Annotated in this window: 216 protein-coding genes, 1 tRNA gene, 1 pseudogene and 2 riboswitches (1 of these 220 running past the window's edge); of the genes and pseudogenes, 111 read left to right on the top strand and 107 right to left on the bottom strand. The window is 65.2% G+C overall.

Annotation, left to right across the window (positions count from 1 at the left end; all coding sequences use genetic code 11):
* Positions 1-102: 102 nt before the first annotated feature.
* Complete coding sequence (locus BN60_RS21655; RefSeq protein ID WP_020698248.1) at positions 103-1,530, top strand: hypothetical protein; 1,428 nt, start codon at positions 103-105, stop codon at positions 1,528-1,530.
* Here the strand turns inward: BN60_RS21655 and BN60_RS21650 are convergent.
* From BN60_RS21650 to BN60_RS21640, 3 genes are read right to left on the bottom strand one after another with little or no spacing between them, the layout of a single operon-like run.
* Positions 1,527-1,928: a DUF3237 family protein gene (locus BN60_RS21650; RefSeq protein ID WP_020698247.1), complete on the bottom strand. Its 402-nt coding sequence runs from the start codon at positions 1,926-1,928 to the stop codon at positions 1,527-1,529. The genes BN60_RS21655 and BN60_RS21650 overlap by 4 nt on opposite strands.
* 7 nt (positions 1,929-1,935) lie before the next feature.
* A complete protein-coding gene (locus BN60_RS21645) occupies positions 1,936-2,376 on the bottom strand; it encodes an ion channel (RefSeq protein ID WP_020698246.1) in 441 nt (146 codons plus the stop codon).
* Positions 2,376-3,542, bottom strand: a complete 1,167-nt coding sequence (locus tag BN60_RS21640) for an acyl-CoA dehydrogenase family protein (RefSeq protein ID WP_020698245.1) — start codon at positions 3,540-3,542, stop codon at positions 2,376-2,378. The genes BN60_RS21645 and BN60_RS21640 overlap by 1 nt, the downstream gene beginning before the upstream one ends.
* Positions 3,543-3,603: 61 nt before the next feature.
* Here BN60_RS21640 and BN60_RS21635 point away from each other — a divergent pair, with 61 nt between their 5' ends.
* Complete coding sequence (locus BN60_RS21635) at positions 3,604-4,581, top strand: Bug family tripartite tricarboxylate transporter substrate binding protein (RefSeq protein WP_020698244.1); 978 nt, start codon at positions 3,604-3,606, stop codon at positions 4,579-4,581.
* Here the strand turns inward: BN60_RS21635 and BN60_RS21630 are convergent.
* The 3 genes from BN60_RS21630 to BN60_RS21620 are packed head-to-tail and all read right to left on the bottom strand — an operon-like array spanning position 4,578 to position 8,279.
* The gene (locus tag BN60_RS21630) at positions 4,578-5,204 is read right to left on the bottom strand and encodes a GyrI-like domain-containing protein (protein WP_020698243.1); all 627 of its coding nucleotides are present in this window, start codon (positions 5,202-5,204) and stop codon (positions 4,578-4,580) included. The genes BN60_RS21635 and BN60_RS21630 overlap by 4 nt on opposite strands.
* A complete protein-coding gene (locus BN60_RS21625) occupies positions 5,201-6,796 on the bottom strand; it encodes a GMC family oxidoreductase (RefSeq protein ID WP_020698242.1) in 1,596 nt (531 codons plus the stop codon). The genes BN60_RS21630 and BN60_RS21625 overlap by 4 nt, the downstream gene beginning before the upstream one ends.
* A gap of 13 nt (positions 6,797-6,809) precedes the next feature.
* Positions 6,810-8,279 (bottom strand): FAD/NAD(P)-binding protein, encoded by a 1,470-nt coding sequence (locus BN60_RS21620; protein ID WP_020698241.1) that lies wholly within the window; start codon positions 8,277-8,279, stop codon positions 6,810-6,812.
* Positions 8,280-8,342: 63 nt separating this feature from the next.
* Between BN60_RS21620 and BN60_RS21615 the strand changes: the two genes are divergently transcribed.
* The gene (locus BN60_RS21615; protein ID WP_020698240.1) at positions 8,343-9,995 is read left to right on the top strand and encodes a thiamine pyrophosphate-binding protein; all 1,653 of its coding nucleotides are present in this window, start codon (positions 8,343-8,345) and stop codon (positions 9,993-9,995) included.
* Positions 9,996-10,037: 42 nt separating this feature from the next.
* Here the strand turns inward: BN60_RS21615 and BN60_RS21610 are convergent, their stop codons facing one another.
* Positions 10,038-10,823 (bottom strand): HpcH/HpaI aldolase family protein, encoded by a 786-nt coding sequence (locus tag BN60_RS21610; RefSeq protein ID WP_020698239.1) that lies wholly within the window; start codon positions 10,821-10,823, stop codon positions 10,038-10,040.
* A 56-nt stretch (positions 10,824-10,879) separates the two neighbouring features.
* Here BN60_RS21610 and BN60_RS21605 point away from each other — a divergent pair, with 56 nt between their 5' ends.
* The 8 genes from BN60_RS21605 to BN60_RS21570 all read left to right on the top strand — a co-directional run bounded on the left by BN60_RS21605 (position 10,880) and on the right by BN60_RS21570 (position 18,921).
* Complete coding sequence (locus BN60_RS21605; protein ID WP_020698238.1) at positions 10,880-11,272, top strand: VOC family protein; 393 nt, start codon at positions 10,880-10,882, stop codon at positions 11,270-11,272.
* Between the two features lie 88 nt (positions 11,273-11,360).
* The gene (locus BN60_RS21600; protein ID WP_020698237.1) at positions 11,361-12,959 is read left to right on the top strand and encodes an ABC transporter substrate-binding protein; all 1,599 of its coding nucleotides are present in this window, start codon (positions 11,361-11,363) and stop codon (positions 12,957-12,959) included.
* A 35-nt stretch (positions 12,960-12,994) separates the two neighbouring features.
* Positions 12,995-13,942 carry an ABC transporter permease gene (locus BN60_RS21595; protein ID WP_020698236.1) on the top strand — a complete coding sequence of 316 codons (948 nt, stop codon included), beginning with the start codon at positions 12,995-12,997 and terminating at the stop codon, positions 13,940-13,942.
* A gap of 10 nt (positions 13,943-13,952) precedes the next feature.
* Positions 13,953-14,846: an ABC transporter permease gene (locus tag BN60_RS21590; RefSeq protein WP_020698235.1), complete on the top strand. Its 894-nt coding sequence runs from the start codon at positions 13,953-13,955 to the stop codon at positions 14,844-14,846.
* Between the two features lie 11 nt (positions 14,847-14,857).
* Positions 14,858-15,847: an ABC transporter ATP-binding protein gene (locus tag BN60_RS21585; protein WP_020698234.1), complete on the top strand. Its 990-nt coding sequence runs from the start codon at positions 14,858-14,860 to the stop codon at positions 15,845-15,847.
* On the top strand, positions 15,840-16,814 hold the full coding sequence (locus BN60_RS21580; RefSeq protein WP_020698233.1) for an ABC transporter ATP-binding protein: 975 nt from the start codon (positions 15,840-15,842) through the stop codon (positions 16,812-16,814). Before BN60_RS21585 ends, BN60_RS21580 begins: the two co-directional genes overlap by 8 nt.
* Positions 16,815-16,855: 41 nt before the next feature.
* Positions 16,856-18,472, top strand: a complete 1,617-nt coding sequence (locus BN60_RS21575) for a GMC family oxidoreductase (RefSeq protein ID WP_043284207.1) — start codon at positions 16,856-16,858, stop codon at positions 18,470-18,472.
* Between the two features lie 23 nt (positions 18,473-18,495).
* The gene (locus BN60_RS21570; RefSeq protein ID WP_020698231.1) at positions 18,496-18,921 is read left to right on the top strand and encodes a hypothetical protein; all 426 of its coding nucleotides are present in this window, start codon (positions 18,496-18,498) and stop codon (positions 18,919-18,921) included.
* 30 nt (positions 18,922-18,951) lie between these two features.
* Here the strand turns inward: BN60_RS21570 and BN60_RS21565 are convergent, their stop codons facing one another.
* The gene (locus tag BN60_RS21565) at positions 18,952-19,413 is read right to left on the bottom strand and encodes a TspO/MBR family protein (protein ID WP_020698230.1); all 462 of its coding nucleotides are present in this window, start codon (positions 19,411-19,413) and stop codon (positions 18,952-18,954) included.
* Between the two features lie 209 nt (positions 19,414-19,622).
* Here BN60_RS21565 and BN60_RS21560 point away from each other — a divergent pair, with 209 nt between their 5' ends.
* Both BN60_RS21560 and BN60_RS21555 read left to right on the top strand, forming a co-directional pair.
* Complete coding sequence (locus BN60_RS21560) at positions 19,623-20,006, top strand: hypothetical protein (RefSeq protein ID WP_020698229.1); 384 nt, start codon at positions 19,623-19,625, stop codon at positions 20,004-20,006.
* A gap of 97 nt (positions 20,007-20,103) precedes the next feature.
* On the top strand, positions 20,104-21,096 hold the full coding sequence (locus BN60_RS21555; protein ID WP_020698228.1) for a tripartite tricarboxylate transporter substrate binding protein: 993 nt from the start codon (positions 20,104-20,106) through the stop codon (positions 21,094-21,096).
* 8 nt (positions 21,097-21,104) lie between these two features.
* Here the strand turns inward: BN60_RS21555 and BN60_RS21550 are convergent, their stop codons facing one another.
* The 7 genes from BN60_RS21550 to BN60_RS21515 form a co-directional block, all read right to left on the bottom strand.
* Entirely contained in the window at positions 21,105-21,719 is a 615-nt protein-coding gene (locus BN60_RS21550; RefSeq protein WP_020698227.1) for an alkylhydroperoxidase domain protein, read from the bottom strand.
* A complete protein-coding gene (locus BN60_RS21545) occupies positions 21,716-22,291 on the bottom strand; it encodes a CMD domain protein (protein WP_020698226.1) in 576 nt (191 codons plus the stop codon). Before BN60_RS21545 ends, BN60_RS21550 begins: the two co-directional genes overlap by 4 nt.
* Positions 22,288-23,322, bottom strand: coding sequence for a putative FMN-dependent luciferase-like monooxygenase (locus BN60_RS21540; protein WP_020698225.1), 1,035 nt, complete (start codon positions 23,320-23,322; stop codon positions 22,288-22,290). Before BN60_RS21540 ends, BN60_RS21545 begins: the two co-directional genes overlap by 4 nt.
* A gap of 196 nt (positions 23,323-23,518) precedes the next feature.
* A complete protein-coding gene (locus tag BN60_RS21530; protein WP_020698224.1) occupies positions 23,519-24,499 on the bottom strand; it encodes an NAD(P)H-dependent flavin oxidoreductase in 981 nt (326 codons plus the stop codon).
* Complete coding sequence (locus BN60_RS21525) at positions 24,496-25,017, bottom strand: winged helix-turn-helix transcriptional regulator (RefSeq protein ID WP_020698223.1); 522 nt, start codon at positions 25,015-25,017, stop codon at positions 24,496-24,498. The genes BN60_RS21530 and BN60_RS21525 overlap by 4 nt, the downstream gene beginning before the upstream one ends.
* Before the next feature lie 29 nt (positions 25,018-25,046).
* The gene (locus tag BN60_RS21520; protein WP_020698222.1) at positions 25,047-25,652 is read right to left on the bottom strand and encodes a 2-hydroxychromene-2-carboxylate isomerase; all 606 of its coding nucleotides are present in this window, start codon (positions 25,650-25,652) and stop codon (positions 25,047-25,049) included.
* 3 nt (positions 25,653-25,655) lie between these two features.
* Entirely contained in the window at positions 25,656-26,399 is a 744-nt protein-coding gene (locus BN60_RS21515) for an SDR family oxidoreductase (protein WP_020698221.1), read from the bottom strand.
* Between the two features lie 209 nt (positions 26,400-26,608).
* On the opposite strand from BN60_RS21515, the gene BN60_RS21510 reads away from it, so the two are divergent.
* On the top strand, positions 26,609-27,403 hold the full coding sequence (locus tag BN60_RS21510) for a crotonase/enoyl-CoA hydratase family protein (protein ID WP_020698220.1): 795 nt from the start codon (positions 26,609-26,611) through the stop codon (positions 27,401-27,403).
* Between the two features lie 6 nt (positions 27,404-27,409).
* Here BN60_RS21510 and BN60_RS21505 read toward each other — a convergent pair whose 3' ends face one another.
* The 6 genes from BN60_RS21505 to BN60_RS21480 are packed head-to-tail and all read right to left on the bottom strand — an operon-like array spanning position 27,410 to position 34,201.
* Positions 27,410-28,474: a ketopantoate reductase family protein gene (locus BN60_RS21505; RefSeq protein ID WP_020698219.1), complete on the bottom strand. Its 1,065-nt coding sequence runs from the start codon at positions 28,472-28,474 to the stop codon at positions 27,410-27,412.
* Positions 28,475-28,486: 12 nt separating this feature from the next.
* On the bottom strand, positions 28,487-29,263 hold the full coding sequence (locus BN60_RS21500) for an alpha/beta fold hydrolase (RefSeq protein ID WP_020698218.1): 777 nt from the start codon (positions 29,261-29,263) through the stop codon (positions 28,487-28,489).
* A gap of 11 nt (positions 29,264-29,274) precedes the next feature.
* A complete protein-coding gene (locus BN60_RS21495; RefSeq protein WP_020698217.1) occupies positions 29,275-31,158 on the bottom strand; it encodes an alpha/beta hydrolase domain-containing protein in 1,884 nt (627 codons plus the stop codon).
* Entirely contained in the window at positions 31,159-31,584 is a 426-nt protein-coding gene (locus tag BN60_RS21490) for a VOC family protein (protein WP_020698216.1), read from the bottom strand.
* A 21-nt stretch (positions 31,585-31,605) separates the two neighbouring features.
* The gene (locus BN60_RS21485) at positions 31,606-32,805 is read right to left on the bottom strand and encodes an acyl-CoA dehydrogenase family protein (protein WP_020698215.1); all 1,200 of its coding nucleotides are present in this window, start codon (positions 32,803-32,805) and stop codon (positions 31,606-31,608) included.
* Positions 32,806-32,833: 28 nt separating this feature from the next.
* On the bottom strand, positions 32,834-34,201 hold the full coding sequence (locus BN60_RS21480; protein ID WP_020698214.1) for an MFS transporter: 1,368 nt from the start codon (positions 34,199-34,201) through the stop codon (positions 32,834-32,836).
* A 193-nt stretch (positions 34,202-34,394) separates the two neighbouring features.
* Here BN60_RS21480 and BN60_RS21475 point away from each other — a divergent pair, with 193 nt between their 5' ends.
* A complete protein-coding gene (locus BN60_RS21475) occupies positions 34,395-35,255 on the top strand; it encodes an isocitrate lyase/PEP mutase family protein (protein WP_020698213.1) in 861 nt (286 codons plus the stop codon).
* Positions 35,256-35,258: 3 nt separating this feature from the next.
* Here the strand turns inward: BN60_RS21475 and BN60_RS21470 are convergent, their stop codons facing one another.
* The gene (locus tag BN60_RS21470) at positions 35,259-36,137 is read right to left on the bottom strand and encodes a transglutaminase family protein (protein WP_020698212.1); all 879 of its coding nucleotides are present in this window, start codon (positions 36,135-36,137) and stop codon (positions 35,259-35,261) included.
* A gap of 13 nt (positions 36,138-36,150) precedes the next feature.
* A complete protein-coding gene (locus tag BN60_RS21465; RefSeq protein WP_020698211.1) occupies positions 36,151-38,649 on the bottom strand; it encodes a circularly permuted type 2 ATP-grasp protein in 2,499 nt (832 codons plus the stop codon).
* 315 nt (positions 38,650-38,964) lie between these two features.
* On the opposite strand from BN60_RS21465, the gene BN60_RS21460 reads away from it, so the two are divergent.
* Positions 38,965-39,711: an SDR family NAD(P)-dependent oxidoreductase gene (locus BN60_RS21460; RefSeq protein ID WP_020698210.1), complete on the top strand. Its 747-nt coding sequence runs from the start codon at positions 38,965-38,967 to the stop codon at positions 39,709-39,711.
* A 54-nt stretch (positions 39,712-39,765) separates the two neighbouring features.
* Positions 39,766-40,896: a zinc-dependent alcohol dehydrogenase family protein gene (locus BN60_RS21455; protein WP_020698209.1), complete on the top strand. Its 1,131-nt coding sequence runs from the start codon at positions 39,766-39,768 to the stop codon at positions 40,894-40,896.
* A 91-nt stretch (positions 40,897-40,987) separates the two neighbouring features.
* Here the strand turns inward: BN60_RS21455 and BN60_RS21450 are convergent, their stop codons facing one another.
* From BN60_RS21450 to BN60_RS21425, 6 genes are read right to left on the bottom strand one after another with little or no spacing between them, the layout of a single operon-like run.
* Entirely contained in the window at positions 40,988-41,827 is an 840-nt protein-coding gene (locus tag BN60_RS21450; RefSeq protein WP_020698207.1) for a nitroreductase family protein, read from the bottom strand.
* A complete protein-coding gene (locus tag BN60_RS21445) occupies positions 41,799-43,067 on the bottom strand; it encodes an MFS transporter (protein WP_020698206.1) in 1,269 nt (422 codons plus the stop codon). The genes BN60_RS21450 and BN60_RS21445 overlap by 29 nt, the downstream gene beginning before the upstream one ends.
* The gene (locus BN60_RS21440) at positions 43,051-43,893 is read right to left on the bottom strand and encodes a fumarylacetoacetate hydrolase family protein (protein WP_020698205.1); all 843 of its coding nucleotides are present in this window, start codon (positions 43,891-43,893) and stop codon (positions 43,051-43,053) included. Before BN60_RS21440 ends, BN60_RS21445 begins: the two co-directional genes overlap by 17 nt.
* A 9-nt stretch (positions 43,894-43,902) precedes the next feature.
* The gene (locus tag BN60_RS21435; RefSeq protein WP_020698204.1) at positions 43,903-44,649 is read right to left on the bottom strand and encodes an aspartate/glutamate racemase family protein; all 747 of its coding nucleotides are present in this window, start codon (positions 44,647-44,649) and stop codon (positions 43,903-43,905) included.
* Between the two features lie 3 nt (positions 44,650-44,652).
* Positions 44,653-45,372, bottom strand: a complete 720-nt coding sequence (locus tag BN60_RS21430; protein ID WP_020698203.1) for a DNA-3-methyladenine glycosylase I — start codon at positions 45,370-45,372, stop codon at positions 44,653-44,655.
* Between the two features lie 5 nt (positions 45,373-45,377).
* Positions 45,378-46,142 carry an alpha/beta fold hydrolase gene (locus BN60_RS21425; RefSeq protein WP_020698202.1) on the bottom strand — a complete coding sequence of 255 codons (765 nt, stop codon included), beginning with the start codon at positions 46,140-46,142 and terminating at the stop codon, positions 45,378-45,380.
* 86 nt (positions 46,143-46,228) lie between these two features.
* Between BN60_RS21425 and BN60_RS21420 the strand changes: the two genes are divergently transcribed.
* From BN60_RS21420 to BN60_RS21340, 17 genes are all read left to right on the top strand, one after another.
* Positions 46,229-48,487 carry an arylsulfatase gene (locus BN60_RS21420; RefSeq protein WP_020698201.1) on the top strand — a complete coding sequence of 753 codons (2,259 nt, stop codon included), beginning with the start codon at positions 46,229-46,231 and terminating at the stop codon, positions 48,485-48,487.
* Positions 48,484-49,707 (top strand): MFS transporter, encoded by a 1,224-nt coding sequence (locus BN60_RS21415; RefSeq protein ID WP_020698200.1) that lies wholly within the window; start codon positions 48,484-48,486, stop codon positions 49,705-49,707. The genes BN60_RS21420 and BN60_RS21415 overlap by 4 nt, the downstream gene beginning before the upstream one ends.
* Positions 49,708-49,731: 24 nt before the next feature.
* On the top strand, positions 49,732-50,391 hold the full coding sequence (gene nthA / locus BN60_RS21410; RefSeq protein ID WP_020698199.1) for a nitrile hydratase subunit alpha: 660 nt from the start codon (positions 49,732-49,734) through the stop codon (positions 50,389-50,391).
* On the top strand, positions 50,388-51,047 hold the full coding sequence (gene nthB / locus BN60_RS21405) for a nitrile hydratase subunit beta (protein WP_020698198.1): 660 nt from the start codon (positions 50,388-50,390) through the stop codon (positions 51,045-51,047). The genes nthA and nthB overlap by 4 nt, the downstream gene beginning before the upstream one ends.
* Positions 51,037-51,381 carry a nitrile hydratase accessory protein gene (locus BN60_RS21400; RefSeq protein WP_020698197.1) on the top strand — a complete coding sequence of 115 codons (345 nt, stop codon included), beginning with the start codon at positions 51,037-51,039 and terminating at the stop codon, positions 51,379-51,381. Before nthB ends, BN60_RS21400 begins: the two co-directional genes overlap by 11 nt.
* 61 nt (positions 51,382-51,442) lie before the next feature.
* Positions 51,443-52,894 carry an amidase gene (locus BN60_RS21395; RefSeq protein WP_020698196.1) on the top strand — a complete coding sequence of 484 codons (1,452 nt, stop codon included), beginning with the start codon at positions 51,443-51,445 and terminating at the stop codon, positions 52,892-52,894.
* 50 nt (positions 52,895-52,944) lie between these two features.
* Positions 52,945-54,444 carry an amidohydrolase family protein gene (locus BN60_RS21390; RefSeq protein WP_020698195.1) on the top strand — a complete coding sequence of 500 codons (1,500 nt, stop codon included), beginning with the start codon at positions 52,945-52,947 and terminating at the stop codon, positions 54,442-54,444.
* A gap of 72 nt (positions 54,445-54,516) precedes the next feature.
* Positions 54,517-55,533 carry a BMP family lipoprotein gene (locus BN60_RS21385; protein WP_043286340.1) on the top strand — a complete coding sequence of 339 codons (1,017 nt, stop codon included), beginning with the start codon at positions 54,517-54,519 and terminating at the stop codon, positions 55,531-55,533.
* The gene (locus BN60_RS21380) at positions 55,521-57,050 is read left to right on the top strand and encodes an ABC transporter ATP-binding protein (RefSeq protein WP_020698193.1); all 1,530 of its coding nucleotides are present in this window, start codon (positions 55,521-55,523) and stop codon (positions 57,048-57,050) included. Before BN60_RS21385 ends, BN60_RS21380 begins: the two co-directional genes overlap by 13 nt.
* Positions 57,047-58,159 carry an ABC transporter permease gene (locus tag BN60_RS21375; protein WP_043284197.1) on the top strand — a complete coding sequence of 371 codons (1,113 nt, stop codon included), beginning with the start codon at positions 57,047-57,049 and terminating at the stop codon, positions 58,157-58,159. The genes BN60_RS21380 and BN60_RS21375 overlap by 4 nt, the downstream gene beginning before the upstream one ends.
* Before the next feature lie 3 nt (positions 58,160-58,162).
* Positions 58,163-59,083: an ABC transporter permease gene (locus BN60_RS21370; RefSeq protein ID WP_020698191.1), complete on the top strand. Its 921-nt coding sequence runs from the start codon at positions 58,163-58,165 to the stop codon at positions 59,081-59,083.
* Positions 59,034-59,480, top strand: coding sequence for a cytidine deaminase (locus BN60_RS21365; protein WP_083856228.1), 447 nt, complete (start codon positions 59,034-59,036; stop codon positions 59,478-59,480). The genes BN60_RS21370 and BN60_RS21365 overlap by 50 nt, the downstream gene beginning before the upstream one ends.
* The gene (locus BN60_RS21360) at positions 59,477-60,268 is read left to right on the top strand and encodes a purine-nucleoside phosphorylase (protein ID WP_020698189.1); all 792 of its coding nucleotides are present in this window, start codon (positions 59,477-59,479) and stop codon (positions 60,266-60,268) included. The genes BN60_RS21365 and BN60_RS21360 overlap by 4 nt, the downstream gene beginning before the upstream one ends.
* A gap of 5 nt (positions 60,269-60,273) precedes the next feature.
* Positions 60,274-61,593, top strand: a complete 1,320-nt coding sequence (gene deoA / locus BN60_RS21355; protein WP_020698188.1) for a thymidine phosphorylase — start codon at positions 60,274-60,276, stop codon at positions 61,591-61,593.
* A complete protein-coding gene (locus tag BN60_RS21350) occupies positions 61,590-62,402 on the top strand; it encodes a phytanoyl-CoA dioxygenase family protein (protein ID WP_020698187.1) in 813 nt (270 codons plus the stop codon). Before deoA ends, BN60_RS21350 begins: the two co-directional genes overlap by 4 nt.
* Positions 62,399-63,373: an adenosine deaminase gene (add, locus tag BN60_RS21345; protein ID WP_020698186.1), complete on the top strand. Its 975-nt coding sequence runs from the start codon at positions 62,399-62,401 to the stop codon at positions 63,371-63,373. The genes BN60_RS21350 and add overlap by 4 nt, the downstream gene beginning before the upstream one ends.
* Positions 63,370-64,215 (top strand): 5'-nucleotidase, lipoprotein e(P4) family, encoded by an 846-nt coding sequence (locus BN60_RS21340; RefSeq protein WP_020698185.1) that lies wholly within the window; start codon positions 63,370-63,372, stop codon positions 64,213-64,215. The genes add and BN60_RS21340 overlap by 4 nt, the downstream gene beginning before the upstream one ends.
* Before the next feature lies 1 nt (position 64,216).
* Here BN60_RS21340 and BN60_RS21335 read toward each other — a convergent pair whose 3' ends face one another.
* From BN60_RS21335 to BN60_RS21290, 10 genes are all read right to left on the bottom strand, one after another.
* The gene (locus BN60_RS21335; protein ID WP_020698184.1) at positions 64,217-65,311 is read right to left on the bottom strand and encodes an ABC transporter ATP-binding protein; all 1,095 of its coding nucleotides are present in this window, start codon (positions 65,309-65,311) and stop codon (positions 64,217-64,219) included.
* 4 nt (positions 65,312-65,315) lie between these two features.
* The gene (locus BN60_RS21330; RefSeq protein WP_020698183.1) at positions 65,316-66,167 is read right to left on the bottom strand and encodes a carbohydrate ABC transporter permease; all 852 of its coding nucleotides are present in this window, start codon (positions 66,165-66,167) and stop codon (positions 65,316-65,318) included.
* A gap of 16 nt (positions 66,168-66,183) precedes the next feature.
* Complete coding sequence (locus BN60_RS21325) at positions 66,184-67,110, bottom strand: carbohydrate ABC transporter permease (RefSeq protein WP_043284195.1); 927 nt, start codon at positions 67,108-67,110, stop codon at positions 66,184-66,186.
* 54 nt (positions 67,111-67,164) lie between these two features.
* A complete protein-coding gene (locus BN60_RS21320) occupies positions 67,165-68,490 on the bottom strand; it encodes an ABC transporter substrate-binding protein (protein ID WP_020698181.1) in 1,326 nt (441 codons plus the stop codon).
* A gap of 147 nt (positions 68,491-68,637) precedes the next feature.
* The gene (locus BN60_RS21315; protein WP_020698180.1) at positions 68,638-69,852 is read right to left on the bottom strand and encodes an adenylate/guanylate cyclase domain-containing protein; all 1,215 of its coding nucleotides are present in this window, start codon (positions 69,850-69,852) and stop codon (positions 68,638-68,640) included.
* A gap of 15 nt (positions 69,853-69,867) precedes the next feature.
* On the bottom strand, positions 69,868-70,845 hold the full coding sequence (locus BN60_RS21310) for an ABC transporter ATP-binding protein (RefSeq protein WP_020698179.1): 978 nt from the start codon (positions 70,843-70,845) through the stop codon (positions 69,868-69,870).
* Positions 70,838-71,815 (bottom strand): ABC transporter ATP-binding protein, encoded by a 978-nt coding sequence (locus tag BN60_RS21305; protein WP_020698178.1) that lies wholly within the window; start codon positions 71,813-71,815, stop codon positions 70,838-70,840. The genes BN60_RS21310 and BN60_RS21305 overlap by 8 nt, the downstream gene beginning before the upstream one ends.
* Positions 71,812-72,633 (bottom strand): ABC transporter permease, encoded by an 822-nt coding sequence (locus BN60_RS21300; protein ID WP_043286333.1) that lies wholly within the window; start codon positions 72,631-72,633, stop codon positions 71,812-71,814. The genes BN60_RS21305 and BN60_RS21300 overlap by 4 nt, the downstream gene beginning before the upstream one ends.
* A 29-nt stretch (positions 72,634-72,662) precedes the next feature.
* Complete coding sequence (locus BN60_RS21295; RefSeq protein WP_020698176.1) at positions 72,663-73,598, bottom strand: ABC transporter permease; 936 nt, start codon at positions 73,596-73,598, stop codon at positions 72,663-72,665.
* 105 nt (positions 73,599-73,703) lie between these two features.
* Complete coding sequence (locus tag BN60_RS21290) at positions 73,704-75,299, bottom strand: ABC transporter substrate-binding protein (protein WP_043284193.1); 1,596 nt, start codon at positions 75,297-75,299, stop codon at positions 73,704-73,706.
* 144 nt (positions 75,300-75,443) lie between these two features.
* On the opposite strand from BN60_RS21290, the gene BN60_RS21285 reads away from it, so the two are divergent.
* On the top strand, positions 75,444-77,036 hold the full coding sequence (locus BN60_RS21285; protein WP_020698174.1) for an ABC transporter substrate-binding protein: 1,593 nt from the start codon (positions 75,444-75,446) through the stop codon (positions 77,034-77,036).
* Between the two features lie 9 nt (positions 77,037-77,045).
* On the opposite strand, the gene BN60_RS21280 is transcribed toward BN60_RS21285, so the two are convergent.
* Complete coding sequence (locus BN60_RS21280) at positions 77,046-78,659, bottom strand: gamma-glutamyltransferase family protein (RefSeq protein WP_020698173.1); 1,614 nt, start codon at positions 78,657-78,659, stop codon at positions 77,046-77,048.
* A gap of 108 nt (positions 78,660-78,767) precedes the next feature.
* On the opposite strand from BN60_RS21280, the gene BN60_RS21275 reads away from it, so the two are divergent.
* From BN60_RS21275 to BN60_RS21250, 6 genes are all read left to right on the top strand, one after another.
* A complete protein-coding gene (locus tag BN60_RS21275) occupies positions 78,768-79,733 on the top strand; it encodes a Bug family tripartite tricarboxylate transporter substrate binding protein (RefSeq protein WP_020698172.1) in 966 nt (321 codons plus the stop codon).
* Positions 79,734-79,746: 13 nt separating this feature from the next.
* On the top strand, positions 79,747-80,835 hold the full coding sequence (locus BN60_RS21270) for an LLM class flavin-dependent oxidoreductase (RefSeq protein ID WP_020698171.1): 1,089 nt from the start codon (positions 79,747-79,749) through the stop codon (positions 80,833-80,835).
* 5 nt (positions 80,836-80,840) lie between these two features.
* The gene (locus tag BN60_RS21265; RefSeq protein WP_020698170.1) at positions 80,841-81,755 is read left to right on the top strand and encodes a LysR family transcriptional regulator; all 915 of its coding nucleotides are present in this window, start codon (positions 80,841-80,843) and stop codon (positions 81,753-81,755) included.
* 82 nt (positions 81,756-81,837) lie between these two features.
* Entirely contained in the window at positions 81,838-82,893 is a 1,056-nt protein-coding gene (locus tag BN60_RS21260) for a hypothetical protein (protein WP_020698169.1), read from the top strand.
* A 28-nt stretch (positions 82,894-82,921) separates the two neighbouring features.
* Positions 82,922-83,446 carry a UGSC family (seleno)protein gene (locus tag BN60_RS31675; RefSeq protein ID WP_273701404.1) on the top strand — a complete coding sequence of 175 codons (525 nt, stop codon included), beginning with the start codon at positions 82,922-82,924 and terminating at the stop codon, positions 83,444-83,446.
* A gap of 76 nt (positions 83,447-83,522) precedes the next feature.
* The gene (locus BN60_RS21250; protein WP_020698166.1) at positions 83,523-83,747 is read left to right on the top strand and encodes a hypothetical protein; all 225 of its coding nucleotides are present in this window, start codon (positions 83,523-83,525) and stop codon (positions 83,745-83,747) included.
* Between the two features lie 21 nt (positions 83,748-83,768).
* Here the strand turns inward: BN60_RS21250 and BN60_RS21245 are convergent, their stop codons facing one another.
* The 5 genes from BN60_RS21245 to BN60_RS21225 all read right to left on the bottom strand — a co-directional run bounded on the left by BN60_RS21245 (position 83,769) and on the right by BN60_RS21225 (position 86,743).
* Positions 83,769-84,554: a glutathione S-transferase family protein gene (locus BN60_RS21245; protein WP_020698165.1), complete on the bottom strand. Its 786-nt coding sequence runs from the start codon at positions 84,552-84,554 to the stop codon at positions 83,769-83,771.
* A 19-nt stretch (positions 84,555-84,573) separates the two neighbouring features.
* Positions 84,574-84,918 (bottom strand): Lin0512 family protein, encoded by a 345-nt coding sequence (locus BN60_RS21240; RefSeq protein ID WP_020698164.1) that lies wholly within the window; start codon positions 84,916-84,918, stop codon positions 84,574-84,576.
* A gap of 14 nt (positions 84,919-84,932) precedes the next feature.
* Positions 84,933-85,271 carry a Lin0512 family protein gene (locus tag BN60_RS21235; protein WP_020698163.1) on the bottom strand — a complete coding sequence of 113 codons (339 nt, stop codon included), beginning with the start codon at positions 85,269-85,271 and terminating at the stop codon, positions 84,933-84,935.
* 27 nt (positions 85,272-85,298) lie between these two features.
* Complete coding sequence (locus tag BN60_RS21230; protein WP_148283498.1) at positions 85,299-86,294, bottom strand: tripartite tricarboxylate transporter substrate binding protein; 996 nt, start codon at positions 86,292-86,294, stop codon at positions 85,299-85,301.
* 101 nt (positions 86,295-86,395) lie between these two features.
* Positions 86,396-86,743 (bottom strand): DoxX family protein, encoded by a 348-nt coding sequence (locus BN60_RS21225; protein WP_020698161.1) that lies wholly within the window; start codon positions 86,741-86,743, stop codon positions 86,396-86,398.
* Positions 86,744-86,798: 55 nt separating this feature from the next.
* Between BN60_RS21225 and BN60_RS21220 the strand changes: the two are divergent.
* Positions 86,799-87,402, top strand: a pseudogene (locus BN60_RS21220) (carbohydrate ABC transporter permease); the annotation flags it as partial.
* Between the two features lie 165 nt (positions 87,403-87,567).
* On the opposite strand, the gene BN60_RS31040 reads toward BN60_RS21220, so the two are convergent.
* From BN60_RS31040 to BN60_RS21210, 3 genes are all read right to left on the bottom strand, one after another.
* The gene (locus BN60_RS31040) at positions 87,568-87,723 is read right to left on the bottom strand and encodes a hypothetical protein (protein ID WP_020698159.1); all 156 of its coding nucleotides are present in this window, start codon (positions 87,721-87,723) and stop codon (positions 87,568-87,570) included.
* A 92-nt stretch (positions 87,724-87,815) separates the two neighbouring features.
* On the bottom strand, positions 87,816-88,790 hold the full coding sequence (locus BN60_RS21215) for a Bug family tripartite tricarboxylate transporter substrate binding protein (RefSeq protein WP_020698158.1): 975 nt from the start codon (positions 88,788-88,790) through the stop codon (positions 87,816-87,818).
* Between the two features lies 1 nt (position 88,791).
* Positions 88,792-89,715: a hypothetical protein gene (locus BN60_RS21210; RefSeq protein WP_020698157.1), complete on the bottom strand. Its 924-nt coding sequence runs from the start codon at positions 89,713-89,715 to the stop codon at positions 88,792-88,794.
* A gap of 112 nt (positions 89,716-89,827) precedes the next feature.
* On the opposite strand from BN60_RS21210, the gene BN60_RS21205 reads away from it, so the two are divergent.
* The gene (locus tag BN60_RS21205; RefSeq protein ID WP_020698156.1) at positions 89,828-90,253 is read left to right on the top strand and encodes an OsmC family protein; all 426 of its coding nucleotides are present in this window, start codon (positions 89,828-89,830) and stop codon (positions 90,251-90,253) included.
* A gap of 130 nt (positions 90,254-90,383) precedes the next feature.
* Here BN60_RS21205 and BN60_RS21200 read toward each other — a convergent pair whose 3' ends face one another.
* Positions 90,384-90,764 (bottom strand): hypothetical protein, encoded by a 381-nt coding sequence (locus BN60_RS21200; RefSeq protein ID WP_020698155.1) that lies wholly within the window; start codon positions 90,762-90,764, stop codon positions 90,384-90,386.
* Between the two features lie 106 nt (positions 90,765-90,870).
* Here BN60_RS21200 and BN60_RS21195 point away from each other — a divergent pair, with 106 nt between their 5' ends.
* The 8 genes from BN60_RS21195 to BN60_RS21160 all read left to right on the top strand — a co-directional run bounded on the left by BN60_RS21195 (position 90,871) and on the right by BN60_RS21160 (position 97,193).
* Positions 90,871-92,190: a histidine-type phosphatase gene (locus BN60_RS21195; RefSeq protein WP_020698154.1), complete on the top strand. Its 1,320-nt coding sequence runs from the start codon at positions 90,871-90,873 to the stop codon at positions 92,188-92,190.
* A gap of 82 nt (positions 92,191-92,272) precedes the next feature.
* Entirely contained in the window at positions 92,273-93,022 is a 750-nt protein-coding gene (locus tag BN60_RS21190; RefSeq protein WP_020698153.1) for a FadR/GntR family transcriptional regulator, read from the top strand.
* Positions 93,019-93,465, top strand: coding sequence for a ribose 5-phosphate isomerase B (rpiB, locus tag BN60_RS21185; RefSeq protein WP_020698152.1), 447 nt, complete (start codon positions 93,019-93,021; stop codon positions 93,463-93,465). Before BN60_RS21190 ends, rpiB begins: the two co-directional genes overlap by 4 nt.
* A 41-nt stretch (positions 93,466-93,506) precedes the next feature.
* Positions 93,507-94,298, top strand: a complete 792-nt coding sequence (locus BN60_RS21180) for a transporter substrate-binding domain-containing protein (RefSeq protein WP_043284188.1) — start codon at positions 93,507-93,509, stop codon at positions 94,296-94,298.
* Between the two features lie 14 nt (positions 94,299-94,312).
* On the top strand, positions 94,313-95,116 hold the full coding sequence (locus BN60_RS21175; protein ID WP_020698150.1) for a transporter substrate-binding domain-containing protein: 804 nt from the start codon (positions 94,313-94,315) through the stop codon (positions 95,114-95,116).
* Between the two features lie 19 nt (positions 95,117-95,135).
* On the top strand, positions 95,136-95,819 hold the full coding sequence (locus BN60_RS21170; protein WP_020698149.1) for an amino acid ABC transporter permease: 684 nt from the start codon (positions 95,136-95,138) through the stop codon (positions 95,817-95,819).
* Positions 95,816-96,463: an amino acid ABC transporter permease gene (locus BN60_RS21165; RefSeq protein WP_020698148.1), complete on the top strand. Its 648-nt coding sequence runs from the start codon at positions 95,816-95,818 to the stop codon at positions 96,461-96,463. The genes BN60_RS21170 and BN60_RS21165 overlap by 4 nt, the downstream gene beginning before the upstream one ends.
* Positions 96,450-97,193, top strand: a complete 744-nt coding sequence (locus BN60_RS21160) for an amino acid ABC transporter ATP-binding protein (RefSeq protein WP_020698147.1) — start codon at positions 96,450-96,452, stop codon at positions 97,191-97,193. The genes BN60_RS21165 and BN60_RS21160 overlap by 14 nt, the downstream gene beginning before the upstream one ends.
* Here the strand turns inward: BN60_RS21160 and BN60_RS21155 are convergent.
* Positions 97,190-97,882, bottom strand: coding sequence for a hypothetical protein (locus BN60_RS21155; protein ID WP_020698146.1), 693 nt, complete (start codon positions 97,880-97,882; stop codon positions 97,190-97,192). The genes BN60_RS21160 and BN60_RS21155 overlap by 4 nt on opposite strands.
* A gap of 17 nt (positions 97,883-97,899) precedes the next feature.
* Positions 97,900-98,625, bottom strand: a complete 726-nt coding sequence (locus BN60_RS21150; protein ID WP_020698145.1) for an ABC transporter substrate-binding protein — start codon at positions 98,623-98,625, stop codon at positions 97,900-97,902.
* Between BN60_RS21150 and BN60_RS21145 the strand changes: the two genes are divergently transcribed.
* The 5 genes from BN60_RS21145 to BN60_RS21125 all read left to right on the top strand — a co-directional run bounded on the left by BN60_RS21145 (position 98,570) and on the right by BN60_RS21125 (position 102,897).
* Positions 98,570-99,052 carry an MmcQ/YjbR family DNA-binding protein gene (locus tag BN60_RS21145; protein ID WP_342626624.1) on the top strand — a complete coding sequence of 161 codons (483 nt, stop codon included), beginning with the start codon at positions 98,570-98,572 and terminating at the stop codon, positions 99,050-99,052. The two genes, BN60_RS21150 and BN60_RS21145, sit on opposite strands and share 56 nt — an antisense overlap.
* A 9-nt stretch (positions 99,053-99,061) precedes the next feature.
* Positions 99,062-100,600, top strand: a complete 1,539-nt coding sequence (locus BN60_RS21140) for a carboxylesterase/lipase family protein (RefSeq protein WP_020698143.1) — start codon at positions 99,062-99,064, stop codon at positions 100,598-100,600.
* Positions 100,597-101,703, top strand: coding sequence for an enolase C-terminal domain-like protein (locus BN60_RS21135; RefSeq protein ID WP_020698142.1), 1,107 nt, complete (start codon positions 100,597-100,599; stop codon positions 101,701-101,703). The genes BN60_RS21140 and BN60_RS21135 overlap by 4 nt, the downstream gene beginning before the upstream one ends.
* Before the next feature lie 76 nt (positions 101,704-101,779).
* A complete protein-coding gene (locus tag BN60_RS21130; protein ID WP_020698141.1) occupies positions 101,780-102,331 on the top strand; it encodes a hypothetical protein in 552 nt (183 codons plus the stop codon).
* A 92-nt stretch (positions 102,332-102,423) separates the two neighbouring features.
* On the top strand, positions 102,424-102,897 hold the full coding sequence (locus BN60_RS21125; RefSeq protein ID WP_020698140.1) for a YaiI/YqxD family protein: 474 nt from the start codon (positions 102,424-102,426) through the stop codon (positions 102,895-102,897).
* Here BN60_RS21125 and BN60_RS21120 read toward each other — a convergent pair.
* A complete protein-coding gene (locus BN60_RS21120; protein ID WP_020698139.1) occupies positions 102,894-104,453 on the bottom strand; it encodes an ABC transporter substrate-binding protein in 1,560 nt (519 codons plus the stop codon). The two genes, BN60_RS21125 and BN60_RS21120, sit on opposite strands and share 4 nt — an antisense overlap.
* A 702-nt stretch (positions 104,454-105,155) precedes the next feature.
* Here BN60_RS21120 and BN60_RS21115 point away from each other — a divergent pair.
* Positions 105,156-108,386, top strand: a complete 3,231-nt coding sequence (locus BN60_RS21115; protein ID WP_083856225.1) for an AsmA family protein — start codon at positions 105,156-105,158, stop codon at positions 108,384-108,386.
* Here the strand turns inward: BN60_RS21115 and BN60_RS21110 are convergent.
* The gene (locus tag BN60_RS21110; RefSeq protein ID WP_020698137.1) at positions 108,383-109,054 is read right to left on the bottom strand and encodes a DsbA family oxidoreductase; all 672 of its coding nucleotides are present in this window, start codon (positions 109,052-109,054) and stop codon (positions 108,383-108,385) included. The two genes, BN60_RS21115 and BN60_RS21110, sit on opposite strands and share 4 nt — an antisense overlap.
* Before the next feature lie 81 nt (positions 109,055-109,135).
* Here BN60_RS21110 and BN60_RS21105 point away from each other — a divergent pair, with 81 nt between their 5' ends.
* A complete protein-coding gene (locus tag BN60_RS21105) occupies positions 109,136-109,837 on the top strand; it encodes an SDR family NAD(P)-dependent oxidoreductase (RefSeq protein WP_020698136.1) in 702 nt (233 codons plus the stop codon).
* 4 nt (positions 109,838-109,841) lie between these two features.
* Here BN60_RS21105 and BN60_RS21100 read toward each other — a convergent pair whose 3' ends face one another.
* Positions 109,842-110,228, bottom strand: coding sequence for a RidA family protein (locus BN60_RS21100; protein WP_020698135.1), 387 nt, complete (start codon positions 110,226-110,228; stop codon positions 109,842-109,844).
* Positions 110,229-110,248: 20 nt separating this feature from the next.
* The gene (locus BN60_RS21095) at positions 110,249-110,911 is read right to left on the bottom strand and encodes an HAD family hydrolase (protein WP_043284184.1); all 663 of its coding nucleotides are present in this window, start codon (positions 110,909-110,911) and stop codon (positions 110,249-110,251) included.
* Between the two features lie 49 nt (positions 110,912-110,960).
* Between BN60_RS21095 and BN60_RS21090 the strand changes: the two genes are divergently transcribed.
* Both BN60_RS21090 and BN60_RS21085 read left to right on the top strand, forming a co-directional pair.
* Positions 110,961-111,311, top strand: a complete 351-nt coding sequence (locus BN60_RS21090; RefSeq protein ID WP_020698133.1) for a cupin domain-containing protein — start codon at positions 110,961-110,963, stop codon at positions 111,309-111,311.
* A 15-nt stretch (positions 111,312-111,326) separates the two neighbouring features.
* Positions 111,327-112,619, top strand: a complete 1,293-nt coding sequence (locus tag BN60_RS21085) for an aspartate aminotransferase family protein (protein WP_020698132.1) — start codon at positions 111,327-111,329, stop codon at positions 112,617-112,619.
* Here BN60_RS21085 and BN60_RS21080 read toward each other — a convergent pair.
* From BN60_RS21080 to BN60_RS21070, 3 genes are read right to left on the bottom strand one after another with little or no spacing between them, the layout of a single operon-like run.
* Positions 112,603-113,082 carry a peroxiredoxin family protein gene (locus tag BN60_RS21080; protein WP_043284181.1) on the bottom strand — a complete coding sequence of 160 codons (480 nt, stop codon included), beginning with the start codon at positions 113,080-113,082 and terminating at the stop codon, positions 112,603-112,605. The two genes, BN60_RS21085 and BN60_RS21080, sit on opposite strands and share 17 nt — an antisense overlap.
* A 2-nt stretch (positions 113,083-113,084) precedes the next feature.
* Positions 113,085-113,831 (bottom strand): substrate-binding domain-containing protein, encoded by a 747-nt coding sequence (locus tag BN60_RS21075; protein ID WP_020698130.1) that lies wholly within the window; start codon positions 113,829-113,831, stop codon positions 113,085-113,087.
* Between the two features lie 7 nt (positions 113,832-113,838).
* The gene (locus BN60_RS21070; RefSeq protein WP_020698129.1) at positions 113,839-114,762 is read right to left on the bottom strand and encodes a 2-dehydropantoate 2-reductase; all 924 of its coding nucleotides are present in this window, start codon (positions 114,760-114,762) and stop codon (positions 113,839-113,841) included.
* Positions 114,763-114,854: 92 nt separating this feature from the next.
* Between BN60_RS21070 and BN60_RS21065 the strand changes: the two genes are divergently transcribed.
* Positions 114,855-115,136, top strand: coding sequence for a hypothetical protein (locus tag BN60_RS21065; RefSeq protein ID WP_020698128.1), 282 nt, complete (start codon positions 114,855-114,857; stop codon positions 115,134-115,136).
* A 9-nt stretch (positions 115,137-115,145) separates the two neighbouring features.
* On the opposite strand, the gene BN60_RS21060 is transcribed toward BN60_RS21065, so the two are convergent.
* Genes BN60_RS21060 through BN60_RS21045 form a run of 4 tightly spaced genes read right to left on the bottom strand, consistent with a single transcriptional unit; the run spans position 115,146 to position 118,962 of the window.
* The gene (locus tag BN60_RS21060; RefSeq protein ID WP_020698127.1) at positions 115,146-115,685 is read right to left on the bottom strand and encodes a HutD/Ves family protein; all 540 of its coding nucleotides are present in this window, start codon (positions 115,683-115,685) and stop codon (positions 115,146-115,148) included.
* Entirely contained in the window at positions 115,682-116,743 is a 1,062-nt protein-coding gene (locus BN60_RS21055) for an SDR family oxidoreductase (RefSeq protein WP_020698126.1), read from the bottom strand. The genes BN60_RS21060 and BN60_RS21055 overlap by 4 nt, the downstream gene beginning before the upstream one ends.
* Before the next feature lie 9 nt (positions 116,744-116,752).
* Positions 116,753-117,940 (bottom strand): CaiB/BaiF CoA transferase family protein, encoded by a 1,188-nt coding sequence (locus BN60_RS21050; protein WP_020698125.1) that lies wholly within the window; start codon positions 117,938-117,940, stop codon positions 116,753-116,755.
* Between the two features lie 8 nt (positions 117,941-117,948).
* Positions 117,949-118,962 carry an NADP-dependent oxidoreductase gene (locus BN60_RS21045; protein WP_020698124.1) on the bottom strand — a complete coding sequence of 338 codons (1,014 nt, stop codon included), beginning with the start codon at positions 118,960-118,962 and terminating at the stop codon, positions 117,949-117,951.
* A 59-nt stretch (positions 118,963-119,021) separates the two neighbouring features.
* On the opposite strand from BN60_RS21045, the gene BN60_RS21040 reads away from it, so the two are divergent.
* From BN60_RS21040 to BN60_RS21015, 6 genes are read left to right on the top strand one after another with little or no spacing between them, the layout of a single operon-like run.
* On the top strand, positions 119,022-120,158 hold the full coding sequence (locus BN60_RS21040) for a mandelate racemase/muconate lactonizing enzyme family protein (RefSeq protein ID WP_020698123.1): 1,137 nt from the start codon (positions 119,022-119,024) through the stop codon (positions 120,156-120,158).
* 58 nt (positions 120,159-120,216) lie between these two features.
* Complete coding sequence (locus BN60_RS21035) at positions 120,217-121,473, top strand: ABC transporter substrate-binding protein (RefSeq protein WP_020698122.1); 1,257 nt, start codon at positions 120,217-120,219, stop codon at positions 121,471-121,473.
* A gap of 28 nt (positions 121,474-121,501) precedes the next feature.
* The gene (locus BN60_RS21030) at positions 121,502-122,365 is read left to right on the top strand and encodes a branched-chain amino acid ABC transporter permease (RefSeq protein WP_020698121.1); all 864 of its coding nucleotides are present in this window, start codon (positions 121,502-121,504) and stop codon (positions 122,363-122,365) included.
* Positions 122,362-123,348, top strand: coding sequence for a branched-chain amino acid ABC transporter permease (locus tag BN60_RS21025; protein WP_020698120.1), 987 nt, complete (start codon positions 122,362-122,364; stop codon positions 123,346-123,348). Before BN60_RS21030 ends, BN60_RS21025 begins: the two co-directional genes overlap by 4 nt.
* Entirely contained in the window at positions 123,338-124,063 is a 726-nt protein-coding gene (locus BN60_RS21020) for an ABC transporter ATP-binding protein (RefSeq protein WP_020698119.1), read from the top strand. Before BN60_RS21025 ends, BN60_RS21020 begins: the two co-directional genes overlap by 11 nt.
* Entirely contained in the window at positions 124,060-124,779 is a 720-nt protein-coding gene (locus tag BN60_RS21015) for an ABC transporter ATP-binding protein (protein WP_020698118.1), read from the top strand. Before BN60_RS21020 ends, BN60_RS21015 begins: the two co-directional genes overlap by 4 nt.
* A 4-nt stretch (positions 124,780-124,783) precedes the next feature.
* On the opposite strand, the gene BN60_RS21010 is transcribed toward BN60_RS21015, so the two are convergent.
* From BN60_RS21010 to BN60_RS20990, 5 genes are read right to left on the bottom strand one after another with little or no spacing between them, the layout of a single operon-like run.
* Positions 124,784-125,662: an ABC transporter permease gene (locus BN60_RS21010; protein WP_020698117.1), complete on the bottom strand. Its 879-nt coding sequence runs from the start codon at positions 125,660-125,662 to the stop codon at positions 124,784-124,786.
* Between the two features lie 8 nt (positions 125,663-125,670).
* Positions 125,671-126,597: an ABC transporter permease gene (locus BN60_RS21005; protein WP_020698116.1), complete on the bottom strand. Its 927-nt coding sequence runs from the start codon at positions 126,595-126,597 to the stop codon at positions 125,671-125,673.
* Positions 126,597-127,583: an ABC transporter ATP-binding protein gene (locus BN60_RS21000; RefSeq protein ID WP_020698115.1), complete on the bottom strand. Its 987-nt coding sequence runs from the start codon at positions 127,581-127,583 to the stop codon at positions 126,597-126,599. The genes BN60_RS21005 and BN60_RS21000 overlap by 1 nt, the downstream gene beginning before the upstream one ends.
* The gene (locus tag BN60_RS20995) at positions 127,580-128,584 is read right to left on the bottom strand and encodes an ABC transporter ATP-binding protein (RefSeq protein ID WP_020698114.1); all 1,005 of its coding nucleotides are present in this window, start codon (positions 128,582-128,584) and stop codon (positions 127,580-127,582) included. The genes BN60_RS21000 and BN60_RS20995 overlap by 4 nt, the downstream gene beginning before the upstream one ends.
* Before the next feature lie 9 nt (positions 128,585-128,593).
* Complete coding sequence (locus BN60_RS20990) at positions 128,594-130,231, bottom strand: ABC transporter substrate-binding protein (protein ID WP_020698113.1); 1,638 nt, start codon at positions 130,229-130,231, stop codon at positions 128,594-128,596.
* Between the two features lie 195 nt (positions 130,232-130,426).
* On the opposite strand from BN60_RS20990, the gene aqpZ reads away from it, so the two are divergent.
* Genes aqpZ through BN60_RS20975 form a run of 3 tightly spaced genes read left to right on the top strand, consistent with a single transcriptional unit; the run spans position 130,427 to position 133,642 of the window.
* Entirely contained in the window at positions 130,427-131,113 is a 687-nt protein-coding gene (gene aqpZ, locus BN60_RS20985; RefSeq protein ID WP_215905984.1) for an aquaporin Z, read from the top strand.
* A gap of 48 nt (positions 131,114-131,161) precedes the next feature.
* Positions 131,162-131,527, top strand: a complete 366-nt coding sequence (locus BN60_RS20980; protein WP_020698111.1) for a hypothetical protein — start codon at positions 131,162-131,164, stop codon at positions 131,525-131,527.
* A gap of 27 nt (positions 131,528-131,554) precedes the next feature.
* Positions 131,555-133,642: an adenylate/guanylate cyclase domain-containing protein gene (locus BN60_RS20975; protein ID WP_020698110.1), complete on the top strand. Its 2,088-nt coding sequence runs from the start codon at positions 131,555-131,557 to the stop codon at positions 133,640-133,642.
* A gap of 45 nt (positions 133,643-133,687) precedes the next feature.
* Here the strand turns inward: BN60_RS20975 and BN60_RS20970 are convergent, their stop codons facing one another.
* Positions 133,688-135,670 carry a carbohydrate porin gene (locus BN60_RS20970; protein ID WP_020698109.1) on the bottom strand — a complete coding sequence of 661 codons (1,983 nt, stop codon included), beginning with the start codon at positions 135,668-135,670 and terminating at the stop codon, positions 133,688-133,690.
* Between the two features lie 525 nt (positions 135,671-136,195).
* Here BN60_RS20970 and BN60_RS20965 point away from each other — a divergent pair.
* From BN60_RS20965 to BN60_RS20950, 4 genes are all read left to right on the top strand, one after another.
* Positions 136,196-136,480, top strand: coding sequence for a metal/formaldehyde-sensitive transcriptional repressor (locus BN60_RS20965; protein ID WP_020698108.1), 285 nt, complete (start codon positions 136,196-136,198; stop codon positions 136,478-136,480).
* 309 nt (positions 136,481-136,789) lie between these two features.
* A complete protein-coding gene (locus BN60_RS20960) occupies positions 136,790-138,538 on the top strand; it encodes an ABC transporter permease (RefSeq protein WP_020698107.1) in 1,749 nt (582 codons plus the stop codon).
* Positions 138,539-138,549: 11 nt separating this feature from the next.
* Positions 138,550-139,875 carry an ABC transporter ATP-binding protein gene (locus BN60_RS20955; RefSeq protein ID WP_020698106.1) on the top strand — a complete coding sequence of 442 codons (1,326 nt, stop codon included), beginning with the start codon at positions 138,550-138,552 and terminating at the stop codon, positions 139,873-139,875.
* Positions 139,876-139,922: 47 nt separating this feature from the next.
* On the top strand, positions 139,923-140,636 hold the full coding sequence (locus tag BN60_RS20950; RefSeq protein WP_020698105.1) for an MgtC/SapB family protein: 714 nt from the start codon (positions 139,923-139,925) through the stop codon (positions 140,634-140,636).
* A gap of 4 nt (positions 140,637-140,640) precedes the next feature.
* On the opposite strand, the gene BN60_RS20945 is transcribed toward BN60_RS20950, so the two are convergent.
* Positions 140,641-141,579: a histone deacetylase family protein gene (locus tag BN60_RS20945; RefSeq protein WP_020698104.1), complete on the bottom strand. Its 939-nt coding sequence runs from the start codon at positions 141,577-141,579 to the stop codon at positions 140,641-140,643.
* A 77-nt stretch (positions 141,580-141,656) separates the two neighbouring features.
* Between BN60_RS20945 and BN60_RS20940 the strand changes: the two genes are divergently transcribed.
* The gene (locus BN60_RS20940; RefSeq protein WP_043284179.1) at positions 141,657-142,016 is read left to right on the top strand and encodes a hypothetical protein; all 360 of its coding nucleotides are present in this window, start codon (positions 141,657-141,659) and stop codon (positions 142,014-142,016) included.
* 18 nt (positions 142,017-142,034) lie between these two features.
* The gene (locus BN60_RS20935) at positions 142,035-143,522 is read left to right on the top strand and encodes a protein adenylyltransferase SelO (RefSeq protein ID WP_020698102.1); all 1,488 of its coding nucleotides are present in this window, start codon (positions 142,035-142,037) and stop codon (positions 143,520-143,522) included.
* 15 nt (positions 143,523-143,537) lie between these two features.
* On the opposite strand, the gene BN60_RS20930 is transcribed toward BN60_RS20935, so the two are convergent.
* Positions 143,538-145,364 carry a sulfatase family protein gene (locus tag BN60_RS20930; RefSeq protein ID WP_020698101.1) on the bottom strand — a complete coding sequence of 609 codons (1,827 nt, stop codon included), beginning with the start codon at positions 145,362-145,364 and terminating at the stop codon, positions 143,538-143,540.
* A gap of 7 nt (positions 145,365-145,371) precedes the next feature.
* A complete protein-coding gene (cobD, locus tag BN60_RS20925) occupies positions 145,372-146,385 on the bottom strand; it encodes a threonine-phosphate decarboxylase CobD (protein WP_020698100.1) in 1,014 nt (337 codons plus the stop codon).
* Here cobD and cbiB point away from each other — a divergent pair.
* Positions 146,384-147,358 (top strand): adenosylcobinamide-phosphate synthase CbiB, encoded by a 975-nt coding sequence (cbiB, locus tag BN60_RS20920; RefSeq protein WP_020698099.1) that lies wholly within the window; start codon positions 146,384-146,386, stop codon positions 147,356-147,358. The two genes, cobD and cbiB, sit on opposite strands and share 2 nt — an antisense overlap.
* Here cbiB and BN60_RS20915 read toward each other — a convergent pair.
* Together BN60_RS20915 and cobO are read right to left on the bottom strand one after the other, a co-directional pair.
* The gene (locus BN60_RS20915) at positions 147,342-148,832 is read right to left on the bottom strand and encodes a cobyric acid synthase (RefSeq protein WP_020698098.1); all 1,491 of its coding nucleotides are present in this window, start codon (positions 148,830-148,832) and stop codon (positions 147,342-147,344) included. The genes cbiB and BN60_RS20915 overlap by 17 nt on opposite strands.
* Entirely contained in the window at positions 148,832-149,443 is a 612-nt protein-coding gene (cobO, locus tag BN60_RS20910) for a cob(I)yrinic acid a,c-diamide adenosyltransferase (protein WP_020698097.1), read from the bottom strand. Before cobO ends, BN60_RS20915 begins: the two co-directional genes overlap by 1 nt.
* A 151-nt stretch (positions 149,444-149,594) precedes the next feature.
* On the opposite strand from cobO, the gene BN60_RS20905 reads away from it, so the two are divergent.
* The 9 genes from BN60_RS20905 to cobJ all read left to right on the top strand — a co-directional run bounded on the left by BN60_RS20905 (position 149,595) and on the right by cobJ (position 159,345).
* A complete protein-coding gene (locus tag BN60_RS20905) occupies positions 149,595-150,224 on the top strand; it encodes a HupE/UreJ family protein (RefSeq protein WP_020698096.1) in 630 nt (209 codons plus the stop codon).
* Between the two features lie 44 nt (positions 150,225-150,268).
* Positions 150,269-150,462, top strand: a riboswitch (cobalamin riboswitch).
* A gap of 126 nt (positions 150,463-150,588) precedes the next feature.
* On the top strand, positions 150,589-151,218 hold the full coding sequence (locus BN60_RS20900; protein ID WP_020698095.1) for a HupE/UreJ family protein: 630 nt from the start codon (positions 150,589-150,591) through the stop codon (positions 151,216-151,218).
* A gap of 13 nt (positions 151,219-151,231) precedes the next feature.
* Positions 151,232-151,615 carry a DUF1636 family protein gene (locus BN60_RS20895; protein WP_020698094.1) on the top strand — a complete coding sequence of 128 codons (384 nt, stop codon included), beginning with the start codon at positions 151,232-151,234 and terminating at the stop codon, positions 151,613-151,615.
* Positions 151,612-152,646, top strand: a complete 1,035-nt coding sequence (gene cobW / locus BN60_RS20890) for a cobalamin biosynthesis protein CobW (protein WP_020698093.1) — start codon at positions 151,612-151,614, stop codon at positions 152,644-152,646. Before BN60_RS20895 ends, cobW begins: the two co-directional genes overlap by 4 nt.
* A gap of 4 nt (positions 152,647-152,650) precedes the next feature.
* Positions 152,651-155,974, top strand: coding sequence for a cobaltochelatase subunit CobN (gene cobN / locus BN60_RS20885; RefSeq protein ID WP_020698092.1), 3,324 nt, complete (start codon positions 152,651-152,653; stop codon positions 155,972-155,974).
* A gap of 9 nt (positions 155,975-155,983) precedes the next feature.
* Entirely contained in the window at positions 155,984-157,222 is a 1,239-nt protein-coding gene (gene cobG / locus BN60_RS20880) for a precorrin-3B synthase (RefSeq protein ID WP_083856221.1), read from the top strand.
* Positions 157,215-157,847 (top strand): precorrin-8X methylmutase, encoded by a 633-nt coding sequence (locus BN60_RS20875; protein WP_020698090.1) that lies wholly within the window; start codon positions 157,215-157,217, stop codon positions 157,845-157,847. The genes cobG and BN60_RS20875 overlap by 8 nt, the downstream gene beginning before the upstream one ends.
* Positions 157,844-158,602 (top strand): precorrin-2 C(20)-methyltransferase, encoded by a 759-nt coding sequence (locus BN60_RS20870; protein ID WP_020698089.1) that lies wholly within the window; start codon positions 157,844-157,846, stop codon positions 158,600-158,602. Before BN60_RS20875 ends, BN60_RS20870 begins: the two co-directional genes overlap by 4 nt.
* Entirely contained in the window at positions 158,599-159,345 is a 747-nt protein-coding gene (cobJ, locus tag BN60_RS20865; protein WP_020698088.1) for a precorrin-3B C(17)-methyltransferase, read from the top strand. The genes BN60_RS20870 and cobJ overlap by 4 nt, the downstream gene beginning before the upstream one ends.
* Here the strand turns inward: cobJ and BN60_RS20860 are convergent.
* Positions 159,315-160,070: a cobalt-precorrin-6A reductase gene (locus tag BN60_RS20860; protein WP_020698087.1), complete on the bottom strand. Its 756-nt coding sequence runs from the start codon at positions 160,068-160,070 to the stop codon at positions 159,315-159,317. The genes cobJ and BN60_RS20860 overlap by 31 nt on opposite strands.
* A gap of 14 nt (positions 160,071-160,084) precedes the next feature.
* On the opposite strand from BN60_RS20860, the gene cbiE reads away from it, so the two are divergent.
* From cbiE to clcA, 12 genes are all read left to right on the top strand, one after another.
* Positions 160,085-161,326 (top strand): precorrin-6y C5,15-methyltransferase (decarboxylating) subunit CbiE, encoded by a 1,242-nt coding sequence (cbiE, locus tag BN60_RS20855; protein WP_020698086.1) that lies wholly within the window; start codon positions 160,085-160,087, stop codon positions 161,324-161,326.
* Entirely contained in the window at positions 161,323-161,706 is a 384-nt protein-coding gene (locus tag BN60_RS20850) for a cobalamin biosynthesis protein (RefSeq protein ID WP_020698085.1), read from the top strand. The genes cbiE and BN60_RS20850 overlap by 4 nt, the downstream gene beginning before the upstream one ends.
* Entirely contained in the window at positions 161,703-162,464 is a 762-nt protein-coding gene (cobM, locus tag BN60_RS20845) for a precorrin-4 C(11)-methyltransferase (protein WP_020698084.1), read from the top strand. Before BN60_RS20850 ends, cobM begins: the two co-directional genes overlap by 4 nt.
* A complete protein-coding gene (gene cobA / locus BN60_RS20840; RefSeq protein ID WP_020698083.1) occupies positions 162,461-163,249 on the top strand; it encodes a uroporphyrinogen-III C-methyltransferase in 789 nt (262 codons plus the stop codon). Before cobM ends, cobA begins: the two co-directional genes overlap by 4 nt.
* On the top strand, positions 163,246-164,568 hold the full coding sequence (locus BN60_RS20835; protein WP_020698082.1) for a cobyrinic acid a,c-diamide synthase CobB: 1,323 nt from the start codon (positions 163,246-163,248) through the stop codon (positions 164,566-164,568). Before cobA ends, BN60_RS20835 begins: the two co-directional genes overlap by 4 nt.
* Positions 164,556-165,200 carry a 5,6-dimethylbenzimidazole synthase gene (gene bluB / locus BN60_RS20830; RefSeq protein ID WP_020698081.1) on the top strand — a complete coding sequence of 215 codons (645 nt, stop codon included), beginning with the start codon at positions 164,556-164,558 and terminating at the stop codon, positions 165,198-165,200. The genes BN60_RS20835 and bluB overlap by 13 nt, the downstream gene beginning before the upstream one ends.
* 25 nt (positions 165,201-165,225) lie before the next feature.
* Positions 165,226-165,431: riboswitch (cobalamin riboswitch) on the top strand.
* Positions 165,432-165,648: 217 nt separating this feature from the next.
* On the top strand, positions 165,649-166,383 hold the full coding sequence (locus BN60_RS20825) for a methyltransferase domain-containing protein (RefSeq protein ID WP_020698080.1): 735 nt from the start codon (positions 165,649-165,651) through the stop codon (positions 166,381-166,383).
* The gene (locus BN60_RS20820; protein ID WP_020698079.1) at positions 166,380-168,584 is read left to right on the top strand and encodes a TonB-dependent receptor; all 2,205 of its coding nucleotides are present in this window, start codon (positions 166,380-166,382) and stop codon (positions 168,582-168,584) included. The genes BN60_RS20825 and BN60_RS20820 overlap by 4 nt, the downstream gene beginning before the upstream one ends.
* A gap of 26 nt (positions 168,585-168,610) precedes the next feature.
* Positions 168,611-169,477: an ABC transporter substrate-binding protein gene (locus BN60_RS20815; protein WP_020698078.1), complete on the top strand. Its 867-nt coding sequence runs from the start codon at positions 168,611-168,613 to the stop codon at positions 169,475-169,477.
* Positions 169,474-170,454 (top strand): FecCD family ABC transporter permease, encoded by a 981-nt coding sequence (locus BN60_RS20810; protein WP_020698077.1) that lies wholly within the window; start codon positions 169,474-169,476, stop codon positions 170,452-170,454. The genes BN60_RS20815 and BN60_RS20810 overlap by 4 nt, the downstream gene beginning before the upstream one ends.
* Positions 170,451-171,194 (top strand): ABC transporter ATP-binding protein, encoded by a 744-nt coding sequence (locus tag BN60_RS20805; RefSeq protein WP_020698076.1) that lies wholly within the window; start codon positions 170,451-170,453, stop codon positions 171,192-171,194. The genes BN60_RS20810 and BN60_RS20805 overlap by 4 nt, the downstream gene beginning before the upstream one ends.
* Before the next feature lie 94 nt (positions 171,195-171,288).
* Positions 171,289-172,611, top strand: a complete 1,323-nt coding sequence (gene clcA / locus BN60_RS20800) for a H(+)/Cl(-) exchange transporter ClcA (protein ID WP_020698075.1) — start codon at positions 171,289-171,291, stop codon at positions 172,609-172,611.
* On the opposite strand, the gene BN60_RS20795 is transcribed toward clcA, so the two are convergent.
* From BN60_RS20795 to BN60_RS20775, 5 genes are all read right to left on the bottom strand, one after another.
* A complete protein-coding gene (locus tag BN60_RS20795) occupies positions 172,608-173,708 on the bottom strand; it encodes a carboxylesterase family protein (protein WP_020698074.1) in 1,101 nt (366 codons plus the stop codon). The two genes, clcA and BN60_RS20795, sit on opposite strands and share 4 nt — an antisense overlap.
* Complete coding sequence (locus tag BN60_RS20790; RefSeq protein ID WP_020698073.1) at positions 173,708-175,345, bottom strand: GMC family oxidoreductase; 1,638 nt, start codon at positions 175,343-175,345, stop codon at positions 173,708-173,710. The genes BN60_RS20795 and BN60_RS20790 overlap by 1 nt, the downstream gene beginning before the upstream one ends.
* A gap of 39 nt (positions 175,346-175,384) precedes the next feature.
* On the bottom strand, positions 175,385-176,224 hold the full coding sequence (gene panB / locus BN60_RS20785) for a 3-methyl-2-oxobutanoate hydroxymethyltransferase (RefSeq protein WP_020698072.1): 840 nt from the start codon (positions 176,222-176,224) through the stop codon (positions 175,385-175,387).
* Positions 176,225-176,333: 109 nt separating this feature from the next.
* Entirely contained in the window at positions 176,334-177,317 is a 984-nt protein-coding gene (gene galE, locus BN60_RS20780; RefSeq protein ID WP_043286298.1) for a UDP-glucose 4-epimerase GalE, read from the bottom strand.
* Positions 177,318-177,366: 49 nt separating this feature from the next.
* Positions 177,367-178,581, bottom strand: a complete 1,215-nt coding sequence (locus BN60_RS20775; RefSeq protein WP_020698070.1) for an outer membrane beta-barrel protein — start codon at positions 178,579-178,581, stop codon at positions 177,367-177,369.
* A gap of 358 nt (positions 178,582-178,939) precedes the next feature.
* Here BN60_RS20775 and BN60_RS20770 point away from each other — a divergent pair, with 358 nt between their 5' ends.
* Positions 178,940-179,695 (top strand): FkbM family methyltransferase, encoded by a 756-nt coding sequence (locus BN60_RS20770; RefSeq protein ID WP_215905929.1) that lies wholly within the window; start codon positions 178,940-178,942, stop codon positions 179,693-179,695.
* Between the two features lie 10 nt (positions 179,696-179,705).
* Here the strand turns inward: BN60_RS20770 and BN60_RS20765 are convergent, their stop codons facing one another.
* Complete coding sequence (locus BN60_RS20765) at positions 179,706-180,917, bottom strand: glycosyltransferase family protein (protein WP_020698068.1); 1,212 nt, start codon at positions 180,915-180,917, stop codon at positions 179,706-179,708.
* Between the two features lie 141 nt (positions 180,918-181,058).
* Here BN60_RS20765 and BN60_RS20760 point away from each other — a divergent pair, with 141 nt between their 5' ends.
* From BN60_RS20760 to BN60_RS20745, 4 genes are read left to right on the top strand one after another with little or no spacing between them, the layout of a single operon-like run.
* Positions 181,059-182,222, top strand: coding sequence for a glycosyltransferase family 4 protein (locus tag BN60_RS20760; protein WP_020698067.1), 1,164 nt, complete (start codon positions 181,059-181,061; stop codon positions 182,220-182,222).
* A gap of 16 nt (positions 182,223-182,238) precedes the next feature.
* Positions 182,239-183,330, top strand: coding sequence for a GDP-mannose 4,6-dehydratase (gene gmd, locus BN60_RS20755; protein ID WP_020698066.1), 1,092 nt, complete (start codon positions 182,239-182,241; stop codon positions 183,328-183,330).
* Positions 183,296-184,267 carry a GDP-L-fucose synthase family protein gene (locus tag BN60_RS20750; RefSeq protein WP_020698065.1) on the top strand — a complete coding sequence of 324 codons (972 nt, stop codon included), beginning with the start codon at positions 183,296-183,298 and terminating at the stop codon, positions 184,265-184,267. The genes gmd and BN60_RS20750 overlap by 35 nt, the downstream gene beginning before the upstream one ends.
* A complete protein-coding gene (locus BN60_RS20745) occupies positions 184,233-185,768 on the top strand; it encodes a lipopolysaccharide biosynthesis protein (RefSeq protein ID WP_083856218.1) in 1,536 nt (511 codons plus the stop codon). The genes BN60_RS20750 and BN60_RS20745 overlap by 35 nt, the downstream gene beginning before the upstream one ends.
* A 162-nt stretch (positions 185,769-185,930) precedes the next feature.
* On the opposite strand, the gene BN60_RS20740 is transcribed toward BN60_RS20745, so the two are convergent.
* The 14 genes from BN60_RS20740 to BN60_RS20680 all read right to left on the bottom strand — a co-directional run bounded on the left by BN60_RS20740 (position 185,931) and on the right by BN60_RS20680 (position 204,025).
* Positions 185,931-187,268 carry a hypothetical protein gene (locus BN60_RS20740; protein WP_020698063.1) on the bottom strand — a complete coding sequence of 446 codons (1,338 nt, stop codon included), beginning with the start codon at positions 187,266-187,268 and terminating at the stop codon, positions 185,931-185,933.
* Positions 187,265-188,368: a glycosyltransferase gene (locus tag BN60_RS20735; RefSeq protein WP_020698062.1), complete on the bottom strand. Its 1,104-nt coding sequence runs from the start codon at positions 188,366-188,368 to the stop codon at positions 187,265-187,267. Before BN60_RS20735 ends, BN60_RS20740 begins: the two co-directional genes overlap by 4 nt.
* 103 nt (positions 188,369-188,471) lie before the next feature.
* On the bottom strand, positions 188,472-189,992 hold the full coding sequence (locus tag BN60_RS20730; protein WP_020698061.1) for an undecaprenyl-phosphate glucose phosphotransferase: 1,521 nt from the start codon (positions 189,990-189,992) through the stop codon (positions 188,472-188,474).
* Positions 189,993-190,088: 96 nt separating this feature from the next.
* Entirely contained in the window at positions 190,089-191,312 is a 1,224-nt protein-coding gene (locus BN60_RS20725; protein WP_020698060.1) for a glycosyltransferase, read from the bottom strand.
* Positions 191,290-192,510: a glycosyltransferase gene (locus BN60_RS20720; RefSeq protein WP_020698059.1), complete on the bottom strand. Its 1,221-nt coding sequence runs from the start codon at positions 192,508-192,510 to the stop codon at positions 191,290-191,292. Before BN60_RS20720 ends, BN60_RS20725 begins: the two co-directional genes overlap by 23 nt.
* The gene (locus BN60_RS20715; protein ID WP_020698058.1) at positions 192,507-194,804 is read right to left on the bottom strand and encodes a GumC family protein; all 2,298 of its coding nucleotides are present in this window, start codon (positions 194,802-194,804) and stop codon (positions 192,507-192,509) included. Before BN60_RS20715 ends, BN60_RS20720 begins: the two co-directional genes overlap by 4 nt.
* Complete coding sequence (locus BN60_RS20710; protein WP_020698057.1) at positions 194,804-195,436, bottom strand: polysaccharide biosynthesis/export family protein; 633 nt, start codon at positions 195,434-195,436, stop codon at positions 194,804-194,806. The genes BN60_RS20715 and BN60_RS20710 overlap by 1 nt, the downstream gene beginning before the upstream one ends.
* Before the next feature lie 114 nt (positions 195,437-195,550).
* Positions 195,551-197,014, bottom strand: a complete 1,464-nt coding sequence (locus BN60_RS20705) for a mannose-1-phosphate guanylyltransferase/mannose-6-phosphate isomerase (protein ID WP_020698056.1) — start codon at positions 197,012-197,014, stop codon at positions 195,551-195,553.
* A gap of 99 nt (positions 197,015-197,113) precedes the next feature.
* On the bottom strand, positions 197,114-198,499 hold the full coding sequence (locus BN60_RS20700; RefSeq protein WP_215905928.1) for a sensor histidine kinase: 1,386 nt from the start codon (positions 198,497-198,499) through the stop codon (positions 197,114-197,116).
* A gap of 136 nt (positions 198,500-198,635) precedes the next feature.
* Entirely contained in the window at positions 198,636-199,382 is a 747-nt protein-coding gene (locus BN60_RS20695; RefSeq protein ID WP_020698054.1) for a response regulator transcription factor, read from the bottom strand.
* Positions 199,363-199,893: a hypothetical protein gene (locus BN60_RS30575; protein ID WP_020698053.1), complete on the bottom strand. Its 531-nt coding sequence runs from the start codon at positions 199,891-199,893 to the stop codon at positions 199,363-199,365. The genes BN60_RS20695 and BN60_RS30575 overlap by 20 nt, the downstream gene beginning before the upstream one ends.
* A 324-nt stretch (positions 199,894-200,217) precedes the next feature.
* A complete protein-coding gene (locus BN60_RS20690) occupies positions 200,218-200,979 on the bottom strand; it encodes an FkbM family methyltransferase (RefSeq protein WP_215905927.1) in 762 nt (253 codons plus the stop codon).
* A gap of 116 nt (positions 200,980-201,095) precedes the next feature.
* Complete coding sequence (locus BN60_RS20685) at positions 201,096-202,238, bottom strand: CaiB/BaiF CoA transferase family protein (RefSeq protein ID WP_043284175.1); 1,143 nt, start codon at positions 202,236-202,238, stop codon at positions 201,096-201,098.
* Between the two features lie 104 nt (positions 202,239-202,342).
* Positions 202,343-204,025 (bottom strand): dihydroxyacetone kinase family protein, encoded by a 1,683-nt coding sequence (locus BN60_RS20680; RefSeq protein ID WP_020698050.1) that lies wholly within the window; start codon positions 204,023-204,025, stop codon positions 202,343-202,345.
* 292 nt (positions 204,026-204,317) lie between these two features.
* Here BN60_RS20680 and BN60_RS20675 point away from each other — a divergent pair, with 292 nt between their 5' ends.
* Positions 204,318-205,577, top strand: a complete 1,260-nt coding sequence (locus tag BN60_RS20675; protein ID WP_020698049.1) for a glycosyltransferase — start codon at positions 204,318-204,320, stop codon at positions 205,575-205,577.
* 33 nt (positions 205,578-205,610) lie between these two features.
* Here the strand turns inward: BN60_RS20675 and BN60_RS20670 are convergent.
* Positions 205,611-205,700: transfer RNA gene (locus tag BN60_RS20670), tRNA-Ser, on the bottom strand.
* Between the two features lie 105 nt (positions 205,701-205,805).
* On the opposite strand from BN60_RS20670, the gene BN60_RS29165 reads away from it, so the two are divergent.
* Positions 205,806-206,165 (top strand): hypothetical protein, encoded by a 360-nt coding sequence (locus BN60_RS29165; RefSeq protein ID WP_020698048.1) that lies wholly within the window; start codon positions 205,806-205,808, stop codon positions 206,163-206,165.
* Between the two features lie 18 nt (positions 206,166-206,183).
* Here BN60_RS29165 and lepA read toward each other — a convergent pair whose 3' ends face one another.
* The 5 genes from lepA to rpmI all read right to left on the bottom strand — a co-directional run bounded on the left by lepA (position 206,184) and on the right by rpmI (position 212,209).
* On the bottom strand, positions 206,184-207,986 hold the full coding sequence (gene lepA, locus BN60_RS20660) for a translation elongation factor 4 (RefSeq protein WP_020698047.1): 1,803 nt from the start codon (positions 207,984-207,986) through the stop codon (positions 206,184-206,186).
* 47 nt (positions 207,987-208,033) lie between these two features.
* A complete protein-coding gene (gene pheT, locus BN60_RS20655) occupies positions 208,034-210,430 on the bottom strand; it encodes a phenylalanine--tRNA ligase subunit beta (protein ID WP_020698046.1) in 2,397 nt (798 codons plus the stop codon).
* Entirely contained in the window at positions 210,427-211,527 is a 1,101-nt protein-coding gene (gene pheS, locus BN60_RS20650) for a phenylalanine--tRNA ligase subunit alpha (RefSeq protein WP_020698045.1), read from the bottom strand. Before pheS ends, pheT begins: the two co-directional genes overlap by 4 nt.
* A 118-nt stretch (positions 211,528-211,645) precedes the next feature.
* Positions 211,646-212,002 (bottom strand): 50S ribosomal protein L20, encoded by a 357-nt coding sequence (rplT, locus tag BN60_RS20645; RefSeq protein WP_020698044.1) that lies wholly within the window; start codon positions 212,000-212,002, stop codon positions 211,646-211,648.
* 3 nt (positions 212,003-212,005) lie between these two features.
* Positions 212,006-212,209, bottom strand: coding sequence for a 50S ribosomal protein L35 (gene rpmI, locus BN60_RS20640; RefSeq protein ID WP_020698043.1), 204 nt, complete (start codon positions 212,207-212,209; stop codon positions 212,006-212,008).
* A 192-nt stretch (positions 212,210-212,401) separates the two neighbouring features.
* Here rpmI and BN60_RS20635 point away from each other — a divergent pair, with 192 nt between their 5' ends.
* Together BN60_RS20635 and BN60_RS20630 are read left to right on the top strand one after the other, a co-directional pair.
* A complete protein-coding gene (locus BN60_RS20635; RefSeq protein WP_020698042.1) occupies positions 212,402-213,160 on the top strand; it encodes an SDR family NAD(P)-dependent oxidoreductase in 759 nt (252 codons plus the stop codon).
* 309 nt (positions 213,161-213,469) lie between these two features.
* A complete protein-coding gene (locus BN60_RS20630) occupies positions 213,470-214,255 on the top strand; it encodes a hypothetical protein (RefSeq protein WP_020698041.1) in 786 nt (261 codons plus the stop codon).
* A 10-nt stretch (positions 214,256-214,265) separates the two neighbouring features.
* On the opposite strand, the gene BN60_RS20625 is transcribed toward BN60_RS20630, so the two are convergent.
* From BN60_RS20625 to BN60_RS20615, 3 genes are all read right to left on the bottom strand, one after another.
* Positions 214,266-215,111, bottom strand: coding sequence for a sugar phosphate isomerase/epimerase family protein (locus BN60_RS20625; RefSeq protein ID WP_043284172.1), 846 nt, complete (start codon positions 215,109-215,111; stop codon positions 214,266-214,268).
* A gap of 3 nt (positions 215,112-215,114) precedes the next feature.
* Complete coding sequence (locus tag BN60_RS20620; RefSeq protein WP_020698039.1) at positions 215,115-216,470, bottom strand: MFS transporter; 1,356 nt, start codon at positions 216,468-216,470, stop codon at positions 215,115-215,117.
* A 65-nt stretch (positions 216,471-216,535) separates the two neighbouring features.
* Entirely contained in the window at positions 216,536-217,405 is an 870-nt protein-coding gene (locus tag BN60_RS20615; RefSeq protein WP_020698038.1) for a phytanoyl-CoA dioxygenase family protein, read from the bottom strand.
* Between the two features lie 36 nt (positions 217,406-217,441).
* Between BN60_RS20615 and BN60_RS20610 the strand changes: the two genes are divergently transcribed.
* Complete coding sequence (locus BN60_RS20610) at positions 217,442-218,524, top strand: substrate-binding domain-containing protein (RefSeq protein ID WP_083856212.1); 1,083 nt, start codon at positions 217,442-217,444, stop codon at positions 218,522-218,524.
* A 78-nt stretch (positions 218,525-218,602) separates the two neighbouring features.
* On the opposite strand, the gene infC is transcribed toward BN60_RS20610, so the two are convergent.
* The 3 genes from infC to BN60_RS20595 form a co-directional block, all read right to left on the bottom strand.
* Entirely contained in the window at positions 218,603-219,139 is a 537-nt protein-coding gene (gene infC / locus BN60_RS20605; protein ID WP_043284168.1) for a translation initiation factor IF-3, read from the bottom strand.
* 70 nt (positions 219,140-219,209) lie between these two features.
* Positions 219,210-221,153: a threonine--tRNA ligase gene (thrS, locus tag BN60_RS20600; RefSeq protein ID WP_020698035.1), complete on the bottom strand. Its 1,944-nt coding sequence runs from the start codon at positions 221,151-221,153 to the stop codon at positions 219,210-219,212.
* 212 nt (positions 221,154-221,365) lie between these two features.
* A complete protein-coding gene (locus tag BN60_RS20595) occupies positions 221,366-222,499 on the bottom strand; it encodes a glycosyltransferase (protein WP_020698034.1) in 1,134 nt (377 codons plus the stop codon).
* Positions 222,500-222,558: 59 nt separating this feature from the next.
* Here BN60_RS20595 and BN60_RS20590 point away from each other — a divergent pair, with 59 nt between their 5' ends.
* Positions 222,559-223,305, top strand: a complete 747-nt coding sequence (locus tag BN60_RS20590) for an alpha/beta fold hydrolase (RefSeq protein ID WP_043284166.1) — start codon at positions 222,559-222,561, stop codon at positions 223,303-223,305.
* Here BN60_RS20590 and BN60_RS20585 read toward each other — a convergent pair.
* Entirely contained in the window at positions 223,302-224,165 is an 864-nt protein-coding gene (locus tag BN60_RS20585; RefSeq protein WP_020698032.1) for an SDR family oxidoreductase, read from the bottom strand. The genes BN60_RS20590 and BN60_RS20585 overlap by 4 nt on opposite strands.
* A gap of 36 nt (positions 224,166-224,201) precedes the next feature.
* Between BN60_RS20585 and BN60_RS20580 the strand changes: the two genes are divergently transcribed.
* Positions 224,202-225,068 (top strand): tetratricopeptide repeat protein, encoded by an 867-nt coding sequence (locus tag BN60_RS20580; protein WP_020698031.1) that lies wholly within the window; start codon positions 224,202-224,204, stop codon positions 225,066-225,068.
* A gap of 34 nt (positions 225,069-225,102) precedes the next feature.
* On the top strand, positions 225,103-225,533 hold the 5' portion of the coding sequence (locus tag BN60_RS20575) for a hypothetical protein (protein WP_020698030.1). Its footprint extends 223 nt past the window's final position; 431 of the gene's 654 nt are visible here — the first part of the coding sequence; it begins with the start codon at positions 225,103-225,105; its stop codon lies off the right edge, out of view.

The raw sequence follows: 225,533 nt of genomic DNA, 5'->3' as shown, positions 1-225,533 counted from the left end.
ATTGCCTGCGGCAGAAAATCGTCGGCGGAAGGGAACTCCGGAGCTAGTCGGCGATTATCGCTGCAGCTGCTTGCGAATTCTCCTGCAAGCGGGGGAGGCTCCATGAACCTGTCCAGGACCGGATACTGGGGGCTGCTGACGGCCAGTGCTGCACTGGCGACCTTCACCATTGCATACGCACAGCAATCGCCAGCGCCGCCATCGACTGCGCCGGCGCCGCGCGGCGCGTCGAGCTATGCGCCGGTCGATATCAAGGAGCCGTTTGCCACCACGTTGGCCCGCATGAAGGCCGCGCAGCCCGAAATTCAGAAGCGGCAGGCAGACCTTTTGGCCGAGCGGTACGACCTTGCCAATCGACCTGCAACCGGCGTGACGATGTCCCGGGGGAAGGCCGTGCAGGAAGGCGCGCGCGCCAAGCTGGCCGCGGGAGTGACCTGGGACCAGCTCGCCGGCATGACCCCGACGGAGATTCGCGACCGGAATCTGTTTCCCAAGGGCTTCTATCCGCTGCCCCATCCCAACCATGCCGAAGGCGGCATGGTGTTTCCCAAGTTCGAGATCGAGGAGATCAAGAAGCAGGAGGCGCGAGACCTCACGCGCTTCGATCTCGAGTTCGACTTGCCCGACCAGTTCCTGCCCGAGTTTCCGCCGCCGATCTATCTGACCACGCGGCCCGATCTCGGTGACGTGTCCCAGGGCAAGCTGCTCACCATCGACAACTACTACGAACTGTTCAACGGCATCCTGAATCCCAAGCAGATCGAGGGGTTGCGGCTCCTCCTGACGCCATTCCCGCAGCAGCAGTTCAATCAGACCGAGGATCGCCGGTCGGAGAAGGCGAGCCGCGGCGTTGCGTGCTTCGACTGCCACGCCAATGGCCATACCAACGGGGCGACCCATCTTGTCGGCGATATCCGCCCGCAGGAGTTCCGTCATCGCATCGACACGCCGCCCTTGCGCGGCGTCAACATCCAGCGGCTTTTCGGGTCGCAGCGCGCGCTGAAGACGGTCGAGGACTTCACCGAGTTCGAGCAGCGCGCCGCCTACTTCGATGGCGACCCGGTGATCGCCACCAAAAAGGGTGTCAACGTGCTGGCGCGCGGCAGCCAGGTCCATTTCATGGGCGAATTCCAGGCGCTACTGGATTTCCCGCCGGCGCCGAAACTGAACGTGCTCGGCAAGCTCGATCCCGCGAAAGCCAGCGCCGCCGAGCTTCGTGGGCAGGACATCTTCTTCGGCAAGGGCCAGTGCGGCACCTGCCATGTCGCGCCGTTCTACACCGACAACCTGATGCACAATCTCCAGGCCGAACGCTTCTACAAGCCGGTAATGATCAACGGCCGATATGCCAGTGCCGATGGCCCGATCAAGACGTTCCCGCTGCGCGGCATCAAGGAATCGCCGCCCTATCTGCATGATGGGCGGCTGCTCACCCTCGAAGACACGGTGGAGTTCTTCAATCTCGTGCTGGGTACGAAGCTGACCGCGCAAGAGAAGCAAGACCTCGTGCTGTTCTTGCGGACGCTTTAAAGCACTTCGTGGAAGCCGATGGCGATGCGGTCCGGCGTGCGTGCCGCGACGCCGACGAAGGTTGCTCGCTCCAGCCACTTGAGACTGGGTTCGGCCGTTTCGAAACGAGGGGCCGTGCGGAAGTGGTAACTGTCGAAGGGGACCAGCTCGCCCTTGGACATGCGCGCCAGGATCTCGATCGTGCCGTCGGGGCGCACGATCTGCCAATCGGCGCCACCGGGCAGGATTTCGCCGTCGAGGCGAGGTCCTGCGACTTCGCCACCCACGATGTCGATGATGCGCCGATGGCCGCGTGCGGTCTGGCCGAGATCCTGGACAGGGCCGACCTTGGCCTTGATGGCGAATGCGAAGCGCAGGCCGGGCGCGGTCGCGATGAAGGCGTCGACTTTCTTGCTCATGACGACCTCACGATCCGGAGTGGTCGTCGGTCCGTTGCACGACGCGGACCAGCAGCGCGGTCGACCAGCCGAACATCAGCATGCCGATCGCCGATTCGACGGCGCCGGCAATGCGATGAGGTGGCGACAGGTCGAGTTCGCTCGCGCCCAACGTGGTAAAGCAGGCAAGAGAGAAATAGAACGACCGGCCGAAACTGCCGAGCTCTCCCCAATAGTAGTAGAGCAACGCCCAGAGCGTGACCTGCAGGAAGTGCCCGCCCATCAACACCAGCACTGCCAACACGCTGTGCAGCAACATGTAGGAGGTGGGGTGCAGGCTGAGTCGGGGAGTCGGAAATATGTCCATCATCCGGCTCAAGGTGAGCTGTGCCATGACCTGCACCATGCCGGTGGCGCCGACCAGGACGACACCGCCCAGGATCCGTTCCAGAGGCGTCAGCTCTTCCATTACGCGGCCTTTGGCTTGCCCAGCAGGTGGTCGGAGATGATGCGCTGCTGGATTTCCGACGTGCCCTCGAAGATCTTGGTGAGGCGGGCGTCGCGCCAGTAGCGCTCCACGGCGTGCAGGGTCGTGTAGCCCGCGCCGCCGAAGATCTGCAGCGCTTCCGAGGTGACGCGCTCGGCCATCTCGGACGCGAAGAGCTTCACCATGGCCGCTTCCTTGTCGCAGCGGCGCTTCTGGTCGATCTCGTCGCAGACGAAGTACATGAGCTGCCGCGCCGCTTCGATTTCGGTCGCCATGCGCGCGAGGCGAAAGCGCGTGTTCTGGAAATCGCCGATGGCCTGGCCGAACTGGCGACGCTCCTGGGCGTAGGCAGTGGCATCCTCCAGTGCGCCGCGGGCGAGCCCGATGGAACGCGCAGCGGTATGGGCGCGGGCGCGCTCCAGGCCGGCGGAGATGTAGTAGAAGGCGCGACCTTCCTCGCCGATGAGTGCGGACCCAGGCAGGCGGCAATCGTCGAAAGCCAGTTCCCAGGTCTTCCAGCCGAAGTAGCCGATCTTGGGTATGGGCGAGCCTTTGACGCCCTTGGGCAGGGTGCCGCGCGGCTTCTCGATCAGGAAGGAGGAGAGGCCGACATGCTTGCGCTTGGGATCGGGCGCGTCGGAGGTGCGGGCGACCAGCATGATGTAGTCGGCGCCGTCGGCGAAGGTGCACCAGTATTTGTTGCCATTGATCACCCAGTCGTCGCCATCCTTGCGGGCCCGGCAGGAGATGCTGCCGAGGTCGGAGCCGACATTGGGCTCCGACATGGCAGCGGCACCCAGGAATTCACCGCGGGCGGCCCGCGGCAGGAAGACGGCCCGCTGCGCATCGGTCATGCCGCGGCCGGCGCTGAGGCCATTGCCGCGAGCAATGATGGAGGCGACGCTCATCCAGGCGCGCGCCAGTTCCTCGGCGATCAGGCAGTATTCGAAGACGCCCAGCCCCATGCCGCCATATTCTTCCGGGATCACGATGCCGAAATAGCCCATGTCGGCCAGCTTCTGGATCAGTTCGGGCGGGATGTCGCCCTTCTCCGGATCGAGCTTGTTGGCGACCGGCAAGACCTCCTTCATGGCGAAGGCGCGGGCCGTCTCCTGGATCAGGCGGCGCTCTTCGGTCATGTACCCCATGGCATTTCTCCTAACATTGCCGCAGCATAGTAGCCAATTCGCTCTGCGTGAGGAGACGCGCATGCTGAGATCGTTGCTGGGAGCGTTTGCGGCTTTCCTCACTGCGACATCGGTTCCGGCGCAAAGCCAGACAGCGGAATGGCCCAGCAAGCCAATCACCGTGCTGATGGGCTTCCCGGCGGGTTCGGGCGTCGATGTCATCGCGCGCATGCTGCAGCCCTCCCTCGAGAAGTCTCTGGGGCAGCGCCTGATCATCGACTACAAGCCGGGCGCCGGCGGCAATGTCGCGTCGGAAGCCGTGGCTCACGCCAAGCCCGATGGCTACACGTTCCTTTTGGGGACGGCAGCCACACACGGCGTCAACCCCGCGCTTTATCCCCGGCTGTCGTTCGACGTCGAGGCCGACTTCACGCCGATCTCGACCCTGGTCGACGTTTCCAACGTGCTGACGATCAACCCGGCCGTGATCGATGCCACGTCGGTGAAGGATTTCATCGCCAAGGTGAAGGCCGCTCCCGGCAAGTACAACTATGCCTCGACGGGCAACGGCACCGGCACACATCTCGCCTTCGCGGAGTTCGTGCACAAGGCCGGTCTCGACATGGTGCATGTCCCCTACAAGGGCGGACCCGATGCCATCCAGGCGGTGCTGAAGGGCGACGTCTGCTGCATCTTCAATCAGGTGCAGACGGTGTTGCAGCACGCCAAGGCCGGCAAGGTGAGGCTGCTCGGTGTCACCACGAAGAAACGCGTTGCGGCGATTCCCGATGTGCCGACGATCGACGAGGCCGGCGTGCCGGGCTACGAGAGCTACACGTGGTTCGCGATCTTCGGACCCAAGGGCCTCGACCGCGCCATCGCCGAGAAGATGAATCTCGCCATCAAGACGGCGCTCGACGATCCCGAGACGCAGAAGAAGCTCGCCGAACTCGGCAATACACCGCGCTACGAGACCCTGGACCAGTTCAAGGCGACGGTGAAAGCCGATCGCGCCAAGTGGGCCGAAGTCGTGAAGCAGGTCGGCGCCAAGGTCGACTAACGGCGCGGCTTTACCGGCTGTCTCAGAATGGTCTTGAGCTTGGCGGGCTCGGTCCTGCGGGCGTCGCTGAGATAGATTTCGTGATGATGGCCAGCGAAGGTCAGGCCTTGCGACGGCATCACCTCGTCATGCAGGCTGGCGAGTGTCGGTGCTTCGTCGTCGTAGCTGCCGATGTGCAGGATCTGAAGGCACCGACCCTCGTCAAAGCGTTCGAATCGCAGGCTTGAAGGCGGTACGCCGAGCTTCTTCTTCGCCTTTTCGACGGCAGCCTCGAAAAGCGGCCGGTCGATGAAATCGGGCACCATGATCATCATCGTCCAACGCCAGCGGTCCTTGCGGCGCGCGACGAAATCCGCCGGATCGTCGGCCCACCACAACCCTTCGAGCGGCGGCACGATATGGTCCTTCTTCAGGGCCGCCTTGGCCGCGAACTTCATGGCGTAGCTCGTCGAATAGAGCCACTCGATCGCCTGTTTGTAGGCGGGTGCCGTATTGGGATCGCTTGCGCCATCGACCATGACGAACTGCATCGTAGGCACGTCGACCGAGACGAAGCGGTCGCGCGGCGCCGCGTAGAGACCAGGTAGCGCTTTCTTGAAGTCGATCTTCGCCAGCGGCGTCACGCCCGGGCGTCCTCCCGGATCATCGCCGCGCCCTTCTCGCCGATCATGATGGTGGGGGCGTTGGTGTTGCCGGTGGTGAGCGTGGGCATCACCGACGCATCGATCACGCGCAGGCCCTGCAGGCCATGCACGCGCAGACGCGAGTCGACGACGGCGCGCGGATCCTCGCCCATCTTGCAGGTGCCGACCGGGTGATAGAGCGTGTTGCCGGCACGGCGCGCATAGGCCAGCAGGTCGGCCTCGCTGGTGAGATCGGGGCCGGGCTGGATCTCGGCGGTGCTGTGCTGGGAGAGAGCGGGGCTCGCGAAGATGCGGCGCACCTTCTCGATGCCGCTCAGCAGGGCCAGTTCGTCTGTACGCGTGGAGAGATAGTTGGGGTGGATGGCCGGCCGCGCGAAGGGATCGGCCGAGCTCGCCATGATGGTGCCGCGACTGTCGGGCTTTACCACGCAGACCACGCAGCTCATGCCCGGCAGCTCGTCGAGCTCGCCGAACTTCACGGGATGGCTGCTGCCCGGCGTGAACAGGAGCTGCAGGTCGGGCGAGGCGAGGCCTTCGCGGCTGTCGCAGAAGACCTGGGCCGAGGTTACGCCGAAGGTCAGCGCGCCGCGGCCGGTGAGGGCGAAACGCAGGATCTCGGGCAGCACCCGCGGGAAGCGGGCGATCTGGTTCATCGTCTCCGCGCCGTGCACGCGATGAACAACGCGCACGACATAGTGGTCGATCAGGTTGGCGCCGACACCGGGCAGGTCGTGGACGACCGGGATGCCGAGAGACTGCAGGTGTGCCGCCGGACCGATGCCGGAAATCTGCAGGATGTGCGGCGAGTTCACCGCACCGCCGGCCACGATTACCTCGCGGTTGGCGCGCACTTCGGTCAGCGTGCCGCCGCGCTGGAAAGTGGCGCCGATACAGCGCTTGCCCTCGAACAGCAGCTTGCCGGCCTGCGCGTCGGTCTCGACCTTGAGGTTCGGGTAGCGACGGGCCTCGCGCAGATAGGTCTGCGCCGTCGAGCCGCGCCAGCGGCCGCGCCGCGTCATCTGCGAGTAGCCGACGCCGTAGCGCTGGCGGCCGTTGAGATCGGGATTGAAGGGAAAGCCAGCCTGTTGCGCGCCTTCGACGAAGCGATGGGTAAGCGGCAGGATGGTGCGATAGTCCTCGACCTTGAGCGGTCCGCTCTGGCCGCGCACGCTCGCATCGCCACCCTGCGCATACTGTTCGGACTTCATGAAGAAGGGCAGCACTTCGTCCCAGCTCCAGCCGCGGCACCCCATCTGCGCCCAGCCGTCGAAGTCGGCCGGTGCGCCGCGCACATAGAGCATGCCGTTGATCGAGCTCGAGCCGCCCAGGGTGCGGCCGCGCGGCCAGTCGATGCGGCGCTCGCCCGAGCTCTTTTCCGGCTCGGTGGTGAAGTTCCAGTTCACGACCGGATGGCGGATCAGCGAGCGCACCCCGGCCGGGATATGGATCATGGGGTGGCTGTCGCGCGGGCCGGCTTCGAGGAGGATCACTGATGCGCCGGTCTCGGCCAGCCGCGCGGCGACGGTGCAGCCGGCCGATCCGGCACCTACGACGACATAATCCGCCTGCATGTCGTTTCCTCTTTCAGAGCGTGCCCGAGCGCTTCTCGCGCGCGACGAAGTAGTCGGTCGGCGCGAGTTCCGGGTCTTCTATATCCATCATGTTTTGGACGTGGCGCGCGACGTCGGCGCTGAAGAGATCGTGCGAGATCGTCTGCACGACCCGGGTGGCGCCGACGAACAATCCCGGGATGTCGCCGGCCAGTGCGCCGTGGCTCTGGATGCTGCCCCAGTTGAAGAGATGGATGCTGGCGAGCAGCGGCGCACGGCCCGGCTCCTTCTCGACCAGCTCGAACCCGCGACCGAGGTAGGGATAGCGGGCGGCTTCGGCATTTGCCCTGACTTCCTCCGGCGTCCGCACGTCGGCCCACAGCTTGGCGTCGGGGGTAAAGGCCGCCAGTTCCGCAACGCGCGAGATATCGACGTCGAAGCCGGTGCCCATCAGCACGACGTCGAAACGTTCCGTGCCCTTGGTCGTCTTCACCGTGACGCCGTCGGCATCGATCGCGAGATCGAGCCAGGGCTCGCCGAAGCGGAAGGAAAATCCCGCGAGCTTCTGCGCTCGCAGGACCGATTCGTGCGGTGGCGGCGAGCCGGCCGCCAGCATGTAGGTGTAGATCTTCCAGCGCCAGTCGTCGTCCAGCATGCCCTGGCCACGCTGGAATCCCGGAAACGACACGCCCTTGGCCTTGTTGACCTGCGGCAGGTGCGGCCGGCGCGCGAAGCAGATTGCCTCGCGGGCGCCGGCTTCGAGTGCGGTGCAGGCATTGTCGATCGCCGTGGCGAGCACACCCAGCACGCCGATGCGCTTGCCGACGAGCTTGGCGAAATCGATGTCTTCCAAGGTGTGGAACACGCGGCCGTGGCGCGCCGGGTCCGCGGGATCGAACGACGGGAAGGATGGCCAGCGAAATCCGCCGGCGCCGTCGCGGCCGTTGGCCATCACCAGCTTGCGGACATGGATCGTTTCGCCGGTCGAGAGCGTCGCCTTCAGGAGATCGCCGGCCGGCTCGACCTTTTGCAGACCGACTCCATTTTCGACCTGCAGGCCGACAACGCGGCGAACCCATAGGAGGTAACGCAGCCAGTCGAGCCGGTCGATCTTGTAGAGCTTGTCCCAGCCGTCACGCCCGTGTTGCGCTTCATACCAGGCGCGAAAGGTGAGGGAGGGCACGCCGAGATCGGGGCCGGTGAGATGCTTGGGCGAACGCAGGATCGGCATGCGCGCCGTGGTGTTCCACGGGCCCTCATGGCCGTGTCCATTGCGTTCGATCACGCGGATGTTGCGGATGCCTTCGCGCAACAGGCCGTAGCCCGCGGTCTGACCACACATGCCGGCGCCCACCACCAGCACGTCGAGGACGCGCTTGCCTTCGGGCCCGGTACGCTCGGGCACCCAGTTGGCCGGCGGGTAGTTCAACCTGAGAAGATCGTGGCGCGCCGTTTCTTCCAGCGCGTCCAGGCCTAGCGATTGCGGCTCGACAAGAGCGACCATACCGTGTTTCTCACCCTATTCTGATTCCATAGCAGGGACGCAGAGCGGAAGGGAGAAGAGTCTATGCGCGGTCGTCAGGTTTTCTTCGAGACGCTGGCCAATCATGGTGTCGATCGAATCTTCGGCAATCCTGGCACGACCGAGAGCCCGTTGCTCGACTCGCTGCTCGATCATCCGCAGATCAAGTACATCGTTCACTTGCACGAGGGCGTCGCGACCGGCGCCGCGAACTTCTATGCCCAGGCGAGCGGCAAGACTGCGTTCGTGAACCTGCATGTGGCGCCGGGTCTCGGCAATGCGGTCGGCGCCATCTACAGCGCGTGGAAGAACAACTCGCCGATGGTCGTGACGGCGGGCCAGCAGGACACGCGGCTGCGACTGCGCGATCCTGTGCTCGGCCATGACCTTGCAGCAATCGCAGCGCCCGTCACCAAGTGGAGCGTGCAGGTCGAGCGTGCAGACGAGCTGGGTCCGATCCTGCAGCGCGCCTTCAAGATCGCCAACGAAGCGCCGGCCGGTCCGGTCTTCGTGGCGTTGCCCATCGACGTGATGGAACAGGAGACCAACGTGCCCGCCGGCCGGCCCGGCCATTCCTTTACGGCAACCCGCCCCGATCCAGCGGGCATTGCCGCGATGGCCAAGCTGCTGGCGGCAGCCAAGGCGCCGGCCATCGTCGCGGGCGACGACATTGCCCGTGCCGGCGCGCACCAGACCCTGGTGAAGCTCACCGAGAAGGTCGGCGCTTCGGTCTGGTTCGAAGGGTTGCGCGGCCAGAACTCCTTTCCGACGGATCATCCGGCGGCGCGGGGCACCCTGGCTTTCGATGCAACGGGCATTGCCAAGCAGCTCGCCGGCAACGACCTCGTGCTGATGGTCGGCGGTCCTTTCTTCGAGGAAGTGTGGTACGCGCCGGGCTCGCCGTTCGCTGCCGGCACCAAGGTGCTGCAAATCGAAGCCGCGCCGTCGCGACTTGCCTACAATTTTGCGCTCGATGCCGGCGTGGTGTCGGATGTCGGCGCGGGTCTTGAAGCGCTGATAGGGGCGCTGGGTTCCCGGGAAGTTGCCGGTGCAAAGCAGCGCAGCGACGCGCTCAGGGCCCAGAAGGAAGCCGACGATGCGGCGCAGAAGGCCCGCGTCGAAAAGGCCTGGGCACGCACGCCGACGTCCATGGCGCGCGCCATGGCGGAGATCCGCGCGGGCTCCCCGAAGGATGTGGTCGTGGTCGACGAGACCATCACGGCCAATCTCGACCTGTTCAAGACCTTCACCTTTGCTGGCCCCGGTGACTATTACAGCGGCCGTGGTGGTGGCATCGGACAGGGATTGTCGGGGGCCATCGGTGTTGCGGTGGCCGAGAGCAAGCGGCCGGTCCTTTGCATCTCGGGCGACGGCTCGTCGATGTATTCCATCCAGGCCTTGTGGACCGCGGCGCATCATGACCTGCCGATCGTGTTCGTGATCCTGGCGAACCGCGAGTACCGCGTGCTGAAGCACAATATCGACGCCTACCGCGCCCGCTTCGATGTGAAGTCGAACAAGCCCTACATGCATATGGATCTGTCGGGGCCGACCATGGGCTTCGTCGATATGGCGAAGGGCATGGGCGTTGCCGGCACCTATGTCGCCAAGTCCGACGACATCAAGGCGGCGGTCGCGGCCGCCTTTAAGTCGGGCAAGCCGCACCTGATCGAAATCGAGATCGAAGGCAAACGCTAAGAAGGTAGGGCGCGCGGCTTCCGTCGCGCGCCCTTCTCGCTATTATTTCTGGAATGCCCTGACCTTCGCCTGGTGCGCGCGTGCGGCGGCCGTGAGCATGGGCAGGTCGTTGCCGGAGAGCAGGAAGCGCATGCCCTTCTCGGTATAGAGCTTAAGCAGTTCTTCGGTATAGGCGCCGCCCATGCCCGGCCACTTGCCGTGCTTCTTGCAGGCGGCCACGACCTTGTCGACGGCGGCCTGGATCTTCGGGTTTCCGGTGTCGCCGGGGATACCCATTTCCATCGAGAGATCGCTCGACCCCATCAACAGACAGTCGATGCCGGGCACGGCGGCGATGGCCTCGGCATTCTCGACGGCCTTGGGTGTCTCGATCATCACGGTGATCAATGTGTTGTCGTCGATCTTGGCGGTCATCTCGCCGAGCGGCATGGGCGCATAGTCGAACTGCGCCTGGCCGCCGCCGACCGAGCGATGACCGCGGGGCGGATAGCGCAGCTTGTCGGCGATCTCCTTTGCTTCCTCCGGTGTGTCGACGTGAGGGATCACGACGCCAAGGGCGCCGCCATCGAGCACGCGCGTTGCCATGGTGAGTTCGCCATAGGGTACGCGCACGATCGGCGCGATGCCCGAATCCTGGGCGGCCACGGAAATCTCGCAGGCGGTTTCGATCGACATCGAGCCATGCTCGAGGTCGATGAACAGCCAGTCGAAGCCCGCCGCCTTCATCACCTTAATGATGTCGACATTGCGGACCAGCCGGATACCGATGCCGATCGACAGCTCGTTCTTCTTGAGCCGCGCCTTGGCGGCATTGACTGCGATAGCCATATCTCCTCCCGATGCGATTTCTGGACATTGGTCCTTTGGAGGATAGGCTAGTCACCATGAGCTTCCGTGTCGAACGAATCGACCATGTCGTGCTGCGCGTGCGCGATCTCGAAGCGATGGTCCGCTTCTACGAGCGTGCCCTGGGTTTCAAGGAAGAGCGTCGGCTGGAAAGGCTGGGCCTGGTGCAGATGCGCGCCGGCGCCTCGCTGCTGGATCTGATCGCTGCCGAGCGGGCAAGCGGCGCGTCGAACATGGATCACCTATGCTTTCGCGTAGAGCCATTCGATCGTGACGCTATCGTCATGCGGCTGGCCCCATTGGGGGTATCGGTCGGCGAAACCGTCGAGCGCTACGGTGCGGAAGGCAGCGGCCCCTCCGTCTATTTCGACGATCCCGAAGGCAATCAGATCGAGTTGAAAGGTCCGTCGAGCGAGCCGGGCGCGCTTTAAGGCTTGGCCGCTGCATACGATGTGATAGCCTCCTGGCGACGGGGAAAAAACAACACGCCCGCACGTGTCCGAGTCTGGGAGGATTTTCATGCATACTCGTCTGGCAGTCGTTGCCAGCGGCTTGGCCGCTTTTGTTATTGCGTCGCCTGCGTTCGCACAGAAGCAGGGAGGGACGCTTCGCATCTCTCATCGCGATAACCCGCCATCGGCTTCGATCCACGAAGAGTCGACGGTCTCCGTCGTGCAACCCTTCATGGCGGTGTTCAACAATCTCGTGGTCTTCGATCCGAAGGAGAAGATCAACAGCCCCGACAAGATCGTGCCCGACCTTGCCGAGAGCTGGTCGTGGAACTCCGATCAGACCAAGCTCACGTTCAAGCTGCGCTCGGGTGTGAAGTGGCACGACGGCAAGCCGTTCACCGCCAAGGACGTGAAGTGCACCTGGGACGCAGTCAGCGGCAAGGGCGACGAGAAGTCGGACCTGATCCGCAAGAATCCCCGCAAAGTCTGGTACAATAATTTGAAGGAGGTGACGGTCGGTTCGGACACCGAGGTTACCTTCACGCTCAATCGGCCGCAGCCTTCGTTCCTGTCGATGTTGGCCGCCGGTTACTCGCCCGTCTACGCCTGCCATGTATCGGGCCGGGACATGCGTTCCAAGCCGATCGGCACCGGCCCCTTCAAGGTCGTCGATTTCAAGCGCAACGAAGCGATCAAGCTGGTGCGCAATCCCGACTATTGGAAGAAGGGACAGCCTTATCTCGATGCCATCGACTGGAAGATCGTGCCCAACCGCAGCACTCGCATGCTGGGCTTCGCTGCGGGCGAATTCGACATGACATTCGATTCCGATGTCACCTTCCCGCTGTTGAACGACATCAAGAATCAGAAGCCCGACGCCGTCTGCGAAGGCAGGCCAAGCAACGTCAACCAGAACATCCTGATCAATCCGGAAGCGCCGCCCTTCGACAAGCCCGAGGTGCGTCGTGCAATCGCCCTGTCGATCGACCAGAAGCCGTTCAACGATATCCTGTTCCAGGGGCATGCGTTGAGCGGTGCGGCCATGCTGCCGCCTCCGGCCGGCGTCTGGGGGATGCCCAAGGAGATGCTGCAGACGCTGCCCGGCTTTGCCACCGACGTCGAGAAGAGCCGTGCGGAAGCCCGCAAGATCATGGAGGGGCTTGGATACACCAAGGACAAGCCGCTCAAGGTCAAGGTGTCGACCCGCAATATCGCGATCTACCGTGATCCGGCCGTCATCCTGATCGACCAGCTCAAGCACGTGAATATCGAGGCCGAACTCGACCCGATCGACACGACGGTCTGGTACACCAAGATCCAGCGCAAGGACTACCAGCTCGGCATGAATTTGACGGGCTTGGGCGTCGACGATCCGGACACGAACTTCTACGAGAACTTCTATTCGACGTCGGACCGTAACTACACCTCCTACAAGAATCCCGAGATCGACAAGCTGATCGAGCAGCAGTCGGGCGAGGTGGATCGCGAGAAGCGCAAGAAGATCGTCTGGGAGATCGAGAAGAAGCTCGCCGAGGATGGCGCGCGGCCGGTCATCGTGCACAACGTCGCCAATACTTGCTGGACACCGCAATTGAAAGGCGTCGTGCTGCAGCACAACAGCATCTACAACGGCTGGCGCTTCGAAGACATGTGGTTAGAGCGTTGAGCGGCTCTTACAGCCGCCGCTAGGGAAAGGAAAAGATGGGGGCCTATCTAACTCGCCGCTTTCTGCTGATGGTGCTGACACTCTTCGGAATGTCGGTGCTGATCTTCGTGATGCTGCGTCTCGTGCCGGGCAACGTCGCCGATATCCTCGTGGATTCAGCGGGCATTGCCGACCCGAAGGAGAAGGCCAAGATCATCGCCGAGCTCGGCCTCGACCGGCCGATCTTCGATCAATACCTGCAGTGGATCGGTGGCCTGTCGCGCGGTGACCTGGGCTTCGCCTATGTCTCCGAGCGGCCGGCGATCGAGGAGATCGCGCCACGTATCCCGATCAGCGCCAAGCTGGCGGGACTGGCGTTGTTCTTCTCGGTGATCCTCGGCGTGCCGCTCGGCGTCATCAGCGCGGTGCGCCAGAATACGGGCCTCGACTATATGCTGCGCGTCGTCAGCCTGAGCGGCCTGTCGCTGCCGTCGTTCTGGCTGGGGCTGCTGATCCTGATGGCCTCGGTGCAGTGGTTCGGCATGATTCCGATCTACACCAACGAGCCACGAAGTTTCATAGACGAGGTGCTGCTGCTCAGCATCCCCGCTGCGGCGGTCGGCTTCCGCAGCTCGGCCCTGATCATGCGATTGACCCGCTCCTCGATGCTCGAGGTCCTGCGCCAGGACTATATCCGCACCGCGCGGTCCAAGGGCGCGTCGCAGACCTCGGTCAACTACGAGCATGCGCTGCGCAACGCTCTTCTGCCGGTCGTCACCATCATCGGCATCGAGGCGGCCTTCCTAGTCGGCGGCCTGATCGTCACTGAAACCGTGTTCAATATTCCCGGAGTCGCGCGGTTCCTCGTCGAGGCGATCCTGTGGCGCGACTATCCCATCGTGCAAAACCTGGTGATGCTGATCGCCTTCATCGTGGTGGTGGTGAATTTCCTGGTCGATATGGCCTACATGGCCCTCGACCCGCGCATCAAGTTCGCGGACTGAGGGGGCTTCGATGGCTATTATCAACCACGACGCCGAACTGGCCCGCGCTGGCGCCAACGTCTCGTCGACGGGCGGTCAGATCCTATTCCTGGCGCGCCGCTATCCGCTGGGCGCCGTCGGAGCGCTGATCGTTCTGCTGTTCATCTTCACGGCGGCGTTCGCCAACGTCATCGCGCCGATGGATCCCACGGCGACCAATGCCAAATTCTCGCTGGCCAAGCCCGGCGCCGAGTATTGGCTGGGCGCGGACTTCATGGGCCGCGACATGTTCAGCCGCATCGTCTACGGCGCGCGCATCTCGCTGGCGGTCGGCGCCGGTGCCACTCTGCTGGGTGGTGTATTGGGCGTCTCGATCGGGTTGATGTCCGGCTATCTCGGCGGCTGGTTCGATCTCGCCACGCAGCGCGTGATGGACATCATGCAGTCCCTGCCGCTGCTTGTCATGGCGCTGGTCATGGCCGCGTCGCTGGGGCCGTCGCTGGAGAACACCATCTTTGCGATCGCCATCCCGCTGGTACCGAGCGTGGCCCGTGTCGTGCGGTCGAGCACCTTGTCGCTCCGCGAGCAGCCCTTCGTCGAGGCGGCGCGCGCCGTCGGCATGGGCGAGGTGCGCATCGCGGTGCGTCATGTGCTGCCGAACACCCTGGCGCCGTTGATCGTGCTGGCCACGGCACAGCTCGGCTCGGCCATCCTGACCGAAGCCTCGCTATCCTTCCTGGGCCTCGGCATTCCCGAGCCCTATCCGTCATGGGGCCGCATGCTGTCGGAATCGGCTGCGGAGTATGTTCGTACGGCTCCGTGGCTGGTTATCTTCCCGGGCGTCGCCATCAGCCTCACCGTGTTCGGCACGAACCTGCTGGGCGATGCTTTGCGCGACATCCTCGACCCCCGCCAGCGTACCTGAGGGCAGCGTAGATGAGTTCTCTTCTGGAGGTCGAAGGCCTCGGTACTTGGTTCTATACGCGACAGGGCATCGTCAAGGCAGTCGACGGCGTCGACTTCCAGGTCGATGCCGGCGAGACCCTGGCAATCGTCGGCGAATCGGGGTGCGGCAAGAGCATGACGGCGCTGTCGTTGATGCGCCTGATCCCGAGCCCGCCGGGCCGTATCGTTTCGGGCGCGATCAAGCTCGGCGGCCGCGATCTCTTGAAGATCAGCGAAGAAGAGATGCGCGCCGTGCGCGGCAACGAGATCTCGATGATCTTCCAGGAGCCGATGACGTCGCTCAATCCGGTGATGACCATCGGCAAGCAGATTTCCGAGGCGCTGATCCTGCACCGGGACATGGACCGCAAGGCGGCGCTGAAGCGCGCCGTCGAGATGCTCGATCTGGTACGCATCCCCGAGCCGGCGCAGCGCGCCAAGGAATATCCGCATCAGCTCTCGGGCGGCATGCGCCAGCGCGCCATGATCGCCATGGCGCTCGCCTGCAATCCCAAGGTGCTGATCGCCGACGAACCGACAACTGCCCTCGACGTCACCATCCAGGCCCAGATCCTGGAGCTGATCGTCGATCTGCAGCGCGAGTTCAGCGCCGCCGTGATCCTGATCACCCACGATCTCGGGGTCGTCGCCGAGACGGCACGACGGGTCATCGTCATGTATGCCGGCCGCAAGGTCGAAGAGGGGACGGTGGGCGAGCTGTTCAGCAATCCGCTGCATCCCTACACGGTGGGCCTGCTGGCCTCGATCCCGCGTCTCGACTTGATGCGCGGCCAAACCGATCGCAGCCAGGAGCGGCTGCAGGAGATTCCCGGAATCGTTCCGCCGCTGTTCGACCTGCCGGCTGGCTGCGCCTTCGCACCGCGTTGTCAGCGCGCCGACGATCTTTGCCGCCGCGAGCGGCCCGCTTATGAGGAGAAGCAGTCCGGTCATTGGGCCGCCTGCTGGCACACCAATGGTTAGCGCAAACGCCCCCGTCATCGAGGTCAAGGACCTCAAGAAGCACTTCCCGATAAAGAAGGGACTGCTTCGTCGTACCGTCGGCCACGTCTATGCGGTCGATGGTGTCAGCTTCTCCGTCAAGTCCGGCGAGACGCTGGGACTGGTCGGCGAGTCGGGCTGCGGCAAGACCACGGCCGGCCGCGCCGTGCTGCGGCTTACGGAGCCCACGTCGGGCTCCATCCAGGTCGATGGCACGGAGATCACCGGCCTCTCGAAGGCGGAGCTCAGGCCCTACCGCCGGCAGATGCAGATCATCTTCCAGGACCCGTTCTCCTCGCTCAATCCCCGCCAGACGGCAGGCGACATCGTGGGCGAACCGCTGCTGGTCCATGGCGTGGCGAACGCCAAGGAGAGGCAGGAACAGGTCTCGGCGCTGTTTGCGCGCGTGGGCCTGCGGCCGGCGCAGATGAGCAACTACCCGCATCAGTTCTCGGGTGGTCAACGCCAGCGTATCGGCATCGCCCGCGCGCTGGCGCTGGGGCCGAAGCTGATCGTGGGCGACGAGCCGGTCTCGGCGCTCGACGTGTCGATCCAGGCGCAGGTCATCAACCTGCTGATGGACCTGCAGCGGGAGCGCCAGCTCTCCTATCTCTTCATCTCGCACAACCTCGCGGTAGTGGAGCATATCAGCCACCAGATCGCGGTCATGTATCTCGGCCGCATCGTCGAATATGCCGACACGCGCTCGATCTTCACGCGTGCCCAGCATCCCTATACCGAGGCATTGCTGTCGGCGGTGCCGGTGCCGGATCCTGCCGTCAAGCGCCAGAAGCGCGTGCTGCAGGGCGACGTGCCGAGCCCCGTAAAACCGCCGTCGGGCTGCCACTTCCACACGCGTTGCCCCTATGCCGAGGCGCGCTGCAAGGTAGAATCACCACCGCTACGCGAAATCGCGCCGGGGCATCACGTTTCCTGTCATCTGCGCTAGACTGCACCCGCCAAACAAATAAGGGCGGGAGCGGACGTATCATGGCTGATTGGGATTACATCGTCGTAGGCGGTGGCTCGGCTGGGTGTGTGCTGGCGGCGCGGCTGAGCGAAGACCCCAACGTCAAGGTGCTGCTGCTCGAGGCCGGTCCGCGCGACAAGTCTATCTGGATCGACGTGCCGGTCGGCTTCTCGCAGCTCATGCGCGGCACCAAGTTCAACTGGGCCTTCGAGATGGAGCCCGAGGACAATGTCGCCGGTCGCGCCATTCCCTGTCCGCGCGGCCGCACGCTGGGCGGTTCGAGCTCGATCAACGGCATGCTCTACGTACGCGGCCAGCCGCTCGACTACGATACCTGGGCACAGCAGGGCAATCGCGGCTGGTCCTACGATCAGGTGCTGCCGTACTTCAAGAAGTCGGAACATTACGAAGGCAAGGGCGACGAGAGCCGCGGCAAGAACGGCCCGCTGAACGTCGCCGACATGATCGAGCGTCACGAACTCTGCGACGCCTTTATCGATGCGGCCGCGGGCCTGGGGTATCCGCGCAACCCCGACTACAACAACGGCAAGCAGGAAGGGTTCGGCTACTATCAGACGACGATGAAGGGCGGGAAGCGCTGGTCGACGGCGCGTGCCTTCATCGATCCGATTCGCCATCGTCCCAACCTCGACATCGAGACCGATGCGCTCGCGAGCCGCCTTCTGCTCGAGGGCAAGCGCTGTGTCGGCGTCGCCTATACCGTGCACGGTCGCGAGAAGCAGGCCAGGGCCAACCGCGAGGTCATCGTTTCCTGCGGCGCCGTCCAGTCGCCGCAGCTACTGGAGCTGTCCGGCATCGGCCAGCCGGAACTGCTCAAGACCCACGGCATCGAGGTGCGCCACGAGCTGAAAGGCGTCGGCGAAAATTATGGTGATCACTTCGCGCCACGCATGAACTGGCGGGTGAAGAACAAGTTCACCCTGAACGAGCAGTCGCGCGGCCTCAATTTGGTGAAGGAGGTCGTGAAGTACTACACGACCCGTCGCGGCATCCTCACCTGGACCGCCGGCATTGTATACGGCTTCGTGCGCACACGGCCGGGCCTCGAAGGCCCGGACATGCAGTTCCACATGGCCCATGCCAGCTACGGTACGGCGGCGACCCGCCTGCTCGAGGCCGAACCCGGCATGACGGTGGTCATCGGTCAGTGCCGGCCGGAGTCGCGCGGCTCGATCCATATCAAGTCGGCTACGCCTGGCGCGCCGCCCGCTATCCGGCCGAACTTCCTGTCGAGCCAGACCGACCGCGACTGCACGGTCGCCGGCATGCAGATCGCCCGCAAGATCCTGCAGCATCCGGCAGTCGCCAAGTACATCGCCTACGAGAACAACCCTGGCGACAAGGTCCAGAGCTACGACGAATGGCTCGACTTCGCCCGCCGCACCGGCCAGACGACTTATCACGTGGTCGGCACCTGCAAGATGGGCTCCGACCCGATGGCCGTGGTCGACGATCGCCTCCGGGTGCATGGCCTGGCCGGTTTGCGCGTGATCGACGCCTCGATCATGCCGACCGTGACCTCCGGCAACACCAACGCGCCCACGATCATGATTGCCGAGAAGGGGGCGGACATGATCAAAGAGGACGCCAAGGCGGGGCTCAAGGTCGCCGCCTAACAGGGGCAACAGAGGGGGACGAGATGAAGCCGATCAGGACAATCCTTGCCATCCTGGCGGTGGGCGCCGCCGCCGCGGCCTGCTCGTCCAAGCCGGAATCCAAGCAGGACATGCTGGCGGATTCGGGCTTCAAGATCGTTTCCCTCAAGACGCCGGGTCAGGCGGCTTCATTCAAGAAGCTGCCGCCGCACAAGCTCACGCGCAAGACCTACCAGGGCAAGACGGTCTGGCTGTATGCCGACCCGACCATGTGCGGCTGCCTCTACATGGGCACGCAGGACGCCTACAACGCCTATATCAAGGAAGCGTCCCGCCAGATGATCGCCCAGGCCATGAAGGCCAACTACCAGGACGATCCCTACAGCCCCACGGCGATGGACGCTCAGGTCGACAGCGACTGGGACTGGGGCGAGTGGGGCAATCCGGGCTATTACGGCCTGCCGTACTAAGGGCCGCCCGGAGCAGGCCGACGGAGGCGTCTAGCCCGCCCCGTTGAGCCTGTAGAAGCCGTAGTTGAGGGCGGTCGCAAAGCCTACCCACAAGACGTAAGGTACGAATAGGCTGGCCGATATCCGATCGTTGCTGCGCAGAGCGGCGACGATAAAGGCCACTATGGTGGCCAGCAGGAGTACGATAACCGCCAGCGCCAGGTCGATGCGATGGGCGGCAAAGAAGATCGGGCTCCACAGGAAGTTGAGGGCGAGCTGCGCTCCCCACAACATCAATAGGCCACTCCAGGGTGCTTCGGGCGATCGCTTCCAGGTTCGCCATCCGGCGACGGCGATCATGATGTAGAGCACAGTCCAGACCGGGGCGAACACCCAGGCGGGTGGATTGAACGACGGCTTGAGAAGCTGATCGAACCAGGGTCCCGGCGCGGTGAAGGCGCCAATCAGGAGGCCGCCACCGACAACCAAAATCAAGAAGGCAACGAGACTCAAATTCGGATCCTATCGGCAAGGGGCCAAGTTTGCATTCTACGAAGCCGTTCGACAATCGGATCACCGGAATTGTCGCCCCCATAACGTCCTGCGCAGTGGAACGTTGCCCGGAATGCGCTTTCGCCAATATCGGCTTGTCCTCTCGGGGATAGTTGGAGTTTCATAGACGGCAGTCCGCGGGGTAGAGGGCCACGAGAGAGGACCGGGCGATGCCGTTGCGCTGGGAAATCCTTCATGCGGAAAAGCTCGTGCACGTCATCGCGGAAGGGCCGGTCACCCTCAAGCACATGGAGGAGCATTTCGACGCCATCGTCACGGCAAACGCTCTGTCCTACTCGAAGTTGTTCGACGCCACGCGTCTGGAGCCTGTCTACGACGACCACGACGTCATGATGCTGGGCGCACGTTTGAGCGCCTATACGTCCAACTTCGACAGTGGGCCGCTGGCAGTCGTCGGCGAGAGCGAAGATGCACGGACGGCCTTCAAACGGTTCGTCAATATCTCGCCGTCCAAACGGCCGGCCAAGATGTTCAAGAGGGAGGCCGATGCCCGCGCCTGGCTCGCGACGAAGCCTGAGCCAAAGTTCCCCTGACCTGCGCGGATCGGCGCTCACGCAGCTTCCAGCCCGGCTTGCAAGAGTCAGGGTGGGTGCGCCAGAGTCGAGCTAACGGGGGGGTAGTACGAAGACTATGGCTCGCAACAAGCAATTGATGACGCGGCGCACCGCGCTTGCCGCCGGCATGTCTGTTCTCGCGGCAGGTGCTTCGCCGTTATCTCCGAGGGCTCAGGGACGTTTTCCCGACAGGCCCATCAAGCTGATCATTCCTTGGGCCGCCGGCGGGCCGGCGGATGGTGGCTTTCGCATCCTCGCGGAGTCGGCGGCGAAGAAACTCGGCCAGCCGGTCGTCGTCGAGAACAAGGGTGGTGCTGCAGGCGTGCTGGGCGTGTTGGCGCTGCAGGACGCAAAGCCCGACGGCTATACGATCTCCCAGATGCATATGGGAGTGCTGCGCCAACCCCTGCTCAATGCGCAGCTTCGCTACGATCCGATCAAGGATCTCACTTACATCCTGCAGATCACCGGCTTCGTCATGGGCGTCGTGGTGCGGGCCGATGCGCCCTGGCACACGCTGCCGGAACTGCTGGCCTATGCCAAAGCCAACCCCGGCAAGCTGAACTGGGGCACCTTGGGCATCGGCTCGACCCAGCATCTCGCGATGGAGCGGCTCGGCATGACGCAGGGTCTGTCCTGGACACATGCACCCTATCGCGGCACGGCCGATACGATGCGCGCCTTGCTGGGCGGCGAAATCGACTTTGCCTCGGAATCCTCCGGCTGGGCGCCCATGGTCATGGCGGGCAAGCTGCGGCTTCTGGCGGTTTTCACCGCCGAGCGGGCGAAGCGCTTTCCCGATGCCCCGACGGTACGCGAGCTCGGCTTCGACGTGGTTGTCGACAGTCCCGGCGGCCTGATCGGCCCTCGCGGCATGGATCCCGCCGTGGTGAAGACCTTGGCCGATGCCTTCCGCGCGGCCGCCGAGGAGCCGCAACATCTGCAGTTCCTCGACAATATGGATCAACCCCTGATCCTGCTCGACGGGTCCGCCTATCGCGACGAGATGGCCCGTACACTCGAAGAGGAGCGCGAGCTGTTGCGGCGGCTGAAGCTGCTGCCGGCGTAACCTCGCCCTTACCCCTGAGTCGCGGGAACGCCCAGCGACAGCATAAGCCGGTTGGCCCAGTTGAAGAACGAGGCGGCGCCGATCAGGTCGGCGATGGCGGCATCGTCGAGGCCGACCTGGCGCAGGCGCTCGACATGCTCCTTGCCGAAGGTCATCGGGATGGTGGTGAGGGCCACCGAGGCGGCCACGATCGCGTCCCATCGCTCGTCGAGCCTGGCGTCGACGCCTTCGTCGAGCAGGCGCTGTACGTCGTCGACGCGCTTGGAATAGGTCGCCGCGAAACGGGCATGGACCGAGGCGCAGTAGATGCAGCCGTTCAGCCGCGACGTTGCGGCGGCAGCCAGTTCGCGCTCGGCGCGCGGCAGGCCGGCTTCGGGATTGTAGAAAATGTCCTTGTCGGTGCGGGTCCGCGCTTCCAGCACGTCGGGATCACGCGCCAGCAGCCTGAAGTAGGGCGACTTCACGCGCGCCGCGTCGACCAGGCTGGCCAGGTGCCGCTCGGTCATGTCGGCCTCTGCCATCGGCTCCAGCCAGGGCAGCCAGTCGAGCATGTCGCGGGTGAAGACCACCGGCTCGGTGTGCGGCGGCGGCGTCAGCGTCTTCTCTGTCGTCTTGGTGCTCATAGCGTGCTCGCAAGCGTGCTCAGGCCGGCAACGACCCGGATCTGATAGGAGAGGAAGGAGACGAGCTGGGAGATCGTCACGATGTCGGTGGTCGACCAGCCGGCATCCAGCAGCGATTGCAGCGACGGCGCCGATGCATCGCGCGGATGGAAGACCAGCATGTGGGTGTGCTCGAAGGCGGCCGTCAGGCGAGGCCCCAGCACCTTTCGGCTGGCGTCGCTCGCCTTCCAGGTCGGACCCGGCGCATCCTCTGTCGAAAGCGGCCCCTTGGGAAAATGGCCGTAGGGCCCTTTGCTCTTGGCGGCCGCGACTTCGGCGGCAATGGCGGCGCCGAGGCCCGCCGGCAGCTTGGCGGCATAGAAGGCGCCCGTCTTCGGCTCGCCGTGCAGGCCTGCCACGAACGCCGCGACGGCGTGGCGCTCGTCGGCGGTGACGCCGCCCAGGTCCTTCGGCTCGAACAGGGACGCATAGCTTGCCTGGGCGTGCTTGCGCGCTTCGGAGCGCTGGGCGCGGATCGCGTCCAGCTTCGAGCCGGGCGTGATGCCGACCAGCGTATCGATCACATCGGTCATGCGACTTGTCGTGCTCCCGCTTCCTTGTGAGGCGTCCAGCCCAGAGCCGGCGCAACCTTGCCGGCGAAGAGTTCGATCGAGCGCAGGATATAGGGATGCGGCGGATCGATCGAGTGAACCTGCATGGTGAGATCGGTGGCACGCTGCAGGGTAGAGTCGGTCCGCAGCGAGGCGATCACCTCGTCGGGCGTGCCGATATGCACATCCATGGCGGCGATCAGGTCGCCCACCAGATTTCCCGACGTGAGATTGCCCGTGGCCGCCAGCCGGTGGCGCATGCGCGACAGGCCGACTTCGGCGAGCCGCATGGCGTCGTCGTGGTCGTCGGCCACGAAGACGGTGCGGGAGGCCAGGATGCGCGGCTCGCGCCCCTTGGGCAGCGCTTCGAGATAGGCGTCGAGCATGGGGTTCTGGATATCGGCCAGCGATGCCTGGGGCGCTTCCGGTGGCCGCGGCTGGGTGCGCGACAGCATCAACCCGTCGCCGGCGGCGCCGGCGCGGCGCGCGCCCGACACGGTAAAGGTCGCCTGCCAGATGCGGTCGACCAAGCCTGCGCTGGACGGGTAGAGCTTGTCGCCGCCCTCCAGCTCGCGGCCGGCCCAGGCCGTCTTGAGCGTTTCGAGATGGCTGTCGAAGAGCCTGTGGCGGTCGTTGCTGTCGAGGCCGAAAGCGGTGAAGGCGGTCAGGTTGCCGCCCGGGCCGACGCCCACTTCGAGGCGGCCATTGCTCATCAAGTCGGTGACGACGGCATCCTCGGCTACGCGGATTGGCAGTTCCAGCGGCAGGGTGACGATGCCGGTGCCGAGCCGGATGCGCGACGTGTGGGCCGCGGCATGCGCCAGAAAGACGAAGGGCGCCGGCAGGCCGCCTTCGCCTTCGTGGAAATGATGCTGGGCGATCCAGGCCGAATCGAAGCCGTTCTTCTCGGCATGCACGATCTGCTCGGTGGCGAGCCGGTACCGTTCGGCAGCGGTCGTCTGGTCGAGCAGGCGCGTAAAGAAGCCGAGGCGCTTGATCGGGAACATCGTCATGGGCTCAACCTTGCGTGAGGATCGGTCTGGGAGGCAAGTGCCGCGATCGCAGGCACGATGCGGCCGGGAATGGCGTCGATCAGCTCGCACGTACAGGTGATGTCGGGCCGGCCGAAGACCGTCCCGAGGAGACCGCCGCCATCTCCGGGGTCGACAGAACCTCGTCCAAGATCATGCTGGCGAGGGTCCGCTAGAGCTACGCCGCGCGGGCGAACTTCGCTAGCCGTTCGCCGATGATGGCGTTGGCTTCCGCCATGATCCGGTCGATGAGCTGCTTCACCGTCGGAACATCGCGGATGAGGCCGGCGACCATGCCGCAGGACCAGGCGCCGGCATCCATCTCGCCCTTTTGCATGATCCGCGGATAGACGCCGGCGACCTCGGGCAGGATGTCCTCGAACTTGATCTTCGAGCCCAGCTCCTTCTCCTTCTCGATGAGGCGGTCGACGGCGGCGTTCCTCAACACGCGCTCGGTATTGCGCAGAGGCCGCATGACCAGCCGCGTGTCGAGTTCGCTGGCGGCCACCAGCGCCTGCTTCACATGCTCGTGGATCGGCGCTTCCTTGGTCGCCATGAAACGCGTGCCCATGTTCATGCCGTCGGCACCCAGCGACAGGGCGGCGACCAGCGAGCGGCCGTCGGCCATGCCCCCCGAGGCGACGAAGGGAATCTTGAGCTCCTCGGCGGCGCGCGGCAGGAGGATGAAGTTCGGCACATCGTCCTCGCCGGGATGGCCGCCGCATTCGAAGCCGTCGACGCTGACGGCGTCGCAGCCGATCTGCTCGGCCTTCAGCGAATGGCGCACCGACGTGCACTTGTGGATCACCTTGATGCCGGCTTCCTTCAGTGCCGGCATCCATTTCTGCGGATTGTTGCCGGCCGTCTCGACGATCTTGACGCCGCCCTCGACGATGGCGCGGATGTAGCCCGGATAGTCGGGCGGCGTGACCGACGGCAGGAAGGTCAGGTTGACGCCGAACGGCTTGCTGGTCATCTCTCGGCAGCGCTTGATCTCGTTGGCCAGTGCCTCCGGCGTGCGTTGCGTCAGGCCGGTGATGATGCCGAGACCGCCGGCTTCGGAGACGGCCCCCGCCAGCTCGGCGAAGCCGACATAATGCATGCCGCCCTGGATGATCGGGTGCTCGATCCCAAACAGCTCGGTGATCCTGGTCTTCATCGGCTTCTCTCCCTTGAACGTATGGCTGGTTTTTTGGCGCCGGGCGCCGGTGGCAAATGCTGCGGATTGCGTGCCCCGGGGCCGCGATGGGCATGCACCCGCTTGGGATCGAGCGGCTCACCGCATTGCGAGCAGATCATGACAGGGTCGAAGTCCTTGCCACAACTGAGATGCTGATGCAGCAGCGGCCGGCCTTTCCGGCCGGACATATGGACGTCGCCCCAGTGAACGATCGACATGACGATGGGGTAGAGGTCGAGGCCCTTCTGCGTCAGCCGGTATTCGTAGCGCAGGGGCCGTTCCTGGTAAGGCACCTTGGCCAGGACGAAATCGTCGACCAGCTTGCGCAGCCGGTTGGCCAGGATGGGACGCGTCACGCCGAGCCGGGTCTGGAAATCCTCGAAGCGTCGGATGCGCAGGAAGCAGTCCCGCAGGATCAAGAGGGTCCAGCGGTCGCCGATGACCGAGACGGTCCGTGCCAGCGAACAGGCCTCGTCTTCGAGGTTATTCCACTGCATGGCGGTTTCGGCGTTCGCGCATTCTCACTCTATCGTTTGGCGACGATCGCCTCTTCGACGTCGCGCAGCTTGTCCTTGCCGAAATAGATGTCGTCGTCGACGAAGAAGGTCGGCGAACCGAAGGTGCCGCGGTCGACGGCACGCTGCGTTTCGGCCATCAGAGCTTCCTTTACCGGCGCCGTCTGTACAAGCTCGAACAGGCGGTCCGCCGGCAGGTCCGATTCGAGCAGTGCCGCGCGCAGCACGGCCGGGTCGTCGAGCTTCTTGGGTTCGGCCCACATGTGCCGGTAAACCTCGTCGACATAGCGCCCGAAGATGCCGAGCTGCCGTGCCGCCACGGCGCCGCGCATGATCATGAGTGTGTTCACCGGGAAGAACGGATTGTGCTTGTAGCGCGCGATGCCGTGCTGGCGGACAAAGCGTTCGGTTTCGAGGCGATGGTACTCCGGCTTGTTCTTGACGCCAGCGAAGGCCTCGGCCGGTGAGCGGTTGTTGGTCAGCTTGAAGACGCCGCCCAGCAGCACCGGCAGATAGACGAACGTCGCGCCCGTGCGCTTCTCGATCTCGGGAATGACAAGATGGCTGAGATAGGCGTTGGGGCTGCCGAAATCGAAGAGGAATTCTACTTTTGGCATGGGTCACCACTTCTCGCCGAAAGGACGGATCTCGAGTTCAGAGCTCCAGGCGTCGCGCGGCTGCTGGTAGAGAGACCAGTAAGCTTCCGCGACGGCTTCGGGGCGCATCAGCCGGTCGGGCGGCAGGGCCGCAAGAGCATCTTCGCCTTCGCGCTGCTTGATGCGCTCGCGCACCCAGGCCGTGTCGACGCCGGAATCGATCACCAGGTGGGCGACGTGGATATTCTTGGGGCCGAGCTCGCGGGCGGCGGATTGGGCGACGGCGCGCAGGCCCGCCTTGGCGGCGGCGAAGGCGGCATAGCCAACGCCGCCCCGCAAGCTCGCGGTCGCGCCGGTGAAGAAGATCGCGCCCTTGGCCCGCGGCAGCATCAGCCGGGCCGCTTCGCGTCCTGCCAGGAAGCCTGAATAGCAGGCCATCTCCCAGACCTTGCGGAAGACGCGCTCCGTCGTGTCGAGCAGGGGGAAGTTCACGTTGGCGCCGACGTTGAAGATGCAGACTTCGAGCGGCGCCAGGGCCTCCGCCTCCTGCAGGAAGGAGGTGATGTCGGCCTCGTTGCGGGCGTCCAGCGACCGGCCCTTGGCCGTGCCGCCAGCCTTGGCAATGTCGGTGAGCAGGGGGCTGAGCTTGTTGCCGTTACGCCGTCCCGCGAGAACCGAAAACCCTTCGGCCGCGAACTTGCGCGCGATGGCGGCGCCGATGAAGTCGCCGGCACCGATAATTGCCGCCGATGCGTTGCGTGCTGTCATGTTCCCTCCTGACGACTGCGACTGTCAGTTCTGTTTCAACACTTGTCAATTTCACTCAGGAACGAAGAATTCGTGGCGATATGAGTTTTTGGAATTTGAACAGTGCTATTTTCACACTGACTATCGAGAGCGATGAAGATCACCGGGGCGAGCCGTCCCAAGAGGCTGGGCGTCGTTCCGGCAAGTTCGATGGAAGGGAGAAACAACGCATGTCGACCAGCGCAACCCCCAGCCAGGGTCGAGTCTTCCACGAACGCCACGACCATATCCTCAAGATCGTGATCGACAATCCGGCCAAGAAGAATGCCTTCAGCCCGGAGATGATGGCGGAGCTGTCCGACGCGCTCACCCTGCTCGACAAGGACGACGATCTCTGGGTCGGTGTGCTCTGTGCCGAGGGCAAAGACTTCACGGCCGGTCTCGATATGCCCAAGTTCTTTGGGCCTACGGCGACGCGCAAGCCGCGGCCGGAGGGCAACACCGATCCCTTTGGATTGGCGAACCAGTGCCGCAAGCCGATCGTCACGGCCGTGCAGGGCATCGTCTTCACGGTCGGTATTGAGCTCATGCTGGCGGGCGATATCGTCGTTGCCGCCGACGATTGCCGCTTCTGTCAGATGGAGGCCAAGCGCGGCATTGCTCCGCTGGGTGGCGCCCACTTCCGCTTCATCACGCGCGCCGGCTGGGGCGACGCCATGTACCACCTGCTGCTGTGCGACGAGTTCTCGTCGGCCGAAGCGCATCGCATCGGGCTCGTTCAGGAGGTCGTGCCGGCGGGCCGTCAGGTCGAACGGGCGATGGAGCTGGCGCGGATCATCGCGCGCAATGCACCGCTCGGCATCCAGGTCACCAAGGAAGCCGGCCGCAAGTTCATCGAGGCCGGCGAGAAGGCCGCCATCGACGCGATCCCGGCCATCCGCGAGCGGGTGATGGGCTCGGCCGACGCCGCCGAAGGCATCAAATCCTTCGTCGAACGCCGCGCCGCGGTCTTCACGGGCCGATGATCGGCGTCAGCCGCCCAGCAGGGCGGCGGCGGGCTTCAGCTCCTTGCGCTCGACCTTCTTCACGATCTCGGTGAGCTTGGTGTGGGCGGGCGCCGGCACGCCGATATAGGTGCCGCGCTCGGCGACGTAGCCGTTCATGAACTCGATCTCGGTGCGGCGGCCTTTCAGGATGTCCTGCGCCATCGAGGGGCGCTGGATGTCCGCACGCGGGTTGGGATTGGTGTTGGAGCCGGGCCTCAGGATCGCCTCGACTTGGTCGAGGGCGGCCTTATCGTTCTCCGACGCCTTGGCCAGGGTCTCGGGCTCGAGCTTGCCGATCTTCTCGATGTGATAGCCCAGCGCCTGGCCGACCCGCACAGCCTCGCCGCCGAGCTGGATCGAGAAGCGGCGCACCGCGTCGTTGCGGTCGCAGTCGGTGCCGGTCATGCCGGTGGCCGCCGAAACGCCGTTCTTCATGCCGTTCTGGCAGAGCTTGGCCCAGCGCTCGCCCCACAGGTTGGTCGTGGTTTTGGCGCTGTCGATCATGGCGACCATCTCGCGCAGCTCCTCGACCCGCTTGGTGATGCGGCCATGGACTTCGCCGACACGGAACACCGTGTGCTTGTCGCCGCCCTTGGCGACGGTACGGCGGATGCGGCCCGCCTCGTACATGTCGACGGAGATCAGCGAGGCCACCATGCCCACGGTCTTGCCCCAGCCGACGACGCCCGCGATGCGCTCCTCGTTCAGGCAGTTCTGCAGCGACACGATGTAGCCGTCCGGCGACAGATACTGCTTGATCAACGCCGTCGCCCATTCGGTGTCGTAGGACTTCATCGCGACGAAGGCGATGTCGATTGGCTTCTGGCGCGACAGATCCTGCATCTCGGTGAGGTGCATGGTCTTGGCGTTCTTGACCGTGAACTTTTCTTCGGGTGTCACGCCGTCGAGCTCCAGCCCACGGCTGCGGATGGTCTCGATGTTCTCCGGCCAGAAGTCGATCAGGGTGACGTCGAGGCCGGCGTTGGCGAGATAGCCGCCGACGTAACCACCCAGGGCGCCGGTGCCGACGACCGCAATCCGCTTGCTCATTGTCTTCTCCTGTTAAGCCCGAGGCAGCGTGGCGAGGAACGCCTCGACGGCCTGATTGAAGAGGGCGGGCTGGTGCAGATTGGCTGCGTGGCCCGCATCGGGAATGACCGCCTTGGTCGATCCCTTGATCTTGGCCGCCATGTAGTCGGTAGCGGCGAGAAAGCCGGTATCGTTGGCGCCGACCAGAACCAGGGTGGGTACGGCAACTTTGTCGAGCGACTGGATCACGCGGTCGTTCTGCTGGGCCAGCATGCCGCGTGCGGCGCCGGCGAGGCCCGACGCATCGCGATGGCGCACGATCTTGACCTCGTCGCTGCTGTTGAGCGCGGCCAGTCCCTCGGCGTCGAGACGGGCGGCGCGCTGATGCGCCGTCTCGTTCCACTTGGCGCGGGCTTCGTCCTTCTTGAAGCCGGGGCCGGTGTCGAACAGCATCAGCGCGTCTACGCGCTCGGGATGCGTGGCATGGAAGGCGAGCGACATGTAGCCGCCGAGCGACAGGCCGGCGACGATCGCTTTCTTCGCGCCGACCGCATCCAGCAGCGCAGCCATGTCGCCGACGGTAAGGGCTTCGGAATAGCGGCTCGGGTCCTTGGGATAATCGCTGTCGCCATGGCCGCGCATGTCCCAGACCACGACCTGGTAACGGTCCTTCAGGGCGGCGACCTGGCCATCCCACATGCGCGACGTCGAGCTGTAGCCGTGGCTCAACAGAATCATCGGTCCCTTGCCATTGCCGGGGCCGTGCACTTCGTAGTGGATCTTCACACCGTCGCGATCGAGCTTGGCCATTGCGATCTCCTTCAGGGTGCGACGCGTGGCTCGCGACGGGCACGTTCGATGTAGCGCGCGGCGTCTTCGGGCAGGATCAGCCGCTCGGCCAGCAACTGGTCGACGACGGCCTGAACCTTGGCGATGTAGTCGGCGCCGCTCTTATAGCGCTCGGCAATCGAGGGGCGGGGGTCGCCCGAGCTTTCGCGGGCCGCCTTGTCGACAGGGAAGGGCAGGCAACTCCCATCACGGTCGGCGATCTCACCCTTCGGATAGGGCGGCTTGTACTCGTTCCAGCCGGTGTAGGTGGCGAGCGGAACCGCGATGTCGGGCAGGCGCACACCCGCGACTTCGTTGCCGTCGGCGTCGACCTTGGAGACCAGCGTGCGATAGGTCTTGCCGGCAGGCTTCGGGTCCGTCCAGTCGCCGGGCGGCGACACGCTGTTGGTGACACGCACCACGGCCGCGCCGGGCACCGAGGGGAATCCGGTCTTGCCCGCATCGACGAGGGTGCCGGCCGCGAGCGTCGGCACCTTGCTGGGCGGCGGCGCCTTGCCGGAGATGACCCATTCGTCCAGCGCGACGAGCAGGGCGCGCACGGCCGGCATCGGATTGTGTGGGTTGCGCGGATTGATGTTGGGACCGGGATCGGTCGTGGCACCGGCGCGGCCACCATGCTGGGTGCCGGCGATCATGTAGACGCGCGAGTTGGCCGGCAGTTCGATGTCGCGAGTACCGAGCGGGTCGGTGTGCAGCAACGAGGCACCCTTTTGCCAATACTCGGTCGAGGTGTTGGTTTCGATCAGCAGCGGATCGCAGCCGTCGCCGCGGAACAGCGCGCCCGTCTTGCCGGTCAGGGGATCGTCGAGGCGTGCCGTCGAGAAGGGAAACTCGTTCTCGGGAAAGCCGTGATCCTCGTGCTGGGTGTTGGTCCGCGCCGGCTGGGCGAACGGCGTGTTGAAGAAGATGCGGCCGACGCCGGCGATATGGCTGTGCACGCCGTCAAAGACCCGCCGGCCCTGCTCGTCGCGATTGAAGCCTTCGGAGATGTGGTTGCGCAGATAGCGGCCGGCCTGTGAGAAGCCGATGGCAAGCGCATGCGAGATCGGTGCGCCGGTTGCCTTGGTCGCCGCAGGGTCGTGGCGCAACCAGCTGACAAGGTCGCGCGTGGCGGCGAAGCCCAGCCCCTGCACCTTGGGGTTCTTGGCGTCGTAGTGGAATTCGTAGAGATAGCCGGGCTGCGCCTTGGTGCCGTCGCGCAGCTTGATCGAACGGCCATCGACGAAGGACCATTGATTGAGCGGCAGTTCCCGCGGCTCGTCGTTGGCGCGTTCGCGCACCGTGAGGCGGGCACGGTTCTGCTCCAGGGTGGCGGCTTCATGCGAGAGCTTGAAGGTTTCCAGCACGCCGAGCCGCGTGCCCGACACCCACTCCTCGCGCACGGTCTGGACGATGGGCTGGCCGTTGTCCGTGGCGATGGGCGCTGTAAGGGCGAGACCCATGTTGGCGCGCGGTGCATCGGGATCCCAGCCCGACCAGACAATCGTGTAACCCTGCCGCAGTGGAAAGGCATTGCCGAGATCGGCCAGGGTCTTGGGATCGTTCACACCCTGCGGTCCGTCGGCGATGTTGCCGAACAGCATCTTGCGGCCACGATTGTTGACCTCGTAGAGGATCCGGCCGTTGCCGCGCGCCGGATCCCTGGGCCGCAGGATGAAGACGTCGGTCTTGTATTCGACCTTGCCGGCGGCATTGCGTGGCGCCTTGTCGATCAAGGCGATGCCGCTATTGTCGGGATGCGCGGGATCGACTTCGCCTCGCGCCGTCGCGATCACGCGCTCATAGGCACCGGCCTCGCCGAACGGGGCGCCGTCGGCGAGGGGCTCTACTCTCTCGATGTCGAGGGCGAGGAGCACTTACGCCTTGGCTTCCGCTTTGGCTTCGTCCGGTGGGAAGTTGAGTTCCACGCCGACACCGTCGGGGTCGTAGAGGAAGATCTGCGCGGCGCCGGTGCGGGGCACGATCTGCTCGCGGAACTTGACGTTCTTCGACTGCAGCCGCTTGCGCACCCCCGGAAGGTCACTGGCGGCGAAGGCGATATGGTCGAAGCGGCCGGTGTCGTCGAATTTCTTCTCGGTGCCGCGGACCACGATGCCTTCGCGTGGCTTGCGCTCTCCCAGCAGGTGCACCGTCGCCACGCCGCCCGAATAGAGCCAGTAGCCGGGGAAACCCAAAGGGGGCCGGTCGCCGTTCTCGAGGCCGAGCACGTCGCAGTAGAAATCCTTGGTGGCTTCGAGGTCGGAAGGTTCGATCGTGTAGTGCTGAAGAACGCCCAACGGCATGGTCCGTCTCCGTGGTTCTGATCAGACGAAAGTGAGGTCGGCGTCGACGCCCATCATCCAGGCGCCGACGGTCTCGAAATGGGACAGCCGGCCCTGCAACTGCTGGGTCACGGTGTGGATGTCGCGGAAGCGGCGCTCCAGCGGATGGTTCTCGAAGATCGCCGTGGCGCCGGCGGCGTTATAGGCGAAGTCGACGGCGTCCTTGGCCTTGTGGATGGCGTGGGTCGCAGCCATTCGGACGGTGATGCGCTGTTCGATGCTGATCGTGGCGCCGGCCGAGAGATCTTTCCAGATTCCGGCCATCGTCTGCAGCACGTAGGCGCGCGCCGAGCGCAGCCCGACCTCGGCCTGCGCGAGGCCGGATTGCACGACGGCATTGTCGCGGATCGGGCTCTTCATGCCGCGCGGCACCTTGTTGCGCGCCACGTCGACGAAGCTGTCGAGTGCGCCGCGGGCAATGCCGCAGGCGACGCCCGCGAAGCCCACCTGGTAACAAGTTCCGGCGCCCATGCGGTAGAGCGGGCCGGGTTCGCGACACTCCTTCTCGAAGTCGCGGGTAATCGAATGGTCGGCGCGGACGAAGAAATCGGTCAGGGCGAACTGGTCGCTGGCGGTACCGCGCAACCCGACCGTGTTCCAGATGTCGGTCCACTGCACGTCTTCGGTCCGCACCAGCATGGTGCGCTCCTGCTGTACGCCATTCGGGTCGAGTCGCGGCGAGCCGTCGGCCTGATAGATCGGGCAATGGGCGCCGAGCCAGGTCGCGTGCCGGCCGCCCGAAGCGAAGGCCCAGACGCCCGTGACCTTGTAGCCGCCCTCGCATTCGATGGCCTTGACCCGGGGGCCGGGACCCCAGGCCAGCACGGCGCGCGGATCCTTGCCGAAGATCGATTGCGCGACCGGCAGGTCGAGATAGGCCGCCGACATGGCGCAGCCGCCCGCCTGACTGAGGCACCACGCCGTCGAGGCATCGCCGCGGGCGATGGTCTCGATGACGTGGAAGAAGGTGACGGGATCGGTTTCGATCCCGTTCGACGAGCGCGGCAGCAGCAGGCGGAAAAGCTTCGCCTCATGCAGCTTGTCCAGCAGCGCCGGCGGTAGCCGCCGCTTGTCCTCGATCTCGTTCGAGGCGGCCTCGACGGCCGGCCGGACGGCCTCGGCGCGGGAGATTACGGTCTGATCGCCGGCAAGGTCGGCGGAAGTCGGGATCAACGTATCCACGGCAAATCCTCGTCGAACACGGTTGGTGTCAGGTGGTCGCCAGTTCCTTGTCGATCTGTTCGATCGACTTGCCCTTCGTTTCCAATCCAAGGAAATAATAGACCAGGCCGGCCATCAGGAACCAGCAGCCGAGATAGAGAAAGGCCGTCGGAATCTGCGGCAGCGGCACGTCGGGCTTCAGGTAGTTGTTCGAGCCGACGATCAGCGCCAGGCCGAGCGGCCCGATGATCTTGCCGATGCCGCCAAAGCCGTAGGCCGAGCCCATGCCGGTGGTGCGAAGATGCGAGGGCCAGACTTCCGCGGCGTACGGCCCGACGATGGCGAAGCCGCCGTCGGCGAAGAAGAAGGTCAGCGCCAGGAGCAGCCAGAAGGCGGATACGCCCAGCAGCACAGTGTCGTAGTTGTAGCCGGCGACGATGGTGAGGATGCCTGCACCGATACCCAACAGGCCGCCGCCCGAGCGCCGTCCGATCTTGTCGGAAAGGTAGGAGAAGGAAAGCCGGCCGATGAAGCCCATGACGGTGAGAAGGATCATCATCTTGGCGGCTTCCTGCGGCGTCACCTTCAGCAGCAGCACGAACAGCGACGGTGCCCAGAGCGTGATGCCGTAGACGCCAGTCTGGGCGCCGGCGTTGCCGAGCCAGGAAACCAGCAGGCTGCGAGGATACTTGAAGAGCTCGAACCAGCTCACCTTGGGCGGCTCTGCCGGCGGCGCCTTAGGCAGCGGCAGGTCGCTGGGCTTCATCTGAAGCGCCCAGGCGAGCGACTTGCGGGCCTCTTCGTAGCGACCCTGGCGGACCAGCCACACCGGCGACTCCGGCACCCAGAGGCGGACCAGCAGGACGAGCAGCGACGGCAGCACGCCGATGGCGAACAGCAGACGCCATTGATCGGCGCCCATGAAGGCACCCAGCACGGCTCCGAGACCGACGCCCAGCGGGATGACGCAGGTGACGAGACCGCCGACCCAGCCACGCTTGCGGGCCGGCACGAACTCCTGCACCAGCGGCAGGTCTACGCAATAGAGGCCGCCGACACCGAAGCCGACGAAGAAGCGCATGATGGTAATGTAGATCCAGCCGTTCTCCGGCGTGAAGTAGAGCAGGCCGGTGGCGATCGAGAAATTCAGCACCGTGCCGATGAACACCTTGCGGCGACCGATGCGGTCAGCCAGCCAGCCCCAGATATAGGCGCCCAGGATTGCGCCGACGCCGGATGACAGCAGCACGATCGCCGACTGACCGAAGGTGAGCTTCCAGGGCCCGATCAGGAAGGCGAGCACGAAGCCGATCAGGAAGTAGTCGAAGAACTCGAGAGCGTCGCCGATCACCGCCGCGGCAATGATTTTCTTCTGATTGCCCGTCAGCCGCGTCTGCCGGTCGAGAACGTCGAACATGGACATTTCCCCAGTGCGCATTGTCTTGAGCCGGACGAGCGCACGATTCATCACGACCCTGGACGACAACGCTACGCTCTCGTCGTCGCGAGCGACAAGCGCCGTAAGTCGTTGGCGTTTGCGCGTCGAAACATGCCGCTGCATCGCGGCACGAGGCTTTGCTAGAAGACAGGGGAAGAGGGGGGAGTTTGTCATGCATTGGACCGATCGCCGGAAGCGCTTTCGCGCGCTGCTCGCTGGACAGCGCTGCGTTCATCCAGGGTCGGTGTTCGATCCGATCTCCGCGCGCATCGCGGAGGATCTCGGCTTCGAGATCGGCATGTTCGCGGGCTCCGTCGCCTCGATGACGGTGCTGGGCGCACCCGATCTGATCGTGTTGACCCTGAGCGAGTTCGCGGATCAGGCCTATCGCATCAACCGCGCCGGCAACCTGGCGCTGATGGTCGATGCGGATCACGGCTATGGCAACGCACTCAACGCGCGCCGTACGGTGGAGGAGCTGGAAACCGCTGGCGTGGCGGGCCTGAGCCTCGAAGACACCGATCTGCCGACGCCTTATGGAACGGCCAAGCCACGGCTGATCTCGATCGAGGAGGGCGTGGGCAAGATGAAGGCCGCACTGGGCGGTCGCCAGGATCCCGATCTGTGCATCGCGGGCCGCACCAGCGCTGTGGCGATCACCGGCCTCGAGGATGCGGTTGCCCGCGGCAAGGCCTATGAGGTGGCGGGCGTCGATGCGCTGTTCTTCGTCGGCGTGCGCACACGTGCTGAACTCGATGCCATCTCGGAAGCGACCACGCTGCCGCTGATCCTGGGCGGCGTTTCCGGCGACCTGACCGATCTCTCCTACCTCGGCGCGCGACGGGTCCGTATCGCCCTGCAGGGCCACCAGCCCTTCGCGGCTGCTGTGAAGGCCGTCTATGAGACCCTGAAAGCTTTGCGCGACGGCACGCAGCCCTCGAAGCTCGCGGGTATCGCCAGTGCAGACCTGATGAAGCGCGTCACGCGCGACGACGACTATGCGCGCTGGACGAAGGACTTTCTGGGCGGCTGAGCGTCAGCCCGTCGGCACCAGGGTGACGGCGACGCCATAGGAGTGCGAATCGCCGCCCAGGATGACGCCGCGCAACGGGCTCACGTCGGAGAAGTCGCGCCCCCAGGCGACGGCGACGTGATCCTCCTGCGCCACGAGATCGTTGGTCGGATCGAGATGGACCCAGCCCGCCTGTTCGCCGCACCAGACGGCGACCCAGGCGTGACTGGCATCGGCGCCGCGCAAGGCGATCTCGTCCTTGGAATGAACGGTGCGGATGTAGCCCGAGACATAGCCGGCCGCGAGGCCGTGCGCGCGCAGGGCGGCGATCTCGACATGGGCGAAGTCCTGGCAGACACCGGCTTTGCCGGCGAAGACCTCGGCCAGGGGCGTGCTGATGTCGGTGGCGCCGGGGTGATACTCGAAGTCGGCCTTGATGCGCGATGTGAGTTCGCGCGCCGCTTCGAGGATCGGCCGGCCTGCCGTGAACGATGGAGCGCCGTAAGTACGCAAGGCCGCGACGGAAGGAACGAGCGGCGAGTCGTAGATGAATTCGCTCGCCTCGACCGGAACCGGAAAGCCGTCGCCGCTCAACGCCGCGCGGATTTCCTCCCAGGGCGGCGTCGACGCCATGGGCGGCGGCTCCGGAAAGCACACATCGACTTCGGCGCGCACCTCGATGTCGAAGCGGGTATGCGGCGTGTCGATACGATAGATGTCGATCAGGTTGCCGAAGTGATCGACATGCTGCGCGGCCAAGGCCGGCACCGGATCGGTCGAGATGCCGATCGAGCTCACCTTCTGGCCGGGGAAGTCGCGGGCCCGCAGATGGGCGATGTGGTGCGCAGAATCGACCGTGCTGGCGTAGGTGTAGGTCGTGCGGTGCGAAAGCAGGTAGCGCATGGCCGTCTCCGATTCAGCCGCCGAACGAGCCGACGGCCTGCGCGGCCGGCACATGGCTGAAGTAGGCGCGCGTGATGGCTTTGGAGAGCTGGTCGAGCCGCCGGTCGGCATCGGCCACCACGTCGCGCAGCATGGCGAGGGCCAGCCCCTCGTGGTGCCAGGCCTGCTCGTCGTCGGTGAACCGTCGGACAATGGCCTCGAAGTCCTTCTCGAGGGACGATGGCAGCAAGGGCACGCGCACATGGGAGGCGCGCGCCAGATAGGCGAGGTGCCCGTCGATGGCATGAAGCTGGAACATCAACGCGCGCGGATTGCTGTCGTCCAAGGCGACGAGGTCGAGCACCGGCGCGGGCTGGAGCTGGCCGAGGTAACGCGTCCGGTAGGTGATGGTACTGTCGCAGAGTTCGAGCGCCAGGCGCATCGCGGCGTCCCAGTCGATCGGCGACTCGGCGAAAGGGCTGAGAGCGCTGTTCAGCACATGCTGCGCGCGCTCGAGCCGGCGTCCCAGATCGAGAAAGCGCCAGCCGGTGCCACGGGTCATGTTCTCCTGCGCGAGGCCCGACAGCGTGGCGACGAAGCGCACGATCTCGTCGAGCGCGTCGAGCAGCGGATCGAGATTGCCCCGCGCCGCCAGCAGGCGGTGGCGCACTTCGCTCATCAGCGGGCCGGCGGCCGTCGTCATGTCGGCCGAAAAGCGATCGCGCATGGTGGCGGCGAGGCGCTGGATGGCGTCGAGGACCGTGGCGAGGCCGCGATCGTCGGCCGCGACCGCCGCCAGACCCTGCTGGAAGGCTGCGCTGTCGGGCGATGCCAGGGCGGTCGTGCGGTCCATCAGGTTGGCCCGCGCGAGCAGACGGCCGAGCAGGCGCAGCTCGACGATGTCGCGTGGGCCCATTGTACCCTGCGCGACGCGTATCGCCGTGGTGCGCAGCAGGCGGGCGTCGTTGTCGAGCCGCTCGATGTATCGGCCAAGCCAGAAGAGATTGTCGGCGACGCGACTTTGCAGATCGGCGCTGCCGCGCTCGACGGCAAGCTGGTGGAAGCGCCGCGTCGGCGGTACCTGGACGTCGGCTGCGTCCTCGGTCAGCACCCAGACGTCCTTCAGCGTACCGTTCAGCCGCCCCAGCGAGCGCAGCGCCGTATCGCCGACGGGTTCGCGGACCAGCCCACCCGGCAGCACGCGGTAGCTGTCGCCGTCGGCGACCACGAAGGCGCGCAGGACGGCGGCCGATGGCGCCAGAGTCCGGCCGTTCCATTTGGGCGTCAGCGACGGCGTCATCGGATACTGCGCCACGAACTGGCCGGGCTGGGCGCGAATGCGCTCTTCCAATGCCTTGCGGTCGGCGGGTTCGAGCATGCCGACGACGATCGGTTCGCGGTCGGCGCCGAGGCAGGGCCGCACGATCATGAGGTCGAGATTGGCCAGCGCGTAGGCCAGCGCCGCCGGCTCGCCCAGCCACCAGACGTCGAGCGACGGCAGGTCGAGACCGCGCCCGAGCAGGCGCTGGCTCACGCGCTCCAGAAAAGGGATCAGAGCCGGCGTCTCGGCCAGGCCCGAGCCCAGGGCATTGGCAAGCGCGATGCGGCCGCTTCGTGTCGCCTCGACCATGCCGGTGACACCGAGCGCCGAATCTGCCCGCAACTCCAGGGGATCGGCGAAGGTGCTGTTCAGCCGGCGCAGCAGCACATGGACGGGCCTGAGGCCGGCAAGGGTCTTGATCGAGACCTGACCGTCGCGGGCCACGAGATCGCCGCCCTCGACCAGGGATACGCCGAGCAGCCGCGAGAGATAGACATGCTCGAAATAGGTCGCCGACAGCGAGCCGGGCGTCAGGACCGCCATGCTGGGCTGCGCGATATCGGCCGGCGCCATCGCCTGCAAGGCGTCGTGCCAGCGGTCGACGAACGGTCGCAGATGGCGGATCGGCACGGAGCGAAAGGCTTCCGGCAGGCTCCGTGCCAGCACCCGACGCATCTCCAGGGCATAGCCGATGCCCGACGGGACTTCCGTGTGGTCCGCGAGAACGTACCAGCGTCCGTCGCCCAGTCGCACGAGATCTACGGCGTAGTTGGCAAGGTGACGGTGGGGCGCCGTGCCGTCGGTGACCTGCACGGGACGCAGGAAATGCTGGTTGGCATGCACCAGCATGGGCGGGAGCAGCTGCTCCTTCAGCAGGATCTGAGAGCCGTAGAGATCGGCCAGCGTCGCGTCGAGCAAATGCGCGCGCTGGATGAGACCGGCTTCCAGCGTTGCCCATTCGTGGGGGGCAATCACGAAGGGCAGCGGGTCGAACGCCCAACGCGGTGCGCCGCGATCGTCGAGCAGGTTGACGGTGGCGCCCGATTCCTCGAGCTGCCGACGTGCGCTCTCGACGCGTTCGCTCAGCCCGCCCGGAAGCGAGCGGATGACGCTCAGAATGCCTTGCCAGTGGTAGCGGATCGACTTCTGGCCGGTGACCAGTTCGTCATACGCGCTTGCCGGCGAAGAGGTGAGGCCGCGCAACGACTCCATGGGTCCGCGAAAGGAAGATCGACGAGAAGGATCAAAATCGCACGGGCGACGGTCGAGGTCTACCGCATCGGGCGCGACCGGATCGAGGGCCAATGAATGTTCCGGATTCTCCAGCGGGCGTGGTGCAGACATGGTGCTGCCGGTGCAGCCAGTCGGGAAGAGGTGTGCCCGGACGGGGCGCCACGGCACGGCGGAAGTAAAGTGCGATGCGCAGAAGACATTGGTCGAAACCAGCCCGTCGGTCGTTTCGGACCGCGGATCAAAGGCGCGGTGGCGTATGGGCCTCTACTGCCAAGGTCCGATAAGCTCCGACCCATGAGCAGCAATTACTTCGATCTCACGGGCAAGGTTGCCCTCGTCACCGGCGGCAGCCGTGGCCTCGGATATCAGATGGTGAAGGCCTTTGCGCAGCACGGCGCCGACGTCTTCATCACCAGTCGCAAGCTCGACACTTGCGAGAAGGTCGCGGCCGAAGTGCGCGCCATGGGCCGCAAGGCGGCGACCTATGCCTGCAACGTCGCCAACTGGCAGGAACTCGACGGGCTGGCCGATGCGGCCTACGCGGCCTTCGGCAAGGTCGACATCCTGGTGAACAATGCCGGCTCCTCGCCGCTGGCGCCGTCGTCGCTGGAGACGCCGGAGCAGCTCTTCGACCGTATCGTCTCGCTGAACTTCAAGGGCCCGTTCCGCCTTATGTCGCTGATTGGCAGCCGCATGGCGGCAGGCGAGGGTGGCTCGATCATCAACATTTCGAGCGCCGGTGCGCTTCGGCCGCGGCCGCAGATCGCGCCCTATGCCGGCGCCAAGGCGGCGCTCAACGCGCTCACCGAGGCTTTCGCCTTCGAGTACGGGCCGAAGGTGCGTGTAAACACCATCTCGCCCGGCCGCTTCCTCACCGACGTTTCCAAGGCATGGAGCGACGAGCATAAGCTCAATCCGACGGCGGCGCTGAAGCGCAGCGGCCTGCCGGAGGAGATCGTGACCGCGGCGCTCTATCTCGCGTCGAGCAAGTCGAGCTTCACCACCGGATCGCTGGTCCGGGTCGACGGAGGAATTGCCTAGCGCCGCGCGAAACGCACGGCGTCAACGATCGAAACCTGTCTTGGGAGAAACGCCATGAAGATGAAAGCCGGTGTCCTGACGGTCTGCGGCGCGCCGCGGCCGTTCGCCAAGAGCAAGCCTATTCATGTCATGGAGGTCGATCTCGATCCGCCCGGCGAGGGCGAGGTTCTGGTCAAGGTCGGCGGCGGCGGGCTCTGCCACTCCGACCTGTCGTTGATCAACGGCGACCGGCCGCGGCCGGTGCCGATCGTGTTGGGCCACGAGGGTTCGGGCGAGATCGTCGAGGTCGGCGCGGGCGTCCACGACGTCAAGAAGGGCGACCATGTCTGCTTCACCTTCAACGTGAGCTGCGGCCGCTGCCGGCGCTGCCTCGAAGGGCGGCCCTATATCTGCGAGCGTTCGATCAGTCCGCGCGCGGCGGGTCAGCTCCTGTCCGGCCATCACCGCCTGCACCATGACGGCAAGCCGGTGCACCATCACTCCGGCGTCTCCTGCTACGCCGAATACGCCGTGGTCGATCGCGGCTCGGTCGTGGTGATCGACAAGAGCCTGCCGCTCGACGTGGCGGCGCTCTTCGGGTGCGCCGTCGTGACCGGTGTCGGTGCAGTGATCAACACCGCCCAGATCCAGCCCGGCAGCACGGTCGCCATCGTCGGTCTGGGCGGCGTGGGCCTGAGTGGTCTGATGGGGGCAGTGCTTGCAGGCGCCGGTCGGATCGTCGCCATCGATCTGTCCGACGACAAGCTCGGCCTGGCGCGGCAGCTCGGCGCTACCGACACGGTGAACGCCAAGGATGCCGATCACGTCCAGCAGGTGCGTGACCTTACCAATGGCGGCGTCGACTATGCCTTCGATCTCGCCGGCACGATCAAGGCGATGGAGACGGCCTATCTCGTGACGCGCTGGGGCGGCACGACCGTAACGGCGGGCCTCTCGCCGATTGCGGCCGACTTCTCCTTCAAGCAGAGCATGCTGGTCAGCGAGGAGAAGACCATCAAGGGCTCCTACATGGGAAGCTGCGTGCCGGTGCGCGACATCCCGCGTTTCATCGCGCTCTACCAGCAGGGCAAGCTGCCGGTGGACCGCATGGTCAGCCAGCGGATCGGCTTCGACCAGCTCAACGAAGGCTTCGATCGCCTGCAGGATGTCGCGACGGTGCGTCAGGTGCTGGTGCCGCACGGATGAGCATGGCCGAGGCCGGCGGCAAGGCTGCCGGCTACGGCCCGGTGCTCGACTACCCCGCTTCCAAGCGGTCGGTGTTCTACGAAAAGGCGCTCTAGCGAATCTCGAAGCCGAGCTTGGCCAGGGAGGCGCGGATCGTCTCGCGGCCGTTCATCGACTTGAGAGGCGCCAGGCGGTTCAGCACGCGCTGGGTCCACGTTGCCGCCTGAAGTTCGTGACGCGCGGAAAACCGGCTCATTTCGGCATCGTACACCTTGCGCTGGGCCGCCTCGTTCGCGGCGTCGTAGCGCTCATGGTGCAATACGGTGCTCTGCGGCAGGCGTGGCTTGACCTCGCCGTCGCCCTTCTCCGTCGCGTAGCCGACACAGAGGCCGAACACCACGAACGATTGGTGCGGCAGGTCGAGCAGCTTCGCGACCCCGATCGGGTCGTTGCGCATGGCGCCGATATAGACCGTCCGCAGGCCGATCGACTGCGCAGCCACCACGGCGTTCTGCGCGGCAAGCGCTGCGTCGATGCAGGCGACCATGAAGGTTTCGAGCCAGGGCATCGTCTCGAAGGCGGTCTTCTCGGCATCCGAGATACGCTGGTTGCGCGACATGTCGGCGACCCAGGCGATGAAGAGTGGGCACTGCTCGATATGCTTCTGGCCGCCAGCGATCTCCGCCAGCACCTTCTTCTTCTCGGGGTCGGTGATCGCGACCGCCGACCACCATTGCATGTTCGAGCTGGTGGCGGCCGACTGGGCGGCGGCGATCAACGTCTCGAGCGTGCCTGGGGGCAACGGGTCGGGCTTGTAGCTGCGCACCGAACGGTGGTCGAGCATGACCGCGATGGTCTCGTTCCACGGTCCTGCCGGCGGGACGGCATCGGCGCCGTAGCGGCGGGTCAGGGCCTCGGTCGTATCAACGGGAGGAGGTGTCAGCGAATCCATGGGGCGTGCTCTGTGGTTTGGTGCGGGTGATGGCGGTCACCAAGGCCAGCAGGATGAAGCCCGCCACGATCATGAAGATGGCGCGCGGCTCATGCTGGTCCATCAGGAAGCCGAACAGCAGCGGCGCTACCATGCCGCCGAGGTTGAAGCCGGTGCTGACGAAACCGAAGACCTTGCCGAAGGAGCCAGGCGGCGTCACGGCGCGTACCATCATGTCGCGCGACGGCTGGATGATGCCGTTCAGCAGGCCGCCCACCGACATCAGGACGATCAGCGCAGCGGCCGGCATGTTCACCCAGGCCATCAGGACCGCCATGGTCGAGGTGCAGGCAAAGCCCACGGCGGCCACGCGCTCGTGGTGAGGTGTCCGGTCGGCGATGATGCCGCCCACCAGTACGCCGAAGGCGCTGCACAGCAGGAAGCCGGAGAGCGCCACGTTGGCGACCGAGAAGGGCGTGCCGTGGATTTCGCCCATGCCGACAACAGTGAAGGTCTGGATGCCGCCATTGGCCATGGCGAGGCAGAAGAAGAAGAGGAGGTTGCGCAGGACCGGCCCGCTCAGCAGCAGATCGAGGCCGACCTTGGCGCCGCCGCCTGCCGCCTGCTGGCCGGGCTTGTGCGAGATCCGCGGCAGGACGCTGCCAGCCACGATTAGCAGCATCGCCGTCGCAAAGGAGAGGCCCGCCGCGACCAAGAAGCCACCGCGCCAGCCCCAGATCGCGGCGCAAGCCAGCACCAGCGCCGGGGTGATGCCCGAACCAAGGTAGCCCGCGAACGTATGGATCGAGAAGGCTTTGCCGATCCGCCGGTGATCGATGGTGGCGGAGAGGATGGAGTAGTCGGCCGGGTGATAGACGGTGTTGGCCAGGCCCAAGAAGCCGTAGGCGATGACGAAGGTCCAGTAGCCCGGCAGCATGGCCGCCGCCGTAATGGCTGCCGTGCCCAGCAGCAGGCCGCCGGTCAGCATGGCGCGCGGGCCGATGCGGTCGACCATGAAGCCGGCCGGCGTCTGCAGGAGCGCCGACACGACATTGAAGGCCGTCAGCGCCAGGCCAATTTGGATGTAGCTGACGCCGAAGGCCTCGCGCACTTCGCCGAACAGCGGCGGCAGCAGCATGATGTGCACGTGGCTCACGAAATGCGCGATGGCGATCAGGGCGATGACCTTGATCTCGCGGCCACGCTCGCGGTCGGTGCCGACGCTCAACGGCACATCGAAAGGGTCACTCGTCGACGACATTGACGCTCAAAGTCCCGATGCCGGAAATTTCGACGTCGACCTTGTCGCCGGGCTTCATCCAGAGCGGCGGCTTGCGGCCGGTCCCGACACCGTCGGGGGTGCCGGTGGCGATGATGTCGCCCGGCTCCAGCCAGGTCACGGTCGAAAGATATTCGATGATGGTGGCGACATCGAAGATCATGTGATCGGTCGTGTCGTGCTGCACCACGGTGTCGTTGAGCCGCGTCGTGAGTTCCAGCCGCTGCGGATCGGTGATCACGTCGGTCGTGACCATCCAGGGGCCGAGAGGGCCGGTCGCGGGGAAGTTCTTGCCGGCCGTCACGGAATGCTTCTGGAAGTCGCGCACGCTGCCGTCGAGGAAGCAGGTGTAGCCCGCGATCACCGAAAGGGCGCTGGCGCGCGAGACATGGCGGCAGCGCTCGCCGATCACGATCGCCAGCTCGCCTTCGAAATCGAAGTCGATCGAGGCGCGCGGCCGCACGATGGCGCCGCCATGCGCCACGAGCGTACTGTGCAGGCGCGAGAAGACGCTGGGTTGGGCCGGCACTTGCCGGCCGACTTCGCCGACATGGCTTGCATAGTTGAGGCCGATGCAGAGGATCTTGTCGGGATCGGGAATGACCGGCAGCAGGTCCACCTCGCCGAAAGGCAGATCGGCCTTGGCATCCTTGGCCGCCGCCGCAAGCTCATCGAGTCCTTTGGCGGCAATGGCCGCGCGCAGGCTCGGCCAGCGTGCGCCGGTACGCTCGGAGAGATCGACAATGCCGCTATCGACGGCCGCGCCAAACTTGGATGTGCCTGCATGGCGAAAGCTGACCAGACGCATCAGATGACCCTAAGGCGATCCGAGCAGCTTCGAAAGACCTTTGGAAAGATTGACGCTCGGTACGGGGGCGGGAGCGGCAAGAATGCCGGCCGCTGCCTTAGTGGGTTTCTGCTGTGCGAGGCCTTCCGCCATGGAGATTGCACAAGCAACCCCATCGAGCAGAGGGGCATCGACCATGCCCATCAGCTTCGCGGCAAGGCCCGCCAGCCCGGCGCCTCCCAGGATCACGACGTCGGCGCCATCTTCGCGTACGCACGCCTTACAGCCTTTAGCTAACAATGCCATTGCGGCCTTCGGGTTGCGTGCGATGTCGGCGCCGGTCGGGGCGACGGTTCGTACCGATGCCAACCGCGAAGTGAGGCCGCGGCTCGCCACGAACTCTTCCAGCATCGACTTCCACCGTTCGCCTCCGGTCACGATGGAGAAGCGGCCGCCGAGCGCGCAGGCCTGCAAGACCGATGCGTCTGCCATGCCCACGACCGGGACCTTGCTCACTTCCTTGAGGGCGGCCAGACCGGGATCGCCGAAGCAGGCCAGCACGACGGCGTCCTTGCGCCCCTTGTCGTTGGCGAATGCGTCGAGCGCGGCGTGCCCCGCGATGGCGTAGGCGGCGCGGGACGCGATGTAGCGCGGCCCGAACGCGCCCGTGGCCGCGCGCAGGAGGGTATCCTTCGAGGCAAATTGCTGCGCCGTTTTCAGAACCAGATCGGTGATCGAGGCCGTGGTGTTGGGATTGATCAGCAATATCTCGACCACGGGCTACTCCTGCATCGCCTGCTTCAGACGCGCGGCGTCATGGTTCTCACCGATCGACATGGCGCAGATGCGGGAGATGTGGGTGAGCGGCAGGCCGGTTTCCTCGGCCCATTCGTTGATCTGCGCTTGGGCGAGCCTGAGATCCTTCTTGGAGGTGCCCTTGGCGCTGAGCGGCACGCCGCTGTCGCGCAGGCAGAGGATCAGGTCGTTGGTCAGGATGAAGGAATCGCGACCGAGAAAGCGCAGCAGGTACTGGCCGGAGAAGCCGCCCAGCCGCGAGCCGCGCTTGTCGAGGACTTCGAGCAGGCCGATCTGATCGTCCGCAGGCCAAGTCGCCAGGAATTTGCCGAAACTGCCATGCTCGGCCGCGATGTCGCTCACGAACTTCGCGTTCTCGCGCACCGACCTGATCTTTTGCGGATTGCGCACGATGCGCTTGTCCGACGCCAGCTTTTCCCAGAACTCAGCCGGCTGAAACAGCAGCCGCTTGCGGTTGAAGCCGAGGAAGGCCTCTTCGAAGCCCGGCCATTTCTTGTCGATGACGCTCCACACGAACCCCGCGGAGAAGACGCGGCGCGCCATTTCCGAGAGCACGCGATCGTCGCCGAGCTTGGCCAGGGCCTTGTTGTCTCGTGTCTTCGGCAAAAGCGTCGTCAGCACCTTCTCGCCGCCCTTGCGCTTGGCGGCACGTTCGCGAATGCGCTTGAACGGAACCTTTGCCATGGCGGCTACTCCAGCCAGCCGTCGAAGAAGTCGAAGACGCTGGCCTTGAACAGCGGATGGCCGATGCAAGAGAAATGATCGCATCCCGGCAGGGTGACCGCCCTGGCGCCGGGGATGGCATCGGCCAGAGCCTGCGGCGGGCCGGCGAGTTGGTCGCGCGCGCCGGCGACGACGAGAGTGGGGCGCCGGATTGCCATCAGAGTGTCACGTGTAATCGGCGTGCGATCGCCCCGCGAACAGGCGGCGAGGGCCAGACGATCCTCCTTCTGCTCATCCGCGAACTGGCGGAAGCTTCTCAGCATCGGATCGGCGATCTGATCCGGTGTTGCGGCTTCCATGGCAGCAGCCATCGCACCTTCCTCGCGCGGCGGATCGAATATCTTGCCGCCCACGCCTGCCACCACGAGATGGTCGATGCGGCCGGAGTCGGTGAGCGCTGCGGTCAAGGCGATGTGCGACCCCATGGAGAAACCGAGCAGGTGGGCGCGCTCGACGCCAGCATGGTCCATCAATGCAAATACATCGCGTGCCATCGCCTCGCGGCTGTACTGCGCAGGATCGTGCGGCTTGGCGCTCTCGCCATGGCCACGATTGTCCAGTGCAAAACCGCGCAGGCCCTTGGCGGCGATGGCGTCGTACCAGCCCATGCGCTTCCAGTTCTCGTAGCGATTCGCAGAGAAGCCGTGCACCAGCACGATCGCCCTGCGCGCGTCGGCTGGACCGAATTCGTCATAAGCGAGGGCAAGCCCGTCGGACGTGAAGTGAGCCATGACTTTCCCTAACCCGGGCCATGAATTGCGACAAGGTTGATCGCCGGATGTAAGTATCGGACAACCGATGAAACAAAGGGAAGCGCATGACGGGCGAAGGACAAGGCAAGATCGGCAAGACTGTTCAGGACTCCCAGCCCTATTGGCCGGAAGCACCCAAGCGGCCACTTGGCATTGGAGGCGATGGTGCCCCCAATATCCTGGTGATCCTGTTCGACGATGTCGGCTTCTCCGACTTCGGCTGCTATGGCTCGCCGATCGCCACGCCGGCCATCGACGCCATCGCCAAGCGCGGCCTGCGCTACACCGGCTTCCACACGACGGCGATGTGCTCGACCACGCGGGCGGCGCTGCTGACCGGACGCAACCATCACTCCGTCGGCGTCGGCTGCCTCGCCAACTTCGATTCGGGCTATCCCGGCTATCGCGGCAAGATCAGCCGCGAGGCCGGCACGATCGCCGAAATGCTGCGCCCGCACGGCTATCGCAACTACATGCTGGGCAAGTGGCACGTGACGCCGCTCACGGAATCGGGCGCGACTGGCCCGTTCGACGGCTGGCCGCTGGGGCGCGGCTTCGACCGCTTCTATGGCTTCATGGACGCCGAAACGGATCAGTACGCGCCGGAGCTGGTGCGCGACAACACGCCGGTCGATCCGCCGGGCACCTTCGCCACGGGCTACCACCTGACATCCGATCTCGTGGACCAGGCGATCCGCTACCTCGCCGACCATGTCGGCGACAATCCGGAAACGCCTTGGCTTACCTGGGTCGCCTTCGGCGCCTGTCATGCGCCGCACCAGGCGCCGTTCAACATGATCTCGAAGTACGACTCGGTTTTTGCCGAAGGCTGGGATGTCGAGCGTGAGAAGCGTCTCGCGCGACAGATCGAGATGGGTATCGTCCCCAAGACGACGCAACTGCCGCCGCGCAACGATTCGGTGCGTCCGTGGGCCGAGATTGCGGAACCCGAACGGCGCATGTTCACGCGCCTGCAGTCCGCTTATGCTGCCATGCTGGAACATGCCGACCAGCATATCGGCCGGCTGATGCAGTTCCTCGAGACCGCAGGCCAGCTCGAAAACACGCTGGTGATCGTCATGTCGGACAACGGTGCCAGCCAGGAAGGCGGCCCGTTCGGCATGATCAATGCCATGGGTCCCTACAATCTCCGGCGCGAGTCGCTGGACGAAAAGATCGCCCGCATCGACGATATCGGCGGTCCCGATACGCATTCCAACTTCCCCTGGGGCTGGGCGATGGCGGCCAACACGCCGTTGCGTCGCTACAAACAGAATACCCACGGCGGTGGTATCCGCGATCCGCTGGTCATGGCCTGGGACAAGGGTGTCGCCGCGCGGGGCGAACTGCGGCACCAGTTCTGCCACGCCAGCGACCTCGTGCCGACCTTGCTCGACGTCGTGGGCATCAAGCCGCCGAAGGTGATCAACGGTGTGAAGCAGATGCCGCTCGAAGGTACCTCGTTTGCGCCGAGCCTGGCCAATGCCAAGGCGCGCTCCAAGTCCAAGGCGCAGTATTTCGAGATGTTCGGCCATCGCGGCCTGGTCCAAGGCGGCTGGAAGGCGGTGTCCTACCATCCGCCGGGCTCGGACTTCGCCAACGACAAGTGGGAGCTCTACAACCTCGTGCGCGACTTCAACGAGGTCGACGATCTTGCCGAGAAGGAGCCGGAGCGGCTCAAGGCGATGATCGAGGAATGGTGGCGGCAGGCCGAGCGCAGCAAGGTGTTGCCGCTCGACGACCGCTTTGCGCCGCGCTTCGCCGACAATGCCAAGCGCTTCCACGGACCACGCAACCGCTTCGTCTTCCATGCCGGCATGGGGCATGTGCCGACGGATGTGGCGCCCGACGTGCGCAACCGCACCTACACGATCGAGGCCGACGCCCATGTCGATGGCCCGACCACCGAGGGCGTGCTGATCGCACACGGCGACGCCACGACCGGCTATTCGCTCTACATGAAGGATGGCCGGCTCACCTACGACATGAACATCGGCGGCGAGCACCACCTGATCGTTTCCGACCGGCCGGTGCCGGCGGGCAACCGGCGGCTCGGCGTGCGCATGCGGCGCAATCAGGGCCGCAACCTCGCGACCCTGCTGATCGACGGCGAACCGGCCGGCGGCTTCGATACCCAGAACGGCTTCGTGAGCTTCATCTCCTGGTCGGGGCTCGATATCGGCCGCGACCGCTCCAGCCCGGTGTCGCACTACGAAGCGCCATTCGCCTTCACCGGCAAGCTGCGCAAGGTGACCGTGTTGATGGACGACGACCAGGCGCTCGACCCGGTCGCAGCGGCAACGGCGGCGCTGGCGCGCGAGTGAGCACTACGCCCAATCGGTCGGGCATCGACGGGCCATACGCCTGGCGTCTGGCGCTGGTGTCGATGCTCTGCATCGCGTTGGGCGGTGGCGGCATCTATCTGCCGATGGTCGGGTTGAAGGAGATGGCGGCCGATTTCGGCGACCAGCGGGCCGTGCCGTCCTTCGCCTACATGGTCGGCTTCTTCGGCATGGGCGTGGGCGGCGTCTTCATGGGCTGGCTGGCGGATCGCACCAGCCCGCGCGTGCCGCTGGTGATCGCCGGCATCTCGATTGCCATCGGCGGTTTTGCCGCCTCGCGCGGCGGCGAGATCGCGCTCTATGCCGGCTATGCGGTCCTGCTGGGCTTCTTCGGCAATGCCGGCACCTTCACACCGGCGATGAACAATGTGCAGGGCTGGTTCGATAAGCGCCGCAACATCGCCGTCGCCATCATCTCCGTCGGCCCCGCCATTGCGGGGTCGGTGTGGCCGCAGATCTACCGCTTGCTGCTGCCCGAGATCGGCTGGCGCGACACGCTGGTCGTCTACGGCCTGTCGGCGGGGATCCTGCTACTGCTGGGCGCGCTCTACGTGCGGCCGGCGCCGATCCTGCGCGGGCCCGGTGGCCGCCGGCGCGAGGAAAAGGTTCCCCTGCCGTTGCCCTCGTCGGCGATCATGACCTTGCTGTCGGCGGCCGGCTTCTGCTGCTGCGCGGCCATGGCTATTCCTTTCGTGCATATGGTGGCCTTCTGTGGCGACCTCGGCTATCCGGCGGCGCGCGGCACGGAGGCGGTATCGCTGGTTCTGCTCTCGGCCATCGTCGCCACCTTCGTGATGGCGCGCCTTGCAGACCGCATCGGGCCGCTGCCCGTCAGCCTGCTCTGTTCGGTAATCCAGATCGGCTCGCTGGTCGGCTTCCTCTATGCCCGCGACATCACGAGTATTTACGCCTTGTCGCTGCTGCACGGCATTCCGTTCATCGCCATCGTGCAGGGTTACGCGCTGAACCTGCGCTTCCTCTACGGGCCGACCATCGCCGGCTGGCGGTTGGGCGTGGTGATGCTGTTCGCCATGGCCGGCATGGCGGCAGGCGGCTGGCTGGGCGGTACGATCTTCGATGCCACGCTTTCCTATCAGTCTGCCTTCCAGGCAGCACTCGCCTTCAATCTGCTGAATCTGATGCTGCTGGGCATTCTGTATTTCGCCCAGCGCCGGCGGACAGGCGCGGCGATCCCGGTGTAGGCTTCCGCGTCGCGAGGAGTTGCCATGAGCCACGATCACGAACATGACCACGATCACAGCCATGATCACAGGCACGATCATGGGCAGGATGTTCCGTCGGATACGGCACTCAGAGTAAAGGCGCTGGAATCGCTCCTGATCGAGAAAGGCCTTGTCGATCCCGCCGCACTGGATGCGATCGTCGACACCTACGAGAACAAGATCGGCCCGCGCAATGGCGCCCGTATCGTCGCCCGCGCCTGGACCGACCCCGACTACAAGGCCCGCTTGATGGGCGACGCGACTGCCGCCATCGCCGAGATGGGCTATACCGGCGCGCAAGGCGAGCACATGGTGGTCGTCGAGAACACGCCAGAAGTGCACAACCTCGTCGTCTGTACCCTGTGCTCCTGCTATCCGTGGCCGGTGCTCGGGCTGCCGCCGGTCTGGTACAAATCTTCGGCCTATCGTTCGCGCGCGGTGATCGAACCCCGCCGCGTCCTGAGTGAATTCGGCGTGACCGTGGCAGACGATGTTGCGGTCCGAGTCTGGGATTCGACCGCCGAAATTCGTTATCTGGTTTTGCCCGAGCGGCCTGCCGGCACCGACGGCATGGATGCCGAGGCGCTGGCCGCGCTGGTGACACGCGACGCGATGGTCGGCGTCGCCAAAGTGGCAAGCCCGGCCGCGAAGGAGGGCGCATGAACGGCGTTCACGACATGGGCGGCATGCACGGCTTTGGCCCCGTCAAGGCCGAAGCTGGCGAGCCCGTCTTCCACGCACCATGGGAAGGCCGCGTATTGGCATTGCGGCGTGCCGCCGGCGCCTGGCGACGGTGGAACATCGATGCGGGCCGTCACAGCATCGAACAGCTGCCGCCGGCCGACTATCTGCGCATGACCTATTACGAGAAGTGGTTTGCATCTTGCATCAGGCTGCTGCTCGATGCGGGCCTCGTTACCCCGCAGGAATTGGCAACGGGAAAGCGCGATCCGACATCGCCTGTCGCCACGCCACCCCTGACGGCGGACAAGGTGCCGGTGGCAATCGCCGCCGGTGGTCCGACCTTGCGGCAGACCTCGGCCAAGCCGCGCTTTGCCGACGGCGCGACCGTCCGCCCCCGCAACATCAATCCGACCGGCCACACGCGGCTGCCGCGCTATGTGCGTGGGCGGGAAGGGGTGATCGAGTGTCACCACGGCGCTCACGTCTTTCCCGATTCCAATGCCCGCTTCGAAGGCGAAAACCCGCAATATCTCTACACGGTGCGCTTCGCCGCCCGCGAACTGTGGGGCGACAGTGCCCATGCGTCGGACACCGTCCATCTCGATCTGTGGGAAGACTATCTCGATGCAGCATGAGCGTGTCACGGCGCTGCCCGGCCTTCCTGTTGACGCGGACGGGCCGGTCTTTGCCGAGCCCTGGCAGGCACAGGCCTTCGCGCTGACCTTGAAGCTTTGCGACGCTGGCCATTTCACCTGGGCGGAGTGGGTAGAGACCCTATCGGCCGTATTGCAAGAGGCGCCACCCGATGACGGTTCGGGCTACTACGCCCGCTGGCTCGCGGCTCTCGAACGCCTGTGCGTTAGGAGATCGCTGACCGAACCGCGGGAGCTCGACGAGCGGGCTCATGCCTGGGCAGAAGCCTATCGTACGACACCGCATGGCCAGTCGGTGGAGTTGAAGCAAGGTTAGATGTGGGCGTCGGTCAGCGTTCGGTCGGTGCTGGCACACGCCGCAGCCGAGGAGGAACACGATGAGTAGCGAACTGTGGCGTCTGAGCGCCGTTGAGGCCGTGCACCGGCTGAAGAAGAAGGAGATCACGCCGCTCGATCTGATCGATGCCTCGGCGCAGCGCATTTCCGAGGTCGAGCCGGCGCTGAATGCGCTGCCGACGCTCTGCCTCGATCGCGCCCGCGATCACGCTAAGCGGATCATGGCCGGTAAGGCCAACGAGGCCGAAGGCGAAGCGGGATGGCTGGCCGGCCTGCCGGTCTCGATCAAGGACCTGACGGATGTCGCCGGCGTGCGGACCACCTACGGCTCGCCGATCTTCGCCAATCACGTACCTGCCAAGTCCCATCCGCTGGTCGAGCGGATCGAGCGCAAAGGCGGCATCGTCGTCGCCAAGTCGAATACCCCGGAATTCGGCGCGGGTGGCAGCACCTTCAACGAAGTTTTCGGCCGCACGCGCAATCCCTGGAACACGTCGCTGACCTGCGGCGGCTCGACGGGCGGCGGGTCGGTTTCGGTCGCGGCCGGCGAGGTCTGGCTGGCACACGGTTCCGACCATGGCGGATCGCTGCGGCGTCCCGGAACCTACTGCTCGACGGTGGGGCTGCGGCCTTCGGCCGGCCGTGTGACGCGCGGCACCTCGAACAATCTCTATTCGCCGCAGTCGGTGCAGGGGCCGATGGCCCGCAACGTACCTGACCTCGCTCTGTTTCTCGACACAATGGCCGGCTTCTGTCCGCACGATGCCATGACCTTCGATGCGCCGGCCGTTTCGTTCAGCGCCGCGGTCGCCAAGCCCGTGATGCCGAAGCGAGTCGCCTTCAGTGCCGACTTCGGTGGCCGGTTCGAGCTCGATCACGAGATTCGCGAGATCTGCACCAGGATGGCCCGCCGCTTCGAGGAGCTTGGCTGCATCGTCGAGGAAGTATCTCCCGACTTCGGGCCGGTCGACGACGTGTTCATGGCGCTGCGTAGCCAGCAGTTCGTCGTCGATCGCGAGCAACAGATCGAGCAGCATCGCGACCTGATCAAGCCGGATATCATCTGGAACACCGAGCTTGGCCTGAAGCAGACGGCGAGCCGGCTGGCCTGGGCGGAACGCGAACGCGCGGCTCTGTATCGGCGCATGAATGCGTTCTTCCAGACATACGACCTGTTCGTGACGCCCGGGGCGCCGACTGCGGCTTTCGACGTCAATCTGCGGGCGCCCGAAACCATCGCCGGCAAGAAGCTCGAGAACTACATGGCGGGCTCGACGTTGAACTCGGCCATCACCGTGACCGGCAGCCCGGCTTTGGCCGTGCCGTGCGGCTTCGATCAGTTCGGCCGGCCGGTCGGCCTGCAACTCGTGGGCAAGCCACGGGGAGAGGCGGCATTGCTGCAGGCTGGAGCTCTCTACGAAAAGCTCGTGGGTCTCGACCGTCTGCTGCCCATCGATCCCAAGCCCGGTACCGTGCCGCCTCCGCAAAGTTGAGATAGGCTCGCGTCGGACGCCAGCTCTTCCCTGTAGCTTCGAGGATTGCCATGGGTCTGTTGAGCGACGAGGAACGCAGCCGACTTGCGCCCGCCAGCCTGGCGGGTGGTACGACACCGGTGCCGACCCAGGTCGTGTCGAGTGACGAATTTCTGCCGATCGCTCGAACCGAGCGGCAGAAGCAGGTCGAAGCGCGCATGAACGCACTGGGCGACGACTATGGCCGTCGTAACGGCCTGTCGCGTCGGCGTTTCTTTCAGACCGCCGCCGGCATGGCGACAGCTTTCGTCGCGATGAACGAGGTCTACGGGCCGCTCTATGGCGCCGCACCGGCGGAAGCCAAAAGCGTCGATCTCGCGCAGGCGCGCGCTGACGGCCTGAAAGACCAGTTCGTCATGGACGTGCATACGCACTTCCTGCGCGACGATACGCGGCTCGAAGGATTCGTGCGCGGGCGCGAGGCGGTCGGCAAGGCCGGCTGGAATCCGAGACTGGTCGGCAAGCCGCAGACCATCGACGACCTCAAGTATCCCAACTGGTTCAAGGAAATCTATCTCGACAGCGACACCAAGGTCGCCCTGATCAGCGGCTCGGCATCGGAAGATCCACGCGACTGGTTCCTGACCAACGAGATGAAGGCCGACGCCCGTGAGAAGGTGAATCGTGAAGCCGGCTCCAGGCGTCTCCTGTCGCATGCCATCTTTACGCCGGGGTACGACGGCTGGATGGATGAGGTGGACAAGTGCATCGCCACGCTCAAGCCGGACTCGTGGAAGGGCTATACGGTCGGCGACAACACCAACAAGGATCTGGCGCGTCATCCTTGGCGCATGGACGACGAGAAACTCGTCTATCCCTTCTACGAGAAGATCGTGAAGGCGGGTTACGACATCGTCTGCGTGCACAAAGGCCTCTATCCACCCTCGGTCGCGCAACGCTGGCCGCATCTGACGCCCTACGCGACTGTCGACGATGTCGGCAAGGCGGCAAAGGACTGGCCGCAGATCCGCTTCGTCGTTTATCACTCGGCCTTCCGCTGGACGGGTGCGCCGGGTGCTGCGGCGGGTGGTTACGACCAGTTCGAGAAGACCGGCCGGGTCGAGTGGACCAGCGACCTTGCCGAGATTCCGGCCAAGTACGGCGTCAGCAACGTCTATGCCGATCTCGGCCAGATATTTGCGCAGACCACGGTGACTGAGCCGCGTCTTTGTGCGGCACTGATGGGTATGCTGGTGAAGGGCCTGGGGGCCGATCACATCGTATGGGGCACCGATGCGGTGTGGACAGGGGCGCCACAGTGGCAGATCGAGGCCCTGCGCCGACTCGAAATCCCCGAGGACATGCAAAAGAAGTTCGGCTATGCGCCGCTCGGACCGGCCGACGGGCCGGTGAAGCGGGCCATCTTCGGGGAGAACTCGGCGAAGATGTATCGCTACGACATCAAGAAGGCGGCGTGGCGGGACGATCGCTTTGCGGCTGTCAAGTCGCACTACGAGCGCGTAGGCCGCGATCCTTCGAACCTAAGGTACGGGTTCGTCGTTCCAGGCTGATTGTACTGCGGAGCCGTGCCTAGACCCGGCGCGCGCCGCAGTCCAAGATTGGCCGAGAACAAGGGAGCCGTCATGAAACGCTGGGTCGGACCGCTAATTGCGGTCTTTGCAGTCGTTTGCCTGGGATTATTGGCGCCTGCACAGGCGCAGACCCGGGCCACGATCAAGCCCGCTATCGTCTTCAGCACCGGAGGGAAATTCGACAAGTCTTTCAATGAAGGGGTCTGGCAGGGTGCCGAGCGTTTCAAGAAGGATACCGGCATCGCCGTCGCCGAGTTCGAGCCCAGCAACGAAACGCAATTCGAGCAGGCGCTGCGCCGCTTCGCCCAGCGGGGCCAGGACCCGATCATCGCCGTCGGGTTTGCCCAGGCCGTAGCGCTGCAGAAGGTCGCCAAGGAGTTTCCCAACATCCACTTCACGATCATCGACAGCGTGGTGAACCTGCCCAACGTGCAGTCCGTCGTGTTTCGCGAACAGGAAGGCTCGTTTCTGGTCGGCGTGCTGGCGGCGCTCGCCTCCAAGACCGGCAAGATCGGCTTTGTCGGCGGCATGGACATTCCGCTTGTGCGGCGTTTCCAGTGCGGCTTCGAGCAGGGCATCAAATATGCCAATCCCAACGCCGAACTGATCACGAACATGACGGGCACGACGCCCGCCGCGTGGAACGATCCCGGCCGTGGTGCCGAGCTCGCCCGCGGCCAGATCGACCGCGGCGTCGACGTCGTCTATGCCGCGGCCGGCAGCACCGGGCTCGGCATCCTCCAGGCGACCAAGGATCGCGGCAAGCTCGGCATCGGCGTCGATTCCAACCAGAACCATCTGCATCCCGGCAACATGCTGACCTCGATGCTGAAGCGCGTCGATGTAGCAACCTATGAGAGCTTCAAGGCGGCCCAGGACCATCAATGGAAGGGCGGTACGCAGGTGTTGGGCCTCAAGGAAGGCGGGGTCGATTGGGCGCTCGACAAGGACAACGAGAGCCTCGTGACACCGGAAATGAAGGCCAAGGTCGAAGCCGCCAAGGCCGATATCATCTCGGGCAAGATCGTCGTGCACGATTATATGAGCAACAATTCGTGCAATCGCTGACGGCTGCCGCTGCAGCCATCGAACTCAGAGGCATAGACAAGTCGTTCGGCGCCGTGCACGCCGTGCGCAGTGTTTCGCTTGCCGTCCCACAGGGCAGCATCACCGGGATTGTCGGCGAAAACGGCGCCGGCAAGTCGACCCTGATGAGCATTCTCTATGGGCTCTATCGCGCCGATGCCGGTCAGATTCTGATCGATGGCCACCCCGTCGACATGGCCAGCCCGCGCGATGCCATCGCCCATGGCATCGGCATGGTTCACCAGCACTTCATGCTGGTCGACACCTTCACCGTGCTGGAGAACCTGGTGCTGGGGGCCGAAGGCGGCCCCTTGCTGGCCGGGGGCTTCGCGGCAGCGCGTGCCGAGCTGGCGAGGCTGGGTCGGGAATATGGCCTCACCGTCGATCCCGATGCGCGCGTGGCCGATCTTTCGGTGGGCGAGCAACAGCGGGTCGAGATTCTGAAAGTCCTCTTCCGCGGCGCACGCACGCTGATCCTGGACGAGCCCAGCGCCGTGCTGACGCCACAGGAGACCGACCGGCTGTTCGAGATCCTGAAGAGCCTGCGTGCCCGCGGTGTCACGGTGCTTCTGATCACCCACAAGCTGCGCGAGATCATGGCCGTCGCCGACCGGGTGATCGTCATGCGCCAGGGCGAGGTCGTGGCCGAGCGGCGGACGGGCGAAACCAGTACCGGCGAACTCGCGGAGCTGATGGTTGGTCGCAAGATCCGGCTGGATCTCGACAAGGCGCCGGCCGTGCGTGGGCAGACGATGCTGGCGGCGCGCGACCTCTCGCTGGTCGACCGTCGCGGTGTGCGCCTGCTCGATGGCATCGACCTCGATCTGCGCGCCGGCGAGATCGTCGGCATCGCCGGTGTCTCGGGAAATGGCCAGACGGAGCTGCTGCAGGTCCTGTCCGGCATCCGGCCACTGACGGCAGGTCACCTCGAAGTCTGCGGTCGGATAATCGATGCGGCGCATCCCATCGATCCGGCAGAGATGCGCGCGCTCGGCCTCGCCCATGTTCCGGAGGATCGCCTGCGGCAGGGGCTGGTCGCTGCATTCGAGGCATCGGAGAGCGCGATCCTGGGGTATCAGGACCAGCCACCCTATTGTCACAACCATTTGCTCGACGTGCCGGCCGTGGACAAGCACTGCGCCGAGTTGATGCGGCGCTTCGATGTGCGGCCACAGACGCCGGGGTTGCGTTCGTCGCACTTCTCCGGCGGCAATCAGCAGAAGCTGATCCTGGCGCGCGAGATGTCGCGAATGCCCAAGGTGCTGCTGGTGGGCCAGCCGACGCGCGGCGTCGATATCGGCGCCATCGAGTTCATCCATCGCGAATTGGTGAAAAGCCGCGACGCAGGCTGCGCGATTCTGGTCGTGTCGGTCGAACTCGAAGAAATCCTGTCGCTGGCCGATCGCATCCTGGTGATGTCGGGAGGCCGGATTGTCGGCGGAGTCGCGGCGGATCAGGCCGATGAACGGACGCTCGGCCGCATGATGGCCGACGCATGAGCCTCGTCGTCCCGAGGTCCGCTCGTCGGCCGTTGCCGCGCTGGGTCGAAATCGCCGTATTGCCGCTGGTCAATGTCGCGCTGGCCTTTTTTGTCGTCGGCATCATCGCGCGTATCATCGGCGTCGAACCCTTCGATGCGCTGAAGCTCTTGCTGGTTGGCGCCTTTGGCTCTTCGGAGTCGATCGGCTACACGCTCTACTACGCCACCAATTTCATCTTCACCGGCCTTGCCGTGGCGATCGCCTTCCACGCCGGCTTGTTCAACATCGGCGGCGAGGGCCAAGCCTACATCGGAGGTCTGGGCTGCGGTCTTGCCGTGCTGGCGCTCGACAGCTACCTGCCGGGCCCGCTGTTGATCCTCCTCGCCATCGTGGCTGCAGCGGCTTTCGGTGCGGCCTGGGCGGCGGTGCCGGCCTGGATGCAGGCCTGGCGTGGCAGCCACATCGTCATTACCACCATCATGTTCAACTTCGTTGCGTCGGCGCTGATGGTCTACCTGCTGGTAAACGTCTTGATCGCGCCGGGCTCGATGACCGCGCAGAGTCGCGGCTTCGCCGACTCGGCATCGTTGCCGTCGATGCAGGCGGTGCTGGAGTCGATTAGTATCGCGGTGGCGCCGTCCGCGCTCAATCTCGCCTTCGTCCTGGCCCTGCTCAGCAGCATTGCCGTCTGGGTTTTTCTGTGGCGCACGAGCTGGGGCTACGCCTTGCGAACCATGGGCCACAATGCCGAGGCGGCGATCTATGCCGGCACCAGCATCCGGCGCATGACCATGCTGGCCATGTGCCTGTCCGGCGCCCTGGCGGGCGGTGTCGCAGTCAACGAGCTGCTGGGCGTGCACCACCGCATCGTGCTCGACTTTCCGGCGGGTTACGGCTTCGCCGGCATCGCCGTGGCGTTGATGGGGCGCAGCCACCCCTTGGGCATCGTGCTGGCCGCCCTCCTGTTCGGCGCCCTGCAACAGGGCGGTGCAGAGCTTTCCTTCGAGATTCCCGCCATGACCCGCGAGATGGTCGTGGTGATACAGGGACTGGTCATCCTGTTCTGCGGCGCCCTGGCCCATCTGCCGCGGCCCTGGCTGCAGGCGCTGTTCGGGCGCCGGGGCTGAGTGATGGAGGAAGTACTCACCTTCGTCACCCTGACCCTCGCGGCGACCTTGCGCGTGGCGACGCCCCTGGTGCTCTGCGCCATGGGTGGTTTGTTCTCGGAGAAGAGCGGCGTCATCGATGTCGGGCTCGAAGGCAAGATGCTGATGGCGGCCTTCTTCGCGGCCGCGACGGCATCGCTCACCGGCTCGGCCTGGGCGGGCGTCGCTGCCGCCATCGTTGCGGCGGAGGCGCTGGCTTTACTGCATGGCTTTGCCTGCATCACCCATCGCGGCAACCAGGTCGTGAGCGGCATCGCCCTCAACATATTGGCGGCGGGTCTGACCGTGGTGCTGGGAACGGCCTGGTTCGCGCGTGGCGGCCAGACGCCGCCGTTGAACGACGGCGAGCGTCTAAAGCCGATCTTCTTCCCCGTGGCTGGCGACAATGTACTGGTCTACGCGGCGCTATTGTCGGTGCCGTTCACCTGGTGGCTGATCGCTCGCACACGGTTTGGACTTCGGCTTCGGGCCGTCGGCGAGATGCCCCTGGCAGTCGATGCGGCCGGCGTTTCGGTCACCTGGCTGCGGTATCGCGCCGTCCTCCTGTGCGGCCTGTTTGCGGGTCTTGCCGGGGCCTATCTCTCGATTGCACAGAATGCCGGCTTCAGCCGCGACATGACGGCAGGGCAGGGCTTCATCGCGCTGGCCGCCATCATCTTCGGCAAATGGCGGCCGTTCCCGGCCTTCGGCGCCTGTCTGGTCTTTGGCCTGCTCGATGCCGTCGCCATCCGCCTGCAGGGCGTGAAGGCGCCTGGCATCGGCGAAGTTCCTGTGCAACTGATCCAGGCCTTGCCCTATCTTCTCACCCTGTTCTTGTTAGCCGGCTTCATCGGCAATGCCGTGGCGCCCAAGGCGGCCGGCGTGCCCTACGAGAAGGAGCATTGAGGTGGACGATCTGCTCCATGTCGCGCAACGCATGATGCTTCACGCCCATGCGCCCTACTCGAAGTTCCACGTAGGGGCTGCGCTGCGTGCCGAGGACGGCTCGATCCACGGCGGCTGCAATGTCGAGAATGCCGCCTACCCACAAGGGATCTGCGCCGAGGCCGGCGCCATCGCCGCCCTCGTCGCGGCAGGCCACAAGCGCATCCTGGAATGTGTCGTGGTGGGCCCGGGCCCCGAGACCATCACGCCCTGTGGGGGCTGCCGCCAGAAGCTGCGCGAGTTTGCAGCCGACGATACGCCGATCCACCTCTGTGGTCCCGATGGGCTGCATCGCACGGTAACCTTGGGACAGCTCTTGCCGATGTCGTTCGGTCCACATCACGTCGGTCGGCCATGATCGACGCCATTACGCGGGTTGCGCCCGGCTTCAAACCGAAAGTCGCTGTGATCCTGGGTTCCGGCCTGGGCAGCTTCGTCGAGGACGTGAAGCAGGTCGCTGCCCTTCCTTATGCCGATCTGCCGGGATTTCCGCTGACCACGGTCGGCAGCCATGCCGGCCGTCTGGTCCTGGGACATGTCGGGCCGACCCCGATCGCCGTTTTGCAGGGGCGCGCGCATTATTACGAGCGTGGCAGAGCCGATGAAATGGGGGGCGCGATTCGTGCCATTGCCGATCTCGGCTGCGAAACGCTGGTGCAGACCAATGCCGCGGGCAGTCTGCGGCTCGACATGCCCCCCGGATCGGTAATGGCGATCAGCGATCACATCAACTTCGCCGGCGTCAATCCGCTGTTCGGCGTCGGGCCGGGCGACAGCCGCTTCGTCGATATGGTCGATGCTTACGATCCGGCCCTGCTCAAGAAACTGCTGGCAGCGGCTCGCCAAGCCAACGTGACCTGCCACGACGGCGTCTACATCTTCTTCAGCGGGCCGAGCTTCGAGACGCCTGCGGAAATTCGCGCCGCCCGCGTGCTGGGCGCCGACGCTGTCGGCATGTCGACGGCACCCGAGACGATCCTGGCGCGCCATGCCGGCCTCAAGGTCGTGGCCCTGTCGCTGATGACCAACTATGCCGCCGGCCTCGTGCCCGGTGTGCTGGGTCACGAGCAGACGCTTGCCGTGGCGGGTGCGGCGTCCGGTAATGTGCGCCGGCTACTACGCACCTTCCTGGAGCATTACGGCTAGGCGCCATGCTGCCGCAGGAGATCATTCGTCGTAAGCGCGACGGCCACGAACTCTCCGCCGAGGAAATCGGCTTCATCGTGCGTGGAATCCACGATGGCACTCTGAGCGAAGGCCAGGTGGCGGCGTTTGCGATGACCGTTTTCTTTCGTGGCATGACGACGCCCGAGCGGGTCGCGCTCACCTTGGGGTTGGCGCGGTCCGGACTCGTGCTCGATTGGGCGGATCTCGACTTGCCGGGGCCGGTGCTGGACAAGCATTCGAGCGGCGGTGTCGGCGACAAGGTGAGCCTGATGCTGGCGCCCATCGTGGCGGCCTGCGGCGCCTTCGTGCCCATGATCTCCGGGCGCGGTCTCGGCCATACCGGCGGTACCCTGGACAAGCTCGCGTCGATCTCCGGCTACGACGTGCAGCCCGACATTGCCACCTTCCGCAAGGTTGTGTGCGAGGTCGGCTGCGCCGTGATCGGCCAGACCGACGATCTGGCACCGGCCGACCGGCGGCTCTACGCCACGCGCGATGTCACGGGCAGCGTCGAGTCGATCCCGTTGCTGGTGAGTTCGATCCTCTCGAAGAAGATCGCCGAAGGGCTCGACGGGCTGGTGATGGATGTGAAGTGCGGCTCCGGCGCCTTCTGCGACACCGAGGAGATGGCGCGCGACCTCGCCGAAAGCCTCGTCGCGGTGGCCAACCAGGCCGGCCTGCCGACGGTGGCACTGATCACCGACATGGATCGCGTGCTTGGCCGCGATGTCGGCAATGCCCTCGAAGTCGCCGAAACGGTGGCCTATCTCACGGGCAATGGCGCACGCGAGCCGCGGTTGCATGAGGTGACGATGGCGCTGGCGGCCGAGATGCTAGTGCTCGGCAAGTTGGTGCCCAATGTCGCCGCCGGCCGAGCCCAAGCGGAAGCGGTCCTCGCCGATGGACGGGCAGCCGAGACGTTCGGCCGGATGGTCGCAGCGCTGGGAGGGCCGACCGATTTCCTCGACCATCCCGGTCGGTACCTGTCGTCGGCGCCGGTCATTCGGCCCTGCTCGGCCGAGCACACGGGCTACGTCACCGGCATGAATGCCCGCGATATCGGTATTGCCGTTGTAAGCCTGGGTGGCGGCCGTACCCATGCCGACGACGCCATCGATCCGTCGGTCGGCCTAACCGAGGTGGTGGACGTCGGTACGCACGTCCAGGCAGGCAGTCCGCTGTGCCTTGTCCACGCCGCGACCGACGCGGACGCCGATCAGGCAATTGCCGAGGTGCGACGGGCGATCCGGATCGGCGAGGCGGCACCTGCGTCCAAGCCTGTCCTGATGGAGCGGGTGGCGTGAACGCGGTCAATCTCGAAGCCTATGCACGGGACGGCTTTCTCGTGATCGAGGATTTCCTGCCGCAGGCGGATTGCGATGCCTTGCAGGCGCGCGCGGCGGAGTTGGTGGCGGAATTTGATCCGGGGTCCGTGCGGACCGTCTTCTCGACGCGCGACCAGGGGCATGCGCGAGACCGCTACTTCCAGGAATCCGGGCAGGCCATCCATTTCTTCTTCGAGGAGGGGGCGACCGATCAGCCCGTATCGCTGGCCCTGAACAAGATCGGCCATGCTCTGCACGACCTCGATCCGGTGTTCGACCATATCTCCCGCCGGCCGCAATTCGCCGCCTTAGCCCATTCGCTGGGCTTGGAAGAGCCACTGCTGTTGCAGTCCATGTACCTCTTCAAGCAGCCGCGGATTGGCGCCGAAGTCGGCTGGCACCAGGACGCGACCTATCTCTGCACTCAGCCGTCGACCGTCACCGGCTTCTGGATCGCGCTCGACGATGCCGACAAGGAGAATGGCTGCCTGATGGCCCTGCCGGGCGCCCATCGTGGTCCGCTGCGGGAGCGCTTCAGGCAAGTCGGGAGCGAAATGGCGACAGAAATCCTCGACACGACGCCCTGGCCCGATATCGAACCCGTAGCCTTGGACGCAAAGCGCGGCGCGCTGGTGGTGCTGCATGGGTTGCTGCCACATGCCAGCGCCCCTAACCGTTCGCCGCGGCAACGCCACGCCTACGCCTTGCACCTGATCGATGCTCGTGCCGATTATCTGCCCGACAACTGGCTGCAACGGCCTGGACTGCCGCTTCGAGGCTTCGCGTGACGCTCAAGACCCAAATCCCCAAGGCCGAAATCCACTGCCATCTCGAAGGGTCGATCCCGCCGGCGCTGGCGCGTGAACTGGCCGAACGCAACGGGCTTTCGCTGCCGGCCAAGCTGTTCGACGCGAAGGGTCACTACGCCTGGCAAGACTTTCTGAGCTTTCTCGACTCCTACGATCGCGTCTGTACGGCGCTCAAGACTCCCCGCGACTTCGGCGACGTAATCTACTCGTACCTTGCCTCGGCGGCCCGCGATGGCGCGGTCTATGTCGAGATGTTCTGCTCGCCCGAGCGGCCGGCGGCGCTGGGCATCTCCTATGCCGCCTGGCTCGAGGCGCTTGCCGACGGGATCGACCGGGCTGGCCGCGAGTTCGGTATCGTCGGCCGCATCATCATCATCTGCATTCGCCACCTCGGACCGGATCGCGCTCTCGCCATGGCAAGGGCGATGGTCGCCGAGCCGCATCCCTATGTCGTCGGGTTTGGCATGGGCGGCGACGAGGCGCGCTTCAGCCCGATCGACTTTGCGCCGGCCTATCGGCTGGCCCACGAGAAGGGTTATGGCTGCACTGTTCATGCCGGCGAGGTCGTGGGGCCGGAAAGCGTCTGGGCGGCGATCCGCGATCTGCCCGTGACGCGCATCGGCCACGGCGTGCGCTCGGCCGAGGATCCGGCCCTGATGGCGGAGCTGGTGCGGCGCGGAATCGTCCTCGAAGTCTGCCCGGGCAGCAATGTGGCGCTGGGACTCTATCCCAGTCGGGAGGCGCATCCGTTGCATCGGTTGATCGATGCCGGCGTTCCGGTCACGCTGAATTCCGACGATCCGCCATTCTTTCACACGACGCTCGGAACTGAATACGCCGAGGCCGGGCTCAGCGAGAAGGACTTGCGCGGGATTGCACGCCGGACCGTCGAGGCATCCTTCGTCGATGCCGATACCAAGCGCCGGCTATTGGAGAAGGTGCCGCCATGATTGCAAGAACGAGTCTGGCGCTCGGCGCCGTCCTTGTGGCCTTGTCCGGTATCGCCGCGCGTGCCCAGGACGCCAGCGATCTGCTGCTGGCGACGCTCTGGACGCAACGGTCTGTGGAATACAAGGCCAACGCGTTGACGGTCTTTGCCTTGGCGCGCATCCGTCTCGGCGAGGCGCTGGTCGACAGAAGCTGGACGGCAGCGCCAGCGGAACAGACCGGCGACTATCAAACGCTGCCGCCGGCGATCATTCTGGATATCGACGAGACGCTGCTCGACAACTCGAAGTACCAAGTCTGGATGATGAAGAACGACAAGACGTTCAGCACCAAGACCTGGAACGAATTCTGCGCCGCCCAGATATCGACCGCGATTCCGGGCGCGCTGGAGTTCGTGAAGTATGCCGACTCCAAGAACGTAAAGATCTTCTACATCACCAATCGCGCTGCGGAGACCGAGAAGGACACGCGCGAGAACATGCAGAAGCTCGGCTTCCCGTTGGGTGGCAATGTCGACACGTTCCTGATGCAGAACGAGAAACCGGAATGGGGAAGTGCCAAGAGCACGCGCCGAGCCGTGGTGACCAAGGACTACCGCGTGTTGCTGAACATCGGCGATAATTTCGGCGATTTCGACGACCGTTACCGCAGCAGCGAGGCCGACCGTCTGAAGGCCTTCGACAGCGACATGGCCTATTGGGGCAAGCAATGGCTGATGATCGCCAATCCGACCTACGGTTCGTTCGACACGGCACCCTATGGGCACGACTTCAAGAAGTCGCGCGAGGAGCAGCGCAAGGCCAAGCGGGATGTCCTTGAAAGCTGGGGCGGGCCGGCAAAATAGTTTAGATCGCGGCCTCCGACCCTGCGTCGAACAAATGAAGGCGGGCCGGGTTCATGGCGAGCTTCAGCCGGTCGTGCACCTTCATGCGCAAGGTCGGATCGACGCTCGCCACGAATGCCGAGCTGCCGACCCTCGTATCGAGGACGATCTCCGAGCCGAGCTGTTCGATCACCTCGACCTCGGCCTCGAAGCAGAGTTCGGCAGGATCGGCCGGCCCTGCAAGATGGATGTCTTCGGGCCGGATGCCCAAAGTGGCGTGGGCGCCGTTGCGGCCGTTGGCGCGACGGGCGATCTCCCCAGGGATGCCTATCCTGAGGCCCTGGGCCTCCGCCCATAGCTTGCCGCCGCTCTCCATCAGGGTGACATCGGCGAAGTTCATCGCCGGCGATCCGATGAAGCCCGCTACGAACTTGTTGGCCGGCGTATTGTAGAGTTCGAGCGGTTCGCCGACCTGTTGCACGACGCCATCCTTCATGACGACCACGCGATCGCCCAGCGTCATCGCCTCGACCTGGTCGTGGGTGACGTAGACGGCGGTGGTGCCCAGCCGCTCGTGCAGCTTCTTGAGTTCCACCCGCATCTGCACGCGCAGCTTGGCATCGAGATTGGAAAGCGGCTCGTCGAACAGGAAGACCTGCGGATGTCGCACGATGGCGCGGCCCAGCGCCACTCGCTGGCGTTGACCGCCCGACAGTTGGCGCGGTTTGCGGTCGAGCAGGGTCTCGATGCCGAGAATGGCGGCGGCGTCGCGCACGCGCCTGTCGATCTCGGGCTTCTCGAACTTCCGCATCTTCAGGCCGAAGGCCATGTTGTGGAACACGCTCATGTGCGGATAGAGCGCATAGTTCTGGAACACCATCGCGATGTCGCGGTCCATCGGCGGCAACTGATTCACCACGGTGTCGCCGATCACGATGTCGCCGGAGGTGATCGATTCGAGTCCGGCCACCATGCGCAGCGTAGTGGTCTTGCCACAGCCCGAGGGGCCGACGAAGACCATGAACTCCTTGTCGCGGATCTCGAGGCTGACGTCCTTCACGGCATGGACGTTGCCATCGTAGACCTTGTTGACGCTACGGATGCTGACCAGTGCCATGGTTCTAACCCTTCACGGAGCCGGTGAGGCCCGAAACGTAGTGTTCGACGAAGAAGGAATAGACGATCGCCACCGGGATCGAGCCCAGCAGCGCGCCGGCCATCAGCGGGCCCCAGAAGAAGACGTCGCCACGGATCAGTTCCGAGGTGACGCCGACCGGCACGGTCTTCTGGTCGGGCGAGGACAGGAAGACGAGGGCGTAGATGAACTCGTTCCAGGAGAGGGTGAAGGCGAAGATGCCGGCCGACAGGATTCCCGGCACCGCCACCGGCAGGATGATGTAGACCATCGCCTTCCAGCGCGATGCGCCGTCGATGCGCGCGCATTCCTCCAGCTCCTTCGGGATGGCCTTGAAGTAGCCCATCATCAGCCAGGTACAGAAGGGGATCAGGAAGGTCGGATAGGTGAGGATCAGCGACCAAGGCGTGTCGCCGAGCTGGAAGTTGCGGATGATCTCGGCGAGCGGGATGAAGAGCAGCGTCTGCGGCACCAGATAGGTGACGAAGATCACCGTGCCGAGGCCGCCGGCGAAGGGAAAGTTGAGGCGAGCCAGCGCATAGCCCGCGAGCACGCCGCAGAACAGCGAGATCACCGTCGATACCGCGGCGATGAACATGGTGTTCAGCATCCACCGCCCGAACGACGTCTCCTCGAACAGATAGAGGATGTGATCCAAGGTCGGATTGTTGGTCCAGAACGGCTGGTAGTTTGCCGCATTCCACGGTCGGTACAGCTCACCGTCCGGCCGGAAGGTCGTGATGATCATCCAGTAGAAGGGGAAGAGCAGGACGAACACGAAGAGGATGAGCGGGATGTTGTAGAAGACCCACTTACGCCAGGCTGCACCTTCGATCATCACCGGGTCTCCCAGCTCATCGGGTTTCAACGCGACGGATGTAGAGGAGCTGCACCACCACGATCAGGAACAGGAAGGGGAACATGGCGAGCGATACCGCCGCGCCCTCCGAGAGCAGGCCGGTGCCGATACCGAGCTGGTAGGCGTAGGTGGCGAAGAGATGGGTGGCATTAGCCGGGCCGCCGCCGGTCATCACATAGACGAGCTGGAAGTCGGCGAAGGTCTGGATCACCGAGAACAGCACCACCACCATGGTGACGGGCAGCAGCAGGGGCCAGGTGACGTGCCAGAAGCGTTGCCAGGGCCGGGCGCCGTCGATGGCGGCAGCTTCTTGCAGTTCGGGGCTGATCGTCTGCAGGCCGGCCAACAGACTGATGGCGAAGAACGGCACGCCGCGCCAGACATTGACGATGATGATCGAAGTCATCGCGAGATCGGGGTCGCCCAGCCAGTTGATGCGCTGGGTGATGAAGCCGAGTTGGAATAGTGTCCAGTTGATGACGCTGAAAGTGGGGTCGAACATCCACTTCCAGGCGAAGGTCGACAGCACTGTGGGAATGATGAAGGGCAGCAGGATGAAGGCGCGGACCAGCGCCTTGCCCCTGAAGTGGCGATTGAGCAGGATCGCCAGCCACAGGCCCAGCGCCAGCTTGAACACGGTCGTGACGCCCGTGTACCAGAAGGTGTTCCAGACAGCGGTCCGGAAGATGCTGTCGTTCCAGACCTTGTCGAAGTTCTTGAGGCCGACGAACTCGCCCTTGATGCCGACACGCGTGCTGTTGAGCGACAAAAGCACCCCCTCGACGAAGGGGTAGGCGATGAACAGGCCGAGCAGCACGGCTGTCGGCACGAGCAGCGCGAAGGCGAGCCAGCGCTCGTCCTCCATGCGCCGCAGTCGCGGGGTTGGTCGGGCCACCGAGCCCGAAACTGCGGTCACCGCCATGATCCACTCACAGGTTGGACTACGCGAACGTCGTTGCGAACCTCACTTGGGGCCTCACGCCGAGTAGATCTTCTTGAGTTCGGCTTCGGCCCACTTCACGGCCTCCTCGGCCGGCATGCCCTGCACCGCCTTGGCATACATGTCGGTGATGATGTACTTCGACAGGCCTTCCGCCGCCTTGGCATTGGGTGGGCCGCTGAAGCCCGGGGCCTGGCCGAGACGGGCCGCCACCTTGTAGGGCGTCATCACGGGATCTTCATCCCACAGCTTGTCGGATTCCCACTTCACCGTACACGGCGTGGCGAAGCCCTTCTGCGAATTGAAGAACTTCGCATAGTTGGCTTCGGTATGAAGCCACTTCAGGAACTCCTTCGCCGCATCCTGGTTCTTCGAGTACTTCATCAGCATGTTCGACTGCAGAAGATGGAAGCCGAATTGGCCTGCCGGTCCCTTGGGCAGAGGCGCGTGCAGGATGTCCTTGTTCATCGGCGTGCCCTTCTCGGTCTTGTACTGGTCGGGCTTGCGCAGTGTTTCGATGTAGATCGAGGCGCCGTTCAAGGTCGCGGAGATGGTCTGTGACAGGAACGCGCGATTGTTGTTGGTGTCGTCCCAGGCAAGGCCGCCTTCGTCCATGCCGTCCTTCCACAGACCTTGCATGAACTTGACCGAATCGATCGTACCCTTGGAGTTGATGACGACGGTCTTGCCATCGGCCTCGACTTCCTTGCCGCCCCACGACCACATGTAGGGATAGGTGAAACCCGGCGCGTCGCCGAACGTGTGGCCGAGCGTCTGGCCCATCGGCCGTCCCTTGGCCTTCAGCTTCTTCGCGGCATCGCGATAAGTTTCCCAAGTGTCGGGGAATTTGGTGTAACCCGCCTCTTCGAGCCACGACTTGCGATAGGCGATCATGCCGCCGATCACGGCCCAAGGCATGCCCATGAACATCTTGCCGTCGCTGCAGATCGAACGGGCGTAGGGGAACAGACCGCCTTCCCGCTTGGCGACCGCCTCGGCGATCTCGGTGAGATCGACGACACTGTTGGCATAGAGGTAGGTCTGGTTGTTGAACGACATGATCAGGTCCGGTCCGGCGCCGGACTGAATGCCCGCCGTCACGCGCGGCTGTAGGTCGTTGCCGTTCACCGTCTCCAGGTTGATCTTGATTCCCAGCGCCTTCTCGGCTTCCGGCATCATTTCCTTGCGGAATAGCTGGTCGGTGGCCGGAACGAAATCGACCCACTTCAGCCAGTGGACCGTCTTCTGCTGCGCATATGCTGGAGTGCGACCAGTGGCGAGAATTCCTGCCAGGCCGCCCAACGACACGGCGGCCGTGCCGCCGGCAAGCTTAAGCACGCTACGACGCTTGGTCTTGGCCATGTTGTCCTCCCAGGACTGCCGCCTCGTTGGACGGCTTCGTTGTTGCCATCATCGTAGGCACCTGGGAGGAGGTGATGCAAGCCGGGATACGGAATTTTTACCAGCGAGAGTTGGATTCGCTATGCAATATCTATTGCCTTCGCGATGCTAGATCAGCTCCGGATCGAGCGTGAAGAGTTCCTGCGCGCGGCCGACACCGCGCAACGCGAAGCGGCCGACTGAAACGAGCCCGGCCCGTTGGCGCGCCGACAGGGAGGCGGCGAAGGCCGAGGAGACCAACACCGGCCGGTCGACCGAGCGGCACATCGAGGCGATGCGGCTGGTCTCGTTGACGGCAGGCCCTACGACGGTGAAGTCGAGCCGGTCGACACTGCCGATATTGCCGTAGAACACGGCGCCGACATGCAGGCCGATATAGACGGACGTTATGGGTCGTTCTTCCGCCCGGCGCTTTTCGTTCAGTTCCTTGATACGCGCCCGGAGAATCTCTTCGGCCAGCAGTGCGTGTCGGCACGCCTCGGCGGGGTCGTCGGCGCGGAAAAGTGCGAGCGTGCCGTCGCCGATCAGCTTCAGCACGTCGCCGCCCGCTTCGTGGATCGCGGTGATGACCGCTTCGGCGTAGTCGTTCAGCAGCGGGATGATCTCGCCGGGCGGTGCGGTGTCGGTGATGGTCGTATAGCCACGCAGATCGGAGAACCAGAGCGCGGCCTCGATACGGTCGGCGACACCGCGTTGGGTGCGGCCGGCCAGCACGCGTCTTCCCGCGTCGCGGCCGAGATAGGTCTCGACCAGCGTGTGGGCGACGTTTGTCAGTGTCGCGCTCTTGATGGCAAGTCCCAGGACCGGCACGAGCTGGCGAAGTGCCGCAATGCACTCGTCGCTGAAGCCGCCCGGATTGCGCGTCGACCAGCCGGAATAGACGCAATCCATCTCGCCGATCGTGGCATCGGTCGCAAAGCGGTACACAAAGACGATGTAGTCCGTGTGACCCAGCTCCTTCACCTCTTCGATGATGGAAAAATCGGCAGGTTCACCAAAGCCGATGCGGCGGCGCAGTTCCTCGCCGCCAGTCTGCAGCAGGTGATAGAAGGGACTGCGGTGCCAGGAGTCGGCGGCGGCCCCTTCGGTTGTCCGGCCGTAAGTCGTGGCTGCCTTCTCTTCTATGTCGTCATTGCGCCAACGGAAGACGGTGCCTTCGTGCACCGGATGGAGCGTGTCGATGACGACGAGGGCCCGCGTAATCGGCAGGTCCGCCTCGTTGCACTTCTCGCAGAACTCGCGCAGCAGATCGGATTCCTGCGCACCTTCGAGGCCGCGGCGTACGATCCAGTTGGTGATGCGGTCGACGTCTGTGGCTTTCATGGGGCTACTGCCCCATCAACTCACGCGATCCCTGAAATGGCAAGCCGCGCGATGGCCCTCGGCGACCGCGGCAAGGACGGGATCCTGTGATACGCAGATGTCGGCCTTGAGCGGGCAGCGCGGATGGAAGTGGCAGCCCGGTGGCGGGTTGAGCGCGCTGGCGATCTCGCCCCGCGCCTTGGCCTTGGCACTGATGGCAGCACGATGGAAGGGATCGGGGATCGCGGCGATCAATGCACGGGTATAGGGATGGCGCGGATTCTCGAAGATTTCCTGCCAGCCGCCCTGCTCGACGATGCGGCCAAGATACATCACCGCCACGCGGTCGCTGACATGTTCAACCACACCGAGATCGTGGCTGATCATGATGTAGGCAAGCCCCAGCTCGTCCTTGAGCTCAAGCAGCAGGTTGATGATCTGGGCGCGGATCGACACGTCGAGCGCCGACACCGGCTCGTCGCAGAGCACGAGCTTGGGCTTCAGGATCAGGGCACGGGCGATACCGATGCGCTGACGCTGGCCGCCGGAAAATTCGTGAGGATAGCGATCGGCCTGCTCGGGCCGGAGGCCGACCTTGGCCATCATGTCCATGACGCGAGCCTCGACCTCGGCCTTGTCGGTGATGCCATGCAGGCGCAACGGGTCGGCCAGGGTACGACGCACTGTCTGGCGTGGATTGAGCGAGGCGTAGGGGTCCTGGAAGACCATCTGCACCGTGCGCGCCATCCTCATGCGGTCCGGTGCCTTGCTGCCGGAAATCTCCTGTCCGTCGACGCTGATCGTGCCGCGCGTCGGTGGGAGCAGACCCATGATGGCGAGCGCCAGGGTGGACTTGCCGCAGCCCGATTCACCCACCAGGCCCAGGCATTCGCCGGGCTTCACATCGAGGGTGACGCCGTCCACGGCCTTCAGCGTCTTGATGCCGCCCCCCAGCGCATTGCCGATCTTGAAATGGACCGCGAGGTCGTCGAGAGAAAGCAGCGGCTCAGCCATGATGATGGCACCTGACAAGACCCTCGGCCGGCAGCGGCGTCGCCTCGGGCGCCACTTCACGGCAGACCTCGGTAACGGACGGGCAGCGCGGGTTGAAGCGGCAGCCTGCCGGATAGGCGGCGATCGAGGGCACCACGCCCGAAATTTCGCGCAGTCGCTGGCGTCCGCGCTTGGAGCGCTCGCCGAGTCGCGGCAGGGAATCGACCAGACCGCGCGTGTAGGGATGGCTCGGCGTGGCGAAAATGGCCTCCGCCGCCTGGCTCTCGACGATGCGGCCGGCGTACATCACGGCCACACGCTTGCACATGTTGGCGACCAGCCCGAGATCGTGGCTGATCATCAGGATCGCCGTGCCCTTGGCGGCACAAAGCTCGGCCATCAGGTCGATGATCTCGGCCTGCACCGTGACATCGAGCGCCGTGGTCGGTTCGTCGGCGACCAGCAAGTCAGGGCCGCAGGCCAAGGCAATGGCGATCATCACCCGCTGGCGCATGCCGCCCGAGAGCTGGTGCGGATAGTCTTTGATGCGTCGCTCCGGCGAGGGCACGCGCACCTGACGCAGCGCATCTTCGGCACGGTCCATGGCCTCGCTCCAGCCCATGCCTTCGTGCAGCACGAACATCTCGGCGATCTGCTTTCCGACCGGCGACAGCGGATTGAGCGCCGTCATCGGTTCCTGGAAGATCATGGCGATGCGTTTGCCGCGCAGGCGTCGCATCTCGGCGGCCGAGGCGTCCTGGATTTCCTTGCCGTCGAGTACAATGCGGCCTCCTGCCAGCGACAAGGGGCGCCGCAACAGGCCCATGACGGCCAGGGCCGAGATGCTCTTGCCGCAGCCCGACTCGCCGACGAGGCCGAAGGCCTCGCCGCGGCCGATCTCGAACGACACGTTCTCGACGGCGTTGTAGGTCGTGCCGTCGCCGGCAAGGGCGATGCGCAGATTGTCGACCTTGAGAAGAGGGACGGTCATGCCCGCCTCGTGGTCGACTGCGGATCGAGGATATCGCGCAGGCCGTCGCCCAGCAGGTTGAGGCCGAGGACGGTGAAGAAGATCGCTAGGCCCGGGAAGACCGACAGCCAGGGCGCCGTCGTGATCTGGTCGCGCGCTTCGGAGAGCATGCTGCCCCAGCTCGGAAAAGGCGGACGGATGCCGAGGCCGAGGAACGACAGCGCCGCCTCAGACAGGATGGCGCCGCCCATGCCGAGCGTGGCGATCACGATCAGCGGTCCCAGGATGTTGGGCAGAACCTGCGTGAACATGATGCGCAGGTCGCCGTAGCCGAGAATACGGGCCGCCTGGACATAGCCTTGGCTCTTCAAGGACAGGACCTGGGCGCGGGCGATGCGACAGGAATAGGACCAGCTCGTGAGGCCGAGCGCGATCACCAGACTCACCAGGCCCGGCCCGAGGATCGCCATGATGGCGAGCGCGAAGACCAGCGAGGGAATCGCCAGCATCAGGTTGGTGAGGCCGCTCACCAGATCGTCCCACCAGCCGCCCCAGTACCCGGCCGTGAGGCCCAGGGTGACGCCGATGAGGCTGTTGCAGATTTGGCTGATGATGCCGACGCTCAGCGAGATGCGCGCGCCGTAGACGATGCGCGAATAGATGTCGCGACCTTGCGCATCGGTGCCGAAAGGATATTCGAGGCCCGGCGGGATCTCGGCGTTCATCAGATTGGCGTCCATCACCGGGTCGGTGAGGGCAATCCACGGCGCCAGGACCGCGGCCATGACGGCCGTCGCGACCAGGCCGCCACCGATCCAGAGGGACGTTCCGCCTTTCAGCCTGAGGCGGGGCAGCTTGATGGCAGTGCTCATTGATAGCGAATCCGGGGATCGATCACGACGTAGGCGAGATCGACCAGTGTGTTGATGGCGAGGAAGAACAGCACGATCATCAGGATGCAGCCTTGAACGGTCGGCATGTCGCGCTGGAACACCGAGTCGACCATCAGCGAACCAACCCCCGGCCAGGCGAACAGCTTTTCGACGACGACGGCCTGGCCCATCAGCGAGCCGAACTGTAGGCCGACGATGGTGATGACCAGGACGAGGGCATTGCGCAGCACGTGCCATTCGACGACGCGGCGCTCGCTCATGCCCTTGCTGCGCGCGGTCCGGACAAAGTCGGCGTTCAGCACGTCGAGCACGGCGGCGCGCGTCGTGCGCGCTAGCAGGGCCATCGGCCCTACGCCCAGCGCGATCGCCGGCAGGATAAGGTGGCGCAGTCCGCCGTCGCCGTAGCCGAAGCTCGGAAGCCATTGGAGCTTCAGGGCGAACAGATACATCAGCATCAAGCCGAACCAGAACTGCGACAGCGACAGGCCCGAAATGGCTCCGACCATCGAGGCCGTGTCGATCCAGCTTCCGGGCCGGAGGGCGGCCAGGAACCCCAGCGTGACGCCGACCGCGATGGCGAAGGTCATGGCGGCCAGAACCAGCTTCAGCGACGGCCAGATGCGATTGCTCAGCATCTTGGTCACGGGTTCGCGTGTGCGGAAAGACGTGCCGAGATCGCCCGTGACGGTAGCGGCAACGTATTTGCCGAAACGCTCGAGCAGAGGATCGTCGAGACCCATCTCCTTGCGCATGCGTTCCATCACGGCTGGGTCGATGGTCGAGCGGCCGTCCTCGTTCATGCCGGAGATGAAGCTGCCCGGCAGGACGGAGAACAGCAGGAAGACGAGGGCGATGACGGCAAGCAGCGTCGGGATGACGTTGGCGAGGCGGCGGCCGAGAACGAGTAACATTACCGACTATTCAAATAGAGAGAATAAAGGTCCCTCCCCAAGGCTCGTAGTGACATCGATGCTGTCATCACGAGCGGCGGGAGGGGCCTTTGCTAACTCATGTCGCTACTTGGCGGGCGACTTGGCATCGACCCAGATGTCTTCAGGATACTGATGCGTGATCTCGGTCGGGTTGGCCTGCAGGCCATGCACCCACGGCTGATAGGCCAGCACGGCCTTGTTGTAGTTGAAGAACCAAACCGGCGCTTCTTCGTAGAGCAGGTTGTTGGCCTTCTTCAGCAGTTCCTCGCGCTTGGCCATGTCGCCTTCCTGAGCGGCATCGTCGAGCAGCTTGTCGAACGCCGGATTGTTGAAGCCGGTGTAGTTGCAAGCCGTGCGCGGCGTCTTGGAGTAGTAGCAGCGCAGCGTCGCCAGCGAGTCGGGGCCGGTAAGGCTCGACGCGATCAGCGACTGGTGCTCGCCCTTCATGAGCAGCTCGGTCAATACCGTGACCTCGACCAGCTTGGGCTTGGCCTTGATGCCGACCTTGGCCAGCATCGGGATCACCGCTTCGACGATCGGCAGACCCCAGCTTTCGTTCTGGCTGGTCGTCCACTCGAACTCGAAGCCGTTGGGATAACCCGCTTCGGCCAGCAGCTTCTTGGCCTTCTCGGGGTCGAACGGATAGGCCTTCATCGTCTTGTCGAAGGCGCCAGCCGAGGGCGGCAGCCAGCTCGTCGCGCGATAGGCCTTGTCCTTGACCAGGCGCGAGATGATCAGGTTGGAGTCGATCGCGTAGTTGATCGCCTGACGCACGCGCTTGTCCTGGAACGGCTTGATCGAAGACAGGTTGATGTGCATCGAGCGCGTGAACATCTCCGCCACTTCGAGGATGCCCTTGGAGAGCTGCGGATCGGCGCGATAGGCGACGTACTGCGCAGGCCCCAGGATCGACGTATCGATCTCCTTGTTGCGGAAGGCGACGTCGCGCGCGGCGGCTTCGGCCATGATCATGACGTCGACCCGGTCGAGGTAGGGCTTGCCGGCCTTGTAGAACTTATCGAAGCGCTCGGTGCTGACGCGCGAGCCGGGAATGTGTTCCTTGAACTTGAAGGGGCCGAGGCCGACTGGATTGGAGGCAAAATTGCCCTTCTCAACCTCTTCCTTGGGCAGGATGGCCGTTGAACCGGCGAAGAAATAGTAACCGGGATCGACGCGATCGGTGATCGTCATTTCGAGGGTGAAGTCGTCGATCTTCTTCAGGCCGGAGATTTCCTTGGCCTGGCCCTTTTCGACGTCGACGGCGCCCTTGATCACGCGGACGTAGCGTGCGGCCGGATAGCCCTTGCTGCCGTCCATGATGCGCGTGAACGACCAGATGATATCGTCGGCCGTCATCTTGCGGCCGTTATGGAAGAAGGCGTCGTCGCGCAGCTTGTAAGTGTAGGTGAGGCCATCGGCCGACACCGATACCGACTTCGCCAGTTCGAGAACCAGCTTTCCTTCCTTGGTGTCCCAATTGTAGAGCGTGCGATGGATCGCCTTGTTGACGATGTCGTCCTGGGCGCGCGGCGTTACATGGGGATCGAGACTGCCAAAGCTCGCGGCGTAGGGGGCCGTCATCCGGAGCACGCCACCCTTGCGCGGCGTTTCCTGCGCCTCCGCGGTTCCAAACGCGAGGACGGCCAGCGCCGCTCCTGCCAGCCAACTCCAAGATCTCATAGTTCCATCCCTTCGGTTCTCATTGGGGCAATCTGAACACCGCACGCCCCGTGCTGCAAGAGGCGAACGCGTCGATCCACGTTGGGGACGCCGATCGCGGGCCAGCCATGCTAGAATGGAAGCTTGCAAAGGGGAGGCCAAGGCGTGATCCAGCGTTCGACCAAGTGGGTGAAGGCGGGGCTGAGCGCCATCGCCTTGGGCGCTGCAGCATTGCCGGGCGATGGGCGGGCCGAAAGCACACTTCGGATTGTCATGTCTTCGGATCTCAAGATCGTCGATCCGGTCTGGTCGTCGATCCAGATCAGCCGTACGCATGGCTATCTCGTCTATGACACGCTGTTTAGCGTCGACGCCGATCTGAAGCCCCAGCCGCAGATGGTCGAACGCCACACGGTCAGCCCGGACGGCCTGGAATATACCTTCACGCTGCGCGAGGGCCTCGCCTGGCACGATGGCACGCCGGTGACGGCGGTCGATTGCGTGGCGTCGCTACAGCGCTGGATGCCGCGCGACACGATGGGCCAGAAGCTTCTGGCCAATCTCAAGGAACTGGTCGCCGTCGATTCTCGCACCATCCGGCTGACGCTGTCGGGCCCTTATGCCTTCGTCCTGGAGTCGCTGGCCAAGCCCGGCGGCGTCGTGCCTTTCATGATGCCCGAGCGACTGGCCAAGACGCCCGGCAACCAGCAGATCACCGAAGCGGTGGGCTCCGGACCCTTCAAATTCAAGGCCAACGAGTGGAAGCCCGGCGAGAAGACCGTCTACGTCAGGAACGAAGCCTACAAGCCACGGCCGGAACCGCCCAGCAACTTCGCGGGCGGCAAGGTCGCCAAGCTGGATCGGGTCGAGTGGGTGGCGATTCCCGATCCGCAGACGGCCGTGAGCGCCCTGCAGGCCGGCGAGATCGATGCCGTCGAGTTGATTTCGGTCGACCTTCTGCCGTTGGTCGAGGGCGACAAGTCGCTGGCCATCGTGCGCAGCACCTTTCCCAATCAGTTCAGCTTGAGGCCGAACTGGCTGCATCCACCCTTCGACAATCCCAAGGTGCGCGAGGCGTTGGGCTACCTCGTGAACCAGCCCGACTTTGTCGTCGCTGCCATGGGCGATCCGCGCTTCTATCGGCTCTGTAAGTCCTACTTCGTCTGCGGCACGCCGCTCGCGAGCGACGTCGGGATGGAAGGACGCCTCGAAGGCAACGTCGCCAAGGCCCGAGAACTCCTGGCCGAGGCCGGCTACAAGGGCGAGCCCATCGTACTGCTGCATGCCACCGACGTTCCTGCCATCGCCCGGTTGGCACCCGTTGCGAAGGCCCAGCTCGAACGGGCTGGGTTCAAGGTCGACATGCAGTCGATGGATTGGCAGACGCAGATCAGCCGCTTCGTGCGCCGCGATCCACCCGATCAGCGCGGCTGGAACCTGGTGACGGCGAGCTGGGGCGCCCTCGACGTGGTCGATCCCGTAGTTTCCGCCTTCCTGAATTCTGCTTGCGACAAGGCCACGGGTGGCTGGCCCTGCGACAAGATGATGGAAGAACTTCGCGACCGCTTTGCGCGCGAGCAGGATCCGGCCAAGCGCAAGGAGATCGCCGCTGAAATCCAGACGCTCGCCGTGAGGGCGGGAATGTATTTCCCGCTGGGTGAGTGGTTCAACATTGGCGCCTACAGCACCAAGGTCCACGGCATCCTCGCGACGCCCGCCGCGACCGTCTTCTGGAACATGGAGAAGACGGCGCGCTGAGGACGGGCGTCAAGCTGGTACGCAGTAGCCGTCGCGCCGCGGGTCGCAGCCGCCGGTGAACATGCCGGTCTCGGGATCGACCGCCACGCCCTGCATGCCGCCGACCTTCATGGTCCAGTCCGGGCCGGTCGTGACGTTGTGGCCGAGCTTGCGCAAGTCGGCATGCACGTCGGACGGAAGCCGCGCTTCCAGCAGCACCTCGGCGCCGTCGGTCAGGCGGCCGCGCGGGGCTTCGATCGCCTGCTGCAGCGGCAAGCCGAAATCGACGTATTGAACCATCGCCTGCGCCTGGGTCTGCAGGATGCCGTAGCTGCCCGGCGTGCCCAGGGCCAGGACGGGGTTCCCGTCCTTGATCGAGATCGAAGGCGCCATGCACATCGGCAGCTGTTCGCCCGGCTTCACGCGGTTCGGGCTCTTAGGATTGACGTCCGCCCAGTAGAGGAAGTTGTTGAGGCAGAGGCCGGTGCCGGGCACCACGACACCCGAGCCGAAGACGCTACCGAGGCTCTGCGTCAGGCAGATCAGGTTGCCTTCGTTGTCGGCTACCGAGAACGACGTCGTATGGCTTTCGTCGACGGCCGACACGGGTTCGTTGGTCGGCGTCCACTGTTCGGTCGGCCCGATGACCGGCTTGCCGTCGCGTACGCGGGCCCGCAGGCTTTCGACGTGGTTGTCTGAGAGGATTTCCGCGAGCTTCTGCGGCGCCGGAACGCCGGTCGCGATGCGCACGCCGGCGGCCAGGCGGATGGCGCGCAGCACGGTGTCGAGATGCTCCGTCGAGTTGCGCTTCATCTTGGCGAGGTCGAAGCCATCGAGGATGCGCAGGGTCAGCAGGAACTGGAAGCCCTCGCAGGGTGGCGGCGGCACATGCACGGTGCGGCCGCGATAGGTGACCGCCACGGGATCGCGCCACGTCGCCTTGGCCGACAGGATGTCGTCCATGACCATGCAGCCGCCGAGTTCGGTCAGCCGGTCGAGGATCTTCTGGCCGAGCGCGCCGCCGTAGAGCAGGCCGGGGCCTTCGGCGGCCAGCGCCTCCAGGGTGCGGGCAAGGTCGGGCTGCTTCAGGACGAAGCCCGGCTTCACCGTGCCGGTGCCGGCGGTGTAAACGCGCGACCACTCGGGATGTAGCGCCTTGTAGCCCGCAAGCTCGCCGGCTACGCCCTGGATTTCTTCGAGGTTGAATTCGATGAGCTGGAAGCCATCGCGCGCGATGGCAATCGCGGGGGCAAACAATTCCGGCAGCTTCTTCTTGCCGTGCGCCTTGTTGAGTTCGCACCAGCCCGCGAGATTGCCCGGCGCACCCACCGCCACGGCGCCGCGTTGGAGCTGGCTGCGGTCGCTGAGCTTGTCGATCGGGAAGTTCTTGGAGATCTGTCCGACGAAGTCGAGCGTGCGGACGCGCTTCTCCTTGGCGATGTAGCAGGTCGCCACGCCGCGGCCGGCCAGTCCGGACATGTAGGGTTCCACGACATTCAACGCTGCCGCCGTGGCGACCGCCGCGTCGAAGGCATTGCCGCCGTTCGACAGGATGCGCGCTCCGGCGGCGGCGGCCAGCGGATGGGCCGCAGCAACCATGCCGTGCCGCGATGCGATTGTCGGACGTTTGCCGTGTTGCAGCATCCCTCTATTTCTCCCCCGTTTGAGCACAAGGGATGGATCGTGCCGATTTCGGAACGCCGTCACCAGAGCGAATTGCACATTCTGTCCCGCGCTTGTTTAAATGCAGCCATGTCACTCACTCGCCGCACTGCTCTCGCTGGGCTCGGCCTCGCATCGGCCGGCTTTGCCGCGCGCGCCCAAGCGTGGCCCGCCAAACCACTGACGATCGTCGTGCCCTATACGGCCGGCAGCGCGACCGACACGCTCACGCGCATCCTTGCGGAGCGACTGTCGCCACGGCTCGGCCAGCCGGTGATCGTCGACAACAAGGCCGGTGCCAGTGGTTCCATCGCCGGTGGTTTCGTCGCCCGCGCTCCCGCAGACGGCTACACGCTGATGATGGCGACTGCGGCGACACACGCCGGCAATCCCAATCTGATGAAGGCAGTGCCCTATGATTCGCTGGCCGACTTCGCGCCGACGGGCTTTTGCGGCTCGATCCCGTTTACCCTGGCAGTGCGGGCGGACTCCGGCATTGCCAGCCTCGCGGACTTCGTGGCGCGGGCAAAGGCGGCCAAGCCGCCACTAACCTCCGGGGCCGGCACGCCGTCGGCGCGCGTCATCTCGACGACGCTTGCTCAACGCAGCGGGACGGAACTCGTACATGTGCCCTACAAGGCAGCGCCGCTGGCGATGGCCGATGTGCTCTCGGGCCAGATCGATATGACCTTCATCGATGTCGGCACCGGTCTGCCGCAGTTCAAGGCGGGCAAACTGAAAGCGCTGGTCGTGGCTTCCGGCAAGCGCTCGCCGCTGATACCGGATGTGCCGACCTTCGCGGAAGCCGGGCTTGGCGCCTTCGCGCTCGATGCCTGGTTCGTGGTCGTGGCGCCGGCGCGCACGCCGACCGATGTGGTGAGCAAGATCGGCCATCATGTGTCGGAGATCGTCGCCGAACCGGAAACGGCGGCGCGGCTGCGGGCGATCTCGATCGAACCCGAGCCGATGGCGCCGGATCAGATCCGCGCTTTCATGAAGGCGGAGAAGGAAAAATGGGCGATGCTGGTCAAGGCAGCCGGGATCGATCCGGAGTGATGGGAGAGTAGAGATGAGTAAAGAAAAGCGTCTGGAGTTCGGCTGGTTCTTGCCGACCGCAGGCGACACCACGGCCTATGGGCTGGCGAGCGCCCAGGTGGCGCCGTCGATGCCGCTGTTCGACAAGATCGTCGATGCCGCCGAGGCGGCCGGCTTCGAATACATGCTGGTGCCGGTGCAGACCGCCTGCTGGGAGGCCTGGATCGCCAGCGCCATGATGGTGGCGCGCTCCAAGTCGATGCGCATGCTGGTGGCGGCGCGGCCGAGCTACATCAATCCGGTGCTGCTGGCCAAGATGATCACGACCTTCGATCAGCTCTCGGGCGGCCGCATCTGCATCAACCTGATCGCGGGCCAGAGCGAAACCGAGAATGCCGCCGAGGGCATCAAGTGGGGCAAGGAAGAGCGCTACGAGATCATGGACGAGGAGGTCTCGATCCTGAAGGCGCTGTGGACCACGCGCGGCCCGGTGCATTTCGATGGCAAGTTCTATCAGTTGAAGGGGGCACAGATCCGGCCTTATCCGCTGCAGAAGCCCTATCCGAAGTTCTATCTCGGCGGCGGCTCCAAGCAGGCCTGGGAAATCTCGGCCAAGCATTCGGATGTGCACCTCTTCTGGGGCGACACCTACGATCGCATCCGCGCCAACATGGCCGAGATCAAGTCGATGGCGGCGCAGCACGGCCGCGAGAACGAGATCGGCTTCGGCATGCGCCTGCAGATCGTCTGCCGGCCGACCGAGAAAGAGGCCTGGGAGTTTGCCCATGGGCTGGTCGAACATGCCAGCGAAGGCCAGAAGCAGTTCGTGAAGCAGCATTTCGCGACGTCGGAGGCCAACCGCCGCGTGCGCGAACTGGCCGCGATCGGCGAGACGATCGAGCCGCATCTGTGGACCGGCATCACCCAGGTCCGGCCCGGCGCAGGCATTGCCATCGTCGGCGACCCCGAGCAGTGCGCCGATACGCTGCAGAAGTTCATCGACCTCGGCTGCCACTCCTTCTGCCTGTCGGGCTACCTGCACGACGAGGAAGCGGAGCGCTTCGGCAAATGGGTCATGCCGATCCTGCGAGAGCGTAATCGCGAGCGCATGCTGGCGGCCTGAGGCTGATGCAGCGGGCAACTCTACCAGACATCAGTGCCCGCCAGCTCGAGGCCGTCCTGGCTCTTGCCGAGTATGGCAGCTTCGTCGCCGCGGCAGCGCGGCTGCGCCTGTCGCAACCCACGCTGACGCGGGCGATCAAGCGGCTCGAGACGGCCCTCGGCGTGCGCTTGTTCGACCGCAGTACGCGGCGGGTCCAGATCACGGCCGCAGGCCGCGAGTTTGCGGCGGTCGCCGAGCGCATGCTGAACGATCTCGGCATTACGGTGCAGAGCGTCCGTGAGGTTGCCGAGGAGAGGCGCGGTCTCGTCGTCTTGTCGACGATCATGTCGGTCGCCGGTGGGCGGCTGCCGTCGATTGTCGCGGCCTATCGCGCCGACCGTCCAGGCGTCGAGATCCATATCCGCGAAGGCGTGCACGCGACGGTGCTCGAAGATGTCCGGAGCGGCGTCTCCGATTTTGGGATCGGCTATGTCGACGAACTGCCTGACTTCGTCGTCGGCACTGCACTCGGGCGTGAAACGTTCTGCGCGGTCATGCCGGCGCGTCACAGGCTGGCGGGACGGCGAAAGGTCAGTCTGGCCGATCTCGCCAGCGAGACGATCGTGGCCCTGCCGACCGGCTCGCGCACCCGCCGCACCATCGATGCCGCGGCGGCGACGGTTGGCGTGCCGCTGCGCCAGATGGTCGTCGTTACCCAGCTTGCCACCATGCTTGCCTTCGTCGGGGCAGGCGTGGGCGTCGGTCTCGTGCCAAGAGGCACCACGCGCGGACCGCTGGCGCGTGGCCTGCGCGCGGTGCCGCTCAGCGAACCGCGCCTTGTCCATCGCCTTGGCCTGATCGCCCTGCGCGAGCGGGAGCCGACACCGGCGGCATCCGGCCTGCTGGCCTTCCTGCGGCGCGAATGGGCGCGTGCCGATTGATGCGCCGGGCGCAACAATCCTGTCTATCAGCTTGATCTTGGCATAGCGCCCACGATGGCTATGCTGGCCATGGAGGATCATTGTGCAACTCGCTTCGCGCACCTACGACGTCGACAGCATCTCTGCCGTTCAGGAGCTTTACCACTCCAACGGCTGGACCGATGGACTGCCGGTCGTGCCGCCGACGAAAGAGGCGGTCGAAGCCTGCCTCGAATGGGTGATGATGCCGCCCGACCAGCTCATCGGCATCGAGCCGGTGCGCGGGCTTGCCATCACCGCCGAGAAGCTTGCGATCAATGCCGTGATGGCAGGCTGCCTGCCGATGCATTTCCCGGTCGTCGTGACGGCCTGGACGGCCATGATGCAGGAAGAGTTCCTGATGCACGGCGCCACGGCGAGCACTGGCGGATGTGCCGTGCTGGTCGTGCTGAACGGTCCGATCCGGCTCGAACTGGGGGCGGGCGGCACGTTCAATGCGCTGGGCAATTCCGATCGCGCTACGGCGGTGATCGGACGGGCCATCCGGCTCTGCCTGATCAACCTGATGGACGTGCGGCCGGGCGTGATCGATCGGTCGACCTTGGGGCATCCCGGCAAGTTCAGCTACTGCGTTGCCGAGGACGAAGAGGACACGACGTGGCTGCCGCTCGCCGAGCAGCGCGGCGTTCCCAAGGGCGCGTCCTCCGTGACAGTGATGGCCGCCGGCGCGCCGCGTCAGCTCATGAACGAGTGGACGACCAAGCCCGAGGAGATTCTCGAAACCTTTGCGGCCGAGATGCGCGCCAACCTGCGGCACTATTCGATCCACCCGGGCAACTACGCGCTGATCATTCCCAAGCAGTTGCGGGAACATCTGCAGGCCGGAGGGTGGACCAAGAGCGATATCGCAGGCTTTATCCATGAGCGGGCACGCATTCATCGCCGCGAATGGGCCGACGTGGGCAAGGGCGCCGTCGTGCGCGACCGTGGCGACAGCGTCTATCCGGCCATGGAATCGGCCGACCAGCTTTTGGTCGTGGCGGCCGGCGGCCCGGCGGGCGGCTTCGGTGCCGTCATTCCACCTTGGCTCGGCAACAAGAGTCATGCCGTGACCCTGCCGATCGGCGTCTGCGTCGATTGCGAACCGCCGAAGAAGTGACAGAGACATCTAGGAGTAGAGGATTGCCATGACCTTCCGTGTTCTCGACCCCACGCCCGGAACGGCTGCTCCACTTGGCCAGCTCGCGCCACGTCTCGACACGCTCCAAGGCAAGACCGTGGGCTTCATCTCCAACGGCAAGGAAGGCACCAAGGGCTTCTTCACGCACCTCGATCAGATCCTGCGTGAAGAGTACGGCGTCGCCAGGGTCGTAAGCCGCACCAAGTCGAATTATAGCGCGCCGGCCGATGCCCATATCGTAGCGGAGATCAAAGGCTGGGATGCCGTCGTCTCAGGCCTGGGGGATTGAGGAAGCTGTTCATCGTGCAGTCTGCACGACTCCGTAACGGCTGAAAGACTTCAGGTTCCCGCCTTCAGCGTGATGACGACCCGGTTCGCCAGCGCGGCCGAGATGATGAGCCGCGTGCTGGGGATGCCGGATTATCGCTTCGCCCAGATCGGCCATCCGGTCAGCAGCGCCACCGACGACGAACTGCGCGCGATGGCGCGCACAGCGATCGAGCAGGGCAGAAGCATGCTGCTCAGGGCCTGAACGACCGTCCTTGTACGCAACCTTAGGCAGCAACCTACGTTGCCTTGGTCAGCCGCAAGGAAAGGGAGTTCAGGGCATGAAGCCGCTGACAATCTTCGGAGTTCTGCTGATTGCGATCGGTGTCGCCGGTCTGGCGATCGACAACATCTCGTTCACAGAGCGCAAGACCATCGTCGACGCTGGCCCGCTCAAGGTCACGGCCGACGAGCAGCGCAGCATCCCGGTTCCGACCATTGCCGGCGTGATCGCCGTGGTGGCCGGTGCCGGGCTCCTCTTCATGGGGCGTCGGGCCCAGAACTAATTCGCGAGACCGCCCCGGGCGCTAGTCCCCGAGGGGCCAGGTGAAGCGGATGTTGTTCCTGGCGAGACCGTCGAGGATGACTTGCATGCCGCCGGACTTCATCATCCATTCCAGACGATGGTCGCGATACTCGCGCCGCATTGCGCCCGATGCGAGCCGCTCGGCGGCGCTGCCCATGCCCAGGGTGGCCGCCTCGAATTCCTTGAATGTCGCTGCCACGGAAGGGCGCTCGCACAGCCGGTCGCGCCAGCGCGCGAGAGGCGAGCCCGTCGACGTGCCGAGGCCGTAGAAGAAGGAGCGGTTCACGTAGGGCGCAACGCTGAGATCGGCCCAGCCGAAAGTGTCGCCATTGAACCACGGCGACTTGCCAAGCCTCTCCGTCAGCCAGGCCTGCAATTCGGCCGTCTGGCGCGCCGCCGTCGCCTTCATCTTCTCCGCCAGCTCGCCTTCGGCCCGCTTGAACCAGCGGATTTCGCTCAACCCCCAGTTCACGGCTTCGTAGAGCGTGTCGCAGACATCTTCGATCATGCGTGCGTTCGCGCGGGCGACGGGATCGCGCGGCAGGAGCGGGGGAGACGGGTATTTGTCTTCGAGATATTCGAGGATGATCGTCGAATCGAAGATGCGTGCCTCGCCGTCGACGAGGGCGGGCACTTCGTTGCGCGGGCTGGCGGCGGCGAACGCGCCGCCGGCATTGCCGCTGCCGAGCGCCGTGGGTGTCTCGACCTTGAAGTCGAGGCCCTTCTCGCGCAGAGCGATCTTCACTTTCTGGGCGTAGGAGGAAAGCGGATGCTCGTAGAGCAGCATGGCACCGTCTCCTAGATGTTCAGGGCAACTCCAGCCTGACGGCGACCGCGGCGCTGGCGATCACGGCAGGATCGTTGTGGTCGGGATCGGCAATGTCGAGGCCGCCCTTCACCACCTTCACCGTGACGATGCCGTGCGGTAGCGAAGCACGGACCTTTTCGGCATCGACCTTGTCCGGCTGCTGCACGCCGATCGTGACATCGACGAACATGTCGGTCTTGGGATTGATCTTGAGCGTCCGGATCATCGCCAGCGAGGAATGGTGCAGGGCATCCTGCACCGCGCGCAGGGCCGCCTTGGTGTAGTCGCCGCCGTGCAGATCGTTGCCGGTGCCGAGTTCGAGGATAACGCGTTTCGCCGCCATGGTGCCGCCTCCGCCTACAGGTCGAGCCGGACGATGGCCGCTGCCTGGGCGATCACCGTCTTGTCCGTGCCGGCTTCGTTGGGAATCTCGAGGCCGCCTTCGACGACCTTCACCGTGCCGGCGCCGTGCGGCAGCACGGCGAGCACCTGTTTGGTGTCGACCTGATCGGGCTTCGGCACGCCGATCAGGACTTCGACCTGCATGTCGTCGCTCGACTTTCCCAGTGCCGTGGCGACTGTGAGCGAGTTGTGCCACAGCGCATCGCGCAGCGCCCGCACGGCAGCCTTCGTGTAGTCGCCGCCGCGTATGTCGGTGCCCATGCCGATCTCGAGAGCCATCTTCTTCGGCGCCATGGCATTCTCCTTACGACTTGTCGTCTCTTAGGACTTGGCGAGGCCCGCCTTGATCAGCAACGGCTTCACGTCGACGTAATACTTCTCGGCGAAGGCGCGGTATTCGGCCGGGTTCTTGTCCCAGGGAACCTGGATGAACTTGGCGAGATACTCCGTCACCTTCGGTTCGGCCGACGCCTGCTTGAAGGCCTGATAGATCGAATCGACGATCTCCGGCGGCATGCCCTTGGGGCCGACAAGGCCGTACGGGCTCTGGCCCACGACGTTGATGCCGCGCTCGATCAGCGTCGGCGTATCCTTGTAGCGCGGGATGCGCTTCTCGGTCGCCATGGCGAGGATGCGGCACTTGCCGTCGTCGACGAATGGCGCCCATTGCGCGGCGTCGGCCAGGAAGTGCACCTGGTCGCTCAGCAACGCCTGCATCCACTCCGCGCCACCCTTGTAGGGGACAGTCGTGTACTTGGTGCCGGTTGCCTGCTCGACTTCGATCATCATGAGCTGGCCAGTGCCACCGATGCCACTGGTGCCGTAGTTGTACTTCTCCGGTTCCTTCTTGCCGGCAGCGATCATGTCCTCGAGTGTCTGCCAGGGCGACGTGGACTTCACGACAATGCCCATCGTGTAGCCCGACAGGCCGGTGATGTAGGTGAAATCCTTCAGCGGGTCCCAGTTGGTCTGCTGGTAGTGCGGATAGCGCAGGCTGTTGATGGACATGATGGCCAGCGTCTGGCCGTCGGGCTTGGCGTTGAGGAGCATCGCCGGCGCCAGCGTGCCGGCCGCACCGGCCTTGATGTCGACGACGACCTGCTGCCCCAGGATCTTGGTGACCGTCTCGCCCAGCAGGCGGACATGCACGTCGGTCACCCCACCGGCGGCAAAGGGGTTGTAGACCGTGATGGGCTTCTCGGGCTTCCAGCGTGTCTGGCCGCGAGCGATCCCGGGGGCGACCATCGGCGCGGCCAGCGTGGCGGCACCCGCAAGAGCGGCAAAACGACGACGATTGACGATCATTGGCTTGGACACGGCGCTTCCTCCCACACGGTACGCATTTGTGCACAGCGAAACGGCTGCCGCGAGGCAGCCGTCCGACGTTCCATACAGGCTTGGTGAAAGCGCGTTAAGCGCTACTTCTTGCGAGCCGCGTCGATGCTCCAAGGGCCGGGGCCGGCCGCTGCGATATAGAGGAACACGAAGCAATAGAGCGCGGCCAGCTCGCCGCCGTTCAGGATCGGGTAGAAGCCTCTCGGGGCATGCGCGATGAAGTAGGCAAACGCCGTCATGCCCGACAGGATGAAGGCCGTCGAACGGGTGAACAGGCCGAGGATAATCAGCACGCCGCCCACCAGTTCCAGGATGCCGGCAAGGCCTGGCAGCGAGGTGATGCTGAGATTGGCGAACGTCGGAACGACCGGGATCTTGAACAGCTTGGCCGTGCCGTGCTGCAGGAGCAGCAAGCCCGTCACAATGCGCATGATGCTGAGCAGGCGTGGTGCCCAGGAAGTGGCAAAGCGCTACAATCCGTTCCTGATCGACAGCCCGACGCTCGACCATATCTACAAGCTCCTGTTCGAGACGGCCTATCCGCGGTGGCTGATGACCACGATGCTGGTGGCGGTCTGCGCGACCTTCCTGTCGTTGCTGTCGAGCGTGCTGGATGAACAGGATCGACGGTGGCACGAGATAGGCGAGATAGCTCGGCCTGTTCGACACGCCGTTCGCGCTGATCTTGACCTATCCGACCTTCCTGGTGCCGTTCTGCACCTGGCTGCTGATCGGCTACTTCAAGTCGATTCCCTACGAGCTGGAGGAGTGTGCGCTGATCGATGGCGCGACGCGCCTGCAGATCCTGCGACGCATCACCTTGCCGCTGGCGGTGCCCGGCCTGATTTCGGCCGGCATCTTCTCCTTCACGCTCTCCTGGAACGAGTTCATCTACTCGCTGGCTTTCATCCAGAGCGGCGAGAAGAAAACCGTTCCGGTGGCGATCCTGACGGAGCTGGTGTCGGGCGACGTGTATCAATGGGGGGCGCTGATGGCCGGCTCTCTGCTAGGTTCGCTGCCGGTCGCGATCTTCTATTCGTTCTTCGTCGACTATTACGTCTCCTCCCTCACCGGCGCGGTGAAGGAGTAAAAAAAAGTCCGCCAGGCCGCCGGCGACGGCGGACCTGGCGGATGGGGTACCGGTGGAGGTGCATCCTCCGGCTCCGGCACGCCGGGCACCGGCATTTCGGGGGGAATGGGATCCCCCTTGCCGGGCACCGGCGGCGCGGGCGGGACCTCCCGTGGCGGCGTTGGGTTACTGCTCCTTGTCATCCGGACGCTGCTGCGGCTGGCCCGGCTTCTGATTGGGCTTCTGGGTCTGCCGCTGCTGCTGCTCGCGCTGGACCTGTTCGCGCTGCTGGCGTTCGCGATCCTGCTGCTGGGAGGGATTGTGCTTATTGGGGTCGTTCATGGCGTTTTCTCCATGTTCGCCGCGGCGGCCAGAATGGCGCCGCTATGGAGAAAACGCCCCGCGTTCGAGCGCGGTTGCGCACTCAGCCTTTTCTACTTTTCCGGTACTTTTCCGATGCGTTCGACAGCGACCCGAAGTCTTTGAGAATCATGGTCCAGGAAAATTTTGAACTCTGGTGCGTCGAGATAGGCGATCGGCGTTTCGACCTTGGCCATCGCCTCCTTGAATTCGGGATCCCCGGCGGTGCGACGGGCCGCGTCGCGCAGCTTGGTCATGGCGGATTGCGGCGTGGCTGCCGGAGCGAATAGGCCGGACCAGATGTAGAAGGTGGCATCGTAGCCCAGCTCCTTCATGCTGGGCACGTCGGGCAGCGACGCAAGCCGCTTGTCGCCCCAGACGGCGAGGGCGCGCATCTTACCCGCCTTGATCTGGCCGATTGCCGCCGACGGTCCCGAGGCCAGCGCATCGATCTGGCCTCCGAGAAGTGCTGCCACGGCAGGGCCGCCACCTTGGTAGGGAATGTGGAAAAGCTTGATGCCGGCGGCGCTCGCGAAGATCTCCATCGCAACATGCAGAGTGCCGTAGACGCCTGAGGAGCCGTAGTTGATGGTGCCGGGCCGCGCCTTCGCGGCGTCGACGAGCTCCTTCAACGTCTTGTAGGGCCCGTCCTCGCGCACCACGAGGACCGTGGGGTCGGCGCTGATCAGGGCGATCGGCGCAAACTGGTCGAGTTCGTAGGCTGGCGTGCGGCCCTGCAGGCGATCCGCCGCCGGCAACACCGAGATCGACGAGAGTGCCATCAGGATGGTGTAACCGTCCGGCGCGGCCCGTGCGGCCTGCGCCGCGCCCACCGAGCCACCGGCGCCGGGCTTGTTCTGCACCACGACAGACTGTTTGAGGAGCTTGCCCATCACATGCGCTGTCGGCCGGCCGGTGATGTCGGCGACGCCGCCGGGTGGAAAAGGCACGATCATCTGTATCGGCCGGGAGGGAAAGGTGTCCTGCGCCGCCGCACTGAAAGCCAGCGGCAACAGGGCCGTACCGGCAATCAGGGCGCGGCGTCGCACGTTACTTCTCCTTCGAGCCGGCTTTAGCCACGCCAGCCCGCGTCGCGGGATAGGTCGCGGTGAAGCCGAAAATGGTGCTGAGCGCGTCCGGCACGGCGATCTTGTCGAGATCGTCGAGGCCTGCCGTCTTGGTTGGCTTCAGTCCCAGGACCAGCGGTCCCTTCGGCGCCTTCCAGTCGTGCAGGAAAGAGGAGACGGCGTCGAGCGCCTTCAGCGTCTCGCCAGTCTGCATCTGGGCGAAGCCGGCCAGTGCATCGAGCGCCCCGCCGACCAGCTCCGCTGCCGTCACGCCTTCTTCCTTGGCGAAAGCAGGCACCAGCTTGCCCAGCAGCTCCTTGTCGTCGAGCGTAAGCGACGCCGAGCGCAGGCGGCCATCGTCCTTGGCGCTGTCCATGTCGCTCTTGTCGCTGATGCCATCCATGACCAACGCCAGGTTGATCTTGGCCTGACCGCGCAGGTTGATTTCCAGCGCATTCACCGTCAGTACCTTGGCCGCCGGATCGATGCGATAGTCCAGGGCGAGGTCGACCGGCACTTTAGGCACGCCGTAAGGCTCGAGCGCGGAGAACAACTCGTCGTCGCCCGTCATGCCTTCGATCTTGAGCTTGGCGAAGCGCGGCGACGCGTCGTCCTTGGAGCTCTTCTTCAGGCGCTCGAAGTCGAGTTCGTCGACCGTGAGCTTCTCGATCTTGACCGTCGTTTCCTTGTCGTTGGTCGCCTCGCTTGCCGGAACGACCGCCACGACGTTGTTCAGGACGAAGCCCGAGGTGCCGAGCGGGCGCGCGTCGGCATAGGTGAATTTCTTGAGTTCGAGTTGAGGTTTGATGTCCTTCTCGAAGCGCTCCAGCCCGTTCTGCGCCGACGCCGTTGCCGCCAGACAAACCACGAGCAGCGCTCCCAGGAACGCCCGCCAAACCGTACGCATGAAATTCTCCCCGCTTTGAAGCGCGGACCCTAGCATCGACCAAAGAACGAATCGACGCTCTCACAAAGCCGGTGCAGGGTGGCCCCGGAACGGCCAGCCAAGGAGACCGATCATGATTCGCAAGGCGCATGCCGAATGGCGCGGAACCGGGAAGGACGGAAATGGCGACCTCTCCACTGACTCCGGCGTACTCTCCAAGACGGCTTATTCCTTCAGGACCCGCTTCCAGGGAGAAAAGGGCACCAATCCTGAGGAACTGATCGCCGCTGCCCATGCCGGCTGCTTCACCATGGCGCTCGCCTTCCAGCTCCAGACGGCCGGCTTCACGCCGACGTCGCTGTCGACGGAGGCCGCCGTCTCGCTCGACCAGGAAGGCGCCGGCTTCAAGATCAGCAAGTCTGCGCTCACGCTGGTGGCCGACGTTCCAGGCCTCGATCAGGCGACCTTCGACAAACTGGCCGAAGCGGCCGAAAAGGGCTGCCCCGTCTCCAAGGTGCTGAACGCCGAGATCACGCTCACCAAGACGCTGAAGAAATAGGCTGTCGGTACCCGCTGCTCTGCCGCCTGCTCGATACGTTGCGGTCGCGGCGCGTCGATGCGGCCGACAGCATGCCGGCACCTTATTCCCGATTGTGGCCGCAAGGGCGCGCCCTCACAGGCTGCAAAGATCAGTCCTCGGGGAGCGGCTGGGCGTCGAGCCAGTGCCGTGCTGCGTGCAGCTCGCGGAAAATGGCGAGCGGCCGGCGCGCCGTTGCGGCGGCGGCGAAGATCTGCGCCTGCGCAAAGCTCTCGTCCGAGGCGGCGACGATCGCCACCGGGCCGATCTGGCCGTGCTGGGCATAGAGGACGATCCGTTCGCCCAGGGCTTTGAGATTCTCCTCGCTCAGTGCCATCGGGGTGTGGGTGACCTCGAATATCTTGCGGTAGGCCATCGCACCGTCGGCGGTGATCGCGGCGAAATACTTCTCGATGTCGGACACCGTCACCCGGTCTTTGGCGACGGCGACGACCAGCCGGTTGGCATGCGAGATCGTCCAGTGCACGGGCATGGGCGGGCTCCCCTTTCCGTCACTCTATCCTCCCGTGGTAGGCAACGGAATGCGTGGCGGCTGGCCGCGAGGGACGGCATATTTGCGGTCCTCGGGGGAGAGCTTCATGAATGTCCGTGTATTTCTTGCCACCGTCGTCGCTTCGCTGTTGGCGGGCTTGATGCCGGCGGCAGCGCAGCTCGAACCGACGCCGCCGGGCTGGCAGATCGAGCGCGCCATCCTGCTCAGCCGTCACGGCGTTCGGTCGCCGACACAGACGAATGCCGAACTCGACAGGCTCGCCGCGACGGCCTGGCCGAGCTGGCCGGTGGCGCCGGGCTTCCTGTCGCCGCGTGGCGAGGAGCTGATGCGCCTGATGGGCGGTTACTACCGGCTGCTCTACGGTGCACGCGGCCTCATCCAGGCCGACAATTGCCCGGCCCCCGGCACGGTCGCCGCCTGGACCGATACGGATCAGCGCACGCGCGCCAGCGGGGCTGCGCTGCTGGCCGGCATGTATCCGCGCTGCGGCAACCTCACCTTGCGCAATCAGGCCAACTTCGACGTCCCCGACCCGCTGTTTCACCCGCAGCCTTCGGCCTCCTGTCCCATGGACCCGGCGGCAACGCGCAAGGCGATTCTGGCGCGCATCGGCGGCAGCTTCGCGTCGGTGGAGCGCGACAATGCCGGGCCGCTCCGCATGATGCAGTCGGTGCTCTGCCCCAACGGCACGACGGGGACGGCGGCTGGCGAGGGGACTTGCGGCGAGGCCGGCAAGCCCACCACCATCGAGACCAATGCGAGCGGCCGGACCTGGTTCAAGGGGCCGTTAGGCGTGGGTTCGCGGGCTTCGGAAGCCTTCCTCATGCAGGCGGCGGAAGGCCTGCCGAAGGATCAGGTCGCCTGGGGCCGGCTGGCAAGCGATGCATCGCTGCAGGAATTGCTGACGCTGCACCTGCTCGAGATGGACCTTACCGAGAAGACGCCGGAGATCGCACGCCAGCATGGCTCGAACATGCTGAACCAGATCGCGGTCACTCTGGAAAGCGGGCACAAATTTCCCGGGGCGCTGCCGGTCGGCCAGCCCGTCCGCTTCGGGCTGTTCGTCGGTCACGAGACCAACATCTACAACGTGGCCAGCCTGCTCGACCTCACCTGGCAGGTGCAGGGTTTTCTTCCGGGCGAGGCATCTCCCGGCGGCGCGCTGGCCTTCGAGCTGTTCAGTGCCGGCAGCCAGCGCTATGTCCGCATCGCCTACTACGCCCAGACGCTCGACGAGATGCGCAACCGCAAGCGGCTCGACTATCGCGATCCGCCGGGCATGAAGACCGTCGAACTGCCGGGCTGCAAGGCGCAGTCGCATCTGCACGCTTGTCCGCTCGAGCGGTTCCTCGAAATCGCCAAGGCGGCAATCAGCGCGCAGTGCCTGACGCCCGGCATTCCCTAGCCGAACTTCCCTTGGACGAGCGGTTGCCAGCGGCCAAGAGGCTTGTCTAGAGTGGTCAGACCACGGACTGACCAAGGTGCAGATGCTCGATATCGTCCGCCAGGATACCGAGGAGAACCCCAGCGGGGCTGATCGTGTCTTCACGTTCTTCCGCGACCGGCTGCTGTCGGGGGAACTGAAGGCCGGCGACCGGCTCCTGGGCGAGCGCGAGCTGGCTCTGGCGTTGGGCGTCAGCCGCCCGGTCCTGCGTGAGGCGCTGCGTTCGCTGGCCATGCTGGGCCTGCTCGATATTCGCCATGGACGCGGCGCCTATGTGCGGTCGGCCGACGCCTCCGTGCTGGGCCAGGCCCTGACCCTCTGCCTCGCACCCGAGCCCAACATTCTCGACGACGTGCTGCAGGCTCGCATCGCCATCGAATGCCAGGCCATCCGGCTTGCCTGTTTGAGAGCCAGCGAGCGGGACCTGCAGGCCATTGCCGCGACTCTCGATACTTTGGTCGATTCGCTCGACGATCCCGAAACCGGCGGCGGTGCGGACTACGCCTTCCACCTGGCCATCGTGCGCGCAAGCGCCAGCAGCGCGCTGATGAAGATCTACGAAGCGATCTCGCCGCTCCTGATGCGCAGCCATGTCGAGCGCCGTCGCGACACGTTCCGCGAGCCGGCGATCACCTCAGGCCTGGTCGAAGCGCACCGGCAGGTCTTCCTCGCACTGGCGCAGCGCGACCCCGACGAGGCCGAGCGCCGATTGCGCGCGCATTTCGAGATCGGCGACGACCTGCGCCGCAAGAACCTGATCTCCACGTACCAAGGACAAGGACAGGCTTCATGAAAATCGTCGTCGGATCGGATCACGCAGGCTTCCCGATGAAGGCGGAACTGCTCGCCTTCCTGCGCGAGCGCGGCCACGAGGTCGAGGATGTCGGCTCCTACGATCCCAACCCGGTCGATTTTCCGGATATCGCCCGCAAGGTCGCCGAGGCAATCACCTCCGGCCGGGCCGAGCGCGGCCTGATGGTGTGCGGCACCGGCGTCGGCGCCTCGATCGGTGCCAACAAGATGAAGGGCATTCGCGCGGCAGTTTGCCACGATGTGCATTCGGCGCATCAATGCGTCGAGCACGACGACGTCAACGTCATGTGCATCGGGGCGCAGATCGTCGGCCCCTGGCTCGCCAAGGACCTGATCGCGGCCTACCTCGATGCGAAGTTCTCGACGGCGGAGGAGTTCCGGCGTCGTGTGGCCAAGCTCGCCGACATGGATGCCGGCCGGTAAGGAGCAAGAAAACAAGCAACGAAATCAAAACGGAGGAAGCGATGAAGAGAATGTTGGTGGCCGTGGCGCTTGCTGCGGTGGCAGTGATGGGGATGAACACGGCGGCGCATGCCGATGCGCTTGACGATATTCGCAAAGCCAAGAAGATCCGCATCGCCGTCGATCTCGGCGTGCCACCCTATGGCATGACCGACGACAAGATGCAGCCGACCGGCTCCGACATCGAGACGGCGAAGCTGCTGGCCAAGGATTGGGGACTGGAGTTCGAGCATGTGCCGACCACCGGCGCCTCGCGCATTCCGTCGCTGCAGACCGGCAAGGCCGACCTCGTGATCTCGACGCTCTCGATCACGCCGGAGCGCGCCAAGGTCATCGACTTCTCGAAGGGCTATGCCGTGTTGCGCACGGTCATCGCCGCGCCCAAGAACGTGAACGTGAAGAGCATGGCCGATCTCGACGGCAAGACCGTCGGGACCGTGCGCGGCACCACCCACGACACGCAGCTCACCAAGGAAGGGCCCAAGGGCATGAAGCTGGTGCGCTACGAGGACGATGCGACCGAGGCACAGGCCTTCCTTTCGGGCCAGGTCGATATCTTCTCGACAGCCGAGCTGCTGGTCGCGCCGATCGACAAGAAGAACCCGGCCCGTCAGGTCGAGGTGAAGTTCGTGCTCGACACCTTCAAGCTCGCCGTCGGCGTCAAGAAGGACGAGAAGCGGCTGCTCGAAGAAGTGAACAAGTGGATCGAGACCAACCTCAAGAACGGCAAGCTGGACGCGATCTACAAGAAGTACCACGGCAACGGCCTGCCTGACGTCATCCTGAAGCAGTAGCCGCGGGGGCAGCCATGAAGACCGGAACGGTGCTGCGCTCGCTCCTGGGCGCAGTCTTTGCGGCGGTCCTGTTCGCCCTGCCGGCGCAAGCCGATACGCTCGACGACATCAAGAAGGCGGGCAAGGTGCGGATCGCGATCGACCTTGCGATCCCGCCCTTTGGCATGGCCGACGACAAAATGCAGCCGACGGGATCCGACGTCGACCTGGCGCGGTTGCTGGCCAAGGATCTCGGCGTCGAACTCGAAATCGTGACCACGACGGGACCGACGCGCATCCCGTTTCTGCAGACCAACAAGGCCGACCTCGTGGTCTCGACCCTGTCGATCACGCCGGAGCGCGCCAAGGTGGTCGACTTCTCGGTCCCCTATGCCGACCATCCCTCGGTCGTGGCCGGCATGAAGTCGGACGCGATCAAGCAGATGTCCGATCTCGACGGCAAGAAAGTCGCGGTCGTCCGCGGCACGACGCAGGACACCGACCTGACGCGGCAGGCCAAGGGTGCGCAACTGGTGCGCTACGAGGACGACGCCACCATGGCGTTGGCCTTCGCCTCAGGGCAGGTCGACGTTCTCGCGACGGCGCGCTCGCTGTTGCCGGCCATCAGCAAGAAGAACCCGGCGCGCACGCTCGAACCCAAGATCACCATGCAGACCAACTATCTCGCCATCGGCATGCGCAAGGGCGAGCCGCGGCTGCTCGACTGGGTGAACAACTGGGTGCGAACCAACCTGCAGAACGGCAAGCTGGTGGCCATCTACAAGACATATCACGGGATCGACATCGACCCGGCGATGCTCCTCAAGGCCGGTGGCTGACCGCTGATGCGGCTGAGCCATGTCGTATAAGTTCGATTTCGAGTTCCTGGCCGAGCGCTGGCCCGATTTCGTGGCCGGCGCCTGGTTGACGATCCAGCTCACCGTGGCGGCGATTGCGCTCGGCTTCCTGGTGGGGACGGTCTGCGCCCTGGCCCGCGTCTATGGCGGGCCGGTGTTGCGCCGGATCGTCGGCGTCTATGTCGAGGCGATCCGCAACACGCCGCTGCTGATTCAGATCTTCATCGTCTATTTCGGCCTCTCCAGCCTCGGACTGAAGCTCAGCGCCGAGGTCTCGGCCATCGTGGCGCTGACCGTGAACATGGGCGCCTACACGACCGAGATCATGCGGGCGGGCATCCAGTCGATCCAGCGCACGCAGCTCGAAGCCGCTGACTGTCTCGGCCTGACCCGGCTGCAGACCATCCTGCATGTCGTGCTGCTGCCGGCGATGGAGCGCGTCTATCCGGCGCTGTCGAGCCAGTTCGTGCTGCTGATGCTGGCTTCCTCGATCACCTCGCAGATCTCGGCCGAAGAGCTGACGGCGACCGCCAACCTCGTGCAATCCGACACTTACCGCAGCTTCGAGGTCTATGTGATCGTGGCGGTGGTCTATCTCGCCCTTTCGGCGCTTTATCGCTTCGCTTTGTGGGGCATCGGCCTGGTGCTGTTCGAGCGCCGGCGCAAGCTCGGGACGCCGCTGTGATCCAGCTCAGCGCCACCCACATCCTCTACCTCATCGAGGCGGCACGCTGGACCATACTGCTGTCGCTGATCGCGTTCGCTGGTGGAGCCTTGGTCGGCCTGCCGCTCGCCCTGATGCGCGTCTCGCGGTCGAAGCTGCTGCGCGGCCTGGCCAGCGTCTATATCCAGGTCGTGCAGGGCACGCCGCTCCTGATCGTTCTGTTCCTCTCTTATTTCGGCCTGGGCATCCTGGGCTACAAGCTCGATCCGCTGGTCGCTGCCGGCGTCTCTTTCACGATCTACGCCGCGGCCTTCCTCGGCGAAATCTGGCGTGGCTGCATCGAGGCAGTACCCAAGACACAATGGGAGGCGTCCGACTGTCTGGGCCTCAACTCCGTCCAGCAATATGCCTATGTGATCCTGCCGCAGGCCGTGCGCATCGCCACGCCGCCGACCGTGGGCTTCATGGTCCAGATCGTGAAGAACACGTCGCTCGCCTCGGTGATCGGCTTCGTCGAACTCGCGCGCGCCGGCCAGATCGTCAACAACTCGACCTTCGAGCCGTTTGCGATCTTCGCCGTGGTCGGCGCCATTTACTTTGCCATTTGCTACCCGCTGTCGGTGGCGAGCCGCCATCTCGAGAGGAAGGCCAATGCCGGAAGGTGAGGCAGTCGTCCGCGTCCGTGACGTCATCAAGGAGTTCGGCCCCCTGCGCGTGCTCGATGGCGTGGGTTTCGAGGTCACGCGCGGCCAGACGGTGGCGATCGTGGGCCGCAGCGGCTCAGGCAAGAGCACCCTGCTGCGCTGCGTGGCCGGCCTCGAAACCATCCAGGGTGGCAGCATCGAGGTCTGCGGCCATTCAGTCGGCCGCCCCGGCAGCGCCGCGCGCGCCCAGCTCCGGCGCGACGTCGGCATGGTGTTCCAGAGCTACAATCTCTTTCCGCACCTGACAGTCGAGCGGAACATCACCCTGGCGCTCACCTTGGTGAAGAAGCAGTCTCGCGACGACGCCAGAAAGCGGGCGGCCGAGGTGCTGGGCCTCGTCGGCCTCACCGACAAGCTCGGCGCCTATCCCGAACAGCTTTCCGGCGGCCAGCAGCAGCGCGTGGCGATCGCGCGGTCGCTGGCTCTGCAGCCGCAGGTCATGCTGTTCGACGAAGTTACCTCGGCGCTCGATCCGGAACTGACCGCCGAGGTGCTGGGCGTGATGGAGGACCTGGCGCAGCGCGGTATGACCATGATCACGGTGACCCACGAAATGGGCTTCGCGCGCCGGGTCGCCGACCTGGTTGTCTTCATGCACCAAGGCAAAGTGTGGGAGATCGGTCCAACGGCGGAGCTGTTTGCCAATCCCCGGACGGCAGAGTTCCGCCAGTTCGTCGGCAGCGAACTCTAGCGGTCGGCGAAGAGCTCGGCGTCGCGCCGGACGGCGCTTTCGTTGGCCATCAGGACAAGCCCGTACGTGGTCGCCAGCACGAACACGATGGTGGCGTAGAGCGTATAGGGATGGAACTCGGCCACCTGGCCCGGGGGCAGCCATTCTGCTGACTGCAGGGCAAGCGTTGCGGCGCGAACGAGACGTGCTAGGCCAAGTCCGGCCAGGGCCAAAGCCGTCGGGAGGCGGGTCGTGAGGCTATCACGGTGTCGGCCCTGCCAGACTTCATAGGCTGCGCCACTGGAGAGCAGGCCGAGAAACAGGGAGAAGGGCATCGACGCGGCATTGCGGCCGGCATCGACCGATTGGGCAATGCCACAGATCGCGAGATAGGCGACAACGACCGCTGCAACGAGAAGCAGGGAGCGGCGAACGCTAAGGCTGTCTTCGTTGAATTGACGAACGCCGACCCACAGTATGGCGAAGCCCGCGACGATCACGGCGTTGGCGGCCAGCACGATCCAGGCCGAGGACGCCGCGTCGGGAAAGCGAAGGACCAGCGCGCCGAAGCTGCTCAACAGGAGTGCGGCTGCCCAGGCTCGCAATCCCGGCGCGTCGCGGTGATGGTACCAGGTGAGAAGGGCCGCCCCGGCGCCACAGGTCATGACGATGCCGCCGACCAGGTAGAGCGCCTTGACGTTGAGGTCCATGGGAAGGCCGGGGCTCCTCAGGCGGGCGGGGCTACCGAGAGGCCCTTGACCTTGTGTCGCTCGATCAGGCTCGCGACCAGGCCGGACTTCTTCGCCGTCTCGACGAACTCTGCAAGGAAGGCGGCACCTGCTGCGTTCGGCTTCGCTGTGCCGACGGCCTGCTGCACCGCCGTGAACTTGCCGTCGAGGATCTTGAGGCCCGGCGCCTTCTCGACGTCCTTGAGGAGGCCAGGCCGCAAACCTGCCAGGACGTCCAGCTTATCATTCATGAATGTCTGATAGGCCGCGTCGAGGCCGCTCACGCGGACCAGGGTGGCGTTGCGGATATTGTTCTCGAGCCAGAGATCGTAGGCCGAGCGCGCCGACACGGCGATACGCACACCTTTCTTGTCGACGTCGGCGATGGAGGCGATCGGCGATCCCGCCGGCACCATGTAGGTCGCTTCGATCTCGACATAGGCGGCGGTAAAGCTGATCCTCTCGGCGCGCTGCGGTTCGGCGCCGATCAGGCCGATGTCCCACACGTTCTTGCCGGCCTGGTCGGCAAGTTCGCCGGGCGACTTGAAGAGAACGTAGGTCACAGGGACGCCGAGCTTGTCGGCGATCGCGCGCGCCATGTCAGGCGCGACGCCGACCGGCTCGGATTTTTCCGTGCGGCCCGTGACCAGCAGGAAGTTGGAGAGGTTGATGCCGGCGCGCAGGACGCCGGTCGGGGCGAGTTCGTTTCGGGCTTTGTCGGACATGGCGCCAGTCTATGGTCAACCGCTGCCGGATGATAGGCTCGACCGCATGTCCTCTCAGCTGACAGCCCGCCTGCGATCCATTTGTCTTGCCTTGCCCGAGGTCGTCGAGAAGGAGGCTTGGGGCGATCCGACGTTTCGTGTGCGGGACAAGATTTTCGCTATGGAAAAACGGGGTGACGGCCGCATTTCGATCTGGTGCAAGGCGGCGCCTGGTAGCCAGGCGACCCTGGTCGGCGCCGATCCCGAGACTTTCTTTGTTCCACCCTATGTTGGGCACAAGGGCTGGATCGGCATGCGGCTCGACCGCAAGCGCGATTGGGACGAGGTGGCAGAGGTGGTACGGCACAGCTATCGGCTGACCGCACCCAAGAAGCTCGCGGCACTTGTCGGCGATGAGACCGCGCCACGCGCCCGTTCCTCGCGCTAGACTGCGGCCATGAGCGCTGAAATCATCATTGAGACAACGGCCGGTCGCGTTCGCGGCACCGCCGAACGTGGTGTCGACATCTTCAAGGGAATTCCCTACGCCGCGCCACCGCTCGCCGACCGACGCTTCCGGCCACCCGAGAAGCCCGAGCCCTGGGCCGGCGTACGCGATGCCCAGGCCTACGGCAACATGGCGGTGCAGAGCCTCAACGTGTTCGCCCTGCCGGACGACCTGCTGCGGATCTTCACGCTCGCGGGCCGCCAGAAGCTCGACGAGGATTGCCTCTATCTCAATGTCTGGACATCGGGACGGCGGGGTTCCCACCGGCCTGTCCTGTTCTGGTGCCATGGCGGTGCCTTCATCACCGGATCCGGCTCCTCGCCCTGGTCCGACGGTGCCAATCTCTGCCGCCTCGACGATGTCGTCGTGGTTTCGTTCAACCACCGCTTGGGAGCTTTGGGCTATCTCCACCTCGAGGATATTGCCGGCGACGACTTCGCCGGTGGCGGCCTTGCCGGCGTACTCGACATCGTGGCGGCCCTGGAGTGGGTGCGGGACAATATCGCCCGGTTTGGCGGCGATCCGCGCAACGTCACCATCTTCGGCGAATCGGGTGGGGGCGCGAAGGTGAGCGTGCTGATGGCCATGCCATCGGCCAAAGGGCTCTTCCACAAGGCGATCGTCCAGAGCGGGCCGGCCGTGCAGATGGCTGACCGTGACGACGGCACGAAGACGGCCCGGCAGATGCTCGACCATCTCGGTCTCGATATCGCACACGCGGGCGAGCTGAGGAACATGCCCGTGGCGAAGCTCCTCGAGGCGCAGGTCAAGGTGCTGGCGGGCGTCAGCCGCGCGGCCTTCGCTGACCGCCGGCGGCTTGGCTTCAATCCGGTAATCGACGGCCGTCTCTTTCCGGGTGGACCCTTCGCGCCGCATGCGCCGCTCGCCTCGGCGCACGTGCCGTTGATGATCGGCAGCAACAAGGACGAGATGACGTTGTTCCTGGGCCACATGCCCTGGATCACCGAAGCGACCTTCGGCAACCTGCCCGAAGCGCTGACGCCCTATCTCGGCGCGCGGGCGGCCGAAATCGTCGACATCTATCGCAAGGCTCAGCCGCGGCTGCGGCCGGACGAAATCGCCATCGCCATCGTTTCCGACCAGGGGATTCGCGCGCCGTCGTTGTTGATGGCCGAGCGCAAGCTCGCCCAGGGCGGTGCGCCGGTGTTCGTCTACCTCTTCGCCTGGGAGACGCCGGTGCTGAACGGCCGGCTGCGTTCCTGTCACACGCTCGAAATTCCCTTCGTCTTCGGCAATCTCGAGACGGCGGAGTTGACCGGCAGCGATCCGGCGCGTCTGCCTCTCGCCGAAACGATGGGTCGCGCCTGGATCGCCTTCGCGCGCAACGGCGATCCTGGTCACAGTGGCCTGCCGACATGGCCGGCTTATTCCGCGAGCATGCGCACCACGATGATTTTCGACACAGTCTGCCACCTCGATATCGACCCCTTCGCGGCAGAGCGACGGGTTTGGGAGAGCAAGCGATGAAGATCACCGATGTAGCGCTCACTCTATTCGCCTGGGACGACATTCCGCCCACGACCTATGGTGCCCATACCGGCCGCTTCTCCGGCAAGAGCGCGCTCGGCCTGTTGCGCCTCATGACCGACGAGGGAATCGAGGGGCATGCCTTCCTCGGTTCCGCCATGAATCCGGCGACGACGGACGGGCAGGGACTGATCACCCACCTGAAGCCGGTGCTGATCGGCAAGGACCCCTTGCGGCGCGAACACCTCAACCAGGAGATCTGGAAACGCCAAAGATCGGCCGGCGTGCGGGCGATCGGCGCTGTGGACGTAGCGCTATGGGATCTGGTCGGCAAGGCGATGGGCCAGCCGATCCACCGATTGCTCGGAACCTACCGCGAATCGGTGCCGGCCTATGCCAGCTCCGCCGTGCTGCCGTCGCCCGCTGCTTATGCCGAGGAGGCCATGCAGTTCAAGGAGAATGGCTGGGCCGCCTACAAGATCCATCCGCCGACCCGCTGGAAGGAGGACATCGAGGTCTGCGAGGCCGTACGCAATGCCGTCGGCGACTATACGATCATGCTCGATTCGACGTGGAGCTACGACTATCCGGCGGCTGTGCGCGTCGGCCTCGCCGCGCAGGAGCTGGGGTTTCACTGGTACGAGGATCCGCTCGCGGATCAGGACATCTACAATTACGTGAAATTGAAGCAGAAACTGTCGATCCCGATTCTGGCGACGGAATATCCGATCACCGGCCTCGATTCCTACCAGCCATGGATCATGCAGCAGGCGACCGATTATCTGCGCGGCGATGTGGCGGTGAAAGGCGGCATCACCACTCTGGTGAAGACGGCACATCTCGCCGAAGCCTTCCGCATGAACTACGAGGTTCATCACGGCGGCAACTCGCTGAACAATGTGGCGAACCTTCATGTCATCGCGTCGATCCGGAACACCGAATTCTTCGAGGTGCTGTTGCCCGACGCGGCGCAAAAATATGGGCTGGAACAGGACATCGTGGTGGGACGCGACGGCCAGGTGCATGTCCCGAACGGACCCGGGCTGGGGGCGGTGATCGATTTCGCCCTGATTGAACGAAAGAAAATTGCCGTATTGAGCTGAACGAGGTTGCTTGCGGGCGCAACCCCGCAACATCGGCGTGCGTTGCTGGGGTATCCAAGTTTCAGGAGGCCCATCCATGATGCACCGCACGCTGCTTGCCATGGCGCTGATAGCTTCGGCCGGCGCGGTTCATGCGCAGACCGCAAATCCCGTGGATCCTTACGGCCGCCCGCTGCTCGGCCGCAACGACTGGGTTCGCCAGCCCGGCGACCAACCCGGCCCGGCGACGGGCGTTGGCGCCGGCATGGCCACCACGACGACCACCATTCCGGGCGACATGGCTGCCATGCCGCCGGCGACCACGGCGATGCCGATGCAGACCTCGGCACCGGCTGCTGGCGAGCCGCTCGATCCGTACGGCCGGCCGCTGCTCGGCCGCAACGATTGGGTCCGTCAGCCCGGCGACCAGAGGGGAGCTGTGGGCGCTGGCGTGCCCGGCGCGGCAGGCGTCAGTCCCTCCCGGAGTTCTTCGATGCCGATGACCTCGTCTGCAGACATCGGCGCGTCCTCACAGATTGGCTCCGGCCCCCATCCCGTCGCCTTCAAGGACGAGTTCGGCTTCCGTTACGACGCCCAGGGCAATCGTCTTGACGCGCGCGGCTACGTGATCTCGCCCCAGACGAAGTAAGGGCACCTCATCTCGCTCGTGTCGGGATCATCCAGGTCTCGACATGAGCGAGCGGGGTAGACGATGCGGGCCGGTCGCGGCAAAACCGGCCTATGAACCTTGCGATTGCGATCTATGTCGATGCCGATGCCTGCCCGGTGAAGGCCGAAGTGTATCGGGTGGCCGAACGCTACGGGCTCAAGGTCTATGTCGTCGCGAATTCCTACATCAACGTTCCGCGCGACCTGCGCATCGAGCGGGTCGTGGTTGGCGACAGTTTCGACGCCGCCGACGACTGGATCGCCGAGCGTGTCGGTCCCGACGATATCGTCATCACATCGGACATTCCGCTCGCCGACCGCAGCCTGAAGAAGGGCGCGGCGGTCATCGGTTCGACGGGGGTGCCTTTCACCACGTCGTCCATCGGCATGGCGATGGCCAGCCGCGACCTGATGTCGAACCTGCGTGCCATGGGCGAGACGACAGGTGGGCCGAAGCCGATGTCAGCGCGGGATCGATCCCGCTTCCTGTCGGCCCTCGACGAGGCAATTCAAAGGTTGAAGCGACGTGGGGCCGTCCTCAGCTAACGCCGATCGATCCAGACGTCCTCGAAACGGAAGCCGTTATAGGAGCTGTTGATCTGCGGCACGTAGCCTTTGACGTAGGGCTGCCAGCAGGTCGCGGCGCGATTCCATATGATCGGCGGCCGCGCCGCGTCGGCCAGGAGCTTCGCATCGATCTCCTGGGCGAGGTGACGGCGCTTGTCGACATCGAGCTCTGCCGATTGCGCCTCGAACAGGCGCTCGATTTCGGGATTGCAGTAGTGGTTGTAGTTGCGTTCCGATCGGCAGGAGAAATTCTCGTAGAAAACCTGGTCGGGATCGTCGACGGCATTGCCGGTCGTTTCGAGTGCCAGCGTGTAGTCGCGGCGCTCGAGGCGCGTGAACCAGTGCGAGGTCTCCACGACATCGAGCGAGGCGTCGATATGGATTTCCTGGAGCTGGTTGGCGAGCACGGCCGCCGGGCTGCGGTAGAGCGAAATGGCCCGCGTGAAGATCTTCACCGGCAGCGTGCGGTCCGGGCCGTACCCCGCCTTGCGCATGAGGGCGCGGGCGGCTTCGCGGTTCTGCGCGATGTCCGTCCCGAATCCCGGCGCGTTGGCCAGAGATTCGGCCGACATGCCCCACTGACCATCGGGCGGCGGTTGCAGGTGTCCGCCAATCGCGCCGCTGGCATCGGTAAGCGCCTCCATGAAGGCATTGCGGTCGAGGGCCAGGGCAAGTGCGCGCCTGATATCCGGATTGTTGAACGGCGGAACATCGCGGTTCAGCATCAGGTTGGTGTTGTTGTTCAGGCTCGTCGCTTCGCATTGGACACGGGGCGACTGGCGCCGCACGTCGCGCAATTGCGCCATCGTCACGTCGTTGGGGAAAGTCATGTCGTAGCGGCCGGCGACGAAGCTCAACAGAGCTGTCGAGCGGCTGGTGACGACGGAGAATTCTATGGAGTCGAGGTAGGGCCGCCCTTCCTTCCAGTAGCGAGGGTTGCGCACCAGTCGGATGCGGTCGAACTGGCTGAAGGAGTCGAGCTTGAAGGGGCCCGTGCCGATCGGCTTGGTGCGCATCTGGGCGAGGGGGACGTGGCAGGGGTAGATCGGCGAAAAGCCCGACGCCAGCATGCTGAGCAGCGCCGGTTGGGGCCGGTTGAGATGGATCGTCACCTCATAGTCGTTGGGCGCATGGACGAAGTTGATGTTGCCGAACCAGGCCCCTCGCGGATTGCTGCGCAGCTTGTTGCGCGCCCGGCCGGTCCACAGATTGAACGTGCATTCGACGTCGCTGGACGTGAAGGGAAAGCCGTCGTGCCACGTCACGTTCTTGCGCAGCTTGAATGTCAGTTCGGTCTTGTCGTCGTTCCAGCGCCAGGACTCGGCTAGATCGGGAATGATCGACTCCGGCGTATTCTGCGCGTTCGCCGGGTCGAACATTACAAGGTTGTTGAATACCGGCATGAAGGCGACGACCGTCGACGCCGCAGTCTCTTCGAGGATCGATGCGCTGGCCGGATTGTCGCGATGAAAGATGCGGAGTGCGCCGCCACTTTTCTGCGCGAGTGCCGCGTCGCACCAGCCGAGGACGGCCACTGCCAAACACCAGATTGCGACCCTCGAACGCATTCCCACGACCTTTGCGCGCGTTGCCGGGCCCGGCGCCGCAGCTTCGCGGGAAGCTTACAGCGCCGATGAGCCATCGGTAGGTTCATTCATGCATATCCAATCGATTCGTTTCCACTTTGGATGCAATCAGAGAAGCTGAAGAAACAATACATACAAATGACTCGTCGGCCGTCCCGGGAGCGTCGCTGCCGATCCGGCGATGTCTTCCTGTGTCGTTTGCTGTTGCCGACACGGTCGAAGATTTGGAAGGAGAGGTGGAGGACGGTCGTGGCACGTGCGTCCGCCGTATCTGGCTTGATCCCGACGGTCCTGCTCCTTGGCGTTGCCGCGGCGCAAAAGAAGATCGTGATCTACGGGCCGACCGACAGCACGCTGGACGATCTCGTATTCGGCGCCTTCGTCAAGGGAGGGGCATCTGCTGGCGGAAAAGGATGCGCTTGGGTGACATCGTCTGCGGCGCGAGCGTTCGCCGTTGCAAACTTTTGGCCGCATTCTGGTGTCATTGATGCCTGGAGGCATCCCGAACGGCTTCGGGTCCGATGATCGTGACGCCTTGCCGATCGTGCTGCTCTGTCGATTGGCGTGTCGCTACGGACCTTCGGCCTGATGGCGTGCCAAAGGTTGCGGTTCAGGGCATCCTGACGATCCTAGAAGCGTTCTGACGGGGCCATGGCCAGAAAAGTGCGAATCCGGATCGTGATGGCGGTCGCTGCAGTACTCGGCGTACTGGCTCTTGCCGTTGCGGCCGTGCCCCATGTGGTGGATGTCGATGTCTACCGGCCGGCCATTGTCCAGGCGGTCAAGGAGGCGACCGGCCGCGAGCTGGTGATCGAAGGGCCGTTGAAGCTCTCGATGTTCCCGCGGCCACGCATCAGCGCGCGTAAGGTCCGCTTCGCCAATGCGCTGGGTGCCAAGGGCGCGCAGATGGTCGACGTGGAGTGGATCGGCGCATCGCCCGCATGGTGGCCGCTGCTGCGTGGCCAATTCGAGGTGGGGCGTCTCACGCTCTACAAGCCGGCCATCATCCTGGAAGCCGACGCGGAAGGCCGTCCCAATTGGCAGTTCGACCCCGGTGCCGGTGCTGCCCAGCCCGCGGGGGCGCCCAGTGCCGGGTTTCACCTTGCGGTGGGCCGCCTGCGCATCGTGCAGGGAACGCTGACCTATATCGTCCCGGCGACGGGCACCACGCTGACCGCGCAAAAAGTCGATGTGACCGCGTCGGCGGGTTCGCTCGAGGGGCCCTTCACACTGATCGGTACGGCCACCGTGAACGGTGTGCCGCTCAGTCTCGACGCGATCGTCGGCGGGCCGACCGACAAGGGCCATCTCGCCGCGCTGAAGCTCAAGGTCGAGAGCGGCACCCTGGATTTCGATGGCCGCATCAGTCGCATCGCTGCCGATGCCGAGGTGAGCGGCAAACTGTCGGTGGCGACAGGCGGATTGGCCGACTTCGTCACCTCGGTGTGGCGCGCGATAGGCCAGGCTCCGCCGGCCATCGCTGCGTCGCTGGTCGGCCAGTTTGCATTCGACGGCGGCGTCGATCTCAAGGCGGATCGTCTCGCCCTCGCCGACTTCAGGATGTCGATGGGGGGCGACGCCGCTTCCGGCAACCTGGCTCTTACAGGTGGCGCCGCGCCGTCTATTCAGGGGCGCCTGTCGATGCCGAAGGTCAATGTCGACCGCTGGCTGGAGGTGATGTCCAAGCCGGCGGCGTCTCAGCCGCAGGCCACAGCCCCACCATCGCCGCCACCCGCGACGTCGTTGTCGCTGTTCCCGCCGCAAGTGACCGTCTCCGTGGCGCTGGAGGCGAAGGAGATCATCTACCGCAAGGCCGCCGTGCGCGACCTCGATATGGTCGTCGCCATCAACAAGGGTGTCGTCGAGATCCCGCGGCTGAGCGCTGTCCTGCCGGGCGAGGCTGTCCTGAAAGCCGATGCGGCAGCCACACCGGCCAAGCCCGGCGCTCCCGCCGCCAAGCCCGCGGCCGACGCTGTGCAGTCCGCCGGCACCATCAGTCTCGCGAGCGCGAAGCCGCGCGACACTCTTGCCTGGCTCGGGATCGACACGTCGGGCGTGCCGGCCGGCATGCTTCAGACACTGCGCTTCGACGGCAAGATCGCGTCGACGTCCAATGCCGTGAAGATCGACGAGCTGGTGCTCGACCTGGATGGCCAGCGCGCGACGGGCAGCGGCAGCATCACGTTCGGCCTGCCTCTCACTGTCGTGTCCACGGTGCAGCTCGATCGCTTCGATCTCGATGCCTATGTGCCGAAGTCCACTACGACTGCGGCGGCGATCGCGCCGCCCGTCGTGCCGGCCGCGGCGGCTCCCGCCGTGCCGACCGTACCCGACAAGGGCGCTCCTGTTCTCGGGATGAAGGCCAGGGTGGCGAAGCTCGTCTATCGCGGCGAGACCCTGAACGGTGTCGATGCCGATGTGAGCCTCCAGGGCAACCTCCTGAAGCTGAACGGTCTCAAGGTCGCCGACCTGCTGGGCGCCAAGCTCGATCTCAAGGGACAGATCGCGGATTTCGGGACGGATCCGCGTTTCGACCTCACCTTCACGACAAGCATGCCCGACACTGACAAGCTGCTGGTCTATGCCGGTCTGCCGAAGTTCATCAACGGCAAGATCGGCGCGGCGACGGCGACCGGCGGCGTGGTCGGGACGATGGGGGCGGTCACCGTGCGCAACGTCGCCGTCACCATGGCGGGCGCCACGGCCCGCGCCACCGGCTCGCTGGTGCTGGGAGACAATTTCGCCTTCGATTTCCCGAGCTTCGGCCTGCAGGCGCGAGACGCCAGCCAGTTGGTGTCGGTCGCCACGGGGCGTGCGCAATCGGGGATCGGCGGGGTCGAGGCGGCAGGCGCCTTCAAGGGCAACGAGAAGAACATCTCGTTCGAGGGCAATCTGACGGCGATGCGCACGCCGATGATCGGCCGCATCGAGGCCGGCCTGGCGGATCGGCCGAACATCAGGGCGAACCTCCGCATTCCGGGAACGCTGGATTTCGACAGCTGGCTGGGTGTCGCCGATGGCGCCGTTGTCCCGCCGCTGCCGGCTGCGCCCGGCAATAGCGGCGACGCCGCGCCGGCCCCGGTGCGCGCTGCGCCGGCCCGCGTGGCGACCGGCAAGGCAATCGACCTCTCGGCATTGCGCGCCTTCGATGCGACGCTCAATCTCGAGACCAGCGCCCTCGAACTCTCCTCGCTCAAGGTCCTCTATGGCGACATGACCGCGAGCCTGCGCAACGGCGTGTTCAAGATCTCCAAGCTCACGGGCCAGTTCTACGGCGGCGCCGTCGACTTCGTCGGCACTGTCGATGCGTCTAAGGCGTCGATATCGATCGACCTCACCGGCTCGCTGCAGGGTATCTATCTCGGCGAGCTGCTGCGCGGCGCCGCGACGACCAGCACCTTCGGAAACGACCATCTGATGGTGGCGGTCGACGGCAAGATCAACGTCATGCAGATCGAAGTGCGTGGCCAGGGCAATTCGCCCGAGCAGATCCGGGATTCGCTGACGGGGCGCGGCAAGGTGAGCGGCTACCTCTACCCGTCGGTCGCCGCGGGGTCCCTGGGGCTCGCATCCTTTGCGACCGGCGTCGGCAGTATCTTCAGCACCGAAATGGGATTCGGTTCGGCCGTCCTGTCGGGCTTCATCAATGTTCAGAGCAGCGTCGCGGGCGACCTCGACATTTCCAACGGCGTGCTCTCCTTGCAGAATCATACGGTGCAGGGGCGGGGCGCCGTGGCCATGATCGACAGCCGCACCAGTCTGACGGCGGCCACGACCGAGACGACGATCTCCCTGGACACCGGGTCGCGCGGGTCGATCGACTATGTGATGACCGTGAAGGGGCCCGTTTCCTCGCCGACGATGAACGTGGGCGGCCGCTAGGCCGCGCGGTTCTTCAGGATATCCCAGGCCCGACGGAAGCTGTTGGCCATCTCTTCGGCCGGCACGGCGCCCGAGAACAGCACGTGGCCCTGCAATGCAAAGCTCGGCACGCCCTGGATGCCGGCATTGCGCGCCATCTGGTCGCCGGCCAGCACTTCCTTGCGACCCTCGTCGCTTTCCAGCATGGCCAGCACCTCGGCGCGATCGAGTCCGCCTTCGGCGCCGATGTCGGCCAGGATCCTGGAGTCGCCGATATCGGCGCCCTTGCAGAAATAGCCCTCGAACAGCTCCTCGACGATTGCGTCCTGAACGCCCTTCTTGCCGGCAAACCGAATCAGCCGGTGGGCATTCACCGTGTTGGGCGTGCGGGTGATCCTGTCGAGGTGGAATTCCAGGCCGACATTCGCCGCCGCCTCGGTGAGGCGCTGGTCGATCTGCCGGGAGCGTTCGAGGCCGCCGAACTTGGCGATGCGATATTTCAACCGATCCACGCCTTCGGCCGGCATGTCGGGATTGAGCTGGAACGGATGCCAGGCGACGGTGATCTTGCAATGGTGTTCGGCCAGGATATCGAGAGCGCGCTCAAGGTGGCGCTTGCCGATGTAGCACCAGGGACAGATCGCGTCGGAGATGACGTCGATGCGGCCGATCGGATGGGCCTGATCCATGGTCTGCTTCCTTCCCTATTGCGTCGAAACGTATACCCGCGTCGAATCGGGAGCAATGACCCGAACCCTTCGGAGACCTCCATGGACAAGCCGAAATACCGCTCTGCGCTGATCGTGGGCACCGGCCCCGGCCTCAGCGCCTCGCTGGCCCGCCTCTTTGCCAAAAACGGGCTCACCGTCGACCTGGCGGCCCGCCAGACGGACAAGCTTTCCGCACTTGCGAACGAAACGGGCGCGGCCGTCCATACCTGTAACGCCGCCGACCCGGGCGATGTTGCCGCCCTGTTCGGCGCGCTCGACGCTGCCGGCCGGACGCCGGATGTCGTGGTCTACAACGCCAGCAACCGCGTGCGCGCACCGCTCGTCGACCTTGTCCCCGACGATGTGAAACGGGCGATAGAGATCAGCGCCTTCGGCGCCTTCCTCGTCTCCCAGCAGGCGGTAAAGCGCATGTTGCCCAAGCAGCACGGCGCGGTGCTGCTGTCGGGCGCGACTGCCGGCGTGAAGGGCTTCGCTCTTTCAGCGACCTTCGCCATGGGCAAGTTCGCGCTGCGTGGCCTCGCGCAATCCATGGCACGCGAGCTCAGTCCGAAGGGCATCCATGTCGCCCACTTCGTCATAGATGGCGGCATCCGCAGCGCCGCGCGACCCGTGCCGGCCGATCGTCCGGACAGCCTGCTCGATCCCGACGCTATCGCCGAAACCTATTGGGCGGTGCTGCAACAGCATCGCAGCGCCTGGAGCTGGGAGGTCGAGGTACGGCCGTGGGTCGAAAACTTCTGAGCGCTCAAGCCGCTGCGACGATTTCCAGTTCGACAAGCCAGTCGGCAGCGAGAGTTTGGACGACGATGGCGGTCGTCGGGACGACGCGGCCTTTGAGGGCAGCGACTCGCGCGTTCTGATTGGCCTCTGCGTAGGAAGGGTCGCGCAGGTAGCTGGTGACCCGAACGATGTTGTCGACTGACATGTCGGCGCTGGCCAAGATGGCCCGCAGGTTCGACCAGATCAACTCGAGCTGATCCGACAGTGTCTTTCCGGCGATGCCGCGCTCGTCGAGGCCCATGGTGCCGCTGACGTAGAGGAAGCGGCTCGGGTTGCGTACCTCAAGCGCGTGCAGATAGTCGGGCGTCGCCGGATAGATGCCCGACACGGGGCTGTGCGAGATCATCTTCATGCGGATGCTCCGATCTCTTTCTAGAGGGCGGCTTCGAACAGCCGGCGTGCTTCGCGCAGGCTGCCCAGCACGGTGATGCACTTGTCGCGAACCTCGGGAAGCGGCGGCAGGATGTCGGGCACCATGATCGGCATGGTCCCGGCGGCATGCGCAGCCGTTAGGCCGACGTTCGAATCCTCGAAGGCGACGCAGCGCTCCGGCGCGATGCCAAGACGGCGAGCGGCCTCCAGATAGACATCCGGCGCGGGCTTCGCGTGCACGACATCGTCGCGCGTCGCGACGGCGCGGAAGCGGTCGAGCAGGCCGGCGCGGCCGAGATGGCGCTCCGCCGTGGCCCGGCCTGCTGAGGTGGCGACAGCCAAGGGCAGGCCGCGGGCGGCCAGGAAGTCGAGCAGTTCGACCACACCCGGCTTAACGGGGATGTTGGCCTCCAGCAGGCTTTGTGCATGGCTGGAGAAGCGCATCCGGAACTCTTCGATGCGGAAGCCGGCCCCATAGAAGTTCTGGATCATGACGTCGCATTCCTTGCCCGGAATGCCGACCATCGAATGGCAGAAGGTCAGCGGCATTTCGAGGTCGAGGCTTTGCGCCGCCGCCTGCAGCGCCTCGACATAGACCGCTTCGGTGTCGATCAGCAGACCGTCCATGTCGAAAAGGGCGGCCTCAATAGGTTTTCTCAGCATGGTTTCGTTCTAAGCTGGATCTTTGGCAGGGCAAGGCGGAGAAAAATTCATGCGGATCCATAACCTATATGTCGACGCCGAGGGCGAGACGCACTTCCGCGATATCGAGGTCGAATGGAAGAACGAAGGGCGTGGCGGCAAGACCTCGGCCACCTTGCCGGCCACCGGCATCATCTTTCGCCAGACGCCGGGCACCTACGATTACGAATGGCATCCGGCCCCGCGTCGGCAGTACATCATCAACCTCGATGCCGGCGTTTCCATTCAGGCGAGCGACGGTGAAACACGCATCATTGGTCCGGGCGAAGTCATCCTGGTGGAGGACACGCACGGCAAGGGCCATTTTTCCAAAGCGGTCGCAGGCAAGATGCGCCATTCCATTTTCGTCCCGATCGAGTAGCGCGTAGAGGAAGCCATGAACATCCAGACCCAGATCGATCCGACCAACGAACTCGTCGAACAGGCCAAGCGCGTGTTGCCGGGTGGCAGCTTCGGCAATATGCCGGCCGAGGTGATTCTCAAGGAAGGCAAGGGCGGCCGCATCTACGACGAAGCCGGCAGGGAGTATGTCGATTTTCTCCTGGGCTCGGGGCCGATGTTCATCGGCCACGCCCATCCCGAGGTCACGGCCGCCGTGCAGGCACAGGTCCCCCTGGGCACGACCTTCTTCGGCAACAACCGGCATGGCATTGCGCTGGCCGAAGCGATCGTCGACGCCGTGCCCTGCGCCGAGCAGGTGCGCTTTGTCTGCTCCGGCACCGAAGCCGATCTCTACGCGATGCGTGCGGCGCGGGCGTTCCGCAAGCGCGACAAGATCCTGAAGTTCGAGGGCGGCTACCACGGCATGAGCGACTATGCGCTCGTTTCTCTGGCGCCCAAGAACCCCGGCAACTTTCCGCGCGGCACCTTGGACTCGGCAGGTATTCCCAAGTCGGTGGTCGACGAAATGGTGATCGCTGCCTTCAACGACATCGAAATGGTCGAGAGCCTGATCGAAGAGCAGAAGGACGAACTGGCCGGTGTCATTGTCGAGCCGTTCCAGCGGTTGATCCCGCCCAAGCCCGGCTTCCTGCAGGCGCTGCGCGCCGTGACCGCCAAGCATGGCATTCCGCTGATCTTCGACGAGGTCGTGACCGGCTTCCGCTTCGCCTATGGCGGCGCGCAGGAATATTACGGCGTCACGCCCGACCTCTGCACCCTGGGCAAGATCGTGGGCGGCGGCTTTGCGCTGGCGGCCATCGCCGGCCGTGCCGACATCATGAAGCATTTCGACCGGCTCGCCATGACCGACGAGGATTTCATCTTCCAGGTCGGCACGCTGTCCGGCAATCCCGTGGCCGCCGTCGCCGGCCTTGCGACGCTGCAGGTGCTGAAGCAGCCCGGCACCTACGACAAGGTCTTCGAGGCGGGCCGGGAGCTGATGGGCGCGCTGAACGAGCTCATCCGGAAGGCCGGTCTGAAAGCGCAGGTGGTCGGTGAGCCGCCGCTGTTCGACATCGTCTTCACCGACCAGCCGATCAAGGATTATCGCGACACGCTGAAGGGCGATGCCGCCATGCTGAAGCGCTTCAACCAGCATCTGCGCGCCCGTGGCATCATGAAGGGCGAGAGCAAGTACTATGTCAGTGTGGCGCATACCCGCGCCGACCTCGATCACACGATCAATGCGTGGAAAGAGGCGTTCGACGAGCTCAAGGCCGGGCGCTGAGCAGGCTGCCCAGAACGAGGCCGAGGACGAGATCGTCCTCGGCGCCGAAAGTGTGGCGCGTGATATGTCCCTCGCGGTCGATGACGACCGTCGAGGGTGTTCCCTTGAAGCCGTAGGCCGCCATCGTCCGCGGGATCGGGCCGTCCGACGAGGGCCGGTCCACGGCGACCGGGAAGGCCAGGCGGTATTCGTGCAGGAAGGCTTCGAGCGATACCGGCGTCATCGCCGCGTGATGCTCGAACACCGTATGGATGCCCAGCACCACGAGATCGTCGAGATTCTTGGCGATCTCGTACAGGCGCCGCGCCTGCGGCACGGCCTGCGAAACGCAGCCGGGGCAGAGCATCTGAAAAGCGTGTAGCACCACGACCTTGCCGCGGAACATCTCGAGGCTGAGGGGCTGATCGGTGTTGAACCAGCGCTCCGCCTCGATGGGCGGCGCGGAAACTTGCGTCTCGGTCATGGTCACGGACTATCCAGGCCCTTCTTCTTCAGGACTGGTCCGTTGCCGGGATCGGACAGCGCCAGCAGAAGAGCGTCGGCCGCGGCGCGATTGCGCGAAGCCACGGAGACGCCGCCGGAATAGATCGTGTAGTGCTGCACATCGAGGGGGATCGGGCCGACGTACTGGACGCCGGGCACGCCCATGAGTTCGCTGCTCTGCTGCAGGGCAATGTCGGCCTTGCCGTCGACGATGCGGTCGGCGACCAGCCCGCCCGGAACCAGCACGGCCTTCGCCTTGATCTGGTCGGCGATGCCCAGCTTCTCGAACAGCCTCGCGAGATAGATGCCACTCGAACCGCCGGCCGCAGGATCGATGTAGGCCACGGCGCGGGCGGCCAGCAGCGCCTTCTTGAAGCCGTCGACATTGGAAAGGTCGGGCGCAGGCGCTCCCTGCTTGATGCCGACGCCGATGCCGGCGCGCGCCAGCTCCTTGGCGCTGCTCTCGTCGACGCGGTTGCCGAGAAGCGATGCCATGGGGATCGGCGGGATCACCAGCACATCGAAATACTCGCCCTCGGCGACGCGCTTCTGCAACGCGCCCGCCGTGCCGTTGTCGATCGTAACCTTGTGCCCGGTCTTCTTCTCGAATGCCGCAACGAGTTCCAGCGCTGCCGGCTTGTAGGCGCCGGCCGTCAGGAGCTTGAGATCGGCAGCCGAGACGCTGCCGCCAGCGACAAGAATGGAAAGGAGAACGAGAAGAAGGCGCATTTTTCCCTCAGGCCGGCCTGCCCATGATGTAGGGCTTGAGCGCAGCATACATCACCGTGTGTGTCGGTGTCGGGACATTGTGTCTGGCGCCGAGTTCGATGAGCTTGCCGGAAAGCCAGGGCAGTTCGATGCGATTGCCGCGCAGCAGATCGGTCGCCATCGACGGCATGAGATGAGGCGGCGCATTGCGGGTGAACGACACCGCCCGGTCCACGGCATCCGCCGGAAGGGCGATGCCGGCCGCGCGGGCGACATCGACGACTTCGCGATAGGCGGCATGGAACAGGGCGTCGATATCCTTGTCGCCGCGGATCTCGCCGAGCGGCAGGCGGGTCAACGCCGATACGCTGGCATTGGCGGCAAGCATCAGGAACTTAAGCCACAGGTCGGTCAGGATCGACTCGCTCAACACACCGTCGATGCCGGCCTTCTTGCACATTTCGGCGAAGCCCACCGCACGCGGGCTGCGGCTGCCGTCGGGCTCGCCGAAGGTCATGCGCATGGCCTTCCCGGTCTGGCGGATCAGGCCCGGCTCGGCGATGGTCGCGCTGATGCCGGCGACGCCCGGCATCACCGATTGCGGACCGAGGATCGGGATCAGTCGCTCGTGAGCATCGACGCCGTTCTGCAGGGTAATCACCGCCGTCGACGGTCCGACCATCGGCTTGATGGCCTCGCCCGCGCTTTCGACGTCCCACAGCTTGACGCAGAACAGCACATAGTCGACCCGGCCGACGGTAGCAGGATCGTCGGTGGCCTGGGTCGGCTTCAGGTGGGTGTTGCCACGCTCGCTCTCGATCCTGAGGCCATGATTTTTCATGGCGGCAAGATGGGCGCCACGTGCGATGAACGTGACGTCCGCGCCAGCATGGGCAAGGGCAGCGCCAAAACCACCTCCGACGCCGCCGGCGCCGACTACTGCAATCCGCATCGAAACTCCTCCTGGTGATCGGGCTCGGTCACGGTCGGGCCATATTCTCCGCCAAGGCTTGATCCTCGGTGAAGTAGTTTAAGGAGCCCGCGATGAAAGCCAGTCTTTTGTCCTTCATGCCGGCTTTGTTGATCCTGGCGTCGGCAGCAAGTGTATTGGCCGACAGCCGGTCACAGAAATATCGCAGCAACGGCTGCGAGATCGAACGCAAGTTCGATGACGATGGAGAATCCGAAACCAAGGTCGACTGCAAGCCCGGCTATGGCCGCGCGTACGTCGGTGAGGGCAAGGAAGAGTTCCGCCAGGGCGGCTGCAAGATCAAGCGCGAGTGGAAGCCCAACGGCGAATACAAGGAAGAAGTGAAGTGCAAGTGAGCCGGTTCCTCAAGTGATGCTGGCGACCAGCAGGCAACCTGTGAGGCCGGTGAGGCGCAGTGGCCCCGTGAGCTGTAACCTCAGCGCATAGTCTGCGCCCAAGGGGCGTTCGTTGCCCTGTACGGCAACGGCCGCCTCGCCGCGAGGATTGTAGGCGATGTGAGTGCCGGGCTGGAGATTGAGTGTGTGGCCTTCGTCGAGGACGACCATGTCGATTGACACCTCGGCCCGCGCGCCGATCAGGTTCACGACCTCGACCGGGCCTGCTTCCAGCCGGCTGACGATTGGTGTCTCGCCGGCAAAGCGCACGGGGCGAAAGGGCTGGCGTACGTCGATCTCGCCCTGTGGCGTTTCCAGCACGAGGCCGCTGCCGGCCACCAGCACCTGAACGCGATCGTGGCCGGTGTAGTCGGAGAAGGGGCCAGGCTCGACGATCGGGGTGCGGCCGAACCGCCAGCTCTCGCCCGAATAGGCGATGTCGACGGTCGTTCCGCCGCCATTCTTCCAGGGTGTACGCCGATAGCTGACCGGATCGAGCAGGGTAATCACGGAACAATTCTCTCCTTACGGAAGCGCGTCAGCAGGCGCTCGAACATGGCCTCGCTGTCGACCACCTCCTGGAAACCATGCAGGCGGCTCTTGGTGACATCGGACATTACGTCCCAGTCCGAGCCAAATACATAGTCGGCGAACGGCCAGGCGACGAGCTGGCCGAAGTCGAATTGCCTGAGGCCGTGCTTCCTGGTCATGACCGTCCAGAGGTCGGCCTTGTCGGCCATCTGCTGGGTGAGGCTGATCGTCTGGACGTCGCCCACCTTCATGTCGAAGACCTCGGCGATGCGCGGCCAGACGTTGCGCCAGCGGAAGTAGTCGCCGTTGGTGATGTTATAGGCTTGGTTGGCTGCCTGCTTCTCCGTCGCCGCCCAGAGGGCCGCGTTGGCGAAGTGCGAGGACTCCGTCACCTGATAGATCGTGCCATAGGCGCCGGGCTTGCCAGGAAAGCGCAGCGGCAGGCCGAGTTCCCTGGAGATGGCGGCATAGACGGCAATCGCGGGGAGAATGCTCATCGCCGTGCCCGGCGCGAAGCCACAAAGCGTTTGCGGGCGGAGTTCCGCCCAGCTCCACTTCTTGCCGCGCTGGAAGGCGGTCAGCCAGTCGATCTGGTCGAAATAGAAATCCGGCGGCATGTGCCGCGGGTCGGTCTCGCGCATCGGCGTCTTCAGCGGGCCGAGATGTGTGCCGTAATACTTCGTGCCCGTCACCAGCACGACCCGCTGCAGCGAGCGCGAGGCCTTGGCGATGGCGCTCACCGAATTCACCAGCATGTCGCGGTTGGGGGCGATCACCGCCGCATAGTTCGCGGCGTTGCCGGTGCCGGGCTGGAAGGCGGCGTAGAAGATGTGCGTGACGTCGCGAAGCTTTCCGAGTTTGCCCGCGACATCGTCGAGATCGAGCAGGTCGACGGCGACGTGGCTGTAGCGCGGACCGTTCCTCGCAGGGCGGCGAGACAGGCCGACCACCTGCCAGTCGCCTTCGGCGACGAGCTTCTCGACGATGTAGCGGCCGATCACACCCAGCGCACCGACGACAACGGCCTTCTTCTTCATGGCGCCACTCTACCTCGCCGCAGCGACCGTGCCATTGTCCAGCAGGGAGGCGATTTCAGCGGGCGTGTAGCCGTGCTCTGCCAGGATCGCGGCACTGTGCTGGCCCGGCACGGGAGCCTCTGCACGGAGCGTACCTGGCATGGGTGGCTGCAGGCCGGGAAGCGCCGGCACCGGAACCTTCTGCGGCAGGCCGGCTTGCTCGAGCCAGTGGATCAGGCCGGTCTCGCGCACCTGCGGCTGGTCGAGAAAGTCGGCGTAGCTGTTCAGGCGCTCGTGCATCAGACGTGCTTCGGTGAGACGCGCGCTCCAATGCGCCGATGGTTTGGCGGCAATCGCCGGGCGGACGATTGCGTATACGGCGGCTTCGTTGGCAAGCCGCAGAGCCGGCGTGGCAAAGCGTGCTTCCTGGGCCAGTGCAGGCATGTCCATCGCCGCGCACAGGCTTGCCCAGTCGCGGTCGTTGATGGCAACGATCGACATCCAGCCATCGGCCGTCTTGAACACGCCGCCTGGCACACCGCCCGGCTTCATCGTGCCGCCTTCGAGGTGGCAGGCCATCAGCCGGATCGACTGCAGCGCCGTTGCGGCCTGCATGAGGCTGACGTCGATGTAACGTCCGCGCGGTTCGTCGCGTCGCGCATAGAGGGCCGTGCTCAAGGCCTGATAGGCATAGAGCGCGGTCGACATGTCGACGACGATGACCGGCACACGGTGAGGGATTCCGTCCTCGCCGCGATTCTCGATCATCATGCCGGTGTAGGCTTGCAGCACGGGATCCATCGCCGGCCGCTCGGCGAGCGGGCCGGTCTGGCCGAAGCCCGAGATCGAGACGTAGAGAATGCGCGGCTCGCGGGCCGATACCGCCTCGTAGTCGAAGCCCAGGCGCTTGATCACGCCGGGGCGGAAACCTTCGAGGAAGATGTCGGCGCCCTCGAGCAGCCGCCATAGCACCTGCTTGCCGGCCTCTGTCTTGAGATCGACCGAGATGCTGCGCTTGCCCATGTTGCCGATGATCGAGAAAGCAGTGTGACTTTCGTAGCGCACGCCGAGCGCGCGGGCCCAATCGCCCTCGCCGATGCTCTCGACCTTGATCACTTCCGCGCCATGCTGGGCGAGCAGCATGGCGCAATAGGGGCCAGCGATACCCTGGCTGAGATCGACGACCTTGAGGCCGGCGAGGGGGGCGTCGTAGCTCATGGCAAAACTCAGACGAGCTTGATCAGCATTTTGCCGAAGTTCTCGCCCCGCAGCATGCCGATGAAGGCGCGCGGCGCCTTGTCGATGCCGCTGACGACATCCTCGCGGTACTTCACCTTGCCGGCGCGGACCCATTCGCCCATCTGGCGCATCGCCGGCCCATACTGTTGGGCGAAGTCGGTGACGATGAAGCCGCGAGCGGTCACGCGCTTGCCGACGAAGGTGCCCATCAGGCGCGGGCCCAGTTCGGCGGCGGTGGCATTATACTGCGAGATCGAGCCGCAGAGCGCCACGCGGGCGAAGAAGTTGAGGTTGCGCAGCACGGCGTCGGAGATCGCGCCGCCGACATTGTCGAAATAGACGTCGATGCCGTTGGGGCAGGCGGCGCGCAGGGCCGCATCGAGATCCTTCTCGGCCTTGTAGTCGATGCAGGCATCGAAGCCGAGCTCATCCTTCACGAAGGCGCACTTCTTGGCGCCGCCCGCGATGCCGACGGTGCGGCAGCCCATGAGCTTGGCGATCTGGCCGACCACCTGGCCGACGGCGCCAGAGGCCGCCGAAACCACGACGGTCTCGCCGGGCTTCGGTTGGCCGACATGCAGCAGGCCGAAATAGGCGGTCATGCCCGGCATGCCCAGCACGCCGTTGGCGGTCGAGATCGGCGCGATGGTGGGATCGACCTTGCGCAGGGTGGGGCCGCCGCCGATCGCATATTCCTGCCAGCCGAGACGATCCTCGACGATGTCGCCGACCTTGAAGCCCGCATGCTCGGACTTCACCACTTCGCCCACCGTGCCGCCTGTCATCACCTCGTTGAGGCCGACCGGAGCCGCATAGGAGGCGGCATCGCGCATGCGGCCGCGCTGATAGGGATCGAGCGAGAGATAGTGCACCTTCACCAGCACCTCGCCGTGCCGCGGCTCGGGCACGGGCGCTTCCTCGACGCGGAAATCGGTTTCGGCAGGCTCGCCCGGCGGCCGGCGGACGAGGACGACACGGCGATGGGTCTTGGGAATGTTCATGGACATTGTCTCCAATTCGATTTGGCGTGCACCATAGACCGACAGGAGAGGAAGCATCCATGCCCACCATCAAGCATCTGTCGTTCACAGGTCTGGAGTATGTCTTTGCGCCGGAGAAAGCCTACGGAATGTCGCGTGGCGGTGGCTTCCGCCGCCAGGGTGGCTTCATCGAGGTCGAAACCGAACAGGGTGTGAAGGGGATCGGCGAGGTCTTCGGCAATCCGTTGGTCTCGCGCGAGTATTTCCGCATGGTCGAGCCGATGTTTATCGGTCGCAGCGTCTTCGACTTCGATCATGTCGAGGCGCGAGTCCGCAACGCGATGTATCACCTGGGCGTCGGCAACCAGCTCACCGCCTGCCTCGCCGGCATCAACGTGGCGCTATGGGATGCCATTGCACGAGGCTTCGACGTGCGCGTCTGCGACCTGATCGGCGGCTGCGGCACGACGCGGATTCCCGCCTATGCCTCGACCGGCTTCTTCTCCGACGATCCCGACCGTCAGCTCGACCATATGCTGGCCGAGGCGGCGGACCATCCCTATGCCGGGGCCAAGATCAAGATCGGCCGTGGCATCCGCGACGATGTCGCTCGCGTGCGTCGCAGCCGCGAAGCGCTGGGACCGGACAAGCTTCTGATGGTCGATATCAACGGTGCCTATACGGCTGACGTGGCGTTGGAATGCGCCCGCGCCATCGAACCCTTCGGCATCCACTGGATCGAGGAACCGTTGCCGCCGGGCGACCTGCGGGGCTATGCCGAACTGCGGGCACGTTCGCCGATCCCGCTGGCGGCCGGCGAGGCGCATCATACGATTCGCGACTTTCGCGCCCTGATCGACGGGCGCTGCATCGACATCGTGCAGCCCTCGGTTCCCGGCGTCGGCGGGCTCACCGAGGCCAAGCGTATCGCCACGCTGGCGCTAGCACAGAACCTGCGACTGGCACCGCATGTCTGGGGTGGTGGCGTCGGGCTGGCAACAGCCTGCCACTTCATCGCCTCGTTGCCGGCCTCGCCGCATACTGAGCATCCGCCTTACCCGCAGATGCTGGAATACGACATGAGCGACAATGCACTCCGTACGCAATTGCTGAAGACGCCACCCAGGCTAGAGGCCGGACATGTCCTGCTACCCGACGGGCCGGGGTTGGGTATCGAACTCGATCCTGCGGCCGTGGAACGCTACCGGATTTGCTGATGGCCTGAGGCCGTGCCAGACTTTCGCGGTGCGGGCACGTCTGATCTGGGGGACATCAATGATCAAGGCTATGCGTCGGACTGTGGCGGCGGCTGCCGCACTTGCTCTTCTGGGACTTGGCGGGACCGCCGGCGCCCAGCAGGTCGTCAAAATCGGTGCCGTCTATCCCTTGAGTGGCAACTCCGCGAGCACCGGCAACTACGCCAAGATGGCCTTCGAGATGGGGGCCGATATCATTAACAACGGCAATGCCGAACTCGCCAAGGTGATGCCGCTGGCGAAAGGTGGTGGGTTGCCGGGCCTCAAGGGCGCCAAGATCCAGATGGTGATCGCCGACAATCAGGGCACGCCGGCGGCCGGACAGAACCAGACGCTGCGCCTGATCACCGAGGAAAAAGTCGCCGCTGTCATCTGCTGCTATCAATCCGGCATCACGCTTACCGCGTCGGCTGTCGCGGAGCGCTACGGCATTCCCTTCCTCAATGCCGAGTCGGTGGCCGCCAATCTGACGGAGCGCGGCTTCAAGTGGTTCTTCCGTACCACGCCGGTCGCCGCGGATTTTGCCAAGGCCTACTCGACCTTCCTCAACGAGCAGAAGGCGGCGGGCCGCAAGGTCGATTCGATTGCGATCGTCCACGAGAACACCGAGTACGGCAACTCGGTCTCCAGCGTGCTGGCGGACGCCTTCGGCAAGGCGGGTCTGCCGGTCACGCAGAAGATCGCCTACTCGGCCAACTCGACCGACGTGCAGCCGCAGGTACTGCAGCTCAAGGAGAAGAACCCCGACGTCGTCATCTTCATCTCCTATACGTCGGACGCGATCCTCTATGCCAAGACGATGAAGGAACTGAACTGGAAGCCGTCGATCCTGATCGCCGACGATGGCGGCTTCAACGACCCGGCCTTCGTGAAGGCCATGGGCTCGGTCACGGAGGGCTTGATCAGCCGTTCGGTCTTCGCCTCGGGCAAGCCGGGCAGCGTCGCGGCGATCCTCGACGAGCTCTACAAGAAGAAGACCGGCGGCGATGGCCTCGACGACGTCTCGGCGCGTGTGCTGCAGGCCTTCTTCGTGATGGCCGAGGCCATCAACAAGGCCGGCTCGACCGATCCGGCAAAGATCCGCGATGCGTTGCGCGCCGTCGAGATGAAGCCGGAACAGCTCGTGGCAGGCTACGATGGCGTGAAGTTCGACGACAAAGGCCAGAACGTTCAGGCCTCGACGTTGATCACGCAGATGCGCAACGGCAACTACGTATCGGTCTGGCCGAAATCGCGCGCCACTCACGAGCTGATCCTGCCGTACAAGGGCTGGTAGGCACGGTCGCAGCGGGAAGAGTCCCGCAATGTCGACGATCCTCGTGCAGGTCGTGGTCAGCGGCCTGCTGCTGGGCGCAGTCTACGCGCTCTTCTCGTCCGGCCTCACCCTGATCTGGGGCATGATGAACGTCGTGAACTTCGCTCACGGCGACTTCGTCATGCTGGGCATGTACACCGCCGTCATGATCTGGACGGCGCTGGGCGGCGGACCCTGGGCCTCGGTGCCGGCCGCCGCCATGCTGATCGCGACCTTGGGCATTGCGAGCTACTTCCTGCTGGTCCGCCACATCATGCGCGGCCCGATGCTGGCCCAGATTCTGGGAACATTCGGCCTCGCGCTGTTCCTGCGCTATGGCGCGCTCTGGACCTTCGGCGCCAACTTCAAGACTTTGCCCGACGATCTGGTCGGCCATTCGTTCATTCTGGCGGGTATCCGCTTCGAGGGTGCGAGGGTCCTGGCTGGAATTGTCGGCCTCGTGGTCACTTTGGCGCTGCACCTGCTGCTGACGCGTACGGCCATCGGCAGTCGCATGCTGGCCGTCTCGGAGGATGCGACGGCTGCCCAGCTCATGGGCATCCGGCCGCAGCGCATGCAGGCCCTGGCCTGGGGCATGGCCGGCGCTGCGACGGGCATCGCCGGCGCGCTGATCGCGACCTTCTTCTACACCTCGCCGACGGTGGGCGAGACGCTCGCCATCGTGGCCTTCGTCACCGTGTCGTTCGGCGGCTTCGGCAGCGTGCTGGGCGCGCTGGTGGCCGGCCTTGTCATCGGCGTTGTGGAATCGCTCTCCGCCTACCTGATCGGTCCCGTCTACAAGGACGTCATCGTCTACATCCTGTTCGTGCTGGTCCTGTGGTTCCGGCCACAGGGCCTGATGGGGAAGGCATGACGCGTCACCGCCTGCTCCAGATCGTGCTCGTGGCGCTCGTGCTCGCCTATCCACTGATCGTCGCGGGCTCGCCGGTCTGGGCGCGGCTCGGAGCGCTGGTCCTGCTGGCGGCAATCGGCGCCTCCGCCTGGAATATTGTCGGGGGTTATGCCGGCCAGGTTTCGGTCGGCCACTCCGTCTTCTTCGGCATCGGCGCCTATTCGGCTGTCGTGACCTATACCTATCTCGGCCTGCCGCCGATTGCTGGGGCACCGATCGGCATGGCGTTGAGCGTTCTCGTTGCCGCCGTGATCGGCGTACCGACGCTGAAGCTCTCCGGTCATTATTTCAGCATGGCGACCATCGCGGTTGCCGAGCTGGTGCGCGTGCTCAGTTCGACATCGGAGTTCCTGGGCGGCGCGCAAGGCCTCGGTGGGCCGCCGGTGCCAAGAGGCGTGCTCGACCTCTCCTTCATCTCGGCGACGCCCTACTACTACATTTTCCTTGCCGTCCTCGCGGGTCTGCTCTGGCTGACGCACATGATCGAACGCGGCCGCATGGGCTTCTATCTGCGCGCAATCAAGGACAGCGAACGCGCCGCGCGCTCGCTGGGCGTGTCGGCCGGTCGCTACAAGCTTTATGCCTACATGCTGAGCGCGGCCTTCACTGCGCTTGCGGGCTCGCTCTACCTCACCATGTTCGGCTTCGTGGATCCCGAGTCGGGCTTCGGCATCCTGATCTCCGTCAAGATGGTGGTGATGGCGGCGCTGGGCGGTGCCGGGCAGCTCTTCGGTCCCTTGGTCGGCGCGCTGATCCTGGTGCCGCTGGAGGAACTGTCGAACAGCTATCTCGGCGGGCAGGGCGCGGGCCTCACTTTCGTGGTCTACGGCGCGATCATCGTGATCATCGCGCGCTTCCTGCCGAGCGGCCTGCTGTCGCTGCTCGACCGGCGTCGGCCGACGGCGCCTCGTGCCTCGAAGACGGTGGACGGCCATGCTGATTGAGGCGCGCGGCATCACCAAGGCGTTCGGCGCCTTCAAGGCGGTCGACAATGCCTCGGTGACGGTCGAGGAGGGCGATATCCTGGGCCTGATCGGGCCGAACGGCGCCGGCAAGTCGACCTTCTTCAATTGCCTGACCGGCGATCTGCCGCCGACCTCGGGCAGCGTGCATTTCGCCGGCGCCGACGTGACCAAGGAACCGCCGGAAGCGCGGGCGCGGCTGGGCCTTGCGCGCAGCTTCCAGGTGCCGCTCACCTTCGAATCCATGACGGTTCTCGACAATGCGATGATCGGCGCGCTCCTGCGTCATCCCAATGCCAGGGACGCACGGACGAAGGCGCGGGCGGTGCTGGACAGGGTCGGGCTCGGTCAGTTCGCCGATGCGCCGGCGCGCAGCCTGGGGACGCCCGGCCGCAAGCGTCTGGAAATCGCCCGCGCGCTTGCGTCGGAGCCCAAGGTGCTGCTGCTCGACGAGGCGATGGCCGGTCTGACGCCGACCGAGGTGCGCGAGGCCATCGAACTGGTGCGGCGCATTCATGGCGGCGGCATCACCATCGTGATCGTCGAACACATCATGGAAGTGATCGTGTCGCTGGCGAAGAGGGTCGTGGTGTTCCACCAGGGCCGCGAAATCGCGCGTGGTACGCCGCGCGAGGTGACGAGCGATCCGGTCGTGATCGAAGCCTATCTCGGCCGTCGCAAGGTACGGTACGGATGAGCCAGCCGCTGCTCAAGATCAGCCACCTCGAGGTGCGCTACGGCGACCTGATCGGCGTGGCCGAAGTGTCGCTCGAAGTGCCGCAGGGCTCGGTCGTGGCATTGCTGGGCTCCAACGGCGCCGGCAAGACCACGACCTTGAATGCCATTGCCGGCATCGTGCCCGTCTCGAAGGGCGAGGTGAGCTTCGCGGGCGAGAACATCGCCGGCCAGCCGGCCTATGCCATCGTGCGCAAGGGGCTGGCGCTCTCGCCGGAAGGCTGGCGGCTGTTCACGCAGCAGAGCGTTGAAAACAACCTGCTGCTGGGCGCCACCCCGCTCGCCGACCGCAAGCGCATTCCCGACCTGCTCGACCGCGTTTACAGCGTCTTCCCGCGGCTCAAGGAGCGGCGCCTGCAACAGGCCGGCACCATGTCGGGCGGCGAACGCCAGATGCTGGCGGTTGGCCGGGCGCTGATGAGCGAGCCGCGGCTGCTGCTTCTCGACGAGCCCAGCCTCGGGCTGGCCCCTGCCATCGTCGACGCGATGTACGACAGCTTTGCCGCCCTTCACAAAGCCGGCCAGACCATCCTGCTAGCCGAGCAGTCGGTCGATGTCGCGCTGGAAGCCGCCGACCATGCCTATGTCCTGCAGGTCGGGCGCACGGTGCTCGAGGGGCCGGCCAAGGCGATGCTCGACAATCCCGACGTCCAGCGGATCTATCTCGGCGTCGAATAGAAGATCAGCGCAGGGTCGGATCGAGCCGGTCGCGCAGCCAGTCGCCCAGCAGGCTGATCGAAAGCGTCGTCACCACGATGGCGCCGGCGGGTGCCAGCATGATCCAGGGCGCGCGCGTGATGTATTCGCGGCCATAACCCACCATGTTGCCGAGCGAAGTCAGCGGCGGCTGCACGCCGAGGCCGAGGAACGAGAGCCCGCTCTCCAGCAGGATGATCTCGGGAAAGGTGAGCGTCATGGAGACGATCAGGGTCGAAGCGATGTTGGGCAGGATGTGCAGGCCATAGATGCGGCCCGGCCCGGCCCCGAGCTGGCGTACCGCCGCGGCATAGCCCTGCTCGTTCGCCGCCAGGGTGAGGCCGCGTGCGATGCGGGCATAGCGCTCCCAGGAATGGAAGCCCATCAGGGCGATGAACAGGACGAGGTTGTTGCCAAAGAAGGCGAGCACCGACAGGGCGATGATCATGAACGGCATGCTGGCCTGGAAGTCGATGGCCATCAGCACGAGCTGCTCGACCTTGCCGCGGAAGTGAGCGGCCAGGAAGCCAAGGGCCGTACCGAGGCTGGCCGCGATGATGGTGCCGAACAGGGCGATCAGCAGGCTCATGCGGATCGACACGATCAACCGCGAGAGCACGTCGCGGCCAAGCTCATCAGTGCCCAAAGGATGCGCGAAGCTGCCGCCCATCAACAAGGGCGGCGACAGGCGCGCCTTGAGATCGAGCGCCGTGAAGGAATAGGGCGTCAATAGCTCGGCCCCGAGCGCGACCACGATCATCAGCCCGAGCCACCCCAATGCCAGCGAGACGCCGAACGGCAGCTTGAAGAAGCGACGGCGGGAGATCGCGACGGAGGCAGTGGACGTGTGCTCTGCAATGGCCATGACAGTCCTCAATGCGCCGCAGCGTTGCGCACGCGCGGATCGAGCCAGCCATAGGCGAGGTCGACGGTGAAGTTGGCGGCCACCATCCAGGTCGCGATCACCATCAGGATGGCCTGCACCACCGCAAGGTCGCGGTTGGCGACGGCGGAGACCAGCAGCCGTCCGATTCCCGGCCAGGCGAAGACGCTTTCGACCACCACAGCGCCGGCCACGAGGCTGCCCACCATGAAGCCGACGATGGTCACGGTCGGGATGGCGGCATTGGGCAGGGCATGGCGCGACACGACACGGCGCCAGTTCACGCCCTTGGCCGATGCGGCGCGGATGTACGGCTGGCCCAGCACTTCGAGCATGGCCGAGCGCGTGAAGCGCGCCATGATCGCGGCGCCGCCGGTGCCAAGGGTGATGATCGGCAGGATGGCATGGTCGAGCGAGCCGCTGCCGCTCGCCGGCAGCCAGCCGAGCTGGACGGCGAAGACCAGGACCAGCAGCAGGGCCAGCACGAAGCTCGGCATGGTGAAGCCCGCCACGGAGGCCGCCATGGTCAGCCGGTCCGCCATCGAGTTGCGATGGAGGGCGGCGTAGATGCCGGCGGGAATCCCGAGGCCGATCTTGAGGGCGAGCGCCGGCATCGTGATGGCGAGGGTCGCGGGCACGCGCTCCATCACCAGGTCGATGGCGGGCCGGCCGTCGCGCATCGACTTGCCAAAGTCGCCGGTGAAGGCATGGCCGATGTAGGAGAAATATTGCTCCCAGATCGGGCGATTGAGGCCCCAGGCCTCGCGGAAGGCCGCCACGGCTTCGGGAGGAGCATCGACCGACATGATGAGCAGCGCCGGATCACCCGACAGCCGAAGGACGATGAAGGCGAAGGTCATCACGAACAGGATGGTCAGGCCAGCACGCAGCAGGCGCGAAATGACGAACGTCAGCATCAGGCAGCGACCTGCAGGGCGGGTTCGTGAACGCGGTGGCAGGCAACCAGCCGGCCGCTTGCCATCGGCTGCAAGGTCGGGGTCTCGGCGCGGCACTGCGCGGTCGCGAAGGGGCAGCGCGTATGGAAGGCGCAGCCCGATGGCACGTTCACCGGATTGGGCGGATCGCCCTGGAGCAACAGGCGCTCGCGGCGGGGACCGATGGTGGGGATCGCCGAGACCAGGGCGCGCGTATAGGGATGTGCCGGTGCGGCGAACAGGCTCTCGGCTTCGCCCTGTTCGACGATGCGACCGAGATACATCACAGCCACGTCGTGGCTTACCTGCCGCACGACCTTGAGGTCGTGGCTGATGAAGAGATAGGCGATGCCGAGCTGTTCCTGCAGGTCGAGCAAGAGGTTCACGACCTGCGCCTGAATGGAAACATCGAGTGCGGAAATCGGCTCGTCGCACACCAGCAGGTCGGGGCCGGTCATCAGGGCGCGCGCCAGGACGACGCGCTGGCGCTGGCCACCGGACAGTTCGTGCGGATAGCGGTCGTACTGGTGCGGTTGCAGGCCGACATTGTTCATGGCGGCCTGGGCGCGGTCGCGGCGTTCGGCGGGTGTGGCTTGTCCGTGGATGGCGAGCGGTTCTTCGATCTGCCAGCCGACCGGCAGGCGGCGATCGAGGGCGCCCAGCGGATCCTGGTAGACCATCTGGATGTGGCGGCGCAGCCTCCGCCAGGTCGGTGTCCCGACAGCAGGAAGCGGTTCACCGCGATAGCGCACCGTGCCCGCGCTCGGTGGCACCAGACCCAGCACGAGCTTGCCGGTGGTCGACTTGCCGCAACCCGACTCGCCCACGAGGCCCAGAGTTCGTCCCGGCGCGAGTGTCAGCGAAACGCCATCGACGGCACGCAACGTTGCTTTGGTGGTGAAGAGGCCGTTTCCGGCACGAACCTGATAGTGGCGGCGAAGGCCGGTCGCTTCGAGCAGCGCGGTCATTCCGCCGCCTGCGGCAAGGACCAGGCCGAGTAACCGGCCGCAACCTGCCGGTGGCAGGTCGCGAGGTGGCGGAAGCCCACGGAGCGGGCCGGTGGCGGTGCGCTGGAACAGCGGGTCTCGGCGACCGGGCAGCGCGGCGCGAAGCGACAACCGGCCGGCACGCTCCACGGATCGGGTACCGTGCCGGGGATTGCCGCGAGCCGTCGGCGTGGACCCGTAAGAGAGGGAAGGGCCGCGAGCAGACCTTGCGTGTAGGGATGACGCGCCGCGCCGAACAGATCGTCGCCCGGCGCTTCCTCGACCAGGCGGCCGGCATACATCACGGCGACCCGGTCGACATTCTCGGCGACGACGCCGAGATCGTGGCTGATCAACACCAGCGCCATGCCGGTGTCGCGGCGAATGCTGCTCAGCAGGGCCAGGATCTGTGCCTGAATGGTGGCGTCGAGCGCCGTGGTGGGCTCGTCGGCCACCAGAAGGTCGGGTTGGCCGGCCAGCGCCATGGCGATCATCACGCGCTGGTTAAGACCACCGGAGAGAAGGTGCGGATAGTCCTGCAGTCGGCGGCGGGCATCGGCGATACCCACTTGGTCGAGCAGCCGCAACGCCTCGGCCTCGGCCGCCTTGCCATGGAGGCCGCGGTGAAGCCGCAGGGCCTCGACGAGCTGCCAGCCGATGCGATGCACGGGGTTCAGGCAGCTCGACGGATCCTGGAAGATCATGGCGATGCGTTTGCCGCGCACGTCCTCGAGCACGCGCGCCGATACGCCGATCAACTCCTGCTTTTCGAGCCGCACCGAACCCGCGACGCATGCCTTGGCCGGCAGCAGGCCGAGCGCGGCCAGCCAGGTCACGCTCTTGCCCGAGCCCGATTCGCCCACGATGCCCAGGGCTTCTCCGGGCGCGATCTCGAGGTCGACACCGTCGACGGCGCGCGAGAGGTGTCCGTCCTTCTCGAAATCGACGGTGAGGCCGCGCAGGGCAACAAGGGGAGCGCTCATCGTCCGTACCTAGTTGCTGGCGAAGTTGGTGTTACGGAACTCCATCGCGAAGGACGGCGAAGCCTTCCACTTGATGTCCTTGCGCTTGGCGGTGAAGGTCGCGTTCTGGTGCAGTACCGTAAAGGCGGGATCTTCGCGTTCGCAGATCTCGAGCATGCGCTTGAACATCGCCCGGCGCTTCTGCATGTCGGTCTCGACTTCGAGAGCCGCGGAGAGCTTGTTCATCTCCTCGTTGGTCCATTCGCCGACCTGTTGCTGCTGGCCCTGCGGGCCATGCTGCGCCACGATCGAGGAGATAGGGTCGTTGAAACCGGCGCTGTTCGACCAGTCGCGCACGGCGCGCGGGCTGTTGGTGTCGAAGATCTGCTGCCAGTTCTCCTTCATCTCGATCTGCACGTTGAGGCCGGCCTGACGCCACATCTCGATCAGGACCTGCGCCGTCGAGACCTGGTTGGTGTAGTAGTTGTTCAGGAGGCGATAGGGGATCGGATCGCCCTTGTAGTTGGCCTCCTTCAGGAGCGCCTTGGCCTTGGCCAGGTCGTAGGACGGCACCGTCCAGTTCTCGACGAACATCGGCCCGTAGAATTCCCACTGCAGGCCGGCCGGCACGCGCGTGCGGCCCGACCACAGCGCCTCGACGATCGCCTGACGGTCGATCGCGTGGGTGAAGGCCCGGCGGATGCGCGGATCGGCAAGACGCGGATGGTTCTTGTCGAACACCGTAAGGCGGTGGTTGACGATCGTGCTGCCCAGTACCTCGAACTTCGGGTTCTTTTCGATGCCGGGGATCTGGTCTGGCGGAACGTCGCATATGAAGTCGAACTGGCCGGCCAGCAGGCCGTTGATGCGGGTCGCGACTTCCGGCACGACCACCATGCGCACGCTCCTGATCGGCGGGCGGCCACCCCAATAGTCGTCATGCGCGTCCATCACCAGCACCTGGTCGGGTTGGAACTCGCGCACCTTGTAGGGGCCGGTCGAAACCGGCGCGCGCGCCCAGTCGAGCCAGCTCTTGGCTTCCTCGTAGGCGCGGCGGGAGATGATGTCGCTGCCCAGCCGGCCGATGCGGCCCTCCAGGGTGACGTCGGGCGTGCGGTTGGTGAAGCGCACCGTGTACTTGTCGACCGCTTCGACCTTCTCCAGTGCCGGGAACAGGCGCTTGGCCACAGCCGGCACTTCCGGCGGCAGGTTCTTGCCCTGGTTCGAGTCGCGGATCAGCACCGAGGTGAACAGCGTCTTGGTCGAGGAGATGTCGTAGTCGGGACCGAACATGCGGTCGCGGCTGAAGGTGAAGACCACGTCGTCGGCCGTGAGCTCGTCGCCATTGTGGAACTTCACGCCCTTGCGGAGGCTGAACTCTACGGTGCGGTCGTCGATCCGCTTCCAGCTTTCGGCAAGGCCCGGCACCGGCTCCAGCTTGCCGAGCAGGTTCGACATGATCAGCGTCTCGAAGAGGAATGAGAAGGCGCGCTGGCCGACATTCGACTGCTCGCGCAGGGGCTCCAGCGCCGCGCTGTTGGCGATCTGCTGCACGGCGATGGTGATGCTCGGCCGCTGGTCGGCCTGGCCGATGGCGACCCGGGGCAGGGCGAAACTCGTGGCGGCGAGGCCCGAGGCAGCAATCAAACGGCGGCGGCGCAGGAACATGGCGCAAACTCCTTCGATGAGGAGCGGACGCTAGGACGCTTTCATGACCACTGAATTTCGATTTGGTGACGCTTCGCTTGTGCAGCGCGGCAAGTCATCCACACGATTGAAGAAATTGGCGGTAAACAATGCTAAGCTGCAAACGGGGATGGGGTGTCTGGTGCTGACAACTGTTCGGGGGAACTGAAGATGCCCATCGCCAATCGCCTTTATGCCGAATTTCTGGGAACCGCCTGGCTTGTGCTTGGCGGCTGCGGCAGTGCTGTTCTCGCAGCGACCTTTCCTCAGCTCGGGGTCGGCTTCGTCGGCGTCGCGCTCGCCTTTGGCCTCACCGTTCTCACCATGGTCTACGCCGTTGGCGGCGTGTCGGGCGGCCACTTCAATCCAGCCGTAACGGTAGGCCTTGCCGCCGGCGGTCGCTTTCCCTGGAGCGAGGTCATCCAGTATGTGATCGCGCAGGTCCTGGGCGGCATCGCGGGCGCAGCCATCCTCTATGTGGTTGCAACCGGCAAAGCCGGCGCCGACATCGGCGGCTTTGCGACCAACGGCTACGGCGACCATTCGCCCGGTAAGTACAGTATGACCGCGGCTCTTGTGATCGAGATCGCCCTGTCTTTCGGATTCGTGACGGTGATCCTCGGCGCCACCGACAAGAAGGCGCATCCGGCGGCGGCGGGTCTGGCGATCGGTCTTGCGCTGACCTTGATCCACTTGATCAGCATTCCCGTCACCAATACGTCGGTCAATCCGGCACGCAGCACGGCGCCGGCGCTGTTTGTCGGCGGCGCGGCAATTTCGCAGCTTTGGCTCTTCTGGGTGGCGCCGATCGTCGGCGGCCTGATCGCGGGCTTTGCCTACGGGTTGCTCGGCCGTAAAGACTGACGGCCCGATCCCGCCGCTGTAGAGTGGGAACGGGATCGGAGGGACCGAATGATGAAGATGATCAAAATTGCCGCTCTCGTTCTTGCGGGAGTGGCTCCTGTTGCGGCTTCAGCGCAGGATGCCGATGTGAAGTTCTGGCTGAAGGCCGACCCCAAGAACATCCAGGGCTGCATCTCTGCCGACCCTTCCTTCACCCGTGAGCACACGTTCCTGATGGTGAACGGCCAGGCGGAGATCAAGTCGGCCGGCGGCATCAACGTCAAGCTGAAGCAGCGGGCCAATGGCATCTACACGGGCGACTTCGATCTGGGGCGTATGAACCTCAACATCGTGGCCAATATTGCGTCCCAACCAAAGATGCTCACCGTCACCACGCAGAATCTCGGCTGCAAGTGGGCGGCTGTAAGGGAATAGCCGGGCTGGCCTTCAGCCTCGACTGAAATGAAGCAAAGTCGTCGGTCTATTTCGTTCAGCGTCACCATCCTGACGCTGATGGCGCTTATTGTGTTGCCGCTTGCGGTGGCGCTGCTCTGGCTCGGCTGGCGGTCGGTCAGTTCACTGGAGCGGCGCGGGACCGACCAGCGCGTTGCCGCGCTCGAAGTGGCGGTCGAGCGCTTCATGACGGAGGGGCTGCGTACCGTCGTCTCGGTCGGCCAGACATTGGCCGATGGTCCGAGCTTCAACGCCACGGAGAATCCGCTGATCGACGAGGAGCGGCGGCGGCAGCTGATCGCGATGCTCGACCGTCACTCGGTCGTGCAGGCCGGCTTCGTCGGCTATGGCGACGGCAGCTTCATCTATGCCGGTCGGTTGGGCTCCTACTCGATTGCCCAGCGTCTCGAATTCGATGCTCCCGATGGCGAAGCGATCATCGTGCGTATCATCGCCGAGGGGCGGGAGAGCTGGTGGTTCTATGCACCCGACGGCAGCCACGGTCCCGCCAAAGAGCGGCTGACCGACTTCGATCCGCGGACGCGGCCCTGGTACATCGATGCGATGAAGGCGCAGGGGCCGATCCTGACCCAGCCCTATCGCTTCGCCCAGACGGAAGATGCTGGGATATCGGCCGGCGTTCCCCTGCGCGACGGCCACGGGGTCGTCGGCTTCGACTTCACCTTGTCGACACTGTCCCAGCTTTTGACAGCCTACAAGATTACCAGCAACTCGGTGATCATGATCGGGTCCGGCCAAGGCGAAGTCGATATCCAGTCCGAGCCCTGTGCGGCCGATGCGCCGGATTGTCTGCCGGGCGACGCTGCAGTGCGCGATCTGCTGCGTCAGTCGATTGTCGATGCGCTGGCGACCGACAAGAAGATCGATCGCGAAGTGCAGGTGTCGGGTCGCACCTACCGCATCATCACCCATCGCATGCAGGAGACCCTCGGCCAGAGATTCACGATCGCTGTGGCCGTGCCATTGTCGGAGCTCAATGCCGATTCTCGCATCTTGCTGGAGCGCGCAGCCGGTGCGGCGGCAGTGGCGGTCCTGCTCGCCATTCTGGCGGCGTTTATCGCGTCGATCCTGGTGTCGCGGTCGATTGCGCGCATCGCGGTCAAGACCGATCAGATCCGTCAGCTCGACTTCTCCGATCAGACACCCGTTCAGAGCCGCATCACCGAGATCGTCCGTTTGTCCGATGCCGTCGAGCGCATGCGCGAGGGGTTGGAGATCTTCGGCCGCTATGTCTCGAAGGATCTTGTCCATCAGATCATGCGTTCACCGTCGACGTCGGGCGTCGGGGGTATACGGCGCGAGATCACCGTGATGTTCACCGACATCGAGGGCTTCTCGTTGCTGAGCGAGACGATGGAGCCGGAACTGCTGACCAGCCGCCTGTCGCGCTATTTCGAGGCGCTGGGTTCGGCTATCTCGGCCAATCGCGGCATGATCGACAAGTATATCGGCGACAGCATCATGGCGTTCTGGAATGCACCGGAGCCCGATCCCGATCACATCGCCAACGCTTGCCGCGGCGCCCTGCAGGCTGCCGCCGCTGGCCGCGAGCTTTCCGAGAAGTGGCGCGACCGCGGGCGGCCGGGTTTTCGCACGCGCTTCGGTCTGCATACCGGCCCCGCCGTGGTCGGTAACGTCGGTGCCCGGGAGCGGATCAACTACACGCTGGTCGGCCAGGTCGCCAATCAGGCCTCACGGCTCGAAGGGATGAACAAGGTCTACGGCACGGAGATCCTGGCCAGCGGCGAGGTCGCCCAGCCGACCGCCGGGCTTTTCGTGTGGCGTCACATCGACCGCGTCGTGGCCGTGGGAACGACCGAGGTGCACGATGTGCATGAGCCGCTGGGTGAGATTGCAAGCGCGCCCGAGCACGCGGCGTTCCTCGCCCGATGGAATGCCGCGCGTGACGCCTATGTCGCGGGTCGCTTCGACGAAGCCCTGGCGGCGTTCCGCTCGGCTGCCGCCTTGCGCGAGGAGGATGCGCCCTGCCGTGTCTTCATCGACCGCTGCCAAGCCCTGTTGCGGGACGGCGCGCCGGCCGGCTGGGATGGCACCTGGCATATGGACCGGAAGTAGGTTCTGCGAGACACGGACGGCCCCGCCCGCCGCCGTACGCCGGCATCAGAAGCGTGCGGACAGCCTGCCACTGAAGACATGCACCGGGCCGCGCACGGCGTTGTAGGCCGGGTTGACCAGGAGCTGGTAGTCGGCGGTGGCGACGATGCCCTTGGCGATTTGAAAGGCATAGTACGCCTCGACCACTCCTTCGGAGCCGTAGCTGAGGGCGCCATCGCCCACCAGGACGCCGAGGCCGCCGGCGCCCAGGAAACTGCTGTGATCGCCCGAGATCGAATTCAGCGCCCCGGCGATGCCGATGCGATCCTGTTCGCGGCCCCAGCGCGTGCCCTTGATCGACAGGCCGAGCGACAGGCTGGCGTCGATATCGGTGAAGGCCACGATCTCCGACTTGCCGTTGTTCCAGCTGAAGCGGCTGAAGAGGCCGATGTCGTCGGTCAGCTCCTGCTCGAGGTTGACGTAGAAGCCGAACTTGGTTCGGCCGCGTCGTGTCTGGCCAATCGTTTCGTCGGCGGTCACGCCATTTGCGACGGCCAATGCTACGGCTTCGTTGTAGGAGCCGGAGAAGACGCTGTTCATCCAGGTTCCGAAACGAATGGCTCCGGGACGGTCGTAGGGCCGGAAGCGCAGTTCGAGTTCGCCGACATAGCCGCCGCGCGAGAAGAGCGCGAGGTCGAAGGTGTTGGCGTTGGGCTCGTTGCCCACCAGGAAGTAGCCGGCGCGTAGCGCCCAGTTGGCCTGATTGAGTTCGGCCATGAAGCCCCAGGTGAGGCCGAGGCGATCGGCGGGATAGTCGAAGGCGCCCGAGGCCCAGATCGACCAGTTGAGGAAATCCATGCGGGGATCTTCGGCATAGATATTGCCGTCGAAGGCGTCCTTCACCGAGAACTTGCCGATTTGCAGCGTGACCCTCGACACGTCCCGCTCGCCCGAGAGCTGGCCGTAGTCGCTCTCGACCTTCTCGCGTTCGCCGCCGAGGCCGATCTCCTGGCGCAGGAAGAGCCGCGAGGTGTTGTAGCGCGGGTAGGGGAAGTTGGACTTCTGCGCCTCGCCATTGGGATAGCCGCCGGCGCCGGTCGTGTTGGCAACGCCGAAACCCTGCAGCAGCTCGGGATTGTAGTAGAGCTCCGCGCCCCGCCAGAGCCGAAGGCCGAGGAAGGCCGAGGTTGTCCAGGTCTCGCGGCTCTGGCCCTCGGGGGGCAGACTGTTGGCGCCGGAGTAGGGGGCGTTGAACGGCGGATAGCCCTGAAAGATGAAGGTCGTCTGGCCGTGGATCTCCCACGAACCGAATCCACGATCGGGGCGCTCGGCCTTGGTTTCTTCCTTTGTGCCGAACTTGTAGTTCAGGCCGAGGCGAATGCGATGCAGGTCGTAGAGTGAATCGTAGCGGGCCGGCGTGGCGAAGACGAAGCCGTTGAGCGGCAGGCTGGTATAGAGATATTCGGCGCGCGCGGACCAGTTCGAGTCGAGCCTGTAGTCGACGCCGGCCCCCAGAATGTAACCCGCCCGGACATTGCCGGGGCTTGCATCCTCGTTGCCGGTGGTGAGGTCCGTACGGCTGGACCGGGTACTTGCCCAGGCGATGCCGCCGGTGACGAAGGGCGTCCAGGGGCCGATGCCGTAGCCAATGCGACCGCGCAGGCTCGCGAGATATTCGAGCTGCTGGTTGGCCGTTCCCGCGGCCGTCGCGCGGTAGGACAGGACTTGCGCCAGATCCTCCGCGCTAGGGAAGGACATGTCGACTTCGAGGCCGAGCATCCAGTGCGACGGGAAGTAGTGTTCGTAGCCCGCCTGTACGCCGCCGAAAAAGGTGCCGTAGGGCGATGCACCGCCCGAGGTCTCGACGCCGATCGGATCGGCGAAGGTCGCCGTCGCGTTGCCGAACAGGTAGCCGACATGACCGCCGACATAGAAGCCGGACCGTGCAGGTTCCGGATCGGCCGCCCGGGCGGACAGGGCACCGAACGCCGTCGCGGCTGCCGCGAGGCCTCCCAGAACCCTGTGTGTCGACCAGACTGCCTTCTTCATTGTCCTTGCCGCATCATGCACGTCGCGCCCGGGTTCTGCATCCGCACGTTGCGGCGATCTTCGCCGGGCGGCGTTACGCTGCCGTGTAACCTCCCGGGACCACGATGGTCGTCGAGGCGTATCACGTCGCTGTTCGTCTTTGGCAGCTGTTTCCAGACGCACTCCAGGCGGCCGTCGGCACGCACCCGCCAGTGGCAGGCGAGAGGGGGATGCCCGGAAATGCGAGTGGGCTGATCTTGCGGACGTTGGTCATCCGCGCCTCCTTCAATCAGATCGGTTGCACCGACCGGCAGGGGCGCGGATCAGGAGGAGGTCAGGCCGGCCCTCGCAAACCCACGCCGCCGCTCATGCCGGCGTCGACATCGGAAACAGTCGCGCGACGACTGTGTCCTTCTATCGAGTTGCTGCTAGATCGCGGGTTCATCGGGACCTTTGCGGGTGGGTGGATCCGGCGTGACGTCCGGCAATTGGACAGGCCGCGCCGACGTCGCGTATATACCCCCCTCCAGGATAGGATCAAGCGAAATGTCGGACACCCTGCGGGAAAAGGAAAAGCGAAAACTCCTGATGCGTGTGCGGCGCATTAGGGGGCAGCTCGATGCCGTCGAAAGGCGCCTCGAGGAAGACGCGAGCTGTTCATCCGTGCTGCAGCAGGCGGCGGCGTGCCGCGGCGCATTGGACGGCTTCATCGCTGAGGTGATCGAGGACCATATCCTGGAGAACTTCGTCGATCGCACGTCCAAGCGCGACGACACGCGCGTGCAGGCGGCAGAGGAACTCGTCGAGATCGTTCATTCGTACTTCAAGTGACGCTGCTGCGCTTGACCGCTCGTTGGTCCGGGCGTATTGGGCCGCGCGAAAGCAACCGTAAGGGATTCGATGAACCCGCGATCTAGCAACACCTCGTCCGATTGCCACAGTCGCTCTGCGACCGTGACGACGGCCGGGATTCTTGCCCGGGAGATCGAGATCCCGAGGACTAGCCTGCCGCTCTAGGCTCTCCTCCGGTCGCGCCTCCCGGGTCGAACCAACGACCCGATCTGAAGGAGGCGCGGATGAAGGCTATCCGCAACATCTGTCCTCTAGTTTGCCGCGCGGCGGCGAGCTGAGGGGGCAAACATGGACAACCGCAGGGAAAAGAGCCGACTTCCGGCGCCGCTCGGTTTGGGCGGAGCGCGGGTGTGGCCCAATTTCCACGATCTCGCGATCTTCATCCTGATCGCCGGAGTCTTCGTCGCCATCGCGCATGGCGCGCGGGGGATGGTCGCGCCGGCAGCATGGCTCGCCAGCGATCCCGTGACGCTCGATCCGGCCAATCTGCCTGACTATGCGCTGCGCACGACCCTGCGCATGTTCGCCGCCATCCTGGCGTCTCTCGTATTCACCTTCGTCGTCGCGACGCTTGCAGCCAAGAGCCGCCGTGCCGAGCTGGTGATCCTGCCGGCCCTCGACATCCTGCAGTCCGTGCCGGTGCTGGGGTTTCTTTCCTTCACTGTCGTGTTCTTCATCGGCCTGTTTCCGCAAAGCCAGCTCGGCGCGGAGTGCGCGGCGATCTTTGCCATCTTCACCAGCCAGGCCTGGAACATGGCCTTCAGCTTCTACCAATCCCTGCGCACCGTGCCGGGCGATCTCGACGAGGCGGTGCGTCATTTCCGCCTCTCGCCGTGGCTGCGCTTCTGGCGCCTCGAAGTGCCGTTCGCCGCGCCCGGCCTGATCTGGAACACCATGATGTCGATGTCGGGCGGCTGGTTCTTCGTCGTCGCCTCGGAGGCGATCACGGTGGGCGATACCACGATCAAGCTGCCGGGCATCGGCTCCTGGCTGGCGCTTGCCATTGCGCAACGAGATGTCGCGGCCGTGCTGATGGCCGTCGGCACCATGGCGGCCGTCATCCTGGTCTACGACCAGCTCCTGTTTCGCCCCATCGTGGCCTGGGCAGACAAGTTCCGCTTCGAGCAGACCGCCGCACAGCAACGGCCGCGCTCGTGGGTTTATGACCTCTGGCGCCGCGGCCGCCTGATCCGTCGTATCTCTGCTCTGATCGGCACCCTGTCGGCGTGCGTCGCAGCCGTCGCACCGCGTCGTGCGCCGGCGGCGCAGCGGGTGGCGCCGGCCGGAGCGGGGCGGCGTGCCGATGTCCTGTGGCTGGCTGTGGTGCTGATCGCCGTCGCCTGGGCGTTGTGGCGGATCGTGATGTTCGCCGATCAGACGCTGACGCTCGACGACGTTGCGGAGGCGGTAGGCCTCGGCTTCCTCACGTTGCTGCGCGTGGCGGTGCTGATCGCGCTTGCCAGCCTCGTCTGGGTCCCGGTCGGCGTCTGGATCGGCCTGCGCTTGGGGATCGCAACGCGCGTGCAACCGATTGCACAGTTCCTGGCGGCCTTCCCGGCCAACGTGTTGTTTCCGATTGCCGTCGTCGCCATCGTGTCGTGGAAGCTCGATCCGGACATCTGGCTCAGCCCGCTCATGATCCTGGGCACGCAGTGGTACATCCTGTTCAACGTCATTGCGGGCGCCAGTGCCTTTCCAACGGACATGCGCGAAGTGGCGGTGCTGTTTCGGCTGCGCTCCTGGCAATGGTGGCGGAAGGTCATCGTGCCGGGGATCCTGCCTTACTACGTGACGGGGGCGCTGACGGCGTCGGGCGGTTCGTGGAACGCCAGCATCGTGGCCGAGGTCGCGAGCTGGGGCGATACCAAGCTGGAGGCGACCGGGCTCGGTGCCTACATCGCGCAGGCGACGGAGGCGGGGGACTATCCGCGCGTCGTCCTCGGTATCGCCGTCATGTCGATCATGGTCGTCGCCTGCAACCGTCTGGTCTGGCGACCGCTCTATCGCCTCGCCGAACGACGCTTCCGCCTGACCTGAAGGAGACGACAATGGACACCAACCTCCTCACGCGTCCGTTGGCGCCGTTCTCGCCGCCTCTGGTCGTCGTCGACAAGGTGCGGCAGCTCTACCCCAAGGGCAGCGGCGAGAACCTGCTGGTCCTCGACGGTATCTCGTTGACACTCGGCAACAACGAGATCGTCTCGCTGCTCGGCCGCTCCGGCTGCGGCAAGTCCTCGCTGTTGCGCATCATCGCGGGCCTCCTGCCGGCCAGCGAAGGCCGGGTGTCGATCGCCGGCCGGCCGGTGGCGGGACCGGCCGGGGACGTCGCGATGGTGTTCCAGACCTTCGCGCTCTTCCCGTGGCTCACCGTGCAGGAGAATGTCGAGATCGGCCTGGAGGCGCAGGGCATTGCGCCGGCCGAACGCCACCGGCGTGCACTGGCGGCCATCGATCTGATCGGCCTCGACGGCTACGAGAGCGCCTATCCGAAGGAACTGTCGGGCGGCATGCGCCAGCGTGTCGGACTGGCGCGCGCGCTGGTCGTTCATCCCAAGCTGCTGCTGATGGATGAGCCTTTCTCCGCGCTCGACGTGCTGACGGCGGAAACCCTACGCACCGACCTGCTCGATCTCTGGGGCGAGGGCCGGATGCCGATCTCGTCGATTCTGCTGGTCACGCACAATATCGAGGAGGCGGTGCTGATGTCGGACCGCATCCTGGTCTTCTCGTCCAATCCTGGGCGCCTCGTCGCCGAGATTCCGGTGACTCTGCCGCAGCCGCGCAATCGCCTCGACCCGACTTTCCGTCAGCTCGTCGACGACATCTATGCGTTGATGACGGCGCGGCCCGCTGGAAAGGCGCCGGGCGCCTTTGCCGGTAGCGGCATTTCGATGCTGTTGCCGCATCTCTCCCCCAACCTGTTGGCGGGCTTCCTCGAAGCCATGGCGGGTGAACCCTATCGCGGTCACGCCGATCTGCCGGCGCTGGCGGGAACCTTGCAGATGGAGATCGACGATCTGTTTCCGATTGCCGAGACCCTGCAGCTCCTGCGCTTCGCCGAACTGGTCGAGGGCGACATCAAGCTGACCGAGGCGGGCCGTCGCTTCGTCGATCTCGATCCTGACGACCGCAAGCGGCTGTTCGCCCAGCATCTCCTGGCTTATGTACCGCTTGCCGGCCACATCAAGCGGGTGCTCGACGAGCGCGGTGCGCATCGTGCTCCTGCCAGCCGCTTCCGCGACGAACTTGAAGACCACATGTCCGAGCAGTTCGCCGAGCAGACCCTGCGGGCCGCCATTACCTGGGGCCGCTTTGCCGAGGCGTTTGCCTACGACGAAGCAACCGGCGTCTTTAGCCTCGACAATCCGGCCTGAACACGGGCCGTCATCAAATTGCAACCAGCCCCGATCATGGAGGGGCGATGTCCTTCGATTTTGTGGCCCTGGGCGATCCCGCCCTGCGTCTTACCCTTGCCCTGGTGCTGGGCTCTGCGATCGGTTTCGAGCGGCAGTGGCATCAGAAGATGGCCGGCCTGCGCACCAACGCCCTCGTGGCGCTGGGCGCGGCGGGCTTCGTCGTGTTTTCCGGTCTGGTCGGCCAGGGCGATCCGACGCGCGTCGCCGCCCAGGTTGTGACCGGCATCGGCTTCCTGGGCGCGGGCGTGATCCTGCGCGAGGGCGTCAATGTCCATGGGCTGAATACCGCAGCGACGCTCTGGTGTTCGGCCATGGTCGGCACCCTGGCCGGCGCGGGCCATGGCGGGCCGAGCATCCTCGCCGCGGTCTTCGTGATCGGCACCAACCTCTTCCTGCGGCCGCTGGTGCGGCGCATGAACTTCAGGCTGCTGACCTCGACGGACTCGGAGACCTACTACACGGTCGAGATCGCCTGTCGCGGCGCCGAGGAAGCGCATATGCGGTCCCTGCTCCTGCATGCGCTGTCGCAAGCGGGCCTCGGTCTGCGACGCCTCGATAGCGAGGACATCCCCGATACGTCGAAGGTGACGGTGACGGCGCAGGCGGTGGCGGCGAAGCGCAACGATGCGGCGCTGGAGCAGATCGTGGGCCGACTCAGCCTCGAGCCGCATGTCAGCGCGGCGACTTGGCAGATCGACCGCGCGATCCCTGAGTCCTGAAGCGTCAGGCGGCGTCGGCCGCCATCAGTGTCCGCACATGGGTGGCGACCGATTCGGCGAGCGCGGCGAGGTCGTAGCCGCCTTCGAGCACCGAGACGAGGCGGCCGCCAGCATGGCGTCCGGCGATGGCCAGCAGCTCTTCGGTCAGCCAGACGAAGTCCTCGGTCTCGATATTGAGCTGCGCCAGCGGATCGCGGCGATGCCCGTCGAACCCGGCGGAAACGATCACCAGCTCGGGGGCGAAGCCGTCGAGCGCGGGCAGGATACGCTCGCTCCAGGCCGTACGAAACTCGGCACTGCCGCTGCCGGCGGCCAGCGGCACGTTCACCACGTTGCCCGCAATGCCGCGCTCGCGCGGGAAGCCGGTGCCGGGATAGAGCGGATACTGATGCGTCGAGGCGTAGAAGAGCGTCGGCTCCGGCTCGACAACGGCCTGCGTTCCCTGGCCATGATGGACGTCGAAGTCGATGATCGCCACACGCTCGACGCCGAATGCCGCCTGCGCATGCCGCGCGCCGATTGCGACATTATTGAAGAGGCAGAAGCCGCCGGGAACGTCCGGCGTCGCGTGATGGCCCGGCGGTCTGACAGCGGCAAAGGCCGTCCGGGCTGCACCACCGAGAACGCCGTCGACCGCGGCCACGACGGCGCCTGCCGCGTGACGCGCGGCGTTGGCGCTGCCGGCACTCATCACGGTGTCGGCGTCGATGTGGACCAGCTCGCCAGGCGGCGGGCGAATGCCCAGGATAGCGTCGACATAGCCCGGCGGATGGACGCGCGTGAGTTGTTCAATAGTGGCTTCGGGGGCCACGAGGCGTTTCAGGCCGGCGAATTCCTCGTCGGCCAGGATGGCCGTGACCGCACGCAGCCGGTCCGCTCGTTCGGGGTGATAGTCGCCAGTATCGTGTTCGAGAAACGACGGATGGCTGATCAGCAGCGTCATAGGGCCCCTCTAGCGCGGTTCGACGATCTGCGACAAAGTCGACCGCAACGCTTCTTCCCTGGTGAGGTTCATTGTTCATGTTGCGCAGTCTGGCTGTTGCCGCCCTGGTCTTCTGTTCGGGGGAGGCGTTTGCCCAAGAAACCATGTTCCGGCTGAAGAATGCCACGGGTTATCCGATTAGCCAGCTTTCCGTGTCGCCGACCCAGCTCAATTTCTGGGGACCCAACTTCCTGCGGCCCCCGGTCATCAAGCCGGGCGAGGTCCGGGAGGTCTCCTATCGTGCGCCCACCGACTATTGCATGGGTGATCTGAAGGTGGGTTTTGCCGACGATGGCGCGCCCGCCGTGTGGCAGTATCTGAACCTCTGCACCCTGCAGAAGATTTCGCTGCACTACGACCGAGCCAGCGGCATCACGTCCGCCCGTTACGACGAGTAAACCCAGCGCGAGTAAACCATGGCGAATCCGGCCGGCCTGCCTTTCGACAACAGCTACATCAAGCTTCCGGAGCGCTTCTATGCGCGGCTGGCGCCGACCCCGGTTGCGGCACCCCGGCTGGTGAAGCTCAATCGGGCGCTGGCCTTCCAGCTCGGCCTCGATCCCGAGGTGCTGGCCTCGCCGGAGGGCGTCGAGATGCTGGCCGGCAACCTCGTCGCGCCGGGCTCCGAGCCGATCGCGCTGGCCTATGCCGGTCATCAGTTCGGCAACTTCGTGCCGCAGCTTGGCGATGGCCGCGCCATCCTGTTGGGCGAAGTCATCGACCGTGGCGGACAGCGCCGGGACATTCAGCTCAAGGGATCGGGCCGCACGCCGTTCTCGCGCGGCGGCGATGGCCGGGCCGCGGTAGGGCCGGTACTGCGCGAGTACATCGTCAGCGAAGCGATGGCGGCGCTGAACATTCCGACCACGCGCTCGCTGGCGGCCGTCACGACCGGCGAGCCGATCTGGCGCGACGGCGAACTGCCCGGCGCCGTGCTGACCCGCGTCGCATCGAGCCATATCCGGGTCGGTACCTTCCAGTTCTTTGCCGCGCGCGGCGACTCGGAAGCCCTGCGCCTGCTGGCCGACCATGTGATTGCACGCCACTATCCCGAGGCACGCGATTCGGATCAGCCCTATCGCGTCCTGTTCGAGCGGGTCATCGCCCGCCAGGCATCGCTGGTCGCCAAATGGCTGCTGGTCGGTTTCATCCACGGCGTCATGAACACCGACAATTGTTCGATTGCCGGCGAGACCATCGATTACGGCCCCTGCGCCTTCATGGACGCCTACAATCCCGAGACGGTGTTCAGCTCGATCGACCAGCAGGGCCGCTATGCCTATGCTCATCAGCCGAGCATCGCGCACTGGAACCTGGCGCGGTTCGGCGAAACCTTGCTGCCGTTGCTGGCCGAGGACAGCGACGCTGCCCTCGCAATCGCCAATGAAGTGCTGCCGTCGTTCCGCGGCCACTATGTCGAGGCGCTGATCGGCGGACTCCGCGCCAAACTCGGACTGACGACCGAACAGGAGGAGGATGCCGAGCTCGCACAGGCCTTCCTGAATGCACTGACCGACGGCCAGGCCGATTTCACCCTCGCCTTCCGCCGTCTGGGCGATGCGGCGGTCGATCCTGCTGCCGATGCAACAGTGCGCAGCCTGTTCGAGAGCAAGCCGGAAGCCTTCGACGCGTGGGCGGTGCGCTGGCGGCAGCGGCTGGAAGCCGAGCCGATGGACGGTGCCGCCCGCAAGGCGGCGATGGATGCGGTAAACCCGGTCTACATCCCGCGCAATCACCGCGTCGAGGCAGCCCTTACGGCCGCCGCGGAGCGCGAGGACTACGCTCCCTTCGAGGAACTGCTGACCGTTCTGGCCAAGCCCTACGAGGCGCGGCCGGAGTTTGCGGCCTACGAGGAACCGCCGCCGCCGGACCAGCGCGTCTATCGGACGTTCTGCGGCACGTGAGAGCCAGCCGCCGCCTCAGATGTTGATGGCGGATTCCGGTCGGGCCTCGTTCCAGTTGATCCAGTCCTTGAGCGGCAGGAAGCTGCCGTCGTCGACGCCGATCTCGCGGGCGATCAACGCATTAAGCTTGGCGTTCATCGTGGCGATGAGGTCGCGGTTGCGGTCGAAGTCGTAGGCGAGGTTCAGGGTCTCGTCGGGATCGTTGCGCAGGTCGTAGAGTTCGAGGTCGTTCTTCGCGCGCAATTCTTCCAAGGTCGCCGGCGTGTTGAATTCGCGGAACGAGAAGTAGCGGCTGAACTTGTAGCGCTCGTCGACGATCGACCGGATGCAGACGCGCAGCGGCCAGTTGACCGGGAAGGATTCGATGGTGCGGAACAGCGCCGACCGCGCGATCGATTTGTTCTGCAAGGTCTCGTAGAGCGTCTTGGTGAACTGCGGATCGTGCACCATGAGCTGGCTGTAGCAGAACAGCACACCGCCGCGGCGTCGCGTAAATTCCGGATTCTCCGGCTGGCGCAGCAACGGCGAGAAGTCCTGGCCTTTCATGCGCGTCATGACGTCGGCCACTGGCGCCGTCGACTTGCCGGCCAACGAAACGATGGTGGGCACGAAGTCGAGATGCGATGTCGTCTCGAGGCAGCGCTGCCCGCCCTTGATCGCGGGATGGACCACCAGCATCGGCACATGGTTCTGCTGGCGATACGTCGTCGTCCCCTTGCCCGACAGGCCGCCGTGGCAGCCCAGCAGCTCGCCATGGTCCGACGTGAAGATGACGATGGTGTTGTCGGTGAGGCTGAGGCGATCGAGCTGGTCGAGCAACTGCACGATCTGTTGATCGACATCGCGGATGGCGTTGAAATAGTAGTTCTGGCGCATCCGCACCCGGCTTTCCTCCTGCGGGATCAGGCCCGTCAGGATCCCGTTGGCGGCATGGTAGATGCGGTGGGCCGGCACGCGGTCGGGCGTGTCGAGCGATTGCTGCCAGGTCTTCTGCAGCGGGATCTCGTTCCATTGCCGCTTGTAAAGCGAATCGTTGGGCGGGTAGGCCATGCTCAGCTTCGCCTCCACTGCCTGCTGCGGCGGCTGGCCCGGCGTGTCGGTATTCACCCACATCACGTCGTGCGGATTGACGAGGTTGACCGCGAGATACCAGGGCTGGCGCTTGTCGGCCATCGGCCGGCCCTTGGCCTTCAGCCACTGTACCGCCTGCGCCGTCGTGATCTGGTCGTACTGGTAGCCGCCCCGGGCACCCTCGATGAAATCGCCGACGCCGGTATAGTCGTAGAAACCGTAGTCGCGATCCATCATGGTCTCGAACAGTGCCTTGATGTCGTCGGGATGGTTCTCCATGGCCATCGCGCCGTTGAGGTGCCATTTGCCCTTGTAGGCCGTGTAGTAGCCGAGCTTGCGCAGGACCTTACCGATGGTCGGCAGCTTGGGGTCCAGGCTCTTCATGTAGGGCACGCCGGCATTGTCGAAGATGCCGTTATGCGGCATGTGCAGGCCGGTATAGATCACCGCCCGCGAGGCCGAGCACATGTCGGCGGCGATCTGGTGGTTCTCGAAGAAGGTGCCGGTGCGGCGCAGGCGCTCGTGGCCGGGCAGCGGCACCGGCCAGCGCGGACCCATATAGTGTTCCTGGTCCGTGAGGATGAAGAGAATGTTGTAACCGCCATCGTTCGAGCCCGGCGCCTCGGCAGATGGAAACTTGGACTCCGTGCCGCCGGTGATGCGCACACCTTGTGCTGTATTGCTTGCCGGGGCATCGCAGGCCGCGACCGTCGACGCGGCGGCCGCGGCCGAGGCGGCTTTGATGAAGGTTCTGCGCGAAGAGCGGGCCACGGGATCCTCAATCGTTGAAGCAGGCGCCAAGGCGCTCGAAGGCATCGCCGCTGCCCGGCAGACCGAAGCGCAACCATGTCGGTTGTTGCCGGAAGCTCCTGACATGGATGCCGCGACGGCCAAGCCGCTCGACCATGGCCGGCGCTTCGGGATGCCTGGCAAGGCAGAAGAGGGGCGTGCCGCCCAGAATGACAAAACCGGCTTCGATGAGAATCTCATCGAGCCGCTGGCGATCCACCGTCAGGCGCTCTGCCGTCGCGCTCAACCAGGCATCGTCGTCGAGCGCCGCCCGGCCGATCTCCAGCGCCGGGCCCGAAACCGCCCAGGGGCCGAACTCGCCGCGCAGCTTCTCGGCGAGTTCGTGGCCGGCGATGGCGAAGCCCAGGCGCAGGCCGGCCAGGCCGTAGGTCTTGCCGAAGGACCGCAGCACGACCGTGCGCGGCGGCAGAGCCCCGGCGAGGCTGCAGGCGGGCGCCAGGAGATCGATGAACGCCTCGTCGACCACCAGCAGCTTGGATGGAGACGGTAATTCGTCGGGGGCCAGGAGGCGGCCCCTTGGATTGTCGGGATTGACGACGACCGCGACCTCGGCGTTCGCCGCTTGATCGGGATCGGTGACGGTAGAGACTTCATGGCCTTGCCGGCGCCAGCAGACTTCGTGCTCTTCGTAGGTTGGGCCGAGGATGGCGACCCGGCTGGGCGGCAGGAGGCGCGGCAACGTCTGGATCAGCGCCTGTGTGCCGGGGGCGGCGACGATCGTGGCCGGGTCCGGCACGCCATAGCGGCGTGCAGCCGCGGCAATCAGCGCTTCCTCCTGCGCCGGCGTCGGCAGCCGCGTCCATGCCTCTGCGGATAGCATCGGCATCGGATAGGGCACGGGGTTGATGCCGGTCGACAGGTCGATCCAGGGCTCCGGTGCGTCGGGAAAACGGGCACGGATCGCGGACAGGTCGCCGCCATGTTCGACCCTTTGGCTTGGCCGTTTTCCGGGTGCGGGCGTCATGTTAGGCAGAGCATTCATGTTCGCCAGTCTCGCCCTTGTCGCCGTCGCCATCGAAGCGGCCGTTGGATATCCCGAGCCGCTCTATCGTGCGATCGGCCATCCAGTGACCTGGATCGGGCGGCTCATAGCATGGGCCGACGACGTGTGGAATTCACCCACGGCCTCGTTCGAGCAGCGCCGCGGGATGGGCGTCGTCCTCCTTCTCGTGCTCCTGGGGGCGAGCATCGCCGCGGGCGTCTTCGTGGCGGACCTGCTGGAGGACATCTTCGACGATCTCTTCGCTACGCTGTTCTGCGGTCTGTTGGCGAGTTCGCTGCTCGCGCAACGGAGCCTCGCTGCGCATGTCGGGGATGTCGCGAGCGGACTCGACGAGCATGGGCTCGCCGGTGGGCGCAACATGGTCTCGCGCATCGTTGGGCGCGACACCGAGGCGCTCGACGAAGCCGGCATCTGCCGTGCAGCGATCGAGAGCCTTGCCGAGAATTTTTCCGACGGCGTCGTGGCGCCGCTCTTCTGGCTTGTCGTGGCCGGCTTGCCGGGGGCGCTGGCCTACAAGGCAGTCAACACGGCCGATTCCATGGTCGGCCACAAGTCCGATCGTTATCGCGCCTTCGGCTGGGCCTCCGCCCGCTTCGACGATCTGGTGAACCTGCCGGCTTCGCGGCTGGCAGCGCTCTGGCTGATCGTGGCGGCGTCGTTGCTGCCGGGCTGTTCGCCCGCGAATGCTATGGCAGCCGTGCGTCGCGATTCACGTCATCACCGATCGCCCAATGCCGGATGGCCGGAAGCCGCGATGGCGGGCGCCCTAGGCATCCGGCTCGCCGGGCCGCGTGTCTATGGCGGCGTGACGGTCGACGATCGTTGGATGGGCGACGGTCGGGCCGAGCTGACCGCCAGCGACATCCGCGCCGCGTTGCAGCTCTATCGCACGGCCTGTGGCGTCCAGATTGGGGTCATCGCTCTGCTGGCGGCGATCATCGTGTTGATGTGAGGTCCGGCACTCTCGCCAGCGCATAGAGCCGGTCGAGATCCATGTGCTGCTCGATGTGCTCGGCCAGGCGGTCGAGCGTGGTTTCGATACCGGCATCGTAGTCGAAGTCGGTGCTGGCCGCGCCGATGCGGTGCAGCCAGTGGCGACGCTGCCGGTCGTCCGCCAGCAGACCGTGGATATAGCATCCGGCAATCCGTCCGCTCACGTCGACGGCGCCGTCGCGGCCACCGCCGTCCAACGCCAGAAGTGGCCGCGCAGCGCCGGTCGTGCGGCCGATATGCATCTCGTAGCCTTTGAAGGGCGCACTCTCCGCTTCTGTGTGCCCTGTGACTTCGACCAGGACCTTGTCGCCGCCCAGCACGGTCTCGACATCGAGCAGGCCAAGCCCGTCGACGCTGCCCGGCGGCCCTTCGATGCCCTCAGGGTCGGCGATATGGCGGCCGAGCATCTGGTAGCCGCCACAGATGCCCAGCACGTGCCCGCCGCGGCGCAGGTGAGCGCGCAGATCGATGTCCCAACCGGCGGCACGGAGCGCCGCGAGATCGGCGATGGTCGCCTTCGAGCCCGGCAGGATGACAAGTGCGGCATCGCCGGGGATCGCTTCGCCCGGACGGACGAACACCACGTCCGTTCCGGACTCCTGCCGCAGCGGATCGAAGTCGTCGAAATTGGCGATGCGTGGGTAGGCGAGCACGGCGATGCGAACTGCGCCATCGGCAGCGCGGAGGTTGTTCGGCAAGCCAAGCGCATCCTCGGCCGGCAGCCGGTGGGCGTCCTGAAAGAAGGGGACCAGTCCCAGCGCCTGCCATCCCGTGTGCCGTTCGATCAGCGTCATGCCGTCAGCGAAGAGTGCCGGATCACCGCGAAAGCGATTGACGACAAAGCCCACGATCATTGCGGCATCGGCAGGATCGATGACCGTCTTGGTGCCGACCAGGCTCGCGATCACGCCACCACGGTCGATGTCGCCGACCAGCACGACGGGCACGTTGGCGGCGCGGGCAAATCCCATGTTGGCAATGTCGGCGGCGCGCAGGTTTACTTCCGACGCCGAGCCGGCGCCCTCGACCAGGAGGAGATCGGCTTCGGCGGCGAGCTTGTCGAAGCTTTGCAGCACGGCGCCCAGCAGCGCCGGCTTCATTGTCTGGAATTCGCGTGCCTTGGCATTGCCGACAACCCGGCCCTGCACCACTACCTGCGCGCCGACATCGCTCTGGGGTTTCAGGAGGACCGGGTTCATGTGGACACTGGGCGCGACGCCAGCGGCGCGCGCCTGCAATGCCTGTGCCCGTCCGATCTCGCCGCCGTCGGCCGTGACAGCGGCGTTGTTCGACATGTTCTGCGGCTTGAACGGCCGCACCTTGAGGCCGCGCCGCGTATAGGCGCGGGCAAGGGCCGCGACCAGCAGCGACTTGCCGACATCGGAGCCCGTGCCCTGGATCATCAAGGCACGCGCAGCAGGCCGATCCTTCATCAGAACTCGATGCCTTCCTGCGCCTTCACGCCGGCCGCGAAGTGATGTTTCACCAAGGTCATTTCGGTCACTAGGTCGGCGGCTTCGATGAGCTCGGGTTTGGCGTTGCGGCCGGTAACAACGACATGCTGATCGGCACGTCGCGCCCTCAGGGCGGTCACGACCTCGGCGATGTCGAGGTGGTCGTAACGCAGAGAAATGTTGAGTTCGTCGAGCACGATGAAGCGGATCGACGGATCGGCCATCAGCTCCAGCGCCTTCGCCCAGGCACGCCGGGCAGCCGCCACGTCGCGTTCGCGGTCCTGCGTTTCCCAGGTGAAGCCTTCGCCCAAGGTATACCACTGCACCTGATCGCCGAATCGTTCGACCGCGAACCGCTCGCCGGTTTGCCAGGCGCCTTTTCCGAACTGCACGACACCGCAGCGCAGGCCGCGGCCAAGGGCACGCAGCAGTAAGCCGAATGCCGCCGTCGATTTACCTTTGCCCTTGCCGGTGTGAACGACGAGGAGGCCCTTCTCGACCGTCTTGAGTGCAACTTCTTTGTCTTGAATGGCCTTGCGATTGGCCATCTTGGCTTTGTGACGAGCTTCTTCATCTTGTTCGATGGTCATGATGGCCTGCTGTGCGATGGGAGCGCAGAATGATCGGGAGGACCCGCGACAGCAAGGTGGGCCAAAGATTGTTGACGGCCCTTGGCTATCGCCCTTATCAAAATGGACGACAGTGGGTTTGGGAAGACTCGCTGCAAAAAGCGGGGAGGTCATGTCGGCATCGGTCCGTTGGGTGGGCGTGCTGTCGGCCGTGTTCATGGTCGCATTTCAAGGCAACGCCCTCGGCCAATCGGCCGGCGACGAAGAGCTGCCGCGCACCTTTGTCGAGGGGTTGGCTTCGGGCGTCGGCGATCCGATTTTCGAGTATTATCATTTGGCCGCAATTGTCGGCATTGGCGTCCTGGCGGGTATCGCTGCGCGAGGACTCATTCCGCTGCTGGCCTTCAGTGCGGCATCGATCATTGGCGTCGCCATCCAGATCAGCCCCGTTACGCTTCCCTTCGATGAGGCCATCGTTGCCCTGACGACCATCGGTATCGGTGCGCTGGTCGTGCGGCGGCAAACGATGCATCCGCAGATTGCATCCATTCTTTTCGCCATTGCCGGGCTCTTCCACGGTTACTCGCTGAGTGAATCGATCTCTCAGGCGCCGACGGCGCCGCTATTGGCCTATATCGGCGGCATGCTCCTGGTGCAGATTGGCGTTGGCACCATTGCCTGCGCTCTCGCAATCAAGATCTCCGGTCAGCCGACGCAGCTCAAGAAGCTGACCGTTATCGGCGCCGTCGTGACCGTGGCAGGTGCGGTCGCTGCCGCCAACTCGCTCGGCCTCTTTGGCTGACGGTTGTTGCGGCTCGATTCCCGTTGACGACGCTTCACCGCGGCCCGTATCAAGCGCGGGACGGTGCCCCGCAAGGGGATCAAAAGGGAACACGGTGAAGGGCATTTCGCCCTAATCCGAGGCTGCCCCCGCAACTGTAATCGGCAAGCCGAAGGCCTTGATACCACTGGGAAACCGGGAAGGTGGCCTGAGGCGGAGAGCCGAGAGCCAGGAAACCTGCCGTCGAAAGTGCCGCATCCGAGTCCTGGCGCGGGGAGCCGCCGGGAGCGAGGTCCACCCGACATCCGGTCCTGACCGGAGGCGGGCTCCGTCGGAGACGGCAGCGAGACGAGTCCCGTTGGGCTCGCGACGACGGAGGCAGGCGATGACGACCCCGATTCGGCGAACGACCATTCTGGCGGTGCTTGCCGTGCTCGTTTGGCAGGCGCCTGCCTACGCACACCATCCGATGGGTGGAGAAATGCCGCAGACCTTCCTGCAGGGCCTGTTGTCGGGCCTTGGCCATCCCATCATTGGTCTCGATCATCTTGCAGCCATCGTCGGTGTTGGCGCGTTGGCGGGGATCGCACGCCGCGGCGTTGTCCCTGTTCTGATCTTCAGCGCCGCCATGATGGCGGGCGTTGCGCTGCATCTCGCCCGGGTCGATCTGCCGGGCGGCGAACTCCTGGTTGGTCTGGCAACACTGGCGATCGGCGCGCTCCTGATCTTGCGTGTCGCGATCTCGCCGGCCCTTGCTGTGCCTCTGTTTGGCGTTGCGGGCTTGGTACACGGCCATGCGCTTGGCGAATCGGTCGTCGGTGCGGAACCTACGCCGATCGTCGCCTATCTCGTGGGGCTCTTCATCGTGCAATCCGCGATCGGACTCGGCGCCTGCGCCCTGGCTCAGCACCTCACCATCGATCGGATCCGTACATCGGCGCTTTCAGCGATTGGCATTGTCGTCGCACTGATCGGCGGTGCGGTCGCTGCCCAGGCGGCTGGTCTTACCGTCTGATCGGAATCACGCCATGACGATTTTATCCACGCTCTATGTCTGCGTGACCTGTCGCGGTGGCGGCGAAGCATCTGCCGGCGAACCGCGGTCCGGGGCGCGTCTTTTGGCGGCGGTGGAACGGGGATCGGCCCAGGCGGGAACGAACCTCTCCGTTGTCGGCGTCGAGTGCCTGTCGAATTGCTCGCGGAGCTGCAGCGCGGCCGTCGCTGCTCCCGGTAAATGGACCTATGTGATCGGCAATCTCGATCCCGAGCAGCACGCCTCGGACATTCTTGCGTTCGCCCGCCAGCATAGCGCCCATGAATTCGGACTGCCGGTGTGGCGCGAGCGGCCCGAGCACATCCGCAAGAACACGATTGCGCGCGTTCCACCGATGCCCCTGAAGGAGTCTCCATGAGTACGCTTGCCAAGGTGCCATGCACCATCGTCACCGGCTTCCTCGGGGCCGGAAAGACGACATTGGTCCGGCACGTGCTGGAGAATGCCGGCGGCCGCCGCCTGGCGGTGATCGTCAATGAGTTCGGCGATGTCGGAATCGATGGCGAGATCCTGAAGGGCTGTGGTGTTGAAAGTTGCCCGGAAGATGCGATCGTCGAACTGGCGAACGGCTGCCTCTGCTGCACTGTTGCCGACGATTTCGTGCCGACGCTCAAGGGGCTGCTCGACCGTCCTCAGCCGCCCGAGCATATCGTGATCGAGACGTCGGGACTGGCGCTGCCCAAGCCATTGTTAAAGGCGTTCAACTGGCCCGAGATCGCTTCGCGCGTCACCGTCGATGGCGTCGTGGCGGTGGTCGACGGCGCTGCCGTGGCCGCCGGCCGCTTTGCCGACGATCCGGAGGCGATTGCCCGCCAGCGCGCGGCCGACGACTCGCTCGATCACGACAATCCCCTGGAGGAAGTGTTCGAGGACCAGCTTCTCTGCGCCGATCTCGTCATCCTGAACAAGGCCGACCTCATCGATGCCGGCGAGAAGAAGTCCGTCATCGACCAGATCGGCAAGACCTTGCCGCGCGCCGTCGCGCTCGTCGAAGCGCATAACGGCAAGGTGCCGGTCAGCGTGCTGCTGGGGCTCGGCGCCGCGGCGGAAGCCGATCTCGAGGCGCGGCCGTCGCATCACGATCTCGAAGGCGAGCACGACCACGAGGATTTCGACACCTTCATCGTCGACCTGCCGGCCTTCGCGTCGCCGCAGCAGCTCGTCGACCGCATGGTGAAGGCGGCCGAAACCCACGATGTGCTGCGCATGAAGGGATTCGTCGAGATCGACGGCAAGCCGATGCGGCTTCTCGTACAGGGCGTCGGCGCGCGCATTCAGCATCAGTTCGACCGCCGCTGGCCGGATGGCAAGCCGCGCCAGGGCCGCCTCGTCGTCATTGGCGAAAAGGGTTTCGATCAGGCGGCGATCCGGGCACTTCTCGCAGGCTAGCAAGATGCATGTCCTGGCGACCGAGCTGGCGGGTCTCGAAGAGGTCGAGACTGCCATCGACCTCGGCCAGTCGCCGGCAGAGATCGTCGTTCTGTCCTTTTCCGACAGCGACCTCTCGGCCCTGGCGGCGGCGTGGCGCCATGACGCCGATCTGCTGCCGACGCTGCGGCTCGCCAGCCTGAAGAAGCTCAGGCATCCGATGTCGGTCGATCTCTATGTCGATCGCGTCTTGTCCGATGCCCGGCTCGTCATCGTACGCGGCCTGGGTGGTCTCGATTACTGGCGCTACGGGTTCGAGCATATCGGCGACCTGGCGCGCGACAGAGGCATGCTGTTCGCAGCGCTGCCGGGCGACGACCGGCCAGATCCGCGCCTTGCCGCCGTCTCTACCTTGACCTCGGACAAGCTGGCCGACCTCGACGCCTACTTTCGCGCGGGTGGCACGGAAAACCTGCGCCAGGCGCTGCGTTTTGCCGCCAAGCTGCTGGGCCGCAACGTCGAGCCACAGCCGCCCAGGCCGGTCGGCCCGCTTTCCGTCATCGGGTCGCCGACCGATGGCCGACCGGCGGCGATGGTCGTGTTCTATCGCGCCAATCTGATGGCGGCGGATATGGCGCCCATCGAAGCGCTGTTACAGGCCCTCGACCGAGAGGGGCTCTCGGCCTTCGGCGTCGCTGTCGGCAGTCTCAAGGATCCCGCGATCCAGCGCGACCTCGCGCGGCTCATCGGAGAACGCAAGCCGAGGGTGATCCTCAACACCACGGCCTTCTCGGCGCTGCGCCAGGACGAGACGACCGTGCTCGATGCCGCCGATGCGCCGGTGCTGCAAGTCGTGCTGTCGGGCAGCACGCGCGAAGCATGGGAAGGCTCGCCGCGTGGTCTTTCGCCTTCGGACCTGGCGATGAACGTCGTCCTGCCCGAGCTCGACGGCCGGTTGCTGGCGCGCGCCATTTCGTTCAAGGCCGAAACGGCAGTCGATCCACGCCTCGAATTTGCAAGTGTGCATCACGCACCTGATGCCGATCGCGTCGATTATGTCGCGCGGCTTGCTGCGGCCTGGGCCAGACTCGGCACCAAGCCGCGCCGCGACCGCCGGCTGGCGCTGATACTCTCCGACTATCCCGCCCGGGGCGGTCGTACCGGCTATGCCGTTGGCCTCGACACGGCCGCCAGCGTGATCGAGATCCTCACGCTGTTGCGCGATGAGGGCTACGATGTCGGCGTCGGGCAGTGGCAGCCGGCCGATGTCGAGCGGCTGCTGGCAGGCGCCGTAGATCACATCGAGATTCCGCTGGTGCGCTACAGGGAGTGGCTCGCCGATCTGCCGCCGAGCCTGCAGCGCGATCTGGCGGAGACATGGAGCGAGCCGGCGCAGGATTTCCGACTGCCGGTGCTGCGCTGTGGCAAGGTGCTGGTTCTGCTGCAGCCCGACCGCGGCACGAATCTTGATCGCAAGTCGGGCTATCACGACACGAGCTGTCCGCCGAACCATGCCTACGTCGCGCTCTATGCCTGGCTGCGCGAGCAAGAGCGCATCGACGCGCTGGTTCATCTCGGCACCCACGGCACCCTGGAATGGTTGCCCGGAAAGGCGCTGGCGCTATCGGCCGAGTGCTGGCCCGAGGCGGTACTGGGAGCGTTGCCGGTCATCTATCCCTTCATCGTCAACAATCCCGGCGAGGCGGTGCAGGCGAAGCGCCGCCTGGGCGCCGTCACCATCGGCCATCTAACCCCACCGCTCAGCGCCGCCGGCCTGCACGGCGCGCTGGCCGAGATGGAAAGCATCATCGAGGAATATGCCGCGGCCGACGGACTCGATCGCCGTCGTCTGCGCTTCCTCGAAGAGGAGATCGTGGAGTGTGCCTGGAGCAACGGGCTCGCCGGCGAATGCGGCTTGGTGAAGGACGAGCCAAACCGCCAAGCCATCGCCAAGCTCGATGCGCAGCTTTGCGACATCAAGGAGCTCAGCATCCGCGACGGTCTGCATGTGTTTGGCCGTACGCCGGACGAAGCAAGGGTGAACGCGCTTGCCCAGGCGACAGGGCAGGAGGCGGCGGTGCGTGCGTCCGCCGGGCGGGAGCGCAGCGCGTTGATCGCGGCCCTCGACGGCCGGCGTGTTGCGCCGGGGCCTGCCGGCGCCCCGACGCGTGGCCGCGCCGACGTGCTGCCCACGGGGCGCAATCTCACCTCGATCGATCCGCGCGCCATCCCCACCCGGACGGCCGCTGCCATTGGCACGCGCGCGGCGGCGGAAGTGGTGCGGCGCTACCTGCAGGACCACGGCGACCATCCGCGCGCGCTGGTGATCGATCTCTGGGCCTCGGCGTCGCTACGGACGGGCGGCGACGATCTCGCGCAGGCGCTGGCCTATCTCGGCGTAAAGCCCGCCTGGGATGCGGTGTCCGGCAGGGTCACGGGCATCGAGGTGATGCCGCTCGCCACCCTCGACCGGCCCCGCATCGACGTGACCCTGCGCATTTCCGGCCTGTTCCGCGACATCTTCGAAGCGCAGATCGCGCTGTTCGATATGGCTGTGCGCAAGGTGGCGGCGCTGGACGAGCCGGCCGAAGACAATCCGCTCGCCGAAGCTCATCGCAAAGGCGAGGACCTGGCGCGGGTCTTTGGCTCTGCGCCCGGAAGCTACAGTGCGCAGGTAGCCGACCTGGCGCTCGATGGCGACTGGCGCACGCGGGCCGACCTGGGCGAGGCCTATCTTGCCACCGTGACGCACGCCTATGGCGGTGCTGAAAGCGTGCGCGACGCCGGCGAAGGATTCCGCAGCCGCGTCTCGGAGGCGGAGATCCTGGTGCATCCGCAGGATGATCGGGAGCGCGATATTCTGGACGGCGATGGAGTCGCCGATTTCGCCGGTGGCTTTGCCGCGGCCGCGGCCCTGCTGGGGAATGAACCCGAGCTTTATCATCTCGATACCAGCCGGTCCGAGCAGCCCAAGGCGCGGCGTCTGGCCGAGGAAATCGCGCGCATCGTGCGGGGGCGGCTCACCAATCCGCGCTGGATCGGCGGCATGCTGGAGCATGGCCATCGCGGCGTGGCGGAGATCGCCCAGTCGGTCGATGCGCTCTACGCCTTCGCCGCCACCGCCGACGCCGTGCCGGCACCGCTCTTCGATGCGACCCATGCGGCCCTGATCGCGGACGAGGCGGTTCTGGACGCCATGATGGCGCGCAATCCGGCCGCGGCCGCCGCCATTGCAGGGCGGCTGCGCGATGCGCTGAGGCGTGGTCTCTGGGTAACGCGGCGCAATGCCGTGGAGCGCGAGCTGGTGCGGGCAATCGGGCTTGCGGACCCCGCGCAGGCGGTTGAATAAGACCGGACAATGAACATGGCAGCGGCCATAGAAGCCAGAAGCGACGTAAAGGGATGGTGTCCCGGCGTTCTGCGACCGATGCAGAGCGGCGACGGGCTGATCGTGCGCGTGCGTCCGCGCGTCGGTGCCTTTTCGCTCGACGAGGCACGGGCCCTGGCCGATCTCGCGGGGCGGTTGGGCAACGGCCACATCGACCTGACGCGCCGCGCCAATCTGCAGATCCGCGGCGTCGAAGCAGATGCCTTGTGTGAGCTGCAGGCCGCCCTCGGCCAATTGGGGCTCGTAGACAGGGACGCCGAAACGGAGGCGGTGCGCAATGTCATGGTGGCGCCGCTTGCCGCGGCAGGATCGGACGTGCGCCGGATCGCGATGGCGGTGGAAGCGCTGCTTGCCAGCGATCGACGCTTGCTCGACCTGCCGACGAAGTTCGGTCTTTCCATCGACGAAGGTGGCCCGGTTTCCATTGCCAGCGAGCGCGCCGACATCTGCCTGCGCGCCGTTGGCGATGAATTCGCGGTCGGTCTCGATGGGCGCGAGGGCATGCGGTGGCTCGGGACCTGTGCACCCGATGCTGCACTGAACGTTGTCTCGACGGCAATGCACGCCTTTCTCGATTGCGCGCCGCACCGCCGGCTGCGTGATCTGCCGGGAGCGGATTTAGCCAGAGTGCAGGCGGCCGTGTCGCCGTTGCTCTCCAAGCTGCCGTCCTTCGAGACGATCGGAGGTCGCGTTCTTGGCCTCGTCCAGAATGCTGTCGGCATTGCTGCGCCATTTGGCCGTCTCGAAGCAACCCAGCTCTGCCGTCTCGCCGATCTCGCGACAATGGCGGATGCGCGCGAACTCCACTTGTCGCCATGGCGTACGATCTATGTGACGGTTCGCGATGCCGCGGCAGGCCGTGCGCTGCTCGATGGCGCCGAGGCCATTGGCCTGATCGTGCGCGACGACGATCCCGTGCTGCGGATCGAAGCCTGCCCTGGTGCGCCGGACTGCACGTCGAGCAGCGTCGATGCGCGCGGCGATGCCCGGCGCCTGGCCGGGCTTGCCTCGGCAAAGGGTTTCACCGGCTCCCTCCATGTCTCGGGCTGCGCCAAAGGATGCGCGCGGTCGGCGCCGTCGGACCTCGTGCTGGTGGGCGATGGCGGTCGATACCACTTGATCCGTCATGCAACGACGCGGGGGCCAGCCGAACGGTCGGTCGATGCCGACGATCTTGCTTCTGTGTTCCCGGAGAACGCCTATGGTTGAGCCGCGCGACTACATTCGCGACGGTGCGGAGATCTACCGGCGCTCTTTCGCGATCATTCGTGCAGAGGCCGACCTCAGCCGCTTCGATGCCGTCGAGGAACGCGTCGCGGTTCGCATCATCCATGCCTGTGGCATGCCCGAGATTGTGCGCGACATCGTCATGTCCGAAACCTTCGCCCGTGATGCGCGACAGGCCCTGCGCAACGGTGCCCCCATCCTGTGCGACGCCAAGATGGTGGCCAACGGCATCACGCGGTCGCGCCTGCCTGCCCGGAACGATGTCATCTGCACCCTCGACGATCCCGCGGTGCCGGAGCTTGCGCGGAAGATCGGCAACACGCGCTCGGCGGCGGCGATGGACTTGTGGCGCGACCGCCTGGCCGGCGCCGTCGTGGCCATCGGCAATGCGCCGACGTCGTTGTTCCGCCTGCTCGAAATGCTCGACGCCGGCGCGCCCCGGCCCGCGGCCGTGATCGGTCTGCCCGTCGGCTTCGTGGGAGCAATGGAATCCAAGGAAGCGCTGGCGGCCGATGCTCGCGTGCCGTTCCTGGTCGTGCGCGGCCGCAAGGGCGGCAGCGCCATGGCCGTGGCAGCCGTCAACGCGCTCGCCAGCGATATCGAATGACAAGCCTCGACAGTCTCGCCGGCACGGCCAGCGCCGGCACGCTCTACGGCATCGGCGTCGGGCCGGGCGACGTGCGCTATCTCACCCTGCGCGCTGCCGGATTGGTGCGCGCCGTCGATGTCGTCGCCTTCTTCGCCAAGAAAGGTGCGCAAGGTAACGCCCGGCGCATCGTGGCGCCCTTGATGGGCGAGGGCCGGACGGAACTGAGGCTCGAATATCCGGTCACCGACGAAATCCCGGCCAGGCATCCCGACTACCAGAGTCAGATTGCGGGCTTCTATCGCGAGTCGGCGGAGCGACTGGCTTCGCTTTTGAAGCAGGGGCGGTCGATTGGATTGATCGCCGAGGGCGATCCCTTCTTCTACGGCTCCTTCATGCATATGTGGCGGCGGCTGGCGACGGATTTCCCGGTCGAGGTCGTGCCGGGCGTCACCGGCATGTCGGGCTGCTGGACACGCGCCAACCTGCCGATCACCTGGGGCGACGACACGCTTGCGGTACTGCCGGGCACGCTCGACGAGACACAGCTTGTCGATCGCTTGCGCCTGACAGACGCCGCGGTGATCATGAAAGTGGGCCGCAACCTCGGAAAGGTGCGACGCGCCGTCGAGGCAGCCGGCCTGCTGTCGCGTGCCGTCTATGTCGAGCGCGGCACCATGCAGGATGAGCGCATCCTGCCGTTGGCCGAGTGCGGCGAACCCGCAGGTGCCTATTTTGCGATGATCCTGATCCCCGGGCAGGGGAGGGCGCTGTGACCGGCTCGCTCGTCGTGGTCGGCACGGGGCCGGGCAAGGTCGACCTCATGACGCCGGCAACACGCGCCGCTCTCGACCGGGCCACCGATCTCGTGGGTTACGGTCCCTATCTCGATCGAGTTCCGGTGGGCCGCGCCGATCAATGCCGCCATGCTTCGGACAACCGCGTCGAACTCGACCGCGCGCGCCACGCGCTGGAGCTGGCGGCGGCGGGCCGGCACGTCGCCGTTGTCTCGGGCGGCGATCCCGGCGTCTTCGCGATGGCGGCGGCGGTATTCGAGGCCGTCGAGGCCGGCGATCCGGTGTGGCGCACGCTCGACATCAAGGTCGAGCCCGGCGTGACGGCCATGCTGGCGGCCGCGGCAGAAGTCGGAGCGCCTCTCGGTGGTGATTTCTGCGCGATCTCGCTGTCCGACAATCTTAAGGGATGGGCGACCATCGAGCGGCGTCTGGCGGCGGCGGCGGAAGGCGACTTCGTGATCGCGCTCTACAATCCCGCCTCCAAGGCACGGCCGCATCAACTCGGTCAGGCCTTCGACCTGCTGCGCAAACTGAAGGATGCCGCCACGCCGGTGCTGTTCGTGCGGGCGGCGGGAACGGCTGAGGCCAGGGTCGTGGCGACGACGCTTGGCGACGCCGATGCCTCCGTGGCCGATATGCGGACGCTGGTGATCGTCGGTGCCAGCACCACACGACAGGTCGGCCGCTGGGTCTACACGCCGCGCAGCGAGCGCCGCACATGATCGAGCCACTGAACGGTCTCGTTCGGGCTGTTCACGACATGGCCGGCAGGCTTGTCGGGCCGGGCGATCATGACCACCGGCAGGCCGAGGGCGCGGGCGGCCGCGATCTTGGCGTAGGTCGGATCGCCGCCGGCATTCTTGGAGACAACCACGTCGATTCGCTCGTCGCGCATCAGCGTCGTTTCGGCCGCGAGGTCGAAGGGACCGCGCGCCTGGAGCAACACCAGGTCGGGCGGCAGCCGCTTGCCTTTGGGCGCATCGATCAGGCGCGCCAGATAGTGGTGCTGCGGCGCGACCGCGAAGACGGGCAGCTCCTGGCGACCGATGGTGAGGAACACGCGGCGCGGCGTATCCCCCAGCACCATCGCAGCGCTTTCGGCGCTCGAGACGTGTTGCCAGCGGTCGCCAGCCTGTTCGGTCCACGGCGCACGAGTGAGCGACGCAAGCGGCAGGCCGGTCTGGCGGCAGGCGGCAACGGCATGCGCCGACATCTGCGCGGCATAGGGATGCGTGGCGTCGACGACCGCCTCGACCTTTTCGGCAGTGAGAGTGCGCACCAGACCCTCGATGCCGCCGAAGCCGCCGATCCGCGTCGGCAAGGACTGTGTCGCAGGCGCAGACGTGCGGCCGGCGAGCGACAGGGTCGCCTCGAAGCGGGTGTCGTTGGCCAGCAGCCGGGCCAGCGCCGCCGCTTCCGTGGTGCCACCGAGAACGAGAATGCGCATTGCAGGATCAATCAATGACGGCCGAGCGCGCAAACTGCCCGGCGACGCGCTGGCTGTCCATTGTCGGGATCGGCGAGGATGGCACGGCCGGTCTCTCGTCGGTCGCGCGGGAGCTCATCTCCTCGGCCGAGCTTGTGCTCGGAGGCAAGCGCCACCTTGCGCTGGCCAGCGAGCTGATCCGTGGCCGGCAGATGTCCTGGCCAAGCCCTATCGGCAATGTGCTGCCCGAGATCGAGAAGCATCGCGGCCGGCCGGTGGCCGTGCTGGCCAGCGGCGATCCGTTTCACTACGGCGTCGGCGACATGCTGATGCGCTCCATCGCCGTCGAGGAAACGATCTGCCTGCCGCAGCCTTCCTCCTTTAGTCTCGCTGCCTCTCGGCTTGGCTGGTCGCTGCAGGACGTGACGCCGGTCAGCCTGCACGGCCGGGCCCTTGAGCATGTCGTGCGTCATCTCCAGCCCAAGGCGCGTCTCCTGGCGCTGTCGTGGGATGGTGGAACGCCGGCAAAGCTCGCGGCACTCCTGGTGGCGCGCGGCATGGGGTCCTCGACGCTGACGGTGCTGGAGTCGCTTGGCGGACCCAACGAGCGCGTGCGGACGACCACCGCCGACGCCTTCGCCTTCACCGATATTGTGTCGCTCAACATCATTGCGCTCGACGTTGTCGCTGCAGCCGAGGCACAGGTCGTCACCTTGGCGCCCGGTCTCGACGATGCACTGTTCGAGCATGATGGCCAGCTCACCAAGCGCGACATTCGCGCCGTGACACTCTCGTCGCTGGCGCCGCGACAGGGCGAGCTTCTGTGGGATGTCGGGCTGGGCGCGGGCTCCATCGCTATCGAATGGTTGCTGCGTCATCCTTCCATGCGGGCGATTGGCATCGAGGAGGGCGCGGAACGCGCGGCCCGCGCCGCCCGAAACGCTGCGGCACTCGGTACGCCCGACCTGCAGATCGTGCAGGGCGTTGCACCGGCGGCCTTTGCGGGTCTGCCGCCCCCCGATGCGATCTTCGTTGGTGGCGGTCTTTCCGATGCCGGGCTGCTCGACGCGGCCTGGGCTGCCCTGAAGCCCGGCGGACGTCTCGTGGCCAATGCCGTGTCGCTGCAATCCGAAGCGCGGTTGATCGACTGCTTCCAGAAGCATGGCGGCGAGATCACGCGGCTGCAGGTCGCCAAGGCGGGCCGTGCCGGCACCGGCAATGTCTTCGTCTGGCGTCACGCCGCTCCCGTCACCCAGTGGCGGGCGAGGAAGCCATGATTGTCGCGGGAGTGGGCTGCCGACGAGACACGTCGGCCGACGAAATCGAGCGGGTCGTGCGCATGGCGCTCGGCATGTTCGACCTCGCCGTCGAGCGGCTGGACGCCATCGCCACCGAGTCGGAAAAGGCGACGGAACCTGCGTTTCCCGAAGCGGCCCGGCGGCTCTCGGTGAAGCTGATCGCCTGTACGGCGCACGATCTCGACAAGGTTGCGGGCCGCGTGCTCACGCGATCCAAGCTCGTGCTGGAAGCCAAGGGGCTGCCGTCGATTGCCGAGGCGTCGGCGCTCGTGGTGGCGGGCCGCGAAGGCCGGCTGCTCGGCACGCGCGTCGCCACCGAACGCGCGACCTGCGCCATTGCCATTGGAGAAGGACGTTGACTGTACATTTCATCGGGGCGGGCCCAGGTGCGCCCGACCTGATCACGGTACGCGGCCGCGATCTGATCGCGCGCTGCCCGGTCTGCCTCTACGCCGGTTCGCTGGTGCCGCGGGCGTTGCTCGATCATTGCCCGCCGGGAGCGGAGATCGTCGATACTGCACCGATGTCGCTCGACGAGATCGTAGCGGCCTGCCGTGCAGCGACCGACCAGGGGCGTGACGTGGCGCGGCTTCATTCGGGCGATCTTTCGGTCTGGAGCGCGCTCGGCGAGCAGCTCCGTCGACTGGACGAAGAGGGCATTCCTTACACGATCACGCCGGGCGTACCCTCCTTTGCCGCCGCGGCCGCAGCGCTTGGCCAGGAACTCACTCTGCCGGAGCTTGCGCAGTCGGTGGTCCTGACGCGCACGTCGGGTCGCGCGTCGGCCATGCCGCCGCGTGAGACGCTGCAGGCGTTCGGCGCGACGGGCGCGACCTTGGCGATCCATCTTTCGATCCATGTGCTCGACAAGGTCGTCGCCGAGCTGGTGCCGTACTATGGTGCGGACTGTCCGGCTGCCGTGATCTATCGCGCGAGCTGGCCGGACGAGCGCGTCATTCGCGCCACTCTGGGCACCATCGCCACGGAGGTCGCCAAGAGCCCGATCGAACGCACGGCGTTGATCTTGGTCGGCAAGGTCCTGGGCGCGCGCGATTTTCGCAACAGCGCGCTCTACGACGCCGCCTATCAACGCCGGTTCCGCGGCCGCGACGCATGATCCTCGACGGTTTCCCCGACCTTCCCGATTTCCCGGCAGGCGAAGTGTGGTTGGCTGGCGCCGGTCCCGGCGATCCGCGCCTGCTGACCGTGCTGGCGCTGTATGCGGTGTCGAAAGCCGACGACATCGTTCATGACGCGCTGGTCGATCCGCGGGTTCTGAAGCTCGCACGAGCAGGTGCGGAGTTCATCAAGGTCGGCAAGCGTGGCGGGCGGCCATCGCCGCATCAGCGAGACATCAACGAAATCCTGATCGAGCGGGCGCGTTTCGGACGCCGCGTGCTGCGCCTGAAGGGCGGCGATCCGTTCGTCTTCGGGCGTGGCTGGGATGAGGCCATGGCGCTCCATGTCGCCGGCATTCGCTTCCGGGTGATTCCCGGCCTTACCTCCGGCCTCGCCGGCACGGCGCTTGTCGGCATTCCTGCGACGTCGCGCGACACCAACCATGCCGTGGTGCTGGCGGCCGGCCATCGCGCGGAGGACGGCCGCTCTGCTGCCGACTGGGAGGCGCTGGCGCGGCTTGGCCAGCCGCTCATCCTCTATATGCCGATGGCGCAGCTGCCCGAGATCGCCGCCGCCCTGGCGCGGGGCGGCCTTTCCGCCGACACGCCGGCTGCGCTCATTCAATCCGCGACGACCGACGCCGAGCGAGTGGTCGAAAGCACGTTGGGCACCCTTGCTGCCGATGCGTCACGCGAAGGCATCGGCTCGCCCTCGATTGTCGTCATCGGCGCCATCGCGGGCCTGCGCAAGGAACTCCTGTCGTCGATGGTCGGATGGCAATGAGCGGCGGCCCGCGCGGCTTCATCGTTGCCGCCGCCCGCTCCGGCGCGGGCAAGACCGTCATCGCACTGGGCCTGATGCGCGCGCTCGCCCGCCGCGGCCATGTCGTGCAGACCTTCAAATGTGGGCCGGACTATATCGACCCCGCCTTCCATGGCGTGGCGGCGGGCAAGCCGAGCTTCAACCTCGACACCTGGTCGATGGCGCCGCCGACGCTCGCGGGTCTGGTGCAGCGCCACGCTGCCGATCTGATTGTGGTCGAAGGCGTGATGGGCCTGTTCGATGGCGTCGCGTCCGTCGGCCAGACGGCGCGCGGCGCGACGGCAGATCTTGCCGCGCTGACGGGCTGGCCGATCGTGCTGGTCCTCGACGTGTCGGGCCAGGCAGAGACCGCCGCGGCGGTCGCCACGGGCTTGGCGCGCTATCGCGCCGACATCGCCGTGGCCGGGATCATCCTCAATCGCGTCGCCAGTCCACGCCATCTCGCTACGATTGCGCCGTCGCTGGAGCGCGAGGGTTTGAAGCTCTTCGGCGCCATCGCAACCAACAATCGGTTCGCTCTGCCGGAGCGCCACCTCGGTCTGGTGCAGGCCGTCGAGATGGCCGATGTTCCCCAACGCCTCGACCTGCTTGCCGATACTGTCGAGGCATCGCTCGATCTTCCAGCCATCGAGGCTGCCGCCCGGCCGACAGCATTGCTGGCAACGGGGAGCATCGCGGGGCTAAGGCCTCCAGGCCAGCGGATCGCATTGGCGCAGGATCGCGTCTTCACCTTCATGTATCCGCACCTGCTGGAGAGCTGGCGCCTGGCCGGCGCCGAGATCGTGCCTTTCTCACCATTGGCCGACGAGGCGCCCGATCCCGGCGCCGATGCCGTCTGGTTGCCCGGAGGCTATCCCGAACTTCACGCCGGCACGTTGTCGGCGGCCGCTCGCTTTATGAACGGCCTGCGCGCCCATGCGGCCAGGTCGGTGCCAATCCATGGTGAATGCGGCGGCTACATGGTGCTGGGGCAGGGGCTCGAAGATGCCAGTGGCGCGCACCATGCGATGGTGGGGTTGCTGCGGCTCGAATCATCCTTTGCCAAGAGGCGGCTCCATCTTGGCTATCGCCGTGCGAAGCTTCTGGCCGACAATGTGTTGGGAAACGCCGGAACCGAGATCGCGGGCCACGAGTTCCACTATGCCAGCATTCAGTCGACGGGCGACGAGCCGTTGGTCGACTGTCGCGACGCAACGGGGGCTGCCGTTGCCGAAGCGGGGGCCCGTCGCGGTTCGGTGAGTGGCACGTTCTTTCATGCAATCGATCGATGGCAGACATGACACCCGACTTCGACGCCGCCTTTCGCAAGGAGTTTCGCGATCTCGTTTTGTGGCGGCGCGATGTGCGGCGTTTCCGCACCGATCCCGTAGCGCGCGAGCGTATCGACGATCTGCTCGAAATCGCAAGCCATGCGCCGTCGGTTGGACTCAGCCAGCCTTGGCGGTTCGTTCATGTCGAATCGCCCGAGCGTCGTCGCGCCGTGGTCGAGAGCTTCACGCAGGCCAACAAGAAGGCACTGGCCGGCTATGTCGGCGAGAAGCAGGAGATCTATGCCGGGCTGAAACTCGCCGGGCTGAAGGAAGCTCCGGTGCATCTCGCGGTCTTCTCCGACGATGGCACGCACAGCGGTAGCGGGCTCGGCCAGCAGACCATGCCGGAAACCTTGCACTACTCCGTGGTTGCTGCGATCCAGACGTTGTGGCTCGCTGCTCGTGCCGATGGCATCGGCATGGGGTGGGTTTCGATTCTCGATCCCAAGGCAGTGACACGCGTGCTCGACGTTCCGGCCGGCTGGAGTCTCGTCGCCTATCTCTGTCTCGGCTTACCGGCCGAAGAGCATCTCGATCCCGAACTCGAACGACACCACTGGGAAGTGCGCAGCGACCTCAAGGACGTCGTGTTCATCCGCTGACGTCTTGACGCGTTTCATCTCCACTGCCAAAACGATGAGCGGTGGTTCCCCTTCGGGGGATCAATAGGGAACGCGGTGCGTTCGCTTTGGCGAGCAATTCCGTGGCTGCCCCCGCAACTGTGAGCGGCGAGCTTTCGACCAAGATGCCACTGGGCACCGTGAGGTTCCTGGGAAGGCGGGCGAAGGCTGGGACCCGCAAGCCAGGAGACCTGCCACCAGCCGCGGTCACGCGCGAACGCATTGGGCGGGGTGTTCCAATGTAGCAACCGACTTGTTGTCGGCCGCTCGCAGCGGCATGGCGCGGGAAGGCTACTGTTCGCGGTGACGTCGAGACGTGTGCCGCGAGTCTGACGTGAAGAATCTATGGATCACCACAAGCACTTACCCATCGCCATTTGAGATTATGAATGGTAGTTATGTTATAACATAACATACAGAAATTCTGAAGATGAGCCCAAAGAACACTCTCGATCCGCTCGAGCTCTATGCCTCGGCGATCGACACATCAGACTATGTGCCCAGCATCGCGCCGCTGGTGCGACGCATGGTGCCGGCGGTCGGCGAACTGCTCGATGTCGGTGCTGGTGGTGGTCAGCTTGGAGCGGCACTGCGCGATCCGGCGCTGCCGTGGACGGCCATCGAACCTTCGCCGACCATGCGCCGTCGCCTGGCTCGGCTCGACAATCCGCCACGCATCGTCGAAGCCGGCTGGGCGGAGGCGGATGTCGCGGCGGGGATGCACGACACGGTGCTGGCGGCGACCATGCCGGCCTTGTTCGATCAACCTGAGGCTTTTCTCGCGCGTTGCCGGACCTGGGCTCGCAACGCCGTCGTCTGGGTCGTGCCGGCGCATGCCGGCCCCAAGGGGCTGTGCTTTGCGGGATGCCTGCCATCGGAATGGCATCGTGAAGACGAAACGCCCGGCATCGACATCGTGATGCGGGGACTGTCCTCGGCGTCGCGGCCGCAGGAGGCAGCCTTCGTCGATTGGACGTTCACGGGCATCGTATCCGATCTCGACCAGCTTGCGCATTGGATGGCTGGCCGGCTCGGTTGGTCCGACGCAGATGAGCGTCGCGCTCATCTGCATGCGCATCTCGCCGGCAACGCGAAACGCATCGACCAGGGTTTTCGTCTCGATATTCTCAGAAGAACTGCCGTTCTCGTTTGGGGGAATAAATGAACCGGCTCTATGCTTCGCTCGTTTGGGGGAGCATTGCCTTCGCCTCGGTCCCGTCCATCGCGCAGGATCAGTCGCAAGGCCAGGCGCCGACGCCAGCACCGGCGAAGGACGCCATGCATACGCTGCCCGAAGGCTTCATCACCGCGACCGGCCGCTACGAGCCGATCAATCGCATTGCCGGTACGGTGCAGATCATCCATCAAGATCGCATCGAGAAGTCGACGGCGCGTTCGGTCGCCGAGCTGCTGTCGGAAAATGCCGTGGGCTTCATGAGCGAATGGACGCCCGGCCAGACCTCGATCAACATTCGTGGTGCGCAGACCGAGGGCCAGGGCCGCGATTTCCGCAGCCAGGTGCTGGTGCTGATCAACGGCCATCGCGCCGGCACCGCCAATGTCTCCAAACTGTCGAATGCCGATATCCAGCGCATCGAGATCGTGCGCGGGCCTAGCTCTGTGGTCTACGGCAGCCAGAACATGGGCGGTGTCATCAACATCATTCTGAAGAATGGTCGCACGGCGCCCGGTGGCTTCATCGAGGGCTCGGCCGGATCATGGGATCTCTTCGAGGGGCAGGCCCAGTATGGCGGCGTCACGAAGGGGGGCTTCGACTACTACGGCGGTGTTGCTTCCAGCACACGTGGCAACTACGCCATCCCCGGCGGCAAGTCCGAAGAGAACACGGCCTGGACCCGCTTCAGCGCCACCGGGGCGTTCGGCTACCAGTTCAACGAAAACAACCGCATCGATATGACGGCGCGCACGGACGGCATCTACAACGCCGGCTTCCGTGGCTCGGCCGCCAACATCTTCGCCTTCGATACCCGCACCAACGCGTCTTTCGACATCAGCATCACCGGCAACACGCCCGACAAGGTGATGAACTATTTCTTCCAGGCCTATTACGTCAACGATGTCGATGCGCTGAACAATCCCTCGCCGCTCAGCGCCCTCAACACCATCCCGAACCGGACCTTCACCGACTACAACCGGCGCCAGCTCGACGTTCTCGGCACACGCTTCCAGCCGAGCTTCAATGTCTGGAAAGGCAACCAGCTCCTGGTCGGTATCGACTGGGAAAGGAGCTGGCTGCGGTCCGACCGCAACCGGGTCGGCGGTGCGGCAGTGACGCAGGCCTCGCCGCAGGACAACAACCAGACCGACAACGTCTTCGCCTTCTACCTCGAAGACTCGCAAAGTCTGATCGATGATCGTCTCGTCGTGCGCGGCGGCATCCGCCAAACCTTCGGCACGACGGCACTCGACTGGACGCCCTATTCGCCGACCCTGATCACCGGCAGCACCAACTACCAGGTCACGACCTGGATGGCCGGTGCCACCTTCCAGGCGACCGACTGGCTGGGCTTCCGTGCCGGAGCATCGACCGGCTTCCGCGCGCCGACGGCGACCGAACTCGGCGCCAATTTCACGGTTACGCCGATCGGCACGACGATCTTCGGCAATCCGGGGCTGTATGCGGAGACGGCCCAGCAGATGGAGGCGGGCACGACGCTCACCTGGGATGGTGGCCGTTTCGACGCCGTGGTGTTCCAGAACACGATCGCCAACCGCATCTCGGCGGTCACGGCCTCTTCGGTCGGCGGCCGCACGATTCAAGTCTACCAGAACAATCCGGCCAACATCGTGGTCCAGGGTCTCGAATTTCAGGCCGAGGCCGACCTGGTGAGGAGCTTCAAGCTGCCTTTCGAGGAGAGCTGGAACTGGAAAGTCTTCGGCAACGGCTACTACAACTTCAAGATGGTCGACTATGGGGCGCCGGCCGCGGCGGGTACCGGCATGGCCACGCGGATCAACCAGTACGGCATGGATATCGGCACGCAGTTCGGCCAGACCGGCACCAGGATACCCTGGAGCTTCCAGCTTCTCGGCATCCTGCGCGGTCCGATGTGGTACAATACTGAAGAAAGCCTCTCGCCGGTTTTCTTCCCGGGCCAGATCCGCAGCACGACGGTCTATCAGAAGGATCCGTTCTGGATCTGGAAGATGCGTGGTGAGGTCGAGGTGTACAGGGGCATCAAGGTCTTCGCCGCAGTGAACAACATCTTCAACGTGAACGCCCATCCGATCTTCATTGCTCAGGATCAGGTTCCGTGCGTGGCCATTCAGGCCAACCAGAACGGCGCCTGCGGTACTTCGATGGCCGGCCGCGAGTTCATCATGGGCTTCCAGTTCCGGTTCTGATGCTGAGGGCAGGGCTTGCGCTTCTGATGGCGGCGTTCGCACTGTCGAGTGCGAACGTAGTGGCGCAACCTGCGACGGTCCGTGATGCGTTCGGGCGCGAAGTCACCGTGCCAGTGCCGCCGCAACGCATCGTGACGATCTTCGCGTCCAACACCGAAATGGTGGCGGCTCTGGGCCTCGCCAATCGAATCGTCGGCATCGAGGCCTTCACGCGGTTCCCGCCCGAGGTGCTGGGCAAGCCGCTGGTCGGCGGTCGGCTCGGCTTCTCGGTGGATGCCGTGGTCGACCGCAAGCCAGATCTCGTGGTGGTGACGCCGGCACGCCAGGCAGCCAACCAGCTCGTCGAACCGATGGAGCGGCTCGGTATTCCGGTGCTGGTGCTGCTGCATCGTCGCGTGCCGGAGATCCTCGATAACATCCGGCTGCTTGGGAAGATATGCGGTGTGCCGGAGCGCGGCGAAGCGCTGGCAGCGGAACTGCAAGCGAGGCTCGACAAGGTCGAGAAGCAGGTCGAAGGCTTGCCGCGGCCGAGCGTGGTGATGATCACCGGCCGGCTGGGCAACGGCCTGCTGCTGATTGCCCGCCCCGGCACTTATACGGGGGATGCCGTGCTGATGGCCGGTGGCCGGTTCGCGTTGGACAGTGGCGCCATTGCGCAGATCTCGCCCGAGGCGGTGCTGAAGTCCGATCCCGACGTGCTCTTGTTCGCCGGCGGTGACAAGGATTTGAAAGAGCTGGTTGCGCGGCCGGGCTGGGCCGATATGCGCGCGGTTCGCGGCGGGCGGGCCTTCACTGTCGTCCGTGCCGAGTTGCTGATCCCCGGACCGCGCACGATTGCCGGCGTGGAGAAGCTGGCGGTGGTGCTGCATCCATCGGCGACGGCCAGGCAATGAGGGTTTGGGCGTCTCTCGCTCTGGCGCTTCTGCTGGCGATCATCGTCGCGGCTTGCGCCGGTCATGATTGGGCCTCGCCGGAAGACGTGTTGCGGGCCATCGCCGGCGATCCGTCGCTCGGCGCGCGCCTGCTGGTCGAATGGCGCATTCCGCGCGTGCTGGCCGCCGCTTTGGTCGGGGCACTGCTGGGGCTGGGCGGCACGGTCTTTCAGGGTGTCTTTCGCAACCCGTTGGCTGAGCCCTATCTGTTGGGTTCGGCTGGTGGTGCGGCGCTGGGCGCCACGGTGGCGTTGCTGGTGCCGCTCGCCGTGCCGCAGTCGCTGCTCCTGCCGGTGCTCGCCTTCGCCGGCGCCTGGGGCGCCACGATCCTGGTCATCGGCATTTCGCGTGTTTCGGGTGCGGTCGATGCGGCCGGCATGCTGCTGGCAGGCGTCGCCATGGCTGCGATCCTGGGCGCGCTGCGTTCTTTCCTGATGCTGGCGCTCTCGGACGAAACGGTAAGCCTGCAGATCGTGCTGAGTTGGGTGCTGGGAGGCGTGCAGACGCCGAGCTGGCCCGTACTGGGCCTGATGGCGGCAATCTCGGCGGCCTGTCTCGGCCTTACTCTCGTGCTGGCCCGCAACCTCGACATACTGGGGCTCGGCGAGACGATGGCAACGTCGTTCGGGCTCAACGTGACCCGTTTTGTCATGCTGGCGGTGCTGGCAGGGTCGGTCGTGGTTGCTGCCGCCGTGGCATTCGGGGGCCTCGTGGCTTTCGTGGGCCTCGCCTCGCCGCATATCGCGCGGTGGCTGGTGGGGCCGCTGCATCGGCCCTTGTTGCCCGCTTCGGCTCTGGTGGGAGCCATCGTCGTCACGGTGGCCGATGCTATTGCAAGATCGGCCCTGCCGCCGGCGGAGATTCCGCTCGGCCTCGTGACTGCGGTTGCAGGGGGGCCGTTCTTCATTCTGCTGCTGGCCCGCAGGTTGCGCACATGACCGCGCTAATCGCCGACAAGCTCACGGTGAAGCGCGGCAATGCCACTTTGCTTGATGGCCTGTCGCTGGCCTTGGGGCCGACCGGCTCCGTTGCTGTTATCGGCCCCAATGGTGCTGGCAAGTCGACCCTGTTGAAGGTTCTGGCGGGCATCGAGGCGCCAACCTCTGGCCGGATTCTGCTGGGCGACTGTGATCTCGCCTCGCTGTCCCATGCCGCGCGCGCCCATGCACTGGGTTTCGTGCCGCAGCATTTCGACCCGCATTGGGATCTGAGCGTCGGTGAGCTGGTGCAGCTCGGGGCGGAACGTGGTGAACACGTGGCGCAAGAGGCCGTCGACAAGACCATCGCCGCCTTCGAACTCGCGGAGCTGGGGCATCGGCGCTGGTCGACGCTGTCCGGCGGCGAGCGGGCGCGGGTACTGCTGGCAACGGTGCTGGTCGTCGATCCGCCGGTGCTGCTGGCCGACGAGCCCGCCGCCAGTCTCGACATCCGCCATCGGCTGGACGTGATCCAGGCCCTGGCTGCGCGCGGCCGCAATCGTCTTTCGATCGTGGTCGTGCACGATCTCGATCTCGCCTTCAGCTTCTTCGACCGGATCGTGCTGGTCGATCGCGGAACGGTGGTGGCCGATGCGCCGGCGCCTGCGCTGCTCGACGACCTGCGGCTCGACGCCGTATTCGGCGTTCGGTTCGAGCGACTACGGACCGACGACGGCTGGTTGCTGCGCGCCCGCCTTTGACAGAACGAGATCGACGGGCATTATTGCCGGCCATCATCGGGGGGCGCGTGTGACAGCAGGAGATCGACCAGAAAGGGCGCCGATCTCCGACGGCTTGTTCTACCTTCTTGCAGCGCTTTGCGGTGCGCTCACCGGCGTGGTCGGGGCAGCCTTCCATCTTGTGGTCGACACGCTGATGGTCTGGCCATCGTGGATAGTGGCGCGCTTCGGTCACGGTATTGGCGCTATTCTGCTGGCGGCGGCCATTGCCTCGGCAATCCTGGTCATTTCCTTCTTCCTCACGAGGCGGATTGCACCGGAGGCGGCAGGCAGTGGCGTCCAGGAGATCGAAGGCGCCATGGAAGGCCTGCGCGAGGTCCGCTGGCGCCGCATTCTGCCGGTGAAGTTCGTCGCCGGTGTCCTGTCCCTGTCGTCAGGCCTCGTCGCTGGCCGCGAGGGACCGACCATCCATATGGGCGCTTCCATTGCCGCAGCGATTGCCGAACGCTTGAAGTTTCAGACAAGCGAGCTGCGCGGCCTTCTCGCCGCCGGCGCGGCGGCAGGACTTGCGGCGGCCTTCAACGCACCGCTGGCGGCCATCCTGTTCATCATCGAGGAAACCCGAAAGCAGTTCGCCTACACGTTTCGTGCCTACACCGCCGTGATTATCGCATCGGTGTCGAGTGCCGTCGCGATGGAACTGGTCGGAGGAACGGCGCCTCAGCTGAAGCTCGACAGTGCCGAGATGCCCCTGTCCATGCTGCCGGCCTTCCTCGCGCTCGGGGTGCTGTTGGGGGGCGTAGGCCTGCTGTTCAATCAAACCATCCTCTTCATGCTGGACTGGACGGCAAAGACCTTCCGCAAGGTGCCGTTCGTGCCGGCGCTGGTCGTCGGCGCCGTGGTGGGGGCGCTCGCGCTCATCCTGCCGCAGGCGGTCGGCGGCGGGGAGTTGCTGATCCCCGGACTGGTCACCGGCCATCTGCCGCTGGCAACCCTGGCTGTGCTCGTCGTCCTCCGATTCATCGGTGCAATGGTGAGCTATCCGGTGGGTGTGCCGGGCGGCATCTTCTCGCCGATGCTCACTCTTGCGACGGCGCTGGGCCTGATCATTGGTCTGCTGGTGGAAGCCACATTGCCGACGCCGCCGCTTACCAGTGCGGCCTTCGCCATTGCGGCCATGGGCGGTTTGTTCGCCGCGACTGTCCGCGCGCCGCTGGTTGGTGTCGTGTTGGCGGCGGAGCTGACGGGTGGCTATGCGCTCATCTTGCCGCTGATCGTGACCTGCATGACCTCCAATGCCACGGCGCAGGCGTTGGGTGGGCGGCCGATCTACGAGCTTCTGCTGGAGCGCACGCTGCGACTTTCCGGCCAGACGGCGCCGCCGTCCCGGACCGGCGTCTCCGCCCCGATCGGTGCCGACGACTCGCCACGGTCTTAGGTTCTCTCGGCCAGGAACCAGTCGAGGATCCGCGCATTCTCGTCGCGCGGATAAGTGTGGGAAAGGTCGACGATCTCGCGATACACCACCGCCGCCCCAGCCTCTTTCAAGGTGCGTTCAGCTCCCTGCGCCATTTCCGGTGGAAACATCCAGTCCTGTGCACCGTGCACGATATGGATCGGCAGACCCTTGAGGCGCGTCGCATCCGCAAACGTCATCAGCAGGGGATGAAAGCTCGCGGCGATGGGGGCGAGGTGTGTGAACCGGCAACCTTCGCGTAGACCCAGCACGTAGCTGAAAGTGCCGCCGTCACTCATGCCGGTCAGCAGCTTGTGCGAGGTGTCGATATTCCATTCGTTGGCAACATCCTCGACCATGCGGTCGATGCGCGGGCCGTCGACTTCGGGCTCCATCAGCGACCAGGTCGAGCCGGCCGCCGTCGGGGCAATCAGGATGAAGCCGCGCGTGCGCGCCTCTCGCAGCCAACTCCAGAGGAAGGCGCCGCCATTGCCGCTGCCGCCATGCAAGGCCACGACGAGCGGCCAGCTACGGGTCGAATCGTAGTATTCAGGCACATAGAGCGAGAAGGCGCCGCGCGTCCCAGCCGGGCCGCCGATATGCATGAAGCCCACGCCTTCGCGCGTCGGATCGGCGGCGCCCAGGCGGTCTACTAGTGCAGTGTCGGCGCGTGCAGGCTGTTCGAGAAAGAAATGGCTGATCGGCTGCAGATGCACCGCCATCGGATAGAGCGCTTCGCAGGCCCGCGCATAGCCGCGCAGGCTGCGGTAGGCCGCGACAATCGGCTGCGATGCATCGGGGGCTGCCTGTATGCCGGCCAGGGCATCGGCTGCGGCTTCGCCGGCACGTTCAAGATGATCGCGCACGGGCGCGAGCCGGCTGGGCCATTCCAGTGCGCGCGATGCGGCGAGAGCCGGGGCGAGGTCGTCGTTGCGGCCGGCAAGGGCGTCGATGATCCGCGGCAGGGAGGTCGGCGAGAGGTGGCGGCCCGCGAACTCGATCGCATGCAGTGCACGCAACGTCGCCGGCACCAGCGCGGAGATCGTGTCGATCGCAGGTTCGGTGCTGGCGTCGGCCATCAGTCTTTCAGAAGCACGGCGTCGAGGGCCGGCTTACCGCGGATCATGTCGGCGGCCTTCTCGGCGATCATCAGCACCGACGCGTTGAGGTTGGCCGACGGCATGGTCGGCATGATCGAGGCATCGACCACACGCAGCCCGTCGAGGCCGCGCACCCGCAGTTGATCGTCGACGACGGCCGTGGGATCGCTGTCCGGCGCCATGCGGCAGGTGCCCATGAGATGGAAGGTCGTGGTGCCGCGTTCCTTGGCGGCCGCCATCAATTCCTCGTCCGACTGGGCCTGCGGGCCGGGGAACTCCTCGCGATCGTAATATTTGCTGAGCGGCCGGGAGCCCAGCAGGCGGCGTGCCAGCTTCATGCCGGCCAGCAGCACCTGGCGGTCGCTTTCCGCTCCCAGATAGTTCGGCTGGATGATGGGGTGCTCGAACGGATCGGCCGACCGGGCCCGAACAAAGCCGATGCTGTCGGGGCGCTGCTGCCAGGACGCGATGGTCATGCCGGGAAAGTCGTCGAGGGTCGACTGCACGCCTTCCTTGTAGCTCGCCGGCGTGAAGGTGAGTTGCAGGTCGTAGTTGTCGACCCGCTCGTCGGACTTCCAGAAGACGTAGATCAAGGTCGGGTTGAGCGAGAGGATGCCACGACGTGTCGCGGCGTATTTCAGCACTTCGCCGACCAGTCGCAGGCCCTTGGAGCGCTCGTTGATGCTGATGGCATTCTTGACACGTGCGACGAAGCGCGGCGCATAGTGGTCGCGCAGATTCTCGCCGACGCCGGCCAGTTCGTGCTTCACGTCGATCCCCAGGGACCGCAACAGAGATGCCGGACCGATGCCCGAAAGCTGCAGGAGCTGCGGGGAATTTATCGTCCCGCCCGACAGGACGACTTCCTTGTTCGCCCGTATCTCGACCGGCGCACCGCCGCGGCCGCCTTTCAGATAGCGAACGCCGACAGCGCGCTTGCCGTCGAGCAGGATCGAGGTGGCGTGCGCTTTGGTGCGCACCGTGAGATTGCGCCGCTTCATCGCGGGATGGAGAAATCCGCGGGCGGCGCTGACGCGGCGGCCATTGTTCACGATGCGCTGCACGTAGCTGACGCCCGCCTGCGTCGTGCCGTTGTAATCGCGGTTGCGCGGGATCCCCATTTCGACCGCGCCTTCGATGAAGGCCTCGCACAGGGGGTCGCGCCATTCGAGATCGGTGATCGGTAGATTGCCGTCGTTGCCACGGAAGGCGGCATCGGCCTCGCCCATACGCCGTTCGCTGCGGCGGAAATAGGGGAGAACGTCGGCGTAGCCCCAGCCGCGATTGCCGCGTTGGGCCCAGCCGTCGAAGTCCAGGCGCTGGCCGCGATTGTAGATGTGGCCATTGATCGAACTTGAGCCGCCCAGGGTCTTGCCACGAGGCGCGGAGATGGCGCGGCCGCCGGTCCATTCGCTCGGTTCGGACTTGTAGAGCCAGTTCACCTTGGGGTCGACCAGCGTGTACATGAAGCCGGCCGGGATATGGATGAAGGGATGCCAATCCCGGGGGCCGGCTTCGAGGACGCAAACCGTGACGTTCGGATCCTCGCTCAAGCGGCTCGCCAATACGCTGCCGGCGGAGCCGGCGCCTATGATCACATAGTCAAAGCTGTCCATTCCCGCTCTTTTCCGCCCTGGTCGGCTCTCGCCCGTTTCTTATGAGCGTGATTGACCACCGGATTTGGGCAGGAAGCAATGCTCCATCGCGGGAAATCGACGGGCCCGCACATCGGCTGCATAGCTGGCGGCCGCTTCGGAGATCTGATTTCCGATCTCGGCATAGCGCTTCACGAATTTCGGCGTGAACTCGCTGTACAGACCCAGGACGTCGTCGATAACCAGGACCTGGCCATCGCAGGCCGGCGAGGCGCCGATGCCGATCGTGGGGATCGGCAGCGTCTCGGTAATGGCCCTGGCCACGGGCTCCAGCGTGCCCTCAAGGACGATGGCGAAAGCGCCGGCCTCGGCCATCGCCTCGGCATCGTGGGTAATCTGCCGGGCCTCCTCGTCGGATCGCCCGGTGGCCTTGAATCCACCGGCCACGTTCACGGCCTGCGGCATCAAGCCGACATGGGCACAGACCGGCACGCCACGCTGGGTCAGGAACCGCACCGTTTCGGCGAGCGCTTCACCGCCTTCGATCTTCACGCCGCTGGCGCCGGTTTCGGCCATCACGCGCGCCGCACTGTGGAAAGCCTGCTCCGGGCTCGCCTGATAGCTGCCGAACGGCAGGTCGACGATCACGCAGGCGCGCGAAGCACCGCGCACTACGGCGGCACCATGGGCGATCATCATGTCGAGGGTGACCGGCAGGGTGCTGTCGAAACCGTAGATCACCATACCGAGCGAATCGCCGACCAGCAGCAGGTCGACATGAGGGTCGAGCCGGCGGGCCATCTCGGTCGTATAGGCCGTGAGGCAGACGATGGGCTCCTGGCCCTTGCGGGCCCGGATCTGTGGCGTGCTGATTCGTTTGGCGGCTTTGACGGCGCTCATTTTGACCTGCGGGCTGGTGAAACCCTCGTTTCCCACGTTCGATCCGTCGTAAAAAGACAAAATCGCGCCGAATGCCGCCAGTCGAAGCCTTGGATCGCCGAGCGGGCGCTCAGCGCATCAATGCACGGCGCCAGCGCAAAGCATCCTCGATCTGCGTTTCGAGGCCGCGCTGGGGGATCCAGCCAAGTTGTTCCTGCGCCTTGGAGATGGCGCCGACGAGGCGCGGCGAATCACCCGGCCGACGGGCGCCGAACACGTGGGGCACGGGTTGGCCGGCGAGCTTGCCGACGCAATCGACTACCTGCTTGACGCTATACCCGATGCCGGAGCCGAGATTGAAGGCGTCGTGCCGACCCGACTTGCCCTGAAGCAACAACCAGCGTACGGCGCGCAAATGGGCATCGGCCAGGTCGGTCACGTGCACATAGTCGCGCACGCACGATCCATCCTCGGTCGGATAGTCCGAGCCGTGCACGACGAGGCAGGGCCGCAACCCCAGCGCCGCGTCGATCGCGAGCGGAATGAGGTGCGTTTCGGGATTGTGTGCCTCGCCGATCAAGCCGCTGGCGTCGGCGCCGGAGGCATTGAAGTAGCGCAACGAAGCGGCACGCAGGCCGCGCCAGGCGGCAGCAGCCAGCGCGCGTTCGACACTCGCCTTAGACGAGGCATAGGGGTTGATCGGCGCGAGGCGGTGGGACTCTTCCAGTGCGTCGGTTTGAGGCAAGCCGTAGACGGCGCAGGTGCTGGAGAAGACGAAGGCTTCTACGCTGTGGCGCACGGCGGCACCGATCAGCACATGGCTCTTGCCGGCATTGTTGTGCAGGTAGCGCTGAGGCTGCGATACCGACTCGCCGACCTCAATGTAGCCCGCGAGATGGATCACCACGCGCGGCTTGTGACGGACGAAGACATCCTCGACGAAGCGGCCGTCGCCGATATCGCCACGTTCGAGCGGTCCCCAGCGCACGGCCCAGTCGTGGCCTTTTTCGAGGGTGTCGAGGCATATCGGTTCCACACCAGCTTCGGCCAATGCCTTGCAGACGTGACTACCGATATAGCCGGCGCCGCCGGTCACCAGGACCGGGCCGGGAATAGGGGGCTCGAACACGTTACACAATCCAATCGTTAAAGCTGAGCTGCTGCTACAGACGCGCACCGAGGCGAAGCAAGATGAGGTTCTGGGAATAGCCCAGACCGGACTGGTTCGAAGTCCGGTAGATGTATTGATAGCTCGGTCCGATGAAGAACTGGCGCACGGGCGTGTACATGACGCTGGCGCCTAAGGTGATGTACTGGTCATAACGCGAGTTGGTCGACGAGAAGCTCTGATAGTCGGCAATGGTGTAGTCCGCCAGGGCGCCGAGCTGGATATTGGGTCGCAGCTCGTAGCTCGTATTGAAGCCCATCGACGTATTGAGATAACCCGATTCGCCAACGATAGCAGATTCGTTCACCGTGCGCCGGACATAGGGCCGTATCCAGAGTTCCTTCACGGGATTCCAGTGCGCCAGCAGGCCGAACATCGGCCCCTGAAATGGCGCGGTGCCCTGGTTCACGTAGTTCTGCTGCAGATAGCCGGCGAAGGCTTCGGCCGAAATAAGGCCGCCAAGGTTGAGGGTGATGCCGCCGACCAGGTCCCAGCCGCTGGAGTTGCGGGCGAAGCCCGTAGCGTCGACCGGCGTCACGTACATGCGCTGGTTCAGGCTGCCACGCACCCAGAATTCGTAGCCGTCGAGAAACTCGTAACCGAAACGAAGGGATTCGCGCAGCTCGGTACGATTGCGGTCGGCGTTGGGTACGACGCCCTGGGCAGTGCCGAGGCCGTTGTCGAAGTAGGTGTAATTGTCGACGGTGATCTCGGCGCGGCCGCTGAAGCGATTGACCTTCTGGTAGTAGCCGGCGCTGCCGATCAACTGATTGTAGATCGTTACATTCGAGGGGCCGCTCACGGTATTGGGGAGACCGGGATCCTCATGTTTCCGATTGAACGAGAAGCCGCCATAGACATTCCAGTTACGCTGGATGTCGATACGGCCGTCGGTCCCTACTGCGACGTCCTGATAGTTCTGCGTCGGCGCGCTCGTGTAGAAGCCAATGTTGCCACGGGCATAGACGTTCAGCATGTGGCTCGACCAGGTCGAGCGCAGCTCGACGGTCGGCTTGATCACCTGCAGGAAGCTCGCCGTAGGACCACTGTCCGCCGATTGAGCGAAGACGTTGTCATTGAAGGCTTCGTTCAGCTCGAGGGCGGGAAACAGCAGGAAGCTGCCAACCCGCACGCCCTTGGGGTCGTAATTCGCGCCCTCGCGGGCAGAGACGGTGCGCTCGTCCTGCCGCTCTAGGCGCTGCTGCGGCAAGCCGGGGCTGCCGGGTGCAGACTGTTGCGCTTCTGCGCAGGTTACTCCGATCGATATCAAAGCGGCAGCCCCCCAAAGGGCTCCGGCGCCACGTATTGTGGTCATACCGTCTCCATCGCTCCGCCAAGGCACAACATTCAACCATCAGCGCACCACAGTCTCAATACGATACGCTGTGGTTAAATGGACCGGCCTGACATCGCACTCAATGTGAGGATGTCGCGATCACAGACTGGTCACGGACAATCTGGAGGAAATGCAAGGAGTTAGGCTGACAGTCGGGCCACTGATTGATCACTGTCGTTCGGCAGGGGCTTGGCGAATGTTCACCTTCCCGTTCGCCCGCCCGGAGATCGTCATGCTCAAGATCGTCAAGGATTCGGTGCTCAAGGTCAGCCGGTCATTCGGATACGACATCGTGCCGTTGCGAGAGATGCGTGAGCGTGACTTTGCTCTGCATCTGCGTGAGCTGCTCACTCGCTTGAACATCGACTGCGTGCTCGATGTCGGCGCCAACGTGGGGCAGTACCGGGACTTCCTGCGCGATCGTGTGTTCTACGAAGGCACCATTGTCTCGTTCGAGCCGGTGGCGCGTCATGTCGAATTGCTGCAGGCGCGGGCCCGCGACGACGCCGCCTGGCACATCGAGGGCTACGCGCTGGGCGCGCGCGACGAGCAGATGGCCATCAACGTGATGGTATCGGACCAGTTCAGCTCCTTCCTCGAACCCGATAATCGCCAGGTGCAGGAATTCTCCGAACTCAATGTGCCTTGCGCCAAGGAAGCCGTGACGGTGCGCACGCTCGACGTCGTGCTGCCGGTCCTGCAGGAGCGGCTGGGCTTCGAACGCCCCTATCTCAAGCTCGATACTCAGGGCTTCGATATCGAGGTGCTACGCGGTGCAGGCGACAGTCTGCAATCGGTAAGGGCGTTGCAGACGGAGGCATCGGTCCTCGGCATCTACAAGGGAATGCCGGGTTACATGGACACACTGCGTCATCTCGATGGGTTGGGTTTCGATATCACCGGCATGTATGCGGTGAGCCGCGATACGGCGCTGCGTCTGGTCGAATTCGATTGCGTGATGATCAATCGGCGTGCCGTCGCCTCCTAAAGGGGGGCTTCTAGTCCAGCCTGCCGCAGAGTTGCCGGACATCTTCGCCGGCGACGAACATGCTGCTTGGCGATGCGCCGAGACGGCCGCGGACCCGGTCGTACTCGTCCGGTGTCAGCGTCTCGAAGAAGCGCACCAGCGAATCCTCCAGCGGCATGTCGAAGGTCCATCCGATCTCATGCTGTTCGAGGACCGAGCCGACCTCGAAGCCCCGTACGGCGAGGCAGGGCACGCCAAAGTAGCCGGCCTCGTAGAAGCGGCAAGGCATGAGCCACCGTGAATTGTGGTCGGTGTGCTCCAGGTCGAGTGCCCAGGCAAAGTCGACCTCGTCGTACATGTCCTCGAGATCCTGGTGGGGCAGATAGGGCCCGCCATAGACGATGTTGGGGTGACGCCGGAGAGCTTCGTCGAAACGCGACTGATCGACTGTCGTCAGCACGCCGCGGAATTTGAAGATGACGCGTCCCCGCAGTCGCTCGGCGAGACGCGTCATGAGGTCGAAAGTTTCTTCGCCGCGTATCAGGCCGAAGTAGCCGACGATCCAGGGGCGCTGGCCGCGGTCGTTGTGCGACGGTGCGTTGGTTCGACGTGAGATCGAGGGGTGCAGCTTGTTCTCCAGCAGGAACCACTCGCCGTGATAGCGCTGGATGGCGTCGTAGAAGGCGCGATGAAATCCCGGTGAAGACAAGACCAGAAGCCGGGTGTTGCGCAGACACAGCCGTTCGACGGCGCGGATCAACCGCGATGCCCATCCGTCGTGGATGAGGATCGGCGGGATGTCGAGCACTTCGTAGGTAAGTGGCGCACGAGAGAAGGAGATGAGACGCGCGAGCATGGCCAGCACCAGCTGGTCGATGTTGCGGGCATAGTAGACGGACGCGCGCTTCAGTTGCTGGCGATGTGCGATGATGGTGGGGATGGCGCGCAACAAGGCGCCGAGACGCTGCCCGTAGCGGCCGTCGCTGGTGAGGCCGAGCGGCACATGTGGCCATGTCGGCTGATACGAGCTGTTGTAGCGATGGCGGCGAAAGCCGAACACGGTAACGCGATAGCCGTGGTCGGCGAATTGCTGCACGCGCTTCAGGGTGCTCGCATCCGTTACGTCCGGGCAGAAGAATAGCAGCTCGCGTCCGTCGGCGTTCATGGCGCGCACGCGATTCACGCTGTCGCTCGTGCGATCGACGGTGACGTTCTCATCCTCTATGTCGACCGATCCGTGCATGCTTGCGCCTCCGGCGTGGAGTATCCGGGAAGTGCCGGGGTTTGGAGCGTGACCAATCTGTGTCGTTGGGCGCAGCGCATCCGGACAGTCACAGGTTAATCACTAGCCGCAACGGCGTGCGCGGTGTTTCGATACACGTACATGAACACCGCCGTCACTCATGCTTGCGACACGCATCTCGCCGATCGTTCACCGCGCTTCGAGCGCGTGGCGGTCAGTTGTGTCTTCGGCAATCCGCGCGATCTGCGTTCGTGGTCCGGTGCGCCGGCGAACGTATCGAATGCAATGGAGCGTCTGGGCGTCACCGTCGAAGCCATTCATCCGAAGCTCGGCAAGATGGCCAAGTTGGGTGTCGCGTTGCGCGACATGCTGAGTGGCTATGGGCGGCCGATCTCGAGCGAGCAGGTGCTGCGCAGTCTGCGGGCGCGCCGCCGCATGGCACATGAAGTGGCGCGTCAGGCCGATGCGCTCGGCGTGCGCCACGTCCTGCACACAGGCACGCTCGACCTGCCTGCCTGCGATCTCGTTCGTGGCACGCGGCATTATCTCTACTGCGACCATAGTTGGGCGCTGGCGCGTCGCCATCACGTCCATGCGAGCCGCTTCACCGGCAAGGCCCTTGAGGCTTTCGAGGCGACGGAGCGCGAGGCCTTGGCCGGTCTCAGCCATATCTTCACATTCGGCGCCTATGTCCGGGACAATCTGATCGCCCACTACGGCCTGCCGGCCGATCGCGTGACGGCTGTCGGGTCGGGCATGGGGGCGATCGAACCCTGGTTCGGGCCGAAGGACTTTTCTCGTCCGGCGCTCCTGTTCGTTGCGAAGCATCTCTTCCAGGCCAAAGGCGGCACGCTGTTGCTGCAGGCTTTTGCCGAGGCGCGCCGCCATCGGCCGGACCTCAAGCTCACCATCGTCGGCGACGAGCGCAGCCGGGCGTTCCTAGACGGGCAGCCCGGAGTCGAGCTGCGCGCGCATCTGCCGTGGATGGAGTTGCAGAACCTCTATCGTCAATCGACGCTGCTCGTGCAGCCGATGCTCAACGACCCCTGGGGGCAGGTCTATCTGGAGGCCATGGTCTCGCGCACGCCGGTGATGGGGCTCTATCGCAACGGCCTGCCCGAACTGGTCGACGGCGGCCGTCACGGCTTCCTGGTCGATCGCGCCGAACCCGCAGCCCTCGCCGAGGCCATATTGAGCGCGCTCTCCGAACCCCGACGGTTGGAAAGCATGGCCTCCGCCGCCCAGCGCCACGTCATCGGTTCCTATTCCTGGGACCGCGTCGCCGAACAAATCGTCTTCTCTTGAACGGAAGGTCGCCAGCATGTCGAAGGACAAAATCGCCCTCATCACCGGAATCACCGGGCAGGACGGCGCCTACCTCGCCGACTTCCTATTGGGGCAGGGCTATGTGGTGCACGGCATCAAGCGCCGCTCCTCGTCGCTCAACACCGAACGCATCGACTATCTCTACCGCGACCGCCACGATAGCGACGTTCGTCTGTTCCTGCATTACGGGGACATGACTGATTCGACCAACCTTTTACGGTTGCTGAACGAGATCAAGCCGACCGAGGTCTACAACCTGGCGGCACAGAGCCACGTGCAGGTGAGCTTCGAGACGCCGGAATACACGGCCAACACCGACGCCCTCGGAACGCTGCGCATGCTCGAGGCGATTCGCATTCTGGAGATGCAGGATCACGTGCGCTTCTACCAGGCCTCGACGTCCGAACTGTTCGGCAAGGTGCGTGAGACGCCGCAGCGCGAGCTGACGCCGTTCTATCCGCGCAGTCCCTATGCCGTGGCAAAGCTCTACGCCTACTGGATCACGGTGAACTACCGCGAGGCCTATGGCATGCACGCGTCGAACGGGATCCTGTTCAATCACGAATCGCCGATCCGCGGCGAAACCTTCGTGACCCGCAAGATCACGCGCGCCGTCGCGGCCATCGAGCGCGGCTATCAGGACCGCCTTTATCTCGGCAACCTCGACGCCAAGCGCGACTGGGGTCACGCCCGCGACTATGTCGAGGGCATGTGGCGCATCCTCCAGCAGGAGGAGGCCGACGACTACGTGCTGGCGACCGGCGAGACCCATACGGTACGTGAGTTCGTCGAGCTGGCGTTCGGCCAGATCGGCCGGCCCATCGAGTGGCAGGGGACGGGCGACGAGGAGCAGGGCTACTGCCGGCGCACCGGCAACGTGCTGGTTGCGCTCGATCCGGCCTATCGCCGGCCGACCGAAGTCGATCTGCTCCTCGGCGATCCGGCGAAGGCCCTTACCAAGCTCGGCTGGCGCCATCGTACCAGCTTCCCGCAACTCGTGGCCGAAATGGTCGAGGCCGACCGTGTCATCCTGAAAGGAATGGGAGAGCGTTATGCCCAGTACCCCACGCTACACGCTGCGCAATAAGCGAGTCTGGGTCGCAGGCCATCGCGGCCTGGTGGGCGGCGCGTTGGTGCGCCGCCTGCAGAGCGAGGGCTGCGAGATCGTCGTGGCGCCGCGCGAGTCCGTGGATTTGCGGCACCCCGATCAGGTCGAGCGCTGGATGCGCGAGGCCAAGCCGCAGGCGGTATTCCTGGCGGCGGCACGGGTCGGCGGAATCTACGCCAACGATACGCGGCCGGCCGAGTTCATCTACGACAATCTGATGATCCAGACCAATGTCGTCGAGGCTTCACGCCGCGTCGGCGTCGAGAAGCTGATGCTGCTGGGCTCGTCCTGCATCTACCCGCGTCTGGCGCCGCAGCCGATCCCGGAAGCGGCTCTGCTCACTGGCGCGCTGGAGCCGACGAACCAATGGTACGCCGTCGCCAAGATCGCCGGCATCAAGCTCGGCCAGGCCTACCGGCGGCAGTACGGCTGCGACTTCATCTCGGTCATGCCGACCAATCTCTATGGTCCGGGCGACAACTTCGACCTGATGCAGAGTCACGTCGTGCCGGCTCTGATCGTGAAGGCACATCAGGCCAAGCTTACCCAGGCGCCGACCATGGAGGTTTGGGGGACGGGAGCCGTCCGGCGCGAGTTCCTGTTCGTCGACGATGCCGCCGACGGCATGGTCTATCTGATGCAGCACTTCTCCGACGAGGGGATCGTCAATCTCGGCCAGGGCTCGGATGTGCCGATCCGCGATCTCGTCGAACTGATCTGCAAGGTCGTCGGCTACAAGGGCGGAATCCGCTTCGATACGTCACGGCCGGATGGCACGCCGCGCAAGATGATCGATACTTCTTTGGCCGCCTCGCTCGGCTGGCGGGCGCGTACGCCCCTGCAGGCGGGTCTCGAGGAGACCTACCGCTGGTACGTCGACAATGTCGCTTCCGAGAAACGCCGCGCCGTCGCCTGAGGCGGAGCTCGCGACTGGTCATCTCGATGCTGACCTAAGTCGACGGTCACGGCGCGGTGGCGCTTTGCTCATGGGCGCGCAGGGCGTGCGCGTGCTGGGGCAACTCGCCACGCTCGTCGTGCTGGCGCGCCTTTTGCCGCCGTCGGCTTTCGGCCTTTTGGCGATGGTGGCGGCGGTCGGGTTGGTGCTCGACCTTCTGAAGGAGCTCGGTCTCTCCGCAGCCACCATCCAGAAGACCGACCTCACGCAGGCGCAGGTCTCGGCGCTGTTCTGGATCAATGCCGCGGCCGGAACCTTGCTGGCGCTCGCTCTAGTTCTGGCAGCGCCGTTGCTGGCGGCATTCTATGGACAACCGGAACTCACCTCGGTGGCCCGTTGGCTGGCCCTCGGCTTTGCGATGAGTGGCCTCACGGTCCAGCACTGGGCCTTGCTGCGTCGCCAAATGCGGTTTGCGGCCATCGCCGGCCTGGAGACCATGGCCGACTACGCAGGTTATGTCGCGGCCATCGGCCTTGCTCTGGCGGGCGAAGGCTACTGGGCGCTGGTCGCCCAGCGGCTGATCACGCCAGGCATCCTCATGATCGGAAGCTGGGTCGTCTGCCGCTGGCGGCCGTCCCGACCGGCTGCGGCCCCCGAACTGGGTGGCCTGCTGCGTTTTGGAATATCTGTGACCGCAAGCGGCCTCGCCTCGGCGACGGCGCGCAGCTTCGACCAGATCATGATCGGCTGGCTGTGGGGACCGGCGGCGCTGGGCCTTTACGAGCGCACGACGCGACTCCTGCTTCTGCCGGTGAACACCATTAACGCGCCGGTCTATGCTGCCGGAATGCCGGCGCTGAGCCGGCTCGTCGATCAGCCGGAGCGCTACCGCGCCATGTTCCGGCAGATCGTGCAGAAGCTCGGTCTGCTCACCATGCCGGTCTTTGCGGTCGTCGCATTGACGGCCGACTGGATGGTGGAGATCCTGTTCGGCCCGTCATGGACGGCCGCGGTGCCGCTTGCCGCTCTGTTCAGCGTGTCGGCGATCTTCCTGCCGGTGCTGCTGACGATGGGCCTGCTCTACCTGACGCAGGGCCGAACGGTGGAGCTGCTGCGGGCGACGCTGATCGACGCGGGAATTTGCCTGCTGGCAATTGGAGCCGGCCTGCCCTGGGGAGGTGTGGGCGTCGCCGCCGCCTTGGCAGTCACGGGGCTGGCGCTGCGCACGCCGCTCTCGTTCTGGCTCGCCACCCGGCACGGTCCAGTCCGCAACATCGACGTCTGGCGCGCGATCGCGCCGCCGGCGTCGGCCGCCATTGTTGCGGCAATGACGGTGGCCTTGGTGAGAGCCTGTGTGCCGCGCAACTTATCGGTCGAATCCGTCGCGGCCGTCGGTGCGGCCGCCTCGACCGTCATCTTGCTGGTCTTGCTGCTCTGGCCGGAAACGCGGCGCGAGATACGTTCGGGCGTTCACCGCGCTGCCATCTTCGTCCGACGTCGGCGCGCCGTTCTTGAGCCCTAGGTCCCCTGCGATCGACCCAGAGGCGATACTCGCTACATTTGTCTTGACGCTGTGGCCTTCGCGCGACGCGCTGTTAGGGCCGCTGTGCCGCGGTCACCGTCGCCGCGAGTGAGATCGGCGCCAATGCCCGTCAGTCCGCGGCACTGATGTCGTCGATCGGGTTCATGTTGCAAATCTTGTTGGAACGACGGATTGCCAGTGGGCCGGGTCGTGTCGCTCGCGAACGGTGCGAACGCTGAGGATCGAGGTGCCGGCGGCAATCAGCAGCACGGCCCAGGTCTTCGGGCCAACATAGGAGCCCGATGCCTGTCCCAGGATCAACCACACAGCCCAGCAGTAGAGAATGCTCGGCACGCCCAGCATCCGCAGCCAGACGGACAGGGCCGCGAACATGACCACGCCTCCCACCAGACCGAGATAGATCCAGTGCAGCCAGAAGTAGTTGGTCAGCACGTCGCCGATGCGACTGATGCGCCAGGCGGACTGGAAGGAAGGCGAGTTCATGTAGACGTTCATCACGTTGTCGGTGATGAAAGGCTCGCCGGTAAGGCCTGCGCCGGCTATCGGGAAATGGCGGAAGATGTCGAACGCAACCAGCATGGGGCCGGTGAAGCGATAGAAGAAACTTGCATCCTCGCCGCGCGACAGTTCGGCCAGCCGGGCTGCAAACAGGGTCTGTCCGACGACCACGGTAATGCCCAGCACCACGACGGAAAGTGCGATCATGCCGATGAGCCGGGTCGTCGAGCGCCGGCTGTTCGCGCCCGAGAGCAGGACGAGATAGGGGATCATCAGCAACAGCATCAGGACCAGGGTCGGCCCCGGCAGCACGATCATCGCGAGGCCGACCAAACCGAGATAGATCAGAAGCTTCCAACGCCAGGGGCTGACCACCAGCCAGATCGAACAATAATGCGTATAGGCGAAGGTCACGGCCGACGGCTCGGAGGTGAAGAGCTTCGGCCTGATGCGCCCGTAGAGAAGCTGGTCGCGGAGATCGGCGTCGTAGACGACACCGGAGTCGTAGATCTTCTCGCGTACCTTGTCGCTGATGGCGCGCAGGCCTGTATGGCTCTCCAGAATGCAACCGACGATGATGAACAAGCAGAAGCCTAGCAGGATGTTGGCGAGCTGCCGCCGTTCGGCGCGCAGCAAGGTCAGGAACAGGCCGTATCCGATCACCAGCCCGTAGGTGAGCTGCACGAGCCCGGTGAATCGCTTGCTGAGGAAGGCAAGGTCGGTCGCTATCAGGATCCAGACGAGGTAGAGCGCAATGACGCCGAGAAGGCCGGCGAGATGGCGCGGCTGCATGTCGTCACGACGGCGCCATAGCAGGATCAGCCCGGCAAAGCCCGACGGGGCGCAGGTCAGCGGGATCTTCGACGTGATCTGAAGCGAGACGCCGAGGTAGAGCCCCAGCAGAAAGAGGGCGATCAGCGCCAGGTCGAAGGCGGTCAGGCGCCGGTCGGAGGCGTCGAAATATGTCGCCGCCGCCGTCATGGCTCGGTGATTGCCGACAGGATCTGGCGGCCTCGGCTCGACCAGTCGAACTGATCGCGACAGGCGGCGAAGGCGCGCTCCTGGAGCCGGTTCAGCAGATCGAGGTCGTCGATCGCTTCGAGCACGCCGTGCGCGAGGGCCGCATGGTCGGGAAACAGCATGACACTGTCGTTGTGACGCAGCGGAACACCGGCGAAGGAGCCGGTCAGCGCGAACACCGGCACGCGGTTGAACACGTACTCCAGAACCTTGAGTTTGAAGCCGCCGCCGTTGCGCTCGGGCACGATGGCGATGCGGGCCTGGTCGAGAAAGGGGCCGATCTCGGGAACCGTGCCGGTGAACTCGGTGGCGTTTACCCGCTGGCGAAGCTGGCTCAGGAAGGTTTCTTCGGCGCTGCCGACGGCCTGCAGTTCAGCCTCCGCCTCGGTGAACATCGGATCGGCAATGTCGACGAATTCGGCCAGGTTCATGCGCTTGGCGATCCAGTCGTAGCTGCCGACGATGACGGCGCGACGCGGAAGGTCCTCCGAGAGGCGCCGCTTCTCGATTCGCCGGCCGCAGTAGCCCGGTGTCACGACGCCCATCGGCTTGTCGCAGCGCCTGCGGCGATAGAGCGAGAGGTCCTCCGGCGTGATGGCGGTTACGAAATCGACCGCATCGACCAGGTCACGCTCCAGCCATGATACTTTGAGGGCGTCGAGGCGGACGGCCTGCCGCTTCAGGAACAGTGGCTGGCTCTCGGCGATCTGGGCCCGCACGCTTTCTTCGTGGTTGTGAGAGACATAGATCAGCCGCGGCCTGTTGGGGCGGCCGGCATAGTAGTCGAGCACTCGCGGCAGCGCCCAGCCGACGGAGATTCCGTCGAAGACGACGCCGTCCCATTCCCCATAGTGCAGAAGCTCGTCGAGGGTGCGTCGCATGCCCGAGGTACGGCAGCGATAGGCAATATGCGGCAATGCCGAGGCGAGGCTTCCCCAATGCGAATGAGGCGTGTCGTCCGCCAGCCACCAGACGACATGATCCTCCCGCCAACCGTTGCCTTTGTGCGACTCGGCGCGACGCAGCCCCAGAACCTCGACCTCGCTGCCGGCGGAGCGCATCGCGTCGATCAGTCCGCCGGAATAGACGAACTGGCCGTTGTGACGCGGTTCGGGGTCCGCGAGCGTCAGCCATAGGCAGCGCGGCGGCCGCCCCAGGCGCTCCTCAGAAGGCGTTGCGGCCAGTGAAGCCGCCGAACGCGGTGCGGAGGATGATTTTGAGGTCGAAGCCGATCGACCAATGCTCGATGTAATAGAGGTCATGCTCGACACGCTTTCGTATTTGTTCGACGGTGTCGGTCTCTCCCCGCCATCCATTGACCTGGGCCCAGCCGGTGATGCCCGGTTTCACGCGATGACGTGCGTCGTAGTATTTCACCGCCTCCTGATAGAGAAGGGTGCCGGCCTTCGCGGCCGTAGCGTGCGGACGCGGACCGACGACCGACATGTCGCCGCGTAGCACGTTCAGGAATTGCGGAAGCTCATCGAGGCTCGTACGGCGCAGGAAGGCACCGAAGCGGGTGATGCGAGGGTCGCCGCGCCTCGTAAGCTGTTCGGCATTCGCGTCGCTCTGCTCGTGGTACATGGTGCGGAACTTCCACACCTCGATCAGCTGGTTGTTGAAGCCGTAGCGCTTCTGGCGGAAGAACACCGGCCCCGGGCTGTCGAGCTTGATCAGGACGGCGATGGCCAGCAGAAGCGGCGAAATCAGGGTGACGATGCCGGCCGCGACCAGCCGGTCCTCGATGCTCTTGGCGATCCATCGCCAGTCGCGCAGGGGGCGGTCGATGGCGTTGAGGAACGTGTAGCCGCCGATATGGCTTACGGAAACGGTGCCAAGCTGCAGGCCGAAGGCGTCCGGGCAGAGCCGGACATCGACTGGCGTGAGAGCAAGCTTGTTCAGCGTTTCGACGAGCTGGTGATCGGCGCCGAGGGGCAGTGCGACGATCACCGTGTCGATGCCGTAGCGACGCACGTCGCTGACCAGATCGTCGACACGACCGAGAATGTCGTGCCCCATGCAGCGACGCGGCAGCGTCTCGGCCTCATCGTCGTAAACACCGACGATGCGCAGGTTCGACGTTGCCGATACGCCGTTCAGGCTGCGCAAGAGATGCTGGGCGATCGGCCCCGCACCGACAATGGCAATGCGCTCGCCCAACCGGCCTTCGTCGGCCCAGCGCTGCATCAGCCGGCGTAATGCAACACGGCCTAGGCCCAGCAGGATGACGCTGCCGGTGAACCACGCTGCGATCCACGAGCCGTCGGCTGCGCTGATGGGCTCGATGAGCAGAGCGGCCAGGAACAGCACGGCGAGTGTGCTCAGCCAACCGAAGAGCATGCGCCCCAAGGCGCTGTCGAGATGAGAGAATTGCGCGAAGCGATGCGCACCCGCGAGATGCAGAAGGTTGAGGCCGAGCACGGTGCCGAGCAGCACGACCAACGCTTCGAGATGCCAATCGATGGCCGCGCTGCGCCAATGCATCGCGGCGAATCCGGTTCCGAGAATGCAGGCACCGTCGAACGTCGCCACGAGGCGCGTCACGATCGCTTCGGAGATCGTGCGGCCACCGGCGCCGAGCAGCGGTGCAGGCGCGTTGACGACCTCGGCGACAGCATCGCCGGGAAGAGGAAGAGATTGCGCCATCGGAATTGCTGCCGATTGCGACTTGTCGCGAGAATTCATCAGAGGCTCCGTGCGGGGCGGGTCTCGACGATATTGGGATGATTCTCTACATCGGCTCGCGCCGGTGTTGTGATCAAGCTGGGGCCGCTTCAATCCTCAGGCGGCAAGCACTGCCGCGGCAAAACGCTGTGGTGTTTGCGAGGCGGCGAAGGCTCGTGCCGCAGAGAGATCGACGAACGACGACGGCCCGAGCTGTGCCATTTGTGTGATCGCCGCGGCGACAGCAGCGGGATCGGAAGAATCGACGGAGAGCCCCAGACGATGTTGGCGTGTCAGATGCCCGACGAGGCCATACGCCTGCGCCAGCACAGGCTTGCCCGCGCGCGCCGCCCAGAGCAGCACGCCGCTCGAACCGACAAAGCGTTGATAGGGAGCCAGCACGACATCGCTGCGACGGACCAGGTTTTCGAGCTCGGCTTGATCGAGGCGGCGATCCTCGATGCTGAGCTGAAGGTGCGGGTGAAGAGCGGCGAGGCGCGCGCATCGTTCGTCGAGGCGGCCGCGCAGCGCCGGATCGACGCGACCTGCCAGCACGACGCCGATCTTCGCCACGGTCGAAGGGGCGAGGCGGGCGAGAGCGTCAAGAACGACCAGAGGTCCCTTGCGTTCAGTCAGATAGCCGAACAGCAGGAAGGTGGTGCGGCCGCTGGCTTTCGGGCCGTTGTCATTTCCCGCGGAGGCCGTGCCGGTTTCGGGATGCGCCGGATCCGGCAGATGCTCGACCTTGCAGCCATTGGCGTAATGCTTGCCGGCATGGGCGGGAAAGAACGGATCGAGCGACAATACCCGCCCGAGCGCGGGATTGCGCAGCATCAATCGATAGAGCAGGTCCTTGCGTACGTCGCGCAAACGTTCGCGGCCGTGCGTACGATGTCCGTCGAAGCTGCCATAGTGCACGGAGGGCCGAAACAGGATGCCCGACAAGGTCTTGCCCTGGGCACCGAGGCCGAATGCCAGTGGCAGTGCAAGCAGGTCGAGCGAAAGAAAGAAGCCGCTATCCGCACCGCTCAGACGTAGGTGCTTCCGCATCGTCCACCAGCGGGCAAGGGCTGCAAGCGTGAGCCGCCGGTCGGTGCACCAACGAAGTTCCTTAAGCGAGAGCGACCTCAGCTCCACTCTGCCCATCACGTCAGCGGGCAGCGATCGCGCGAGTGCCAGGCACAACCTCTCGGGCGCTGCCACGGAGATTGCCGGACGGCTGCGGTCGGCGGCCGCAAATTCGATCAGATGCTGCAGCCATTCCTGCGAATGACCTTCAGCGTCCGGCTCGAAGACCAGAACGCGACGCTGCGCAGCCTCACCGATGTGCGGTGAGAGCATCGAGGCGGCTCATGAAGGCACCCAGAACGCGGGGCTTGGCGTAGTTTAATTCGACGAACTCACGGCCACGGCGGCCGAGCTCGCGGCGCAACCAGGCGTCGTCTGCCAAACGCAGCACGGCCTCGGCGAAGCCCAGTGGCTCGTCGGGCGGCACGCAAAGGAAAGCGCCGCTCTCGCGCTGCAATTCCCAAAGCACGCTCCCGGGCAGCGCCGTCGCGACAAAGGGGCGGCCGACGGCCATGATGTTGAAGACCTTGGACGGCACGGCGAATGCCGCCGCCTCTGGATTCTGCGGCACGAGATGGATGTCGCCCGCCGCCAGGGCAGGCCCCAGGGCTTCGTTGGGTTGCAGCTCGGTAAGACGCACGTTCGGAAGGTGCCTGCGCCGAATCTCGGCGGCCAGTTCCTGGCCCTGGCTGCCATTGCCGCGAAGAATGATCTCGATGTCGGGCCGGCTGACGGCGAGCTCGGCGGCCAGATCGACGATCTGGCCCAACCCCTGCTTGCGGCCGAGATTGCCGCTGTAGAGAACCTTCAGCGAGCTGCGCGAGACGGGTTCCACGACCTTGATCTGATCTGTATCGACCCAGAGCGGTACGACTTCGATCGGCACGGTGACACCAATGCCGCGAAGCTGATCTTTCATCTCGGTAGAGAGGACCACGACGAGATCGGTGCGATTGAGAACGAGCCGTTCGCACGCCCGCATCAGGCGCGCGAGGCCGCCACCTCCGGTCATCCCCAGCTTCTCGGCGAGGCCCGACTGGATATCGTGCACCACCGCGACGCAGACGCCGTTGCGTCGCTTGGCGGCGACACCGAGAGCGACGGAGAGGATTGAGGGGCAGAGCGCCAACACGATGGAGTGGCGATCTATGCGGCCGGTCGTCAGGGCGGCGAGACCTCGCAGCAGGAACTCGGCCTCGTTGGCGATGCGCGCACGGGCGCCGCCGCCTTTCGGCGCACCGACAGAGAGCCGCTCGATGGTGCTGCCGCCCACGATCTCGCGCCGGCATTTTCCGTCGCGATAGGCCGGAAACACTGCCGGTTCCGGATAATGCGGCAAGCCGCTCACCACCGTCGTGCGTCGGCCATGTCGGGTCAGCCATTCGGCGATGTCGGTGCTGAACGGGGCCGATCCGATGAGCTCGGGCCAAAAATAGCGCGATACGAACAGTACGTCGGAGGCGGGCGTCATGAGGTGAGGGTCGCGCGGGCCGACCGCGCGGACTCGTAGAAGGGGGCCAGGTAGCCGTACTGCCGATACTGCTTGGCGACGACCCGGGACATCACGACGCCGGCGACGCTGCCCTGCGCGTCGATGATCTGCTTCAGCGCCTCGACCGCGTTTTCCTGCCGCGTATGACCCCAGCGCACGACGAACACGACCTTCTCGACGAGGCGCGACAGGGCGAGCACGTCGGCGGCGACCAGGGTCGGCGGCGTGTCGAGCAGCACGAACTCGTAGTGCGAAGCCAAAGCATCGAGAAGCTGCCGCATGCGATCCGAGCTCAGCAGATGGGCTTGGCGCGGATTCCACGGGCCGGCCGGCATGATGTCGAGGCCGGACAGGGCGTCGTGGTGGATGACCTCGTCGAGATTTGCCGGCTTGTCGGTCAGCAGGTTGGCAAGGCCGGCGCGATTACCGCAGTGGAAGATCTGATGAAGGCGTGGGCTGCGCCAGTCGCAATCGATCAGCAGCACACGCTTGCCGTTGCTGGCCAGCAACCGGCCGAGTGACGACACCATCACCGACTTGCCTTCCGACGGTGTGGCCGAACTGAACATGATGGTGCGCGGCGATTCGGCGGCCTCCGACAGTTCGACGCCGATATGGAGGCGGCGCAACGCCTCGCTGTAGATCGACGTCGGCTGGCGCAGCACCTGCATGGCGGGCGGTGTGCGGCCGCTGATCTGCGGCACCATTGCGATAACTGGCAGGCCGGTCATCGCTTCGATCTGGTCGGCGCGGCGGAAGGTGTGGTCGCCGCTCTCCCGCATCAGGGCGATGGCTGCACCCACCATCAGGCCACCAGCGATGCCCAGCAGAGCGATCAGGCTCTTGGGCGGGTAGCTCGGCGCCTGGGTCGGTGCTGCGGCCGAAACCAGCTTGGCGTTCGCTTCGAGAATGTTCTCCGCGCCTATCGTCTGCTTGGCGCGCACCAGCATCGCTTCGAGCAGGTTACGGTTCACCGTGGCGTCGCGTTCCAGCGCTTCAAGCTGGATGGACTTGTCGTTCACGGCACCCATCTGCTGTTTCAGGCGCTCGAAGTTCTTGGACAGGGCTTCGTAGCGCGCCGTGGTCGTCCGCGCCTCGCGCGCCAGGCCGTCGATGGTCTTGGCGACTTCGGCCTGCACCCGGGCATTGATGTTGCCGACTTCGGCGCGCGCCCTGGCCATCTGGGGATGGCGCTCGCCCATCGACGCCGACATCTCGGCTGCCCGGCGTTCGGAATCGGCGAGTTGCTGCTTGAGCGCGGCAATCAACGGCGACCGCAGGACATCGGGAACGCTCTCGCCACCCAGCCCGCCCTTGCGCATCTCCTGCGCCTCGGCGAGGCGCGAATCGGCCTCGGCCTTGGCGGTCTGGGCCGCGAGGAGCTGGCTGTTGAGTTCATTGAGCTGCTGGGCGGTGACGTTGCTTCCCGTGCTCTTGTAGAGCTCGTTGCTGCGCCGGTAGTCCTCGACAGCCTGGTCGGATTTCTTCACCTGCTCTCGCAGCTCGGCAATGCGACCCATGAGGAACTTGTCGACCCGGTCCATCGAGGCGATCTTCGCGTTGCGCTGATAGTCGAGATAGCGTTCCGCCAACGCATTGGCGAGATCGGCCGCCAATACGGGACTTTGCGCTTCAGCCTTGACGCTCAGCACGTGCGAGCGGCCCAAGGTCGAGACATCGACACGCGACAGCACCGTGTCGATCATGCGGTTGTCGATTTCCTCGGCGGTGGGCGGCGTTACTTCTTTGGCCGGTGCCGTGCGGCCCAGCCAGGCCTTGATTGGTTCCGGCAGGAGATTGTTGAAGTCGGTCAAGCGCGCCCACGTCGATGGCTTGCGCAGGGCCGGATTGAACTCGGGATTGTCGCGAAGCTTGAGCTGGTCGATGACCTGGCGGGCGATAGAGCGCGACTGAAGGATGAAACCTTCATTCTGTACGCGCTCGGCGTCGGGGCTGACGTCGGCCAGGACGGCCTCGACGTTGAGGACGCGTGGGGCCGGCAGGCCGACAAGTACGCGTGCTTCGGACACATAGTAGGACGGCATCGACCAGGCCGCGAAGACGGCGCTGCCACCCAGCACGATCGTGCAGGCGAGGATCAGGCCTCGATGTCGCCACAGCTTGCGCAGGGTCTCGGCCAGGCCATCCGGTTCGGGCGTTGGCGGAAAGCGGAATGACTGCGCCTCCGACAAGTACCTCCCAGGCGCCGGCACGGCGCGCAGGACCGGGCGCCGGCGCGGCAGATGGGAGGGGGTGTCGGAGAGATGATCCATCAGAAATACCGCTCGCGCACTTCGAGCGTGTCGCCGGGACGGATGATGGTTTCAGGCTTGGCGACGACACGAACCATTCTGCCGTCCTTGTCGAGACGCTTGACGTAGAACTCCGTGGTCTTGGCGCGATAGGTGTAACCGCCGGCCATCGCCACCGCATTCAGCGCCGTGATGTCCGTGACGTAGGGATAGTTGCCCGGCTTCTGGACCTCGCCCAGCACATAGAAGGGGCGGCGTGTCAGCACTTCGACGCTGACGCTGGGATTGCGCAGATAGTCGGGGTCGAGCTTGCCGGCGATTGCCTGCTGCAGTTCGCGCGGGGTCATCCCGTTGGCATTGATGTTGCCGATCAGCGGAAAGGCGACCGCGCCGTTGCCGTCGAGCATGAACTCGCCGGTCAGGTTCGGCTGGCCGAAGACGGTGATGCGTGTACGGTCGTTGGGACCCAGACGATAGTCGCCGGACACGGAGCTGAGGCCGCCGCTGCCGCCGGAACGCCCAGTGGGCGCCAGGCTGAGACTCTGCGAGTCCTCGACGATCGGTGTGGGATCGGTTTCGCAGGCAGCAAGAACGCCGAGTGCACAGACGAGGCTGCAGGCACGAAGCGAGGCGGCGACGATGTTGATCGACATGGTTTCACCTCTGTCGAGAATTGAAGGGGCATTCCTCCAAAGGAACAACGCTGGAAATAGCGCCCGCGGCAGCCGGAAGGTGTGACCAATACGGGACATTCCCCGCGTAAGAACTCAGGCCCGGCCGTAATTGTCCGAAAGGCGTACGATATCGTCTTCGCCGAGATAGCCACCGGATTGCACTTCGATCAGCTCCAGCGCGATCTTTCCCGGATTTTCCAGGCGATGCTCCGTGCCGACCGGAATGTAGACGGACTGGTTCTCGTGCAGCAGTTGGCGATCGTCGCCGCATTGGACGATCGCGGTGCCGTGAACCACGATCCAATGCTCGGCGCGGTGATAGTGCTTCTGCAGGCTGAGCTTAGCGCCCGGCTTCACCGTGATGCGCTTCACCTGGAAGCGATCGCCGGCGTCGACAGTGCGATAGTTGCCCCAGGGCCGATGACAGGTCGAATGCCTGAGAGGTTCCGACCTGTTCTCGCGGCGCATTCGTTCGACGACCCGCGAAACGGCACCCGCCGAATCGGCACCCGCGACCAGCACGGCATCGTCGGTCGCAACCACCGTTATATGGTCGACGCCGACGGCTGCCAGCAGGCGGCCTTCGGATCGCAAGTAGGAGTTGCTGACGCCCTCGTGCAATACGTCGCCCTGGATCACGTTGCCATCCGAATCGCCGTCGGCAATGCCGTGCAGGGCCGGCCACGAACCGACATCGTTCCAGGCCATGTCGACGGGAACGACAGCGGCATGGTCGGTGCGTTCCATCACCGCATGATCGATCGAGAGCGAAGGCGCTCGCTCAAAGGCGCCGGCGTCGAGATGCAGACAGCCCGTTCCGTCCTTCGCGGCATCGACGGCGTCGCGGCAGGCGTCGAGCATGGCTGCGTTGATGTTGGCGAGCTCGTCGAGATAGGCGCGGGCACCGAGGAGGAAGATGCCGCTGTTCCAGTAGAAGGTGCCGCTGTCGACGAAGCGCTGCGCCGTATCGCGATCAGGCTTCTCGACGAAGCGTTCCACGTCGAGCACGCCCTCGCTGCCATCGATGGGCGTGCCGCTCTGAATGTAGCCGTAGCCCGTGTCGGGGCGGTCGGGCCTGATGCCGAAAGTGACGAGGCGGCCTGCCCGGGCGGCGGCCATGCCCTGCATTACGGCGTGATGGAACGCCGGCAGCGACGCAATCACATGGTCCGACGGCTGCACCAGCATCACCGCATCGGGATCCTGGCGCAGCAGCCAGAGTGCGGCCGTGGCGATCGCAGGTCCGGTGTTGCGCGCCAGCGGTTCCAGCAGCAGCGCTTGCGGTTTAACGCCGACCTCTTCGAGTTGGTCAGCGACGAGGAACCGATGCTCGGCATTGCACACGACGATCGGCGCAGCGAAGCCGACATCGGCCAAGCCGCGCATCGCCGTCTCCTGCAGGAGCGTGCGATCGGAGACGAGCTTCAGAAGTTGCTTGGGATAGGAGGCGCGCGAGAGCGGCCATAGGCGCGTACCGGCGCCGCCCGACAGGATGACAGGATAGATCTGGGCCGAGCCTTGCTGATGAAAACGGCCGAGGTCGGGAATGGTGTCCATGGAGCTCCGCAGCGAAGCATTCGCTCGCCTGAAGCTAAGCAGCACCTTCAGTATCGACCAGTGATCATGCTGTGTCTCGCAGACCTTCTGCGTGCGTCGTCACTGATGGCCATTGCGTGGCAGCACGATGACGACCGACAGGCCGCCACCGATGCGATTCACGGCGCTCACCTGACCGCCCAGCGCCTCGACACTACGCCGCACGATCCAAAGACCCAATCCCGAATGCTCGACCGCTGCGTCCGATCCGGTTCCGACTTCGGGACGCGAAGAGAAATAGCGCTCGAAGACATGCTCGATCTTGGCGGGATCGATGCCGGGCCCCTGATCGTCGACCTGCAGCTCCACGGTCTCGGCATTTGCGGTGAGGGTCACGATGATAGCGGCGCCCTTGGGCGAGAAGCTGATGGCATTCTCCAGAACGTTCTGCAGGGCCTCTTCAAGCATGCCTTGGCCTGCGCGGACGATCGCATGCTCGTCGAGGCGGCGGATCAACCTGATATCCCGGGCAGCCAAAATTTCGCGGAAATGACGGGCCGCTTCACCAACGAGCTGCGTCAGGTCAGTCGGTACACGTGGTGCATCGATCAGGTCGGCCGTCGCGGTATCGTAATGCTGCGCGGCATTGACCAGGGTGAGCAGGCGGGCCAGCGAGGAGTCGACGATCTCCAGGGCGCGGCGGGCACGCTCGTCTGTTTCGGGCACGGCACGACGCACGGGGCGCAGCGCCGACTGCACGGCGGCCAAGGGCGTCTTGAAGGAATGCGCATTGTCCTCGGCCGATTGCCGGATCTGGCGCGAGACACGGGCCAGTTCATGCACCAGCTTGTCGAAATCTCGGGCCACGCTCGAGAGTTCGGGCACGACATTGCGTCGGGCGAAGGCGGAATCGCCGATACGGCCCTGGCTGATCTCATTGGCGACGGTGCGGAAGCGGCCGAGGCTCACTCGGATGCTGATCGCAATCAGAAGGGCAAGCACGGCGACAACCAGATAAATCACGGCAGCGACACGGATCTCGCGCGTTTCCCAGTAGGGCCGGCCGATCGACGTATTGAGGAATTCCGAGGTAACGTGCGTGGAGGTGAGCACCCAGCAGTTGCCGCGCGCGCGGATCGGGATGATCGAAGTCAGCAGCTCGATCGAGCCATCGGCCTGCTTGTAACGGATTTCGTTGGAAGCATCCCACATGCATGCCTCGGAGAGGCGTTGCAGAATGCCGCGCTGGCGCAGCTCGTCGAGTTCGGCGGCCACCGCCTCCGGCCGGATCGGCGGAGTCGAGCCCACGAGATAAAACCGGCCGGTCGCCCTGTCGGCCGGCGGTTGGAACATCAGCTTGAGGACCGTGCCGTCGCTGCCGTACTTGGCAAGCTCAAGGTTCAGCGCCATGGGCGCCGTAGGATCGGTTTCTTTCAGGGCGGGGGTGAGCGCCTCGGCGATCAGAGCCGAGCGGTCCTGGATGGCGCGCGTCACGAGGGCGCGCATCTGACTGTCGGCGCTTTCGAACTGCCCGTAGAGCACCACAGGCAGGGCCAGGAAGATGCCGACGAGGATGATGAGCTTAAGTGTGAGTGAGGCGGCCAGCCGGCGGAGCGCCGGCTGCCAACCTCGGGTAGTCGGGCTAGGCCTTGCCCCAGCGGTAACCGAAGGACTGGTAGTTGTCGATTTCGGCAAAGTCAGGGTCGACGGCTCGGAACTTGTTTCTGATCCGTTTGATGCAGGAACGGACGTTTGTTCGATAGCCATTCTCGCCGCTCCCCGCGATAAAGCCCACGTAGTGCATGCAATCGTAGACAGCGCGGTACGTAACATAGGTGCCGATGCTCGAAGCGAGCAGGTACACGATCTTGAACTCGGTCAGCGTCAGGTTGACGTCGGCGTCGTCCCAATAGGCGCGGCTGATGCCGGGCTTCAGCAACAGCCGGCCGCAGTGGAAGTTGCCCTCGAACTCCGGCTCGGCAGGCTTTTTGTGCGAATCCGCGATCAAGCGCAAGCGCTGGGCGAGAATCGGCACGCCGCGGGACTTGTCGACGAAATCGAGCGCGCCGCGGTCGAGGGCCAGCTTTTCGTAGGCCGGCTGCGAACGGCCGGTCAGGAAGACCACCGGCAGGACAACGCCTGCCTGCCGGAGCTTGGGCAGCAGGTCAATTCCCGACACGCTGGGCATGCTCCAGTCGAGCAGGATGATCTCCGCGTCGATTCCCTGGGCAAAAGCTTCGAGCAGGAGCTTGCCATCGGCGAACGACGTGACGTCGAAACCGTAGTCGGTCAATTCACCAGACACGGCTTCGCGGAAATCGTCGTCGTCCTCCGCGAAGGCGACGCGAATTTTCCGCTCACTTTCTCCACTATCGACGGGCTTGAACACGGGATTGGAGCTGGGCCACGCAGAGACGTCTTCCTTCATCTGTGTTGTCATCGCTCTTCACCTTGTACGCAAGAGTTCCGAATTGCTTGGTCTCGACATCCGGGTAGAGCTGGATATCGACCGTGCACTTACCGTCCCGATACCGCCATTGCTTGCCTGGCGGATGCTCCTCCTCGCTTGTTGGGGGGCCGAGCATTGCCCGGAGCTCCCGTTCGCTCATGCCGGTCGGCAGGATTGCTCCGCTGTCTGCGCCCACGGTCACCGGCGGCGAACCCGAAGGTGTAGCCGCCGCCGAGGCCTCCACGGACGCTGCCGAGCCGCCGGTCCGAATACTGGCCGCCGGAGCAGGAGGTTGCTGCCTGGGCGGGTTACTCTTCCGCACCTGCGAAGGCGGCGGCGAGGGAGCCATCAGACGTGCAAGGTCATCACGCGCCGAACGCGCCACGTCGCATCCTGACAGGAGCAGCAATCCGACCCCCACGGTCTGCTTCATCAGGCTCGCGATCTTCATCCTGCTTCCAGAAAGTCAAAACATACATCGAATATTGCCGCCATATGGCAGGTTTACGGCATCATGCCCCACGGAACGAGAAACGGCATTGAAATCGTTCCGGTTGCATCGAGGGAGGCCAGTTTGACAAGACGTCGCAGGCCTATGCAATGAACCTTTCGAGACCGGGCTCAGGCCGCGATGTTGCGCCTGCGCAGCGGCAGTGCAAGAGACAGTTGATCGCGTTCCGGCCTGTCACAGATTGACCACCGAATGCGCAATGATCGACCTCTCGAGGCGCCTGACTCGGCACCGATATTTGTAAACGCGCCTGCAGTTCCATTCTCAGGCCGACGCCGCCCACCGTCGGTCAGTGCGCAGATTTTTGTCGTGTGGCACGAACAGTAGGTCGAGCTGCGCCGTGGCATCGTCGAGCGGACGCCGACGCAGACCGATGATATCGGCGAGCACGAAGCCATGATCGCCGAGGAAGCTCACGACGTCGCGGACTTCGGCCCCGCCTTTTACGGTCGCGATGGTGCTGGTCTCAATGACGATTGCATCGATCTCGGGCAATCGGCCCGTCATGCCGTCGAGCACCATGAGTTCGGCACCTTGCACGTCGATCTTGCACAGCGATGGACCTTTGATGGGACCGAAGAGGCTGTCGAAACGACGCAACGGAACGCGGTCGACGCGCCGCACGCGCCGCGGTCCTACTTCCTCAAGCAGTGTCGATTCCTGGATATCGCCTCGTACTTCGAGCGCAGCATCGCCGTCGCGATCGGCCAGAGCGACGGAGTGAAGTTCGCAGCGCAACTGCTTTGCAAGCTTTTGCATGTAGGCATACGACTCTCGTGCCGGATCAACCAGGTGGTAGAACGCGTTCGGAAACGCACGGTAGAGCGGGAACGTGCCGTAGCCGACTCCGATGTCGAACACCGTTTGCGGCTCGAAGCCATGGTGCTGCAGCACGCGCATGGTGCGTGACCAGGATGGCAATCCCGAGAATGAAGGCAGGGACGAAACGAAAGGGCGCAGCACGTCCTTCAGACGGGCTTTCATTGCGGCGCCAATCGGCTGTGCCTTCGCGTCGATCGACGTCAAGGTCATCTCCACGGCTGTTTTGAGCAGGCGAAGATGCTAGCGACCTCAACCGCAATGGCGTGTGATCAATAGGTGGCGGAGAGCAGGCGAAAGCGCCTGCTCTCGCGTACGCTTCATTACTTAGCGGGGCGGCCCAAAACTTCATGCGTATGCTGACCGAGTGTCGGTGCGGGCCGCGCCGACCGCGGACGCTTGCGATCGAAGGAGATCGGCAGACCGACCACACGAGGACCGCCGTCGGGAAGTTGATGCACGAGATCGGCCGCAGCGAGCTGCTCGGTCGCCGCGAGTTCTGCGATGTCGTTTACCGGGCTGCAGGGCACACCTGCTTCTTCGAGAGCCGCCAGCCAGTGAGCGCGGCTCTTGTGGCGCATGACCTCTGCGATCAGCGGGACCAGCTCGGCGCGATTGCGCACGCGCTGGGCGCTCGTGGCGAAGCGCGGATCCGTTCCCCATTCTGGATGGCCCAGCACCTTGGCGCAGCGCGCCCAGAGGCGATCGTTGCCGGCTGCGAGGCAAACCGGAGCGTCGGTCGTTTCGAAGAGCTGGTAGGGGACGATGGCGCCGGATCCGGTGCCGTGCCGCTTGGGCGGCTGATTGTCCGAGAGATAGTTGTTGAGCTGTCCCTCGACCCAATGCACGGCCGAGTCGAACAGCGACGTGTCGACGAGACAGCCCTTGCCAGTACGATCGCGCAGGCGCAATGCCGCCAGCGCGCCGATCGTGCAGAACATGCCCGTCGCCTTGTCGTTGATCGACGCGCCGCAGAAGGTCGGTGGATCCTCGGGGCGGCCCGTGACGCTCATCATGCCGCCATAGGCCTGCAGCAATGGATCGAAGCCCGGCTTCATGCGCATCGGGCCCTGATACCCGAAGGCCCAGATCGAGCAGTAGATCAGTCGCGGATGCCGTTTCAGCATGGTCTCCGGGCCGATGCCGATCTCGTCGACGACGCCCGGCCGGAGATTCTGGATCAGGATGTCGGCATTCTCGCACAGCCGATGCAGCGCATCGACGTCGGCCGCCAGCTTCAGATCGAGGACGACGGAGCGCTTGTTGCGGTTCTGGCTGTGGAAGTAGAGCGATGTCACGCCGTCTGGGCCGAAGGGAGGGCCCCAGATGCGCGCATCGTCGCCGCCATCCGGTTTCTCCACCTTGATGACGTCGGCGCCCATGTCGGCCAGCAGCACGCCGGCGAGAGGGCCGGCCAGCGCCTGGCCCACTTCGATAACGCGAACTCCTTCGAGTGGTAGTGTCACAATCGTTCCTTCTCGGGCTCTGTCTTCCTTGGGCGACATTGCCCTGAGGCCGGTCCGATTGTCATTGCTCGCGCCGTTTCAATGTCGGCCTGCGAGTGGTCGTGTCAGGTCGGTGTGATGGCAGCAAGCCAGATGGTCAGGGCCGTGGCGCCGGCGTCAGCATGGCCGAGTGCACGATCGCCGAGATAGGCCGCACGACCGACACGAGGCGACATGTCGGCCGTCGCCGTCGTCCCCTCGCGCGCAGCGTCGAGGGCTTCCATCCATGCGTCCGCGGCGGGCTTGCCGTCGTCGAGAGCGATGCGGAAAGCCGCAGCGGCCGGCACCAGCGCGTCCAGCATGGTGCGATCGCCGGGCTTCGCACCGCCCAGTTCGGCAATCGCGGCGGCAGCGGCATCGAGCGCCGCCGCCCAATCCCGCGGGCCGGGATCGTCGGGCAGGCCCCGCGCGGCGCGAACCAGAGCTGTCGCATAGAAAGGGCCTGAGCTACCGGCAATGGCGCGTCCGAGAGCTGCAGCCAGATGCTTGAGTGCCGTGGAGGGGGTGGTCCAGTCGGATGCCGGCATGGCGCGGATCGCCGAAGCGGCGCGGCTCATGCTGAAGCCGAGGTCGCCGTCGCCTGCTGCGGCATCCAGCTCGGTGAGCTGCGCCTCCGCGGCAGTCAGCGCCTCGGCGGCCTTCAACGCCGACTGGCGCATGATGCGGCCGGCCCTCGTCGGCGTGAGGATGGGGGCGGTCGTCGGCGGCGCCGGAGACGGCGGTTGAAGGGACAATGCCTCGGCGAGGCGACCATGACCCGGCCAGGCCGGCGCGGCGGAGGCGGCATCCAGCCGTGCCAGCCGCGAGTCGTCGACGATGAGAAGGCTGAGCGAGACGCCCGGCATCTCGAGGGCGGTCATCAAGTTTCCCGACCAGGCGCGCGCGACGTGCAAGCCGGACGCGCGAAGCTGGGCCAGGGCCTTGCGTGCGACGATGGCCAGTTCCATCGGCGGCGTCCCGCCCAGCCCGTTCACCAGCAGCGCCATGCGTGCACCCGGCGGCGGCGCGAGGTCGACGAGGATCGTCGCCAGCAAGTGTTCGACAATCTGGTCCGCCGACATCAGCTTGGTGCGCCGCACGCCCGCTTCGCCATGAATGCCCAGACCCAGTTCCATCTCGTCGGCCGCAAGCGTGAAGCCCGCGCTGCCGCCCGGAACAGTGCAGGCGCCGAGCGCCACGCCCATCGTGCCCACCGCAGAGGCCGCCTGACGCGCCTCGGTGGCGACGGCGGCGAGATCCAGTCCAGCGGCGGAAGCGGCGCCAGCCACCTTGTGAACCAGCACGGTGCCGGCGAGGCCGCGTCGCCGTTCCGACGCCACCCTGTCGCGCAACGCTACATCGTCGGCGACCACGACAGTCTCGACGGGAATGCCTTCGGCCCGCGCCAGTTCGGCAGCCAGACCGAAATTCAGGCGGTCGCCCGTATAGTTCTTCACGATCAGCAGGGCGCCGGCAGGTCCGGAGGCGGCGCGGATGGCAGCCAGGACGGCGTCGGTCGACGGCGAGGTGAAGACATCGCCGGCCACGGCCGCGTGCAGCATGCCGGCGCCGACATAGCCTGCGTGTGCGGGTTCATGTCCGCTGCCGCCACCGGAGATGATGGCGACCTGCCGCGCCGCCGGCAGTCCCAGATCGGCACGCAGTACCACGTTCTCGTCGGCCAGCAACGTCTGCCCGGCATGCAGGCCGACTTGGCCCTCGAGCATTTCGCGAACCACGACGCGCGGATCGTTGATCAGCTTTTTCACGAGACTTGATACCTCTCCGCGGCAATTTTCCCGTTAGGAAGAAGATAAACAGGGAGCTTTGCAAGGCCTTGCGTCGAGTGGAGCGTCGACGACAACCTGTTCATTTTCGCATTCTCCCGCAGCGACGAGCATGAGATGCAGCTTTTGCAAACCCCCGTGAGCCCTTTATATCGACCGCTCGTCAGGGACTGCATGATGGGCCGCCTCCGATCGAAGGGAACCAAACGCACTCGCCGAAGCGTTCTTCGTCGATGATATGCGCGGCTGTAACGACGAGCTGAGAGGACCATGGATGCGCTTCACCATTCATACGCTCGGCACGCGTGGCGACGCGCAGCCTTACCTGGCACTGTCTCGTGGACTTAAGGCCCGTGGCCACGAGGCCCTGCTCGTGGCACCGGCCCAGTTCGCCGATATGGCCGAGGCGGAGGGTGTGCCCTTCTCGCCGCTGCCTGCCGAATTCCTGGCCTTGCTTGACTCACCCGAGACCAAGGCCTTGATCGGGAGGTCCGGCGCCGGCTTCGCAGCCGGCTTCAAGCTGATCAAGCATTACAGGCATCTCATGCGGGCCCTGCTCGATGCCGAATGGGAAGCGGGGCGCGCTTTCCGACCTGATGCGGTTATTTTCCATCCCAAGGCGCTCGGCGCACCTCATATCGCGGCCAGGCTGCGCATCCCCGCCTTTCTTGCTTCGCCTCTGCCAGGCTTCACGCCGACGGCCGCCTTCCCCTCGCCAATCCTGCCCTTTGCCTCGCTCGGTCCGCTCAATCGCATGAGTCATGCGCTGATGATCCACGGCGGCGGCATTATCTTTTCCAGGGCTTTGCGCCAGTGGCGAGCCGATTCGCTCGGGCTTTCAGCGCGTGACAGGCCCGCACCGCTCGCCGGCACGCTCTATGGCTACAGTCAGCTCGTAATTCCAAAGCCGCCCGACTGGGGGCCAGACATCGCCGTCACCGGCTACTGGTTTCTCGATGCGCCGGAATGGCGGCCGGATGCCGATCTCGCCGCTTTCCTGGCAGCCGGCGAACCGCCGATCTATGTCGGCTTCGGCAGCATGCCCGGTGCCGAGCCGGAACGGCTGACCGCGCTGGTGGCCGAAGGCTTGCGTCGAGCCGGCAAGCGCGGCTTGCTTGCGACAGTAGGCGGGGCACTGGGTCGCATCGATGGATCGAGCGACCTCCACGTCATCGCCGGTGCGCCGCACGATCGCCTGTTCTCGCTCGTGCACGCAACCCTGCATCATGGCGGCGCCGGCACGACGGGCGCGGCCCTGCGCGCCGGCAAGCCGACGGCGATCTGCCCGTTTTTGGGCGATCAGCCTTTCTGGGCGCGCCGGGTCATGGCCCTTGGAGTCGCCCCCCGGGCGCTCGACAAGCGCAAGATGACCGCGGCCGATCTGGCCGCCGCATTCCATGCCATGGACGATCCTGCCCTGCGCGCCCGCGCCGCCGCGCTCGGCGCCGCCATCCGATCCGAAGACGGGGTAGGGGGTGCAGTGGCCTTCATCGAAGAGAATCTACGCCGACGCCGTAGCTTTCAGGCTGATTGATGAGAAGCAGCCTCGGCGGATGCATGCTGCTTTTGGCGGACAGGGCGGGATTCGAACCCGCGGTGGCTGTTACACCACGCACGCTTTCCAAGCGTGTGCCTTAAACCGCTCGGCCACCTGTCCGGGAAGCGCGGTCGGCCGCTCTTATAGCGCGGTGGATGGCTTCGGCAACGGCCTTTCCCCGACGCGGCTCCTTGGCTAGGGTGCCGCCCGGTATTTGGGGGAGTAATGGTGGCGTTTCGTGCCCTGGGGTGGCTACTGCTGGCGCTGGCAGTCGCAGTGGTCGTGCATGACCTCCTTACATGGTGGTCGGAGGGCAGCTATCATTTTTCAACCCTGGGGAGCCTTTGGGCGCACCTCGATCCCGGTTCGCTCGGCAGCGCCCAGACCTCGGCGCGGCGGCATCTTCCCGGCTCCCTGTGGAATTGGACGGTCCGGCCGTTCCTGGCCTTGCCGACCCTGCCGGCGTTCCTGGTTCTGGGCTTCTTCCTGCTGTGGCTGGGCAACCGCGACGGCGACCGGCCGGATCCCAGCTTCCTCGGCGGCTCGCGCCCCTCGCGGAAGCGCCGCAGCCGCGGGCTTTCCTGAGCCCGCTCGCCTGACCAGCTAGCGGCTGTCCATCTTCAGCGCGGCGATGAAGGCGGACTGCGGAATTTCCACGTCGCCCACCTGGCGCATGCGCTTCTTGCCCTTCTTCTGCTTCTCCAGCAGTTTCTTCTTGCGGCTGATGTCGCCGCCATAGCACTTGGCCAGCACGTCCTTGCGCAGCGCGCTGATCGTCTCGCGAGCGATGATGCGGCCGCCGATCGCCGCCTGGATGGCGATCTTGAAGAGCTGGCGCGGGATCAGGTCCTTCAACCGCTCGCAGAGCGCCCGGCCGCGATGCTCGGCCTGGCTCTTGTGCACGATGATGGAAAGCGCATCGACTGGTTCGGCGTTGACCAGGATCGAGACCTTCACCAGCTCGCCTTCCTCGTAGCCCACCATTTCGTAGTCGAAGCTGGCATAGCCGCGCGTCACCGACTTCAGCCGGTCGTAGAAGTCGAACACCACTTCGTTCAGCGGCAAGCGATAGACCGCCATGGCGCGCGCGCCGGCATAGGTGAGCTCGATCTGCTGGCCGCGGCGCTCCTGGCAGAGCGTCAGCACCGAGCCGAGATGCTCGTCCGGTGTCATGATTGTGGCCTTGATCCAGGGCTCTTCCATGCTCTCGATGTGCACGGGGTCGGGATAGTCGGCCGGGTTGTGCAGCTCGAGCGCCGTACCGTCGGTCATCTTGAGCTTGTAGACGACCGAGGGCGCGGTGGTGACGAGGTCGAGGTTGAATTCGCGCTCCAGCCGCTCCTGCACGATCTCGAGATGCAGGAGACCCAGGAAGCCGCAGCGGAAACCGAAGCCCAGCGCGGCGCTCGACTCGGGCTCGAAATGGAACGAGGAATCGTTCAGGCGCAGCTTGGCGAGCGATTCGCGCAGCGTCTCGAACTCCGCGGCGTCGGCCGGGAACAGACCGCAGAACACCACCGGCACGGAGGGCTTGAAGCCCGCCAGCATCTCGGTCGCGGGCTTGCGGTCGTCGGTGATGGTGTCGCCGACCTTGCAGTCGGCGATGGCCTTGATGCCGGCGATGATGAAGCCGATTTCGCCGGGACCAAGCTCGGCCACATCGGTGGCCTTGGGCTTGAACACGCCGACCTTGTCCAGGTCGTAGGAGGCGCCGGTCGCCATCATGCGGATGCGCATGCCCTTCTTCAGCACGCCGTCCTGCACGCGCACCAGTGTCACGACGCCGAGGTACGGGTCGTACCAGCTGTCGACCAGCAGGGCCTTCAGCGGCGCGTTGCGCTCGCCCTTGGGCGGCGGCAGGCGTTTCACCATCGCTTCCAGCAGGTCGTCGATGCCGAGGCCGGTCTTGGCCGAGACCTTGATCGACTCCGACGTGTCGATGCCGATCACGTCCTCGATCTCGCGACACACCCGCTCCGGCTCGGCCGAGGGCAGGTCGATCTTGTTCAGGACCGGGATGATCTCGTGGTTGGCGTCGATCGCGTGATAGGCGTTGGCGAGCGTCTGCGCTTCGACGCCCTGGCTGGCATCGACCACCAGCAGCGAGCCTTCGCAAGCGGCGAGCGAGCGGCTCACCTCGTAGGCGAAGTCGACGTGGCCGGGCGTGTCCATCAGGTTCAGGATGTAGGTCTTGCCGTCCTGCGCCGGATACTCCAGCCGAACGGTCTGCGCCTTGATGGTGATGCCGCGCTCGCGCTCGATATCCATGGAGTCGAGCATCTGGTCGTGGAATTCACGCTCCGTCACCGCCCCGCAACGCAGCAGCAGCCGATCGGCCAACGTGCTCTTGCCGTGGTCGATATGAGCAATGATCGAGAAATTGCGGATCAACGACAGGTCGGTCATGTCACTCTACTTCGGGAAGCGCCAGCGGGCGGCGCACTCCAATGAATTTAACCACGCAGGGCGGCGCCCGTCGCTTTGGCTACCGCCGCGACGATCTTGGCGGAAACCGCCTCGATCTCCGCATCGGTCAAGGTACGTTCGACCGGCTGCAGGGTGACGGCAATGGCAAGAGACTTCTTGCCTTCCGGTACACCCTTGCCGGCATAGACGTCGAATACGCGGGCTGCGGTGATCAGCACCTTGTCGGCATTCCGGGCGGCGCGCACCAGCTTCTCGGCCTCGACTGAGGCATCGACCAGGAAGGCGAAGTCGCGTTCGACGGGCTGGAAGGCCGACACCACCAGCTTGGACCGCGCCTTGCTCGCCTTGGCCTTGGGCAGCGGCGGCGCATCGAGAAACACTTCGAAGGCCGCGACCGGACCCTTGAGGTCGGCGGCAGCCGCGATCTCGGGATGCAGTTCGCCGAAATAGGCCATCACGCGGTCGCCGAGCTTGATCGCGCCCGAGCGGCCGGGGTGATACCAGTCCGGCGCGCCGGCCTGGGTCGAGAGATTGTCGGGTGCGCCGATGGCGGCCAGCACGGCCAGTGCATCGGCCTTGGCGTCGAAAGCATCGACGGTGCGTGCGGGACCGGCCCAGTTGCGCGGGACTGCCATGTTGTGGCGGAGGCCGGCGGCCACGGTGCGCTGGCCTTGCGGCGTCGCATCCTTGTACTGCGGACCCACCTCGAACAGCGCCGGATCGACGAGGCCGCGCGCTTCGTTGCGCGCCGCTGCATCGATCAGGTTGGGCAGGATCGAAGGCCGCATGGTGTCGAGCGTGGCGTCGATGGAATTCAGCAGGCACAGGTCGGGCTGGCCGCCGCCGAAACGCTCGGCCTTCTTGCGCGGCAGGAACGACCAGGTGACGGCCTCGTTCATGCCGCGCGCACCCAGCGCCCGGCGTGCCTGCGGCACGCGCCGCTGCATCGGATTGCGCACCGGCTTCGACATTGCCGACAGCCGCGGCAGCGACGTGGTCGGGATATTGTCGAAGCCGTAGACGCGCGTGACCTCCTCGACGAGGTCGGCTTCGCCTACGATGTCGGAGCGCCAGGACGGCACCGCGGCCGTCCACGGGCCGCTGCCGCTCACCGCGAAACCCAGCTTGCCGAGAATGGCCGCCGTTTCCGCCGCCGGCACGTCGATGCCGGTCAGACCCTTCACGCGGTCCGCCCGCAGGTCGTAGCTGCGCTGCCAGGCGGGCATCACGCCGCTCGCGACGAGTTCGCTTGCCTCGCCGCCGCACAGGTCGAGGATCAGGCGGGTCGCGACCTCGGCGCCCCAATGTACGGATTCCGGATCGATGCCGCGCTCGAAGCGATAGCGCGCGTCGGACTGGACGCCGAGCTTGCGGCCGGAGGCTGCAGTGCGGATGGGATCGAAGTAGGCGACTTCGAGGAAGACTTCGGCGGTGTCTTCCTGCACGCCGGTATCCTCACCGCCCATGATGCCGCCGATGCCGTGCACGCCGTTGGCATCGGCGATCACCGCAATCGTGGGATCGAGCGTGTAGGTCTTGCCGTCGAGCGCCAGGACCTGCTCGCCCTCGCGTGCCTGACGCATCACCAGATCGCCGGCGAGCTTCTTCGCATCGAATACGTGCAGCGGCCGGTTGAGGTCGAAGGTGACGAGATTGGTGATGTCGACCAGCGCCGAGATCGGGCGCAGCCCGATCGCCTTGAGGCGGCGCTGCAGCCAGTCGGGCGAGGGGCCGTTCTTGACGCCGCGGAAGTGGCGGCCGACCACGATGGGGCAGGGGCTGTCGGGCTTGGCTTCGTAGCCATGCGTCCACTTGATCGGGCTTTTGTAGCTGCCGGCAACCTTGTCGACCTTCATCGGCTTCAACGTGCCGAGGCCGGAGGCAGCCAGGTCGCGGGCAATGCCATGCACGCCCAGGCAATCGCCGCGGTTGGGCGTCACCTTGATCTCGATCACCGCATCGTCGAGGCCCAGCGCCTCGGCGGCCGGCGCGCCGGTGAGGGCATCGGCCGGCAGGTCGATGATGCCGCTATGGTCGTCGCCGAGCTGCAGCTCGCGCGAGGAGCAGAGCATGCCGTTGCTCTCCTCGCCGCGGATCTTGCCGACCTTCAGGTGAAGATCTGTGCCGGGAATGTAGCTGCCCGGCGGCGCGAAGATGCCTTTCATGCCAGTCCGCGCATTGGGCGCCCCGCACACGACCTGGACCACGCCAGCGCCGGTATCGACCTTGCAGACGCGCAGACGGTCGGCGTTGGGATGCTGCACCGCCTCGACGACATAGCCGACGACGAAGCCCTTCAGGGCCTCGGCCGGATTGCTGATGCCCTCGACTTCGAGGCCGAGCATGGTCAGCGCGTCGCGCACCTCGGTGAGCGTCGCGGTAGTGTCGAGATGTTCCTTCAGCCAGGAAAGCGTGAACTTCATCGCGCGAGCCCTCCGGTCAGCGAGGGCATCTCGAGCGCCGAGAAGCCGTAGTGGCGCAGCCAGCGCAAGTCGGCGTCGAAGAAGGCGCGCAGATCGGGGATGCCGTATTTCAGCATGGCGATGCGATCGATGCCCATGCCGAAGGCGAAGCCTTGATAGACAGCGGGATCGAGCCCGCAGTTCCGGATCACGTTGGGATGGACCATGCCGGAGCCCAGGATCTCCAGCCACGAATCGCCGGCGCCGATCTTGAGTTCGCCGTCCTTCCACGAGCAGCCGATATCGACCTCGGCCGATGGTTCCGTGAAGGGAAAGTAGGACGGGCGGAAGCGCAGCGGCAGGTCGTCGATCTCGAAGAAGGCGCGGCAGAAATCGACCAGGCAGCCCTTGAGGTGGCCCATGTGCGTCGTGCGGTCGATCACCAGGCCCTCGACCTGATGGAACATCGGCGTATGGGTGGCGTCGCTGTCGATGCGGAAGGTGCGGCCCGGCACGATGATGCGCAACGAGCCGCCATCGGCCAGCATCTTCTGCACGTTCTTGTCGAGCATGGTGCGCGCCTGGCCGGGCGACGTGTGCGTGCGCAAGACCATCGGCATGCCGTCGGCACGCGAAGGCAGATAGAACGTGTCCTGCATCTGCCGCGCCGGATGGTCGGGCGGGATGTTGAGGGCGGTGAAGTTGTGCCAGTCGTCCTCGATGTCGGGACCGTCGGCCCAGGTGAAGCCCATTTCGCCGAAGATGGCGCCGAGTTCGTCCATCACCTGGCCGATGGGATGCAGCGTGCCCTGGCTCTCGGGCCGGGTCGGCAGGCTGACGTCGATCCTTTCGGCGGCAAGCTTGGCTTCGAGCGCGGAGGCGCTCAACGCACCCTTGCGGGCGTCGAGAGCGGCTTCGATCTCGCCCTTGAGCTGATTGACGCGCGCGCCGAATTCCTTTCGCTGCTCGGGCGCCAAGCCGCCCAGCGTCTTCATCAGGCCGGTGACGCTGCCCTTCTTGCCCAGCGCGGCAACGCGGGCGGCATCGAGCGCGCCGAGATCGGCGGCGGCCTGCACCGCGTCGAGCGCTTCGCTGCGTATCGTCGAAAGATCGTCCATCTTTCCCACTCTCGAAACCGAACACGAAAAAAGGGAGCCTGTGGTCCAGGCTCCCTCTTTGCGATTGCTATCCGTTGCGCCTGGTGCGGCGGGAGCGGACGTTACTTGAGGGCGGGCCCTACTTGAGAGCCGCTTGTGCCTGATCGACCAGGGCCTTGAACGCCGCCGGCTCCCGCGCCGCGAGATCGGCCATGACCTTGCGGTCGACCTCGATCCCGGACTTCAGGATGCCGTTCATGAACTGCGAGTAGGTCATGCCATGCTCGCGGACAGCGGCGTTGATGCGCTGGATCCAAAGGCCACGGAACGCACGCTTCTTGTTGCGACGGTCGCGGTAGGCGTACTGAAGGCCCTTCTCGACCTTCTCGATGCCGACGCGGAACGCCGCCTTGGCGCGGCCGCGATAGCCCTTGGCGAGCTTCAGAACCTTCTTGTGACGAGCGTGTGCAGCCACGCCCCGCTTGACGCGTGCCATGGTCTACCTCTCGTACGGGAAGAAGTTGCGCTTGATGATCCGGGTATCCGGCTCGGACACGATGGCCATGCCGGTTGCCTGACGGAGGAAGCGGTTGCCCCGCTTGCTCATGCCGTGGCGCTTGCCCACGACCCCATGCTTCACTTTTCCGGAGGCCGTGAAGCGAAAACGCTTCTTGGCTCCGCTCTTGGTCTTCATCTTGGGCATTTTTGTTCCTTTTCAAAGGGTTAGCGCTTTCGCGCCGGCCCGGACCGGAGCCCGGAAAGTCCTTACGAAGCAGCCGAGGCAATGCCCTTATTGGCCAAGCCACTCGAAGGAACGGGGCTTATAGCGATGCGACCGGGCCCGTGCAAGCACGGCGGGATCGGGCAGAATGGCGATTTGACGGGGAATTTTCGCATGAAACTGGCAGGAAAGGTGGCCCTGGTGACGGGCGCCCAGCAGGGGATCGGGGCGGCGATCGCCCGTGCGCTGGCGGGTGAGGGCGCCGACGTGGCGATCACCTGGCTTGACGACCAGGCCAGCGCGGAGACGGTGGCCGGCGACATACGCAAGGCCGGCCGCCGGGCGCACCTCATCAGGGCTGACGTCGCACGGCTGGCCGAGATCGAGGCCATGGTCGCGGAGACGGTCCGGATCCTGGGCACGCCGGACATCCTGGTGAACAATGCCGGCGTCTATCCTCGCGTGCCGCTCCTCGAGATGCGCGAGAGCGACTGGGATCATGTCCTCGACATCAACCTCAAGGCCGGCTGTTTCGCGACCATCGCCGTCGCCAAGGCCTTGATCGCGGCGGGCCGGAAGAGCGGCGCCGTGATCAACCTGTCCTCCTCGGCAATCCGCGGCGCCGTGCGCGGCGTGCACTACAGTGCCAGCAAGGGCGGCGTGGTCTCGATGACACGAGCGCTGGCGCTGGAACTGGCGCCGCACTGCATCCGCGTGAATGCCATCGCGCCCGGCCTCACCGACACGGCGCAGCCGCGTTACGGCAACACCGACGCCGAGCTGACCGAGATCGCGCGCGCCACCATTCCTTTGGGCGGTCGTCTTCTCACGCCGGACCAGATTGCGCGCACGGCCGTCTTTCTCGCGTCGGAAGAGTCGAGCGCGACGACCGGCCAGGTGCTGCATGTGAACGGTGGGTCGTACATGTCCTAATCGTGATCACTTCATTCGGCGTTGACAGTGATCCCGGCGCGTGTCTGAGTCTCTCCATCGACGTCAGACACGGAGGTTTAGATGCTTCCACCGGGTCAACGTTCCGCAATGATTGCTGGTGCAATCTTTCGGGCATCAGCATAGCGGACACACACACGAATGGCGCGCCGGGGCGGTCCCCCGTGGGTCGCATCAGTTAGGCAAGATCCCAACTGGACCGCCCCCGACGTGGCGCTATCGTTTCGTCGATTGATCAATTCGAACGACGTCTAGGGAACGACAAACTGCCTTGTGCGTTGTCGAGCCGTTATGTCGAAGACTGCCGCAATCGCCGTCCTCGCCTGCCTCGTGACTGCCAGCGCCGGGGCTCAGACAAGCTCGCAAAAAGTCCAGGACAATCCCGCCGCGCAATATGTGCTGGTGAAGACCGTGACCGGCCAGTCGCTGGGCATACTCAAGGCGCGTGCCCTGCCCGTCGCAGCGGATGGCTACAATTTGCTGCAATACTGCTGGACGCCCCACAACGTGCTGGGGGACTGGAGCGATCGTGCCGGCCTGACGGGCGAGATGGTCGTGCGTTCCCTGGAAACACTCGCCTGGTCGCGCGATCTTGTCCGCGCGGGCTACCCGGAAAAGCCGACGGCCGAAGCGATCGGGCGCTACGAGGCGGCGCTGGTCGAGGCGAAGTTCGCGAACGCGGCGCGTGTGCGGGCGCTCGATGCCTTACAGGCCGAGCTCGACGGGCTTCGGCGACAGGTGCCGGGGGCGGCGGCGATCCGCGCGCACTATCGTTGCGACCAGCAGGCTACGTCGCTCGGCCTCAACTTCTCGACGGCGCCGGCGGGCGGCGACGTGCGGTTCATTCCCTACGTGCTGCGCCAGATTTGCCAGACCCAGCAGCTCGACGCCGACGACACGGCTCGCTGCGACTACTGGCTGCCGGCGCGGCCGGACGGACCGATGTCGTTTGCCGAGGAAACCGTCTACAGCGTGCGCTGGCTGGACGGCACGGTGGGGGGCGGACGTTTCAATCCCGACGAGCAACGCACGACGGGAACGGTGACCTTGCGCGAACGAACGCCGCAAAAGAAATAGGCTGCCGCCTCTACGCGCCTTCGGCTTCGATGCGCTGCCACAATGTCTTGACCATGGCCTTCAGCGCGAGTGCGTCCTGCCAGCGATCCGAGAGTTCGGCGCCGTCGGGCCCGGTGATGGCATAGGGCGGTGGCCCGAGTTCGCACAGGAACGTCAGCACGGCATCGGGGCCGGCGCGCTTGCGCCAGGAGCGGATAGCGTATTCCCACCATCCCATGAACAGCTCGACCCAGCCCTGATGCTGCGGGAAGCCCAACGAGATCTGCACCTGTTCGCGGCTGGCGATGCGGCCATGGATGCCCCAGGCGTTGTCGAGCACGCGGTGCATCATGCGGTGATTTTCGTCGTCGACCGGCCAGGCGAATTCGCGCCCGACCAGATAGTGCGAGATGTCAGCCGTCAGCCGCAGATCGGGAAAGCAGTCGAGAAGCTGCAGCATGAAGAACAGATCGGTCGTCATGCGGTCGCGATGGGTCTCGACATGGACCGCTACGCCCGACCGTTCGCTGAGACGCCGCCAGCCTTCCAGCAGCGGGATGCAATCCTCCAGTCGCCGTGGCCGCACATTCGGCTGCAGGTTGACGTGATCGGCGCCCAATCGTGCCACCAGGTCGAGGACGGGTTTGAGGTCGTCGACGCTGGTCGGATAGCACTGCGCCTGCCAGATCATGTCGTGCGCGCGCAGGAAGCCGGTGACCTCGGTGGCGAAGTCCGGATCGATGAAGCGGACGCCGGCCCCGTCGAAGCCGGCGTCGCGGATCATTTCGAGCTGCGTCTGCAGCGGCCATTCGTCGGCGTCTGCGCGACGCCGTTCCATGGCCCAGAGTGACTGCAGAACGCGAAGCTGCTGCGCCACCGATCAGGCTCGCGCCGGCTGTGTTGCTCGGGCCGTCTGTGCCGACGGGGGCTGAGCGGTGTCACCGGCGATGTTCTCTTCGTATGTCTCGGGCCCGGCCCAGATGGCCCAGGTCGTGAGCAGCGAGAGCACGATCACGTAGATCGACACCGGCCACCAGGAGCCGCTGGCCCATGCCACCAGCGCCGTCGCGAGGAACGGCGCCGGCCCGCCGGCCAGCAGCGAGCCCAGCTCGCGGGCGAAGGCGAAGCCCGCGAAACGGCGCTGCGGCGGGAAGAGTTCGGCGAAGTACGAGGCCTGCGGCCCGAACATCGCCGCCGTCACCACGGCGCGCGCCAGGACGAAGGCGAGCGTGATGTAGATCCACTCCTTGGTCTCGACCAGCCAGAAGAACGGGAAGGCGAGCGCCACGCCGGCCAGGGCGCCGAACATGTAGACAGGGCGGCGTCCGACCCGGTCCGAGAGGGCCGCGAAGCCCAGGATCGTGAACAGCTCGACGATGAAGGCGACCATGAGAGCACTCAACGCATCGGCGCGGGGAACGCCCAGGCTGATCACGTAGCTCAATCCCCACACCGGGAAGAGATAGCCCAAGCCGTTCTCTGCGAGGCGGGCGCCCAGCACGACCATGAAGTTGCGCGGATGCTTGCGCAGCGCCGCCATCGCCGGGTTGCTTTCGACCTTTTTCCGAGCGACCACGGCCTCGGTGTACACCGGGGTCTCGCTGACCCGCAGGCGGACATAGATACCGACCGCGATCAGCAGGACGCTCGCGAGGAACGGCACGCGCCAGCCCCACGCCATCAGCTCCTCGCGCGGCAGCATGGTCACGAGCGCGAAGGCGCCGGCGGCCATCAGGTTGCCGACCGAAACGCCGAGCGGAGCGAAGCCGCCCCAGAAACCGCGATGCTTCGGCGGTGCATTCTCCACCAGATAGATTACGGCGCCGCCATATTCGGCGCCGGCGCCCAGCCCCTGCACGACGCGCAGCGCCACCAGCAGGATCGGCGCCCAGTAGCCGATCTGCGCATAGGTCGGCAGAAGGCCAATGAGTGTGGTGCCGACGCCGATCATCAGCAGGGTGATCACCAGCACGGGCTTGCGGCCGTATCGGTCGCCCATGATGCCGAAGATGATGCCGCCCAGCGGCCGCACCACGAAGCCGACGCCGAAGGTCAGGAAGGCCAGCAGCGTGCCGACCAGCGGGTCGCTCTTGGGAAAGAAGAGCTCGCCGAACACCAGCGCCGCGGCCGTGCCGTAGAGAAAGAAATCATACCATTCGAGCGCCGAGCCGACGCTGGCGGCAATGATTACGCGCACCGGCATCTTCTTGTTGGGGTCCTTGGTCGTCGTTGTCATGGCGTTTCCTCACGAGCTTGTTCTTCTTGAAGCGGCCGGCATTCCTCGCCGGTCTTGCTCGCCAGCTAGGCGGCGCGATTGAAGTAGGATTTCGTTGCGATGGACTGCGTCTCATAGATCGACCCGCTGCGCAGCGGCGGCGGCAAGGGCATGCGTACCGGCGCGGCCGTCAGGCGTGGCTCGACGACCGAACCGCCGGCCAGCAGACGGCTGTCGAACTCGTCGAAGTCCTTCACGCCCATCAGCGGCCAGGCATCGCTTGCCGCGACTTCGTAGAGCAGCAGGTTGCGCGGACGGTCCGACGTGTTGAGTGCCGATCCGTGAAGCGCGCGCACATGATGGAACGACATGCTGCCGGCGCGGCCCATGCAGGGAATGGCGCGATCGATCTCGGCCCGAATCTCGTCGGGGTCGATCAGGCCGGCGAAGCGGCCGTCGGGTCCATGGTGGTTCCACACCGGGCCGGTGTGCGTGCCAGGCGACACCAGCATGGGGCCGTTGGAAAGGTCGGTGTCGTCGAGCAGAACACCGATCGCCAGTACGTCGTCGTTGGTGTGCGGATAGAACGCCCAGTCCTGGTGCCACTCGACGGGCGATCCGTAGTGCGCCGACTTCATGTTGAGCTTCGACCCATGCAGGCGCAGGCCCGGTCCGAGCAGCGCCTTCAGGATGGCGATCACCTCCGGGCTGCGCACGACTTCGTCGAACACTGCATGCACCTTGTGGGGCGCCTTGATGCGCCGCACGCGCGGATCGGCCGGGGTGTGGCCGGGTTCGAGGTCGTAGACGTCCGTGTGCTCGGTCGTACCGGCGGCTCCGGCCACCAGCTCGGCCACGACCTGGCGCATGCGAGCCAGTGTGCGGCTGTCGAGGACATCGGGCACGACGATGACGCCGTCCTGCTTATAGGCTTGGACTTCCCGCTCACCGATCATTCCGTTTCCCTCCTGGTCTCTTCATCGATTCTGGAAATGATAGCGCTACCATTTTCGGGGAAGCTATCCCTTTCTTGCAGACCACCTGCGCTAGGAGATATGCCGATGGACATGGAAAGCAGGTCGTCGGACCCTTTGAAGTCGCCGGTGCCGACGCTTATGGCAGTCGCCAGGATGGCCGGGGTTTCGCCTATCACGGTCAGCCGGGTCGTGCGTCGCCCGGACATCGTGTCCAGCGCGACGCGTCTGCGCGTCGAAGATGCCATCCGCAAGCTCGGTTATGTTCCGAACATGGTGGCCGGTTCGCTGGCCAGTGCCCGCACCAAGTCGGTCGGCGTGCTCGTCCCGACCATCGCCAATTCGATCTTCGCCGATACGGTGCAGGGTCTGTCGGACGTGCTCGAGCCGCTGGGTTTCTCCGTCATCCTGGCGCAGTCGGGCTACGACGACCAGCGCGAGGCCCGGACGCTGGCCGCGCTCCTGTCTCGCCGGCCGGAGGCGATCATCATGATCGGTGCGCCGGTCACGGCCGAGGGCATCGAGATGCTGAAGCGGGCCGGCATTCCCGTTGTCGAGACCTGGGAACTGCCGGAAGCGCCCGTCGATGCTGCTGTAGGTTTCGACAATCACGATGCCGGTGTCGTTGTTGGACGACATTTCGCCAAGACAGGCCGGCGTCGACTGGTCTTCGTCGGCGGCGATGATCGCCGGGCGACGCAGCGGTGGCATGGTTTTATCGAGGCCGCGCGCAAGGCCGGGCTCGACGAGCCGCGACGTGTGCTGATCGAGTGGCAGTCCGGTGCGGGCGCAGGCGCAGCGGTTCTCGCCAGTACACCCGATGCGGATGCTGTGTTTGCGGCAAACGACGCCTATGCCATCGGGTTGCTGTCGGCTCTTCGTCGCGCCAACCGGCTTGGCCCCGAGCCTGCGGCGGTTCCGGAGGTCGCCGTGGTCGGCCTGGGTGATCTCGAAATGGGCCGGCTCTTCTCGCCGACGGTCAGTACCATACGTATCGACGGTGCCGCGATTGGCCGGGCGGCCGCCGAACTGGCGCTCGATCCCGCCAAGCCACGCCGAATTGATCTCGGCTTCGAGCTTATCCTGAGGGAAAGCGGCTGAAGCGGGCCGACGTCGCGTCGATCCCGCCCAACCGATCAAAGCCGTGGCAGCGAGGCCGCGTCGATCCCGCTGGGCCGATCACTTCGGCGCCAGCACCATGATCATCTGCCGGCCTTCCATGCGCGGCATCGATTCGATCTTGGTCAGCGGATCCATCTCACCACGCACGCGGTTCAGGACCTGCAAGCCGAGTTCGGAATGCACCATCTCGCGGCCACGGAAGCGCAGGGTGACCTTCACCTTGTCGCCTTCTTCGATGAACCGCTTCATCGCGCGCATCTTCACTTCGTAATCGTGGTCGTCGATGTTCGGGCGCATCTTGATCTCTTTGACCTCGATGACCTTCTGATGCTTGCGCGCTTCGTGGGCCTTCTTCTGGGCCTCGTACTTGTACTTGCCGTAGTCAGAGATCTTGGCGACCGGGGGCACCGCGTTGGGCGAAATCTCGATCAGGTCGAGGCTGGCTTCTTCGGCCATTTCAATCGCTTCGCGGGTGTTGAGGACGCCGACCATGTCGCCGTTCTCGTCGATCAGTCGGACTTGCGGCGCTCTGATCTCGCCGTTGACGCGCGGACCCTCGCGGGTCGGAGCAGTCTGTTGAGCAGGTCGTGCTATGGCCTCATTCTCCTTCGTTGAAGCCCCCTTCCACTTCGGAAGTCGGGGCGGGACATCGAGACTGGGCCGCCTAGAAAGGCGGCCGAGCCTCTACTGAAAGTTTAGTGACGGCGGCCCCGAGTTCAAGGACCTCCTGCTTTTCCGAGCCCAGCCGCCGGATGGCGACCGTGCGGTTGTCCATGTCGCGCCGGCCGACGGCGAGGATCAGCGGTACGTGGGCCAGCGAGTGCTCGCGGACCTTGTAGTTGATCTTCTCGTTGCGCAGGTCCGTGTCGACCCGCATACCCGCTGCACGCAGGGTCGAGGCGACTTCCTCGGCATACCCATCGGCGTCGTTCACGATCGTGACTACTACAGCTTGCGTCGGTGCCAGCCAAAGGGGGAAGCGGCCGGCATAGTTCTCGATCAGGATGCCGATCATGCGCTCGAAGCTGCCGAAGATGGCGCGGTGCAGCATGACCGGCCGCTTGCGCGATCCATCCTCGGCCACGTAGCTCGCATCGAGCCGCTCGGGCAGCACGAAATCGACCTGCAGCGTGCCGCACTGCCAGTCGCGACCGATGGCGTCGCGCAGCACGAATTCCAGCTTCGGGCCGTAGAAAGCGCCTTCGCCGGGATTTAGCACGACGTCGAGGCCGGCCGCCTTCGAGGCCGACAGAAGCGCGCCCTCGGCCTGGTCCCACACCGCATCCGAACCGGCGCGGACCGGCGGCCGGTCGGAGAACTTCACGAAGTAATCCGTGAAGCCCAGGTCGCGGTAAACCTCGTCCAGCAGCTTGCAGAAGCGGATCGTCTCGCTCTCGATCTGCTCCTCGCTGCAGAAGATGTGCGCATCGTCCTGCGTGAAGTTACGCACGCGCAGAATGCCGTGCAACGCGCCCGACGGTTCGAAGCGATGGCACGAACCCATCTCGGCCATGCGCAATGGCAACTCGCGGTAGCTGCGCAGACCCTGGTTGAAGATCTCGACGTGGCAGGGGCAGTTCATCGGCTTCAGCGCGAAGATGCGCTTGCTGTCGTCGGCCAAGAACTCGCGCAGGCCTTCCTCGTTCTCGCTCAGATACATGTTCTGGCGGAACTTCTCCCAGTGGCCCGATTCCTCCCACAGCTTGCGGTCGACGAGCTGCGGCGTCTTCACCTCGACATAGCCGCCGGCCTCGAGCTTGCGACGCAGATAGCCTTCGAGCGTGCGCCAGAACGTCCAGCCCTTGGGGTGCCAGAACACCATGCCGGCCGCCTCTTCCTGCTGATGGAAGAGGTTCATCTCGCGGCCGAGCCGGCGATGGTCGCGCTTCTCGGCTTCCTCGATGCGCGTCAGGTACGCCTTGAGGTCCTTGTCGGAGAAGAAGACCGTGCCGTAGACGCGCTGGAGCTGGGCGTTCTTGGCGTCGCCGCGCCAGTAGGCGCCCGACACCTTCGTCAGCTTGAAGGCCTTGCCGAGCTTGCCCGTCGAGGGCAGGTGCGGGCCGAGGCACATGTCGAGCCAGTCGCCCTGCTTGTAGACGGAGATCTCCTCGTCCTTCGGCAGCTCATCGGCCCATTCGGCTTTGAACTTCTCGCCGTGCTGGACGAAGTAGTCCTTGATCTTCGCACGGTCCCACACTTCCCGCGTGATCGGCAGGTCACGGTCGACGATCTCGGCCATGCGCTGCTCGATCTTGGCGAAGTCCTCGGGCGAGAAGGGCTCGGGCCGCACGAAGTCGTAATAGAAGCCGTCCTCCGTGGAGGGGCCGAACGTGATCTGCGTGCCTGGGTAGAGCTCCTGCACCGCCTGGGCCAGAACGTGCGCCGCGTCGTGCCGCAGCAGTTCCAGTGCATCGGGGTCGCGCGCCGTCACGATGCCGATCTTGGCGTCGCGATCGACCACGTAGGCGAGGTCCTTCATCTGCCCGTCGACGCGCAGGGCGAGGGCCGCCTTGGCCAGGCCCGGGCCGATCGAGGCGGCGATTTCGGCGCCGCTGACCGGCTTGTCGAACGATCGGACCGAACTGTCCGGCAAGGAAATGTTGATCATGGTATCCACCAGCTAACGAAATTGCGAACGAGGCACACCCGCCGACGCGAAAGCGCCGGCGACGGCAGGCCGGGAAGCGGCACGAGTGCCTGCGCCCGGCCGAATCAAGTTCGTACGGTGGTGGTGTTGGCTGGAGCGGTTGAAAACCTGCGTTCCATGCGCTTGGAGATAGGCGGGGGTCCGACCCGAGTCAAGCAAAGGTCCTCGGTGTTCTAGGGAACCCGCAGGCGCTCGTAGAGGGCAAGAAGGCGTGCATTCGACTGGGCCAGATTGAACTGGCTGCGCACGTGCTCCTGCGCGGCGCGCGCCAGTTCGGCGCGCCGCTCGATGGACAGCGAAAGCGCGGCCCGCAGGGCGTCGGCCAGCGCCGCCGGGTCGCCGGGAGGCGCCAGCCAGCCGGTGACGCCGACGCGCACGGCCTCGGCCGCGCCGCCGCCATCCTCGGCCACGACCGGCCGCCCCATCGCCTGCGCTTCGATCAAGGTGCGGCTGAAGCCCTGCCGCGCACCGCCCGTCGAGACGACGACGTCGGCCAGCATGTAGGCCGCCGGCATGTCATCGACATAGGGGCCGATCTGTACGCGGCCCTGCATCTCGGCAGCCACGACGGCATTCTCCAGTTCTTTCTCGAAGGGTGTCGGAACGCCGGTCGAGCCCAGCAGGAGACAGAAGACATCGTCGCGGCCCAGCCGCTTGATCGCCTCGATCAGGATCTTCTGGCCGTTATCTTCGGTGAAGCGCGCAGGGCAGAGCACGAGATGACTGCCGTCGGGAATGCGCAGCTCGCCGGCCAGTCGGATCAGTCGGTCGGCACGCACGATGGCCGGATTGAAGCGGTCGATGTTGATGCCCGGCGGGATCGTTTCGAGGCGATCCTCGAGGGTGGGGAAGCGCTCCAGCGCATCGCGCGCGACATGGTCGGACACGGCGATCACCGCATCGGCGCGCGCTTGCCGTCGCTCGATGAAGCGGCCGGCAAGATCATGCGCAAGGAACGGGCGATGCAAGGTCGCGATCCACTTGATGCCGAGCCGTCGTGCCAGGGCGCGTGCAACCCATCCCGTCGCAGGCGAGCGTGCTTGAACGACGTCGACCTTGGCATCGCGCAGGCTCGAGGCCAGCTTGCCGGGCAAGGTCAGCCGGCCCCAGACGGCATGTGTACTGTCCGGCAGTTCGAGGTGGCTGCCGCGCAGGCGCAACAGGTCGGGGACCATGGCGCCGCCTGGCGAGGCGACGATCGCCGAGCCGCCGGCCGCGATCACCGCCTGCGCCGCATCCAGCGTCGCACGGGCCAGGCCGCCGCCGGCCAGCGTGGGAACGATCTGCAGGAGGGTTGGCGCGGACACTGTGTTTGCGTAAGCGTAAAGCGATCAGAGGAACGAGCAGGTAACACGGGAGCCGGAGCGTGGGTAGAGTCGAGCAGTTGCAGCGCGGCGACGGCAACTACGTTGCCTATGCAAGAACGCAAGGGAAGTCGCCGACGGTGGTGTTTCTCGGCGGCTTTCGATCGGACATGACCGGCACCAAGGCCGTCGCGCTCGAAGCCTGGGCCGAGAAATCGGGTCACGCCTTTCTGCGTTTCGACTATCTCGGGCACGGTCAGTCTTCGGGGCGCTTCGAAGACGGGACGATCGGCCGCTGGAAGGAAGACGCCCTGGCCGCCATCGATTCGCTGACCGACGGCAAGCTGGTGCTGGTGGGCTCGAGCATGGGCGGATGGTTGTCGCTGCTGGCAGCGCAGGCACGGCCGGAGCGACTTGCAGGACTAGTCCTCATCGCCGCTGCACCCGACTTCACCGAACGCATGCTGCTCGGTGGTCTTTCGCCCGAGGATCGCGCGATCCTTCAGCGCGACGGCCGCCTCGAACGTCCGTCGCAGTATTCGCCCGAACCGTCGGTCTTCACCTGGAAGCTGATCGAGGAGGGACGCAATCACCTGCTTCTCGACAAGCCGCTGGCGCTGCCCTGTCCGGTGCGTCTGCTGCATGGCCAGAGCGATCCCGACGTGCCCTGGGAATATTCGCTGCAGATCGCCAAGCATCTCGACGCGCCGGAGGTGATCAGCACCTTCGTGAAGGGCGGCGATCACCGTCTCAGCACGCCTGCCGACATCGCCCGCTTGATTGCCACCGTCGAAGAGCTGGCGCGTTAGCCCGCAGCGTCGACGATTGCCTTCAGCCCTTCGCGATAAGTCGGATAGCGCAGCACGACGCCAAGATCGCGCTTCAGCCGGTCGTTCCGCACGCGCCGGCTCTCCATGTAGAACGAGCGTGCCATCGGGCTCATCGCCGGCGCGGCTTGCTCCCACGGAATCGCGGGCGGAACGGGTTTGCCCAACAGCTCGAAGGCATGGGCGATCACCTCGCTGTTGGGGGCCGGCAGGTCGTCGGCGACATTCCACAGTGCTTCACCGTCCGTGCGCGCCATGGCGGCAAGCGCCGCATTGGCGATGTCCTCGACATGGATGCGCGAGAAGAACTGTCCGGGCTTGTCGATGCGCCGTGCCGTGCCCGCCTTCACCTGGTCGATGGCGCTGCGGCCGGGGCCGTAGATTCCCGGCAGGCGCAATATGTCGAGGGCGGCGCCGGTCTCCTGTGCGAGATCGCGCCAGGCCTGCTCGGCCGCCAGCCGCCCGACGCTGCGCGCCTGTCCCGGCTTGGTCGGAGTCGCTTCGTCGACCCAGCCACCGCCGTGATCGCCATAGACGCCTGTGGTGGAGAGATAACCCAGCCAGGTGGCGCGTCCTAGCAGCGCACGGCAACTGCCGAGCGCGGGATCGCCGGTCTCCTTCGGTGCGATGGTGCACAGGACGTGTGAGGTGTCGGCCAGCGCCGAGGCCGGCAGCGCGGCAGTGCCGTCGAACGGATGCGCTTCGATGCCGGCTGCTCGAAGCCGCTCGGCTTTTTCGGCTGTCGTGCAGGTTCCCGCGAGATCCCAGCCTTGCGCACGGGCAAGCTTGGCAATTTCAAGGCCGCTATAGCCCAGACCGAAGATGAAAAGACGCCTTGTCATCTTGTCAGGATCGTCGCGGCGCGGTTCTTTTCAACCATGTTGTTTCGTCGCAAGGCGCTTTGGCTCTCGGCCGCTCTTTTTCTCTCTCCCGCCGCGGGGGCGCAGCCCATTCCCGTGGTTCCAGCCACGCCGCAGGCAACGATCCCCGGTCCCGGCGTCCTCGACATGCCACCGGACCATCAGCGTCGCTACGTCGACTGCATGAAGCTCGCGCGCGGCGAGCCGCTGAAGGCGCTCCCTCTCGCCGAGAAATGGATGGGCGAGGGCGGTGGCATGGGCGCGCGCCACTGCGTGGCCCTCGCCATGTTTCAGTCGGGCAGGTACGCCCAGGCCGCGGCGCAGTTCGAGGCGATCGCGCGCGACATGGGCCACGAGCGACCGGGGCTGCGCGCCGAACTGTGGGCGCAGGCAGGACAGGCCTGGATGGAGGGCGGTGCCGCCGACAAGGCCGCGCAGGCGCAGAGCCGGGCGTTGGAACTCAAGACCGACGATCCCGATCTCTGGGTCGATCGGGGCCTCTCCTACGCTGCCATGCAGTCCTGGCAGCGGGCCATCGCCGATTTCGATCGCGCCATCCGCCTGCGCCAGGACGATGTCGAGGTACTGGTGCTGCGGGCTGCCGCGTGGCGCAATGCGCGCGATCCGGGCCGTGCCCTGACCGACGCCAGCCGGGCGCTTTCGATTGCACCCGACCATACCGAGGCCTTGCTGGAGCGTGGCTTTGCCTATCTGGCGCGCGGCACGCGCGATGCCGCCAACAGGGACTTCGAGCGGGTCCTGAAGCTCGTCCCGCCGAATACGCCGGCCGCGCGGCGCGCCGAAGCGGGCCTCAGCGGCAGTCTTCCGGCAGCTCCACCGCCGGCAACGCCGGGTGCTTCACCGCCGGCCGGCGGGAAGCGATAGTGTCATCCCCCTCCCTCATGTAAGAGCGATACAAATGAAGAAATTCTTCTCGTCGTTCGCCCTCCTCGGCACGTTGGTCACCGTGGCGCCGGCCTTTGCCCAGACACCTGCGGCAGACCCGCCCCAGCCGCCGGCGTCCTACTATCCCGCGCCGCCACCTTTGCAGGCGCCGTCGACCGAACAAGGGATGTCGCCCACCAGCCTCGGCTCGCCGCTGCCGGCCGGGCAGAGCAAGGTCGAGCGCACCGACATTGCCTCCGAAGCCGAGGCGCAGCTTTTCGCCGACGCGCGCAAGATCGTCTGGGGCCGCTACGCCAAGATCAAGGGCGCAAAGGCCGGCGAAGTCACCGTGACGCGCCAGGGCAATCTTTGGGTCGTGAAGGGCCGCATCGACAGCGTTGCCCCCGGCACCGAAGGCGATTGGGCGTCGGTAGACGGTGTTGTCGAGCGCATCTCGCCGGGTGT

The sequence above is a fragment of the Reyranella massiliensis 521 genome, from assembly GCF_000312425.1.
In the GTDB taxonomy this organism is placed as follows: Bacteria; Pseudomonadota; Alphaproteobacteria; order Reyranellales; family Reyranellaceae; genus Reyranella; species Reyranella massiliensis.
The sequence above is the reverse complement of the archived record's forward strand: the minus strand, read 5'-3'. Positions and strand labels throughout refer to the sequence as shown.

Bases quoted from the DNA above. Each gene is read 5' to 3' on its own strand.
- BN60_RS21655 (WP_020698248.1), top strand. From the start codon at position 103: ATGAACCTGTCCAGGACCGGATACTGGGGGCTGCTGACGGCCAGTGCT.
- BN60_RS21650 (WP_020698247.1), bottom strand. From the start codon at position 1,928: ATGAGCAAGAAAGTCGACGCCTTCATCGCGACCGCGCCCGGCCTGCGC.
- BN60_RS21645 (WP_020698246.1), bottom strand. From the start codon at position 2,376: ATGGAAGAGCTGACGCCTCTGGAACGGATCCTGGGCGGTGTCGTCCTG.
- BN60_RS21640 (WP_020698245.1), bottom strand. From the start codon at position 3,542: ATGGGGTACATGACCGAAGAGCGCCGCCTGATCCAGGAGACGGCCCGC.
- BN60_RS21635 (WP_020698244.1), top strand. From the start codon at position 3,604: ATGCTGAGATCGTTGCTGGGAGCGTTTGCGGCTTTCCTCACTGCGACA.
- BN60_RS21625 (WP_020698242.1), bottom strand. From the start codon at position 6,796: ATGCAGGCGGATTATGTCGTCGTAGGTGCCGGATCGGCCGGCTGCACC.
- BN60_RS21620 (WP_020698241.1), bottom strand. From the start codon at position 8,279: ATGGTCGCTCTTGTCGAGCCGCAATCGCTAGGCCTGGACGCGCTGGAA.
- BN60_RS21615 (WP_020698240.1), top strand. From the start codon at position 8,343: ATGCGCGGTCGTCAGGTTTTCTTCGAGACGCTGGCCAATCATGGTGTC.
- BN60_RS21610 (WP_020698239.1), bottom strand. From the start codon at position 10,823: ATGGCTATCGCAGTCAATGCCGCCAAGGCGCGGCTCAAGAAGAACGAG.
- BN60_RS21605 (WP_020698238.1), top strand. From the start codon at position 10,880: ATGAGCTTCCGTGTCGAACGAATCGACCATGTCGTGCTGCGCGTGCGC.
- BN60_RS21600 (WP_020698237.1), top strand. From the start codon at position 11,361: ATGCATACTCGTCTGGCAGTCGTTGCCAGCGGCTTGGCCGCTTTTGTT.
- BN60_RS21595 (WP_020698236.1), top strand. From the start codon at position 12,995: ATGGGGGCCTATCTAACTCGCCGCTTTCTGCTGATGGTGCTGACACTC.
- BN60_RS21590 (WP_020698235.1), top strand. From the start codon at position 13,953: ATGGCTATTATCAACCACGACGCCGAACTGGCCCGCGCTGGCGCCAAC.
- BN60_RS21585 (WP_020698234.1), top strand. From the start codon at position 14,858: ATGAGTTCTCTTCTGGAGGTCGAAGGCCTCGGTACTTGGTTCTATACG.
- BN60_RS21580 (WP_020698233.1), top strand. From the start codon at position 15,840: ATGGTTAGCGCAAACGCCCCCGTCATCGAGGTCAAGGACCTCAAGAAG.
- BN60_RS21575 (WP_043284207.1), top strand. From the start codon at position 16,856: ATGGCTGATTGGGATTACATCGTCGTAGGCGGTGGCTCGGCTGGGTGT.
- BN60_RS21570 (WP_020698231.1), top strand. From the start codon at position 18,496: ATGAAGCCGATCAGGACAATCCTTGCCATCCTGGCGGTGGGCGCCGCC.
- BN60_RS21560 (WP_020698229.1), top strand. From the start codon at position 19,623: ATGCCGTTGCGCTGGGAAATCCTTCATGCGGAAAAGCTCGTGCACGTC.
- BN60_RS21555 (WP_020698228.1), top strand. From the start codon at position 20,104: ATGGCTCGCAACAAGCAATTGATGACGCGGCGCACCGCGCTTGCCGCC.
- BN60_RS21550 (WP_020698227.1), bottom strand. From the start codon at position 21,719: ATGAGCACCAAGACGACAGAGAAGACGCTGACGCCGCCGCCGCACACC.
- BN60_RS21545 (WP_020698226.1), bottom strand. From the start codon at position 22,291: ATGACCGATGTGATCGATACGCTGGTCGGCATCACGCCCGGCTCGAAG.
- BN60_RS21540 (WP_020698225.1), bottom strand. From the start codon at position 23,322: ATGACGATGTTCCCGATCAAGCGCCTCGGCTTCTTTACGCGCCTGCTC.
- BN60_RS21530 (WP_020698224.1), bottom strand. From the start codon at position 24,499: ATGAAGACCAGGATCACCGAGCTGTTTGGGATCGAGCACCCGATCATC.
- BN60_RS21525 (WP_020698223.1), bottom strand. From the start codon at position 25,017: ATGCAGTGGAATAACCTCGAAGACGAGGCCTGTTCGCTGGCACGGACC.
- BN60_RS21520 (WP_020698222.1), bottom strand. From the start codon at position 25,652: ATGCCAAAAGTAGAATTCCTCTTCGATTTCGGCAGCCCCAACGCCTAT.
- BN60_RS21515 (WP_020698221.1), bottom strand. From the start codon at position 26,399: ATGACAGCACGCAACGCATCGGCGGCAATTATCGGTGCCGGCGACTTC.
- BN60_RS21510 (WP_020698220.1), top strand. From the start codon at position 26,609: ATGTCGACCAGCGCAACCCCCAGCCAGGGTCGAGTCTTCCACGAACGC.
- BN60_RS21505 (WP_020698219.1), bottom strand. From the start codon at position 28,474: ATGAGCAAGCGGATTGCGGTCGTCGGCACCGGCGCCCTGGGTGGTTAC.
- BN60_RS21500 (WP_020698218.1), bottom strand. From the start codon at position 29,263: ATGGCCAAGCTCGATCGCGACGGTGTGAAGATCCACTACGAAGTGCAC.
- BN60_RS21490 (WP_020698216.1), bottom strand. From the start codon at position 31,584: ATGCCGTTGGGCGTTCTTCAGCACTACACGATCGAACCTTCCGACCTC.
- BN60_RS21480 (WP_020698214.1), bottom strand. From the start codon at position 34,201: ATGTTCGACGTTCTCGACCGGCAGACGCGGCTGACGGGCAATCAGAAG.
- BN60_RS21475 (WP_020698213.1), top strand. From the start codon at position 34,395: ATGCATTGGACCGATCGCCGGAAGCGCTTTCGCGCGCTGCTCGCTGGA.
- BN60_RS21470 (WP_020698212.1), bottom strand. From the start codon at position 36,137: ATGCGCTACCTGCTTTCGCACCGCACGACCTACACCTACGCCAGCACG.
- BN60_RS21465 (WP_020698211.1), bottom strand. From the start codon at position 38,649: ATGGAGTCGTTGCGCGGCCTCACCTCTTCGCCGGCAAGCGCGTATGAC.
- BN60_RS21460 (WP_020698210.1), top strand. From the start codon at position 38,965: ATGAGCAGCAATTACTTCGATCTCACGGGCAAGGTTGCCCTCGTCACC.
- BN60_RS21455 (WP_020698209.1), top strand. From the start codon at position 39,766: ATGAAGATGAAAGCCGGTGTCCTGACGGTCTGCGGCGCGCCGCGGCCG.
- BN60_RS21450 (WP_020698207.1), bottom strand. From the start codon at position 41,827: ATGGATTCGCTGACACCTCCTCCCGTTGATACGACCGAGGCCCTGACC.
- BN60_RS21445 (WP_020698206.1), bottom strand. From the start codon at position 43,067: ATGTCGTCGACGAGTGACCCTTTCGATGTGCCGTTGAGCGTCGGCACC.
- BN60_RS21440 (WP_020698205.1), bottom strand. From the start codon at position 43,893: ATGCGTCTGGTCAGCTTTCGCCATGCAGGCACATCCAAGTTTGGCGCG.
- BN60_RS21430 (WP_020698203.1), bottom strand. From the start codon at position 45,372: ATGGCAAAGGTTCCGTTCAAGCGCATTCGCGAACGTGCCGCCAAGCGC.
- BN60_RS21425 (WP_020698202.1), bottom strand. From the start codon at position 46,142: ATGGCTCACTTCACGTCCGACGGGCTTGCCCTCGCTTATGACGAATTC.
- BN60_RS21420 (WP_020698201.1), top strand. From the start codon at position 46,229: ATGACGGGCGAAGGACAAGGCAAGATCGGCAAGACTGTTCAGGACTCC.
- nthA (WP_020698199.1), top strand. From the start codon at position 49,732: ATGAGCCACGATCACGAACATGACCACGATCACAGCCATGATCACAGG.
- nthB (WP_020698198.1), top strand. From the start codon at position 50,388: ATGAACGGCGTTCACGACATGGGCGGCATGCACGGCTTTGGCCCCGTC.
- BN60_RS21400 (WP_020698197.1), top strand. From the start codon at position 51,037: ATGCAGCATGAGCGTGTCACGGCGCTGCCCGGCCTTCCTGTTGACGCG.
- BN60_RS21395 (WP_020698196.1), top strand. From the start codon at position 51,443: ATGAGTAGCGAACTGTGGCGTCTGAGCGCCGTTGAGGCCGTGCACCGG.
- BN60_RS21390 (WP_020698195.1), top strand. From the start codon at position 52,945: ATGGGTCTGTTGAGCGACGAGGAACGCAGCCGACTTGCGCCCGCCAGC.
- BN60_RS21385 (WP_043286340.1), top strand. From the start codon at position 54,517: ATGAAACGCTGGGTCGGACCGCTAATTGCGGTCTTTGCAGTCGTTTGC.
- BN60_RS21375 (WP_043284197.1), top strand. From the start codon at position 57,047: ATGAGCCTCGTCGTCCCGAGGTCCGCTCGTCGGCCGTTGCCGCGCTGG.
- BN60_RS21370 (WP_020698191.1), top strand. From the start codon at position 58,163: ATGGAGGAAGTACTCACCTTCGTCACCCTGACCCTCGCGGCGACCTTG.
- BN60_RS21365 (WP_083856228.1), top strand. From the start codon at position 59,034: ATGCCGTGGCGCCCAAGGCGGCCGGCGTGCCCTACGAGAAGGAGCATT.
- BN60_RS21360 (WP_020698189.1), top strand. From the start codon at position 59,477: ATGATCGACGCCATTACGCGGGTTGCGCCCGGCTTCAAACCGAAAGTC.
- deoA (WP_020698188.1), top strand. From the start codon at position 60,274: ATGCTGCCGCAGGAGATCATTCGTCGTAAGCGCGACGGCCACGAACTC.
- BN60_RS21340 (WP_020698185.1), top strand. From the start codon at position 63,370: ATGATTGCAAGAACGAGTCTGGCGCTCGGCGCCGTCCTTGTGGCCTTG.
- BN60_RS21335 (WP_020698184.1), bottom strand. From the start codon at position 65,311: ATGGCACTGGTCAGCATCCGTAGCGTCAACAAGGTCTACGATGGCAAC.
- BN60_RS21330 (WP_020698183.1), bottom strand. From the start codon at position 66,167: ATGATCGAAGGTGCAGCCTGGCGTAAGTGGGTCTTCTACAACATCCCG.
- BN60_RS21325 (WP_043284195.1), bottom strand. From the start codon at position 67,110: ATGGCGGTGACCGCAGTTTCGGGCTCGGTGGCCCGACCAACCCCGCGA.
- BN60_RS21320 (WP_020698181.1), bottom strand. From the start codon at position 68,490: ATGGCCAAGACCAAGCGTCGTAGCGTGCTTAAGCTTGCCGGCGGCACG.
- BN60_RS21315 (WP_020698180.1), bottom strand. From the start codon at position 69,852: ATGAAAGCCACAGACGTCGACCGCATCACCAACTGGATCGTACGCCGC.
- BN60_RS21310 (WP_020698179.1), bottom strand. From the start codon at position 70,845: ATGGCTGAGCCGCTGCTTTCTCTCGACGACCTCGCGGTCCATTTCAAG.
- BN60_RS21305 (WP_020698178.1), bottom strand. From the start codon at position 71,815: ATGACCGTCCCTCTTCTCAAGGTCGACAATCTGCGCATCGCCCTTGCC.
- BN60_RS21295 (WP_020698176.1), bottom strand. From the start codon at position 73,598: ATGTTACTCGTTCTCGGCCGCCGCCTCGCCAACGTCATCCCGACGCTG.
- BN60_RS21290 (WP_043284193.1), bottom strand. From the start codon at position 75,299: ATGAGATCTTGGAGTTGGCTGGCAGGAGCGGCGCTGGCCGTCCTCGCG.
- BN60_RS21280 (WP_020698173.1), bottom strand. From the start codon at position 78,659: ATGCTGCAACACGGCAAACGTCCGACAATCGCATCGCGGCACGGCATG.
- BN60_RS21275 (WP_020698172.1), top strand. From the start codon at position 78,768: ATGTCACTCACTCGCCGCACTGCTCTCGCTGGGCTCGGCCTCGCATCG.
- BN60_RS21270 (WP_020698171.1), top strand. From the start codon at position 79,747: ATGAGTAAAGAAAAGCGTCTGGAGTTCGGCTGGTTCTTGCCGACCGCA.
- BN60_RS21265 (WP_020698170.1), top strand. From the start codon at position 80,841: ATGCAGCGGGCAACTCTACCAGACATCAGTGCCCGCCAGCTCGAGGCC.
- BN60_RS21250 (WP_020698166.1), top strand. From the start codon at position 83,523: ATGAAGCCGCTGACAATCTTCGGAGTTCTGCTGATTGCGATCGGTGTC.
- BN60_RS21245 (WP_020698165.1), bottom strand. From the start codon at position 84,554: ATGCTGCTCTACGAGCATCCGCTTTCCTCCTACGCCCAGAAAGTGAAG.
- BN60_RS21240 (WP_020698164.1), bottom strand. From the start codon at position 84,918: ATGGCGGCGAAACGCGTTATCCTCGAACTCGGCACCGGCAACGATCTG.
- BN60_RS21235 (WP_020698163.1), bottom strand. From the start codon at position 85,271: ATGGCGCCGAAGAAGATGGCTCTCGAGATCGGCATGGGCACCGACATA.
- BN60_RS21225 (WP_020698161.1), bottom strand. From the start codon at position 86,743: ATGCGCATTGTGACGGGCTTGCTGCTCCTGCAGCACGGCACGGCCAAG.
- BN60_RS31040 (WP_020698159.1), bottom strand. From the start codon at position 87,723: ATGAACGACCCCAATAAGCACAATCCCTCCCAGCAGCAGGATCGCGAA.
- BN60_RS21210 (WP_020698157.1), bottom strand. From the start codon at position 89,715: ATGCGTACGGTTTGGCGGGCGTTCCTGGGAGCGCTGCTCGTGGTTTGT.
- BN60_RS21205 (WP_020698156.1), top strand. From the start codon at position 89,828: ATGATTCGCAAGGCGCATGCCGAATGGCGCGGAACCGGGAAGGACGGA.
- BN60_RS21200 (WP_020698155.1), bottom strand. From the start codon at position 90,764: ATGCCCGTGCACTGGACGATCTCGCATGCCAACCGGCTGGTCGTCGCC.
- BN60_RS21195 (WP_020698154.1), top strand. From the start codon at position 90,871: ATGAATGTCCGTGTATTTCTTGCCACCGTCGTCGCTTCGCTGTTGGCG.
- BN60_RS21190 (WP_020698153.1), top strand. From the start codon at position 92,273: ATGCTCGATATCGTCCGCCAGGATACCGAGGAGAACCCCAGCGGGGCT.
- rpiB (WP_020698152.1), top strand. From the start codon at position 93,019: ATGAAAATCGTCGTCGGATCGGATCACGCAGGCTTCCCGATGAAGGCG.
- BN60_RS21180 (WP_043284188.1), top strand. From the start codon at position 93,507: ATGAAGAGAATGTTGGTGGCCGTGGCGCTTGCTGCGGTGGCAGTGATG.
- BN60_RS21175 (WP_020698150.1), top strand. From the start codon at position 94,313: ATGAAGACCGGAACGGTGCTGCGCTCGCTCCTGGGCGCAGTCTTTGCG.
- BN60_RS21170 (WP_020698149.1), top strand. From the start codon at position 95,136: ATGTCGTATAAGTTCGATTTCGAGTTCCTGGCCGAGCGCTGGCCCGAT.
- BN60_RS21160 (WP_020698147.1), top strand. From the start codon at position 96,450: ATGCCGGAAGGTGAGGCAGTCGTCCGCGTCCGTGACGTCATCAAGGAG.
- BN60_RS21155 (WP_020698146.1), bottom strand. From the start codon at position 97,882: ATGGACCTCAACGTCAAGGCGCTCTACCTGGTCGGCGGCATCGTCATG.
- BN60_RS21145 (WP_342626624.1), top strand. From the start codon at position 98,570: ATGCCGGCGCGCAGGACGCCGGTCGGGGCGAGTTCGTTTCGGGCTTTG.
- BN60_RS21150 (WP_020698145.1), bottom strand. From the start codon at position 98,625: ATGTCCGACAAAGCCCGAAACGAACTCGCCCCGACCGGCGTCCTGCGC.
- BN60_RS21140 (WP_020698143.1), top strand. From the start codon at position 99,062: ATGAGCGCTGAAATCATCATTGAGACAACGGCCGGTCGCGTTCGCGGC.
- BN60_RS21135 (WP_020698142.1), top strand. From the start codon at position 100,597: ATGAAGATCACCGATGTAGCGCTCACTCTATTCGCCTGGGACGACATT.
- BN60_RS21130 (WP_020698141.1), top strand. From the start codon at position 101,780: ATGATGCACCGCACGCTGCTTGCCATGGCGCTGATAGCTTCGGCCGGC.
- BN60_RS21125 (WP_020698140.1), top strand. From the start codon at position 102,424: ATGAACCTTGCGATTGCGATCTATGTCGATGCCGATGCCTGCCCGGTG.
- BN60_RS21115 (WP_083856225.1), top strand. From the start codon at position 105,156: ATGGCCAGAAAAGTGCGAATCCGGATCGTGATGGCGGTCGCTGCAGTA.
- BN60_RS21110 (WP_020698137.1), bottom strand. From the start codon at position 109,054: ATGGATCAGGCCCATCCGATCGGCCGCATCGACGTCATCTCCGACGCG.
- BN60_RS21105 (WP_020698136.1), top strand. From the start codon at position 109,136: ATGGACAAGCCGAAATACCGCTCTGCGCTGATCGTGGGCACCGGCCCC.
- BN60_RS21100 (WP_020698135.1), bottom strand. From the start codon at position 110,228: ATGAAGATGATCTCGCACAGCCCCGTGTCGGGCATCTATCCGGCGACG.
- BN60_RS21095 (WP_043284184.1), bottom strand. From the start codon at position 110,911: ATGCTGAGAAAACCTATTGAGGCCGCCCTTTTCGACATGGACGGTCTG.
- BN60_RS21090 (WP_020698133.1), top strand. From the start codon at position 110,961: ATGCGGATCCATAACCTATATGTCGACGCCGAGGGCGAGACGCACTTC.
- BN60_RS21085 (WP_020698132.1), top strand. From the start codon at position 111,327: ATGAACATCCAGACCCAGATCGATCCGACCAACGAACTCGTCGAACAG.
- BN60_RS21080 (WP_043284181.1), bottom strand. From the start codon at position 113,082: ATGACCGAGACGCAAGTTTCCGCGCCGCCCATCGAGGCGGAGCGCTGG.
- BN60_RS21075 (WP_020698130.1), bottom strand. From the start codon at position 113,831: ATGCGCCTTCTTCTCGTTCTCCTTTCCATTCTTGTCGCTGGCGGCAGC.
- BN60_RS21070 (WP_020698129.1), bottom strand. From the start codon at position 114,762: ATGCGGATTGCAGTAGTCGGCGCCGGCGGCGTCGGAGGTGGTTTTGGC.
- BN60_RS21065 (WP_020698128.1), top strand. From the start codon at position 114,855: ATGAAAGCCAGTCTTTTGTCCTTCATGCCGGCTTTGTTGATCCTGGCG.
- BN60_RS21055 (WP_020698126.1), bottom strand. From the start codon at position 116,743: ATGAAGAAGAAGGCCGTTGTCGTCGGTGCGCTGGGTGTGATCGGCCGC.
- BN60_RS21050 (WP_020698125.1), bottom strand. From the start codon at position 117,940: ATGAGCTACGACGCCCCCCTCGCCGGCCTCAAGGTCGTCGATCTCAGC.
- BN60_RS21045 (WP_020698124.1), bottom strand. From the start codon at position 118,962: ATGAACATTCCCAAGACCCATCGCCGTGTCGTCCTCGTCCGCCGGCCG.
- BN60_RS21040 (WP_020698123.1), top strand. From the start codon at position 119,022: ATGCCCACCATCAAGCATCTGTCGTTCACAGGTCTGGAGTATGTCTTT.
- BN60_RS21035 (WP_020698122.1), top strand. From the start codon at position 120,217: ATGATCAAGGCTATGCGTCGGACTGTGGCGGCGGCTGCCGCACTTGCT.
- BN60_RS21030 (WP_020698121.1), top strand. From the start codon at position 121,502: ATGTCGACGATCCTCGTGCAGGTCGTGGTCAGCGGCCTGCTGCTGGGC.
- BN60_RS21025 (WP_020698120.1), top strand. From the start codon at position 122,362: ATGACGCGTCACCGCCTGCTCCAGATCGTGCTCGTGGCGCTCGTGCTC.
- BN60_RS21020 (WP_020698119.1), top strand. From the start codon at position 123,338: ATGCTGATTGAGGCGCGCGGCATCACCAAGGCGTTCGGCGCCTTCAAG.
- BN60_RS21015 (WP_020698118.1), top strand. From the start codon at position 124,060: ATGAGCCAGCCGCTGCTCAAGATCAGCCACCTCGAGGTGCGCTACGGC.
- BN60_RS21010 (WP_020698117.1), bottom strand. From the start codon at position 125,662: ATGGCCATTGCAGAGCACACGTCCACTGCCTCCGTCGCGATCTCCCGC.
- BN60_RS21005 (WP_020698116.1), bottom strand. From the start codon at position 126,597: ATGCTGACGTTCGTCATTTCGCGCCTGCTGCGTGCTGGCCTGACCATC.
- BN60_RS21000 (WP_020698115.1), bottom strand. From the start codon at position 127,583: ATGACCGCGCTGCTCGAAGCGACCGGCCTTCGCCGCCACTATCAGGTT.
- BN60_RS20995 (WP_020698114.1), bottom strand. From the start codon at position 128,584: ATGAGCGCTCCCCTTGTTGCCCTGCGCGGCCTCACCGTCGATTTCGAG.
- BN60_RS20990 (WP_020698113.1), bottom strand. From the start codon at position 130,231: ATGTTCCTGCGCCGCCGCCGTTTGATTGCTGCCTCGGGCCTCGCCGCC.
- BN60_RS20980 (WP_020698111.1), top strand. From the start codon at position 131,162: ATGATGAAGATGATCAAAATTGCCGCTCTCGTTCTTGCGGGAGTGGCT.
- BN60_RS20975 (WP_020698110.1), top strand. From the start codon at position 131,555: ATGAAGCAAAGTCGTCGGTCTATTTCGTTCAGCGTCACCATCCTGACG.
- BN60_RS20970 (WP_020698109.1), bottom strand. From the start codon at position 135,670: ATGAAGAAGGCAGTCTGGTCGACACACAGGGTTCTGGGAGGCCTCGCG.
- BN60_RS20965 (WP_020698108.1), top strand. From the start codon at position 136,196: ATGTCGGACACCCTGCGGGAAAAGGAAAAGCGAAAACTCCTGATGCGT.
- BN60_RS20960 (WP_020698107.1), top strand. From the start codon at position 136,790: ATGGACAACCGCAGGGAAAAGAGCCGACTTCCGGCGCCGCTCGGTTTG.
- BN60_RS20955 (WP_020698106.1), top strand. From the start codon at position 138,550: ATGGACACCAACCTCCTCACGCGTCCGTTGGCGCCGTTCTCGCCGCCT.
- BN60_RS20950 (WP_020698105.1), top strand. From the start codon at position 139,923: ATGTCCTTCGATTTTGTGGCCCTGGGCGATCCCGCCCTGCGTCTTACC.
- BN60_RS20945 (WP_020698104.1), bottom strand. From the start codon at position 141,579: ATGACGCTGCTGATCAGCCATCCGTCGTTTCTCGAACACGATACTGGC.
- BN60_RS20940 (WP_043284179.1), top strand. From the start codon at position 141,657: ATGTTGCGCAGTCTGGCTGTTGCCGCCCTGGTCTTCTGTTCGGGGGAG.
- BN60_RS20935 (WP_020698102.1), top strand. From the start codon at position 142,035: ATGGCGAATCCGGCCGGCCTGCCTTTCGACAACAGCTACATCAAGCTT.
- cbiB (WP_020698099.1), top strand. From the start codon at position 146,384: ATGTTCGCCAGTCTCGCCCTTGTCGCCGTCGCCATCGAAGCGGCCGTT.
- cobD (WP_020698100.1), bottom strand. From the start codon at position 146,385: ATGAATGCTCTGCCTAACATGACGCCCGCACCCGGAAAACGGCCAAGC.
- BN60_RS20915 (WP_020698098.1), bottom strand. From the start codon at position 148,832: ATGAAGGATCGGCCTGCTGCGCGTGCCTTGATGATCCAGGGCACGGGC.
- cobO (WP_020698097.1), bottom strand. From the start codon at position 149,443: ATGACCATCGAACAAGATGAAGAAGCTCGTCACAAAGCCAAGATGGCC.
- BN60_RS20905 (WP_020698096.1), top strand. From the start codon at position 149,595: ATGTCGGCATCGGTCCGTTGGGTGGGCGTGCTGTCGGCCGTGTTCATG.
- BN60_RS20900 (WP_020698095.1), top strand. From the start codon at position 150,589: ATGACGACCCCGATTCGGCGAACGACCATTCTGGCGGTGCTTGCCGTG.
- BN60_RS20895 (WP_020698094.1), top strand. From the start codon at position 151,232: ATGACGATTTTATCCACGCTCTATGTCTGCGTGACCTGTCGCGGTGGC.
- cobW (WP_020698093.1), top strand. From the start codon at position 151,612: ATGAGTACGCTTGCCAAGGTGCCATGCACCATCGTCACCGGCTTCCTC.
- cobN (WP_020698092.1), top strand. From the start codon at position 152,651: ATGCATGTCCTGGCGACCGAGCTGGCGGGTCTCGAAGAGGTCGAGACT.
- cobG (WP_083856221.1), top strand. From the start codon at position 155,984: ATGAACATGGCAGCGGCCATAGAAGCCAGAAGCGACGTAAAGGGATGG.
- BN60_RS20875 (WP_020698090.1), top strand. From the start codon at position 157,215: ATGGTTGAGCCGCGCGACTACATTCGCGACGGTGCGGAGATCTACCGG.
- BN60_RS20870 (WP_020698089.1), top strand. From the start codon at position 157,844: ATGACAAGCCTCGACAGTCTCGCCGGCACGGCCAGCGCCGGCACGCTC.
- BN60_RS20860 (WP_020698087.1), bottom strand. From the start codon at position 160,070: ATGCGCATTCTCGTTCTCGGTGGCACCACGGAAGCGGCGGCGCTGGCC.
- cbiE (WP_020698086.1), top strand. From the start codon at position 160,085: ATGACGGCCGAGCGCGCAAACTGCCCGGCGACGCGCTGGCTGTCCATT.
- BN60_RS20850 (WP_020698085.1), top strand. From the start codon at position 161,323: ATGATTGTCGCGGGAGTGGGCTGCCGACGAGACACGTCGGCCGACGAA.
- cobA (WP_020698083.1), top strand. From the start codon at position 162,461: ATGATCCTCGACGGTTTCCCCGACCTTCCCGATTTCCCGGCAGGCGAA.
- BN60_RS20835 (WP_020698082.1), top strand. From the start codon at position 163,246: ATGAGCGGCGGCCCGCGCGGCTTCATCGTTGCCGCCGCCCGCTCCGGC.
- bluB (WP_020698081.1), top strand. From the start codon at position 164,556: ATGGCAGACATGACACCCGACTTCGACGCCGCCTTTCGCAAGGAGTTT.
- BN60_RS20825 (WP_020698080.1), top strand. From the start codon at position 165,649: ATGAGCCCAAAGAACACTCTCGATCCGCTCGAGCTCTATGCCTCGGCG.
- BN60_RS20820 (WP_020698079.1), top strand. From the start codon at position 166,380: ATGAACCGGCTCTATGCTTCGCTCGTTTGGGGGAGCATTGCCTTCGCC.
- BN60_RS20815 (WP_020698078.1), top strand. From the start codon at position 168,611: ATGGCGGCGTTCGCACTGTCGAGTGCGAACGTAGTGGCGCAACCTGCG.
- BN60_RS20810 (WP_020698077.1), top strand. From the start codon at position 169,474: ATGAGGGTTTGGGCGTCTCTCGCTCTGGCGCTTCTGCTGGCGATCATC.
- BN60_RS20805 (WP_020698076.1), top strand. From the start codon at position 170,451: ATGACCGCGCTAATCGCCGACAAGCTCACGGTGAAGCGCGGCAATGCC.
- BN60_RS20795 (WP_020698074.1), bottom strand. From the start codon at position 173,708: ATGGCCGACGCCAGCACCGAACCTGCGATCGACACGATCTCCGCGCTG.
- BN60_RS20790 (WP_020698073.1), bottom strand. From the start codon at position 175,345: ATGGACAGCTTTGACTATGTGATCATAGGCGCCGGCTCCGCCGGCAGC.
- panB (WP_020698072.1), bottom strand. From the start codon at position 176,224: ATGAGCGCCGTCAAAGCCGCCAAACGAATCAGCACGCCACAGATCCGG.
- BN60_RS20770 (WP_215905929.1), top strand. From the start codon at position 178,940: ATGCTCAAGATCGTCAAGGATTCGGTGCTCAAGGTCAGCCGGTCATTC.
- BN60_RS20765 (WP_020698068.1), bottom strand. From the start codon at position 180,917: ATGCACGGATCGGTCGACATAGAGGATGAGAACGTCACCGTCGATCGC.
- BN60_RS20760 (WP_020698067.1), top strand. From the start codon at position 181,059: ATGAACACCGCCGTCACTCATGCTTGCGACACGCATCTCGCCGATCGT.
- gmd (WP_020698066.1), top strand. From the start codon at position 182,239: ATGTCGAAGGACAAAATCGCCCTCATCACCGGAATCACCGGGCAGGAC.
- BN60_RS20750 (WP_020698065.1), top strand. From the start codon at position 183,296: ATGCCCAGTACCCCACGCTACACGCTGCGCAATAAGCGAGTCTGGGTC.
- BN60_RS20745 (WP_083856218.1), top strand. From the start codon at position 184,233: ATGTCGCTTCCGAGAAACGCCGCGCCGTCGCCTGAGGCGGAGCTCGCG.
- BN60_RS20740 (WP_020698063.1), bottom strand. From the start codon at position 187,268: ATGACGGCGGCGGCGACATATTTCGACGCCTCCGACCGGCGCCTGACC.
- BN60_RS20735 (WP_020698062.1), bottom strand. From the start codon at position 188,368: ATGCGCTCCGCCGGCAGCGAGGTCGAGGTTCTGGGGCTGCGTCGCGCC.
- BN60_RS20730 (WP_020698061.1), bottom strand. From the start codon at position 189,992: ATGAATTCTCGCGACAAGTCGCAATCGGCAGCAATTCCGATGGCGCAA.
- BN60_RS20725 (WP_020698060.1), bottom strand. From the start codon at position 191,312: ATGCTCTCACCGCACATCGGTGAGGCTGCGCAGCGTCGCGTTCTGGTC.
- BN60_RS20720 (WP_020698059.1), bottom strand. From the start codon at position 192,510: ATGACGCCCGCCTCCGACGTACTGTTCGTATCGCGCTATTTTTGGCCC.
- BN60_RS20715 (WP_020698058.1), bottom strand. From the start codon at position 194,804: ATGGATCATCTCTCCGACACCCCCTCCCATCTGCCGCGCCGGCGCCCG.
- BN60_RS20710 (WP_020698057.1), bottom strand. From the start codon at position 195,436: ATGTCGATCAACATCGTCGCCGCCTCGCTTCGTGCCTGCAGCCTCGTC.
- BN60_RS20705 (WP_020698056.1), bottom strand. From the start codon at position 197,014: ATGGACACCATTCCCGACCTCGGCCGTTTTCATCAGCAAGGCTCGGCC.
- BN60_RS20700 (WP_215905928.1), bottom strand. From the start codon at position 198,499: ATGCGCGCCCTCGTGACGCGCGCCATCCAGGACCGCTCGGCTCTGATC.
- BN60_RS30575 (WP_020698053.1), bottom strand. From the start codon at position 199,893: ATGAAGATCGCGAGCCTGATGAAGCAGACCGTGGGGGTCGGATTGCTG.
- BN60_RS20675 (WP_020698049.1), top strand. From the start codon at position 204,318: ATGCGCTTCACCATTCATACGCTCGGCACGCGTGGCGACGCGCAGCCT.
- BN60_RS29165 (WP_020698048.1), top strand. From the start codon at position 205,806: ATGGTGGCGTTTCGTGCCCTGGGGTGGCTACTGCTGGCGCTGGCAGTC.
- lepA (WP_020698047.1), bottom strand. From the start codon at position 207,986: ATGACCGACCTGTCGTTGATCCGCAATTTCTCGATCATTGCTCATATC.
- pheT (WP_020698046.1), bottom strand. From the start codon at position 210,430: ATGAAGTTCACGCTTTCCTGGCTGAAGGAACATCTCGACACTACCGCG.
- pheS (WP_020698045.1), bottom strand. From the start codon at position 211,527: ATGGACGATCTTTCGACGATACGCAGCGAAGCGCTCGACGCGGTGCAG.
- rplT (WP_020698044.1), bottom strand. From the start codon at position 212,002: ATGGCACGCGTCAAGCGGGGCGTGGCTGCACACGCTCGTCACAAGAAG.
- rpmI (WP_020698043.1), bottom strand. From the start codon at position 212,209: ATGCCCAAGATGAAGACCAAGAGCGGAGCCAAGAAGCGTTTTCGCTTC.
- BN60_RS20635 (WP_020698042.1), top strand. From the start codon at position 212,402: ATGAAACTGGCAGGAAAGGTGGCCCTGGTGACGGGCGCCCAGCAGGGG.
- BN60_RS20630 (WP_020698041.1), top strand. From the start codon at position 213,470: ATGTCGAAGACTGCCGCAATCGCCGTCCTCGCCTGCCTCGTGACTGCC.
- BN60_RS20620 (WP_020698039.1), bottom strand. From the start codon at position 216,470: ATGACAACGACGACCAAGGACCCCAACAAGAAGATGCCGGTGCGCGTA.
- BN60_RS20615 (WP_020698038.1), bottom strand. From the start codon at position 217,405: ATGATCGGTGAGCGGGAAGTCCAAGCCTATAAGCAGGACGGCGTCATC.
- BN60_RS20610 (WP_083856212.1), top strand. From the start codon at position 217,442: ATGATAGCGCTACCATTTTCGGGGAAGCTATCCCTTTCTTGCAGACCA.
- thrS (WP_020698035.1), bottom strand. From the start codon at position 221,153: ATGATCAACATTTCCTTGCCGGACAGTTCGGTCCGATCGTTCGACAAG.
- BN60_RS20585 (WP_020698032.1), bottom strand. From the start codon at position 224,165: ATGACAAGGCGTCTTTTCATCTTCGGTCTGGGCTATAGCGGCCTTGAA.
- BN60_RS20580 (WP_020698031.1), top strand. From the start codon at position 224,202: ATGTTGTTTCGTCGCAAGGCGCTTTGGCTCTCGGCCGCTCTTTTTCTC.